The sequence below is a fragment of the Citrobacter sp. Cf072 genome, from assembly GCF_030334485.1.
GTDB lineage: Bacteria > Pseudomonadota > Gammaproteobacteria > Enterobacterales > Enterobacteriaceae > Citrobacter > Citrobacter freundii.
This window is the reverse complement of sequence record NZ_JAOWDX010000045.1, coordinates 858,291-1,020,720: the sequence shown is the minus strand read 5'-3', so window position 1 is coordinate 1,020,720 and position 162,430 is coordinate 858,291. Positions and strand designations below refer to the sequence as shown.

Sequence of the window (162,430 nt, the reverse complement as noted above, 5' to 3'; positions counted from 1 at the left end):
CCCCGCTGACCCGGCGGCTTGTAATCCGTTGTTCCGTGTCAGTGGAGGCGCATTATAGGGAGTTATTTCAGGCTGACAAGTTAAAAATATAAAAAACTTATCAAGCGATTACTTTTCAATCAATACGTCTATTTTCGCCTGAATTTTAAACAAAAACGAGCCCCACAGGGCCCGTTTATTGTTGTTTTGTGACTTACTGCACTGCCACGATGCGATCGTCATTCACTTCCAGACGAATCGTTTTGCCCGGAATCAGTTCACCAGACAGAATTTGCTGCGCCAGCGGGTTTTCGATCTGCTGCTGGATAGCACGTTTCAATGGACGTGCGCCATATACCGGATCGTAACCATTCGCACTCAGCAGTTTAAGCGCCTCGTCAGAAATATGGATTTCATAGCCACGTTCTTCCAGACGTTTGTACAGACGCTGCAGCTGAATCTGAGCAATAGAAGCAATGTGCTGCTCACCCAACGGATGGAATACAACAACCTCATCTATACGGTTGATGAATTCCGGTCGGAAGTTATGGCTCACGACGCCCAGCACCATATCTTTCATGTGGCCGTAATCCAGCTCACCAAAGCGTTCCTGGATTAGATCGGACCCCAGGTTTGAGGTCATGATGACAACCGTATTACGGAAGTCGACCGTTCTTCCCTGTCCGTCAGTCAGACGACCATCGTCAAGCACCTGCAGCAGAATGTTGAACACATCCGGGTGCGCTTTTTCCACTTCATCCAGCAGGATGACAGAGTAAGGACGACGACGTACTGCTTCCGTCAGATACCCACCTTCTTCATAACCGACATATCCCGGAGGAGCCCCAACCAAACGAGACACCGAGTGTTTCTCCATAAACTCGGACATATCGATACGCACCATTGCGTCGTCACTGTCGAACATAAAGTTTGCCAGCGCTTTGCACAGTTCGGTTTTACCGACCCCGGTTGGACCAAGGAACAAGAATGAACCAATCGGACGATTCGGATCGGACAAGCCCGCGCGGCTACGACGGATGGCGTTAGAAACGGCTTCCACCGCTTCGTTCTGGCCAATCACGCGGCTGTGCAGCTCCTGCTCCATACGCAACAGTTTTTCCCGCTCGCCTTCCAGCATGCGAGCAACCGGGATCCCGGTCCAGCGCGCCAGCACTTCTGCAATTTCTGCATCCGTGACTTTATTACGCAGCAGACGCATGGTTTTGCCTTCAGACTGGGTGGCTGCTTCCAGCTGTTTTTCCAGTTCAGGAATTTTGCCGTACTGCAGTTCAGACATCCGCGCCAGGTCGCCAACGCGGCGCGCCTGTTCGATGGCGATTTTTGCCTGCTCCAGCTCAGCCTTGATAGTTTGCGTTCCCGAGAGGGAGGCTTTTTCAGCTTTCCACTCTTCCTCTAACTCAGAATACTGGCGCTCTTTGTCGTCCAGCTCTTCGTTGAGCATATCGAGACGTTTTTTACTTGCCTCATCAGACTCTTTCATTAATGCCTGCTGTTCCAGTTTGAGCTGGATAATACGGCGGTCGAGTCTGTCGAGTTCCTCCGGCTTGGAGTCAATCTGCATACGAATGCTGGATGCCGCTTCGTCAATAAGGTCGATAGCTTTATCCGGTAACTGACGATCGGCAATATAACGATGAGACAACGTAGCTGCCGCAACAATCGCCGGGTCAGTAATCTGCACATGATGGTGCAGCTCATAACGTTCTTTCAGGCCACGCAAGATTGCGATGGTGTCTTCCACTGAAGGTTCAGCCACAAACACTTTCTGGAAACGACGTTCCAGCGCCGCATCTTTTTCGATGTACTGGCGATATTCATCAAGCGTTGTGGCGCCTACGCAGTGCAGTTCCCCGCGAGCCAGCGCTGGTTTCAGCATGTTCCCGGCGTCCATCGCGCCATCGGCTTTACCCGCCCCAACCATGGTATGCAATTCGTCGATAAACAGAATGACGTTGCCTTCCTGTTTCGAGAGATCGTTCAGCACACCTTTTAAGCGCTCTTCAAACTCACCGCGATATTTGGCCCCAGCCACCAGCGCGCCCATATCCAGCGCCAGTACACGACGGCCTTTTAAGCCCTCCGGCACTTCACCATTGATGATGCGTTGGGCCAGCCCTTCAACAATGGCTGTTTTACCGACACCGGGTTCACCGATTAACACTGGGTTATTTTTAGTACGACGTTGCAGCACCTGAATGGTACGGCGAATTTCTTCATCACGGCCGATAACTGGATCGAGTTTGCCCTGTTCAGCACGTTCAGTCAGATCGACGGTATATTTTTTCAAGGCCTGACGTTGGTCTTCAGCCCCCTGGTCATTCACGCTTTCACCTCCACGCATTTGTTCAATTGCCTGAGTGATATTGGCGGTCGTCGCCCCAGCTGATTTTAATAAGTCGGTCAGCGTACCGCGTGACTCAAGCACCGCCAGAACGAACAGTTCTGACGAAATAAAGTTGTCCCCACGTTTTTGCGCCAGCTTGTCGCAAAGATTCAGTACACGCACCAGTTCCTGAGAAGGCTGCACATCACCGCCGGTACCTTCTACCTGCGGCAAACGGCTCAACGCCTGGTCAATGGCTGTACGTAACTGGCCAGCATTAATGCCAGCAGACGTTAATAAAGGACGTACCGATCCCCCTTCCTGATTCAGCAAGGCGCTCATTAGATGAAGTGGTTCGATGAATTGATTGTCGTGCCCCAATGCGAGTGACTGGGCATCGGCAAGAGCAAGCTGGAATTTATTGGTAAGACGATCCAGACGCATAACTCCTCCCATAACAGGTCAAAATTGCTACTGGAGATTAAATGAGGTCATCCCTCAATTATTCAAGGTGAATGACCTGAATTATGTGAAAAGAAAATTACACGTACCGGATCGTCTTGATTCTTTAGGTTATATCAGCCAAATAAAACTTGCCATACGACCCGTGGTATTGTCGCGACGATAAGAGAAGAACGTCTCACTTTCACTAAAGGTGCAACGGTCGCCGCCGTGGAGGTTCTCCACGCCGACATTTGCCAGCCGCTGACGGGCAAGCTGGTAGATATCCGCCAGATACTTGTCGCCGCGCGGTACAAATGCGAGGTCCGCTTGCGGATCTTTCGTCATGAATGCCTCGCGAACTTCTGCTCCCACTTCAAAGGCGTTTGGGCCTATCGCCGGACCTAGCCAGGCAATAATGTTTTCAGGTTCGTCGGCAAAACACGCCACCGTCTCTTCCAGCACGCCAGCGCATAATCCCCGCCAACCCGCATGGGCCGCAGCCACTTCCGTCCCGGCGCGATTGCAAAACAGCACCGGCAGACAATCAGCGGTCATTACCGCACACACTGTGCCCGGCGTGTTGCTATACGACGCATCTGCGCGTTTGGAGGCGTAAGGCCCGCCTGTCAGTTTCAGGACATCCTTACCGTGGACCTGCTCCAGCCAGACCGGCTTTGACAGCAGATTGCCCGCAGCAAACAGTCGTTTGCGGTTCTCTTCAACATGCTCCGGGTTATCGCCGCAATGGGCACCCAGATTCAGCGAATCGTAAGGCGGCATACTGACTCCGCCAATACGGGTAGAACTACACGCCGCGACACCTTGCGGTATCGGCCACTGCGGAACAATTAGCTTACTCATAGCCAGGCAATATCATCCTTATGTTCTTCGAAATCAGCGCGCATCACTTCAATCAATTGCACCATATCTTGTGGGATCGGCGCATGCCATTCCATTTCGATACCGGAAATCGGGTGATACAAACGCAGCATGGTCGCATGTAGCGCCTGGCGGTCGAACTTACGCAGTACGGAGATAAATTCGTCAGAAGCGCCTTTCGGTGGACGTGGACGACCGCCGTAGACCTGATCGCCCACCAGCGGATGAGTGATATGTGCCATGTGCACGCGGATCTGGTGCGTACGTCCGGTTTCCAGACGCAACCGCAGACGCGTGTGCACACGGAAGTGTTCCATAATGCGATAGTGCGTTACCGCCGGTTTCCCCATTGGGTGTACCGCCATGTGCGTACGCTTGGTCGGGTGACGGCTAATCGGTTCCTCAACGGTTCCGCCAGCAGTCATGTGACCAATTGCTACGGCTTCGTACTCACGGGTAATTTCGCGCAGCTGCAATGACTCAACCAGACGTGTTTGTGCCGGAACCGTTTTTGCCACCACCATTAATCCGGTCGTGTCTTTATCCAGACGGTGTACGATACCGGCACGAGGAACATCCGCGATTGGCGGGTAGTAATGCAGTAACGCATTCAATACCGTACCATCAGGATTCCCGGCGCCCGGATGTACTACAAGGTCACGGGGTTTGTTGATGACAAGAATATCATCATCTTCATAAACGATATCCAGTGGGATATCCTGAGGTTCAAAACGAACCTCTTCATCAATTTCTGCATTGATGGAGACACGCTCTCCACCCAACACTTTTTCTTTCGGTTTATCGCAAAGATTGCCATTTACCAGCACGCGCTGGTCGAGGATCCATTCTTTTATGCGCGATCGCGAATAATCAGGGAACAATTCGGCCAAAGCCTGATCTAAGCGTTGACCGAGCTGATTTTCGGAGACTGTTGCGGTGAGTTCTACTCGTTGTGCCATAAACTGCTTCTTCGTTTAACGTTGGGTTTTACGGCTTTGCCGTTTAATATAGTGTGCTATTGTAGCTGGTCTTAACCGGGAGCAGGAACAGAGAATCTCCCGTATTACATTTTGAGGAAAGTCAAAACGTCATGACGCGCATGAAATATCTGGTGGCAGCAGCCACGTTGAGCCTGTTTTTGGCGGGTTGCTCTGGTTCAAAGGAAGAGGTGCCCGATAATCCGCCAAATGAAATCTACGCGACTGCTCAGCAAAAGCTGCAGGACGGTAACTGGAAACAGGCAATAACGCAATTGGAAGCGTTGGATAACCGTTATCCATTTGGACCGTATTCTCAGCAGGTGCAATTAGATCTCATCTACGCCTACTACAAAAACGCCGATCTGCCACTTGCTCAGGCTGCTATCGATCGTTTTATCCGTCTTAACCCGACACACCCTAACATTGATTATGTCATGTATATGCGTGGCCTGACCAATATGGCGTTGGATGATAGCGCACTGCAAGGATTCTTTGGTGTTGATCGCAGCGATCGCGATCCCCAACACGCCCGAGCTGCGTTTAATGACTTTTCCAAACTGGTACGTGGCTATCCGAACAGCCAGTACACCACTGATGCCACCAAACGTCTGGTGTTCCTGAAAGATCGTCTGGCGAAGTATGAATATTCTGTTGCGGAATACTACACTGCCCGCGGTGCATGGGTTGCCGTGGTAAACCGTGTGGAAGGCATGCTGCGCGACTACCCTGATACTCAGGCAACACGTGATGCTCTGCCGTTAATGGAAAAAGCTTATCGCCAGATGCAGATGAATGCGCAGGCAGAAAAAGTAGCGAAAATAATTGCCGCTAACAGCAGCAATACCTGATTTGCCTCAGAATGCAAAACGGCAGCCAAGGGCTGCCGTTTTTTTATCCGTTAACGCTACAACTGAAGCGGTTTAGCTCCGACGCATCCCATCAAATATGGCCTGCTTTCAGGTATTCCTCAAGTAAAAAATCGCCTGTTCCTGCGGTGCCTCACAAAAAGGTTTTCTTGACAAAAAGCGACAAAAAAATGTGATTTACATCACGCATTTTGACATTGGGAACGGTATGCTGGAATCACCAAGACGGGAAAGACAAGAGGTAAAATTTATGACAATGAACATTACCAGTAAACAAATGGAAATTACTCCGGCAATTCGCCAGCATGTCGCAGACCGTCTCGCCAAACTAGAAAAATGGCAAACTCATCTGATTAATCCACATATCATTCTGTCTAAGGAGCCACAGGGTTTCATTGCTGATGCCACCATCAATACACCGAACGGACATCTGGTCGCCAGCGCAAAACACGAGGATATGTACACCGCAATTAACGATTTGATCAACAAGCTGGAACGGCAGCTCAATAAAGTGCAGCACAAAGGCGAAGCCCGTCGTGCAACAACTTCAGTCAAAGACGCCAACTTCGTCGAAGCAGAAGAAGAGTAGTCCCTTACATTGAGTGTATCGCCAACGCGCCTTCGGGCGCGTTTTTTGTTGACAGGGTGAAAACAGTACGGGTACTTTACTGACGTAGCCAAAGGAAAATTACATGAAACTTGTTCCGTTCTTCTTCGCATTCTTTTTTACCTTCCCCTGAATGGGAGGCGTTTCGTCGTGTGATAAAGAATGCGAAGACGAACAATAAGGCCTCCCACAACGGGGGGCCTTTTTTATTGATAACAAGAAAGGCAACACTATGACATCGGAAAACCCATTGCTGGCGCTGCGCGATAAGATCAGCACGCTGGATGAAAAATTACTGGCCCTGCTGGCTGAGCGACGTGGACTGGCCGTAGAAGTTGGTAAAGCCAAACTGCTTTCACATCGTCCGGTACGAGATATCGACCGTGAACGTGACCTGTTGGACCGCCTGATTCAGTTGGGCAAAGCACATCATCTCGATGCTCACTACATTACCCGCCTGTTCCAGCTCATAATCGAAGACTCCGTCCTGACTCAACAGGCTCTGCTCCAGCAACACCTGAACAAAATTAACCCACATTCCGCGCGCGTGGCCTTCCTGGGGCCAAAAGGATCATATTCCCATCTGGCAGCACGTCAGTACGCCGCCCGCCATTTTGAACAATTTATTGAAAGCGGCTGCGCAAAATTTGCCGATATCTTTAATCAGGTAGAAACCGGACAGGCTGACTATGCTGTGGTTCCGATTGAAAACACCAGCTCCGGTGGGATTAACGACGTTTACGACCTGCTGCAGCACACCAGCCTGTCTATTGTTGGCGAGATGACCATTACGATAGACCACTGTGTACTGGTGTCCGGCACTACGGATCTTGAGACCATTGAAACGGTATACAGCCATCCGCAGCCGTTCCAGCAGTGCAGCAAGTTCCTGAATCGCTACCCGCACTGGAAGATTGAGTACACTGAAAGCACCTCTGCGGCAATGGAAAAAGTTGCGCAGGCTAACTCACCGCATGTGGCAGCCCTGGGGAGCGAAGCCGGAGGCGTACTGTATGGTTTGCAGGTTCTCGAGCATATTGAGGCTAACCAGTCGCAAAACATCACCCGCTTCGTGGTGCTGGCACGTAAAGCAATCAATGTATCCGACCAGGTTCCGGCAAAAACCACGTTGCTGATGGCAACAGGACAACAGGCCGGTGCGCTGGTAGAAGCATTGCTGGTGCTGCGTAACCATAATCTGATTATGACTAAACTGGAGTCACGCCCGATTCACGGCAATCCGTGGGAAGAGATGTTTTATCTTGATATCCAGGCCAACCTGGAATCGCCCCAAATGCAAAAAGCATTGAAAGAGCTGGGTGAGATTACACGTTCGATGAAAGTACTGGGATGCTATCCGAGTGAGAACGTGGTGCCGGTCGATCCGAGCTAACGTTTGACAATGCCGGATGGCACTACGCTTATCCGGCCTACAATTCATGCGATTTTTGTAGGCCGGATAAGGCGAAGCCGCCATCCTGCGTCTTAATTAAGGACGGCTGTCATTCGCCTGGCGTAACAAAGTACGGCTTTCACTCTGGAAGCGTTTCGCATAATCACCAAACCAATGCTCCACCTTACGGAAACTGTCGATAAACGCTTGCTTATCGCCCTGCTCCAGTAAACCGATCGCCTCACCAAAACGTTGGTAGTAGCGTTTGATCAGCGCAAGGTTGCTCTCAGACGACATAATAATATCGGCATAGAGCTGCGGATCCTGGGCAAACAGACGGCCAACCATCGCCAGTTCAAGACGGTAAATCGGCGAAGAGAGCGCCAGCAACTGCTCCAGTTGAACATTCTCTTCCGCTAAATGCAGACCGTAAGCAAAGGTCGCAAAGTGACGCAATGCCTGAATAAACGCCATGTTCTGATCGTGTTCAACGGCGCTGATCCGATGTAGTCGTGCACCCCATACCTGAATCTGTTCCAGAAACCACTGATAGGCTTCCGGCTGACGTCCATCACACCAGACGACGACCTGCTTTGCCAGGCTGCCGCTGTCCGGACCAAACATTGGGTGTAACCCCACCACCGGACCATCATGTGCAGCCAGCATCGCCTGCAAAGGACCATTTTTCACTGAAGCCAGATCCACCAGGATGCAGTCAGACGGCAGACGCGGTAGTTTGGCGATCACCTGCTCGGTGACGTGGATCGGCACACTGACGATCACCATCCCAGCATCAGAGACGATCTCCGGCGCGCGATCCCAATCCTGCTGTTCCAGGATCCGCACCTGGTAACCTGACAGGGTGAGCATTTTTTCAAACATACGCCCCATCTGACCGCCGCCGCCGACGATCACCACCGGCCGCAGAGAAGGACAAAGCGTTTTAAACCCTTTGTCGTTCTCACTGGAATAGGACTCACGCATAACGCGGCGTAGCACATCTTCAATCAGGTCCGGCGGCACGCCAAGGGCTTCCGCTTCCGCCCGGCGAGAGGCAAGCATAGAGGCTTCCCGTTCCGGCACGTAAATCGGCAACCCAAAACGGCTTTTTACTTCACCAACTTCGGCAACCAGCTCCAGGCGGCGTGCCAGTAAATCCAGCAGCGCCTTGTCGACTTCATCAATTTGATCGCGTAATGCGGTCAATTCAGCAACCATAACCAACCTCTTATGCTACACGCGCCGACAGCTGACCGTTTAAATCTTGACTAATTTCACGCAGCAGCGCATCCGTCATTTCCCAGCTAATGCAGGCATCGGTTACGGACACGCCGTATTTCATTTCGCTGCGCGGCTGTTCAGAAGACTGGTTGCCTTCGTGAATATTACTTTCAATCATCAAACCAATGATCGAGCGATTGCCATCTTTGATTTGTGCAATTACGGATTCAGCCACGGCAGGCTGACGGCGGTAATCTTTATTGGAATTACCATGACTGCAATCTACCATCAGAGAAGGTCGTAGTCCCGCCTGCTCCATCTCTTTTTCGCACTGGGCGACATCTGCCGGGCTGTAGTTCGGCGCTTTACCCCCGCGCAGGATCACGTGGCCGTCCGGATTCCCTTGTGTTTGCAACAGTGCAACCTGCCCGGCCTGGTTAATACCGACAAATCGGTGCGACTGCGCAGCCGCTCGCATGGCGTTAATAGCGGTCGCCAGGCTACCGTCGGTACCATTCTTAAAGCCAACCGGCATCGAAAGACCAGAAGCCATTTCGCGGTGTGTCTGCGATTCCGTGGTACGGGCTCCGATTGCGGACCAGCTAAACAGATCGCCCAGGTATTGCGGGCTATTTGGATCCAGCGCTTCAGTTGCCAGCGGCAGTCCCATATTTACCAGTTCAAGCAGCAGCTGACGCGCAATTTTCAGACCTGCTTCAACATCAAAAGAGCCATCCATATGAGGATCGTTAATTAACCCTTTCCAGCCGACGGTGGTACGGGGTTTTTCAAAATAGACGCGCATCACCAGGTAGAGGCTATCGCTGACCTCTGCGGCAAGGGCTTTAAATCGACGAGCATACTCAATAGCCATTTCAGGATCGTGAATGGAGCATGGGCCACATACGACCAGCAGGCGCGGATCGCGACCGGAGATAATATCTGAGATGGTTTTACGCGACTGGGCGATTTGCGCCTCTTGCTCCTGGCTCAGCGGAAATTCAGCTTTCAGCTGCTCCGGGGTCATCAGAACCTGTTCGTCGGTAATATGTACGTTGTTCAGCGCGTCTTTTTGCATGATGGTGATCCTGTTTAGCTCGTTTGCGATAGTTGATCCTCAGCGAGGAGGAAATAACGATACCACAACAGGTAAAGATTTCAATCCACAATCCGTAAATTTTAATTTACACGGCGTTATTTTAAGGCAAAAACAGCCCTTATAAATGTACACTTATATTTACATCACGAATTTTAAGATCCGCTATGCTTAAAAAAACAAGGGAGCACAGGCAATGAAGCAACTCATCAGCATCTTATTTCTATTCCTTCTTAGCGGATGTCAGATAGATCCCTATACCCATGCCCCCACCTGGACTGGTACCGACTGGTATAACGCCGGGATACAAGATGCCATTTCGGGCTATGCCGTTAAAGATAATGAAACTCTTGCCGACAACTTCAATGATCCCGAAGTCGATCGTACGAAATATCTTAAGGGTTACGCCGAAGGGCAACGCAAAATCTGCCAGCAAGATTTTGTTTACGCCAGAGGCCTGGCCGGGAAAACCTTTCCTGCAAGTTGTGATACGGTCGAAAATATTGACCAGTTACACGATGCCTGGAAAAAAGGAGCAAACGAAGGTGCTGCCTCAATAAGATTAAACTAAACAATGGCTTAAATTTTATAGCAAACTAGGATTTAACTTAAATCATCATCAGCTTTACCCCTGGAATAATGACGACTTAGGAAAATAATGTTATTTTGTCCTAAACAATCTTGAATGTATTTCGACGCTTTACGGCAAACGCTGGTAGGTAACTATTCATGAGCTATTCTTACCGACTCATACTTCTACTGGCACTGTTCCTGACCGGGTTACCACTGTACGCCCAAAGCGTTACAGAAGAAGCAAAATCTGTACGTGCTATGGTTTCCGGCATCGTCAGTTATACACGCTGGCCTGCACTTTCCGGGCCACCCAAACTGTGTATTTTCTCTTCATCGCGTTTTTCCAGTGTTCTGGAAGATACCAGTACTGGGGCATTACCCTATCTTCCCGTCATCATTCGTTCGGAACAAGAAATATTAGTTTCGCAATGTGACGGTTTTTATTTTGGAAAAGAATCACCTACTTATCAGGTGGAATTAAAGAATAAATATCCGACTAAGGCATTGCTATTAATTGCAGAACAAAATCCCGAATGCGTTATTGGCAGCGCCTTTTGCCTCATAATTAAAGATGAAGATGTGAGATTTTCCGTAAATATGGATTCCCTTTCACGCAGCGGCGTAAGGGTCAGTCCTGACGTATTGATGCTTGCACGGAATAATAAGCATGGATAAGGGCCATTCTCCTGTAACACGCCCGACGTTTAAACGGACATTACGGCGTATCAGCATAATCAGTGTCCTGGTGACGATGACGTTGATCTGGCTGCTGCTCAGCATTTCTTCCGTGCTGGCCTTAAGACAGTATGCGCAAAAGAATCTGGATCTGACTGCCGCGACCATGACCCGCACGCTTGAAGCTGCATTAGTCTTTTCTGATAGTGTTGCAGCAACTGAAACACTGGCGGCACTGGGCCAGCAAGGGCAATTTTCCGTTGCGGAAGTTCGTAATAAACACCAGAAGGTGATCGCCACCTAGCGCTATAACGCGCAAGACACCACGGAGAAGATCAGCGGACTGATCAGCCACTGGCTATTCCCACAACCGGTCACTCAGCCTATTTTGCATAATGGCAACGTCATCGGCGAAGTACGATTGACTGCACGCGATAGCGTTATCAGCCGTTTCATCTATTTGTCGCTGGCCGTTCTTACCGGGTGCATTTTGTTGGCATCAGGCATAGCATTAATGCTCACCCGCTATTTACACAATGGCGTCGTGGAAGCCCTGCAAAATATAACCGAGGTGGTACATGATGTACGTACCAACCGTAACTTTTCGCGACGCGTTTCCGAGGAACGCATTGAAGAGTTTCATCTTTTTGCCCAGGACTTTAATAGTCTGCTGGACGAGATGGAGGAGTGGCAACTTCGGCTGCAGGCAAAGAACGCTCAACTTTTGCGTACCGCGCTACATGATCCTCTGACAGGCCTGGCAAATCGCGCCGCTTTTCGTAGCAGTATTAACGCGCTGATGAATGACGATGCCGCCCACAGCAGCTCCGCTTTGTTATTCCTTGATGGTGATAATTTTAAATTTATCAATGATACCTGGGGCCACGCTGCGGGGGATCGGGTTCTGATTGAAGTCGCTAAAAGGCTGTCCGAGTTTGGTGGTAATCGACATTCGCCATACAGACTTGGCGGCGACGAGTTCGCGATGGTGCTGTATAGCGTTCATTCTGAATATGAGGTTCAGCGGATCTGCGCGGCACTGTCACAAGAGTTTGACCGACCTTTTGACCTGCATAATGGTCATTTAGCAAGCATGACACTCAGCATCGGTTTTGCGCTGACGTGGGAACATGCCTCTGCCGAGAAATTACAAGAACTTGCCGATCAAAATATGTATCAGGCCAAAAATTTGCGTTCTGAACGCACTATTATTAAATAAGGAATTACACACATGCTAAAACGTTTATTATCCCCGTTTCTTCTGCTTTTACTGATTCTGGCAGGCTGTCAGGCACCTCAGGGAAAATTTACCCCAGAGCAAATTGCAGCCATGAAATCATACGGATTTACTGAAGCATCAGGAGACTGGTCTCTGGGCCTGTCTGATAACATCCTGTTTGATAAAAATGACTATAAACTCCGTCCTGAAAGTGAAAAACAGATCAAGGAAATGGCATCCAAACTGGCAGCTACCGGGCTAAATCATGCTCGCCTGGACGGTCATACTGATAACTACGGTGAAGACAGCTATAACGAAGCTCTATCACTCAAACGCGCGAATGTGGTTGCCGATGCCTGGGCACAGGGTGCCAACATTCCCCGCACCAACCTGACGACTCAGGGACTCGGGAAGAAATATCCCATTGCCAGCAACCAGACATCAAAAGGTCGTGCTGAAAATCGTCGCGTTGCAGTCGTGATCACGACGCCATAATCATCCCCCAACTGGCTGCGCGCCGCGCAGTCATTCCATTGCCATAAAGAACAACAGAGCAAACGTCGGGATAAAAAAAGGGCCAGCCTTTCGGCCAGCCCTTTTCTAACAGGATGTCGCTTGCGCGAATCTTAGTTAAGACGCTCTTTGATACGAGCAGACTTACCAGTGCGCTCACGCAGGTAGTACAGTTTAGCTTTACGAACAGCACCACGACGTTTAACAGCAATGCTGTCAACTACCGGAGAGTGAGTCTGGAAGACACGCTCAACGCCTTCGCCGTTGGAAATTTTACGAACAGTGAATGCAGAGTGCAGACCGCGGTTACGAATAGCGATAACCACGCCCTCGAATGCCTGCAGACGTTTTTTGGAACCTTCAACAACCCATACTTTCACTTCCACGGTATCACCCGGACGGAAGGAAGGTACGTCCTGCTTCATCTGTTCTTGTTCAAGTTGCTTAATAATGTTGCTCATAATTTAATCTCTTATCCTGGGTAAACTGATATTGGGGGCTTACGCCTGCCCATCATGTTTATGTTGCTGTTGTGCGTGTTCCTTTTTGAACTCCGCCAGCAACCTTGCTTGCTCTTCAGTCAGAGCCAGGTTTTCCAGAAGTTCAGGTCTTCTAAGCCAGGTCCGGCCCAGCGACTGTTTCAAACGCCAGCGACGTATCTCAGCGTGGTTTCCTGACAGTAACACTGCCGGTACTTCCATCTGCTCTAACACTTCAGGTCGGGTATAGTGCGGGCAATCCAGCAATCCATCAGCAAACGAATCTTCGATTGCTGAAGCTTCATGACCCAGAACTCCCGGAATAAACCGGGAAACGGAGTCGATCAGCGTCATTGCAGGTAACTCACCACCGCTGAGTACGTAATCGCCGATTGACCATTCTTCGTCAATTTCGGTTTGAATCACGCGCTCATCTATTCCTTCATAGCGACCACATACCAGAATCAGCTTTTGATTCGTGGCCAGTTCGCTAACGCCAGCTTGATCAAGCTTGCGTCCCTGAGGTGACAGATAAATCACCTTTGCGCCTTCACCAGCCGCAGCTTTTGCTGCATGAATGGCGTCCCGTAAAGGTTGCACCATCATTAACATCCCCGGTCCGCCGCCGTACGGACGATCGTCCACGGTACGGTGCCGGTCATGAGTAAAGTCACGAGGACTCCAACTCTGGATGTTCAGCAGGCCATTTTTTACTGCCCGGCCAGTTACCCCGTAATCGGTAATTGCGCGGAACATTTCTGGAAACAGGCTAACGATACCTATAAACACAAGCCAATCCCCATAACGCCGACTTTTACCGTTTATCCGGTGGTTTAAAAACCAGGATCCCAATCTACTTCGATAGTACGAGTAGCGAGATCGACTTTCTTGATAACCTGCCCATCGAGGAACGGCACAAGACGTTCCTTGATACCAAACGCATCTTTCAGGTTTGCCTTGATGACGATGACGTCATTCGAACCGGTTTCCATCATATCGACGACTTTACCGAGATCGTAGCCTTCAGTGGTCACTACCTGGCAGCCCATAAGGTCTTTCCAGTAGTAGGAACCATCTTCCAGCGCTGGCAACTGCGAGGAATCCACGACAATTTCGCAATTAGTCAGTAGATTCGCCGAATCACGATCGTCAACGCCTTTCAGCTTGATGATCAGATCCTGATTGTGGTGCTTCCAGCTTTCCAGCTGTACTTGCTGCCACTGACCCGCCTTCTGGATAAACCAGGGCTGATAGTCAAAAATGCTTTCGGCGTCTTCAGTGGAAGAAAACACTCTGAGCCAACCACGGATACCGTAAGAAGACCCCATTTTCCCCAAAACGATGGGTTCTACAGGAGCCTGTGCGGCGAGTTGCTTGCTCATCATGACCACCGTGACAGATTAAGCTGCTTTGTTTGCTGCTTTGATCAGCGTAGCTACGCGATCAGAAATAGTCGCGCCCTGGCCAACCCAGTGAGCGATGCGATCCAGATCCAGGCGAGTGCCTTCTTCTTTTTCGCTAGCGATTGGGTTAAAGAAGCCAACGCGCTCGATGAAGCGACCGTTGCGTGCATTACGGCTGTCGGTAACAACAACCTGGTAGAACGGACGCTTTTTAGCGCCGTGACGAGCTAAACGAATAGTAACCATAACATCCTCTTGTGTGAATAAAACACCCAGGCCCCATCGAGGAACGGAGCCCGGGTGTCATATTAAAAGCCCGAAAATTTTACTGATTTCTGGGGAAAATGCAATCAGCATCTTGATACTGAGCATTAAACAAGGGACAGAAGGCGTATATCGGTGCAGCCAGTTTAGTTCCGGCGTGCGCACAGAAAGCGGAACGTACACGTAGTACGTGAGCATTTCGAGCACACCCCGGGACTAAAATGGCAAACAAGATAGCCTTATCCCCTTGTTTTAGCGGCCTGGGAATCCTGGGGGCATCATCCCCTTCATACCACGCATCATCTTCGCCATACCGCCCTTCTTCATTTTCTTCATCATGCGCTGCATGTCGTCGAACTGTTTCAGAAGGCGGTTTACGTCCTGTACTTGCATACCGCAACCGGCAGCGATACGGCGTTTACGGGAACCTTTGATAATTTCCGGCTTAGCGCGTTCTTTCATCGTCATCGAATTGATGATGGCTTCCATACGCACCAGAACTTTATCGTCCATCTGCGATTTCACATTGTCAGGGATCTGACCCATGCCCGGCAGCTTGCCCATCAGGCTTGCCATACCGCCCATGTTTTTCATCTGATTAAGCTGTTCAAGGAAATCGTTGAGATCGAAGCCATCGCCTTTTTTCAGCTTGCTGGCTAATTTTTCTGCCTGCGCGCGGTCAACCTTGCTTTCGATATCTTCGATCAGCGACAGCACGTCACCCATGCCGAGAATACGCGAAGCAATCCTGTCCGGGTGGAACGGCTCCAGCGCTTCGGTTTTCTCGCCGACGCCGAGGAATTTAATCGGCTTACCGGTAATATGACGAATAGAAAGTGCCGCACCGCCACGGGCATCACCATCAACTTTTGTCAGTACTACGCCGGTTAACGGTAGCGCTTCGTTAAAGGCTTTTGCGGTATTCGCGGCATCCTGACCGGTCATGGCGTCGACCACAAACAGCGTTTCTACCGGTTTGATAGAAGCGTGGACCTGTTTGATTTCGTCCATCATCGCTTCGTCAACGTGCAGACGACCGGCGGTATCCACCAGCAGCACGTCGTAGAATTTGAGTTTGGCTTCTTTCAGCGCGGCGTTAACGATATCGACCGGCTTCTGGCCAACATCCGACGGGAAGAAGTCCACGCCGACCTGCTCGGCCAGAGTTTCCAGCTGTTTGATCGCCGCCGGGCGATAAACGTCCGCGGAGACCACCAGCACTTTCTTCTTGTGCTTCTCGCGCAGGAATTTACCCAGCTTACCGACGCTGGTCGTTTTACCCGCACCCTGCAGGCCCGCCATAAGCACCACGGCTGGCGGCTGTGCAGCCAGATTCAGGGTCTGGTTTTCTTCGCCCATTGCCGCAACCAGTTCGTTACGGACAATCTTGACGAATTCCTGACCCGGCGTCAGGCTTTTGTTAACTTCATGACCAACCGCTTTCTCTTTTACGCGATTGATAAACTCACGCACTACCGGCAGCGCTACGTCAGCCTCCAGCAGCGCCATGCGCACTTCGCGCAGCGTCTCTTTAACGTTGTCTTCAGTAAGGCGTCCACGGCCACTGATATTGCGCAGCGTGCGCGACAAACGATCGGTTAAATTATCAAACATTGTCTCTCGCCTGGGGTGGAAACGGTCGGTCGCGACAGCGACACATCAACATAAATTTGTCGCAGTATAACATGAAGCCGCCTTTGTTGTTATGCAACGGTTGGAGCAGCGGTCACGTAACGCTATACTGCTTTTCTTTATCACTGGCCAATTGTCGACACCTATATGCCCGTTTTTGCTCTGCTTGCTCTTGTCGCCTACTCAGTCAGCCTCGCGCTGATTATTCCCGCTCTGCTGCAAAAAAACAGCGGCTGGCGGCGTATGGCTATTCTCTCTGCGGTTGTCGCGCTGGTAAGCCATGCTATCGCCCTGGAAGCGCGTATTCTGCCCGGCGGTGAAAGCGGACAAAACCTGAGTCTGTTGAACGTCGGCTCGCTGGTGAGCCTGATGATCTGTACGGTAATGACCATTGTCGCTTCCCGCAATCGAGGCTGGCTATTGCTGCCCATTGTCTACGCCTTTGCGCTGATAAACCTGGCCTTCGCCACGTTTATGCCTAACGAGTTCATCACCCATCTCGAAGCTACGCCGGGCATGATGATCCATATCGGGCTTTCGCTTTTCGCTTACGCCACGCTGATTATCGCCGCACTCTATGCGCTACAGCTTGCGTGGATTGACTACCAGCTGAAAAACAAAAAACTGGCTTTCAGCAATGAGATGCCGCCGCTGATGAGTATTGAGCGGAAAATGTTTCATATCACCCAAATTGGCGTGGTTCTGCTGACACTCACCCTGTGCACAGGCCTGTTTTACATGCATAACCTGTTCAGTACCGAGAACATTGATAAAGCCGTTCTCTCTATCGTGGCATGGTTTGTCTATATCGTTCTGTTATGGGGGCATTACCATGAAGGTTGGCGCGGACGTCGCGTCGTATGGTTTAACGTCGCAGGCGCAGGAATTCTGACGCTGGCCTATTTCGGCAGTCGTATCCTGCAGCAGTTCGTGAGTTAAATCTTTAAGGAATCCTACGTGGAACACATCTCCACCACCACGCTCATTGTCACGCTCCTCATCATGGTGGTCATTTCCGCCTATTTTTCCGGTTCTGAAACCGGAATGATGACCCTGAATCGCTATCGTCTACGTCATCGGGCCAAGCAGGGAAATCGACAGGCAAAACGCGTTGAAAAGTTACTTCGCAAGCCGGATCGTCTGATAAGCCTGGTGCTCATCGGCAATAATCTGGTGAATATTCTGGCCTCCGCGCTCGGTACTATTGTCGGTATGCGCCTGTATGGCGATGCGGGCGTCGCCATTGCCACTGGGGTACTGACGTTTGTGGTACTGGTTTTTGCCGAAGTACTGCCAAAGACGATTGCCGCACTATATCCGGAAAAAGTCGCCTATCCGAGCAGTGTCCTGCTGGCTCCCCTGCAGATTCTGATGATGCCGTTGGTATGGTTACTCAACACCATCACGCGGCTGCTGATGCGCATGATGGGCATCAAAACGGATATCGTAGTGAGCGGTTCGCTGAGTAAAGATGAACTGCGAACGCTGGTGAATGAATCGCGATCGCAAATCTCACGCCGTAACCAGGATATGCTGCTGTCAGTGCTGGATCTGGAAAAAGTCAGCGTAGATGACATCATGATCCCGCGTAATGAAATTATCGGCATTGATATTAACGATGACTGGAAATCAATCGTGCGTCAGCTTTCGCACTCTCCGCACGGTCGTATTGTGCTGTATCGTGACTCGCTGGACGACGCTATCAGTATGCTACGCGTACGTGAAGCCTGGCGATTGATGGCCGAGAAAAAAGAGTTCACCAAAGAGACCATGTTACGCGCCGCCGACGAAATTTATTACGTTCCGGAAGGCACGCCACTCAGCACCCAGCTCATTAAATTTCAGCGTAATAAGAAGAAAGTGGGCCTGGTCGTCAATGAATATGGTGATATTCAGGGACTGGTTACGGTCGAGGATATCCTGGAAGAGATTGTTGGTGACTTCACGACCTCAATGTCACCGACGCTTGCCGAAGAAGTCACACCGCAGAATGACGGTTCGGTGATCATTGACGGTAGCGCCAACGTTCGTGAAATCAATAAGGCGTTTAACTGGCACCTGCCGGAGGATGATGCACGTACCGTGAACGGTATTATTCTTGAAGCGCTGGAAGAAATCCCGGTTGCCGGCACACGTGTGCGTATTGGGCAGTACGATATCGATATTCTCGACGTGCAGGACAATATGATTAAACAGGTGCAGGTGTTGCCCGTCAAACCGCTGCGGGAAAGCGTATCGGACCAGTGAGAGTAATCCAGACCGGGTAGCGCATCAGCATTACCCGGTCTGAGACTGATTAGCCTTTAGCTTTCGCCACAGAGACCATCGCCGCACGGATGGTACGTCCGTTCAGGGTATAGCCTTTCTGCATAACCATCAGCACATTACCGGCAGCAACGTCGTCAGACTCTACCATGGCAATCGCCTGATGCACGTTCGGGTCCATCGGCACGTCGATATCCGCAACCACTTGTACGCCAAACTTCGCCACAACATCCAGCATTGACTTACGGGTCAGCTCAATACCTTCAACCATAGCCGCCATCGCGTCATTATCTTTGTCCGCAACTTCCAGCGCACGGTCCAGGCTATCCAGCACCGGCAGCAGTTCGTTGACGAATTTTTCCAGTGCAAACTTATGCGCTTTTTCTACGTCCAGTTCGGTACGACGACGCAGGTTTTCCATTTCCGCTTTGATACGCAACACGCTGTCGCGCTCGCGAGTTTCGGCTTCAGCAAGCTGAGCTTCCAGATTCGCAATTTTTTCATCGCGCGGATCCACCTGCTCAGCAGAAGCGTCTGATTCAACCGCCTCAACTTCTTCGTGCTGATCCATGATAATTTCTTCCGGGGCTTGCCCCTCAGGCGTTTTCTGTTCTTTACTACTCATGAATTTCTCCGCGTTTTTTTCGCATTCATCTCGCTAACCTGGATTATTATGGGGATAAGATTCAGGGTTTCAAGGGAAGTACTCACATTGTCACTAATCTTCGTTACAAGGACCTCGAGAAAATGAACAAACATTTCAAGTGTATTGGCATTGTGGGGCATCCACGTCACCCCACTGCACTGACCACACATGAAATGCTCTACCGTTGGCTGTGCGCCAAAGGTTATGAGGTAATCGTTGAGCAACAAATCGCCCACGAGCTGCAGCTGAAAAATGTGAAAACCGGTACGCTCGCAGAGATTGGCCAGCAGGCAGACCTCGCCGTGGTTGTCGGTGGCGACGGCAATATGCTGGGCGCTGCACGCACCCTGGCACGTTATGACATCAAGGTTATTGGCATTAACCGCGGCAACCTCGGTTTCCTGACCGACCTTGACCCAGACAATGCGCAACAACAGTTAGCTGACGTGCTGGAAGGCCACTACATCAGCGAAAAACGCTTTTTACTCGAAGCCCAGGTGTGCCAACTGGACTGCCAGAAGCGTATTAGCACTGCGATCAATGAAGTTGTGTTGCACCCCGGAAAAGTGGCGCACATGATTGAATTTGAAGTCTATATCGATGAAATTTTTGCCTTCTCCCAGCGTTCAGACGGCTTAATTATTTCCACACCGACCGGCTCTACTGCCTACTCACTCTCTGCCGGAGGTCCGATCCTGACGCCTTCTTTAGATGCCATTACGCTGGTGCCGATGTTCCCGCATACGCTCTCCGCACGACCGCTGGTGATCAACAGTAGCAGCACCATTCGCCTGCGCTTCTCTCATCGCCGTAACGATCTGGAAATCAGCTGTGACAGCCAGATCGCCCTGCCTATACAGGAAGGTGAAGACGTATTAATTCGCCGCTGTGATTATCATCTGAACCTTATACACCCAAAAGATTACAGCTATTTCAACACATTAAGCACTAAGCTAGGCTGGTCAAAAAAATTATTCTAATTTAACGCCAACCTCTTTACTGTATAAAAAACCAGTTTATACTGTATGTAATTACAGTTATGGTTTTTCATACAGGAAAACAGCTATGTTGGCACAACTGACCATCAGCAATTTTGCTATCGTTCGTGAACTTGAGATCGATTTCCAGAACGGAATGACCGTTATTACCGGTGAAACCGGTGCGGGTAAGTCCATTGCCATTGATGCTCTCGGTTTGTGCCTGGGCGGACGCGCAGACGCCGACATGGTACGTGCAGACGCCACGCGAGCCGACCTCTGCGCCCGCTTCACCTTAAAAGACACCCCCGCGGCCCTGCGCTGGCTGGAAGAAAACCAGCTTGAGGAAGGCCGTGAGTGTTTGCTACGTCGCGTTATCAGCAGCGACGGACGTTCACGTGGCTTCATTAACGGCACTGCCGTACCGCTGTCACAGCTGCGCGAGTTGGGCCAGTTGCTTATTCAAATCCACGGTCAGCATGCGCATCAGCTCCTGACAAAATCAGAACACCAAAAATCCCTGCTTGATGGCTACGCCAATGAAGCGTCTCTGACTCAGGAAATGGCTGTGCGCTACCAACTGTGGCACCAAAGCTGCCGTGACCTGGCACATCATCAACAACAGAGTCAGGAACGCGCAGCCCGGGCAGAGCTATTGCAATACCAGTTAAAAGAACTGAACGAATTCAACCCGCAGCCAGGTGAATTTGAGCAAATTGATGAAGAGTACAAGCGTCTGGCTAACAGCGGGCAATTGCTCACCACCAGCCAACAGGCACTGGCTATCATGGCAGACGGCGAAGACGTTAATCTGCAAAGCCAGCTGTACACGGCAAAACAGTTGGTTAGTGAACTGGCAGGAATGGACGGTAAGCTCTCCGGTATTCTGGACATGCTGGAAGAGGCTACTATCCAGCTCAGCGAAGCCAGCGACGAACTGCGCCACTATTGCGATCGTCTGGATTTAGACCCTAACCGTTTGTTCGAACTTGAGCAGCGTATTTCCAAACAAATCTCATTGGCGCGAAAGCATCATGTTGCCCCTGAAGCGCTGCCACAGTTCTATCAGTCATTGCTGGATGAACAACAGCAGTTAGACGATCAGGCCGACTCTCTCGAAACCTTAACCCTGGCGGTGAACAATCACCACCAGCAGGCACTGGAAACGGCAAAAATGCTGCACCAACAGCGCCAGCATTATGCTCAGGAACTGGGACAACTTATTACAGAGAGCATGCATACTCTCTCAATGCCGCACGGTGTCTTTTGCATTGATGTGAAATTTGAGGAACATCATTTGAGCTCAGACGGTGCCGATCGCGTAGAGTTTAAAGTGACCACTAACCCGGGTCAGCCGTTACAGCCGATTGCGAAAGTCGCTTCCGGTGGGGAACTGTCGCGCATTGCGCTGGCTATTCAGGTTATTACCGCACGTAAAATGGAAACACCGGCGCTGATTTTCGATGAAGTGGATGTCGGCATCAGCGGCCCGACTGCTGCGGTGGTGGGAAAAATGCTGCGTCAGTTGGGCGAATCAACCCAGGTAATGTGTGTTACTCACCTGCCGCAGGTTGCTGGCTGCGGTCATCAACATTTCTATGTCAGCAAAGAAACTGACGGCGCGATGACCGAAACACACATGCAGCCACTTGATAAACGCGCTCGTCTGCAGGAATTAGCCCGCTTACTCGGAGGTAGCGAAGTAACGCGCAATACCCTCGCAAATGCAAAAGAACTGCTGGCGGCATAAACTTTTTTACCTTGTTAAGGTCTGAGTTCAACATAAAATCGCCGACCGACCCGACAGCAAAAGGTTTTAAAGTGGTGAAAGGTCTATTATCATCGGCATATTACATATGAGCCGCGTACTGCTCGGGCCCGAAAAGGAATCAAATCACTATGCGCTGTAAAACGCTGACTGCTGCTGCAGCAGTACTACTGATGTTGACTGCAGGCTGTTCCACTCTGGAGCGAGTGGTTTACCGCCCTGACATCAACCAGGGAAATTATCTGACACCTACCGATGTCGCCAAAGTGCGCACGGGTATGACGCAACAGCAGGTTGCTTATGCTCTGGGTACACCAATGATGTCCGATCCTTTTGGCACTAACACCTGGTTTTATGTGTTCCGTCAGCAACCTGGTCATGAAGGCGTAACCCAGCAAACACTGACGCTGACTTTTAACAGCAGCGGCGTTTTGACGAACATTGATAACAAACCTGCGTTGACCGACAACAAGTAGGATTAACAGATCAAAAAAAGGTGCTCAATGAGCACCTTTTTTATTGTCTGCTATTTTTTTGCGGATTTCTCTGCTCGCTGTCGGCGCAGCTCTTTCGGATCAGCAATCAGTGGCCGGTATATTTCCACCCGATCGCCGTCATGCAGAACATCAGCAAGCTTAACCGGACGGCTGTATATCCCGACTTTATTTTTGCTGAGATCGATATCGGTACGTAATTCCAGTAGACCGGAAGCGCGGATTGCCTCTTCCACCGTAGCACCCTGTTGCAGTGTTACACGCTGTAGATACTGTTTCTCGGGCAGCGCATACGCCACTTCAACGACAATTTTAGCCGACGCTGACACTGTAAACCTCTTTCGCGCGAACCGTGAAGGCCTGCACCATGTTTGAAGCCAGCTCTTTAAAGATACGACCAAACGCCAGCTCGATTAACTTATTGGTAAACTCAAAATCGAGATGAAATTCAATACGACATGCTTCATGACTCAGTGGCGTAAACTTCCATCCGCCAATGAGTTTCTTGAACGGGCCGTCGACCAGATGCATCAGGATGCTCTGGTTACTGGTCAATTGATTGCGCGTGGTGAACGTTTTGCTAATCCCTGCTTTCGAGACATCCACAGCCGCGGTCATCTGTCCCGGAGTTGACTCCAGCACACGGCTACCGGTGCAACCCGGTAAAAACTGGGGATAGGATTTAACATCATTCACTAGCTGATACATCTGTTCCGCACTGTAAGGTACTAAAGCGGTCCGGCTAATCTGAGGCATAACAATTTCCATCAATATCAATCACACAAATAATACCATTTATCCCCCGCTAAAAAAAACGCTATAGCCTAACTCGTGCTAAGATAGCGCCTTGCGCCCCGCTGGATGAAATGGGGTGTTTTTCGATTCCAGATTACCTATACTGAGCGGCATTATGACGAAGAAAAAAGCACACAAACCTGGCTCAGCCACAATCGCGCTTAACAAGCGCGCACGACACGAATACTTTATTGAAGAAGAGTTCGAAGCAGGACTCGCTCTGCAAGGTTGGGAAGTCAAATCTCTACGCGCAGGTAAAGCTAACATCGGCGATAGCTATGTCATCCTTAAAGACGGCGAAGCGTTCCTGTTTGGCGCCAACTTCACGCCAATGGCTGTTGCCTCAACGCATGTGGTATGTGATCCCACCCGTACCCGTAAGCTGTTGTTAAACCAGCGTGAACTCGACTCCCTGTATGGTCGTATGAATCGTGACGGTTATACCGTCGTTGCGCTTTCACTGTACTGGAAAAATGCCTGGTGCAAAGTGAAAATTGGCGTCGCAAAAGGTAAGAAACAGCACGACAAGCGCTCCGATGTGAAAGAACGCGAATGGCAGTTAGATAAAGCGCGTATTATGAAAAATGCTGGTCGCTAAACGCTATTCCTCTGTGACCAGTCTCTCACCCTGAGACTGGTTCTTATTTTTTAGTTATTGAAACCCACCCAATACATTCATCAAATTTATGGTTTATTTGTGCTGAATCGTTCAGGTATGAAATAAACTGCCATGGCATTACCGTAGCGACCCATAGTCTAATAAAATAAAACTTCAAGACCATATCGCCTATATTTAGGCTTATTTTATAACACTATTATTACTGTTGTTTATTATATCCCCCTCATTTCAATTTAAATAAAAAACATTAAAATACAATAAGTTAACCAAAAACAAATCATTAAATACGCACCGGAAAGTATCCTTTTCAATTAGCCAAATATATTTTTAATATGGATAAGTTGCAGAATACTTTCTTTCTGACTATATCATCTAATACGAAAGAACTATTCTGTCGGCAGGTCCCGAACGTATTTACTAAGTAAACGAGCATCTGCATGACCTAATCAATGTAATTACATGTGTAAATTCATCTTTATGATGAACGGGGCCCCTGTCTGCTCATTTTCCCAGCTCGCTGTTGCGGATTAATACTCCCGACATGCCATCAGGAGTGAACATATGCGTCTACTCGCCGTTGTATCAAAATTAACTGGCGTTTCCACAAATGTTGAATCCTCTGAAGTTACGCTCAGTTCGCCTTCTATCGTGAAACTGTCAGTGTCGCGTGAGGAGGTAAGTCAACTGACACGCGTTAATCAGGATCTGGTTGTCACACTCCGCTCGGGTGAAACCATCACCATTAAAAACTTCTACGTCGGAAAAGGTGATGCGCAAAACCAGCTTGTTCTGGAAGACAGCAATGGCGCGCTGTGGTGGGTTCAGGATACTGATGGAGCGTTCCACTTCCAGCATTTAGACGATCTCACTCCGCTAATGACTGCCGAGGGAAGCCATGAAGGCGGCGCCGTCTGGCCGTGGGTTCTTGGCGGGATCGCGGTTGCTGGCGGAATTGGCCTTGCCGCAGGTGGCGGTGGTGGAGGTGGCGGTGGTGGAGGTGGCGGCGGTGGAGGTGGCGGCGGTGGAAGCGATAACAACGCCGGAAGCGGTAATGGCAACGGCAACGGTAACGGCGATGGTGGTGGCAACGGTAATGGCGATGGCGATGGCGATGGTGGCGATCCGCCAACGACAACACCTAACGCACCAGATGTGCCGGTTATTACCAGCGTAATCGATGACCAGGAGCTGATTACTGGTCCTGTTAATCAGCAGGAATCCACCAACGATAATACGCCCACTCTCCAGGGCACCGGCCCCGCAAATGCTACATTGCATATTTTTGATAACGGCGTAGAAATCGGCCAGGTCGCTATCGATACCAACGGCAACTGGTCGTTTACGCCATCCTCTCCACTCGCAGACGGTACCCACCAGTTTACCGTAAGCGCCTCAGACGGTACGGGCAGCAGCGGCATATCGGACAGTTGGGAGATTATTGTCGATACGCTTGTCCCCGACGCCCCTGTGGTCACAGAAGTAACTGACGATTCCGGTTCCATTAAAGGCTTGATCGGTAATAACGGCGTAACCGACGATGCCACGCCAACGCTCACAGGCACTGGCGAAGCCGGTTCTTACATCAGCATTTCTGATAACGGCATTCTGATTGGTATGGTCCAGGTGGATGACAATGGCAACTGGACATTTACACCGGACACACCGCTTAGCGACGGTGTTCACAATCTGACGCTGACGCAAACTGACGATGCGGGTAACGTGAGCGCGGAAACGAGCGTACCTACATTCACCGTCGATACTACCCCGCCTGAAGGCGCGGTCATTTCCTCCGTTAATCCGGAAGGCACCGAGGTAACCGGTAGTGCAGAGGTAGGAAGCCAGGTCATTATCATCGGTAGTAATAATCAGATTTTGGGTTCAACCACGGTCGGCCAAACCGGCAATTTCGTCATCGCGATTTCACCTTCACAGACGCACGGTGAAGCGCTAATCGCGAAGATTCAGGACCAGGCTGGTAACATCGGGCCAGATACCCCATTCAATGCGACGAACTCGGGCTATCCTGGCGTACCGGTTATCGTCAGCGTGATGGATGACTTCTCCCCATCAACCGGGCCATTGAGCAACAATCAGGCCACCAACGATAATACCCCCACGCTCTCTGGCACTGCCGATGCCAACAGCACGGTGACTATTTACGACAACGGCACAATTATCGACAGCGTACTGGCTGACGGTAACGGTAACTGGACATGGACTTCCAGCTCCCCGTTATCAGATGAGCTACACGCCTTCACCGCCACCGCGACAAACCAGTCAGGTACAGGAGGCATGTCACCAGCGTTCAATATCAACATCGACACCCAGCCACCGTTGCCACCTGATGATCTCAACGTATCTGCGGATGGGACTGTCGTCACCGGAACGACCGAGCCAGGCAATACCGTAGTTATCACCGGCAGTGGCGGAACTCAGATCGGCAGCGGCGTCGCCGGGCCGGATGGCACATTTACCATCACCATTAACCCACCACAGACCAATGGCGAAACCATTACCGCTATCGCCACCGATCCAGCTGGGAACCTAAGCCCACCAGAAACTGCGCTTGCACCAGACATTACCGCGCCACACCCCCCAACAAACCTGCTAGTTAATGGCACTGGCGACCAGGTCACCGGCAAGGCCGAACCCAACAGTACGGTCAATATTCTGGATCCAGATGGCAATATCATTGGTACGGTAACTGCCGATACGGATGGGGATTTCACCGCAACTCTGGTTCCGCCACAAACCAACGGCGAGACCCTTACGGCAAATGCGACCGACACCGCAGGCAACAAGGGCGACGACGCCTCTGTCAACGCACCGGACACCACCGCACCTGATGCGCCGACAGGCGTCACAGTTGCAGGAAATGGTGGCGCGGTTAGCGGTCACGCCGAAGCCGGAAGTACCGTCACCGTCAAAGACAGCAACGGGGCTCCTATTGGCGTGGGTCAGGCTGACAGCGGCGGCAATTTCACCGTCCAGATCACCCCGTCGAAAATCAACAATGAAACAGTAAACGTCACCGCAACGGACAGCACTGGTAACGAAAGCCTGCCAACTTCGGCTGTTGCCCCGGATCTCACCGCGCCAAACCAACCCGTTATCATTGCCGTTACTGATGACGTCGCCGATATCACAGGCTCCATCAATAACAATGGTTTAACCAACGACGATAAACCGAAAATTGAGGGCAAAGCTGAGGCCGGCTCTCAGGTCAAAATTTACGATAACGGAACTCTGCTTACGACCATTACCGCTGATATCAACGGTAACTGGAACTATACGCCCACCTCGGCATTGGGCCAGGGGGCACACGTATTTACAGTGACGGCAACCGATGCCGCTAATAACACCAGCACTGCCGCCAGTTGGAAAATCATTGTCGATAGCATCGCGCCGACAGTGCCAGTCATAACGCTGGTTAACGCTGATGTTGGCAGCAGCGCCGGTAACGTCACGAGCAATGCCTGGATTACCAACGACAACACGCCAACCCTCTCAGGTACCGGTGAGCCGGGCTCGCTCGTGAGCCTGTACGATGGCAGTCTGCTGATGACGGTGATGCTTATCGACAGCTCGGGGACCTGGAGCTATACCGTTCCAACCAATCTGGCGCTCAACGATCGCATCCACCAGTTTACGGTATCAGCAACAGATGCAGCCGGTAACGTCATTACCTCGCCCATCGTAGTCAGTGTTACCGTGGATACCCAAGCACCTGGGACCCCCGTGATTTTGACCGCAACCGACGACGTCGGGAATGCACCAACCGATCTGCCCACCGGTAGCCGTTCAAACGATACCTTGCCGCTGCTGAAGGGGACCGGGACCGTCGACTCCACCATCACTATCTATGATGGCGCCACACTTATTGGAACCGCAACGGTCGTGTCCGGGGGCGCCTGGAGTTTCCAGGTCACTCAACCGCTGAGTGAAGGTCCACATGCGCTGTCGGCTATCGCAACAGATGCAGCGGGTAACGCCAGCAATGCCGGAAATTTCACGCTGACCATTGATACCACCCCACCAGCGGCTCCGGTGATTATCGCCGGTGAAGGACTCGTGGGCAGCGCCACCGTTGCTCTGGCGAACGGCGGTAGTACGAAAAGTACCGCTCCGGCCCTCTCCGGTACGGGCGAGCCGGGCGCAACCATTACCATTTTTGACAATAACGTCAGTATTGGCACCGCCACCGTTCAACCAAATGGAACCTGGACATTTACTCCAGTTCCCGTGCTCATCGAGGGGCCACACAAATTCACCGCCACGGCGACTGACGCTGCAGGTAATACGGGGATCCCATCGGCTAGCTTCACTCTGACGGTAGACAATACGCCTCCCGCGCAGCCTGGCGCCCCTATCATTACTGACGATGTGGCTCCGGTAACGGGCGTGGTCACGAATGGCAACACCAATGACACCACGCCAACCTTTAGCGGTACAGGGAACGTTGGGGATTTGATTACCGTTTATCTGAACGGCACTCCCCCTTTGCAGGGAACAGCAACAGTAGGTGCAGACGGAACCTGGAGCTTTACTCCATCAGCACCGGTTTCCCCTGGTACTTACCAGATAACCCTTACCGCAACCGATCCGGCTGGCAACGTCAGCCAGCCGTCGAATGCCATAACACTGAACATCGACACGACGCCGTCTGCACCTCCGGTGATTATCGCCGCCAATGATAACGTCGGAGGATCGGTAGGCGATCTCTTGCCCAATGCCGTGACCGATGACGCCACGCCAACCATTCGCGGTACTGGCACTGACGGGGACATCATCACCCTGTATAACAGCGGTGTAGTGATCGGTACGGCAACGGTGGCTGGCGGCACCTGGAGTATTACGCCCGGGGCTGCGCTGGCAAACGGCAACTACACGCTGACCGCTACCGCAACCGATGCGGCAGGTAACATCAGCAGTAGCTCAAACAGCATTTCGTTTACGGTGAACACCACCCCGCTCACAGCGCCACTCGTGACGAATATCGAAGATAACGTCGGCGTGATTACCGGTTCGCTCACCAGCGGTAGCGTCACGGACGATACCACCCCAACCATTAGCGGGACGGGTACGCCGGGCAGTACGGTGTTAATTTATGACGGTGGCATTCCCATCGCGATAACCACCGTGGGCGCGAATGGCTCCTGGAGCATAGATGTTCCCCTCACGCCCAACATGATTCATACGCTGACTTTCGGCGCACAAGATGCTACCGGTAATGTGCTGCCGGCAGGAAATCCTGTCACGTTGATTGTTGATACGCTACCTCCTGCAATGCCTATCGTTACCAGCGTTGATCCGAACGGTACGCTGGTTAGCGGTACAGCCGATGCTGGTAGTACCGTGATTATTCGCAGCGGTAGCACCATTCTCGGCCAGGGGGTGGCAGACGGTTCAGGTATCTTCTCTGTCACGATTTCACCAGCGCAGACGGCGGGTGAATCATTGAACGCGATCGCTCAGGATCCAGCGGGTAACCAAAGCGGAGAAACACCGTTTACCGCTGCTACCTCCAGCGTTCCACACCCGCCAACTCTTGAGATCGTGGATGACGTAGCCCCCGGCATGGGCGAAATCGGCAGCGGAAAAACCACCAACGACACTTTACCGCGGTTGCAAGGAACCGCCACGGCTGGGGCTACAGTGACTATCTATCAAAATGGCGCGTCTATCGCCACGGTCACCGCCGATGCGGTTTCCGGCGCCTGGAGTTATCAGTTGCTCACCCCGCTAACTAACGGCACAACCTATAACTTCGCAGTCTCACAAACCGTCAACTTAATACCCAGCGGGCAGTCACCCAATTATGCCATTACCATCGACACCACCGCGCCGCTGGCACCGCTCATCACCAGCATTATCGATGACGTTTTACCCGGCAGTGGGCCGCTGGATAAAGGACAAATTACCAATGACTCACGCCCGACCTTAAACGGAACCGGCGAAGCGGGAGCAACCATCACCCTCTACGATAACGGTATCGCTTATGCCACAACCACGGTAAACAGCAACGGATTCTGGAGCTTTACCCCGACAGACGCGCTGGGAGAAGGCAATCACCTCTTTACCGCTCGCGCAACCGATGCTGCTGGCAACCAAGGCGATGCCTCCGCTGATTTTCTGATCATTGTTGATACTTTAATTCCGAATGCCCCCTCCATTGTCACAGTCACAGACAACGTTGGCACCATTCAAAACCTGACATCCGGACAGTCAACCAACGATAACACCCCGACGCTTGCTGGCGTCACTGAAGCGGACTCTGTGGTCACTATTCGCGATAATGGCGCGGTGATCGGCACGACGATCAGCGACGGAAGTGGCAACTGGAGCTTTACGCCAGCTCCTGCGCTCAGTGAAGGCAGCCACTCGCTGACTGCAACCGTCACGGATGGCGCAGGTAACATCAGCCCTGCGACACCACCGTTCACACTGGTCGTCGATACGCTACCGCCCGCTGCCCCGGTCATCACCTCAGTCATTGACGATCAGCCAGGCAATACATCGCTGGCAAACGGGCAACTGACCAACGACGCGCAGCCTACGCTGAACGGCACAGGGGAAGTGGGTGCCATCATCACCATTAAAGATAAAGGTGTCGACATCGGTACTGCGCAAGTAGATGGCTCAGGCAACTGGACATTTACACCGGGAAGCGCACTGGGCCAGGGTCAGCATGTCTTTACTGCGGTGGCTACTGACCAGGCCGGTAACACCGGGGGAGCCTCTTCATCCTTTACCCTCGAACTGGATTCTATTGCTCCCGTAGCGCCGGTCATCAGTACGGTGCAAGACAACACGGCTCCCACCACCGGGCCGATCGGTAACGGTCAGACGACGAACGAAACCCGCCCGGCACTGAGCGGCAGCGGTGAAGTTGGCGCAACCATCACCGTTCTGAGTGACGGCTTGCCGATTGGCACCACCACCGTCGGCGCTGGCGGCACCTGGAGTTTTACCCCAACGGATGCGCTGGATAACGGTCCGCATACGCTGACCGTCACCGCCACCGACAGCGCGGGCAATACCAGCCCTGCCTCCAACGGCTTTACGCTCACGGTTGATACCGTATCGCCGAACGCACCGCTCATCACTCAGGTCACCGATGATGTCGGCCCGCTGACCGGAAATCTGAACAACGGCCAGGCGACAAACGATGCGCGCCCTACCCTCAGCGGTACGGCTGAAGCCAATTCCACGGTGAGAATTTACGATAACGGATCGTTTATCGGTTCAATCACAGCGGATAGTACAGGCGCCTGGAGCTTCACGCCGGGAACCGCGCTTGGCAACGGTAACCACGCGCTGACGGTGACAGCAACCGACGCAGCCGGAAACGTTAGCCCAACGTCCGCTGGGTTTAACATCGTTGTTGATACTGTTGCCCCGCTTGCGCCAACGATTATCCAGGCTTTTGATGACGTGGTGCCGGGAACCGGAACGCTGTCGAACGGCGCTTACACCAATGATACTCGTCCCGTACTGAACGGTTCGGCGGAAGCCGGTGCCCGGGTAGCCATCTACGATAATGGCACGCTGCTGGCGACGGTGACAGCGGCAATAGATGGCACCTGGGAATATCTGCCTGCCACACTGGGCAACGGCCAGCATGTCTTTACCGCCATTGCCACGGATGCCGCCGGGAACGTCAGCCCCACCTCAAGCGAATTTATTATCAACGTTGACACGATCGCGCCGTCAGCGCCGCTCCTGACCTCGGTGGTGGATGACGTCGCAGGCGGTGTGTTCAACGCGGGGCTTAGCAACGGGCAACTGACTAACGATGCCCGCCCAACGCTCAACGGTACCGCCGAAGCGGGCAGCACTGTCAGCATCTATGATGGCAGCACCCTGCTGGGCACGGCGCTGGTACAAAGTAATAACAGCTGGACGTTTACCCCAACCACGCCGCTGGCGAATGGATCGCACACCTTCACCGTCACCGCTACCGATGCGGCGGGCAACACCAGCGGCGCAACGGCAGGCTTTAGCGTAGTGGTCGACACCACGGCACCAACGCAGCCTTCAATCAGCAGCATTATTGACGATGTTGGGCCAAACACCGGGGGGATTGGCAATAATCAGCCAACCAACGACGCACGCCCAACGTTAAACGGCACCACGGAAGCCAACGCTCGGGTCGATATTTATGATAACGGCACCTTTGTAACCAGCGTAACGGCGGACGGCAGCGGCAGCTGGAATTACACGCCACCTACGGCGTTGGGTCAGGGGACGCATTCCTTCACCATCACAGCAACAGACACCGCAGGTAATACCAGCGGGCTATCGTCTGCCTCCGCAATTGTGGTCGATACCGTCGCACCGGGTATTCCAACCGGCCTGGCGGTCAACGCCAACGGAACCACGCTGACCGGCGTTGCCGAAGCGAACAGTACGGTGATCATCACCTCCAGCAGCGGAACCGTACTTGGTACCGCAACAGCCAACGCCTCCGGTAATTTCACCTTCACGCTGAGCCCACCGCAAATCAGTGGGCAAACGCTGCTGGTCAGCGCACAGGATGCCGCAGGCAACATCGGCACAGCGGGTAACGTGCTGGCACCGTTTACTGGCGTACCGCCTGCGCCGGTTATTGCCAGCGTATTTGACGACGTGGGCACAATTACAGGTCTGGTCGCGGCAGGTAAAACCACCAATGATACCCGTCCAGCCCTTAGCGGAACGGCGCAGGCTAACGCCATCATCAATCTGTACAACAACGGCGTACTCATGGGTAGTACGACCGCAGATAGTAACGGGCTCTGGAACTTTACCCCATCCGGCGCGCTCAGCGAAGGTAACCACGCGTTTACCGCCACGGCAACAAACGCCAACGGCGTAAGCGGGGTGTCCGGTTCGTTCAGCGTGATTGTGGATACCACGCCGCCGACCGCGCCAACGATACTGATCAGCGCCGATGGCGGTACCATCAGTGGCGTCGCCGAAGCGGGAAGCACGGTTACCATCTCTCTGCCCGGCGGCACCAGCGTGACGGCAATCGCCAACAGCAGCGGTGTCTACAGCGTCAACCTGCCGGTTCGCCAGATTGAGGGTCAGTCGCTGTCCGCCACGGCGACCGATGCGGCGGGAAATACCTCATTGCCAACAAGCGCTATCGCGCCGGTATTGCCGCTGCTGGCTGAAGACAATGTCACCAGTCTGCCTCTACAAACCGATGTCACCGTCAGCACCGAGCATCAAAGCGATTATGGTTTCCTGTTGGTCAATGCGCTGGGAAATGTCGCCAACGTGCTGGGGAATGATACAGCAAGCGTCAATTTCAGCATCGCTTCTGGCGGCAGCGGATCCATTACAATCAATGCCGCAGCGACCGGCGTGGTGCTGTCGCTGTTAAACACGCTTGAAGTCGTCATCCAGCGCTTTGACACCGGGCTGAATGCCTGGGTAACGGTGGTGGATACCGGGAAACCAGACTTTGCCAGCCTGCTCACCCTGGGCGCCTCGGGCGTAACGCTCAATTACAGCGGACTGACTGGCGGGGATTACCGCGTGGTCAGCTACAACACCAACCTACTGGCGACTGGGGCATACACCAGCCTTGATGTCTCGGTGGTAAAAGCCAGCGCAGGGACCATCACCGGTGGTACTACCGAGTCTGGCAATATCATCACCGATACCGATCCCGCCAATGGGCAGGATAACGCCCCTTCCGGCACGCTGGTCACCACCATCACTGACGGTAACGGCAACGTTGTGAATATCCCGGCGGGCGGCATTGATGTGCAGGGAAAATACGGCACCCTGCATATCAATCAGAATGGTAGCTACACCTATACTCTGACCAATACGTCAATCTCAGTGTATGGACGTTCCGAAAGCTTTACCTACACGCTAACGCATGGCAGCGATCACTCCTCGGCAAAACTGGTGGTCACGCTGGGTCAGGCCCCAACCACCAGCACGGTAACGGCGGCAGACGATGTGGCTGCGCTGACTTACGGGACGCAGGTCATCGCAGTCGACAACCATCCATCACAACAAACCGGCTTCACGCTCGCCAGCGTTGGTTTGGGACAATTGTTGGATGTCAGCCTGGTCAACGGTTTGACCAACCCGATTAAATTCAACGTTGATGACGGCGCGACGCGAACGATTACGGTTCAGGCCAACGTACTTGGCGTAACGCTGGGCGGCTTTGATCTCTATGTCTATCGCTTCAACGAGTCTATTCAGCAGTATGAGCAGTACCGGGTACAGCCGAACTGGGTCACCGCCCTGCTGGGCGGCAGCTCACCGGCGTATACCATTACACTGCCGGGCGGTGACTATCTGTTCCTGCTTAACGCTTCCGGCGGCCTGACGCTGCTGACCAGCTATACCCTGAATATTCAGGCCGATCACACCTACGCAGTCGACAGTCTGAGTGCAGCTACCAATGGAAATCTGCTGGCCAACGACTCGGCTCCGGCTAATACCGTTATCACCGAAGTTAACGGTGTCACCGTTAACACAACAGGCACTACCACCATTAACGGACAGTACGGCACGCTGACTATTGATGCGAAAGGGAACTACACCTACACGCTGAGAAGCGGACTGGGCGCAGACGGTATCAATACGCCGGACAGCTTCGTGTATAAGGTCAAAGCACCAAACGGCGATACCGGCAGCGCGTCGCTGAACATTACGGCAACCCCACAGGCGCTGGATGCCGTAAACGACATCAGCAGCCAGATGGCGGTCACCACCCAGGCCGATACATCCAGGTCGTTTACCGACAACAGCGTTGGGAACGCCAGCTGGAGCGCCCAACTCCTTTCACCCACCTCACAAAATGGTACTGGCGTCATTGAAGTCGCGACGGGAACGGCGGTGCAAAACGCCATACTGCATTTTAACGTCGCTTCAGGTCTGACGCTGGGCGGACTGACCGTCACCTGGGCGCTGTATGACAGCAACAACGTCAAGATTGCCGGTAACTCATTCAATGGCGGATTGCTGATTGGCGGCAATATTGATATTGCCCTCAGCGGGGTAGTACTGCACCCCGGCAACTATCGCCTCGACTATACCGGCAGCGTCGGGGCTCTGGGGCTGGGGAATATCACCATCACCCCCAGCGTGAAAGGCACGATAATCGACCTGCAAAACTTCGAGACTTCCACAGCGAACAGCGTCACCGGCAATATTTATGACGGAGACCATATTGCCAGCGTGCATACCTTGCTAACGGTGAATGGCACGGGCGGCAGCGCCGCCACGCTGGATCCGCTGAGCAGCACGACCAGCGCCATCATTAACGGGTTGTACGGCAAACTGACCATTGGCATTGATGGTCATTACACCTATACCCTCAACAGCGATGTCTCGCTCTCCACCATCGTCACCAAAGAGACATTTACCTACACCCTTAACGACCTGAATGGCCATACCGATACCGCTACGCTGACCATCAATATGAATCCGCAAGTGGTGAGTACCGTCGATGCCGATCGCCTGACTGGCAGCGCCTACGGCGATACGCTGATTTATCACCTGCTCAATGCCAACGACGCTACCGGCGGTAACGGAACAGCGGACACCTGGACCAACTTCTCGCTGGCCCAGGGTGACAAAATCGATATCGGTGACCTGCTGGTGGGCTGGAACGGGCAGAACGCGACGCTCGGCAACTACCTCACCGTTACCACCAGCGGTAACAACACGGTTATTGCCATCGACCGTGACGGTACGGGCAACACTTATCACTCAACCAATCTCATCACGCTGGAGAACGTACACACCACGCTCGACGAGCTGGTGCAACAAAATCACATTGTGCCCTGAAGTGAACATATAGCGTTAAAGCGCCATAACTACAGCCCCGGATGCGATGACATCCGGGGCAATAACAGTCGTCGCTGCCGTATTTTGTAAGGGATAATCTATGAGAAATGTCGCGCCTGTTGCCTTACTGCTGGCATTAACGTTCTGTACCCTGCGGGTGAATGCCGAAGATGAACCGCAAATTATTACGCCGGAAGGACTGGCCACTAGCCAGATGCTTCCCTCGCTGGACGGCGCGGTTGCCGATCTGCCGCTAAGTGCTGCCGCTCCCGGGAGCCTGACGCTCAACGACGCGGTGAGTCGTGCCGTGAGCTGGCATCCTTCTATTCGTGAATCCATCGGCAAACTGCTCTCACAAAACGAGCAAATCGACGTGGCGAAGTCAAAATATTACCCGCAGGTTTCTGCCGGAATGAACAACGGTTACAGCAATACCTACACCGACCACGGTTTTAGCCCGGCGCTGGTGATTTCGGTATCGCAAATGCTGTACGACTTCGGCAAAGTGGCAAGCCAGGTCCGCGCCGAGACCGCCGGAGCCGCGCAACAGCAGGCGAATGTGTTACTCAGTATTGATACCATCGCCCACGCCACCGCCAACGCGATAGTCCAGGTGCAGACGTGGCAGCAAATGGTGGACGCTGCCGAAGAGCAGCTCACCGCCTTAAACGGCATTGGTCGACTGACCCGTCAACGCAATGATGAAGGGGCAACCTCGCTGTCAGACGTGGTGCAAACCGATGCGCGTATCGAGTCTGCACGTTCTCAGTTGGCGCAGTATCAGGCCAATCTCGACAGCAGCAAGGCAACGCTGATGAGCTTCCTCGGCTGGAACTCGCTTAACGGCATCAGCAATGAATTCCCCGTCAAACTGGACAGCAGCTGTGATGTGGTCAAACCGGACGATAAACTGGTTCCCGCGGTCCTGGCGGCCTGGGCGCAGGCGAATGTGGCGCAGGCAAATCTCGACTACGCCAACGCGCAGATGACGCCCACCATCTCTCTGGAACCGTCGGTTCAGCACTATCTCAACGACAAATACCCCAGCCATGAGGTACTCGACAAAACCCAGTATTCTGCATGGGTAAAAGTTGAGATGCCGCTGTATCAGGGAGGCGGACTCACCGCCAGACGCAACGCCGCCAGCCATGCGGTAGAATCTGCACAATACTCCATCCAGCGCACCCGACTCGAAGTACGGCAGAAATTACTGGAGTCCCGCAGCCAGGCGATGAGCCTCGCCACCGCCCTGCAGATTCTGCGTCGCCAACAGCGGCTGAGCGAACAAACGCGCGAGCTTTATCAACAGCAATATCTGGACCTTGGCTCGCGCCCGCTGCTCGACGTGCTTAACGCCGAGCAAGAGGTGTATCAGGCCCGTTTTGCTGAACTCCAGACTCAAAACCAGCTGCGCCAGCTCCAGTTGAACTGTCTCTATAACACCGGCTCGCTTCGCCAGGCGTTCGCCTTAAATAATCGCAGCATTCAATCGGTGGAGATCAAGCTATGAGCGACCTCGATTCACATGCGGATGATGTAATTGGCGAACACGCCCTGAGCCAGTGGGCGCAGGCGATGACGCATATTGCCAATCACTATCGCGTGGCCTGTTCTCCCGGCGCAATCCAGGCCAACGCCCCATGGTTTGCGGGAAAAAGCCGGGCCACGGCCCTGTCGCAACTGGCGCGTCAGGCGGGACTGTCATTTCATGCGCTGAATACCGCCGCGCAGGCGTTCGGTCAATGGCGCCTGCCGGTGGTGGCGGAATTGCGCGACGGCCAACTGATGGTGATAGAACATTTCAACGGCGAAGATACGTTAGATGTTTTCATCATCGCCGAAGAAGGCCAGCGTAACAGGTTAACGATTGCAGAACTTCTGCCGGAGATCGTGAGCATTACCGCGCTGCGCCCGCTGTCGGCGCTGAAGGACAGTCGGGTAGACCGCTATATTTCGCGCTTCAAGCCCGACTGGATGCGCGAACTGGTGTTAAAGGACATCCGCCCTTACCTGCCGGTCATGATTGCCGCCTTTCTGATTAACGTCCTGTCGCTCGCCGGGATTATCTTTTCCATGCAGGTCTATGACCGGGTGATCCCCGCCCAGTCTTATCCAACGCTGTATGTTCTCTCTACCGGTGTTCTGGTGGCGGTGCTGTTTGGCTTTTTGCTGCGCGAAGCGCGTACCCACATAATGGATCTGCTCGGCAAACGCGCCGATATGCGCATTTCCGATCGCGTGTTTAGCCACGCATTGCGGCTGCGCAACAGCGCCGTCCCCCGCTCGACGGGGAGCTTTATTTCTCAACTGCGCGAGCTGGAACAAGTTCGCGAGATGATCACCTCCTCAACCATGTCGACCATTGTCGATCTGCCGTTTTTCTTTCTGTTTATCGTGGTGCTGGCCTGTATTGCCCCACCATTGGCGTGGATAGCCCCCGTCGCGGCCCTGTTGATGATCCTGCCTGGCTTGCTGTTACAGAAGAAGCTGGCGGTGCTCGCCAACCAGGCTGCCCATGAATCCACCCTGCGCAACGCGGTGCTGGTCGAAAGCGTCCAGGGGCTGGAAGACATCAAGCTGATGCAGGCGGAAAACCGCTTTTTACAGCAGTGGAACAGCTATATCCGTATTACCGGAGAGTCAGGGCTACGCACGCGTAAGCTGACTCAAGGGCTGATTGGCTGGGGCATGTCGGTACAAAGCCTGGTCTACGCCGCCATCATTATGTTTGGCGCGCCGATGGTCATTGAAGGCACGATGACCACCGGCGCCGTGGTGGCGGCTTCAATGCTCGGTTCCAGAATGATTGCCCCGATGGCTAATCTGTGCGGCGTGCTGGCCCGCTGGCAACAGGTCAAGGCGGCGAAGATGGGATTAGACAACATCATGCAGCTTCCCACCGAAACGCAGTATGACGAAGACAGGGTGCATCAGGAGATTTTTCACGGCCATTATCTGTTTGAGAACGCACACTTTCGCTACCACAGTGATGATCAGCGCGTTCCACTACGGATCTCGCGCCTGGAGGTCATGCCCGGCGAACGGGTGGCGATCCTCGGACGTAACGGTGCCGGAAAATCAACGCTGCTACAGGCCATGGCCGGCGGCGTGGAGATTATCCAGGGCGATGTCCGGCTCGATAACCTGAGTCTGGCGCAAATTGATATGGCCGATTTACGCCGCAACATCGGTTTTCTCAGCCAGAATGCGCGACTGTTTTTCGGCACCCTACGCGAGAACCTGACCCTCGGTGCGCCGCACGCCAGCGACGCGCAGATCTTCGAAGCGCTGGAGGTCAGCGGCGCGGCTGCTTTCGTTAAACAGCTCGCCAAAGGGCTGGCGCATCCCATTATGGAAGGCGGCAACGGTTTGTCCGGTGGACAACGGCAGTCGATCCTGCTGGCTAGAATGCTGCTGCGATCGCCCAATATCGTGCTGCTCGACGAACCCAGCGCCTCGCTGGATGAACATACCGAGCGGGAATTTATTCAGCGCCTCAACCAGTGGTTGGGTAACCGCACATTGATTGTCGCCACCCATCGCGTACCGGTTCTGGAACTGGTCGAACGCGTGGTGGTGTTGAAAGAAGGTCAACTGGTCATGGATGCCCCGAAAGCGCAGGCGTTGAATGCGAGCCGGGCACCTGCCCCTACCCACGGTCGGGAGTGGAAAAATGAAAACCAATCCGCATGATGCCGCCATGGACGACCTCGATATCCGCCGCGAGCACCGTTTTTCCGGGGCCAGCCGCATTATTCTGCTCAGCACGCTGTTGTTTGCCGTCCTGGGTATCTGGGCATATTTCGGTAAGCTGGATGAAGTCTCAACCGGCAGCGGGAAAGTGATCCCCAGCTCGCGTGAACAAGTCTTGCAATCACTGGATGGCGGTATTCTCGCCGAACTGACGGTCCGCGAGGGAGATAAAGTCCAGGCTAATCAAATTGTTGCTCGTCTCGACCCCACCCGTTCAGAGTCCAACGTTGGGGAGAGCGCCGCCCGTTATCGCGCCTCACTGGCCTCCAGCGCAAGGCTCAATGCCGAAGTTAACGATCTGCCGCTGGTCTTTCCCGATTCACTGCGCTCCTGGCCGGATCTCATCGCCTCCGAAACTCGCCTGTATAAAAGCCGCCGCGCGCAGCTTGCGGATTCAATGGCGGAACTGCAGGATGCGCTGGTCTCGGTAAATAAAGAGCTGGCCATCACCCAACGGCTGGAGAAAAGCGGTGCCGCCAGCCACGTAGAAGTGCTGCGCCTGCAACGCCAAAAAAGCGATCTGGGATTAAAAATCACCGACCTGCGCTCGCAATATTTCGTGCAGGCGCGGGAAGCACTGTCAAAAGCCAACGCCGAAGTGGATATGCTGGCGGCTATTTTAAAAGGACGCGAGGATTCCGTCACCCGCCTGACCGTACGCGCGCCGATGCGCGGTATTGTGAAAAATATCCAGGTCACCACCATTGGCGGCGTTATTCCGCCTAATGGCGAGATGATGGAGATTGTACCGCTGGACGATCATCTGCTGATAGAAACCCGCCTGTCGCCGCGTGATATCGCGTTCATCCATCCCGGCCAGCGGGCGCTGGTGAAGATAACCGCCTATGACTACGCCATTTACGGCGGTCTGGAAGGCGTAGTCGAAACCATCTCACCGGACACCATTCAGGATAAAGTGAAACCGGAAATCTTCTATTACCGCGTGTTTATCCGCACCCATCAGGACTTCTTACAGAACAAACTGGGACGCCATTTCTCCATCGTACCGGGCATGATTGCCACAGTGGATATAAAAACAGGTGAAAAAACCATCGTCGACTATTTAATCAAACCGTTTAATCGCGCAAAAGAAGCGCTGCGCGAGCGCTAAATCCTTGAGGATTAGGGGTTGCGGGGGCTGGTCACGCGTGTCACAAGTCTGTTATACTTGTCCTAACACATTGGGGCTGATTCTGGATTCGACGGGATTCGCGAAACCCAAGGTGCATGCCGAGGGGCGGTTGGCCTCGTAAAAAGCCGCAAAAAAATAGTCGCAAACGACGAAAACTACGCTTTAGCAGCTTAATAACCTGCTCTGAGCCCTCTCTCCCTAGCTTCCGCTCTTAAGACGGGGATCAAAGAGAGGTCAAACCCAAAAGAGATCGCGTGGATGCCCTGCCTGGGGTTGAAGCGTTAAATCTAATCAGGCTAGTCTGGTAGTGGCGTGTCTGTCCGCAGGTGCCAGGCGAATGTAAAGACTGACTAAGCATGTAGTACCGAGGATGTAGGAATTTCGGACGCGGGTTCAACTCCCGCCAGCTCCACCAAATAAAACAAGGGGTTACGTGAAAACGTAGCCCCTTTTTTTTTGGTAATGGCGGCAAAATGGCGACAGAGTGTCGGACTGGCGGCAACAAAAACCCGCCATTAAAGCGGGTTCTGTTCAGAAACTCATGTGGCCTTGACCACCTTTTCCAGGATGTGGCGGCGCAGAAGAAATTAGATTCGGTTTTATAATGTGCCGTACAAACGTTTCATGAGTAACGAACGTACAGCCACAATTTATATTTTGGCACTGGTTGTAACGTTCTTTTGTCGTAGCTGATACCTGAAAGCTGCTTCTGGTATGTGCTGCATGACCGCACTCTGGACAGTTCATCATCGCTGTTATCCCACCACTCTTGCCGTAGTCGCAATAATGATACAGCATTATTCAATATTGAGAACCAATTATTCAATTTCAAGATCATCAATCTTTACTTCAAGCTCCATGCTGGTCGTAAATCCATTATCCGGGCTGACAGAATGCGTCAGGGTGGTAATGGTCCATTCTGCATCATCGATCGGCTGCTTAAACCCTGTAACCTTCACCGGCATTTCCGTATAGAGATCAGCCCGCCCCTCAGCGAGCTGCAGGGAAAATGAAGCAACCCCACGCTGCAGACGTTCCCACTGCATTTTTGCTGCGCGCTCTGCATTGCTCCGGTTGGCGTAGGTACGATTAAGAACCAGCACGTTTTCATCCGTTCCCACCAGATAATCGCCCTGTTTTGCTTCCAGCTCTTTGGGTGTGGTGGTTTTCTTTCGACGACGCTTAACACTGGTTGTCTCTTTTTTCCTGGGTTCACGCGTATGCAACCAGCTGGCAATAACGCCGGTATAGGCACCACGATCAGCAAGGGTGAACCGATGACCGTCACCGGCTTTGCGCGTGATGGTGATAACCGGCAGCGGCTTGCCACTCGCCGTTCTTCCCTGTCCCTGCCGGATAAACAGCAGATTCCCGTCCTTAACGGAAGCAATCGCCCCATACTGTCTCGCCAGTTTCATCAGAAAACTTGCATCGCTTTCATTGGTCTGGTCCAGATGATCCAGCGCCTTATCCGTCAGGTCATTACCCAGCGCCATTTTGAGGTTATGCCGGGCGGCTATTTCCTTTACCACCTCCCCCACCGTTGTCTGATGCCATGATTTTTCGCGCCGTGTATTGAGAGTTTCACGGAAATCTGCGCTACGCGCCCGGATGGTCAGCCGGTCAGGGGCACCGCTGTGTTCAATTTCATCCACAGTAAAAGTCCCTTTAGGGAAAAGCGGCAGGCCTTTCCAGCCCAGTGCCAGCTGAATCACTGCCCCACGTCGCGGCAGGGCGATCAGCCCGTCGGCGTCGTCCAGCTCCAGATCAAGCTGGTCCGCTTCAAAGCCCCGGTTATCCGTCAGCGTCAGACTCATCAGGCGGGTATCCAGCACGGTCGTCACGTCCTTACCTTCAATGACGATACTGAAAGCCGGGCTTTTGCTGTTCAGATTCAGAAGATCAGAATTAACGTTCACTGCAGCAATCCTCCTACCGTGTTCTTAATCCCCCCAATCGCAGAGGCAGCAGAGTCCTGCAGGTTGCTGAGCTGGTCACTCAGGCTCCCGAACATGTCAGACAGCGATTCATCAACCCGTTTGAGGGTGATCGTAAACTCAATGCGCCTAGGCATGCCGCCTGCAAAAAACTCCGTCTTTGTCTGGCTCAGACTTTCAATAACAAACATGCCGTAAATGTTTCCGCTGCCTTCAATCAAAGGCCACGCTTTGCCCTGCTCTGCCATCAACTCCAGCGCCAGCAATGACAGCCTGCCTCCGGTCACTTCCGGCAGCAGAACCCCGGACAGTGTCAGTGAATCATTATCCGGGCCAAGAAACTGCGTTGACGGGCGGCGGTTCACCCGGCTGTTGGCGGCATGTCGCCAGCTGCGCTGATACTGCAACTCCTGATAAGGGACAGTGCGCAACATAAATACATATAAACCCAGCACCATCATCATGATTCATACCCCCCCTGATCGCTGAAATTGCTGCGTGCTTTTGCCCTGGCCCTGCGTTCCCGCTCGTCAAGCTGGCGTGCCACTTCACGGGCAATATCCTGCGCACTCTGTCCCGGCTGCGCGACGATATGAATGGGCGCATTTATCTCATAACGAATAACTGACGGCGGGCTGTCAGCCTTCACTGGCTGCGTCTGGTATGCCCTCGCAGGCAGACTGAACGGATGAAGCGGGGCCGCTTCTGCAGGTGTCGCAGCTACCCCCATCACGCCAGCAACGACAGAGGCAAGCGCAGCAGTACGCCGCCTGCTGGTGACATTTGCCGGTCCGTTCACAATTTCAGGGCCATTTTCTCCAACAATGCCAAACTGCCCGCGTGGAATGATCCCGCCCGTGTCGTACATCCCTGCGTAAGCCGGAAACCCGCCTGGCGGCAGCACCACTTTGCCGTCACTGTTCACCGTGGCGGATTGCTGCTGCGTGACCTGCGCAGGCAGTTTCGCCTTTGCCGCCTCCTTACTGACAATACCGAGCTTTTCCAGCAGCCATGACACACCGGATTTAAGAGACTCCAGCGGGTGCATCACCCTATTCAGACCTTCCGCCAGCGCCTCACCAAACCGGCGCCCCATTGCAGCTGCGCTGTTCAGTTCTTCGGAAGTGGATTTAACCGGGGTCAGCAAATCACTGAACCAGCCCCACAAGGCCTGCACCCTGTCACCAATCCACTGAAACACGGGTCTGAGCGGCTCAAAGGCGGCGCTGATGGGTGCAGCAGCGGCTTTGAACCCTTCCACCACGCCCCCCAGAAATGCACTGATGGGCTGCCAGTATTTCCACACAACCAGCGCCACACCAGCCAGCGCAGCCACAACCAGCCCTATCGGACTGAGCAGCGCACCCAGCAGGCCGGAAATACCAAACAGCGCGCCGCGAAGTAATGCCAGCGGACCAGAAACAAGAAAACGCAATACGCCACCGGTAGCTGTCAGCCCACCCCGCAACGCCGCCAGCGGGTTCATCACCATACCGATAATATTACGAATGCCTGACATACCGGCACGGAACACGGCAAGCGGCGCACCTGCCACCGTTTTCAGTGCATTACCCGCTATTCCGGCTGAGCGATGCAGGGAATTAAGCGGGGCACTCAGCAACCCGACACTGCCACCGGGTGACGCCATACCCCGACGCAACAGGGAAAGTGGCGCACCTGCCAGCCATGACAGGGCACCGCCAGTACGTGTTACCGCTGCAGCAACGGAAGGTAATGTTTTTACACCCAGCACAGACAGGCCAAACCGAATCACCGCAATCGGCCCCAGCACAGCAGCCACTGCCACGGCAAGTGTACCCAGCCCGACAGTGACAGCCGCCGTAGCCGCCGCCACTTTCATCAGCGTGCCAGCCAGCACGGGATTCTGCTCCACCCAGCGACGCAGCGCCCCGGTCACGCCCTTAACCATGCCCATAATATCCATCAGCGGCTGGCGCAACGTTTCCCCCAGACTGCTGAAAGCGTTCTGCGCGCCAGTCTTAACCAGCAACCACTGCGCAGACAATGAATCCTTGTTAATGTCGGATTCTTTCTGCATCGAGCCATTAGCACCACTGCCTGATGTGAGTTTCAGCTGACGCTGCAGCTCCGGCAGGTTGTTAGCCAGCTTTGCCGCATCATCGCCAAACTCTTTACCAAAAATCATTGTCATGGCTGACAGGCGTTTATCCTGCGGCAGATTGTTGACCTTCTCCAGAACCCGCTGAATGGTGCCCATGGCATCGGTAGTCATCTGCTTTTCAATCTCCGCAGGATTGAGTTTCAGCAGGTTCATACCTTCAAAGAAGCGCTTACTTTGCATGGTGGCAATGGACAGTTCACGCACCATGGCATTAGAGGCGCTTGCGGCAATTTCCGGGGCAGCCCCAAGAGAAAGGAATGTTGAACCCAGCGCAGCAGCCTTTCGGAAGTCAAGGCGGTCAGCCACGCCCCCCATACGCTGCAGGACGTTGATAATGTCCCCACCCTTTGACATGGCGTTATCGTCCAGGTAGTTCAGCGCATCGCCCAGTTGTTCAATATTGCGCGTCGGAACTTTATAGAGCTGCGCGATTTTCCCCAATCCTTCCGCCAGCTCATCGGCGGGCAGCTCAAAGGCCGTTGCAGCTTTTGCCGCCGTGGATGCAAAGGCCAGCAGGTCACGTTTCTGGTCCTCAAAGGGATCGTCCTGGTCAGTCACGCCCATGCGCGCGCCGCCTTCAACCAGCGCGGCATAGTCTATAGCGCCATTCTCCATCGGCAGCTGCTCACTGGCAGCCTTAATGGCATCCTGCATGTCATAAAACTGTTTTGTACGGTTGCCGTTATCGTCCCGCAGCCCGTTTACCTGCTTTGCCACGCCTTTCATGGCATCTTCCATGCTGGCGTAGCTTTTCACTGCAGCCATAACCGGCGCACCCATTGCCAGCCCGGCAGCTGTGGTGGTGGCTCCGGCTCCGGCTATGCGATCCCGAACCTCAAGACGGCGCGAATACTGATCACGAACCGCATTCATTCTCGCCTGCTGTTCACCCAGGCGTTTCAGGGATTTTTGCTGTCGCTCCAGTGCCAGTCTGGTTTCATCGGCGTTCTGCCGTAGCTCACGCTGTGCGCTGCTCAGTTTCTTTGTATCAAGCCCTGCCTCATTCAGCGCAAGGCGCTGACGCTGCACTGACTGACGCAGCCCGTTATATTTTCCCTGTAAATCGGTGACGCGATTTTTAGCCTGCTCAAGCAGTCTGGCCTGTGCTGCCGTCGGGCGGTTGGTCGCAGTAAACTGCGTGGCGAGTTTTGCCGCTTCTTCGCGGGCAGCTTTAAGGCTGTTACCTGTGACTGCCAGCTGCGCGCTGGCCTTACGGAAGCCATCAATTCTGCCCACCTGAGAATCTAACTCTTTCAGCCGGGCGCGGCTTTGCTGAATAGCGGCAGCCAGCTCTTTTGAGCTGGTCTGCGCGGATCTAAATGGGCGGGTGAGCTTGTCAACCGCATTCAGAATCACCTGCAGACGCAGGTTATTGTCACTCATCGCTGGCCCCGCTTCTCTGAATCGCTTTGTGCCGCCACTCCAGCACCTCTGTCAGCGGCATAACGTCAGTGATGGACGGCGACCAGTGAAAGATGGTGGCGATATCCGCCACCAGGTCATCAATCGTCAGGCTGTCGGTAAACCGGCAAGCACCGACTTCTTCAACAAAAAAGTCACCACCTCGACCGACAGCGCGGTGAGATCGGCGGGGTCCAGTTCAGCCATTTCCTGTGCGGTCAGCGTCGGGGTGGAAATACGCGGGATCACTGTCATCATGGCCCCCACGTCCATATCCATAATGGCCTGCAGGCGGGTGCCGCGCAGCGCACCGGACTGCGGCTTACGCAGCACAATTTCGGTGATTTGGGTTTTACCGCGCATGATTGGCGTATCCAGTTGTACGGTTTTTTCAGTCAGCTTGTCGCTCATGTTCGTTTCCTGTTAATCAGATACTGGCGCGGATCATTGCGCCGTTAAGTTAAATCAGAGGCCAAGGGCGTTACGGTGTGCTTCCATCAGGTCCACGCCGTCAACGATTTCAATCATGTTGACCAGATCAACCTCATAGAGCACTTCGCCGTTAATGGTCAGCTTCGCGTAGCTGTTGGTGCTGCTGACCTTGGTAGTGCTGCTCTCGCCGGTTTTCCACTCGCCGGAATCCACTTCTTTATGACGCCCGCGCACAACCAGCTCAACGGCCTGCACTTCGCCGGTATCGTCACGCTGAATAGAGCCGGTGAAACGCAACTGGATGCCGTCAACGGTTGCCTTGCCCATCTGCTTGAATAACAACAGTTCGGTGCCGCCGATTGAAAATTCCGTGTCCAGTGCGCCGTCATCCAGCCCCATATCCACATCCACCGCGCCCGGCATACCGCCGCCGCGATACTTCTCAAACTTGCGGGTGAATTTCGGCAGAGTCAGGGACTCAACGATCCCCTGCCAGTTGTTCCCGTCGTTGAACAGGTTCAGGTGTTTTAACTTGCGTGGTAATGCCATGTATCCCCCTTATGCACTGACACGGCTGGCAAAATCGACCAGGTAGCGATCGGTGATGCGCTGGCGCAGCATCAGATTTTCAAGCGGCGGCACAGGCGTGTAGTCGTAGTCGATGGTGAGCTTCCCGGCTTTCAGAGAGTCTTTATCGTTCACTGACTCATCCAGCCAGCAGTCAGCCCCGATGAGGTATCCCTGATTTACCAGGCTGCGTAATTTGGCGCGAATACCTTCGATAATGTCGCGGGCCAGTGACGGATTCAGTGGCTTATCCACCGCCCACATATGCCCCTCTGCAATCGTGTCAGCCAGCACCTGCGCCGTGCGGGTGTAGTTCTCAAACGCAAACAATGGATCGTCACTGAGGCAGCGGGAACCCCAGAAGCGGAAGCCGTCTTTGCAGATCAACGTGGTGACGTCATTCTGGTTCAGCAGTCCCGCGTCCGTTGCCGGGTCCTGCAGATCCCAGAATACATCAGCGGAAATACCGGTGACGCCATTCACACCCACGTTGGACAGGGTTTTGTGCCATCCGGTCTGCTCGTCGATTTTGGCACGCAGACCGAGCGCACGTGCGGAAGCGTAAGCCGTTGCATCGGCTTTCAGAACGGTGTCAAAGTTGATGAAATCAGGCCAGATCAGCATCCCCTCTCGCTGGCTGAAATTGTCCCGGTATGCAATGGCTTCCTCCACCGTCTTACAACCATAGGCGGACAAGTAGGCAAACCCGCGCAGGCTCTGCGCTACGCTCAGCAGCTCAGTGGCAACGGCCTGCGTGTCGTGCCCAGGCACACCGAGAATGCGCGGCTTAACTTTCAGTTGCGACTGCGCAGAAAGCAGCGCTTTCATGCCCGTTTTTTTACCGTCGGACGTGACACCACCGATAATATTGGAGGTGGTTTCCGCTTCGGTTTCGCCCTGCGCCACACGCACAACAACCGTCACGGGTTTTGACTGGTCGGCAATCGCATCCAGCGAACGGGCCAGCGTGCCGGACTCACCTGCTTTACCGCTGGCCTCCAGCACATCCGTCAGCAGAACCGGCTTATTGAGAGGGAATACGGACGCATCGGCATCATCGCCGGTGCAGACCATGCCCACGATAGCGGTGCTCACCGTGGTGATAGATCGGGTGCCCTCGTTGACTTCAACAACGCGCACCCCGTGGTGGTAATCCTGAGCCATAGCGGCGAACCTCCTGATTGGAATAGGCTTCGCCCTATGTTGTATTGATTACGTCACACAGACAGCTGTGCGGCGTTGTCCTGTTAATCACACAATGTCGCAGGATATTTGCGGTATAACGTCGAGATACCCACATCAAAAATTAAAGCAACCCGCTGCCGTGTTTCACCTGCAGCAAGTAACCTGCCTGCCTGTGCCCATTGCTCTGGCGTCAGTTTTGGTCTTCGCCCTCCAATCCTGCCTTTAGCCCTTGCAGCTTCCAGTCCCGCACGGGTTCGTTCCACTATCAGCTCACGCTCCATCTCCGCCAGCGCCCCCATAACGTGAAAGAAAAACCGCCCCATTGGCGTACTGGTGTCTATGCTGTCAGTCAGACTACGGAAATTAACTCCGCGCTGCCGGAGTTCTTCTATCAGGGTAACAAGGTGTCGCATGCTTCTTCCCAGCCTGTCGAGCTTCCATACAACCAGCGTGTCTCCCTCTGACAACGTCCTGAGCAATCTTTTTAGCCCTAGCCTGTCTGCTGTTTTTCCGCTCATTTTGTCTTCAAAAATTAGCTCACATCCTGAGCGTTCCAGTGCATCACGCTGCAGCGCTGTGTTTTGCTCACTTGTTGATACGCGCACATAGCCGACTAACATTTGTTTTCCCTTATGCAAAAGCCCAAATAATGCCAGCCAGACGGGAAAACAGCATTTTCTTAAACGTTCAATTGGGAGAAGCGGCGAAACGGGATGTTGGCACAGGTGCAGGCCAAATCCCTGATATGAGTAGTTTTCAGTCTGGTGGTGGGTGGTTTAAGTTGCCGAGTGGATATGTTATTCAGGCTTTCGAGGCATCTTTTGATTCTAACGGGCTATATATCAATTTCCCTATACCATTTCCGAGTAGCGTTATTGCTATTGTGCCTGGCGTTTTAATGTCCACAACTGCATCACCATCACTACAATTTCCATCGATACAACGTGACGTAAATGACCTGACCCGATTTTTTGCTAAATACAATATGGGTGGAATGAATTCTTCATATTTTATTGCCATAGGAAAATAACCATGTATTTATTTTCACCAAGCACATTGGGTTTTTATCCCATAGATATGAAAGCTGAATACCTTAACAAAGGTTCATTACCATCTGATGTTATAGAGGTTTCTGATAGCGTCAGAAATGAATATAACTTTGCACCACCTGAAGGCAAACAGTTAAGTTCCAGCCAAAATATGCCAGTCTGGATTGATATCCCACCGGCGACACGTGAAGAGTTGATTGCTGCTGCTGAACAAGAACGCCAGAAACTACTGGCCCATGCTGACGCTGTTATGCTGGACTGGCGAACAGAACTGATGCTCGGTGAAATCAGCGACACCAACAGAGCTAAGCTGTCGGCGTGGCTGGCCTATAAAAATGAAGTTAAGTCGGCTGATGTGACAACCGCCCCTGAGCATGTTAACTGGCCTGTTCCCCCGGAGGCGTAGGCCATTCGATATTCGGAGCACTGGAGGTGTCTACCGCTTCCAGTGCATCCAGATAATCCAGCCACAGATTGTATTGAGTTAACCCTTCTCCTTTCAGCCTGCCAATCGCTGCCTTACCGGGCCACTGCTTAACGTTCATGTAATCATTGGCTAAATCTATTCTTTTTTGCTTCTCCATATCAGCAGCGGCAATTAATTCTTCTCGTGTAGGCGGGGGAATATCACCCCATGATGGCATATTATTTAAAGTTATAAGTTGCTTACCTGTAGGTGGAGTGCCGGAAAACTCATAATAAGTGCTGTCACTAACGTTAATGGCATCATGCGGCCAACAATTATTATCGACATAATCAGCACGCCATTCGATGGCATAAAAACGGGACTCTGATGGGCTGAATACAAAACGATTCATATTAATATCCTATAGCTAAAAACATGGCTTCTGAGGTGTTTGTATTTACAGCAATATTCATCATGACCTGAGCGGTGAAACCTGTATTGCTTACCCACTCGCATGAGTTGGCTATCTGAACCCATGTTAATTTGGTAGAAAAAACACCCCAGCAATTAACGGGGAACGGGACAGGGAAAGTCACTGGCACTGTATTTACTACGCCGACAGTAGTCTGATTTGCGAGCGTTCTGCGAAACACCTGAATCTTAAGTCCATCAGGGCCTGTAAATAACAAGTTATCGGTGTACTGACCGCTTGCCCTTAAACCAAGGTATTCGAGAAGCCCTGAAATGCTTTTCCCGCTGAGATTCGTCAGCGTGGCATCAAGTGGCTGTTTCCCCGCCAGCGCGTTCATCACTGTTGTCGCAAAGTTAGGATCATTCCCCAGCGCAGCCGCCAGTTCATTCAGTGTGTCCAGCGCCTCCGGCGACGAACCAACCAGCCCCGCAACAGCAGATTTCACAAACGCGGTAGTGGCAATCTGCGTATTATTCGTTGACTGAACAGCAGTGGGAGCCGTTGGCGCTCCGGTCAGGGCCGGGCTTGCCAGCGGTGCTTTCAGTGCCAGCGCATTATTAATGGTGGTACTGAAATTCGGATCATTATTGATAGCTGCTGCAATTTCTTTCAGCGTATCCAGCGTTGCCGGTGCGCCACCAATCAGGGCAAGAATAGCAGCCTGTACAAAGGCGGTGCTGGCAATCAGGGTGCTGTTGTTTCCTGCCGGTGGCGTTGGCGTTTTAGGCATCCCTGTCAGAGTCGGGCTGTCTTTTGGTGCATACTGTGAATGAGGATCAACAGCAGCAAGATGCTTTGCCATCAGGTCATCCACATACACCTTAAGCTCCAGCACCTTATCATCCACATATTTGCGGGTTGCCAGAACCACTGCAGGGTCAATTTTCAGGGTGATGTTATCGGTGCTGCTGGTAATCAGTACCATACGCACGGTCTGCGTGCGTCCGCTGCCCTCTGCCAGCTTCGGCTTGTAACTTTCGGGGCAGTTTCCCACAGCAATCAGCGCACCTGTTTCATCAAAAAGGCCGACTTCACGAATCCACCACCCGCCCTCGTTTTCGGGGATCACCTGCTCAGCAATAATCTGGCTGCTGTTCTGCGGATCGATATACAGCATATTCAGCGCTGCACGGCGCTCCTCAGCCACTAACGCGGTCTGTTGCGCGTTGGGTGTGGGCAGCGCACCGCCACCGCTACCCACCGCCATATGGGTAATTTTAAGCGGGACACCGAGCGCGGCGGCGCTTGCCAGTTTCGCCGCGCCGATATCCGTCAGCAGGGTGTAAAATTTTGCGCTCATGGGTTCACTCTCATCGTGTCAATAACATGGACCGCCCCGCCCTCATAAGCGGTGCCGCCGGAAATAATGGTTTCGTTGATATACGGGTAGATCGTGATTTCTTCGCCGGTGTAGGTGGCTGCACCCACAAAATACGGGCCGCCTGTCTGCAGGTTGATGGACATACCAACCAGATGACGGCTGCATGGTTTTGCGTCACCGATCAGGCGCTCCAGCTCCAGATAGGTTTCTTCTGTTATGCCCTGGTCCTGCACACCAATATCCAGACGGAACGTCCCCGGCGTTTCGCCGGTCTGCCACCACTCAATGATGCGGATCAGGAAGCCAAACGGCTCCACCACGCGCCGCACGGCGCTGGTTGTCCCCTTGTGCTGATGGATATAAAAAGCGTCCTGCACAACGCGGCGCTTAACGCTTTCTGTCCAGCTCTCATCCCAGCGGTCAACAGAAAACGCCCAGGCCAGATAAGGCAGGAACCTGATCGGGCAGGTTGCCGGGTTCCATAAATCACGCAGCGATACCTGCAGATCGGAAATCCCGCTGCAGGTCTGCGCCAGTCGGCGCTCAAGTGGCGACGAACCCGGCGGCAACATACTATTCATCCGTGCCCCCGTTGGTAACGCTCCACTCTGTACAGGACGCCGCCTGCGTCTTATCCAGCACCACATCCTCCAGCGGGGACGTCAGCTCCACACGCTGGACGCCCTCCACGTGCAACGCGGCATAAATGGCGCTACGGCGGATATCACGTCCCAGCCGCGTCTGACTGGCGATGTATTTCTGCAAACTGGCTTTTGCTTCTGCCATCACCGGCTCAGCCTCCGGCCCCGGATAAAGGAAGATCGTTGCGTCCACGCTGTACGGAATAATTTCAGCGCTGCGCACCGTCAGGCGGTCTGCCACCGGGCGAACCTTTTCACTGTTAAGCGCCTGCTCAACCACTGCCAGCAGGTCAGTCCCTGCCGTACCGTCACCCTCGCGGCTCAGTACGGTAAGCACCACCTCAGCCGGTGCAGGACTGGTTGCGCTGGCATCCGCCACGCGCCCGTCGGCACTTCTGGCGTGGAACTCATAGGCTCCCGTCGGCCCTGCAACGGACAGCCCCTCAAATGCTGCAGGAATGCGCTGGCGTAATGCTTCATCACTTTCCATCACTGCAGCGACCGGCGGCACCGCGTCATTATCTGCTGGGACTACCGTCAGGCGCTTCACGTTGCAGTTACCTGCCAGTTGTTCAAGGTCATTTCCCATGGAATAGGCCACCATGACCGCCTGCGCAGCCTCATTAATACGCTGGCGCAGCAGGATTTCTCGGTAAGTATTCTCCTGCAACAGTTTGGTGACAGGTTCTGACTCCAGCGCTAACGTGCGCATAACGGCCTCCTGTTCATCAGCCGGATGAAGGGCCACAAAGGCGGCCTTACGTTCTGCCAGCAATGCCTCAAAGTCCGGCACATCCACAATCTGCGGCGGCGGTAGTCGGGAAATGTCAATGACTGCCATTGTCTGCTCCTGTTGATACGGAAAGGGAAACCGGTGCGCCGTTATTGCTGTGTCCGGTAAGCTCAACCACCATAGAGCCGTCAAAATTGCTGTTGATGGTGATGGAGTCCAGCGCAAGGCGCGGTTCCCAGCGGTTCAGCGCCACATAGACCGCAGACATAATCTGCAGGCGCAGCGCCGGGTTCTGCGGCTGGTCAATCAGGGCAGACAGCAGGGAGCCATATTCCCGGCGGGCAAGACGGCTGCCCTGCGGCGTCAGCAGAATATCCCGCACCGACTGGCGCAGATGGTCCGTATCTGCAATGGCCTGCCCGTCATTCCTGCTCATACCGATATACAACGTCATACCGGTCCCCCCGTGTTGTCGCCGCCTTTCAGAACGCCAGTATGCTCATGGTCATCAACTACGATCCCGTTAGAACTCATTGCGCCGCCGCCCTGGGTGACGCCGCCATTGATCACCACTTCGCTGTTAATGCGCGTGGTGTCAGCCTCCACCACAAACTCACCGGTTTTGTAGGTGACACTGTCTGATGCCTCGATCACCATGGATTTGATGCCCTTGACATGCCATCGTCCGGTGGCAGGTTCATACTCAAACCATCCCCCGTCCGGGTACTCCGTCACGCAGCCGTCCACGGAATCCGACGGTGGCGGAAACTGATTGGAGTAGATGGCAGGCAGCACAAATGCGGTTTCCAGATTGCCGCCCATGCTCAGCACCACCACCTGCTCATCCGGCGATGGGCACCACCATGTACGGGCACCACCGGCGCGCAGCGTCAGCCAGTTAATCCAGTTAGTTTCAAGCTCACCCACTTTCACCCGACACAGCCATTTCTTCCTGTCCACTTCGGTCACGATACCGGTACGGATCAGATTGGTGATAAGGCGCATGATTTCTGTTAGTTGTGCATTCATCTCCAAATTGTCAAACAAGACAACGACGAATACATCGATTTAGAATTGTAAGAGTTTTAACACAATGATAATTTTAAGAAAAAATGATGACTTGAAATAAAAACGCCCTATAAAAGGGCGTTTTACATTATTGTCTAACTTTAGGCTTGATAATTCCTAATGCATCCCACAAACCACAATGTATTTCAAAATTCAACGATGGGTCCATTTCTAGATCTTCATCATTAAATGACCACAAATAAACATCCCCACCATCTGCTTTAGATCTTCTAAGTATATTTCCAATAGCGCCAACCTTAAATAAACAACTCAGCATTTTATTAAGCGTTAATGAGCTATCTCCTAAGTCCAACCCTTCAAACTTCTCCTTGATTAAAGATGGAGTAAAACCTCTTTTTTTTACAGATCGTAAAAGAGAAAAGCAGTCATCTATTTCTGAATCGCTTAAATGCCCCGCAAGCTCAGACCTAATTTCACGCAAAAGATAAGATGAGTATTTTTTAGAAACCTTTGTGAACATGGGGGCTTCAAATCTTTCGGTATTCTCTCCATATTCATCTTGAATATAAGTTAGCATCCTAACGGCATCTCTTGGGCGACCTAAAGTTCTATGTAAAATATAAACAGAGCTATGTTCACCGGCGACTTTCTCAGTGAAAATTTTCCCGAACAAATCAGAACAGCTTAACTCATTATAATAACCAGTGGAGTTTTTAATTTTAAAAGCAATCATATCAAAAATCTCAGAATCACTTGCCCGTTCTCCAACAGAGCACCAATCAAGTGTAACAGAGTTATCTTCTATAATTTTATTAATATTCGGAGATGAAAAAGTATTTATTATATCATGACGAATTACTGCACCAATTTTGGCATCTATTTCATTTTGCATTAGAGTTTTATTAATTGACATAACAGCATTTAAAAAACTTATCATTGCATTTTTGTATTCAACTGTTGCATCAAACTTATCATCTAACTCATCATAAAATACATATATCCTTTTATTACTCTCCTTTAACATGTCAACAATATAAAGCTGTAAAGATTCCATACACTCTAAGTAATTCTTTTTTGTTTCTTTTGTTTTCTCGACCTCACCACCTTTTGCTTTCGCTTCACCACGAAATACTGGAAATCTAAATCCGATACCAACCTCACCCGATGCTTGATATTCCCTAGTTATTTCAACTGTTTGCTCCGGCCTTAACTCTCCCGCGACATGGCCAAAAGAACGTAAAAAACTTTCCAAGTGAGTTATTTTACCTTCACTAAATCCATTTTTATATTTTACAATATTTTTAGCAAGATTAACCAATATCATCCATTTAAAAATCGGCACGTATTTTGTAGAAGATACATCTTGCCCTTGGAAGTGAACCAGTTCATGAAAAACAAAATCTTTTAATGATTCTACAACTGCAATATCATTATTTTTTCGTTTTGCATTACAGTAGACATTGACAAGCAATGTCTTACCCGTTCCCTTCCTGCCGATTACTAGCATTTTATTTTTTCTATCAAGCTTACCTAATGAATTATTTATATCATAAAAATACCTAGAGTAATTATCGAGATATAATACCTCATTCTCCCCATAAACCTCACCAAATTTAAACTCACCAATTTTTGGCCGCATAATATTCCATCCTTAAGAAAAGCATATCATTATAATGACTGCTTTTATCTATAGCAGATTTCATATTCTCATTGAAGTAAAATTAACTCACTTATGCAGTCCTCCCTTGCCCTGCAACCAACTTAGTAACGAGTTAAAAATAAGATATTTTTCTTTTTCACCAATACCCAACAAACGCCGCTCTGCATAGCGGACCTCCGGTCCTTTACGGCTGACGCGATCACGTAGGCCGTAGTGGTGAACACGTGCAATACGCTGCACCTTACCCTCAAACTGCACGCTGGCAGAGTCGGCACTGGCTGCAGTTTTCAGGTATTTTATGGTGCGAAGCTTTGCAAACATCTGGCGTTTGATGCGTCCCTTCTTGCTGCGGGCTGTCACCCGGCGCGGCTCATAGCCGCTGCCGTCTGGATTACGCTGCAGCCTGATGTTCTGCTGCTGCGTCCGGCGCAGCTGTTGCGCCAGTTGCCGCATCATATGGCTGCGTGCTGCAGGCTCCAGATTTGCCAGCAACGCCGTCAGCCAGTCATCCACCCTCTGCAGTTCATCCACGTTTCACCGTCCACATTTCCTCGAATCCGTCAGGCTCCGGCACCGCTTCAACGCTCGACACATTACCGTCAGTGCTCACCAGTACACGCTCCGTCAGTTGCAGATTCAGACTGATATCGCATACATCATTGCGCAAAATATCCACTTCAAAGGTGAACAGTTTTTCGCGCAGCTCCGGGTTGTTGATGGCGTCCGGCTGGTTTACTCTGAGCCACAGCAACACGGGAGCCATCAGCAGATTCTGGTCACCGCTGAAATCCTCGATCACCACGTTCAGGGTGTAGCGGTATTCCCATGACATAGAGCTGGCACCGGTTGCCACCAGTGAGCCGTTATCAACGAAAAGGTGCAGCTTATCCGGGTTGTTGCGGACATACACCACCGCTTTATTCAGGGCGCTGCGCAGGGACTGCGGTTTGTTCACTGTTTCGCTCCTGACACGCAACTATCGTGTCGACTTTGTCAGCACAGACCGCCCAGGCGGACTCTGTTTCATCCAGCGCCGCATTCAGATCACCGTTACTGCGCGGCGCTGACCTTTCCAGGCGGCACTGCGTCACTCTGGGACAGCCATTCACGGTAAGCTGCACCTCCGGCAAGGGCCGGACGTTCGCGCAGCCTGATAATGTCAGCAGGCAAAGGAGCGTCAGCCCAGCGGCGCAAATCCTCGTTTTCACGTTTCAGTTCCTCGATCCGGCGCTGGCGGCTTCGCAGCAGTGCGGTGGTCTGTTCCGCTGCCGCATAAAGCCGCGCCTGCTCCCGGCTGTTGGTTTCGGTCAGAATGGACAGGCCGATCACCTGACTGTTTTTCTTCTTCAGTTCCTGCGTTTTGCTTTTCAGCGCCACGCCCTGCGTCTCAATGGTGTGACTGGCATTGTTAAGCCGCCACGACTGCCAGCCCAGCGCAACAAGAACCAGCGCCAGCCCTAACATCAGCGCGCGATTCATTCCCGCAATGCCTTTAATTCATCCTTGATTGCCAGGCCAATGGCAACGGTAGATACATAAACCAGCCCCGTCAGTTTCCACCCGGCAAGCAACATCACAAAGGCAACAGCCAGACGCAGATACCAGGTGAGAGTGATTGCGTCCATCACCCTTAATACCCTGCCCAGCAGGAATCTGACCTTTAGCCGGTCATTACCTGTCAGAGTGCAGGAATAAAGCCCGGTAAAGCAGACCAGAGAAAACGCGGCAAACTCAAACCACATGATCAGCGCCAGCGGGAAAAGCGCATGGGAGGCAGGGAAAATCACATCAACCATCACAAGAAGCACCAGAACCGAAAGCGGCAGCCAGTAACTTTTTAACCATTTCATTTCAGGACACTCCTTTTAAGCACCAGGCCATTTCCCGCGCGCGGCGGTTCTCCAGACCTTTATTTTTCACACCGTTAACGTAAATCCAGCGCGGTAGCTGGTTACATGCCTGCCACCACTGCTGGCGATTGATATATGACACCATGGTTGACCTGCAGATCGCGCCGGTCCCCACATTGAAACCAATACTCACCAGCGCATCGTAGACATGCTGCGGGGGCTTAACCGTCAGGCAGGCATCCAGCCTTTTTTCAGTCAGCAGCACATTGTTTATTAACCCCTGCGCCGCCTGCCGTTCCGTGATAGCTTTCCCCGGCACCACCCCGGATGTATTTCCGATCCCGTCAGTCCAGACACCTGCGCTGCACTGATACGGCTGCAGACGACATCCCTCGTAATCGGCAATCAGTTTCAGCCCTTCAACGGAGGTTTTGAGCGACTGGAAACCGGGCAGCGTGGCGGCGATAGCCAGCACAGCCCCGACAAGGCAGCGCTTAACGATTGAAGGATTCATATTCCCCCCGTGAAATTTTGCCATCGCGCAGCAACCTGAAAGACTGGTGTTTGTAATACCAGTTGATAGCCAGCATCAGCACCCCAATCAGTACGCCGCCAACCGTTGACGCATCCTTGAGCGACAGATCGCCCAGCCATGCCAGCAGCACGGCGATGCAGTAAGTGATAAAGGCGCTGATTCGTTCAAGCGTCATAATTCAGTCCCATAGCTGGACGGTCTGCGCCGTAGTTGACGCCGTAATGTCCGGCAGCTCCACTTGCAGCCCGTGCGGTAAAAATGGGCCGTACTCAGCCAGCCCCGGATTTGCCTGCAGAACCTGCTCAGTGACACCCTGCGTGCGCCCGTAATGACGCCAGCAAAGCGCGTCCACCGTGTCATACTGATGCGCACGCACTTTCATCAGATAAGCTCCACCGTACAGTGCGGTACATCCTGCACCCGGCTGATAGCCCAGCGGGCATCACGCCACAGATCGCCGCTGGCCTCCGCCAGCTCCTCCCCTCGCTTCACGCCTGACGCCGTGGCGTCATAGTCCTGATAACGCTCATTGAGCACGGCGCGCGCCCAGCAAAAAACGGCGTTGTGGTAGTGCTGAATGCGCTCGCTCTTGCCGTCCAGCATTTCTGCAGGAACCTCAGCGAGTGTCCGCCAGCCCAGCATCTGCTGACGGTTGCGGAAGTCGTACAGCTCAGCGTTAACCTCAGAGATCGCCGTCAGCACGACCTGCTTTAAACGCGACTGCGTCACCGTGCCGTCAGTACGCATCACACTGCGAAATTCCGACAGGTCCACATCAGGCCAGAACGGCGTATTTTTGATGACCTCCGCCTGTTCCGGTACCTGTTCGGGCGCAACAAACTTCATGCGGCTTTCTCCTGAATAAGTGGGCGGTGGACGGGGTTTTGATGTGGCAGTGCCTTTCGTCACCCCGTGCCGCCCGTGCGCGGGGCACGTTCTTTAGCGGCTGTCATTGCGCAGTCTGCGCTCCAGCTGCTGCTTTTCTTTTTTCACGCCACAGCGGGGATCGAGCTGCAGCGCATGGGTAAGGTGATTCAGGGCAGATGCCGGGCTGCTTTCGCTCAGTACAGCGCCGATGGCTTTATGCAGACGCGCCCGCGACTGGTCCGGCATATCCAGATCGGTTGTCAGATCCAGCGTCTGCAGAAGCAGATCGGCATCAAAACCGGCTGCGGCTAGCAGAGCGCTTTGCGCCGCGTCTGCCATTTCTTCTGCCAGCACGGTCTGCACGTTACGGTTGCCCAGCGGCATCACCCAGCCATGGCGCAGCGCATGACGCCCGATTTCCAGCGCACCGGCATAATCACCGGCGTCGATACGCCACAGCATCACGTACATCAGCACGTCATCCTGCTGCGCACCTCCGGCAGCCAGCACGCCCTCTGCCCAGGCAGAATATTTCGGCAGCAGCTCCACCTTGATTTCCGCCTTTTTCACCGTGGACTGGATGCCTTTAAGCCTGCGGCGATCTTCTGCCAGTTGCAGCAGCATCAGGTCATAACCCGACGCATGGCGAACACTGCCGCCCTCACGGGCGGCCTGTTCGGCCTGAATGCGCAGGCGGTGCTGCCGTGCGGGACTCAGGCTCATGCGTTACTCTCCGTTTCCTGTTTCTGCTGCAGGCTGGTTGAAATCACCGATTTCGATGTTTTCAACCAGCGCCGCGCAGCGGTAGTCCTCGACCACATACGCCTCGTTGACGGATTCAAAGTTTTCAATCCGGTCACGTTTCGGGTTGTCGATAACAGAACGGCGGCGGGTGTCTTCCTGCCAGTAGATCGACAGGTTATCCAGACGGGTGATCAGCAGGGCATTCGCCGGGAAGAAAGGCGCGCGCACAGCCTGCAGGCCGCCCATGCGTTTCTGGCTGATGATCAGATCAGCGGCGATTTTCTCGCTGTTGTCCTGCTCTTTGTTAACCAGCGGGAAATACTTGTCAGACAGCAGTTCACGACCACAGATAACAACCAGCTCGTCATCATCCTGATACTCCACATCGATCAGCTCGTTGACGGTATCCATCACCACCGCGTCAAGATTTACATACTTACCACCCGGACCTACTTTTACCGGCTCCGCAGTAGTGGTGCCGTCTTCTGCGGTTTTGCTGCCCATAACATGATCCGGCGCGTCTTCGCGGATTTTCTGCAGCCAGCCTTTATTGACGTCCTGCAGCAGCGGGTTTTCTGCACGATTGGACGTTTTGGCGCGCTTCACGCCGTTAAAGCCGATCATGATGCGGTCCAGCGCCTGACGTTTAACGATGGCGTTGCGGATACGCACCTGGAAGTCCTGGAATTTCGCCCACATGTCCAGTTTTGCGTAGGTCAGCACCGTATCAAAGTTGGTCTGCTCGCATTTGTATTCCACGTCTTCCATCAGCGTCGGATCGGTAGGCTCGCGCTCTTTGGTGGTGGTATCGGTGGTTCCGGCAATGGTGCTGCCAACGCCCAGCCCCAGCAACTGCCCGGACTGCTCAGTGACCGGCGTGATGTTAATCAGTGTCAGGAAAGCAGCGGACTGCTGGATCTGGTCTTCCAGCGTCTGCTGCACGGACGGCTCCACTGTGAACTTGCTGGAGAGTTCTTCAACCTCCACACCATTCAGGCGCGCCAGCTGCTGCAGGTAAGCGTTAAAGGCAAAGCGGGTTTTCTTTTTCATCTGGTTTTATGCTCCATCAGCAATTGGTCAGGGTGCCTGCCGGTGCGTCACCGCCCGGCGCGCGCTGGCGGTAATCCTTGCGGCTGTCTTCGCGGCTCAGCTGCTGCTGTAGCTCGGCAAAGGCGGCCTGCTGCTCCTGCAGGGAGGACTCCAGCGCGGAAAGGCGTTCACCGTTTTCAGCCAGGGATTTATCAGTGCGCTCGCTCAGGTTCTGCTGCTCGGTGGCGACAAGTTCCACGGCTTTATGCACGTCTGAGAAACGCGCATCGTCGGTCTGCTCTTTTTTGGTGAACAGCGCCGTGACGCGGGCAAAGAGGGACGGCTTTTCGTCCTGGGCTTCTTCCAGTTCGATCAGCGTTTCAACCGCTTCCGAAAACAGGTTTTCAGGGTTCTGCTTACGGTTTGCCAGCGGGTTATGTGCGGCGCTGGCGCTGAAAGCCAGCATTTCGGTGCCAAGGCTCGCAGGATCGTCCGTCGCACCCAGCCCTACAAGGTAGGCTTTGCCGGTGTCGGCAAACTTCGTGCTGACCTCCATGGAGGTGAAAAGCTTCTGGCCTTTTTTCACCAGTTCCACCAGGGCGTCAGTGGGTTCGATATCGGCATAAAGTGCCATCTTGCCCGCCAGTGGGCCGTCCTGGATTTCTTCTGCAACCAGCCCCGTCACCCTGCCATAGCGGTTAAACGTGCTCTCCGGCAGATAAGACTTGATGTGCTCAAGGTTAATCAGCGCGGTATAGACCGCCGGGTTGTAGCTGGCAGCCATCTGTACCAGCCATTCACGCTGGATCTCGCGCCCGTCAGTGGTGGCACCTTCCACCCCGATACGGAAACGCTTTGCTTTCACTGTCATGAGCCGTGCTCCGTTAGAAATAACTTACTGGAGTCTTATGTTTGCGGTGATGGGGGGAGTGAAACAACGCGCGGCACTTGTACGGTAAACCACACAAACCGCAGCCGGGGAAAGCCGTCAGGCAAGGCCGTATGTTTGGGCCATGAACACGACACTGACCCCCGCAGACCTCGATCCCCGTAGGCAGGCCATGCTGCTGTACTTTCAGGGATACCGCGTAGCCCGCATTGCTGAAATGCTGGGCGAAAAAGTTGCAACCGTTCACAGCTGGAAAAAACGCGACAAGTGGGGCGACTATGGGCCGCTGGATCAGATGCAGCTCACCACCGCCGCACGTTACTGCCAGCTCATCATGAAGGAGCAGAAAGAAGGGAAAGACTTCAAGGAAATTGACCTGCTGGCTCGCCAGTCAGAGCGCCACGCCCGGATCGGCAAATTTAACGATGGCGGGAACGAAGCTGATTTAAACCCGAAAGTCGCCAACCGTAACAAAGGGCCACGCCGCCAGCCCGAAAAGAATGTTTTCACCGACGAGCAGATCGAAAAGCTGGAAGAAGTCTTCCACGACTCTATGTTCGACTATCAGCGCCACTGGTTTGAAGCAGGGAAAACAAACCGCATCCGCAATCTGCTCAAGTCGCGCCAGATTGGCGCCACGTTTTATTTTGCCCGTGAAGCATTGATTGACGCCCTGCTGACCGGACGCAACCAGATTTTCCTTTCTGCCAGTAAGGCACAGGCGCACGTTTTTAAGCAGTACATCATCGACTTTGCTAAAGAAGTTGAGGTGGAGCTGAAAGGCGATCCCATGGTGCTACCCAATGGGGCAGCATTGTACTTCCTCGGCACCAATGCCCGTACGGCGCAGAGCTACCACGGCAACCTGTATCTGGATGAATATTTCTGGATACCGAAATTCCAGGAGCTGCGCAAGGTGGCCTCCGGTATGGCCATTCACAAGAAATGGCGACAAACCTACTTTTCCACGCCGTCCAGCCTGACCCACAGCGCGTATCCGTTCTGGTCCGGTGCGCTGTTTAACCGGGGCCGCGCCAAAGCGGACAAGGTGGATATTGACCTGACCCACAGCAACCTTGCGCGCGGCCTGCTCTGCCCTGACGGACAGTACCGCCAGATCGTCACCGTGGAGGATGCGGTGCGCGGCGGCTGTAACCTGTTCGACCTCGACCAGCTGCGCATGGAGTACAGCCCGGACGAATACCAGAACCTGCTGATGTGTGAATTTATTGACGATCTGGCGTCAGTATTCCCGCTCAGCGAGCTGCAGGCGTGTATGGTGGACAGCTGGGAAGTCTGGACCGATTTCCAGGCGCTGGCGCTGCGCCCGTTTGGCTGGCGAGAAGTCTGGATCGGTTACGACCCGGCGAAAGGTACGCAGAACGGTGACAGCGCAGGCTGCGTGGTTATGGCGCCTCCCACTGTACCGGGCGGAAAGTTCCGCATTCTGGAGCGTCATCAGTGGCGCGGAATGGACTTCCGCGCCCAGGCAGACGCTATCAAAAAACTGACTCAGCAGTACAACGTGACCTATATCGGCATTGACTCGACCGGCGTCGGGCACGGTGTTTATGAGAACGTAAAAGCGTTCTTTCCTGCCGTGCGGGAGTTTGTCTACAACCCCAACGTCAAAAACGCCCTGGTGCTCAAGGCGTACGACATTATCAGCCACCGCCGTCTGGAGTTTGACGCCGGACACACTGACATTGCGCAGTCCTTTATGGCTATCCGCCGGGCCACCACCGCCAGCGGCAACCGCCCTACCTACGAAGCCAGCCGCAGCGAAGAAGCCAGCCACGCAGATTTGGCCTGGGCAACGATGCACGCACTGTTTAACGAACCGCTGCAGGGCGAATCCGCCAATACCAGCAATATTGTGGAGATTTTTTGATGAGTGAACCCGAAGCCTTAACCAGCTCAACGCCAACAGAAGCTACGGCGCCTAAAAACGCAGGCGTAACTGCCGAGGCTTTCAGCTTTGGTGACCCGATCCCGGTGCTGGACCGCCGCGAGCTGCTGGACTATGTGGAATGCGTACAGATGGACAGATGGTATGAGCCGCCAGTAAGCTTTGACGGGCTGGCGCGAACCTACCGCGCCGCTGTACATCACAGCTCACCGATAGCGGTTAAACGTGACATTCTCAGCAGTACGTACATCCCGCACCGCCTGCTCAGCCAGCAGGCTTTTGCCCGTTTCGTCCAGGATTATCTGGTGTTCGGTAACGCCTATCTGGAAAAGCGCACCAACCGGCTCGGCGGCGTTCTCTCACTGGAGCCAGCACTGGCGAAGTATACACGCCGTGGCGTGGACCTCGACACCTACTGGTTTGTGCAGTACGGCCTGACCACGCAGCCCTATGAATTTACACAGGGCAACATTTTTCACCTTATGGAGCCGGATATTAACCAGGAGATTTACGGGCTGCCCGGCTATCTCTCCGCCATTCCGTCAACCTTGCTCAACGAGTCCGCCACGCTGTTCCGCCGGAAGTATTACATCAACGGCAGCCACGCGGGTTTCATCATGTACATGACCGACGCAGCACAGAACCAGGAGGATGTGAACAATATCCGCCAGGCAATGAAAAGCGCCAAAGGACCGGGTAACTTCCGCAACCTGTTTATGTATTCACCCAACGGTAAAAAGGACGGCATCCAGATCATCCCGTTATCGGAGGTTGCTGCAAAGGATGAGTTTCTGAACATCAAGAATGTGAGCCGTGATGACATGATGGCAGCACACCGCGTTCCACCGCAGATGATGGGGATTATGCCGAGTAATGTAGGAGGGTTTGGGGATGTAGAGAAGGCCAGCCGCGTCTTTGTCCGCAACGAACTGATACCTCTGCAGAAACGCCTACAGGAGTTGAACGACTGGCTGGGAGAGAAAATTATTAGTTTTGAACCCTACACTTTAGAAATAACACCAGAATAAAAAAAGCCACCTTTAACGGTGGCTTTTCTAGGCTATTCGATAGCCTCGAACTCATCCTGTAGAATTAGCGTTGACTGACAAGCCGAGTTTAGCTTTCCAGATAATTTACAAAGCAGCCGATAGTTATGCGGTGCATCATCGCTAATCTTTTCAACTGTTAAAGTGATTGATTTTGAATCATTTAACAGCATTTTCTTGATGTCATTACTTAAATATCTAGGGCAATAACCGACAATTTCTGCGGGCTTATCAGCACGAACTACGACAGCATCACCATCGTACTCGTTTTGAAGATCCAAGCAAAGACGCAAAATTTGCCCTGGTTTCAACTCAGAAACACGATCATTTGCCATCGAATTCAGATAGCTAAGACCATGCAAAAAGAAAAAGTGTTCAAATTTTCCCTCTGAATCAACTTCAATTTTCTTAAAAATCTGTAGTTGGTCAGTACTGCGTAAACCACCAGAACGGGCCAAAATATCGATCGGATTTACGCTATCTTCCTCAAACCCAAGCCACTTAATAAAACTCGGATATTCTGGGCGTCTAGGGGACAAAAGACGGTTTTTAAAAAGAGGGAATAATTCTTCTGACACATAAGTTTCTCTGACATCAGTCATGCCGCTAAACTTGGTAAATTTAGTAGATTTAAGAGCACCTTTCGTGTACTTAAAAACATACCCCGAATTGCGCTCTTGCAAGTTGCCGACGACATGCCAGTCTCTGGTATCTGGTGCCTGCCACGCAACGTAAACGGAGTTTGTATTAGTCATTCTCTAGTAGCCTTCTACGATTTTCCATTACCATCAACGCTGCAAATTCACGTGCACTCTCAGAGATACACGATGCAGGCACTTGGTTGAACACATCTGTAATGGAAGCTTCTGTTAAAGCGCTCAGCTTACCCAGCCAATGGTCGCGAGCTGCAACTCTTCCCTCAACTGCATGTTGAAATGCTTCAACTGTAAGTAAGGGTTTTTTATCTGTTTTTGCTTTAAAAAGCTCTGAGCGAGCTTTTCTCACAAAGTAGGGGATTCGACGATTTTTATCTTTAGTATTAAGCCGTTCATAACGTTCATCATCTAACATCTCCCTCCCTAAACTGGCGGCATGATCATAGGTTGGACATAAAAACTGCTCACCAGTTTCATTGTTAAGCATAATCGCCCAATTTTCATGATGGCGATCCTGATTACTGACCAGTGCATCTAGCATCAAATACCCACAGAATACATCTGCAGCATTTAGCCCGTTTAGTTCGTATGCACTCGGCGGCGGCTGGATAGATTCCTTATCTAAGCAGCCCAAAACTCTCGTTACAGTATGCTCTCTAACCCTTACTGGCTTCTCTCCCAGTTGCAAAGGCTGAGGATAGTCGGCTGTCGAACTGTGAAGAACCTCGTTCCCCATCACCATTCTGAAGCCAACAGGAATAAGGTTCTGAGTAACGACACCAAATCTATCATTGTACCTAGCTAAATCATAGCTAGCGTGTGGGATATTGAGCAGATGGCATAGCTCTGCAGCACATTTTTCAGACCAATGCTCACCAGTGCCCGGCCTAGAGTACTTGAACAACTGTAAATGGTCAGTGTCATGGGAGTAGTAGAACCAAAACTTTTCTTTGGTTCCCAACTGTTCAATATCGTTAGCAACTGGGCTAAGCACTACCAATTGGTAAGGCATCTGACGTCCCTGTTTGGCTGATTATGAATATTTTGAAAGCTATTTTATCCAAACATCACCAAAACCTCTAAGGGTTAATAGATAATAGAACGACACTGTATGTATGTCCAGCTATCAAATCAAGAGATCGTACTTATAGGGTTCAGCGCGCGCTCGTATCCCCGCCACGCCTGCCCGCTTTATGTAGTGGTTTTCATGCACCTGCATGAGACAGGCAAAAGCCCGCCAGTTCTGGCGGGCCTCAGCATAAACGATCCTTAAACGATCATGCGTTCTCATGCGGCATAGTCATGCACTACGACGAAATCAGTCAAACAGAGAATAATTTGCATCAAATTCATGACTTGTGACTTCGACTTTCGTAATAACTATCAAGTAACCAAGTCCATCAGATAAAGACACCGGATACTCCAGCTCAAGCCAGAAACAGTCATCATAAGTTCTTCCCATCCAGTATCCGCCGCCGCACTCTTTTGGGCGTTGAAAGAAAACCCACTGACCGGGAATGATTGTTTCCAGCGTTTGACCGCGATATACAATTTGATACTTGTTGTCTTTAGACCCCATAGCTAACGCCTCGCATAGCTCGTTGTTCAACCTTGCGACCGCCAGAACTACGTTCTGCCTCTCACAACGTTATCTAATGTAACCAGCTGTCGTCCTCCCAGACCTGCTGCATAATTTCCATCACTCGCTTTTTGTCTTCATCCAGTTTTAACCCGCTCAGTTCAACACCATTGGCACTGCCCTTACGGATACGAATTGCTGTTTTGGGATACAGAGGGCGCAAATTACGGTAAAGCTCGGATTCAAGGGCTTCCAGTGTGGCCTGGCTAATCTTCTGCTCTTTATCGATCATTATTTCAATGCGCATACAGATTCCCTTTAACTGGTAACGTCCATTGACCGGCTGTATTCATGGCTGCGAATTTTCGCCATCAACTCGTCTGTCAGTTCGGACACCCACTGGATAGCCAGCCGCTTTTCTTCGTCGCTGCACTCACTAGCCGCTACAAGCTTGATAAAAAAATCAATACGCTGGAGCTTTAATGACTCCAAAAGATAGTCCTGCATCTTCCCTCCTATCATTACACGGATACACAACTACTGTATATATACCCACTGTTTATATAAACAGTATAGTAGGAAAGAAAAAATGTAAAACTCTTTTTTGTCAGTTAATTGGATGTACTGATGTCGGTCAATAAAGCACGAAATGTTAAACAGCAGCCTTAGTACCATTGACGCCATTTGTCATCTTCCTGCAGCCTCTGGTTACGGTAAAAAATACGTAAACCGGCACCGGATGGAATGCTGCCACCACGCAGAAGCAAATCAATCTCAGATGCACTACCTTCAAACCCTCTGGCAGTCAGTTCTGCCTCAAGCTGCAGGCGCTGCTGCTCCGAAATACTCTGTATGTATGCTTTTTTCCGCTTCGGTTTTACCAGTCTCAACCTGGCTGTCAGCTCCCGCCGTTCCTTCTGGCCCATGTTGTGGAGATATTCCTGCAGCTCCTTCTCATCCATGGTTTTAATATCGGGTAAATCACCCCCTGATTTGTTCAGATTTTCAACAGGGGGACAGTTATTGCCACGAGTCCAAGGGGCGCAAGCGCCCTTGTCGGCTGCCGCCTCCTGAACGTCAACGGCCTTACGAACCTTTTTCCACTTCATCGCGTGCGTGCAAATCTTGCCCTCTACAATCGGGGACCAGATACCATAGATACGGATACCGTGATCGCCGTAGGCGCTCGGTTCGTCGTTAAGCTCATAAGCCGTGCGGACAAGGTGATGTTTGCGGGGAACCAGTACACCGCCCTGCTTCATAATGTAGGTGGCAAAGCAGCCCGCATCAGCCGCCGCCAGTACCGCATCCAGACGTGGATTATCCAGTACCGGCGCACCCGCTTTGCGTTCGCCCTGTACTCTCGCCGCCTGACCTGCCAGCAAGCGCAACTCGCGGTATGCCTGACGCCCAGGAATACCAAAGAAACGAAATTGCTGGACACGGTGCAGTGACGCCCAGGCGCTGACATGCTCGGCGCTGTCACGCAGTGATCTACCGGTTTCTTTGCTGATTTCTTTAGCCAGCCCACGCCCGTCGATGTTCTTACTGATGTATTTGGCGATATAGCTGGTCGGCGTTCCCTTGCGCGGATTGATTAGCTCGGACTTGAAGCGCGGCCCGGTATTGGTGCCCAGCTCCTCGCGGTCTTCACGGATGGCAAACTTACGCAGCAGTGCGGTGATGGAACGGCGGTCTTTTTTGCGCATGAAGCACAGAAGATGCCAGTGCACGGTGCCGTCATGGTGCGGCTCTGCAACGCGAACGCCATACCAGCGCAACCCGGCCTTGTGCATTGCCTTGCGGAAAGCGGCGAACGTATCAACCAGGTAGTCACTGCTCTGCCGGACAGTGGCACTGGTCCACTTCGGATTAGGTCTGCCGTTGTTGAGGGTTGCGTGGAAGCGTGACGGGCAGGTGATGGTATAAAACACCGCGCAGTCTCCGCGCATTTCCGCGATCAGCTCCAGTCCCTTAACACAGGCCATCATTTCATTACGGCGGTGTGCCGGGTTGCTGTTGCTGGCGTTCACCACGTCTTCCATGTCCAGCGTGTCGCCGTCTTCGTTGACCAGCTCATGCGAGCGGAAGAACTCCAGCGATTTGCGGCGCTGCTCGCGTTTATGGATCACCGCTTCATAGCTGACATACGGGGACGCTTTCTTGTTGACCAGGCAGACGGCACGCAGCTGCTCCTCCCGCCACTCGCAGCGCATCTGCCACAATTTGCGATACCACCAGTCCGCACACAGCATGCGCGCCAGCGACGGTGGGATCAGTTCATAAGGCACCGGCTTGCGGCGACGCTTTTTGCGGCGCAACTTCTCAAAGGCAGGCGGGATGACCTCAAGGCGCATGGCTTCTGCAGCAACCCTTTCCCATGCCTGGCGGATTTCTTCTGGTTTAACATCGTCACTGACAAACAGATCACCGCAGGTCGCATCAAGACACATGCTCATATGTGCCGCAACCAGCGTGGAAAGGCGCTTGACCTGCTCCTGATTCATTTCAGGCAGTACCAGCAGCCCGTCCAGCCCGTCTTGGCTCGCCATGAACCGGAAAGACGCAGACACCTGGCTGTCACGTACACGCTCCAGCCGCTCAAGACAAGGCCTGATTGTTTCGCGCAGATAGCGGGAATAAGCTTTAGCCCTGCCCAGGCTATGGAAGTATTTAATCCGCTCCAGCAGAGGCTTGCTGATATGGGCAGGCATGGCGCTTACATCGGCAATAATCACCAAATCTGGATTAACGCGCTGCTGTTCGCGGGCCATTTTGGCATGGCTAATCAGCCGATCCTGCTCAATTTCACGCTGGACAGGATCACGGGATTCATTAAAGAAATAGCGTTCCCAAACCTCATCACTCAACGCCTCATGGCGCAGATACTCCTGCTCGTTATCCGCAGCATACAGAGTGATGAGGTTTGAAAGCGCAGACTCCGGCGCAACTTCCGCCGGGTCCAGATACGGGTTAACCGCTTGTTTTGGGGTATTCCATGGAAAGGCCACGGCGGCCTCATTCGAGCCGCCGGTGGTTTGTGCATGATGTAATGTGAATTTACTCACTGCCACGCCCGCACCTCAGCTTCCACCGAGATATCAGGACCAGATGCCAAATCAACACCAAACCAGCATGCTGATTTTGTGGCGATGATTTCTACTGCAGTTTTACTATCACCGGCAGCCACGCCCATGCTGCGCTTAGCGGTTATACGATGGCGAGTAAAATCACGATAAAGCGAACGGGTCAGAGACGTATCGCTGTTGGACACGATAATCGGATGACCTTCTGATGACCGGCGTTCAAGAATAGACGCCAGATGGTACTGATCATCCTCTGTAAAACCAGCGGTGTGATATCCGTTAAACGTGCCGTCATATGGTGGATCGCAATAAACCACATCACCCGTTTGCAGCAGTGCCAGTGTCTCGTCATAGCTGGCGCAGATAAACGTTGCGCGTTTTGCTTTTTCTGCAAATGCGCGTATTTCGTTTTCAGGGAAGTACGGCTTTTTATAATTACCGTAAGGAACATTAAAATAACCGTCCAAATTATAGCGACACAGTCCGCGATAACCATGGCGATTTAAATATAAGAAATACAATGCGCGTTCAATTGCGCCACCATGGCGCAAGTTAAACTCCTGTCTCGTCTTATAATATGCCTCTGGATCATTACGGGCTTCAAAAAGATATCTGCCCTCATTGATGAAGTATTCAACATCATTCTTAATCACCTGATAGAGATTAATCAGGTCTGGATTAATATCCGCGACAAGATAATGAGGATAGTCTGTCGCCATCATTACAGCGCAGGAACCCGCGAAAGGTTCAACCAGTCGCGGGCCAGCAGGAAGGTGCTTAATCAGTTCCGGCATGATGGCGGTTTTATTTCCCGCCCATTTCAGGATAGTGCTCATACAGCACCCCCTACGTAATGTTTGCCTTTCAGCTCCGCAATCTCCTGACAAGTGACACAGCACTGCACGCCCGGAATGGCTCGGCGACGTGCTGGCGGGATCGGTGCATCGCAATCAATGCAGAGCACACGGGAAACGCCCGGTGTTCTGTTGCGGGCGGTGTGGATGTGGCGCTGACGTTCTTCTTCAACGCGTTGCTGTACAAGGTCCATTGAATCAGCCATCAGTGGATCTCCTGCGCTTCGTTCTGAATGTTTTCAGCCGCAATACGCAACAGCTCCGCCGCTTCAACGTGGTTAAGCTGACGTGACGTGATATGGCAAGCTAGGCTCTCAAGACGGGCTGCCATTGCCGCGGCACGTGCCCGGCGTTCTTCCATGCGTGCATCCGTCAGCATCTGGTTAAGGCCAGCATCATCTGGTCCTGTTTTGGTGATACGGGTTTCAATATTTCGCATTGTTGTTTCTCCTGAATTTGGGCAATAAGAAGCCCGGCGGGTTTACGCCTTTAATTTCGGTTGTTGGTTAATTCGGCATGGCTAGCCGATTTGGAAATAAACTCACCACTGTACGGAAATGGTTCATTGCTTTAATCAGCTCCCGCTTTTCGTCAGTCGTCAGCCCACTAACATTGACGCTATGACGTTCCGCCGGAATCTTTGCCATAAAGAATATTGCGGCTAGTGCGCGTTTATTCTGCTCATGGTTAATATCCCGTTGGTCCCGCATATCGCTAATAAAGCGCTCCAGTTCTGAATCAATATTTAAGCCAAACACTTTCGCCCTTAATTCCGCGATGTGGTTTAACCCATTAAGGCGGAGGCCAGCGCTTAGCGGAACAGTCGCAGCATCGCCTTCAATAGCCATGGTTTCCCCTGCTTTTTAGTCGACAGTTCTTCCAGCAGCGCATCCTGAGAGCGGCATGGATGCCAGCGCTTGCCATCCTTCCCCATAATCCAGCCATGACCGCAGTGCATTGCATGACTTTGCTTAACGAGCAGTGATGCAAAAGATGGTTCTTTAGTCAGCATAGCCACCTCAGATCAGACCGAACGAAGCGCCTAGGCCCGTCACAGTATCTACCGCGCTTGCCATCGCCGGATTAGCCTGCAAACGCGCATGCAATGAAACTGCAGTGAGTGCCATAAGGCGCGTAACAGAGTTGATGCTATTGATCACATCGCGGCGGCCTGCACTGGTTTTCACATCACCGGATACTGCGCTTGCAGCTACACGCCCAATCTCCGCAGTTGCACTCATGACGTAATGTGGCAGATTCTCTTTTGCCACTTCATTCAATGGCACGCACGGCAGGCAATGGATTTGAGCCAGAAAACCATCAACCAGCGTTGAGTCTTCTGTGATATCAGTCAGCAGCCAGATCTCCGGCGGCGTAAGTTGATGCGGTTGCTCCGGGTTCAGCTTATTGCGCAGCGTCTGGACATTCATTCCTGCACGTTCTGCCAGCTTCACCATGTTGTGACGCAGTGCGAAAGCCCGGCAGGCTTCGTCAAAGTGTGGATGTTTGGAAACGCGATAATCAAACATGCAAGCCCCTTAGAAAGTTCTCATAATCGAACTTACTGACCAACAATGACGCGAAAGTTGGAATGACCGAGGGATTCACGAACCTGGTCGGTTTTGTACATCAGGTAACGCAGGCTTACGCGACCTTTGTTTTTTTCTTTCTTGACCATGTACTTAGCAAGCTGACCATGGTGAATTTTCTGGTAAACAGAGCCACGGGAGATACCTTCCCATTCAGCGAACTCTGCAGGCGTAGCCATCTCTTTTGGTACACGAATTGAAATATCTGTGCTCATAGTGCAGTATCTCTTGGTTTTAGTGCGTTTTATGATGTTTAACCCCAACTTCTAAACTCTCACATTAGAAGTTGAACACAAAAATACGATCCCATTATTGGATTGTCAAATGGAGAGTTCATCTTGAAGATCAATACAGGTGCAAATACGGGAGGAAGGGAGACCATCAAAAGGCTGATGACCGCCTATGGTTTCAACACTCAAATAGCGTTAGTTGACCATCTCGAAGCATCAAAAAGTACCATGGCAAACAGGATGTTACGTGATAGCTTTCCCGCTGACTGGGTTATTCAATGTGCCCTTGAAACAGGTATTTCTCTGCTTTGGCTGACAACGGGCCAAGGGGAAATGTATCCCCAAACAGAAGAAAAAAATAAGTTCAAAAACGAGAGTTCACCTACAGTTCGCCCCCTTTCAAAGATTGTTATCCCATCAGTACGGCAGGCAACCATTGAGAACGGAACGCTCGAAGAGCTGGAAGATGTTTTCCTTGATCAGAGTTTGATACCCGGAAAAGCCGAATACTGTTTGTACGTCAAAGCTAACGACGGCAATTACATCGTTGACACATCAGCAAAACAGCTTAGTAACGGAATTTGGCTCATAGACATCGACGGTATGAAAAACATCGTCAAAATTGCGCGTATACCCGGAAACAAAATAGTAGTTCACCAAGATGACACTTCATTTGAATGTTCTGTAGATGATGTGGAAGTCGTAGGACGAGCAGTCAAAGTAATCAAGAGCCTCTAACTTATGACTATTAGAAAACAGCCAAACGGAAAATGGTTGTGCGAGTGCTACCCGAACGGGCGCGACGGTAAGCGCGTGCGCAAACAATTTGCGACGAAAGGCGAGGCCGTAGCATTCGAAAACTTCACCATGGATGAAGTAAACAAAAAACCTTGGCTGGGTGAGAAGGAAGATCGGCGGCACTTGTCAGAAGTAATTGAGCAATGGCACTCACTCTACGGGCAGACACTTGCAGATCCCAAACGCCTGATGGCGAAACTTAAAATTATCTGTAATGGGCTGGGCGATCCCATCGCCTCAGAGCTGACAGCCGGTGACTTTACGAAGTACCGTGAAGCACGCTTAAAAGGTGAAGTGCGAAATGAGGATGGCGCGTTTATGTCACCAGTTAAGCCCCGCACGGTCAACCTTGAACAACGCAACCTATCATCGGTTTTCGGCACATTGAAAAAGCTGGGGCACTGGTCAGCGCCCAATCCGCTCGCCGGGCTTCCAACATTTAAGATCGCAGAAGGTGAACTGGCATTCTTGGCACCGGAAGAAATTAAACGCCTGTTGGACGCCTGCGCCGATTCAGAAAATCCCAGCCTGCTCATGATTGCAAAAATCTGCTTAGCTACCGGCGCCCGCTGGAGTGAAGCCGAAAACCTGCAGGGCCATCAGTTATCTAAATACCGAATCACCTATACCAAAACCAAAGGCAAGAAAAACCGTACCGTTCCGATATCTCAGGATCTGTATAACGAACTCCCCAAGAACAGAGGAAAGTTATTCACGCCATGCAGAAAAGCTTTTGAGCGTGCAGTAAAACGAGCCGGTTTAGACCTGCCTGAAGGCCAGTGCACACACGTGTTGCGCCATACATTCGCCAGTCACTTCATGATGAATGGCGGAAACATATTAGTACTACGCGATATTCTTGGTCACTCTGATATAAAAATGACGATGGTTTATGCTCATTTTTCGCCAGACCATTTAGAAGATGCTGTAACAAAAAATCCACTGGCTATGTTGGGACACTGATAATGGAAAAAAGCATTAGCACACTTATGTACCTATCCGTTTTATTAGGTTGTATATTCTTATTTATAAAATATCGACTTTATGTTCTCGATCATAGAAGCTTGTTCCAACAACCCTTGTTCTGGGCTGCAATAGGCCTACCTTTATTCACCAGCCTATACTTTGGTTCTTTTGTCTGGATAGATAAAATACACTCTTTTAGTCTTACAAGTCACGGTTATGAGAGATTTTTAGATATCTCGAAATTACCATTACTCATCCTTGCATCTGCAGTACCTTTAGTTTCAATAGTAAACAACCTGCACAGAACCAAACAAACAGAAAAACAGATCTCAGAGGCAGAAAGAAAAAACAGAGTAGATTTATATTACAACCACATGAAATTTCATCTTGATTTATATAAGAAAATTGAAGGGAAAAGAATAGGCAGCTACTACCCAGTTCAGGAAGCTCAAGCCGAAGCAATCTACCAACACTCTATAAAACATCCACAAGAACTATATAGAAAAGCATACCCACAATCTACGCCTGATGACTCTCAACAATTAGATATTAATGAGCAATTTGTTATTGATTTACACAAATATTGGGTAGAAATCAACGCAAGACTTAAACAATTATCCGAGAGTGAAAATCAAATACATCCTACAGAGGAACTTTGCACGACAAAGATGAGAATATTTGTAGGAGTTATGATTATTTATGAAAAAACTTGTAAGCTTTTATGTTTAGGTGGATTTCATTATAAAAAGTCATTTGTAATAAATGATAGTTATAATAAATACCAAGTTTATTCACCATTTTATGATTTTGGCACTCTGTACGAATCACTGCAATCCTTAGAAGAGATAACTTACGCCTTCTTGGATACTTGCAGAAATGAAGTGGTAAACTTGTACTTCCCTATAGAAGATAAAATTTTGATATATGGTGAAGGGATTCTAGAGAATTGGTTCAGGTATTCTCAGTTCTTGATCACTTCAGCTTATCAACCCGCCAGGATGTCTCGCTTACCCCAGCTGAGACGCGATTGATGATGGCGACATTTTGGCGGCAGAGCATTAAAAATAGATAAAACGGTCAAACACCATATAACACTAATCCATTGTTTTTAAACACAAATCATTGTTTTCGCTGTAACAAAAATGGTATGTAGGAATTTCGGACGCGGGTTCAACTCCCGCCAGCTCCACCACTTTTTAGTTGTTTGAAGTACAATGAAGTCTACTAAGCCCGCACAGCACAAGCTCTGCGGGCTTTTTCATGTCTATTGTCGTCCAGTGAGAATTGCTGAGAACTATCACTTATGGCACCCTGAATGGGACCCACAACGAAGGGTCCAAAAACCGAGGGTCCCAAAATGGCAAAAATCGCTAAGAAGCTCACTGACACTGAAATCAAAAGCACCAAGCCAGCCGACAAAGAAATCAACTTGTTTGACGGTGATGGTTTGATCCTACGAATCGCCCCCCTCTCGAAAGGAGGGAAGAAGAATTGGTATTTCAGGTATGCAGTGCCGGTGACCAAAAAGCGAACTAAGGTGAGCTTAGGAACATATCCTCACCTTACACTGGCAAGAGCCAGAGCCCTACGAGATGAATACCTTTCCTTGCTTGCCAATGGCATTGATCCTCAAATCCATAACAACGATAAAGCTAATGCCTTAAAGAATGCTACTGAACACACTCTCCAAGCCGTGGCAAGGAAATGGTTAGATGAGAAGGTAAAGACATCAGGTATCTCACAAGACCATGCAAAAGATATCTGGCGAAGCCTGGAGAGAAATATCTTTCCCGGCTTGGGTAATGTTCCTATCAATGAGATCCGACCTAAACTCTTAAAGCAACATCTTGACCCTATTGAGCAACGAGGAGTCCTCGAAACTTTACGGCGAATCATTTCCCGATTAAATGAAATTTTCCGTTATGCAGCAACTGAGGAACTTATCGAATTTAATCCGGCTGACAACCTGGGGCAACGGTTCAGTAAGCCTAAAAAACAGAATATGCCAGCATTACCCCCTTCCGAACTCCCCCGCTTCCTGGTTGCTCTAAACAATGCTTCTATCCGTTTAGAAACAAGGCTACTGATTGAGTGGCAACTTCTCACATGGGTTCGCCCTGGTGAAGCTGTTCGCACAAGATGGTCAGATATTGATATAGAAACCGGCATGTGGAACATACCATCCGATTTTATGAAAATGAAGAAGCCACATAAGGTCCCATTAAGTAAAGAAGCTTTGCGAGTATTGGATTCAATGAAAGCCATCAGTGGGCACAGAGAGTGGGTTTTCCCCAGTATCAAAGCTCCACTCAATCATATGCATGAACAAACAGCGAATGCGGCCATAATCCGTATGGGCTTTGGTGGAGAGCTTGTAGCCCATGGAATGAGATCTATTGCACGAACGGCCGCAGAGGAGTCGGGAAAGTTCAGGACAGATGTCTTAGAAGCGGCACTTGCCCACTCGAAAAAAGATGAAATAATTGCCGCATATAATCGCGCGGAGTATCTCGCAGAACGAGTAGTTCTCATGCAGTGGTGGAGTGACTATGTTCAGGCTCAAAAGCTAAAAGCTATTGCCGCCTAAATCGTCCCACCATTTATGTCATAACGGAGGTAAAAAATATGGAAACACTATTTAAGATTTTCGAAAGAATAAGTTCCAGACCACTTTATTTTATATTTTTAGGATTATCGCTATGCGAGTTTTTTCAAAATAAATCTGCATTACAAAATCCCACCGCTGAAAATATTGCAACATTACTGGCTGCAATGACAATAGGAGTATTCATAACCTAGGGATTTGAATGGCTAATTTTTAAGTTCAACGCAAATCTGGAACCGTATGATCAAGGCGATATAGCTCCAACAATTGGAACGGCCGCATTAGCAGTATACTTAGTTTATGCTTTGCATTTTCTGGGTAGGAATCCCGAAGCATTAAATTTAAAATTATTAATAAATTCTGGCTTTATATACAGCACAACTTTATTATTATTTTCTTTTGAAAGCATGAAACTTAGGAGGTTAAAACAAAAATAAAAAAACCATCAATATTGGTTAGCAGTTCCCCCTCCCAAAAAAATAATTAATTAAATAATACAAATTTTAAAAAAGGGAAGGTTTCCCCCTCCCTTAATTTATTATTTACTTAACTCTTTTGAGAGAGATGCCTGAATTCGGACCTGGAGGAACACCTAAGGCACTATCTACACCAGGATTTGAACGCAAATCATTCAAAACTGCCTGAGCGGATAATTGCTTACCAATGATAGCTACCGATTCTGGTCGAGGGTTAGTAGATGCTCTGGCCCGATATACTTCCACAATGCTACCGCCTTCTGAAACAACGGCTGCACATAATCCCCTTGCATAGAGTCTGCTGAATTCTCCTTCAGCTAAGGTTTGGGCTGCTGTTATTGGCACTCGTGCCTGCATCAACTCAGTGCTTTTCGGTTTCCTTTTTGTATAAAATTGTGCAAGCAGTCCTCTGGTTCGGATCTCATTCTCCAACCATGCATCATCGTATTTAACTGCTTCTTCTAACAATGCAGGCCATAAGGATTTACCATATTCTGATAAATAATTACTATAGTAAAAATTGTTATGTTCCTTATCATACTGAATTTCTAATGTCATATGCAGTCTTGTCTTATCATCTAAATCTAAAAAATTCAGGGACATACCTTTCTCCAAATTGATTTATCTGTTTGTTATAAAACAACTACACTTAGCTCAATAAAAATTTTTTTACTATGATCCAAATCACTTTTTTAACCTTTAAGTGAGGCTTTCTCTAATATATTTTCAGCTAAATAAGTAATAGCGATCAAAAAATTGTTGATTGATTTTACAAGAAAACCCTTTAATATGTCCCTGCCACTGAGGCACTCTTTCCTGCTGACAGACTCCCATAGTATGCTTGCTTTGCACATGGGGTGTGAAGGCTATCAGTAGTTTACTGAGAAGAGATGGAGTAAAGGCCATGTTACGTGAAAAAGTAGTGTTGGTTCGCCAATACGACCGCTTCCGCAATGGGCAATGGGAGACAGTGTGTCAACATCTGCGCTCCCTACCCCGCAGCTAATTCAGAGCTGCCTCAGTGGTAACTAAGCTACTTCGTCTATCTCAATACCTAACATCTTATTGAAATGTTGTTCATCCTTAGTCTTCTTAAATATCCCTTCAAACATCTCTAAATATTTATTGGCAGATATTTGCCCTAAGTAACTTATATTAATGGAATCTGAATGTGATCCCCTGTTAATGTAACGATAGAAAGTTTTATAATTAATGTCTTTTTCAGAACTAACTAATTTATCAAGTTCTTCGCTAAGTTTTTCCATTTTACAAGAGAATGAGAAATAATATTCAAGGATGTTTCTCATGATGTTCGGCAAAACAACTGAACTAATTTTACCTTGTTTAACATCTTTCAAGATCATCCAAAGCGCTTCATATTCATTCTTTATATCATCACGACCAATTGTTAATACATCGCTATACTGATCTTTAATCACCCTATATAGCTGGTATTTTTTTTCAAAGTGTTCTTTCTTACTTGGAGCAACTTTAATTAGTTCTTGGAAGAAAAATAAATTATGAGTAAGAACAACTAACTTATTATTTTCAATTTTTCTAACTATACGATGATGAATGAGTGAAGATATTTCATATATATAATCATGCGATAAGCTTGAAATAGGATCATCAATGACAATTAATTTTTCTTTATTACTTTCATTATCGTCATCTAACCGTCCATCACATAACTCAAGAAAATACAAAAATGTAATTAATGTTTTCTCACCTTCACTAAGAGTTCTATAAATATTACTGACAACCCCATTATCCCTACATATTTGGAAAAAATTTGTATCTGCATTTTTTTTAATTTTGAAATGCGAGATTCCGAGCGAAGTTAACGTATGATTAATTTTCTCAACAGTTTCATCTATATTGGAAGTTTGTTTTTTTAGATCTATCGATGATGCATTTAACACTTCTATTTCATTTTGGATTTTATCTTTCCTTGAGATAATATCTTCTCTCTCTAAACTTAGCTCTTTAATTTGTTTGTTTTGAGAGTCAATGAGGTCATTACAGATATTTCGTAGAGATTTCCAAACACAGGACTTAAGTTCATCTATACTATTATCATAATTCTCTACCTTTGTGTTTATGGTATTAATCTCATCATTATATTGCTTCATTTTTTCAACAAGAATATTAGCACTCGGATTATCATTTATAACCTCGACATTCAAAGATGGCTTATCTATTTTTTCTTGTATAAATCTTAAGTTAGCCTCAAAGATAAGATTAGCCTGTTCAAGTCCCTCGTTGAACTCATCCTTATCGGTGATATAACTGGACGACATTACAGTAGATTGTATGCCACCAGTAAACTCATCAATCATTTTTTTATAAGAAGATTGCAATTCTTTTAATCTTAAGATCATTTTGTCATAAGCATCATCAAATATTTTTCTCACTTCTTCCCTGAATGAATCATCAATAGTATTTTTTTGACAAAACGGGCATTTGTCATCATCTATATATGATAATCCAGTCCTTATCCAATCTGAATTTCCAAGCCTATCAATGACCATTGACAGATAACTATTTCCTGAAGGTATCAATGATGTAGATAACATACCCACTTGATCATCTGAAAAATATGGAAGTGCTGGAATGATCAATGATTGATAAGATACATTTTTATTTGATTTTAATTTTATATAATCAGAAATTAAATTTGCGGTATCTATTTCTTCCATTTCTACCTGTTGACTAAGACGCTGGAAGAGGCTTGTTTTTTGCAAGTAGCCAGCCATTAAATCTCCTAACCCACCGTCTTTCTTTCTGATATGTGAAGTTTTATCCCATACTTTCGTTTGGTATTCGCTTACAACTTTTTGTATCATCTTATCTTTTTTTTCGAGATCACTATCGATACGGATAATATCTTTTTTTAGTTTAGACAATTCTTTTTCATTAAGAGCAAGAGCTTCCATTACCTCTTTATTTTCTTGACTTAAAGTGAATATTCCAGGTTGTTCTGATTTGTTATAGAATGAATCCTCTACGAACTGGCTATTGTAGACAATATACCTGTATTTATCTGTATCACTAAAAGAGCAACTACCATATGCTTCATCCTCAGGTTTATAAAAATATCCTGATATTGTTGATTTACCCGAACCATTCTGTCCATATACTAAGTTTATTCTTTTCGTTAGATCTATTTCAATATTTTTCTCGTCACTATAACTTTTTACTGACCTTATTTTCAGAACGCTCATAAAATGACCTCTAAGAATTTAGTAAGAATAAAAATCAGTAATTATTATTCCTCTCCAAAAAAACAAAAAAAAATACTATGTTGTTATGTAATTACCGAGGTATGGGATATATCATATATAATATGGGGATGCTTGGACCATGCCAGTTTAGAGGAAAACTTTTGGTCTTGTAAAAGCTTGTCTCTCAACATAATATCCTTCAGCAATAATGATCATTGAAATAATTTTCAATAAAACAGATTTATCTCATTGACTAATAATACAACAACTCTTGCGTTTTGGCATCTTTTATGCGATACAAAAGGAAAGGCAGTATTGCGTTTAAAAGGGGATACAGATGCAAGCTTACACTTTAAAAGAACATAAGGACTCAGGAGAGCTTCACCTTTTCGAGGGAAGCATGACTAAAGATTCTTCACCTCGTAAATGTAATTCCTCTTTGAAATCCATATGCAAAAAAATGGATAATACAGAAAGCAAAGGAAACCTTTTCACATGTGCTACTGAGCAGGAAGCGAGGGGAAAAATTGCTGAAATTGGACGAAAAGTTTGTGGGACGTGTGTAAGTCATTTATATGAATCATATTAAAAGGTGCTAAACATGTCTTCTAAAAAAATGAATCCTATTACATTTCTATCTTCAATTGTTGCCTTTTCTTGTATTGCGTACCCTAATATCGCAGCACATAAATATTCTTGGTGGCTTATAGTGCTCGGAGTTTTTCTTTTCACCCTAGTATGTGGAGCACATACCGGGACAATTGTATACGACAACCTAATATCCAGAAAGAAATACAATAACTTTGCTGCAAGATTATCAATCCAACTAGGAATAGCCGTTATTATCTCTTTAATTGGATTTATTATTTTTCACAATCTTTATCAATAGTTTCATTATTTTCCGTTACTTTATAATATACCAAAAATGGCCATATTAAAGACATAATAACACCGACAGAAATAAATATAACTTTCAAGACTTCATCACTAATCATAAATGTTCTCCTATTCATCCTTGTACTTTAATAGCGCATCATATAATTATGTCAATAGTTTCATTTCAATAACCCACAAAAATAATAAAGCAAGGGCTAACTCAGAGAAGCTCCGCTTCTCTGAGTTGCCTTGCTTTTTCTGCTCTATGATTGAAAAAGAAAAATTCTCTGCCTAATCTTCATGCACACACGGAGTAGACCCGGTCAAGTAATACATTGTGAGTACTGCTCTGTTATGAGAGATGAGTAAATATTAGACCTTTTGTCGTTGACTATATACTCATCTGAAATTTGAAGATTAAAATTACTTTAGCTATCAAGGTTCTGAAATGTCGTTGAAAAGCATTTTTACTTACGAAAATTTTTAGACATTATAAGAGCTAAATGCCCCGTTGCCATCGGTTTCACCATAGCGTATATATCCAGTATCAAATATCGTTTTTTCAAAATCTGTTTGATCTATATTAAATCCATGCTGGGCAATGGATCTGATGTCATTCATGTTATTCATTTTAGTAAAGTTAGAATTTATTATAAATTTATTTTCCCCAACCAACTCTATTCCTAATAGGAAGTGTGGGAACAGCGCACCTTTAACAGCAATTTCATTCTGTTCCGGATACAATCCTTTCGGTAAATAAGCGGGAAGTCCCGTCGCATAAATTATTTTTGCATGGTGTTCAATTTCCCATGGACCGATAGCATAATCCTGGAATGGTGCAGGAATAAAGTAATGAAAGATCACCTTTTCCTTCTTTGTGCGCTCAGAAAATTGCAATGCAATGGATTTATCTTTTGATGTTGAGACCAGCATTGTTTCCTTGCGAATACCGGGAGAACCTGCGACATGAAGAAAGTACAAATAATAATCGCGGACATTAACTTTTGTTTTATCGGTATAACAAGTATTACTTTTTCTCAAGAAATCAATATCAGAGCCTGATCTCAGAAAATATTTCCGGAATCTATCATCTGTACATTTTTCGACTCTGGTCGATAGCTTGGGTTCTTTAAGAATATTACAGATTCGAGCATGAATAAACGCGAAGGTTTGCTCTGAATGATCGTTGAGATCGGTAAGATAATTACGCCCCGGTGTAAATACATCGACCGAAAAATGCCTAGCTTTGTCACCGAAGTAAAAAGCACGCTCATAAGTTTCGTTTTCTTTGTTAGTGGGAGTTTTTTTTAACAAGCGTTTTTTTATATTATGCAGTTCTTCTCCTCGATAAAGCAGCAGCACCTCCCCGTGCTCATTAAGGTTACGAAGATGGTATTCTAAATCTATAAATTTCTCTTTTACGCTCTCTGTCACAGGTTTTAATTCGCTATCCACATAATCCATCGCTGATACTCCTGAAAAAAAGACTTGCAGTTCTTAGCTGATTTTTCGGCGACTAAAACTATTGATATTCACATACGCTAGAAATTCGATTTATTAGAAGGCTTAAAAGTAAAGGGAGGGCTAGTCTAGGCTCTCCCTAGGTAGTTCTTGATATAAGTAGACACTCCTATCTTATAAGAAAATATCAACTCATAATTATAGCCGGGGGGTTAAAGAACCAAAAAATTAATATAAGTGCAATTGCTCCCCCTGCCTTCACGTATCCATTTATATTTACTTTTAACCACCCAGGTATGCAGGAGCCAACGGCTGCACAAGACAATGCAAAAACTCCCCTTATTATAAAAAATTGCGTAGGACTTGGGTTTTTTATTATCATCGCCATAATCAAAGATATGATCATGAGGAAAATGCCTACCCCAACTGGGAGGTAAACATCCATCTTATTTTTATCTTCAGCCTCTTCCACGTCAAACCCCTTTGTAGGCAATTTTGCGGCTAAAAAATCAGCTCTTAGCTTGTCGCTAACATTTTTCGTACTATACTTTTTTACCATTCTCTGCATGTTTGAACATGCGTGATCAGTTGGTTTGCTGTACGCACCATCAATCAAATCATTATGGAATTCTAAAAACTTTATATGCTTTAAATATGATCCTAGAATCACCTCGCAGGACTCAGCTAAATCTGTAACCCACAAGCCATCATTGTGTTTACCATCAATTTTACTCTGAGAAACAGCTTTCTCTGCTTTGTTAAAGTATTTTGCTCCTTTTCGCATGCATGATATAAGGCTATCTTTATTTTGGTTTTTATTAAAAGCAGAGATTGCATCCATATAATCATCTTTGCTTTTAGATAATAACTCTTCTAAGTCATCCATTTTTAACTTTTCTTCATTGCTGATGTTAAAAGTGCATTAAGATCGCTATTGTCAACACTACTTGTAACCATAACCCTAATTGAACCACAAATACGCATAACAATGCTTTGTAGTTCAGAAGAGCTTACCCTCTCACCTGCCTTTATCTTTCTGTCTATGGCATTGCGAATCATATCTAACTGAGCATCAGTAGGATTCCATGCCTTATCAACGATATTCGCATAATCACGTAAAAACTCTTTGAATTGGCTGTTAGTCATTAAGTTATATCCTCATTAAACTAAAACTGTAGATCAAAGGTCGGTATCAGGATTCTTACAGATTTTTGCGCTATGCAACCGATATAAGATAAGAGCCTTTATCGGGTTCTTTTTTGCAATGAGCACAGAATCTGTCATGATTCACCGCACTATAAGCCAGTATACACAGTCGGTCGCGGAGAACACACCGCCAGAAAGTGTAGTAGTTGCCAAAATTTGGCCTCGGCATGAGAACTTCTAGACTTAAGTAGAACTCCGTCTTTGGCACAAACCCTACGCGGATGGTAGAAGAGAAACATACAAATCATTATTCAATCAGCACGTTTATGTGCAGAATTGCATTGTTCTTTTGTTCCAAGCAGATAGTATCCTCCATAAGGTGGCGGAGAAGTTCCGCCAGTACAATCGTTCATTCCTGACTGGCCATTTCTTCACGGAAGACAATCACCACCATTCGAGTTGGTCGAGGTACCAGCATCGCCCTTACCACCAACATCACCCTGTCCGGCGTAGCTGTAATCAGAAATGGTCACCGTAGCAAGTAAAACAATGCTCAATAGCTTACTCATAATGATCGACTCCTTATCCTCACAGTTGGATAGTTATTAACCATCTCCTTTACTCATCCATTTTAGAACAGTTCTTTCTGCCTTTGCATTGATAAAAAAAGCCCAACACAAAGTCAACATCTTATTAGCATTATATAATTATTAATAAGGCATAACACTTTTGCGATCTATATCACAATAGTGTTTTAAAATATATTCATAAATACTGATGTTTCGCCCTATGCGAGAAAACAAACAAATTTAACTTAAGGGTTACATAAATGGCTAAAAAAGTTGATATCGTCAAGGTCAAAAATCCTTCTGGATGGACACCAGGCATACACCATGCAGTTGAAGAAGAAAAAACAGAGAAACTTCTTTATGAGTGCGATACACAGCAGCAAGCAATTGCCTGGGCAAAAAATAAAGAATATGAGATAAACATTCATAGAGAAAGAAATAGAAAACCTACAGATAAACATGGTCGATTTAGGGATCAATAAATTTTATTATTTGATATATAGACTACTGGGAAATATTAGGTTTTCCGTAGATTTAATAGCATCATATGGTTTTATTTAGTGATTAGAGGCTTGAATGAGGGAAGGTACTTACAAGACTTCCCTCTATTAAGAGAGCCTATTTCCCAATTCTTTCATCAACCACCTACTATCAATATTTTATTCACTCCTTAGCATTATCCCATTAACAATAAATACCGACATAATATTGACAAAGAATTGAAATAATAATAATTTTATAATTGAACATTCAATTCCAGATATGAAAAGGAGTTCATATGGAAAAACAACTATCGGTGCAACGCATTCCCAAAAACAATATGCCTGTAATAAAGCAATCTTCAAAACTGCCTGACCTAATAACACAAACTCTTAGAACGCATTGTGTTAGTGTCCGTCTTAATAACTCGGAACTTCAATTACTCAACACAAAACGAGGTTCTACATCTAAAGGCGAATGGTTACGTATGGCTTCCTTGCAGAAGCTCCCCATGAATGTACCTCCTGTAAACATCGAAACATGGAAGACTCTGGGTGAGATCAATCAGAAGCTAAACCGTATCGCTCTTCATATCGATAGTAAGAGTAAAGATAGCCAGCTTACTCATACAGAGCTTTTCGCTGTGAAGCGACAATTGGAAGAGCTTCGCCAGCACCTGCTAAATGCTGACATATGGAGCAAACCCTATGAAGGGTATGCGGAAGATCAAGAGGGGTAAGAACTTTGCTGGTGTGGTCCAATATGCATTGAAGCCAGGTTCACATCATAAAAGTGATCCAATCGTCATTGGCGGGAACATGTTAGGTGATTCAGCCTGTGAACTGATCGCAGAATTCGATAGCACCAAGCATCTTCGCCAGGATGTCGCAAAACCAGTTTGGCACAACTCGCTACGATTGCCTGATGGAGAAACATTATCAAATGACCAATGGGTAACCATAGCTGACGACTACATGAAGAGGATAGGGTTCAGTGATACTCATCTCCGTTGCTATGTGCTTCATGACGACGATGGCCAGCATATACACATCATTGCCAGCAGGATCGACATGGCCGGTGGGAAGCTCTACTTGGGTAGGAACGAAAATCTTATAAGCACACGGATCATTAGTGAACTCGAAATCGCTCACGGTCTGACAGTGACCAAGGCAGCACCTTCCATTACACCAAAGCAACAGAAGCGAATAAAAGTTTCCCGTAATGAACAGATGCTTTCAGAACGGACTGGCCTTCCCTCCCCTAAAGAAGCTCTACAACAAATACTTGATAAAAGTTTGACTGATAAACCTGACCTTTTAACTTTGATCAAGAGGCTGGAAGAAGCAGAAGTCGGCTGGACGGCTAACATTGCCTCTACCGGTAAGATGAACGGCTTCTCATTCGAATACCGCGATATAGCTTTCAAGGCTTCACAGTTAGGCAAGGGTTACTCTTGGGCAAATCTTCAAAAGCAACTTAACTACAACCCCGACCACTTAGAATTTCTGCGAAAGGGTATACAGACGAAGGAAGCTCTTCCTGTTCCTGTTCCTGTTCCTGTTCCTGCTCCTGCTCCTGCTCCTGCTCCTGCTCCTGCTCCTGCTCCTGCTCCTGCTCCTGCTCCTGCTCCTGCTCCTGCTCCTGCAACAGTTTTGAAAACCGCTGAGAGAAAGGAAAGTATCGGTAAAAAAATTGCAGAACTGGAACTACGGCTCAGAGAAGACAAACGGAACGAAATCGTAGAAAAGATTCTTCAAAAGAATGCAGTCAAACAGCAAAAGCATCTCAGGCTCACCGGCTGGATTCCCTTTTTACAACGGCTCATAGAGCTTCTCAGAAAATATGGAAGGAGCATCCTCCACAAGGTTCCTACAAACTTCTCAGAAGTCTATTCAACACATCATCTGAAACCCGAAAGAAAAATTCGTTTATAGACAGCTAGTTGTAAACACCTTTCGTAACCACACTCCATTCTCTAGTAATAAATTTGTGTTTAGTCAAGAAATTATTGATCGTTATTACAGATCGATAAACCATTTATGATAGCCTTTACCTATCATGATTCAAACATCGATCGGTACAAGTGATTTTACTTTAGCCAGCCAGCCATCGAGAATCCCTACAAACACGCAGTAAATCTTCCACCCTGGGGTTGCTATGAAAAACGAAACAATTAAGTGCCCGTTCTGCTTTCAGGAGAGTCCGTTTGGTGTCCGTGTCTGCACTGGCTGTCATTCAACTATTAGATATGGAGCCGTTTCAGCCTGGTTAGCTTTACTAATAGGAATTGTGCTGTTAGCGATTGCTTTTCTTATATTCGCTATCAGTCAAAATTTTATATTAACTGTCGTTATCTATTTTGCGTCAGCAATTTCTTTAAAATTTTATTTACGTAAAAAATTTGCACACAGAGCCGTTTTTACACATAAAAGCTAACCCTGTCCAAATATAATAAGGAAGATAAAATGAATAAATTTATTATTACATCCTTTTTTATTGCAATATTTTCAATTTCTGGCTGTTCTACATCCGGCAACCAAAAAATCAAAAATGAAACGGCACAGAGTCTACAATCAAAAATAATTAAAAACAAAACAACTAAGGCAGAGCTACTTGCTCAACTTGGTGAGCCTGACACCAGAACGACTCTTGACGATGGCAACGAGCAATGGAGATATTTCATGTATAACAATCAGTTCAATGCCTCGACTTTTATCCCTGTTGTCGGTTTGCTAACTGGCGGTTCCCAGACTCAGTCTAAAACTCTCGAAATCGACTTCAATGGAGAAACCGTAAGCAAATGGACATTCTCTACTGATAATAACAATACAAAATCTGGCATTCTTAATTAATCGTTTCCTGGACAAGAAAATGAAAACATACTCAATTCTCGCAGTTATCCTTTCTACTTTTCTATTAACAGCCTGTAATTCAGAACCTTCTGAAAAAGATATATTTAATGTTTTTAAAAGTGTTGTAGACAGGTCAAATGCAAGTATGAAAGCTCTGAACTCAAGTATTCCCGAAAAAGATCTTTTAAGAATCGATTATGTGAAGAAAGTAAGTTGCACAGAAGAAGCAAACAATGTTTATAACTGCATTGTCGATGCCTCGATTAGCAATATGAAACAGACAAAGCCTGTTAAGCTTGTGAAAGCTGATGGTGTCTGGAAAGAAGTTCAGTAGTAGTTATATCGAGAAGTCTCTTTTAGCCCCTGCATAGGGGCTTTTTATTGCCTATAATCTGACGGTTCTCACGCGAGCTTCATGGATTAACTCTTTCTCAATTACTTTCATTTCATATTGTGCTCTGACAGTAGCATAGATTTCTTCTGCTTTTTCCTGATTGTTATCTATGTAATTAACAAGCGAGTTTAGCTCTCTAAGAACACCTTGTTTGTTATTTAATCGTTGTAGTAGATTGCTTGTCAGACTTTTGTATACCGAGCTAAACATAGCCATTATGTTATCAATATTACGATTGGATTTGGAATAAATCCTTTTAGGATAGAAATATTTTAAATGGTATCCCACAAAAATTAGGTAAAGTTGATATGAGAAACTTTTATCTCTGGGATGGTATCTTTTTGAGATATACTTATCGACAATAATGATAAGTTGCTCTTCCAGAGTAAAGTCTGGATTGATATTGATTTTGTCCATAAAATGCATCCTTGCAAAAAATAGTTATAGTCATCCTGACTATATATAAACTTATCGAATTTATTTAATTTGTCAATAGACAAAAACTATTAACTCAACATTTAACACATTTATACTAACTTTATCAGATGTACCGATTGCTCAAGTCAATGTCGCTCAATGGTAGGTAGATCTTCATTCAACTGGTGTTCTTCCATTCCATGCTTATAAGCATTATACTGCCACTTCACAAACTGTTCTTTTAAATTTTTATTCTGTTCTTCGAGGTGATGAACTCTTTTCTCAAGATTTGCAATTCTCGCAGCAGCAATCTTCAGATTGGCAGGTTTCCTGACCTCATTATCCGTAGCCCGGATACCTTTCTTTCTGTTCTGATAGGCTTCAACAATATCTTTATTCATGTTCAGAGATTGTCTTGTCGGTTTTTTACCGATTAATGGTTCAACAGCATTACATATTTCATCCCATGTAATTTTGTCATTATCCCAAACAATTATTGTATTTATGATTGTATCTATATCATTTCGGTTAAGATGTTTTGCCATATGCTTCTCCTGTTTTACTCTATATATTTATCATTCCCATTATTTTCGAGATTTTCTAATTTATTTAATACTCGCCCAAGCTGAGTGAAACTTTCCCCACCGGGTTTTATACGTGAACCGTCTGGTATTTCGTTATTTGAAAGGATTGCGATCAATTCATTCAATCGAGTAAGGGTCAGTGCATGATGCTGAACCCATCGGTCAGCACCCAGTTCTTCTTCCGTCATTGACTCCCTGGCTCTGGAGAGAAGCCCTTCTGTCATATTGCGCCTTTCCCTGAGCCGCTGGAGCTTCTCTTCTTCGCCTTTCACACAAACTTGCTCGTTGCAGTTTATACAATCCCTGAACTTGTCGCAGGGGCTCATCATATAGTCATGAACACAGTAGCCAAACTCGGTGACATGAACTGCACCATGTTCCCAGAGATTGATCATACCCGGAGTAACAGGAAGGTTCGGCTCTACGGAATCAATCATGAAGGCCTGTGAGCCGATAGTGCTGATATCCAGTGTCTCGGCCTTACGGAGCATCTCATCTTCTGATACGTGGTTGTAAACCGGGTTTTGGGTAACCAGTGCTCTCCCGGACCACTTCGCCAGGTCGAGATCTGACATCCCGTTTCGCTGTCCAATCGTATTGAGTAAATGACGAGGCTGATGGCTTCTCAAATGCAGAGCTTTTCCTTCCGGGCCAATATAGCGATGTCTGATAAATATGTTTTCAAACCTTAGCCCCTCATACTTATTCTCAGAAATATCTATCATGAAAATATTTTTAGTTGGTTTCTGTAACTCGTAAATGATAGTTTCATTTCTTTTCTCCAGTTGATGGGTGTTCAACAGGCAAAGTGCATTGCTGTATTTTATGCCTTTGTTTTTATCATACCATGGAAAACCTTCTGGTAATCTGGAGAGGATAACTTCCCATAATGAGTTCATGGTGTAATTTTTCTGGCTATTATAAAAACTCACTCCAGATAAAAACTTTACATTCCCATTTTTTCTTTCAAGGTTATATCCTAATCCTTCACATATCTGCCAGGGTTTTAATATTTCGTTTTCGCCTGTTTCAGGAAGGCTATCCCGTCTGAAGAATGTAGATGGATTCTCCTCCACCCACTGTGCGAATTCACGGGCATTTTTTGAAAGTTTCTTTAACCTTTCTATTGCCCTCCTGGCAACGGGAACCATAACGTCTGGAATCCATTTAATGTCCGCACCATAACCCTTGAGGGAGTAAAACCTTAGCCCATACCTTTCCACCCCGTTAGAGTCTGTTTCCGTAATCTCGCAATCACAGGGAAGTGCCAAAATCTCCGATATCCGACTGGGAGCACACATCAGGAGCGCAAAAATTGAAGTAGTAAAAATATCCCGGCAACTCAATGCCTCATCAGGCAGTGAGAAGATCTCTGCCATAGCATTCAAAGCCGTTTCATCCGGAAGTTTACTTAACCTTGCTTCATCTGCTTTTTTAGACACACGGTTAACAGATTCCGGTGGTTTTATTGGGCTGACCCATGAAAGGACACCCGCGATCAGTAGACCATTCTCACCAAGGAACTTCACAAATTTCTGAAGTTCCAGCCCATAATCATAGGCCGGATGTTCTTTGTAAAGACTCTTGATGGTTTGGATGGCTTCATCAAGAACAGGTATGCTGACCCCGGTGATATTTGCATTTTTATTGACCATCAGTAATGTTTGTTCGACAACTTTTAATATGGTCAATGAAGCTGACAGCTTCCATCTGCTTTTGGTTAAAGCCGACTGATATCTCATATAAGCTTTAGCAAAATCGATATAATCCTCATCGAGTAATTGTTCTTTATCTGTTTTTACCTTACGTTTCACATTTATTTTGGTAAAAACAGCGACACCTCTCCACTCGTAAGACTCCCAGTTAAAATCACTCCCTAAAGCGGTAAGATCGTATCTGCAAAATCGGATAAACTCTTTCAGATTTAACTCTGCATTTATATCAATCTTTTTCCTGAAGAATAATACATTACTATCGGTCATATGGATTTATTCCCCTTGTGTGAGCTTCGCATTATGTTGCAGTGGTTAATTACTTTCTTTACAGCAATGATCGTTCTGTCGAGCGATTCCGTTACAATTCTGTCGTTAGTTATGCTGTATATTCGCTCTCTTTCGCCAATCAAATACTGATAAACCTTTTCATGCGGTCCATCCAGCCAGGGGGTAAAATGCATACATGTATAACAAGGAATGGGGACATTAGCTGAACATGTGGAACATTGCTGACAACTGCCAGTGTCTTCGCCATCATGATTTTTAATTTTTATACCTGGAGTTATGTCGTATTCAATATCTTCTTTTCTTTTTACTTGTCCTCTGAATACGCATGATATTCCAGTCAATGCCTGCCCCATAGTTTTATCAATCTTATAAGCATTATCAACATGATTCTGAACATAGACTCCTACACTCTTAATCGTGGAGTGATCAAGTAGCTCTGCGATAATGAATTCTCCATAGCCTTCTCTTGCTGCTCGTGTTCCTAACGTATAACGAAACCTTCTGGCATTTATATGTAAAGATTCCCCAGTCCTTTCTGAGTAGACATTTTCCTTCTTGATGACAACTTTCAAAACCTCTGTTAATTTCCCTCTATAATGATGCAATACATCAGTTTTTAAATAAAAGTCTAAACTAACACTTTTATTAATGAATCCGATTTTATTTTTTGAAATAAAAAGTGGCACATCTTTACTCTCTTCAGTAGTAAGTTGTCTACCCATAAATTCAGACAGCATTGCCAAAGAATCTTTGGCTTGTTTACAAACCAGTTCATATAGATCTTTGGTGATTCTGAACGTTCGAAACTCTTCTCTGAATCCTAAGCCTTGTTTAATTCGTGGTATATTTAAAAGATAATAAATTTCATCCTCTTCTTTTGAAACCTTAAGGATATCTGTTATCTTCATCTGAGTTACCTGCAAGGGTCTACGACCTGTGTGGCTGATAATAAGTGCCATAGTTAACATAAAAAGAGATATTTCTTTTTTCTCATACGCTCTCATTGCTCCCTCGTTAAATTCTTGCAATTCAATATCAGTCAAAGGACCTTGTATGGGATCTTTTCTTTTAACGACATCACCAGGCTTTCCGTTAACAAGTTTCCATGTTTTCATTATCTGTACAGCTTCCGAAGCTATTCCATTGTAGCCAAGAGAGTACCATTTAGTGATAAATATCCTCAGGCGAAATAATAATTCATCCTTAACATGCTTTTTGCTTCTGAAATTTAAAACTGAAGCTTTACTGACATATACGCATTGCTCTTCCTTTATAAAAGCAAGAAATGCTCCATGTATCTTGGAGGCAAAACTTGCGCTATAATCCCTCGCAAATAGTGCAATTGTATTTAGATATCCTTCTTTTAAATTGTCGTTAAGAACATCAGTAACTGCTTTTTTATTTATCTTATTGTTTCTGTCAAGTATCCATACATCTTCTTGTGGTGAAAAATAATACCCATCCATTTTAGCTGGAATAAGATCTTTACTCATTAACACTTTATGTACTGAATTCATTCAACCTCCCCTTTTTTATTAATATCTTCCTGTAGTTTTATTGCGACTTTATGTGATTTATCCTGAATAAATCTTTTGTTATATATCTGTGCAGTTCCAGAACCGGGAGTCCATCCCATAAGATTAGAACGCATTTTTTCTTGTTCAGCCTCACTCACTCGCTCAGGCATCTCATCTAATTTTTTAGAGAATTCATAGTTCCAGGTATGTCTGAGTTTGTGACCCGTAAGATTGCAAAGCTCAGGGATGACACTTCTGATGCTATCGATAACTTTATGGTAAGCCATGCTCGATAAAGGCATACCTTGGGTTGGGCCAGACTTATGGGTTACGAAAAGGTACTCATGTTTTCTGGCATTCTTAAACTTCCTACGGACACTGGTAATGTAGTTGTGCAATTCTTTTGCCAATGCCGAAGATAGAGGTAGTTTTCTTTCCATCGTCTTAACCAATGGTTGTTTAACTCGTGGATCGTTCTTATCATCAGCCCGACGACGGATAGCCAGACTGGAATCACTAAAGTTAATATCCGATATACGAATATTAAGAAGCTCTCCCGATCTTATTCCCAAAGAATAAAGCACCAGAATAATAAGTCTGTTTCTTATCTGAAGATTTTCATCGAATGGATTTAATGCCGACCCACATTTTATGACTTCTAATAAATGATTAATCTGATTTCCATCAAGAGATTTGTCTGGTTGGTCTTGACGGCTTCGCCTTCTGAGTTTTGGTCTTCTCTCTCTGATCTTATCAACAAATTCGTTTATACTTCCTTGATGTTGTTTAAGTATCTGACTTAACCAACTTAAATAGTTTGCTATGCTGGTTAGCCTGAAGTGTTTTGTTGCACTGTTTACAACGCTTCCCTTTATCACATTATATGGAAGAATCTTTTTTAACCTGCTCTTCTTCTCGCAGTAATCTCTTAAAGCATCTATTTCATGAATACTCAGATACTTTCCTGAAAGAATTCTTTCCTCAATATTGATATCTCTTTTAGACAAGAAATTACAAAATAATGAAATAGATCCAGCAACCAATTCAACTGTTGATATTGAGTCGCTTTTGTTTCTGATTTGGGTGGTTATATACAAGGTTGGATAATAAAGAGGGATTCCATTTCCCTTATCAAGCACCAGGCAATATCTTTCTCCGCTACTCATGATAAATGTATTTATTTTTGTTTTTTTCATTAAACCTCCTGTTATTTACAACTACATATATCTCTAACATATTAATTTTTTATTTTCAAAAAAATTTACACTAAAATAGTGACGGCACTTGTCATTAGTGCCGCCACACCAATTAATTTACGCATTGGAATTAACTATATATAATTTCTTTTCTATTAACCTGATTTAGGCAATATCACCCACAACCATAGTTAATATGATATTTTATATATATTGTGTAAATTAAAAAGTCAAATATTTGTAGTTAATTATTTTATTTTTTACACTTTATTTTGTTCTTCAAGTTTTTTTACTTGCTCTCTAATTGCATCATCAAGAACTACATCAACAATACCATTACCGAACCCATACCAGATCGAATTGCACAAAAAGCTCATCAATACTCCCGTGTAATCACCTACTATTGGTTCTCCATATTTATCTGGAAGTGTCTCAAAACAGGCTTTAAGATCGTCTTCATGCATGATTACAGTACACATCAGTTTTCCGTCTATGACGCTATTGTTATTTATTGTAATAATTTGGGATTCGTTGGTTTTGGATTTATTGCCTTTGGTTTTCTTAGCTTTCATATTAAATACCTCTTATAATGGTTATGATAGTTATTAAGTATATCTACAAACTTCTATCTGTTTTACAACTAATAATTTCATTCAATACAATGTTGAAGTATTGCCTTGAATAGAGTTCTTAACTCATCAGCCGATTTAATAATTGAAATCCATATCTCATAAATATGAATTTGCTCATGGCATTCAAGCTTATTGATTGCTTTAAATGGTCCGTTCGTGTTTCCAACAAGATACTGGCTCAGCATATAAACAGCTTCCCTGGTAAACTTGTCATCAGCGAGTTCAGCAATGGCATCGAGATCAAAAATCTCGTTAAATAACATCTCACCAAGGTTGCACATATGATTCTCACTTACAAAGCATTCAATATTCATTTTCTCTCTCCCGCTCAGGCAACATTTTTTCTGGTTGTTTCAATAACAGACTGAATCCATTCCTCGACTTCACTTTCAACGAAGGCAATAGCGCGAAGTCCAATCTTGACCGGCTGCGGAAAGCGGCCTTCGCTAATCAGGTGGTAGATCCATGCCTTGCAGTAGCCGGTTCGAGCGAGGACTTCTGGTAGACGGATGAGACGGGTTGGTTGATTGTTCATTTTGTTTTCCCCTTGTCGTTGCGATGGGGCTACTATACAAATCTTCGAGAAAAGAAAGGAGTGAAGCTCCTGAGACGGAGGTTATCGACGTTGGTGCTGCCCAGAGTCGGGGAATTTCACGTTGCCTGAACTTCCCCAGTTCTGAACAGTGCCAGCAGAGTTGAGCTCCCCGTGTTCGGGTGACCGTGGGACGCAATTGGCGGTACGTCCCCATGAACGTCTCCTGTATGCCAGAAACGGACGTATTCACTCTACACTAAGTTAATCAACCGGGAGCAGGTCAATGGTATAATGATAAATTGCATATTTAAACAGGAGGTTTAATGCGCCTATCAAGATCATTATGTAAAGCCGTAGGCGACACGTTAGCTAACACGGCGTCACATTCAGCACTTGAAAATCTTTTTATAACAGCAGGAGCACCGGGCAACCCTGAGGGTACTCATAGTGTCAGATGGAAGAACTGGCTCTACATAGCCGGACAAGATCCTGAGACGGATAGCTTGGCGGTCTTGGGAAGCGTCATTGAAGAATTCATGGATTCACCACCTTCAGAAAATAGCGACAAATATAGTGAGTGGAAAGATAAGAAAGCCAACATTGAAGCCGTATTACATGATAACGGCCTTAGATATTACCGCTTTGGGAGAGTGTTGCCTTTAGGTCAAATCCCCTCCACTGATATCCCCAATGAGGAAACTATTCAAGCGCTACAACAACCCGTAATGCCTACAAAAGTTGAGGTACTGCTTGAAAGGTTAGTTAAAGGGTTGCATCGAGCTATGCATCCTCTTACGCATAGAAGAAGAGGTAGCCAGCCTCTTACGTTTGACAGTGAGTATGACGTGCAAGATTTACTCCACTCTCTGTTGAGACCCTGGATTCAGGATATACGACCGGAAGAGTATACCCCTAGCTATGCGGGCTCCAGTACCAGAATGGATTTCCTTCTTCCAGTGCATGAATTGGTGCTGGAAACAAAAATTGTACGAGATCGCTCACATGCTAGGAAAGTAGGTGATGAGCTTATCATCGATATTGAACATTACAGGCGACACAGCCGCTGTAAGAACCTATGGTGCGTAATATACGATCCTAATCATTACATAACTAATGCACCAGGCCTGATAGCAGATTTGGAGGGAGTGAGAAACTCAAAAGATGGTGAGGTAACTGTAAAAGTCTATGTTATATGTAGTTAAGGATTATCTAATTTTACAACTTTTTTAATCCTAACCAGTTATACCGCCAGTATTGAGGCCAAATTTAGTTGACCAAGACACTGTCGCATTCGCTTTTACGTCTTTTCAGGTATTTATTGTAGCTTGCAGTTGGGTGCTCCAATTGGCCATTCACTGGCACTAAATGCACGATGACTAAGGACGAAGAGCGCGACTTTACCACATTTAATCACCTCAAAGCCTTTCGTATAATGAGATGAGACGCCTTCTGCAAAAGGATTTCTTCGTGGATCTTTTTCCTGATATTGAACAGGCTGTACCTTTACCCCATGAAGAAGTGCTTCGCTACATGGTATGTAAAATCCGTGATAGCCGGTCGGAAGAATGGCTTACAGAGATGTGCAGGAAAAATAACCTTTCTGATGTCTGTCAGGATTATCTTCAAAAGGGAGTGCTGAAGGCTCTGGAGGGTGAACCTGATGTGAGCTTTTACCCACCAAGACTGACGATTGAGCTGGTGCCCCGAACATGCTGGTTCGATAACGTCAGAAGTGCGGTATCTTCAACGGACTGGAAACGGTTACGGCAACAAACGGCCAGAACAGCAGGGTGGAAATGCCAGGTCTGCGGCGGAAAGGGGCCCCGATGGCCTGTAGAGTGCCATGAAATCTGGCATTACGATGATGACCATCAGTATCAGACCCTCAAAGGGCTCATCGCGTTATGCCCTTCATGCCATGAAGTCAAACATATGGGGTTCAGCGAGCTCCGGGGTAAAAAGGACGAAGCAGTGGCTCATCTGGCTCTGGTCAACGGCTGGTCTCTTCAGGGCGCATTTGACTATGTGGATGAAGCTTTTGACGTATGGCGGGCACGATCTCGTCATGCCTGGCAACTGGATATCTCCTGGCTCGAAACGCAGGGGATTAAACTCAAGGATGAGACAGCAGCAGAGGGCGACAACATTCCTGCTGAAAATCAGCTTTCACTGGAGCTTGAGGTTCCGCCTGTCGCGATGGAGAGCACTGCAGTGTCCGCCGTCGTGGAACAAGAAAGCAATTCTGGCGAGATGGGGCAAATCCTGAAGGACAAAACTGTATCCCGCTCATCGTCCGCATGGCCAGCGTTCTGGTCAGTCTGCCAGCGGGTGTTCTACCAGGTGAAAAAGGTGATACGGGAGCAGTGGTGAATAAACCCGTGGCGATGCATTCCCGGTGAGAGAGGCGAATGTGTTCAGAGCCGGATCAAAACGCATCGCTGTTTTCATGATGTTATTTCGATCTGACTGGCGATAAGCGTATCCACTTTACTCTGTACCGGCGTCAACAGATCGACACCGGTCTCCGTTACATGGATAGAGATGATGAGACTGTAGCGTGCTTCAGAATCATAGCGGGTCAGAGCACGCCGTAATTTCCACCAGCGCTGCCTCCGGGCAAACGGTTTGGTTTTTGGCAAGGGAAGGGCAAAGCTTGTACAGGAGATATGTCATTGATTTTTGTATGTGGGAATGAGTGTCCGCTTTGTGCCAGGAGCGGACATTATGGTTAACTTAGGGCAAGGAAATTTGTTCAATGAATAACGTATAATTAATTGCAAATAAAATGGAATAATAGTACTCTCAAAATTTAAATTCCGCAGTGAGTATGATTGTCTATTTTTAATTGCAGCCCTTAATTCTGAATGAGTTAGATAAATTGGAATGGCAGATGAAAATTAACTTAATACCAATCTGGTTATGGATAAAACAATATCAACATCCTCTTAGAGTTTTTGGGGGTGTTTTTTTTGGGGCCGCTTTGATAGCAGCTTTTTTTTGGATGTCAGGATTTGATATAGAACCTATCGCATTTGCTCTGGGAATGCTTAGTTCATTATTCTTAGCCAGTCCATCGGTAGCAGAATATTTTTTACCAGAACGTAAACCTGTCAGAGATATGACATATGAGGAAATCTTAAATTTCATTCCCAAAACTGAACCATCTCAAGATTGGCATGGGATTTCAAGGGAATGGTCCAGCGAACGGTTCCTTAAAGAAGACCCACGCCTTCGTATTCGAGCCAAGTTCATTGATGAAGGAATTCAATGTGAAAATTTTATAGAAGATTGGGCTAACAATCATCCAGATCCCAGAGCAACTGGATATTGGTATGAGCTTTATTACGACGGGGCATTCTTAGACAGATTTTTATTGGTATCTGTTGATGGTGGTAGAGCTAATATCCCTCCACCTAATTTACTAACTAAAGAAATTAGCTTGTTAAATTATCATGTTGCGAAAATACATGACACCCTTGGCTCGTTAGATGAGTATATTAAACGATCTGGTTTAACTATTGAAAAAACATAATAAGTAACTATTCATTTTTATCCTGAGCGAGAGGATTAAAACCTCCGCTCTCCGACTCCTCATTACAAAGCATTAACTTTCATGATGCTTAATCTCCAGATCAGAAATTGCAATTATTCTAATTTCTTTCAATGCTTTATCAATCGCCGATCTTATTCTTTGTCCATAGTCATCAGGTTCTTCATAATCCAGTGGAGAAGGATCGAAGCCAATGTTTTTAATTAACTCCTCTAATTTTATAGTTACATTAGCATTCAAAAGAATTGTTCTTGTTATTAATATTTCAGTTAACGATGTCATTGCAATGCTTAATTTTTGTTGTAATTCTTTGTTTTTACTTTGGACGTCTTTATCATTCATTGTGTTCTCAATATCAGCTTGAGCCTGCTGAATTTCTTGGTAAAATTGTTTTTCTTGCTCCTCATTAAAATATGGCTGGTGACTGCTTGCTATCCATCCTGGAATCATATGAAGTTCAATTATATGAAACTCATTGTCTGCCCATTTTTTAATTGCTAGTAATTGTGCATAGATGAATTCATACATATCATATTTTTTTTGCCAGATCTGTTGAGAGATCCATAACTCAGATGTTATTTTTTTCTCTATGTCTTTAATAGTAACTGTGTTTATAGATAATTGTTCCCGTAGTGTTTCATAGTTAGAATTAGTTGCAGAAATTTTAGCCCTTTCTGTAACGATTGAAACTAGGAAACTCATTGCCAGAGCTGCGATAACTACGGCGAGACTTAACCAGATAATTTCTGCTGTTGTGAAATTTGACGACTGTAATGCCTTAATAAGCTCAAGCAATTGCTTTTCTGTAAGCACTGGTTATTCCCCAAAATAAAAACCATTATGTATGATTCAATAGGTTACACCAGACTTCGTGTTGTTCAAATAAAAAAATAAAAAACCACGGCACACCCTTCAAAATAATTTGGATAGATTCTTTATAGCGAGATTATGATCTGACAGCATGAGATGGTTCGAAGATGGGGATTTTTTGGTTAAAAATATGTAAATTTTAAGGCATTCTACAACCGTCCGCTCCTCGCTCAGAGCGGACCGCCAACCCAGTTACCGTGTCCGTTCCGTACCAAGAGCGGAAGTTCCTAACATCATGCTGCATTCGTTTAAGGGGAGCAGATCAGTACTTCTCAAACATGGGCAGTCTCCAGGGCATTTGAAGCTTTTGATAAGTACTATAGTTGGCCGTTAGTTATTCTTAATCTGCTGTAGAACTTGTCCTTCCCTAAGTTAACTACTCGACAAAGTTGTACCTAACTGAATAAAGTACAGTAAAAAGGGAGATTTTTTCTTTTCCTCGAACAAGTAATTTTGAAACATCATACTGCACTGCATTTTTTTAAACATACTACTATTTTGTCACTATCCATTCTATTCTGGATATTAAAATAAACAGACTGATAATATTTACCATGAGCATTGACACCATTAATTATAATAAAGTTCAACACACTCAAAGAACCTCCATTAATTATGACCTTGCATCATAGTTGAGTGGTTATGATAAACACAAGCAGGCAAGCATTCTACCTTCAGGAGTTAATGCATCGCTTTTTAGTATATGTCCTGCCGTTGATAATTCCTTTTGAATTTCATTAATCCTTTTTACTGCAAAGTCATTTATATTTTTAGATTGCGCATGAACCTTCAACCAAAAAATTTTAATATTTGAGAAAACATAGACTGCATGTAGTAAACCGCGTTCATTTCGGCCCTCTCCTTTCCAGGGGGAAAATACATTATCAGTTAACAATTTATCATGGAACAAAGGTAATAAATGTTCCATAGCTGTTAACTGTAAATGCAGAGTTTCATGAATAATCCCTTCAACAAATCTTTCAGCAGCGTATTTCTCTTCATATTTTGGAACATTAGTGAATACATCGAATGGTATACAAGGATCACTGAAACTCACATCAAAATCTTCACACTCAGATAATAATGGATGAAAGTTAATTGCAAATGCCTTTATCGAACTATGCATGTTTTTTGAAAAATATAATAAAGACTCAATTTTGGACAATAACCTTTCATATTCTGGTAATGAAAATTCATTTTTGTCGCAGAAAGTTAATCCCATTTTTTCCCAATCTACTTTCTCAATTTCATCCAAAAACTTAGGTACTAAATAATCAATCCCCATTATTTTACTGCCGGGATCTACTACGCATATATCATCTACGGAATTTATATTTTGTGATAACAGAAAGTTATCACGCAAATAAAATGGTGAGCTTTCATTCCAACCTAAAGGAGAACATATAAAATCAGATATTTTCATTTCCCTTCCTGTAAAATGAGTAAATTACAGTATATCTTTCAAAATCGTATACCTGACTAACCGCATGATGTGAGTTCTGTGATATCTCGAATCCTTGAACTGAACCATGAAGTGGAGGAATTATTTTTTCTAAGGATTCCGGCTCATCCTTAGAAAAGATCATAAAATACCCACCATTCTCTTCTTTCCAATTTTTATTAAAATGAAACAAAATACGATGTGACTCTTGCCCTTCAATAAAATCATTATGAATTTTTATTTTGTCGCCTGATATTAATTTATGCGCAACAATATCCACTTTATTTTTCAGAACCACATCAAATTTATTTTCTATAAAACTTTTCAATTCATCACAAAAAAAATCTTCCTTGAGGAAAAGAATCTCATCTGGTAATTTCGCATCATATAAACTAAATTCATACTGGTCATAAAAATATTCATTAACCCTTTTCCAAGAATTAGTAGATATCAACCATTGCAAAATACCCTCGGTGACATTAGAACTAATACAGGAATTACAAAAGAAATGATTAAATGGGAAAATTTCCATCTCACTCTTCCATAGATTTTTTAACATCCCCCCCCCTTAACTCATAATAATTTAGACCGCTGCAAGAATTTTTTAACTGTACTAATCACTATCTTATGATCCGCACAATATATTGATGGGTTATCAAACCCCCTAGTTTTACTCCATCGATATAATGGCATTCCACCACCACATACATCTTTATATTCACACAACTGGCATTCTGCTGATAAAGGTGAAGATGATTTCGTATAAATTATATATTCTTCACTTTCTACTACATCCATTAATGAAGTATTATGTACCGACGGACGTCCTTTGAAAAAATCGACACCTTCAAATGATGCTCTCAGTGTATCATTCTTTCTAATCTCGCCATCAGATTCAATTATCAAAATACCAAACTCATTATTTCCTTTCCCTTCTTTTATTGGAGAACCGCCCAAATAAATCTTGAGAATATCATCCAGTATTTTTATCGGTACAGGATTGCTATCTTCCATATAGAGTTCAAATACTTTAGCTAACCACTCACCATATTCAGTAGTTTGAAGATCTTTTTTTCCATAAGGCATCCTATCATAATTTCCATCCTGAAATAGAAAATCTATACTTGGAGAGTTTATACTCTTCAGATAATGATATGTATCCTCAGCAGGAATATTCGGTTGTATAACTGATAATGTCCCTGCAAACAAGAAGGTGTGGTCTTGGTGTGAGCTTAATTTTTCAATTCCATTAATTACATCCTCAAAACTACTGTTACCACCACGTGTAAACCTCGCGATATCATTAGCTTTTCTTGTTCCGTCAATACTAACCGAAATGCTTACTCTATATTTTGAACATAAGTTCAAAATTTTCTCAGTTATCAAAACACCATTGGTTTGTATACTTATAGGGTATTTTTGAGGATTTAAACCTCTTCTTAAACCTGATAATAAAGTCTCAAGTCTTCTTTCCCCCAAAAGAAGTGGTTCACCTCCATGTAAAACTATGGCAAATCCAGTTACCTGCAAAAGACTATATTCCGTAATCCTTTCTACCACTTTTTCTATCGTGGCATCATTCATCCTATAGGGTTGATCCTGCCAGCTTGTATCAGCCCCGCGATATACATAGCAGTAGGTGCAATCCAAATTGCACCTACTGGCCGTCTTGATTAAAATTGTATCAAGCATAGAAATTTAACGGTTATGCCGATTATGGACTCGATCATAACGGCTACCTACCGTTGTGTTTTTATCATTTCTAACTTCTTCCATCAGTCTAGATAACACCGAGTTTGCCCCGCTGTAACCATCTGTTTTTAAAATTTTTTTTGCTTCTTCTGCTTGGTTTTGCATCATACTATCCTCATTGAAATTGTTATCAAAATAGTACAATAATAAGAATAATCTGTAAATTTATTTTTAATTACTTGATTTTTAGAATAATTCCGGAAAAGCTTGCTTGTAACCATTTGATAGATATACATTTAATTTTCCTTACAATTCAAAGAAGAAAACTATCAAAACCAACAAAACAATCCGTAAAACCTATCTGAATACTGCATAAAAGTAGCATTATTTGACTATTCAGGCTATTTAAGCGTATTGTTCTTTCATTGCTCACTGATATTTTGGGGCTGTTAGAGAAAAACTATTTATGTAGATCTATTTTAACTCATGGTTTATTATTATCTTCGCTTTTATAATTTAGATTCTCCACTTTTATTTCTCTCCCCCCCCTCAATAAAATTAGTATATTCTTTAACTACACGACATAGAGCCCAAATTTGACAGGTGCAGGAAACTTGCCATCGTTGATCAGACGATAGATCCATGCTTTTCCGTAGCCAGTTCGTTCGAGAACTTCTGGTAGGCGTATGAGGCGGGTTGGTTGATTGTTCATTTTGTTTTCCCTTGTCGTTGTGGTGAAGTCACTATACGAACACTTGGGAAAAGAAAGGAGTGAGACTCCTGAAGCGGAGGTTCCTTGCTGCTATGCAGGATGGTTCTCTCGAAGTTGGTGCAGTACAGAACAGGGGAACTTGAGAGTATCTGAAATTCCCCTATTTCGCTGAAGGTGTGTCTACGGTTGCGGCCATATCTAGATGGTAGTAATGGTTGATCAATTTACATCTCACGGCCACATATTGCTGATATAGAGGCAATGACAACTCAAGGCTAAATTTTTCTACCATTAACGAATTTCATAGTTCTGATTTAAACATAAATATCATAAAATTTTAGCACTAATCTTTTATATGAATTAGAGTATCCTTTATATATAATAATTAATTTTACTTCCTTTGCCCGGCACAAAAATTTGGTATTGAACGACCAATCCAGATCCTTCTTCATTTACTCCAAAAATTAAATTTGATATTTTCTTTTATAGATGTTAAATAAAAATAATTAAATCCATTAATAAGAGAGAATATGAATAAGATATCTATAGCATCACTTATTACAGCATTAATTTTCATTTCATTTAGCTATAAAGTGAATGCTAATGATATTGAAAATTCATCAGCAATTCCTGTAACCCACTCAATACCCACATCAATAACCCCCCTCTACAACAGTTATTCGGGCGAAACTATTAAGTATGAATTGAAAGTTTATGAGAATAAAAGCACCAAGATATATGATGAGAAAAAAAAGACCGGAGTGTTTGATAACAACTCTAATGCGATAAATGACATAGATCAGCATACTTTCAAATTTATCACAATAAAAATATCTCATAATAATTCCTTGGAATTACTCACTTTTAAGGAATCATTAAATCCTGAATCGATACCATCAGGTAATAATTTTTTAATGTTCGTTCAAAAGTTAGATAAAGAACATTACCAATATGTTTTACTGGAACTGCCAGATTTTCATGGCAGTAGTAATTATTATTTAGACAATCCAATAAAGAGTTTATTTTATGAGAGAAGAAAAGTAATAATTAGAAAAGGTCAATCATTAAGAATAGAGATAAGAAATAATGGAGTACAACGGATTTACATTCTAACCCCCAAAGAACAAAGTTAAAAATTAGACAGGGCAACTAAAGTCGCCCTGCAACTACACTATTGGTTCATTAATGTATAGACAGGCTGCATCTTTTTATTAAATCTAAATTCAAGCAAATAATTCTTACCTTTAATTGCCACGTTCACTGGCTCACCTTCAGTAAGATATAATCGTCCATTCTCAGGTGTAACTATAATTGATAATCCTTTTTTATTCACTCCACCGCCAGAAGCTTCTTCCATCTCTATAATAAAATCAGGAGAGAAGACCACCTTTTGTCCACCACCGATTATACTTATTGGCAGTTTTAGTTCACTTTCTTCTTTATTTAATATCTGTGAGGATATATTCCGTTCTTCTTTTATATTCGCTAAAAATAAAGGTGTGATTTTTTCTACACAATCTCGATAACTGTCATTATCCAATTGTTGATGTTCCCTAAGAACTTGTTGTACGCCATCCCACTCACTCTTTGTAAGAGCAACCTTTGCATCAGCCGCTACTTTACCTGCAAACTTAAGTCCAACTTTAACATCACCAGAGGCAAGAACCTGAACATCCCATTTCTGCCCTTTGCTACTAGGAGCATGGCAAACACTAATGACGCTTTTAGAAACCTCATCTAATACAGTATCTGCAAAAGCAATCTGGCTGAAGCTTATTAAAAATGATACTAACCAATGTTTAATTTTCATCACTGACCCCAGAAAATATTCTTTCTGTTAATGCAAGCCGTTATAAGTAATCAACTTTTTAACGGCTTTTTTTTGATAAAGTATTCTTCAAATATTAGATAGCGAAATCTTCCAGCTTCTTACCACTTTCAATAGCAGCGGTGATAACTTTCGGAGTTCGACCCTGACCAGTCCAAAACTTCTCATCACCGTTTTCATCGATATATTTGTATTTAGCCGGTCGTGGTTCACGGCTGGATTTTGGCTTAGAAGAAGAACTCAGACCAGAAAGCAATTCTGCTGGATCAATGCCATCCTCAAGGAGTTGCTGACGAAAAGCTTCGAGCTTGGCCTGTCGTTCTTCCTTATCTTTCAGAAATGTAACTTCTTCTTGCCGACGATCTTCAACCACCGTAGTCAGTTTCTCCAGCATTTCTTCAAGATTTTCAAGAGAAAACTCACGAGACCGAGCGCGAAGTGTACGAATGTTGTTTAATATTTTAAGAGACTCACTCATTTTTTATCCTTCCTGGTGATGTTTAGATACATTAACTTCTTAATGTGTTTCACAATAAAATGCAAGGATTTATATTGGAAATACAAAGAAAAGCATCCTGTAAAAGATGCTTTTGATAAATTATCATAATCACCTTAACATGAGTAAAGAGACATGCCGTCATCCTAATAGTTGGTTAATGACAAGAATGAATATAAATTTCATTCGTCATTCCAAGTTAAAATATTCGCTGTTATTTCATTTTTATTTATATAAATCTCACCCCAAGGCATATTCAATACACTTAAAAAAAAACCATCAAACAATAGTCAAAAAGCTCAATTGTAAAATAATTTTAATGAATGTCATCGACCTTTTTACAAATTATCCACATTAGAAATGAAAATATTTTTCAATAAACCTAAGAATTATGGGTGTCATTTTTCAATCCGATAGTTTCATTACATCTAAGACTTTCATTTGCTTCAAATGGCTATTTTTGTTCATGAAGTAAAGGAATTGTCGGATAAAGTCAGTTGTGCAGGATTTAAGGGCCAAAGGCCTGTCGGTATCTTTGATTTGGCTGGACTGCCTCATTTCGCTTTCTTCGTCATCATCTGTATATAGTAGTCTGGATAACCTGTCGTCAGAAACACGGATTTTTTTAACGGCTGCCCACACCAAGATATCTAACATAGGTATTACTCGATAACTGATGAGTTTCTTGATAGTTCCGTATCCAAAACGAACAGATTCCAATGGGTTTTCATCAATACCCTTAATTTTACGCCATTGCGGTAATGCAGCTTTAAGCGACTCTGCAATCTCTTCGTCTGTGCCACTTGCCAAATCAATCTCGATCATGACTGTTCGTGTAAACTGATCTGGCATAATGTCTGAAAGTGATTCCTCTCGAAGCTCTGCGTTTATAGAATAATTGTTACCTTCATGCCAAACAAAACCTCCGCGTTGCATAGCAATAATGCTCGTTTCAGCAAGGCGATCAAGAGTTGTTAGAAAAAAATGGGGGGGCTGAAAAAGTTTGTTGGCAGGAGTCATGTATCCAAGTTGCCCTTCTGGAATCAAAAAAGGGTTACCGGTGAAAATCTTTGAGAAGTAACCCATAAGAGTTCTGCTCTCAAACTCTTCCCGATACTCCTTAAAGAACAGATTCCGGGCCCATAACTCGTGATAGAAGTGTATCAATGAGAGATCTTCAAACTTGCGATAGTTATCTATGTTAAGCCAAGCTTTGATTTCTTTTGTATGCTCTAGTGACCAGTTGTTCAAAATCCATTCTCCACCTATGCTGGTACTGCCCTACGGGTACAATTCAGTTATGCTTAAAAACTACCGTATACACTAATCGGTGGAAAGCAGATCCTGCTTACGCAGTTCAACTCCAGTTGGTAGCTGAACTGAGGATTTGTTATCTTTTGATACAATTTGCCAATCAGCTAATCGTGAGAACTCATACCATTAAGATTTATGGTTCCTTTTTAGAACCACCAATAGAATATAAATAAAAAATTAATATAAAAATCAATGGTTTGAATATCCAATTACAGGGACGCCAGCCCAAAATTCTCCATCGGTGATTACCAGAGTCATCCGATGAAGTCCTAAGAGCCCGCACGGCGCAAGCCCTGCGGGCTTTTTTGTGCTTTGAATTTGTCCCGCGAAGTCTGATGCCAACTAATTAAATCCGAACCTTTTAGGCACCTTGTTAGGCACCTCATAAAGCTTTATTGTTTTTGAGGTGCCTAAAACTATGGAAACCCGGCAATGGCAAGACAAACCAAACCTCTATCCGTTAAAGAAATCGAATCTGCTAAACCCAAGGAAGCGGACTACGTTCTCTATGATGGCGATGGCTTTGAGCTACTCATCAAATCCAGCGGGAGTAAAATCTGGCAGTTTCGCTACATTCGCCCTGTCACCAAGAAGCGCGCGAAGAAGACCGGAGTATGGATTTACCCCCTGTCAGAATACTCTTTCAGCATGTCAAGGACCGCCCAACGGGCTGCATCGTCTGCGATATTTTCAGGCAGCGCATCAGCTCGCAGATTTATGTAAGCGTCAACAGCCCTTCTGATGACCATGCTGACAGAGTCACGATCGTGCGTTGCCAATGTGGAAGTCAGCAGGCCGTCAGGATCAATGCCGTGGAATTCAATGCGGCGAACCCCACGTTGCGGAAGATTTACACGACGGTACAACATAGGTCCCAGCACTTGCTCGCGGAAGAATGCCAACATACCAATCGCTTCAAAAAGTTCGCCCCTTCCCAGCTTAACCACTGCATAATGCAGCCAGATCCAGGCTCGGGACTCAAACCACTCCGGCGTCTTGTTAGGCCAGTGAGCACTAAATTTTGCCAGTTGTCGCTCCAGAGCAGTGTTATCGCGGGTAAACAACACTGCTGGCTCCTCAACGCGTTGAGTGAGCATTTCCAGGGTGATAAATTTCAGGTCGACATGAAGGAGTTCGGGGCCATACAGGCATATAAGCAGGCGAGGCTCTCCCACATGTTCCCCGGTGAAAGCATGCAACAAATGGCCTAATGTTCCGGCGAGCACCTTACGCTGCGCCATGATTTCGTCATAGTAGAGAGGATCTACGACAACGATAAAATCGAGATCGGAGTATTTATCAAATCCGCCATGAATAATTGAGCCACCAGCGAGAAGGGAATGAATTCGCGAATCCGACTGGAATTTAAGCTTGAGTTGCTCTGCAAAACTTCTGTGTAAATCGGGTAACGTACTAAGCATACTTTTTCCTGTTCACAAAAACACAAAGCATTTCAGAATATCGAGTTGTTTAAATTATGGCCAGATATTTTTGCAGGAACAGTAATGTCTCTGGAGAGTTTACTCACTTAGCCGCATGTCCACTATTACTTGACCACGACAGTTCATAGGTCATTTTCTCCCCAAACAACCATGTTTCTGCCCGGATACCCCATCCTCAACCCCATCCGGAAATGAGCGGTTGTCATTTAAGCGGTATAATTCATTAACAATTACTGCACCAAATATATACCAGGCAGCATTGTGATGCAGACCATCATACTTAATAAAGGTAGCCTCTCGCTATTTAACCCAACATTAAACGTGGATTTGCCCCAGACCATAATAACCGTGTTGATAACTCGAAACTGCACGAGGTGGATAAATAGCGGTATCAGCACTTACAGTTTTTTCCTAAAGCCAGCGCTTCGTTTATCTGCCATGCTTAATCACGCTAATAACTTATAACGCTAAGCGAGGATATTATGAAAAAGACAATTATCGCATTATCTGCAATTCTGCTGGCTTCTCCCGTTATTGCCGCCACGACACACGCAACTGATAATGATGTAGCTGCCGCGCACGAAAACGCCAATACGGCAAAAGAAAAACTGCATCAGGCGCAGAATCAGGGCGAAGAGCAACAGTTAAAAGCCAAACATGCAGCTGAAGGTAAACAAGATGACCTGAGCAGCAAGGTAAGTGAAGGCTCACAAAAAGCCTGGAATACAACCAAAGAAGGTACTGAAAAAGGTTGGAATGCAACAAAAGAAGGTGCCGAGAAAGGCTGGAATAAAACCAAAGAAGGTGCTGCTTCCGTTGAGAAAAAAGTCAGCGAGTAATCTTCCAGCCATTTAATAATAAAAAACCGCGCGAGCGGTTTTTTATTATCAGCAATTCTTATAATAAATGCAGGAACGCATTAAAGGGTATTGGTTTGCTGAACAGATATCCCTGACCAAAGCTAACGTCCAACCGTCGTAGTCTCTCCATCTGTTCTTCACTTTCTATCCCTTCCGCCACCACTGGGATCCTGGCCAGTTCAGAAAGGTGAACAATGTTGCTGATAATGCTATCACTCACGCCACCTTTACCCAAGTAATCGATAAACATCTTATCTACTTTCAAAAACCGCGGCGAAATACGTTGCAGCGCTGCATAGTTAGAATATCCGGTCCCAAAGTCATCGAGTGCTAGCGCCGCTCCTGTCTCCTTCAAGCGCTTCAGCACGCTTTCACGGATCAGATTCTGCTGTCGCTCGGTGATTTCTACCATTACGTCAATATGAAACAAGTTCATCCGCTGAATAAAGGCGATAATGGCATCGGTAAATTCATTATCTTCCAGTGACAATGGCGGTACGTTAATACCAATGTGAAAAGGCATATCGCAATGCTCCCTGAAGCACCGCATATTAGCCTCTACCTGCGTTAAAATTTTCAGCGTCAGCGCATTGATCAACCCACTATGTTCAGCCGTGTGGATAAATTCGTTAGGGGGAATAATTCCCTGCTCCGGGTGATTCCAGCGAGCAAGGACTTCAGCCCCGACGATTTTTCCGGAAGCGAGTTCGACGACGGGCTGATAAAATGGAACAAATTCATCATTATTAATCGCACGCTGCAGTATTTTTATTGGCGAAATTCGCTGCACCCGGCGTAAATGGAAATATAACAGCAAAGACAGAAGAACAAATAAAATAAGAAGATAATGATTATCCCGCACATAATCCGCAATGCCATCCTGTGAATCCGTCACAATCCAGAAAGGATAGTTTTGCGAGGCCATCTGCACGAAAGGATGTTTGGCTGGATACAATAAAAAATGCACATCAATGTTTGCTTTACGGGAAAAGTCCATGAGGATTTTATCGATCGCCGCTTTATATACCGCAACCGCCACCACCTGCCCCTGAAACGGAAAATAGAGGATATACATCTCCGTCTTCAGTCGATAAATCTGTTCAATCATCAGTGAGTGCGTGGTCGTTCCCCTGGAAACAATCCCCGGCGATTCTCTGCCTTCGAGAGAAGAGCAGTTCCACTCACCGTTTCTGATGATGCTGACTGAACGAATCTTCTCGCCAGACGCCGTAAGAAGACGCAATTTTCGTAGCAGATCGTCGGTGCAATCTTCCTGAATATTTGCGCTGGCCAACACAGCCAAGGTATTTACGTCGTCAAATATCGTGTCGATTTCTTCGATCAGGCTATTTATCGCGTGTTCCCTGACAAGTTGTCCCTCTCTATCCCATTGCTGCCATGACGTCAGCACACCGGCCAGAAGAAAAAGCAACACCAGCATGATGGGTGTGATTTTCTTGGTTACAGACATGATTAACTCGTGTTGTTGAACAGAGCGCCCTGAAGGACGCTCTTCAGATATTATTTCAGCAGGAAATAACCAGACTGACATACGCCAGTCTGGCTGAACTTACCCGGCAGAATCAGCTTAGAAGTTCCATTTCACGCCTACCATCGCAGCGCTGTCGTTATAGCCTTTGTCGCCAGCCTGGACCCCGATGTTGCCCCACAGATTAAGACGCGGACTTACCTGTCCTTCCACACCCACTTTTACCTCGGCGATATTTTTCGCCCCGTCCTGACGAACATTCACGCCGTCCATGGTCGTACTGAAATCTCGTGAATTGTGCAGCCAGTTCAGCTCGGCAAACGGCTGGAATTCACGTTCTTTACCGTTATCCATCTGATGATGGCTCTTAATCCAGGTTTTCAGGCCCAGCCGGGTCTGCACATTGCCGTTACCATGGCTGGTGATACGGGTGCCGTTGCTTTCCCGATGGTCGTCCGCCTTCACGCCCATCCAGACCGCCTGCGCCTGAGGTTGTATGTACCATTCGTTCAGCGTTCCCTGACTGCCGCTAAATTCACCCATTTTCTGGGCATATCCCATTTCCAGCGAGGCGGTCACCCCTTTCGATTTATACGATTCGCCCTGCAGATCATCGCCTTTGACATTGTTATCAAACCAGCTGTACTGAGCCCAGCTGTCCAGCCAGGCGCCGTTATGCGATGCATCATTGGCATACCATGTGGCATAAACGCCGGTGCTGTAGCCATTGACTGAACCTCTGGAACGGTAACCCGTGCGTGACGATCGGGTGTTGCTGTGATCGTTCCCGTAGCCCGCCATCACGCCAAGGTGCCAGCGATCAAGTCCGTTCTGGCTCCATTGCGCAATGTCGCCCCCCAGCTGCAATACATAACGGTTGCTCTGGGTTTTCAGCTGGCCGCTGCCGTCACGCCAGTTGTTATGCCCGCCAACGTGGCGCATCCACATACTGGTGACTTTCTGCTCGCCGGTCAGGGCATCAATATACTGCGTTTCGCCCAGGCGATCGTACAAACGGGTGACGAACATGTTGTTGGCCGCCGCCAGGTTAGCCGTGTAGCTGCCGCCTTCCGGACGCAGATCTTTATCCGGATCCGGATCCGGTTTTGGTTCGGGATCCGGATTGGTTTTGCCGCTGGTCAGATACCAGTTGCCGCTGTTTTCATCCTGACCGCGCCCAAGGCTGTAGTCATATGCCCCCGCCACAATACGGCCGGCCTGGGTAAACTCACCGTCCGATGCGCCATCAACATGGATAACTTCGATCCCATCAATCGTGGCGGCCCCTTTCCCACCGGCGTTAGTGACGCTGACGGAGGTTGTGCCACTGGTATCGCCTTTCACCACCAGCTTATCCGTAACGGAATTGTCATCCCCCAGCGCGGTGTTCAAGGAAAGATGACCACCATTACCCGTGTAATTACCATTGACCACCAGTTGATTACCGGCCTGCTGACCATTCACACCGGTTGCGAGGGTACCGCTGTTAACCAGGTCGCCCCCCACCGTGAACAGGAGGTTATCACCGGTCCCGGTCCCCACCTGCAGCACACCGGCGTTATTCACATGACCTGCAACGCCCCCCGTGCCCGAGAGCATCCCCGCAGCCGCAATGTTGACTTCAGTACTGGCCAGCGTGACCGGAGATGTGCCGTCTCCCAGTACCAGGCCACCCTGCTCGATCTCCGTTTTCCCCGTCCAGGCGGCGTTGTCACCGACGGTAATGGAGCCGGCTCCCAGCTTGGTCACGTCGCCGCTACCATAAACGTCGTTATCAAGCTGCCAGTCGGTATTACTGTTCAGCACCAGTGAACCGCTGTTGCTCACCTCTGCGCTGCCCAGATTTTCTGCGCTGAACGCGGTAAGCCGGGAATCCGTATCCACAGCAAATTGCCCCGTAAAGGCGCTGTTGTTACCCACCAGCGCGACGTCGCTTTCGCTGAGTTCAACCCGTCCGGCATCGCTGATGCTGTTGTAAAGCGCGCCTGCCGCCTTGCTCATCGTCAGCGTTCCCGCCGCCACAATATCGCCGGTGCCAAGGCCCAGCGTGGTGTTCATCAGCACGCGCGCACCTTCTGCAATAGTCGTTTTTGCCGTCAGCGTACTGTTTTCACCGGTAATGGTCAGCGTATCGCCATTGATGTTTAGCGCGCCGCTTCCGGTCAATATTCCATCGGCTGTTCCGCCCTGCTCCAGAGTCAGGCTACCGCCATTGATGTTCAGCAGTGAGTCAGCCGCCGCCGTCAGCTTACCGACAGTCTGGCTATAACCGTTCATGTCAAAACCGGTCTCAGCGGCCAGACGCAGTTCACTGGTCTGTCCAAGAACATTATCGTTTTTCATCAGCAGGTTGCCGCTGCGTACATCGGTGATACCGGTGTAATCGTTATCCATATTCGACAGCGATACCGTCTGGCCTCTGGCACTGTCAAACGCCAGGTCGCCACTGCCGGTCACGCGGGCGCTGAGATCTGCGGCATTACCGGCTTTTCCGTTCGCATCCAGGACCAGTGCATTGTCTCCGGAGGCCAGCAGTTCGACCTGTGTCAGACCATAGCTAATGTACAACCCATCATCGTTTTCCCCTCCGGTAAGGCGATAATCATAGGTTCCGTTCGCAACAATCTCACCATTTTGGCTGATGCCAGCTTCAACCCCATCGCTGATGATATTGCCATTGCTATCGGTGAGCGTCAGATTGCCCGCACCACCGGAGACGGCAGTATCTGAGGTCGCCAGTTGAATCAGCGACTGCGCATCGTCCTGTTCAAGAAGTGACAGCGTGGTATCAGCCAGCGGACGATCGTTGGTAATCGTGCCGGTATCAACCTGCACGGTTCCGCGTCCGGAGAGATCCATCGCGCCAGCATGAATTGTTCCTTCGGCACTGCTCTGCCCCGGCGTCACACCGTCAAAGCTGACGGTACCGCCGTTAAACGCCAGGCCGCCGATATTCTGCTCACCGGACCCCACGTGGGTGACGTTCCCTTCACCTACATTTAATGTTGCCTGGCTCAGCGCCTGGGTATTTAATCCGGCCAGCTCAAAGGTGCTGTTCGTCAGCGCCAGCGTCCCCTTGAATCCATCAGCCGCATTGTTGTTGGTAAAATCAAACGCATTACCGCTGGCATCAACGGCGACCGTTCCCGTTCCCGCCAGATGGCTGTTAAAGGCCAGCGCAGCGTCAGAATTCAGCGACAAGGTGCTGGTCGCATCAATGTTGTAACCCGTACCGGTCGCATCGTTTTGGTTATCACCCAGCGCATAATCAACATTATTAACGGTAAATACTGAACCTGCGGTGAGATCGATATGCTCCATGCCGGTAATAGCATCGGCGCGATTGAGGATGTACTGTGCATTATTCAGCTGAAGTGTATCCTCCCCGTCACCCCCATTGAGGCTGGTAAACAGTGAGGTTTCTGTCTCTTTGACATCTTTCAGTACGTACAGATCGTTACCACTGCCCGTCTTGATGTCGGTTGCGGTACTGCCAAACTCCAGCGTAACGGTGTTATCACCGCTCATCAGGTTAACCTGACCAACAATGCTGGCGCCCGCCGCGTTAGTAAACGCAATACCTGCCCCTGAGAGCATTTCTACCGCTTTTTGCGACGCATCCAGCGCTTTAATAACGCCTTTATTGATAAACGTTTCCAGGGAACCGTTATCAGCATTCACCACCGCGTGACTGGTCGATTTCGACGTCAGCTCACCAGCCTGCTCAACATGTTTGGTCGTGCCACCAACAATCAACGCTTCACCACCGTTAGCGTCAAGCACGTTAACGCTGACGCCCGTTTTCAGGTCGGTTGACGCATTGGTGACGATTCCTTTCCCCGCAGCCTGCTCAACATTGATAACCAGATCGCGCGAGTCAGACATATCCAGCGTTTGATTCGTTTCGCTGCCATCGATATTTTCAAACAGGATCCCCGTACCGCTCCCCGTCACGTTAATCGTTCCGGAGTTGGTCTGCGCCAGGGATGCTCCGGTATGAATACCGATGCCATTCCCCACGCTGATAGTTGTATCTTTTAGCTGAATACCCGCAATGTTGGCGACGTTTTCAATGGCGCTTCCTTTACCCGTGCTGTCCATTGTGATGGTGGCTCCATCGACCAGCAGACCTTTCGCACCGGCGGCCAGCAAGATACCGTGCGCGTCTCCCGATGCTTTGGTTTCTCCCGAACCCGTCAGACTTAATGACGCATCATTGCCGACGAGATAGGCTGCGGTACCATCCGTCGCGCTAACCGTCGCATTGTTGTTCACAACGGAATCAGCGCCTTCAATACTGACCGCCACACCATTAACCTTGATGTCGCCGTCGTTATTCAACGTACCGCCGGAAACCAGCACGCCTGTGCTGCCCGCCTGATCAAAGTCGATGTTACCTTTATGATTGAGCGTACCGCCGTTACGAGCGATGTAGCCGAAAGCGCCATCCGCCGTATTGCTGGTATTCAACGTGGCGTAGCTGGTCAGGGTTGAGTTGCCTTTCTGACTCTCATCAACATTCCCGGACAAGTCATAATAATTACCATCAACGATCCCGGCAGTGGTGTCTTTACCGGAAAGTTTCACAATCACCGCGTCTTTGGTGATAACCCCATCCGCTCCGCCTTCAACCCGAATCCCGGTCGCACCGTCCCCGGTAATACTCAGCGATTGCGAGCCGGAATCAAAATGGCTCCCCGCCCCGGTCACCTGCAGAATTGTGCTGTTTGTGCCTGATGCCATCATTGTCGTACCAGACGACCCGCTGCCATCAAAAGTCGCGCCACCCTCTATGCGATATAACGTTGAGCCTTCAGTCGAGACGTCCTGCGTATTAGTCGAAGAAGCGTTAACTTTTGATCCTGCACCATAAACAAAATAGCCAATCTGGTTCTTGCCGCTGGTAAATGAGACGTTGCCCATATTGGTGATATCGATAACACCGCCGTCACGAACGTGCAGACCAATGGCGTTATCTGCGGCAAGGTTCACACTGCCACTCATCGTAAGCTGAGATCCTGCTCCTTCGACCCAAGCACCAATATTTTTTAACGTATTGTCCGTTGAACTGCCGTTGGTGATATTTATCGTGCCCGAGTGCAGCGCCTGGCTCCCTCCCTGCAGCTCAATGCCGCTGGCACTGTACCCATTGAGGTTAATCGTGCCGCTGTTTACCAGTCCTTTTGCACCGTTAATGCCCATCAGACCAATATTTTGCGCAGAGCCGGTGCCATTGATGTCAATAACGCCGTCCTGGGTAACGTTGATTGCACCAGGCGACGAACTGCCGTTGGCCTGAATGGCAACAGCATTCTCGACTTTTTCACCAATTGTGATGTTACCGGTGTTATTGATGGTCCCACTCTTCACAAACATACCAATGGCCGGAAGAGTGACCTGAACCTCGCTGGTCGCCTCATCTTTTACCGCTTGCGCGGTACGTCCGATGTAAATCGTGCCATTATTGGTAGCAACAGCATTACGCTGAACAAATACGCCGTAGGTATAGACGTTATCAGAAGATTTCGCAGGCTCACCCCCGGTGGCAATATTCATCACCCCGTTATTAATAAAGGTTGCCGTGTCATTCATCAGCACGCCATAGGCGTTATAGATATCCTGGTGCGAGGCGAGGTTGATAACGCCGTCGCTCTGTACCTTCGTTGTTCCGGTCGCAAGAATCCCGGTATGGGCACCAACCCACGCATTTTTCACATCACGACTGGTTCCCGCGTCAATAATCCCGTTGTTATTTACGATGCTATCACGCGCGGAAACGACATAATCACCACCGGATGCACCGGCGGCTGCCCCCAACGTACCGTTGTTATTAAGCGTGGCTCCGTCGGTCAGCTTCACTACGGAAGTATCGCTGAACACGGCCTGAATATTGGCATCAGCAGAAATATTGACGACAGAGCGCGCCCCGGACGCTTTAATAAAGCTGTTCACATCACGATTTGCAGCCTGCAACACCGCATCACCGTCCGGGATATTGGTGTCGAAATGGATGTTTTTCTGTTCTGTGGTATAGGCTTTATGCAGCTCAGTCTCGTAGTCCGCAGGGGAAAGCTGCCCAGCCTCTACGGCTTTCACCAAAGCATCATTGTAGTTTTTTAAATCATCAAGATTATTGACCGTATACTCGCCAAGCGAGCTGGAGAAGGTGCCGTTATAGGTTGCGGTGTCAAAGTTATAATCTTTACCGGCATTGTTCGCGACATTGCCAACGCTACCGCTTTGCACGATGGTTTTGGCGTTGTAATTCAGTACCGCGTCTTTTGTATCGCTGGCGCTGCTCTCAACGTTATAAACGCCAGAGACCTTCGTGATCGCATTGAAGATATTTGCCGGGTTTGATGCCCAGTCGCTTCCCGTTGAACCGACATTTACATCCAGCGTACCGCCTGATTTCACCGTCGCCAGCTTCATGTTCACATACTGCCCATCACCGACGCCGACCGCCAGATAAGTCGTCAGATCGCCAACGCTATTTGCAGCAAAATTATTGCTGTCATACACCTGAATTGTACGCGAAGCCCCAGTGATGGGGTCAACATATTGAATGCTATGGGTTCGGCCACCTAAAGTCGTCTGCGTCAGGTTTATATTTTCACTCCCTGATGAAATATATCCATTATCCATTGCCTGCTGAATCGTCATCGTTTTAAAACCCGATGCTCCTGAGGCAATGCTGCCATATCCTTTGGTACCATTGACAATATTCATAGTTTCATCGTCACCGACAACAAGTTGCCCTGCGCCATTAGCGTTAGTCGATGGTAAGTAATCCGGCAAGACGTAGTCGGCGGCAAAAGCATATATTGAATGCGTAGCCAGTACGGCACCTATTATGCTAAGCGCTATTTTTGAAATAGTGAATTTATGCGTTTTAGATTCAATACTACCTGAGCTATTGGTTTCTATAGAAGCACTGCAACGCTTTGCCAGCTCTGAAACAACTACAGCGCACGAGTGCGAAACACTCCATACTACTTTAAAAATCTTGTTCATCATTACCATTCCGAATAATTCCACGAATACCCGTCCTGGTAAAGTTCGTGGTCACATAGCATTATGGGATGCTCATAACTACCCAGCGGTCAGATAACTCTTCTCTGGAGATTTTCCCGCTGAAACATTGAGCAACTTGTACGTGACGAATGATATGTCCGCACCACCCAACAATCTATTTATACTGACAAAATCGTAATTTATAGATGATTTATCTAAATCAAAAACACATTATAGATTTAAATTTTATTCTCACTATATAAACACTCGACGAGCTGTTAAATAATTGCGAAAATAATGCAACAGAGAAAAACAATGTCAGACACAATAAATAAACATTTCGAATTAAATGAAACGCAATTTAATTTATTTCACACCTCGTAAAAAATATCAATCACCGCCTGTATTAAATAATGAAATTTATATAAGAGAATTCTTATTATGCGTTTTTATATAAAACATCACTCATTTGAGTTAGATAAATTACGCCTGCCAACAAATGATTTTGCAGTCAACCACAAAAAGAACAACCTTATGATAAGTGAGTTTCACGGCATCAGTACTCTAAGGCGTTAACGGTAATAATCAACTTCCTTTCTGATTATTGTTTAAGCCTCTTGATACCATACAATTTTTCGATTATTTTACTTAAGTAATTTTTCGTTCGCTCATTATAAAAATTGTCATTTACTAACGTCACCGACAACTTTTAAATCAACTGGTGCCCCCAATTTCGGCGTTTTAAACCTGCGAGAGATAATAATGGTCTATCTAAAAATAGTTGCACTCTTATAATTTCATCAGAATGAGGCAGGTACTTATACTTAAAATGAATGATTTCATGGTTTTTTATGCCGGGAGCGTCCTTTACGATGCAAAAATGAAACGCACCTTTCCCTGCATCAGCCCTGTGACATCCCACGATCCTGTAGTGAAGACGAAATGCCACTATGGTTTATAATTAGGTAATACTCTGTTAATGATGAAAAAATGAAATATCTAATTAACAATGAAGTTACATTCAGAACTGATGATGGCGTTTTGGCGAATCTGAGTTCGTCGGACAACTCCCTCACCCTGTCTATTACAGCAAACAGGATCTTCACCTATCTCCTCGAGCAGGAAGGAAAAGTGGTCTCGAGAGAAGAGATGTTCACGAATGTTTGGGACAAAAATGGTCTGCAGGCCTCCAATAATTCGTTAAGCCAGTATATTTCTTTGATTCGTAAGGGATTACAGGAGCTAGGCTGTGAACATGAGATTATTCAAACCGTGCCACGGGTCGGCTTTTTCATCGCTGAAGGGCTGGTAGCCACCATTGAGGAACCGCCTTCAGTTACCGTGACTTCCCTTGCCCCTTCTAAAGCCGCGCCCTCCCTGTCTAAACGCGTAAAAATGACGTTGTTGGCAGCCGGGGGCATCTCATTACTTATGCTCCTTTACCCAGTCAACTCATTGTTTAACAGCAGTAAAAACAACCTTCCCGATGTACAGCTGTTTAAACTGGGCAATATCGATCTCTGTCCGGTGTATACCGTTTTTGAAAGCTCGCCAGAAATAGCGACCGCGAAGCTTGAAAAAGCGCAAAAAATGGCTGATTTACACCTGAAGTGTCTGGCTGGCGCATTGTTTATTTTTCAGCCTGACGATCTGTACGTTTACGGCGAAAAAGGCCGCGTATTTTTATCCCGCTGTACTTTCAATAATGCAGAAAAAACAAAGTTTGCTGGATGCAAGGATCTTTATATCCATGAATACTAAATATAAAACTAAGATATTGCTTGCCGGAGCCGCCATTCTGGTCGCCGTCAGTGCTTTGTTAAGCGCGAATGGAATCGCCCTCATTTCCGTCAATCAGGGAATAAGCGTGCACTGCGTTTCAACCCTCTCATTACCCGAACTGCCTGGAGGCGGGAAATACGACGGTAGCCTGATGCTCCAGTTGCAAAAAGATAACACCGGCGTTCTTGATTTCTCAGGCATTATTACCACTACTCCACCAGCAGACAATCGCCCAGGACAACGGCTTATCCTGCAACGCTCCGTCAGTTTTAATTATCGAATAGAAGATAAGGGCGTGGTGTTTCTGGAAGACATGAAGATGAGTAAACACAGTCTGGATAACGTGTCAGATGAGATGTTTACCCATAATATCTACGATCCGTTCACGCCCGGGAAGCGCGCGCAAATATATAAAATGAATAATGCCTATCTGTTAGGCAATACCTTTTCGCCCACAAACGTCTGCGTCAGTAAATTGTAGGAATGAGCCGCCATTCAGCATCATTTCCCCCGCCACAGTCTGTTTCTACAGTTAAATCAGAGCAGGGCCACGGCAACGCGCAGGCCCTGATTCCATACGCTTTCCCCCTTATTTATCAACCGGATAATCCCGATTAATCCACGCGTGATCGTCTTCCCAGGTAAACATCCATTTGCGAACCGGCCCCGCCATCACGTTAAGGTAGTAGCTGTCATATCCTGCCAGGGTTGCCACCGGGTGATACCCTTTTGGCACCATCACCACATCGCGGTTATAGACAGCCATACACTCGTCAAGCGACCGGTCATCAGTGTATACCCGCTGCAGACAGAATCCCTGCGGCGGGTTGAGGCGATGGTAGTAAGTCTCTTCCAGATAGGTCTCCTGCGGCGGATTGTCGGTATCATGCTTGTGACTTGGCCAGGAACTGGTACAGCCTTCGTTGGTCCACACTTCCACCACCAGCAGGCTATCAGCAGGTTTATCTTCCGGTAAAATGTTATGCACATAACGCTGGTTGTGACCTTTGCCGCGCGCTTCCCCGTCGATATCCTTAGGTGCAATCAGCCGTGTTGGGTGTGTGCCTTTCCCCGGCGCAGCGCAGACCGCCAGCTCCAGTCTGGTCACCGCCTGAACCTGTATGGTTTCACCAGCGGTGACATAGACCGCCCACGGTTTTATCCGTTCGAACGGGCTCATCCGCTCGCCGATATCAGTAAAGGTTGCACCCGGCGTGGTGACGGTCGCGCGTCCGGCGACCAATACCAGACAACGTTCTTCGCTGACGGCGGGCAGCGTAAGCTGCTGCCCCTCTTCCAGTTCATACGCTTTAAAGCCAACATATTCCCAACCGGCGCTTTCCGGCGTCACTGACTGCGTACGCCCCTGCGCGTCCGGCTGCTGCCAACGTGATAATAAACGTGACATATCACCTCCTCAGATAAGACCAGCGTCACGCGCCAGACGGCTAAGGTTGTTATAGCCCAGACGCGCATACGTCAGCGGATGCGCGATGGCCGGATCCTGCTCCGCCTCCACGACTAACCACCCCTGATACTGGTTCGCCTTCAGCAAGGCCATGATCGGCGGATAGTCAACGCAGCCATCGCCCGGCACGGTAAAGACCCCACTCAGTACCGCATCGAGAAAGCTGGTTTTGCGATTTTTGACATCCGCCAGCACGTCGGCACGCACGTCTTTACAGTGAACATGGTTGATACGCGATGCCCAGCGCTGCGCCACCGCCAGCGGATCGGCTCCGGCGAAGGTCAAGTGTCCCGTGTCGAGCAGCAATCCAACTTCATCACCGGTATTCGTCATCAGATTACCCACATCTTCAGCAGATTCAATCACCGTTCCCATGTGGTGGTGATAGGCAATCTGTACCCCCTGCTGTTGGGTGTAGCGCGCAAACTCGGTAAGCTTTTCACCGTATTCTTGCCAGCGCTCTTGCGGGAAGCGCGGACGCAGATGTACCGGCGTCTGCTGCTCGCCGTGAATGCAGCCACTGACTTCGGCAAAGACCAGCACCTTGGCCCCCAACTCGCGCAGTAACGTCAGATGTGACTGCACGGCGGCAATCTCCTCCTCCACGCTGCGTTCCAGCAGACGTCCAGAGTACCAGCCGGAAACCAGTTGCAGGTCGTGACGCTGCAAAATGGGGCCGAGCAGACGCGCCTCGCGCGGGAATTTATTACCCAGTTCGAAACCAGCAAATCCGGCCTCTTTACCCTCGCTCAGACAAGTATCAAGCGACGTCTCAGCGCCCAGTGAAGGAAGATCATCATTCGTCCATGTCAGTGGATTAATACCTAATTGTACCGTCATTATCTTCTCCTGAATTATGCTTGTCCGCGCTCGCGCCACCAGGCGATAAGCTGCAGGTAGTTATCTTTAATGCGCGCCACCAGTTGCGCATCGTCAATATCGTGTTTCAACCACGCGCGGGAAGCGTCGCCAAACAGCGTGCGTCCCACGGCAAATCCTTTCACCACCGCATGACCCGCAGCCGCTTTGAAATCCGCGCGCAGTTGCTCTGCCGGTGCGTCCAGACCAAGAATCACCACGCCACGGCAGTGCGGATCGCGCCGTTCGATAATGTCACTCAACGCCGTCCAGCCAGCAGAAGTCAGCGGTGGGAGTTTCCACCAGTCGGGGTAAATCCCTAAGTTGTAGAAGCGGGAAATAGCGCGCAAATACAGTTCATCACTGCGCGGCATACTGGCCGGCAAAATCACCTCCAGCAGCAGCTCATGACCAGACTGGCAACAGGCGCGGTACACCTCGGCGATTTTCTGTTCTTGCTCCAGACGCAACGCGTGGGCATCTTCCGGATGGAAAAAAACCAGACACTTCACCACATGTTCCTGCGACCAACTGATGAGCTGCGAGCCAATATTGCCGTGTTCCATCTCCAGCGGGCGAGATCCCGGCAGTTCGATAGGGCGACCTATCCACCAGCCCTCTCCGGTTATCGAATTCAGCGCATCCTGACCAAACGTACCGTCGCAAAGCAGCCCGGCCTTGCCCTCCAGCCCGGCGCTGTTGGCCGCTTCACGGCTGGCCTGCAAAATAAGCTGTTTCAATGCCGGAATACGCTTCAAAGACGCGCCGCACTGTAGCGCCATCTCTTCAAGCTGACTGCGGTGATCGAAAGCCATCACGCACAGTTCCGGCCATTCGCGGCGACGGGTGGTGACGCGGTGCAGATGGTTTAGACGCGGGTCAAGATCCGGACGCGGAACCTCCGCAGCACGAGAAAGATAATCATCTAGCTCAACTTTGCTCGGCATCGCCGGCGCACAGCCGTGACGAGATACCACCAGCGCACCGCAGGCATTAGCATAGCGGCACGCCTGCTCCCATCCCTCATCGTTGAGGTAGCCGCGCAGCAGGCCGGACATAAACGCATCCCCCGCCCCCAACACGTTCAGCACCTCCACGCGTACGCCTGTCACCGTCAGGCCATCGTCCAGCCGGGCCGGGATCGCGTCGGTATACACCGAGCTACCGAGCGCACCGCGCTTGCAGACCAGCGTCGCGTTACTCACGCCGCGAACCTGCGACAGCGCCTGCAGCGTATCGGTACTGCCGCCCGCGATATGAAACTCCTCCTCGGTGCCGACAATCACATCAAAAAGATGCAACACCTCCTGCAATTGACGGGTGACCTGATCGGCGGCGATAAAACGTGTTTCGCCGTCGCCTAAGGATGTAAGCCCCCACAGCACCGGGCGATAGTCGATATCCAGCGCCGTGCGCACGCCGTGACGCCGGGCGTAGGCGAGCGCCGTCAACACCGCCTCGCGGGTTTGCGGATGAGAAAGATGCGTCCCGGTGATGGCAAGACAACGAGCAGAAGCGATGTACTGTTCATCAACATCGCTGGCGGTAATCGCCATATCCGCGCAGTTATCACGGTAAAAAATCAGTGGGAAGGTGTCCCGGTCTTTAATGCCGAGTAGCACCAGCGCTGTCAGGCGGTCTTTATCGGTAATCAGATGGCTGGTATCGCAGCCTACCTGATTTAATTCTTCACGCAGGAAACGCCCCATATGTTCGTCGCCAACCCGCGCCAGCATTGATGAACGCAGTCCCTGTCGCGCCGTTCCGTAGGCCACGTTGCCGGACGATCCGCCAAGATATTTGGCAAAGCTCGACACATCTTCCAGGCGTGCGCCAATCTGCTGACTGTAGAGGTCAACCGCCACGCGGCCCATGCATATCACATCAAACTGCTTTTCCACGTTGATACCTCTTCAGACAATATCGTTCACATTCAGCCAGCGGCCTTCCAGGTGCGAGAGTGCGATAGCGTCAAGCACACGCGACACCTTCCAGCCCTCTTCGAAGTCCGGCCACATCGGCGCATCGGCGGCAATGCCGTCCACCAGGTCGCGCACTTCCACAGTTTTCTGGTCGTTAAAACCGATACCATGCCCGGCTCCCATGCAAAACGCGCCGTAGTCCGGATGCACCGGACCAACCAGTAAAGTGCGAAACCCCTGGCGGTTGACCGGATCGTCATGCAAATAGAGCTTCAGCTCAGCCATGCGCTCCTGGGTAAAACTGATGGTTCCTTTGGTCCCGGTAATCACATACGACAACCCCATCTTGCGGCCACAGGCGACGCGGGAGGTTTCAATCACCCCTTGCGCACCGCCTGCAAAGCGCACCATTGCGTGGGCCTGATCTTCGTTCTCTACCGTCACCATTTGCGAGGAACCGACTTGCGCCGGACGCTGTGGCACCACGATCTTCAGGTCGCCGCAGACCTGATGAATATCGCCAACCAGGTACTGCGCCATATTGACGATATGCGCCGCCAGATCGCCAAGTGCCCCCAGCCCCGCCGTTTCTTTAAAACAGTGCCAGTGGATCGGCGCAAGCGGATCGGCCATGTAGTCTTCGTTGTGGGTGCCGTAGAAATGGATCACCTCGCCAATTTCGCCGCGCTCAATGATCTCTTTCGCCAGCTGCGCCGTTGGGTTCTTCATATAGTTGAACCCCACCAGGGTTTTCACTCCTGCCCGCTGTGCGGCCTCAACCATTTCACGCGCGTCGTGGGCGTTCAGCGCCAACGGTTTTTCCGAGTACACATGCTTGCCATGGCGAATCGCTTCCAGCGCCATCTCTTTATGCAGATGGTTGGGAGAGCAAATATCCACGACATCAATGGCCGGGTCGGCCACCAGCGCACGCCAGTCTCCGGTTGAGCGATTGAAGCCAAACGCCTGCGCCCGCTCTGCCGCCAGTTCCGGCGTGACTTCCGCCACCATCTCGCGCACCAGTTTGCCGCGCAGGTTAAACACCGTCGGGGCCTGGGCATAGGCGATAGCATGCGCCTTGCCGATATACCCGGTGCCAATCAATCCAATACGAACCTCTTTCATCATGATCCTCACAGTGCGCCGCGACGGCTCTTGGCGTAGGTATCGAACGCCACCGCCAGAACGATAATTAAGCCGGTAATAATTTGTTGGTAGTAAGCCGAGACGTTCATCAGCACCAGACCGTTAATCAGGATGCCCATGATGATCGAGCCGATAATGGTGCCGCCGATGCGTCCGTAGCCCCCCATCAGCGACGTGCCGCCAATGACCACCGAAGCGATGACGCGCAGCTCAAAAGAGATCCCGGCGACCGCTTCCGCACTGCCTAAACGCGCACTGAGGATGAAGCCCGCCAGCCCCGCCAGACAGCCAATCAGCACGTAGACGCTCACCAGCACGCGCTTCACGTTGACCCCTGCCAGACGCGCCGCCTCCGGGTTGCCGCCGATGGCGTATACGAAGCGCCCCCAGCGGGTTTTATGCAGTGCCAGGTAACCGCCAATGGCGACCAGAGCAAAGATCCAGATTGGAATCGAAATGCCGAGCAGCTCGCCGCGTCCCCACCAGCGGTATCCCGCGTCGAAACCGGCAATCGGCGCGCCGTCGTTGATCACCAGCGTCAGGCCGCGCCAGATGGTCATCCCGCCGAGGGTGACGATAAACGGCGGCAGACGCAGGCGGGTCACGCCGAGGCCATGCAGAAAACCAATCGCGGTGCCCATCGCCATACAGATACCAAGACCAATCAGCCAGCTCATGCCGCCCCAGGCGTTCGGATCGACTGTGGTGAAGTTGTCGCCCTTGATCACATACGCGGCGGTCATAGCGCAGACCGCCAGGATAGAGCCCACCGACAGATCGATGCCGGCAGTCAGAATGACAAACGTCATCCCCACCGCCATGATCCCGTAGATGGAGACTTCGGTCAGAATGTTGAAAATGTTGCGTTCAGAAAGAAAATTGCTGTTCTGCAACTGAAAGAAAATCAGCAGCAGGATCATAAAAATCAGCACCCCAAAGCGCTCAAAAAAGGCAATGGGATCAAGACGTCCACCGCATTTGGCTGGAACCTGCGTTTTAGAAATAATCTGCGTCATGAGTCACTCCGTTATGCCGCATTCAGGGCGTTATGGTTGATGGCCATCATCGTCATTAGCCGCTCTTCGTTGGCGTCATCGCCGTGGATCTCGCCAGTCACCCGGCCTTCACTCAACGTGATGATCCGATCGGAAACCGCCATGACTTCCGGCAGATCGGAGGAGATCACAATCACCGCCACGCCCTTTTTCGCCATATCAAACAGCACCTGATGGACTTCTGATTTGGTGCCAACATCGATGCCGCGCGTCGGTTCATCCACAATCAACACCCGAGGGTTAAGCGCCATGCAGCGCGCGAGGATCACTTTTTGCTGGTTTCCGCCGGAGAGCTTGCGCACCTCCTGCGCACTGTTGACCATTTTGATCTGCAGCGCCTGGCGGTAAGACTCAATCAGGGCATCTTCTTTGCGGGTATTCACAAACCAGCGCCAGTGCAGCAGTGACGACAGGCTGGAGAGCGACAGGTTGTCGCGGATCGACAGCCCCAACACTGCACCCTCTTTTTTACGATCTTCCGGTACCAGCGCCAGCCCCTGATCCAGCGCAAACAGCGGATCGCGCGGCTGATACGGCACGCCATCAAGTTCAAAGCTGCCGGAGGTAAAACCGTCGGCGCCAAACAGGCAGCGGGCCACTTCGGTGCGCCCGGCACCCACCAGTCCGGCAATACCTAATACTTCGCCAGCATGCACGTGGAAGCTAATGTCGTGCAGCGCGATGCCATGCGGATCCAGCGGCGGTTTTTCGCGGTTAAGCCCCTTCACCGCCAGACGCACAGGTTTATCTTCATGGTGAGTTTCGCTGGCCGGGCGGCGATTAAAGGCCACATCGCGCCCCACCATCAGGCGGATCAGCTGTTCTACGGTGGTCTGTGCAACCGCGCCATTCCCGGTGAATCGTCCATCCTGAAAAACGGTGAACTGGTCGCAGAGTTGAAAAACTTCATGCAGGCGATGGGTGACGTAGATAATGCTCACGCCACGCCCTTTAAGTTCCCGCACCACCCGGTGCAGACTTTCTACTTCGCTGTCGCTCAGCGCGGCGGAAGGTTCGTCCATGATGATCAGCTTCGCGTTCAACGTCAGCGCCCGCGCAATTTCCACCATTTGCTGCTGCGCCACGCTCAGTCGGGCCACGGCCGTGGTTGGCGCAACGTTCAGTTGCAGGTAATCCAGAATCACCTGCGCCTCCTGATTTACCGCCTTTTCGTCCACAATCAGATTGCGTTTACGCGGTTCGCGTCCGAGGAACATATTCTCGGCGACGGTCATATTGGGCAGCAGATTAAATTCCTGATAAATCGTGATAATGCCCTTGTTCTGCCGCTCAACCGGAGAGTCTTCTACCGGCAATGTTTCGCCGTTGAACCAAATATCCCCGCGTGTTTGCGGCTGTGCGCCCGCCAGCGCTTTCAGCAGGGTCGATTTTCCGGCACCGTTCTCACCTAACAGCGCATGAATTTCGCCTGCTCCGACAGTCAGTTGTGCGCTGCTCAGCGCCCAAACGCCGGAAAAGCTTTTCGCCAGGTCGGTCACTTTCAGTAAGGGTTGCGACATCGGTCTGCTCCTCCTTTAGAGTGAGCCGCCGTAACGGCGGCTCCGGACATATCAGTTACCGGCCTCACCGATACGCTCAGCCTGCTGCAAATTTTCTTTAGTGATAAGCGTTGGCGGGTAGTCAGCCCCGGTGATCGCAGTCTTCTCACGGACGTTATTCACCAACTGGCTCATGGCCGTTTTCACCGCAAAGCCAGGACGTTGATCCGCCGTCACTGCCAGCCAACCGTCGCGCACACGCGCCAGTGCTTCCGGCACGGCATCGAATCCCGTGACCAGAACTTCACCCGGCTTCAGTCCTTGCCCCTGTAACGCTTCAATCGCGCCCAGCGCCATATCGTCGTTAGCGGAGAGGATCACCTGTGGGCGTTTCGGCAGCGAAGGCAGCACGCTTTCAACAATGCGCATCCCTTCAGAACGCATCCAGTTACCCGTCTGATCGGCAACGATCTTGTACTTTTCACCGCCCGCCTTCAGGCTGTCGCGAATACCTTTAGTACGTTCAATGTTGGAGGAGGAGCCTGGCTGGCCGGTCAGCAGAATAATGTCTGCCCCGTCTGGGAATTTGGTTTTGACAAAGTCGCCAATCGCCTGGCCGCCTTTGTAGTTGTTCGCGCCGAAGTGCGGCACTTTTTTCTGGCTGTCAACGGAGCGGTCGAGCGTGACCACGGGCAGTTTCGCATCCTGAATTTCATCTACCGCGCTGGATACCGCGTTGACATCGTTCGGTGAAACAATAAAGCCCTGTGCGCCACGAGTTATGGCGTTTTCAAGGTCAGCGACCTGTTTTGGCGAGCTACCCTGCCCGTCCAGGACCTGTAAATTCACGCCCATCTCTTTTGCGGCTTTCACCGCCGTGCGCTGCATGTGAACTTCAAATGGCATCGCCAGGTTTGGCGTACTGAAAACAATTTGCTCGTTTTCAGCAATGGCTGCCCCGGATGTCATGGCGATGAGGACAGCTAAGATCAGTTTTTTCATTATTATGTCTCTCTGTGTAGGGTAGGTTGTGGTGACAATCAGAGGAGAACTTCACGCTGGCTATGCAGTGACTCCAGCGCTTTATCCGCCAGATACAGCGCACGCTCGCCATCGTCCCCGCTGCAATCAGGGACCGCTTCGCCGCGCAGTACCGCAACAAAGTGTTCCCATTCCGCGGCATAGGCCGATTTATAACGCTGCAGGAAGAAGTGTTCAGGTAACGCGCTGGTGCAGCCCTGTTTGCCGTAATGCTGCACCTGGTTTTCGAGAATATTGCCCGCGCACAGCAGCCCTTCAGAGCCGTGCAGCTCAAGGCGCTGATCGTATCCGTAAGAAGAACGGCGGCTGTTGACGATGGTCGCCATCGCGCCGGAGGCATATTTCAGTACGATGAACGCGGTGTCGATATCGCCCGCTTCGCCAATCGCCGGATCCACCAGATTGCTGCCCTGGGCATACACCGAAACCGGCTCTTCGCCCATGATAAAGCGCGCCATATCAAAATCGTGGATGGTCATATCGCGGAACATACCGCCGGACACACGCACATATTCCGCAGGCGGCGGCGACGGATCGCGGGAGATGATCAGCAGCGATTCCGGTTTACCGATACGCCCGGCCAGTGCGTCAGTTTTCACGCGGCGAAACTGCGGATCGAAGCGGCGGTTGAAACCGATAAACAACGGTACGTCGTACTCTTTGACCACTTTCAGGCAGTCGCGTACACGGGCCAGATCCAGGTGGACCGGTTTTTCACAGAAGATGGCTTTGCCGTGGCGTGCGGCCATTTCAATCAGATCCGCGTGGGTATCGGTCGCGGAGGCAATCAGCACGGCGTGAACGTTAGGGTCCGTCATCGCCTCATCCAGGCTTTGCAAACGAGCCTGGTACTGTGTGGCAAGACGAGTGGCAAATTCCTGATTCGGGTCGACGACCGACCAGAGGGTAGTAGCACTGTGACTGGCAATGTTAGCTGCATGTACCTGGCCAATTCGGCCAGCGCCCAGTAAAGCAATGTTAAACATAACGGCTCCCGGTGTTGGTGAATGCGATGAACTAACGACCCTTTAAATAAAACATTTATTTCATTTTTATAAATAGTGAAAATTATGTTTTTGGGTGCAAGTTAACACTTTTGAGATGATCGAGATAAAATTTGTTATCAATATCACAACATAAAGACAGGAAAGATGAAGAAATTGGCCCTCCTTCCGTTCAGGAAGGAGGTGATGGATGAAGAGAAAGGAAAAATGAAATGAAAATTTCGTTGTCGCAGGTTGCCGGATGACGACGCTAACGCCTTATCCGGCCAGGAGGTAGAATCCGCTGTAGGCCGGATAAGCGCAGCGCCATCCGGCATTAATCGCTTTTAGTACTGACGTGCGTTTTTCACCTGCTCAAACGTCTGCTCAGCCGCTTTTCGCACCGACGGAGAGTCTGCCACCTGCGCATCGCCAGTACGCCACCAGGAGGCATAGTCGTGGGTCATGGTTTTCGGCAGAACTTTGATATCCAGCAGCACAGGCCCTGAATGCACACGGGAGGCTTCCAGCGCCGCCAGCAGACTTTGCTCGTCATGTACGCGCCATGCCCGACAGCCGTAGCTTTCCGCGTTTTTGGCAAAATCGACCTTCACCAACGGTCCATCTAACCGTCCGGTTTGCGGGTTGCGGTGGCGGTTTTCCGTACCGAAACTCCCCATCCCATGCCCCATCTGCAGGTTGTTAATGCACCCGAAGCTGGCGTTATCAAACAACAGGATAGTGACTTTTATCCCCTCCTGAACTGCGGTTTGTAGCTCGGAATGCAGCATCATGTATGAGCCATCCCCCACCATGGCATAAACCGGCTGCCGTGGCTTCGCCAGCCTGGCTCCAATAGCAGCCGCAATTTCATAGCCCATACAGGAGTAGCCGTATTCCAGGTGATAGCTGTCCGGGGTTTTGACCTGCCAGATACGCTGTAAATCGCCAGGCAGCGATCCAGCGGCCCCCACGACGATAGCGTTATCTTCAATGTGCTGATTGATAAGTCCCAGCACCTTCGTCTGGGTCAACCGGGTGTTTAGCGTGTCGCCATATTCCGCCAGCTGAGCGTCAAGATGCCCTGCCACTTCGGGTTCGTCGTCGGGACGCCAGTCGCGATCCCATAAACGTTGGCACTCATCGCGCCAGGCCTCTTGCGCCTGCGTGACCTCCTTCCCCCAACCGCTGCGGTAGTCTTTCAGCGTTTCAGTTAACGCCGTCAGCCCGGTACGGGCGTCGGCGATAAGCGCGGTGGCATCAAGCTTCAGCGCGTCAAACTCCGCCACATTCAGCAGCAGGAACTCAACCTCCGGATGAGAAAACAGCGCTTTCGAACCGGTGGTAAAGTCGGTGAGGCGCGTACCGATGCCGATCACCAGATCGGCTTGCGGTGCGAGCTGATTCGCTGCCATCCCTCCAGTTACCCCAATGCCTCCGAGGTTAAGTGGGTGGTCACTAACCAGTGCGCCTTTTCCGGCCTGAGTTTCGGCAAACGGCAGTTGCAGCGTTTCAACAAACGTACGAAACGCCTCATGCGCGCCGGAATATCGTACCCCGCCGCCGCATACCACCAGCGGACGGCGTTTGCGGGCAATCAGCGCTCGCGCCATCGCCAGACGCTGTAGGTCGGGCGGTCGACGTTCAATCATATGAACGCGGCGCGCAAAGAAACTCTGTGGATAGTCCCAGGCTTCTCCCTGTACATCCTGTGGCAGGCAGATGGTCACCGCACCAGTATCTGCGGGGTCAGTAAGCGTTCGCATCGCGTTTAGCATCGCACTCATTAACTGCTCCGGGCGGTTAATCCGGTCCCAGTAACGCGAGACCGGGCGGAAGCAGTCGTTGGTGCTGATGCCAAGGTCATGGTATTGCTCAATTTGCTGCAATACCGGGTCCGGCTGACGGCTGGCGTAGACATCGCCTGGCAACAGCAATAGAGGAATACGGTTCGCCGTCGCGGTTGCCGCTGCGGTCACCATGTTTGCAGCTCCCGGCCCAACCGATGACGTCACGGCAAAAATACGCTGGCGCCGATGCTGTTTGGCGAATCCGGTCGCCATGTGCGCAATTCCCTGCTCATTACATCCCTGCATCACCTGCAAATGACCGGGATCCTGCTCCAGCGCCTGGCCAATGCCAAGCACATTACCGTGACCAAAGATGGTGGCGACCCCCTCGACAAAGGGCGTTTCCACGCCATCGACACAGATATATTGTTGATTAAGGAATTTGACCAGCGCCTGAGCCATGGTCATACGTTCGGTTTGCATAAACCCTCCTGTCAGCCCAGCGTTGGCATGGAGAACGCTGCCCCTGTGTCCTGCAGCATCTCCGGCCAGCGTGCGGTGACGGTTTTCATCCGGGTATAGAAGCGCACGCCATCATTGCCGTGAACATTGAGCGCACCAAAAATGGACCGCTTCCAGCCGCCAAAACTGTGGAACGCCATCGGCACCGGAATAGGCACGTTAACGCCCACCATGCCCGCCTGCACCTCTTCGCAGAAGCGACGCGCACAGCCGCCATCACGTGTGAAAATTGCCGTGCCGTTACCATATTCATGACGGTTAATCAGTTCCACCGCGCTGCTGTAATCTGCTACGCGCACCACAGAAAGCACCGGTCCAAAAATCTCTTCTTTATAAATGGTCATCTCCGGCGTGACGTTATCAAACAGGGTCGGCCCAACAAAATAACCCTGCTCATGGCCTTTAACGCTAAAACGTCGACCATCCACGCGCAGACTGGCTCCTTGAGATTCCCCACTGTCGATATACCCGAGCACTTTATTCCGATGTAACGAGGAGATAAGCGGTCCCATTTCGTTTTCCGGTGTCTGATCAAGCCCCGGCCCGACACGCAGCGCCGCAATCTGTTTTTCCAGTCTCGAGCACAGCTCATCTGCCGTTTTATCACCCACCGCCAGCACGACAGAAAGCGCCATGCAGCGTTCACCCGCCGCGCCGTAAGCGGCCCCCATAATGGCGTTGGTCGCCATATCCATGTCGGCATCCGGCATTAAAATGCAGTGATTTTTAGCACCACCTAACGCCTGGCAACGCTTACCGTGGACTGACGCTGTCTGATAAATGTATTCCGCAATCGGCGTAGAGCCGACAAAGCTCACGGCTTGCACGCGCGGGTCAGTCAGCAGCACGTCGACGGACTCTTTATCTCCCTGTACGACGTTGAACACGCCGTCCGGTAGGCCCGCCTCTTGCAGCAGTTTCGCCAGAGCCAGGGCGAGAGAAGGATCTTTTTCCGAGGGTTTCAGCACAAAGGTATTCCCGGTTGCCAGCGCGATGGGGAACATCCACATCGGTACCATTGCCGGAAAGTTAAACGGCGTGATCCCGACGCAAACCCCGAGAGGTTGCATCAGCGAATGGCTATCGACGCCGGTGCCTACGTTGGCTGAGTGTTCACCCTTTTGCAGATGTGGGATGCCGCAGGCAAACTCCACCACTTCCAGGCCACGGGTCAGCTCACCAACTGCGTCAGAGAACACCTTGCCATGCTCTTCGCTGATGATGCGAGCCAGCCTCTCCATGTTTTCTTCCAACAGCGCCTTAAAGCGGAACATCACTCGCGCACGTTTTAACGGAGAATGGCGCGCCCACCCGGGGAATGCGTCGTGCGCTGCCGCAATGGCCAGCTCGGTTTCCTGTGTCGTACTCATCACCACCTGGCGGATCTGCTCGCCGGTGGCCGGGTTGAAGATTGCCTGAACGCGCTGGCCTGAACCGGTGACACATTCGCCGTGGATAAAATTCGCTACTGTCTCCATCCTTAACCTCTCGCTGTTGATACGTGACTGTTACCTGAACACTGTTATCTGTGTACTATATATGAAACAAACATTCCATTTTAAGTTGAAATAAAATAAATAATGATTAATGTGATCAAGGATGGGTTTTTATGTTAACAAGCGGAATCGCATGATTAGCGTGCACTGGCAGAACGTTTCAGCGAACGGCAAACCTGAAGCTTTTGTTTCGTTTTTACAGCCAGATGAATGAGTGACATTTCAAAGACGCGGTTTTGCGTTTAGAATCATAAAACTATGTACCAGGAGGTAAAATGACAACAGCAACCAGCCTGAACGAGCTGCAGCAGCAAATCCGCGATCGCTACGATAGCCTGAGTAAGCGGCTGCAGCAGGTGTCCCGCTATGTGCTGGATAATACCAATAGCGTGGCCTTTGATACGGTTGCCGTCATTGCTGAACGTGCCGGAGTTCCACCCTCAACGCTGATCCGCTTCGCCAATGCCTTTGACTTCACCGGCTTCAACGAAATGAAACAGCTGTTTCGTATGAACCTGGTGGAGGAAACCGCCAGCTACAGCGACCGCGCGCGCATGTTCCGTGAGATGGAAAGCGAAGCCGTGCCGGAAACCCCACTCGATATCCTGCAGGAGTTCGCCCGTTCGAATACTCAAGCGCTCCAGCAGCTGGCAGCCCGTGCCGAACCTGAAATGCTGGAACGCGCCGTACAATTGCTGGCAGAAGCCGACACCATTTACATCGCCGGTCTACGTCGTTCGTTTAGCGTCGCCGCCTATCTCACCTACGCCCTGAGCCATCTTGAGTGTCGCCCTATTTTGCTCGACGGAATGGGCGGAATGCTGCGCGAGCAGATTAACCGCATTAAAGCGCGCGATATCGTGGTGTCGATAAGCTTCTCGCCTTATGCGGAAGAAACGGTGATGGTCAGCGAAACTGCGGCCAATGCCGGCGCGCGCCAGATCGTGATTACCGACAGCCAGATAAGCCCGCTGGCAACATTCAGCGATCTCTGCTTTGTGGTGAAAGAGGCGCAGGTCGACGCGTTTCGTTCCCAGTCAGCGACGCTGTGCCTGGTACAGTCACTGGTCGTGGCGCTGGCTTACCGGCTAGGTGACGGGAGTAATGAACGCGGTCATTCTGTCGGTTGATGAGCGCCGCGAAAATTGATGATCCGCTTTATTACATTCCCGCCAGCGTGACGTGAAATCGTGATGCCTGCAGTTACTTTTATGGTCGTTGAAAATATCGCCATCATTCAGCGACCAGATAAAATACAATCCGTTATTACCATGAGCTACAATTATATTAATTTTAGATAATCAACAATGCGTGTGCTGACAATAATACGCAAAGGTTTACTATAGCCCTGTCTTTTTTAAGCAGGAAAGTAAAATGAAAAATACAAAAGGGTTGATGATTATTGCCCTTGCTTTCACCCTGGCATCATGTGCCGCCATTCCTGAGAATATCAAAGGTAATAATCAACCCGATATCCAAAAAAACTTTATCTCCGTGCATAACCAGCCCGGTTTATATACCGGTCAGCAGGCCCGTTTTGGCGGTAAAGTCATCAATGTGATTAATACCAAAAAAGATACGTTGCTGGAAATCGCCGTTTTGCCACTGAACGACTCTGCTAAGCCACAAATTGACGCGAGCTATCAGGGACGTATTCTTGCCCAGCAGAAAGGTTTCCTCGATCCGGTAAACTACAGAAACCATTTCGTGACTATTTTGGGAACAATTCAAGGAGATGAGTCAGGTTTCATCAACAAAGTCCCGTACAACTTTGTTAAAGTTGATTTACAAGGTATCCAGGTTTGGCATTTAACTGAGTCTGTCAACACCACTTATAATATGTGGGATTATGGTTACGGTGCGTTCTGGCCAGAGCCGATGTGGGGAGCGCCTTACTACGCTAATACAGTAACTCAGGTAACTCCGGAGCTAGTGAAATAATCCCAGAGGTAAGATGGCGCGACTATATTCCGGAGTCAGGTGTTGGCAAACAACCCTTCTCATTACCCCGCGTTTATCTTATTGCGCCATCCTGCTTCATGAGATCCTTCGCTTAACATGCATTCTTCCTGTTACATATAATTTTTAACCGCTAATTCTTTAGCGAAGAAATGGGCTTTACCCTTCTCATGCCTGACCATCTTTTGTTATTTACCGACAACTCCCCCACCCTGCATGCAATAAAAGAACATTTGTGTTTACACATTATTCAGGGATTACTATGAACAGAAAATGCTTACTGTTGATACCATTATTCTTTAGTAGCGTCATCATCACCGCCTGCGATAATAAACCTGCAGTAAAAACCACCATGGAGCCCGAGGTCGGCGTTGTTACCTTAGCCCCCTCCTCAGTAAATATTAAAAGTGAACTTCCGGGTCGCGCGCTTGCGTTCGAGATCGCCGAAATCCGCCCTCAGGTTGGTGGGATCATCATAAAACGCAACTTTGTTGAAGGTGATAAAGTCAGCAAAGGAGAATCACTGTATCAAATTGATCCAGCCCCACTGCAGGCACGACTGGACTCAGCCAAAGGCGCGTTGGCAAAGGCACAGGCTACCGCCAATAATGTTCGTCTGACACTAAATCGGCAGTCAGCATTAATACAATCTAATTACGTCAGCCGCCAGGACTATGACACCACGCGTTCACAGCTTAATGAAGCGCAAGCCAATGTTGCCGTCGCTAAAGCGGATCTTGAACAAGCCACTATCAATCTTCGATACGCCAATGTTACCTCGCCCATTGATGGCATTAGCGGCAAATCTTCCGTGACCGTGGGTGCCCTGGTTACTGCCAATCAGGAAAACTCGCTGGTCACCGTTCAGAGATTAGATCCGATCTATGTTGATTTAACGCAGTCAGTACAGGACTTCTTACGCCTGAAAGAAGAGAAAGCTAACGGCAAAATTGCCCAGCAACAAGGCAGAATTCCGGTTGAGCTGATGCTGGAAAACGGCAAACCCTATCGCCATACCGGTACGCTTGAGTTTTCCGATCCCGCTGTTGATGAGACCACCGGTTCGGTAACCCTGCGCGCCGTATTTCCCAATCCTGAAGGTGAAATTTTACCCGGCATGTATGTCACTGCGTTGCTGGACGAAGGCAGTCAACAAAACGTGTTGATGGTCCCCCAGCAAGGAATTACGCACAACGAACAAGGAAAAGCCACCGCGCTGATCCTTGACCAGGAAAACGTAGTGCAACTGCGTGAAATAAACGCAGTGAAGGCCGTTGGTAATCAATGGTTAGTGACCGCGGGATTACGCCCCGGCGATCGGGTCATTGTGTCCGGATTACAAAGAATTCGTCCGGGAAGCAAAGCCCGGGTCCTCCCTTCAAAACTGAACACACCTGACACGGTAGCTGAACAGTAATATTTCAGGTATTAAGGACACTTTCTTTATGGCCAACTTTTTTATTGAGCGCCCGGTTTTCGCCTGGGTGCTCGCTATTATCATGATGTTTACGGGCGGTATCGCGATAATGAACCTGCCAGTCGCCCAATATCCACAAATTGCGCCCCCAACCATTACCATCAGCGCGGCCTACCCCGGGGCAGATGCAAAGACCGTTGAAGACTCCGTCACCCAGGTGATTGAACAGAATATGAATGGTCTTGATGGCCTGATGTATATGTCATCCACCAGCGATGCGGCAGGTAATGCCTCGATTATCCTGACCTTCAAAACGGGTACGTCACCCGATATTGCGCAGGTTCAGGTACAGAATAAACTGCAGCTGGCGATGCCTTCCTTGCCACAGGAAGTACAACAGCAAGGGATCAGCGTTGATAAATCCAGCAGCAATATCTTAATGGTCGCCGGTTTTATCTCTGATAATAACAGCCTGAGCCAATATGATATTGCCGACTATGTAGCCTCAAACATTAAAGATCCGCTAAGCCGCACTGCCGGGGTGGGGAGCGTGCAGTTATTCGGTTCGCAATACGCCATGCGCATCTGGTTGGATCCGCAAAAGCTCGACAAGTATAACCTCACTCCCGAGGACGTCATTACCCAGCTCAAAGTACAGAATAATCAGATATCTGGCGGGCAACTGGGGGGCATGCCTCAGTCAGCCGATCAGCAGTTAAATGCGTCGATAATCGTCCAGACGCGTCTGCAAACAACCGATGAATTTGGCAAGATCTTCCTTAAAGTTCAGCAAGATGGTTCTCAGGTTCTGCTGCGCGATGTCGCACGCATTGAGCTGGGTGCGGAAAATTATGCCACGGTTGCACGTTACAACGGCAAACCCGCCGCCGGGATTGCGATTAAACTTGCCGCAGGCGCCAATGCCCTTGAAACGTCCCAGGCTGTTAAACAAGAGCTGAACAGATTATCAGCCTGGTTTCCGGCCAGCATGAAAACCGTTTATCCCTATGACACCACGCCGTTTATCGAAATTTCGATTCAGGGTGTTTTTCATACTTTGATCGAGGCAATCATTCTGGTATTCCTCGTCATGTATCTGTTTTTGCAAAGTTTTCGTGCGACGCTTATCCCCACTATCGCCGTTCCGGTGGTTATCCTCGGCACCTTTGCCATTCTCGACGTCGCCGGTTTTTCGATTAATACGCTCACGATGTTTGGCATGGTGCTGGCGATAGGGTTGTTAGTCGATGATGCTATCGTGGTGGTTGAGAACGTAGAACGTATTATTGCTGAAGAGCACTTGTCTCCAAAAGCGGCAACGCATAAAGCAATGGGCCAGCTCCAGAGGGCGCTGGTTGGTATTGCCGTGGTGTTATCCGCCGTATTTATGCCGATGGCATTTATGAGCGGCGCAACAGGAGAAATTTTCCGTCAGTTTTCCATCACCTTGATCTCCTCCATGCTGCTGTCGGTGTTTGTGGCGATGAGCCTGACGCCAGCACTCTGCGCCATGCTGTTAAAAGCACATGATGACGAGCAGGCAAATACGCATTTTCTGTTTACCCGATTCAATCATTTCATGGAGAAATGCACTCAGCACTACACGGACAGCACCCGAAAACTGTTACGTTGCACGGGCCGTTACATGGTCGTTTACTTAGTCATTGGCGCGGGCATGATGGTGCTGTTTTTACGTACGCCGACCTCCTTTTTGCCTGAAGAAGACCAGGGGGTATTCATGACCACGGCGCAATTGCCCTCAGGTTCAACGATGGTGAACACCAGCAAAGTGCTCGGGGAAATAACGGACTACTACCTGACGAAAGAACAGAAAAACGTTGCTTCTGTTTTCACCGTCGGCGGATTTGGTTTCAGCGGTCAGGGACAAAACAATGGCCTGGCGTTTATCAGCCTGAAGCCGTGGTCAGAACGCGTTGGCGAAGAAAACTCGGTTACCGCCATTATTCGACGGGCAATGATGGCCTTAAGTACCATCAATAATGCTGTCGTTTATCCGTTCAATTTACCCGCGGTCGCGGAATTGGGCACCGCATCAGGGTTTGATATGGAGTTGCTGGATAACGGTAATCTTGGGCATGAAAAAATGATGCAGGCTCGAAACGAGCTTTTGGCTCTGGCCAACCAGTCCTCAGGTGAGGTCGACGGGGTGCGCCCAAACGGCCTGGAAGATACGCCGATGTTCCGCATTCACGTCGACGCCAAAAAAGCTGAAGCTATGGGCGTTGCGTTATCGGATATTAATCAGACCATCTCCACCGCGTTCGGTAGTCGCTATGTCAATGATTTCTTGAACCAGGGGCGCGTAAAAAAAGTGTATGTCCAGGCCGATACGCCGTTCCGTATGTTGCCGGACAATATCAATCACTGGTATGTACGTAATGCCTCTGGCGCGATGACCCCGCTTTCCGCCTACTCATCAACCGAGTGGACCTACGGCTCTCCACGCCTTGAACGCTATAATGGTCAGCCAGCAATGGAAATTCTGGGCCAGCCGGTAGAAGGGAAAAGCAGCGGTGATGCGATGAAATTTATGGCATCGCTGATTAATAAACTGCCCGCAGGCGTCGGTTATGCCTGGACCGGTCTGTCTTATCAGGAGGCGCTATCCACAAACCAGGCACCAATGCTGTACGGCATTTCGCTGATCGTCGTATTTCTGGCGCTGGCGGCGCTGTATGAAAGCTGGTCGATCCCTTTCTCGGTGATGCTGGTTGTGCCAATCGGGGTGGTCGGCGCGTTGCTGGCCACCGATCTGCGCGGCCTGAGCAATGATGTTTATTTCCAGGTCGGCCTACTCACCACGATGGGGCTATCGGCTAAAAATGCTATTTTGATCGTCGAGTTTGCCGTCGAGATTATGCAGAAAGAAGGGAAAACGCCGCTTGAGGCCGCGGTGGAAGCCGCGCAAATGCGCTTACGTCCTATTCTGATGACCTCACTGGCCTTCATCCTGGGGGTAATTCCACTAGCAATAAGCAACGGCGCGGGCTCTGGCGCGCAAAATGCCGTCGGTACGGGGGTTATCGGTGGGATGCTGGCCGCGACGGTACTGGCGATCTATTTTGTTCCAGTATTCTTTGTACTCGTTGAAAATACGTTAGCGCGATTTAAAGCCCGACGTTGATCCCCTGCCCTATCCCTGGGTTTAGATTATTAAATCCAGGGATGGGACTTCATTTGTCAGATCTACAGTTATTAGTGGGCACGGCTATCCAGCGAGTTTCTCGTGGATAGCAGGGTAAGCATTACGCGGACTTTTCTTGTAGGGGAACAACTGGGGCAGGTACAGAGGTTGTCAATTCTAACTAAAGCCAGGCTATCAAAACGGTTAATCAATAGTGCAGACCGGAACCTTTCAGATTTACAGCCAGTTCACCCAGTTTTGTATTCGGATGCTGATGACACATTTTAACCATTTTCGGTACAGCTTCCGTTTCCACCTCATGCAGGGGAACATAATCATCGCCTTTAAAGTCCGAATTTTTATTAACAATCACAAAGGCAATTGCCGTCTTGTATTGCTGACTCATATCAACGAATTCTTTACAGGTCATATCTTGTGGCGCAGCTTCCGTTGCCTGAGTAGCAAAAGCACGGGTCATTGGCGCCATAACAGAGGTCACAAGAATAGCTGCAGAAACCATCATTTTAATATTCACTATGCGCTCCAGAGGTAGCATTAATTTTTATCGGCGAGCTTATCAGTTTTTACCAGCGTCGCATTTCTACGCAGACTGATAAAAGCTAAAGAACTAAAGATCATCTCGACACCAATAAAAATTGAGGTAAATACATACGATCTGTCGGGATCCATATTCAGCCAGACGCCGGCAATAAGCAGGTCAAAAATACCAATAAAAATGTTCCATCCATAACCCGGACTGTGGAACAGTTTGACCCCAGATGCGATACGAAAAATACCACCCAGAATAAACAGGCAGCAAAATACCATTGCCAATGAATTCATGCCTATCACAGGATTCACCAGGAAACAGTAACCCAGCAGTAACCACGCGATAGCAAAAAAGGCATAGGTAAATTTGGCTTTCAATTGCTTTTTACTTGAGCTAAACAGGCTATAAATAGAATAAAAACCACATACCAGGAACATAAAGCCAGTTGCATAGCTTAAATAAACACCTGCAGCAATCGGATAAATCAAGCAGCAGATGCCACAAATCAACATCAACACCGCCATAATCGTCGCATGCTTTTTATAATGAACGAGTGTTTTTTCATTAAACGCTCTCAGGCTACGCTGATTAAAAACAAACATACATCCTCCGTTATACATAAACGCAATGTAACCTGTTGACACAAGAATTATTACTCACTCAACATATGTTACTTACAATGGAATGATAAGACTTCCGCTAAGGAAGCGTATATAAGAACAAGAGAATGTCGCTATGCGTATATTCCTACACATGTCAGACATCTGACACTTGTAAGATTAAACGGTCATTATTCTATCGTGGTTCTGATTTCGCTCTTTAACATTATTTAATATGCTTATTGCGTTTGGTGACATATACCAAATTTATTCAGGAGAAAGTAATGAAAAAGATTATTCTTGCGGGTGTGCTTGCAACCATGATGGGTTCAGCACCAGTGATGGCTGCTACTGCTACCACAACTACTCCGGCGCAAGCTACTACCGCAAATGTACAAAAAGAAGCTGCCGATATTATGCAGGTCGCAGTGCAAGGCGCAAATGCGATGCGTGATATTCAGCTTGCTCGTTTGGCCCTGTTTCATGGACAGCCTGACAGCGCTAAAAAACTAACCGATGACGCCGCTTCCCTGCTGGCAGGCGACAGCAAAGATTGGGCGAAATTTGTAAAAACTGCGCCTAAAGCCAAGATGATTGACGATCAGTACGTGGTTATTAACGCTACGATCGCGCTGTCAGAAGACTATATTGCCACTCCAGCCAAAGAATCCGCTATCAAAACAGCGAATGGCAAAATGGCCAAAGGCGACTGGAAAGGTGCAGTGGATACCCTGCAACTGGCTGGTATCAGCGTGCTTCAGACCCAATACCTGATGCCCCTGAATCAGACTCGTAAAGCCGTTACCAGCGCGCAAAAACTGCTGTCTTCCGGTAAATATTATGAAGCAAACCTTGTGTTAAAAGGTGCTGAAGAAGGTATTGTGATCGATAGCGAGATGATCGGCGCAGGCCAGTAATACTCAGCACTACGGAGTGTTGAACCAGGACTTTCTCTCCTGATCGGGCAGCTACGGCCACCCGATCAGGGGGATTAATGGCTAATCAGACTGTCTATCTCAATCTCAATTTCCCGCATAACAGCAATAATCTTCTGCAATGCCTCCTGGCGTACTGCCAGAGGAAGATCGTCATGCCGTCTGGATTCGAAAGGTTCGCACAGGTTTTGTAGCGCAGTGATGCCCAGAATTTGCGCCGAGCCATGCAACCGGTGAAGAGCGCGCAAAAACAGCTGAGGTTCATCTTGCAGAACAGCTTTCTCAGCCGCTTGTATATCATTCAGCGTTGCCTCGCGAAATGTCTCGAGAATCTCGTTCATAAGTGCGCGATCGCCGCCGGTATTCTCCGTCAACACATTGAATTTCAAATGCCGGATTGAACAAGGAGACGAATAACCGGTTTCGATTTTACTCAACTCATGTGTCAGTGTCTGAATCGACACAGGCTTGAACAGGCACAAATTCATACCATTTTGCAGGCATCGATCGCGTGACTGTGGAAGTGCGCTGGCCGTCAGTCCCCATATTTGTAAATTCGGCTGTTGACGACGTAGCGAAGCCGCGAGATCAAACCCGTCTTTTTTCGGCATATTTACATCGGTTATCAGCAGATCGTACGATTTTTTCGCCAGTTTGGCTTCTGCCTCCTCCCCATCACACGCTTCATCCACGTTGTAGCCAATGGCATTCAACTGTCGCTTGAGCAGCAGGCGATTGGTCGGGTTATCGTCTGCAATCAAAATAGACAGACACGGAAGCGGTAACAGAGTACCAGGCGCATCGCCATCCGGTACAATCGACTGTCGAGCCGTTTCAACCGGCAGCGTTATGGTAAACGTGGTTCCTTGCAACGGGACGCTCATCAACTCCAGCGTCCCACCCATCAGCGTCACCAGTTCTTTACAGATAAATAATCCCAGACCGGAACCGGTTTGTTGACGCCCGCAACGCCCCTGAGCGTAACGATGAAACAGCCCCGCCTGCTCCTCTTCACTAATCCCGCAACCGGTGTCGCTAATGGCAATGGTCAGGGTACCGTGATTCTCCCCGTCAGGCGACAAACGGGCCGTCACATGAATACTGCCCTGCTCGGTAAACTTCAACGCATTACCTACCAGGTTGGTGAGAATTTGCCGCAAAGCCTGCTGATCGACAAATACCCGTTCGTTTGCCGGCAACTGGCTAACGCAAGCCAGCGTAATGCCTTTCTGTCTGGCTAAAGCATCGAAAGAGTGGCACTGCAATTCAATGAGCTGCGAGAGATCCGTCCATTGAGGAACAACCTGGTATTTACCAGACTCAATCTTATCCAGATCCAGAATCTTACCGATCAGCCCAAGCAATGACTGGGCTGTCGCCCCGGTAAGGGCAATCGCCTCTTTTCGCTGTGCCGGGCTGAGTTCTGAACTCGACAGTAATTCCACAAAGCCAACAATCGAGCTTACCGGGGTACGTAATTCATGGCTCATACTCGCCAGAAAGCGACTTTTGGCCTTGGTTGCTTCAATCGCTTTATTCTTTTCGTTTTCCAGTTCTTGAGATAATGCCTCTTTGAGATGAAGCTGCTCTTCCAGTAGCCGCTGAGATAGTTTCCTTTTTTTTACCTCACGGGAGAGTGAGATCCCCCAGATCAGGCTGATCGCTATCAGCAGCAGGGCGAATACCCCCAGTTGATAGAACTGTTTGCTATATCGACTCCATAAATCAACCTGCGTATTGGAAATTTTCGACCACTTCTCCGTCATCTGCAAAATCTCACGTGGCGGTATGGCCTGTAGCGCTTTATCCATAACAGACTTCAACATAGGCTCGTGGGAAGAAATCGCAAAACTTACTGAGGCACCAGGCATATCTGGAAGCCTAAAAAAGTGCATATTTTTCTGATAGTAATGATCGACCATAAACCTTGCTGACAATTCGGTAGCAATTGCCGCATCAGCGCTGCCCTCCTTGACCATGGCCATCGCAACGCTGCCAGTATCAGCATTAACCCAGGTGGCCTGCGGATAACGTTGCTTCAGCTCGCTTTCCAGCACATGCCCGGCAGGTAGCGCAATACGTATCGGCTTCTCCAGTAGCGAGTCGGCGGTTTCCTCACGGGAAGTGATCATCACAAATGCCACATTCATCAGAGGATCGCTAAAGGTCGAATTGTGCGGGTTTTGATGAGTGAGCGTGATAGTGGGATACATATCCCACTGTTCGCCGCTTATTTGCTTTGTCTGCTCACTTTTAGAGTTAGCTAAAATGGGTTCAAAATCGAGCCCCGTTTGCAGATGAATAATATTCAGTAAATCGCCAAGAATACCGCGTAATTCACCGCTGCGATCGACCAGCGTATAGGGCGGGTAATCTGGGTTGATTAAAATGCGGATAACATGCTTTTTCTTCAACCACGCTTTTTCCTGAGCGGTGAAAGGTATAGGTGCATTCAGATAAGCAAGGTTGCCGCGGTTAAGCCAGTTCTGCATGACTTGCATATGAATTTCATTACTGATTGACGTAATGAAACCATCAAGAATATTTCTTAATACCGGCTGATCTTCGTTAACGACAAAATAATTATATTGTTCTTGCTTATCAAAGTAGTGCGTAATAACCAGTGATTGTGAGAAGTATCGAGAGATGCAATGGCTGCTGGTGATATTGTTACCAATATAATATTGGTTATCACCATTCACTACCGAGGCCATGGCCTGATACTCGTCGTCATAAAATGAGACTTTAGCCTCAGGAAAAGCCCCCTGGATAACATCGAGAAAAGGGCAATCCCGCACGCACGCGACGCTAACCTGATGGTTCGTGGTCAGCGGCAGCATAGTGTTTTTTAGTGATGTTACAAGCGTCGGCCACGTCGTCAGCAATACCGAAGTACGCAACAAATTTCCGCCCACATCCTGGCGTCGGGACAGTTGGGTTATCAGCGTATCAACATCGTTATTGGCGAGCGCGGCCAGCGCCTCTTGCTCATTATCATACTGCTTTATAATGATTTTCAGATTGAGGTTCTTTTGCATTAACGCAAGGTAATCTGCGTTGACTCCCCGATAATATTCGCCGCTATTTTGATAAACAATGGGGGAGACTTCAGGTAACCAGGTACCAACAACCAAGGTTTTTTTATGCGCTAACCAGTTTGTTTCTTCCCTGTCCAAGCTGATATTTTGTACTGAAGTATTATAGTTACTTTTTAGCTCAACTTGCCGAGCTGAGCTTACACCCGTAGACAACCCGATGGTAAATATGACCATCAAAAAAATAAACAAGCGTTCCAGCATTACTCTATCCTATTTTATTTCTCTGCGCATAATCATAGATTTCCATTAATGATGAACAATCTAATTTTTCCATCAACCGGCTTTTATAGGTACTCACCGTTTTATTACTGATATTCATTTTGCTGGCAATTGAGCTGTAATCCATGCCATTAAGGATATAACGCAATACTCTCATTTCCTGATTCGACAACGTATCAAGCTTATCCTGCTCGCTGACGGATGAACCAGTAAAATGCTCAAGGGAAAAGGGAAAATAGCTATAGCCATTTTTTGCTGCTTCGATTGCGGCAAGAATATTATTCATACCTTCTTTTTTACTCACAAATCCGTTGGCACCGTATTCGGCGCTACGTTTGCCGTAAAAAAATTCATTTTTGGCTGAAATGATAATGATTACACCAGCATAGTGCCGCTTTCTCAGTTGCTCCAGCACTTCGATGCCACTGATACCGGGAATATCTACATCGATAATCAACAGCTCCGGCTTAGTTTTTTCAACGGTTTGAACCACTTGATCTCCGCTGTCGAGTTCGGTGGTCACAGCGATACCATTAGTATCGAGTAAGTTGCGGATGGCAATGCGTGCCAATGGGTGATCGTCAACGATTATCGCGTTCATTGCGTATAAGAATCCCGATAAATAAAGAGAGGCGATGGCTATAGAGCAGGCGAGCCTTCAACATTATAATTTCTGAAAATAAGGCTTTATCAGGTAAATCCTAACATATTCACGCGTATATTTTATTCATTTTTTATAAAAAATGCAGAACAAGGTATAAACGCAACACTGTAATTTACAAATTTTAAACCTTGAGCCTATCTAAATATCAAACCATTAACACAACATAAAAGGAATATTCCTACACACGTAGGACAAATCTCTCATTTATTATGATTTATTCTTAATGCTTTGGGACATATAACCGGGATATTGTTCATCAGAACTGCGAGGGGGATATGCGAATAGCTATCTAAAAATAAATTTCATACCAGGTCAAATATGGAGAACAAGAGTACAAACCTGCTGAATTTAGAGAGAAACTCCCTGCAGCTCTGGAGCAGCAGTGCCACAGGGAGGCAGCGATTAATCAGGCTTTACTGGGCAATGCCCCTACTGCATGCGAGCTTTTGACTGTCAGTGTAACGACGGCAGAACACAACAGTGCGGCAATCATAAAGATAAAGGCGCTGTTATAGCTTCCGCCGCTACTTTGGATCAACCAGCCGATGATGGGCGCTGATACAACCCCTGCCATCTGGCCGCCAAAGTTAACAATACCGGATGCCCGCCCCATTATGTTGCTGGGAATGGTATCCATCAGAATACCCCAGAACGTTGCCATAGCGAAAAACATGAACAAGGCTGAAATACACTGATAAACCACCGCCATATCTGCACTGCTCACGCTGAAGGTCAGATACAGGAAACCCGCGGCAATAACAGAGGTTACGACATACAGCGTTTTACGCTGGGGTTTGAATTTGTCTGAGCAATAACCACCTAATAATGTTCCGCCAGCCCCGAACAGGAAGGGAATGGCCGCCATGACACCGGTCTTTGCCAGAGAAAACTCTCGTACGGTAATCAGGTAGCTTGGCAGCCAGGTTGAAAAACCCCAGAAGGTGATATCAAACAAAAACCAGATACTGGCCATTTGCCAGAGCACCGGCATTTTGAGTACGTCTTTAAACGCGATAGCACTGGTGTTTTGCAGGCTCCCCTGGTCGTCAGCAGCCAGCTCCGCCAGGTCTTGTTGCGTAATGGCAGGGTGATCTTTCGGGTTGTCACGCGTAAATAAGTAGATACCTGCGGCGATAAACAGACCGGGAATACCCAGCACGATAAAAACCATGTGCCAGCCAAATGCCCCGATGATGCTTGCCGCCACGACTACCGCCAGCGCTGGGCCTAAGGTGTTTACCGTTGACTGAATCGCCGTGGCGCGGCCACGTTCTTTCGATGGGAAATAAGTTGATATCATCTTCCATGAGGCCGACGGGAAACATCCCTCACCGATACCAAAGAAGAAACGTACTGCTAACATCAGCGGCAGCGTCAGCACAGCGCCGGTTAAGCTGGTGAACACAGACCACCATGCAATACCAATGGCCATGATTTTTCGCGAGCCAAACTTATCCGCCAGTAATCCACCGGGAATTTGAAACGCGGCATAACCAATAAAAAAGGCGCTAATAATTAAACCTTGTTGAGTCGTATCAAGATTTAAATCTTTGCCAATATAAGGGAGTGAAACGCTCATCACCATTCTGTCGAGAAAAGAGAGCAGCCACGCCAGCCAGATCAGTGTCAGGACGGTATATCTTGCTTTCCAGGTCTTGGGTTTACCTGAAGGTAAAGACGTTTGTAGGTTCATTGTGATGTCCTTAGGGTGTAGTGATCTACCGCGGCCATAAATAGTCGCGATAGATCCATGCGTGTTTAGCGTTATTTATTAATATTGTTTTCTAATAACCGTACCGCTACAGGCATAACTTTCCGTGCCATTGATTAAGGCAATGCGCCCATTAACCATGACAATTTCAATCCCTTCCGGGTACTGATTGGGTTCAACAAAAGTGCCTTTATCCGCAATTGTGTTCGGATCGAACATCACGATATCCGCTGCATAACCGACCTTCAGCAGTCCGCGATCCTGCAAACCCAATACTTCAGCAGGTTTCCCCGTCATCTTGCGGATTGCCGCTTCCCAGCTCAGACATCCCTCTTCACGAACATATTTACCGAGCACGCGAGGGAATGCGCCAAACACGCGCGGGTGCGGTTTGCCAGCCCCCATCAAGCCATCGGTACAGACGTTTTGTTCAGGTCGACAGAGAAACTTAATCACGTGCTCTTCGGTACCGTAGAAGTCGACCATCCCCACGGCGTTTTCCTCTTCAAAGAGCAGATCGAAGGTGGCGTTGTACGGATCTTTTCCACGCAGCTCGCCCAACTGGACGAGGTTCAAACCGACAGCATCCTGATTTTTTGCCGTTTTCACGCTGGTGACAAAAATCTGGTCCAAACCGGCAAAATCGATAAAGTTATCCCAGCCAGGAATACCCTGCTGAATATCGTCAATCATTTTGGCGCGCAGTTCGGGCGAGGCGAGACGCTCAAGTAATTTGTCCGTACCACCGGAGTGAACCCAGGGCGGCAGGATCACGCCGAGCATCGTGCTGCCCGCCACATACGGATACTGGTCGAAAGAGATACGAATCCCCTTTTCCTGCGCCTGTTCCAGCATGCCCAGCATTTGGTCGATCAGCCCCCAGTTTTTCTTGCCGCAAACCTTCATATGCGAAATATGCAGCCAGACGCCGGTGGCTGTGGCTATATCAATCAGTTCCTGGGTTGAGTTGATAATATCGTCAGCTTCACTGCGCTGATGCACCACAAAAATCCCGTCATATTTCGCCGTGACCTTACACAGTTCAATCATTTCGGCAGTATCACCAAAGGCGCAAGGCATATAGATAAGACCAGTGGAAAGTCCAAATGCCCCGGCTTTTAACTCCCGCTCAAGGACCTCACACATCTTCGCCACATCTTCACGGGTCGAAGGACGCCCATCCAGACCCATCGCTTCCATGCGCACGTTGCCATGAGGAACTAAATACGCGAGGTTTGTCGCCGGATGACGCGATGCCAGCAGATTGAGATAACCGTCTGTATTTTTATATTTCCAGTCAATTTTGTCGGTGTCACCGTCCAGTCCGGCGATATTTTTACGCCAGGCTGGAATATATTCTTCCGGTAGCGGCGCTAAGGCGACGCCATCCTGGCCCAACAGTTCGGTGGTGATACCCTGACGAATTTTTGCCGACAGAGCGGGGTTAATAATGGCTGACAGGTCAGAGTGCGTATGGGTATCAATAAAGCCAGGGCAAATTATTTTTCCTGTTGCATCAATAACCTGCTCATTAACGCCAACCTCAATTTGGCCGATTGCGACAATACGTCCTTCATCAACCATCACATCGGCAATTCTGCCTTCACTGCCCGTCCCATCAATTACATTTCCGTTTTTGAAAATGGTTTTCATCGTTATTCTCCATGGCGGTGCTGCTGAGCTACACCGCCTGTAAGGTAAGAGGTGGTTATCTTTATTTTTATTGGCGATAGAGTGTCTGGATAATGCTGTAATAGCCGCTGGCCGAGCCGGTTAATTGCTCGATCTCGATATACTCATCAATGGTGTGTGCCAGGTTTTCTCGTGAAGGACCGAAGCCGATGGTTTTGATTCCCGCTTCGCCCGCATAGTGGCTACCGTTGGTACAAAATGAGTACTGCGTAATGGTTGGATTAAAGCCAGCCTCACGAACGCCCGCCAACGCTGCCTGCACGAATTCGTCGGACTCGTCGTACACCCAGCCTGGGAAGAACCGCTCTCCCTCAATCGTGGCGCCGGTATAGCAAGACTCCTGACCCACCGCGTAGGACACTCGGGCCTTAAACTGCGGATCCTGAGCAATAAGTTCCGCAAGCGCATTTTCCAGCGGAGCAATCACGCTTTCTTTGGTTTCACCCACCAGCAAACGGCGATCGTAGGTTGCGCGACAGTAATCCGGTACCACCGAGGCCCCCGGGTACGGCGAAGATTTAATGTCGGTCAGTTCCAGAATGCCTGGCCCCAGAACCGGATGCGTTGGCGGCGTAATCGTGCGAATTTTGTCGATCAATTGCGCCATTTTGTACACCGCGTTAATCCCCGCCTGCGGGTTAGCGGAGTGCGCGGGTTTACCAAAGGTTTCGACCACAATTTCAGCGCGGCCACGTTGACCAATTTTCAGGTTTAACTCGGAAGCTTCACCGATGATCACGTAGTCTGGCTTATAGCGCTCGCTGACCAGGCGAGCGGCAATACCTTCAAAACACTCTTCATGCACGATGCACGCAACGTAGATTTTACCGGCAAAATTTCGCTGATTGTCCTGACCGAAAAAGCCCACGGCGGAGATCATCGCCGCCACGGCACCTTTCATGTCAGTTGTGCCGCGACCATAAATTTTGCCATCTTCAATATCGCCGCCGTATGGGTTGCGGGACCACTTCTCTTCGTTCACCGGCACGGTATCGATATGTCCATCGAGAACCAACGTTTTCCCTGGCTGGTTGCCGACAATACCGCCAACAATGTTGCCGTACTTATCAACGTGGATGTCATCGAATTGGTAATGCTGCATCATTGTTTTTATGGCATTAACCACTTCACCTTCCTGACCGGAATAACTTTTTTGTTGGATCAGCGCCTGACAGTTTTTAATGACTTCTTCAATGCGGTTTGCAGATAACATGGGTTTCTCCGTTATATCTCTTAATCAGGGAATTATTTGTTGATGCCCGGGTACTGTCCGCCCCAGACAATATCCAGATATTGTTGCGGGTCGGTATCCCCTTCGGTGCTGACTAACAGCACGCGAGAGTGCGCATCCAGCCCCAGTTGCTCACGCGTTTGCGCCAGTTCAGGTGAGGTCATCAACAGCGCCAGCAGACCGGTAGTAACCGCACCTGACTCACCCGAAATAATCTGTGGATCGCCTGCCAGCGGGTTGCCCAACATGCGCATGCCTAACGCTGCAACTTCATCCGGGCAGGAAGCAAATGCGTTGGCATAGTCGCGCAGCAGTTTCCAGCCGATACTGTTCGCCTCACCGCAGGCGAGACCGGCCATCACGGTTTGTAAATCACCGCCCACCGCAATGGCATCCCCCTCTTTCGAACGGGCTGAGCGGTAGAGGCAATCGGCAATTAACGCTTCGGCGACGATCACTTTCGGGCGATTCTCACCCCAGGCTGCCGTCACCATTCCCTGAACCATGCCGGCAAACGAGCCGACGCCTGCCTGCACAAAAATGTGAGTCGGCGCAACCTGATGCAGCTGATCTATCGCCTCCAGCATCAGCGTGCCGTAGCCCTGCATAATCCACTGCGGGATCTTTTCGTATCCTTCCCAGGCGGTATCCTGCACGACAATCCAGCCATACTTTTCGGCCTGCTCTGCGGTCATACGAACCGCATCGTCATAGTTCATATCGACGATCTCAGCGGTAGCGCCTTCGTTACGGATAGAGGTCAGACGTTGCGGCGAAGAGCCCTTTGGCATATAAACCACGGCGTTTTGCTTCAGTTGGCGCGCCATCCATGCCACGCCGCGACCGTGGTTGCCATCAGTGGTGGTAGCAAACGTGACAGTTTGCAGATCGTGACGAACCTCTTCGCTGGTCATCACGTCAAACGGCAGTTCACTGATATCCTTACCAACCAATTCAGCGATATGGCACGCCATCGCATAGGAGCCACCCAGCGCTTTGAAGGCTTTCAGGCCAAAACGCTGAGATTCATCTTTGAGGTAGATATTTTTTACGCCCAGTTTTTGTGCAAGCGCCGGTAGCGTATACAGCGGCGTCGGCGCGTAGCCCGGAATAGACCGATGAAAATTCAACGCTTTTACCAGTTCCTGGCGGCTAAACGGTGCCAGCGGCGCGTTCGGATGTTCGGTAAACGGTGTCTGGTTGATAAAAAATGATAAGTTTTCCTGCATCATAAAACCTCATTGTCCTGGTATTTCATTCCCTGTAATCGGTGCAATACAGAGATATTTCCGTTATCGGTATTGGCAATAGAGCAAAATACTTACCAGCTTTTTATGAATTGAGTAAATTCTTATAAATATTTTAATAAAGGATTTAATTTCAATAAATTAAATGAAATTTGAAATTGACAACCGAAAATATCAATGCCTCAGTTTATCGCCTCGTTTTGATAAATTCTCATCATTGATAAATAGTGTGATCGCGGAAGATAAAATAAGAAAAACATTCAAAAACAGCGTGGTAGATTGATTTTTCGCAAATCATTTTTGCATTATTTCGCCTATTTATCATTTTCCTTGAGAAATGTGACACACCGTCGGAGAAGTACCATGATTTCAGTACTCAGCAATATTCAGGATGATATATGCAATTACGCCGATGCTATTTCTGGCATAACGGGCACGGACGTTGAAATCATTGATGAATCTTTAATGCGCATCGCGGGTACCGGGAAATACCGGCATATGCTCAATGAGAACGTGGCCAAAAATGGCTACATTTATCATCACGTATTGCAGGTGCGAGAAACGGTACTGATCAAAAACCCCGGCGAGCATCCGCTGTGTCAGTTATGTGAAAAACACCACTACTGTTCTGAAATGCTGGATTTGAACGCACCTATTTTTCTCAATAATCGCGTGATTGGCGTGATCGGGATTATTTGCTCAACCCAGGCACAGCGTGACACGTTACTGAGCCAGATTGATAAATTTGTCACCTTTATTGAGCAAATCGCCGTAATGATCTCCAGTAAGGTCTTTGAATGCCTGGAACGCTTACGCGCACAGGAAACGCTTGGCGCATTTCGGCGTCTGATCGATGCCATGGACCGCGGCGTGGTGGCGATTGATGGCAAGGGTCTTATCTGGCATGCCAATCATTCAGCCGATCGCATCCTCAACCGCGAGGTTCAGGGATTACCTCTGACCATTGAAACAACCGGGGACAGCCTGTATGGCGATGAAGAAGCGTGGCTGACGCTTGAAGGTCAGAAACATCATGTACTGTGCAAACAAATTTCGCTCTCCTCGCAGGATAACGATCGCTTAACCATGGTTATCTTTCGTGATGCACACGACTACCTGAGTAACCTTACTCCATCCCCTTATGAGTCCGACATACAGGTACGACTAATTGGTCACTCTCCCTCAATGGAACAGCTCAGAAGTACCATAGGTAAAATCGCCAACAGTTACGCCAGCGTGCTCATCACCGGGGAAAGTGGCTCGGGGAAAGAGGTCGTGGCATTTGCCATTCACCAGAGCAGTCCACGTAAAGCCGCGCCTTTCGTAACAATCAACTGCGCAGCTATCCCAGAACAACTGCTGGAAAGCGAACTGTTTGGTTATGTTCGCGGCGCATTCAGCGGGGCCGATCCCAAAGGGCGAATGGGGAAATTTGAACTGGCCAACGGCGGCAGCCTGTTTCTGGATGAGATTGGCGATATGCCACTGCACCTGCAGGCCAAGCTGCTCAGGGTATTGCAGGAAAAGGCGATCACCCGCGTTGGCTCTAATAACACCATCAATATTGATGTGCGCATTATTGCTGCAACTAACAAAAACATTAACGCGATGGTGGAAAATAATCAGTTTCGTGAAGATCTTTTCTATCGCCTGAACGTGGTCCCTCTGGTACTTCCTTCCCTGCGTGAACGCCGGGCTGATATTGCGGTCCTCGCACAGTATTTTGCCGATGAGTTTTCGGTCAGTTACCAGCGACCACCGCAAAAACTGCCTGATGACGTTATTAATCGCCTTTATGCCTGGCACTGGCCGGGTAACATTCGTGAATTACGCAACGTGATCGAATACATTTTTGTGATGCGCGGAGAAGCCGCTGGGATCAACGCCAGCCATCTTCCCCCTTACCTGCTTACCGCCGCTGACGGTAGAAAAACGACGATGACCGCGCAACCCCGACAGCTTGCCAGCAAAGGAAAACAAGCGGAAAGGGAGGCTATCGAAAACGTCATCCAGCGATTCGGCTCAAGCGTTGAGGGGAAAAAGCAAGCCGCGACAGAACTGGGGATCAGCATTGCCACGCTCTATAGAAAAATAAAACTGTACGGACTGTAAGCTTTCCTTATTAACTGAGAAGCCCGCACAACGCGGGCTTCTCATCGGTAGAACAGAGCACATTAAGCCCGAAAATACTTAATCAAACACACCATTAATTACCGCGGTGACAATCGCCGTACTCAGTGCAATCAACACCAGATTGTCGCCCACAACCTGCCATTCATAACCTGGATAATACGGCAATTGGTTCAGCATAGAGGATGGAACACTTTTCTTAGCGATCCCCGGAGGAAGCGGCTTTCCTCGCGCCAGATTTTTGGCGATACCCGGAGGCAGTGACTTATAGCCCGTCAAACCATATCTGACGGCATACTGTCTGGCCACGTTATAGCTGATGTCACTATCAACATGGTCCGGCTTACCATAATTTTTACGTTGTTCTGCCTGCGAATTGCCTTTCTGGCTATTGCCCTTATTCCCGCTATTACCATGATTGCTACTATTTCCATGGTTGCCACTATTTCCATGGTTGCCACTATTACCATTGCCGTTGCCATTACCGGGGTTGGCCAATACTGGGGTGGCGCACATCGTCATCGCGACAACGGCGACTAAAGCTGTTGCTAAAGCACGAAGTCTGGACATGATGATTCCTTAAAATGTGGATACATATAAAAATGTACGGTATCGCGTGAATGCTGGCTATCGCTACAACTCCGATTTATTGGCAAAAAAGGGAAAGCACATAGCACACATCACGCTATTCGCCTCGCCGCGGTGGAGAAAAGTTAGCCAAAGATGTTGCAGAACTGCTATAAAGTCTTTCTCTTCTGTCGGCTGGTGTTAAACTGGAAAGTGTGATCTTCATCATAACCTGCTTAAACAGAGAAAAGAGACACTGCTATGCAACATATCATTGAGGGCTTCCTCAACTTCCAAAAAGAGATTTTCCCTCAACGCAAGGAACTCTTTCGCAGCCTGGCATCCAGCCAAAATCCTAAAGCGCTTTTCATCTCCTGTTCCGATAGCCGCCTGGTGCCAGAACTCGTTACTCAGCAAGATCCCGGACAGCTTTTCGTTATCCGCAACGCCGGTAATATCGTCCCCTCTTTCGGCCCGGAACCGGGTGGCGTATCCGCAACCATCGAATACGCGGTTGTGGCACTTGGAGTGACGGATATCGTCATCTGCGGACACTCCAACTGCGGCGCGATGAAAGCCATCGCCGATAGCCAGCCTCTGGATCCGATGCCTGCTGTGGCTCACTGGCTGCACTATGCCGATGCCGCGAAAGCCGTGGTCGAGAAAAAAACCTGGGCTAACCCAATCGATAAAGTTAACGCCATGGTGGAAGAGAACGTTATCGCGCAGCTCAACAACATTAAAACGCATCCTTGTGTCGCGGTTGGACTGAGAAATAATGCTCTTCGTCTGCACGGCTGGGTATATGACATCGAAAGCGGTGAAATCCGTACCCTGGATAAAAACAGCAAAACCTACGTTTCCCTTGCTGAAAACCCGCAAGTGCATTTCGAGTAATTCCTCCACTGGAGCAAGGATGCTCTGGATAATTTTTACCTACTTTGGTGCTATGGACAAAAAACATCCTTGTCACTAACATTAAAATAACCGCAGGTGTTACCACGCGGTTTTCGCACATTCATACAACATTGCGACATTGCGACATTGCGACAAGTCTCATGAGCTGCCCCGCAAGTAGCTGTTCATACATGGTGCAAGCGATAAAAAGGAGCAGGTACGAATGCAAGCGAAAATAAAAAGAATAATAAACATGTTATTCTATCATGAGTCGTGGGATATCATGATTATTAAGGATCATGGTACACACTTATTTCCTGATAACACGCTGGAAATATTGAATAAATCTGCTGCGCAGCAGTTAAAAAAGAAATATACGTTTCAGGCCGATCCTTTTCTTATTGAAAAAGACGACAAACTGTATGTTTTTTATGAAGCTTTTAGCTTCCGCAACTCGAAAGGCACGCTCCGCTGCCGCATTCTTGATCGTGAACTAACTGAAATTGATGATGTGAAACTTGAAGGATTTGACGACCTGAGGTGTCATTTGTCATTTCCTTTCCTGATTAATATCAACAATCAACTCTTCATGATCCCGGAATCATCAGAAAGAAAAGAAGTGCTCCTGTTCCAGTCGGTAGAGTTTCCTGCGCGCTGGAAGAAAATTAAAGTTCTACTCTCTGACACCGAAGTCACAGATAACATTTTTCTTTCAATAAATGAGACTTGCTATCTTTTGTCGACCACCATGGATAATAAAATAATTATTCATTCCGCAGAGCATCTTCATGGTCAGTGGCAGCGGATCACCCCTACATTAAAGGTGAGTAATCATCATCATCGAGGAGCTGGTACCCCTTATCTTGTCGATAATAAAATGTACTTCCTCACCCAGGAATGCACGCCCGAAACTTATGGAAAATCTATCTATATCAAAGAACTAGTTACACTTAACGATATTAACTTTGATGAGAATCTGATCGAACAAATCAATTCATCGATCAACCACAGTGACGGTGTTCATACGCTGAATTTCTCAAATAATTACATTGCTTATGATACAAAAATCAATAAGTTCAGTCTGTTGGCTATCTTAAAAAAACTATCATATAAATTTATGGTAAAATACAGAAACATCTACCTTTCCCGGCAACACAACTGATTCACTGGATTCTCAGGTGACATTGGTAGAAAATTGGTCGGGTTTCTAGCATTTTTCTGGAGTCTGTATGGCAATTCTTGTCACAGGTGGTGCAGGTTATATTGGTTCACATACTGTTTTATCACTACTGGAAAGAGGCGATGATGTCGTTGTCATCGATAATCTGGCAAATGCGAGTCGGATATCGCTGGACAGGGTCGCGGAACTTACCGGAAAGGAACCCATTGTCTATATCGCCGATGTTCTCGACAGACAGGCCTTAAAAAACATTTTTACCAACCATCACATCACCGATGTCATTCATTTTGCAGGGCTCAAATCGGTTTCCGAGTCGATAAAAGAACCTCTTGCCTACTATGAAAACAACGTCACCGGAACGCTGGTTTTACTGGATGAGATGCTGGCCGCAGGCGTTAATCGTTTCATTTTTAGCTCATCAGCTACGGTATACGGTAATCCGGAAAGCGTGCCGTTGAGCGAGCAATCACGCACGGGCGGTACCACCAATCCCTACGGCACCTCTAAATTAATGGTCGAACAGATTCTGGCCGATTTCTCACGTGCGCAACCTGATTTCCGCATTACCTGCCTGCGCTATTTCAACCCGGTCGGCGCCCATCCATCGGGTCGCATTGGTGAAGATCCTAACGGTATCCCAAACAACCTGGTGCCATACATCTCCCAGGTCGCGATTGGTAAGCTTAAAACCGTATCGGTGTATGGTAATGACTATCCAACCCCTGACGGAACCGGCGTGCGTGATTATATTCACGTCATGGATCTGGCGACTGGTCATTTAGCCGCGCTTGATTGCCAGAACAAAGGCGCTGCCTACAAGGTGATTAATCTCGGTACCGGGGTCGGTTATTCCGTGATTAATTTGATTGAGGCGTTTGAGAAAGCGGCGCAGACCAAAATTCATTATCAGTTTGTCGCCAGAAGACCCGGAGACATTGCCGAATGTTGGTCTGACCCGTCACTGGCATACAAAGAGCTCGGTTGGAAGGCGGTCTACAATCTTGATGAAATGATGCGTGACACCTGGAACTGGCAAAAAAATAACCCGAATGGTTATCAAATTTAATGTTCACAGCAGCGAGCCTGACCGTCAGGCTCGCTGCTGTGTCTGACTATTGTACTGTTATTGTTGATACCCGGTACCAGCCGCTGCTCTGCTTCCCTTCATTGGCAAAGTTAATTCTCGCCGCACCCGACTTATCCAACATCGCAACCTCAATCGCGTACTGCCCTTTTGCCAGTCGGCCTGGCATAGATAACGCATAACTGACCAGATACTTTCCGGGGAGCCAGCGGCGAATATCCTCCGCGGAATTCCCCTGTGCCACCACCTTATTAGCATTGTCCACAACACGGAATGCCAACATATAAGGCAGATAAATCGGAGCGATACCCTCATTGTACCAGGTACTGTTCAATGTCAGCGTTTGTCCGCTGTCCCACACGGACTCATGGCTCAGGGACGCCAGGCGAAATCGATAGCCTAATTTGGTCAGCGCATCGTCGACAATCGGTCGATAGTCGCTGGGTATCGCTCTCGATTTCAGGTTAATGGTACTGGCGTGCTGTTTGACCGCCCAGTCAAAAATACCCTGCACTTCGGCACGCGTATAATGAAAAGTATTCTTCCAGTCTTGCATATATGAACAGATTTCCAGACTGACCGGCGCACGTTTCCAGGCATCGTTGAACCCTGAATAACTCTGCTGCGCAGCCAGCAATCGCTGCGGGTAATCATCAGTCATATGGTTCCAGGAGTCCGAAAATACGCGCAGGTCCCCCCAACAGTCCGCACGCCATCCTGCCCCACGCTCCACCGCATTCGCCAGACTTTGTCCGCCGCTTATCAGCATGGTTTTTGGCGTCACCGGAAAAGCAGAAAAGTGCATCGCGACGTAGCGATCCAGTTGCGCCGTGGTGTATCGCTCCAGTAATGGCTTCAGGTTCGGGAAGTTGCTGTTATGCCATTCTCCCCATGATCCCACCATGCCAATATCAACAAACGCGAGATTCTCATTACCATCGTAGCGCTTACCAAATGCGTTCAACAGACGCTGGCTGTATTGAATGAACAGAGGATCGTCTAAATCCGGGGCAAATGTCTTTTTATCCGGCGTCCAGGTACCTTTCACGCCTTTTTTAATCAGCCAGTCAGGAATTTGCGAGCCGCTTTCCGGCTCTGCCAGTACCATAAATCGTAGCCCGACATTCATTGCTGGACGATGTGCCGCCGCGTATTTGAAGGCATCATCCACCAACGCAAAATTATACTGGCCTTCGACTGGCTCCAGGTCCCGCCAGTAAAAACGGTCGTATTCAAATCCGGTATTGGGATAGTCCGCCAGCCCCAGCGTTTCACCGTATCCCTGATGAAAACTTGCCACGCCAATCCCCGGATTGGTCAGCGGGCCAGTTAATGCTTTGGGGGTTACGGTCGTTAATGCGGAGATGACCGTTAACGGAAAGGACATTAACAACAGCGCAGAAACCCATTTACACTTCATCGCAGTAATGCCTCCACAGGTTTGTTAACGCTAGTGGTTTTTCAGACTTAACCACCAATCCCAGATACCTACGTGAAAATTTTGGAACACATCAATACCTAACGCGGATTTGATCATATACAGCGTCAACAATACGCAGCAGGTGACGAACAGCACGGCAATCAGCAGCAAAAAAGTGAGCAACATTCTCGACAGGGTCGATTCCTGGCGGTGCTGGCGGCGTAAATCTCTGCCAAACAAAAAAACCAGATAATAACGCTTACTGAAAAAGGGAAAGCTTCTGCGAATATCGATCTGATGCCGCGAAGCCAGCGTCGAGGCCAGGATCGCATTTTCCACCCCTTCTTTTTGTTCAGGGGTCAACCCCTGCGCAATCGTCTCATCAAGATGAGTATAAAATCGTTCGATGACGGGGGGACGATTTTGAGGACTGGTCAAAATTAACCTATATCTTTATCAATTGAGTGATAGACGTTAACCGTCTTTTTGGCGATTTCATGCCAATTGTAGTTTTGTAAATATACACGATAGTCCACGCTATTTGCTGTTACCCCTTGGCCTAATTTTTCGGCCAGACCGGTTACATCTCCCACCTTAAAATAGGTCTCGGCAGGCAGTTGAACTTCAAGGTTAGCAGGAATATCACTGACGACGGCCGGAAGAGAAAATGACATTGCCTCCAGCAGCGCAATGGGCAATCCTTCATGGTATGAAGGCATCACAAATAGCCTGGCCTGCGAAAACACTGCCTGCAGCTCATCACCACGTAAGAAACCGGTCATCACGACACCAGGCGTGTCGGCGGCAAGCTTTTTGAGGCGAATGCTGTATTCGGTTGGATGATCCGCATCACCAATTAACACTAACGGCATGGTCAAACCACTGTGTTGATAGGCGGCAATGGCATCATGCATCCCTTTTTCTTCCACAAACCGCCCAACCACAACGAGATAATTTTTCGGCTGCAGCCCAAAGCGGGAGAGCGTATTGTCGATGGTGAGCTCTGATAACAACCGCGGCTCATTTACGCCATTGTGAATTAAATGCGCATCATAGCGACCATGTTTTTTCTGGATCAGTTGATTAATAACTTCAGAAATCACAATCACCTCGTTGGCATATCTCACCGCCCAACGTTCGCCCAGCAGCAATATTTTTTTTGCAACGAAACCCCATTTCTGACGATCGTAATCAGGTCCGTGGTGGGTGAAAACCACCTTCTTACCCATCACGCGTAAGAGTGGGATCACAAGACCAGGGCCGATAGCATGGACATGCACAATATCCGAATGGTCGATACGTGTCCTAAACGCCGCTAAAACGGAATGGACAATAGCTTCCAGCGAGCGCTTTTTGGGTGCCCACAGCGCGTAGGTTTCGACTTTTTTATAGACCGATCGTTTGTAATTTACATATGGCGAGCGAGCAATCACGCAAATATCCGCGTCGAACTGCTGCTTAATGGCAGGATAAAGATTCTGACAGTGTGTCTCCACACCGCCCAATACATCGGGAATACCACGCGTTCCAAAAACCGTTATTTTTTTACTCATTCTATGGCCTGCTCAGCAGTTCTTTATACAACGCCTGTAAGGTATCCATATGTTTACTGAGCGCATATTTTTCACTCAACCGCGCACGGCCATGTAAGCCCATATTCCGCGCCTTCTCTTGCGAGTTAGCCAGGGCGTCCATCGCATTTGCCAACTCCTGCGCATTGCCTGGTTCGAATAAAATCCCTTCGATACCGTCACGAATTTGTTCCGGGATGCCGCCAATGCGCGATCCAATAACCGGCTTGCCTAAAGACATCGCTTCCAATATCGCCATAGAACAGTTTTCATAGCATTCAGAAGGAAGGATCACCGCTCGCGCATGCTTAATAAGCTTGTCGAGGGCTTCTCCTTGTTGCACATAACCTAAAAATTCAACATCAGGGTATTTGGCGGCTAATTCATCATGCAACGGACCGTGCCCCACAACTTTCAGCGGCGCGCTGTTCTGCATTTTTTTATGCGCTTCCAACAACGTTGCCACGCCCTTTTCACGGCTCAGACGGCCAAAGTACAGCATATAGCCCTCATCGCTTACTTCGGCCAGGGGACGACTGTCATCAACGCCATTGACGATGACATCAATGCGCGAATTTGGCAGCGTACGCAGCAGGATACCTCGTAAAAAAACACTCGGTGAAATAATCACATCCAGCGCCTGATAGTTTTGTGCAATGTACTGCCAGGTTGCCTCCAGGGAGAGCAGTAAGCTTTTTGAGGCTGAACCTTCCTGGCAACGATACCTGAAGGCATTGAAAACCGTCCCGGTAATACAGGAATCGCACACTTTGCCGTCGCGCAGCATGGAATACGAGGGGCACACAATCTTATAGTCATGCGCAGTCAGCACCGTTTTGCTGCCAAAATTACGCGCAACTTTAATCAACGCCGGTGTTAACTGATGGTAGATGTTGTGAAAGTGGACAATATCCGGGCGCTCTTTTTCTAATAGCGCCAGCATTTTTTTGCAGGCCTGCGAATTATGAATAAAGTTAACCGCCGTTTTGATACCGCCCAGCAGATTGCTCTCTTTGTGGTAGTCCACATTGCTGACGAAATAATCCGCATAGTCCGAGGGGAGATTATTATCATGATGCATAGAGAAATCAATAACCTGCACTCCGGCCTGTTTCAGCATATCGCGCTCTTGAAAATAAACCGTTTCCGCGCCGCCTTTAATGAAAAAAAACTTGTTAACTAATAATACTTTCATGGCGCCTGCCCCGGTTATTCATGAATGATTTTACTGTTGGGTGGAGTCAACGGATCGCGTACTGGTTTAGTCAACCCTTTAACCAGCCCGGCAGAAAGCACGGCCAGGTTCATTACGCTTTGCAGGCCGTTTAATAACGATCGATTCTGTATGGTTTTCAGGGCAATAAATGCAAGTAAGGGCAGAAATGCAATGTCGAAAAGTTCAAGATTGAAGGTCACCGCCGCAATGAACAAGCCAATCAAGTAAACAGAAAAAATC

General features: G+C 48.7%; 152 protein-coding genes, 2 other RNA genes, 2 pseudogenes and 1 other annotated feature (1 of these 157 running past the window's edge). Of the genes and pseudogenes, 51 read left to right on the top strand and 105 right to left on the bottom strand.

From position 1 onward, the window contains the following. Window positions 1–193: 193 nt before the first annotated feature. The 3 genes from clpB to rluD form a co-directional block, all read right to left on the bottom strand. Window positions 194–2,767: an ATP-dependent chaperone ClpB gene (clpB, locus tag OGX66_RS17225; RefSeq protein WP_003031249.1), complete on the bottom strand. Its 2,574-nt coding sequence runs from the start codon at window positions 2,765–2,767 to the stop codon at window positions 194–196. 129 nt (window positions 2,768–2,896) lie between these two features. After that, window positions 2,897–3,628: a purine nucleoside phosphorylase YfiH gene (gene yfiH / locus OGX66_RS17220; protein ID WP_088903165.1), complete on the bottom strand. Its 732-nt coding sequence runs from the start codon at window positions 3,626–3,628 to the stop codon at window positions 2,897–2,899. Continuing rightward, a complete protein-coding gene (rluD, locus tag OGX66_RS17215; protein ID WP_003031246.1) occupies window positions 3,625–4,605 on the bottom strand; it encodes a 23S rRNA pseudouridine(1911/1915/1917) synthase RluD in 981 nt (326 codons plus the stop codon). Before rluD ends, yfiH begins: the two co-directional genes overlap by 4 nt. 131 nt (window positions 4,606–4,736) lie before the next feature. Between rluD and bamD the strand changes: the two genes are divergently transcribed. From bamD to pheA, 4 genes are all read left to right on the top strand, one after another. Beyond that, the gene (gene bamD / locus OGX66_RS17210) at window positions 4,737–5,474 is read left to right on the top strand and encodes an outer membrane protein assembly factor BamD (RefSeq protein WP_003031245.1); all 738 of its coding nucleotides are present in this window, start codon (window positions 4,737–4,739) and stop codon (window positions 5,472–5,474) included. Between the two features lie 268 nt (window positions 5,475–5,742). Continuing rightward, window positions 5,743–6,081: a ribosome-associated translation inhibitor RaiA gene (raiA, locus tag OGX66_RS17205; RefSeq protein WP_003031244.1), complete on the top strand. Its 339-nt coding sequence runs from the start codon at window positions 5,743–5,745 to the stop codon at window positions 6,079–6,081. A 102-nt stretch (window positions 6,082–6,183) separates the two neighbouring features. Then, window positions 6,184–6,309: a sequence feature (Phe leader region), on the top strand. Further along, window positions 6,185–6,232: a pheA operon leader peptide PheL gene (gene pheL, locus OGX66_RS17200; RefSeq protein WP_100250063.1), complete on the top strand. Its 48-nt coding sequence runs from the start codon at window positions 6,185–6,187 to the stop codon at window positions 6,230–6,232. It overlaps the preceding feature by 48 nt. A gap of 22 nt (window positions 6,310–6,331) precedes the next feature. Then, entirely contained in the window at window positions 6,332–7,492 is a 1,161-nt protein-coding gene (gene pheA / locus OGX66_RS17195; RefSeq protein ID WP_003839850.1) for a bifunctional chorismate mutase/prephenate dehydratase, read from the top strand. A gap of 96 nt (window positions 7,493–7,588) precedes the next feature. Here pheA and tyrA read toward each other — a convergent pair whose 3' ends face one another. Both tyrA and aroF read right to left on the bottom strand, forming a co-directional pair. After that, a complete protein-coding gene (gene tyrA, locus OGX66_RS17190) occupies window positions 7,589–8,710 on the bottom strand; it encodes a bifunctional chorismate mutase/prephenate dehydrogenase (RefSeq protein WP_048217253.1) in 1,122 nt (373 codons plus the stop codon). 10 nt (window positions 8,711–8,720) lie between these two features. Beyond that, the gene (gene aroF, locus OGX66_RS17185) at window positions 8,721–9,791 is read right to left on the bottom strand and encodes a 3-deoxy-7-phosphoheptulonate synthase AroF (RefSeq protein ID WP_003031241.1); all 1,071 of its coding nucleotides are present in this window, start codon (window positions 9,789–9,791) and stop codon (window positions 8,721–8,723) included. A gap of 214 nt (window positions 9,792–10,005) precedes the next feature. Here aroF and OGX66_RS17180 point away from each other — a divergent pair, with 214 nt between their 5' ends. The 4 genes and pseudogenes from OGX66_RS17180 to OGX66_RS17165 all read left to right on the top strand — a co-directional run bounded on the left by OGX66_RS17180 (window position 10,006) and on the right by OGX66_RS17165 (window position 12,771). Beyond that, on the top strand, window positions 10,006–10,380 hold the full coding sequence (locus tag OGX66_RS17180) for a DUF2799 domain-containing protein (RefSeq protein WP_088903150.1): 375 nt from the start codon (window positions 10,006–10,008) through the stop codon (window positions 10,378–10,380). A gap of 158 nt (window positions 10,381–10,538) precedes the next feature. Beyond that, window positions 10,539–11,057 carry a regulatory sequestration protein YfiR gene (gene yfiR, locus OGX66_RS17175; RefSeq protein WP_048217251.1) on the top strand — a complete coding sequence of 173 codons (519 nt, stop codon included), beginning with the start codon at window positions 10,539–10,541 and terminating at the stop codon, window positions 11,055–11,057. Next, a pseudogene (gene dgcN / locus OGX66_RS17170) lies at window positions 11,050–12,276 on the top strand (diguanylate cyclase DgcN/YfiN). Before yfiR ends, dgcN begins: the two are co-directional and overlap by 8 nt. A 12-nt stretch (window positions 12,277–12,288) precedes the next feature. Further along, window positions 12,289–12,771: an OmpA family protein gene (locus OGX66_RS17165; RefSeq protein ID WP_003839836.1), complete on the top strand. Its 483-nt coding sequence runs from the start codon at window positions 12,289–12,291 to the stop codon at window positions 12,769–12,771. Between the two features lie 131 nt (window positions 12,772–12,902). On the opposite strand, the gene rplS is transcribed toward OGX66_RS17165, so the two are convergent. The 5 genes from rplS to ffh all read right to left on the bottom strand — a co-directional run bounded on the left by rplS (window position 12,903) and on the right by ffh (window position 16,549). After that, the gene (gene rplS / locus OGX66_RS17160) at window positions 12,903–13,250 is read right to left on the bottom strand and encodes a 50S ribosomal protein L19 (protein ID WP_002914145.1); all 348 of its coding nucleotides are present in this window, start codon (window positions 13,248–13,250) and stop codon (window positions 12,903–12,905) included. A 39-nt stretch (window positions 13,251–13,289) separates the two neighbouring features. Further along, entirely contained in the window at window positions 13,290–14,057 is a 768-nt protein-coding gene (gene trmD, locus OGX66_RS17155) for a tRNA (guanosine(37)-N1)-methyltransferase TrmD (protein ID WP_003031232.1), read from the bottom strand. 44 nt (window positions 14,058–14,101) lie between these two features. Then, a complete protein-coding gene (gene rimM, locus OGX66_RS17150; RefSeq protein ID WP_003031230.1) occupies window positions 14,102–14,650 on the bottom strand; it encodes a ribosome maturation factor RimM in 549 nt (182 codons plus the stop codon). A gap of 18 nt (window positions 14,651–14,668) precedes the next feature. Further along, window positions 14,669–14,917 carry a 30S ribosomal protein S16 gene (gene rpsP / locus OGX66_RS17145; protein ID WP_003031228.1) on the bottom strand — a complete coding sequence of 83 codons (249 nt, stop codon included), beginning with the start codon at window positions 14,915–14,917 and terminating at the stop codon, window positions 14,669–14,671. 270 nt (window positions 14,918–15,187) lie between these two features. Beyond that, a complete protein-coding gene (gene ffh / locus OGX66_RS17140) occupies window positions 15,188–16,549 on the bottom strand; it encodes a signal recognition particle protein (RefSeq protein ID WP_003031226.1) in 1,362 nt (453 codons plus the stop codon). 165 nt (window positions 16,550–16,714) lie between these two features. Between ffh and OGX66_RS17135 the strand changes: the two genes are divergently transcribed. Together OGX66_RS17135 and OGX66_RS17130 are read left to right on the top strand one after the other, a co-directional pair. Next, a complete protein-coding gene (locus tag OGX66_RS17135; RefSeq protein ID WP_003031224.1) occupies window positions 16,715–17,506 on the top strand; it encodes a cytochrome C assembly family protein in 792 nt (263 codons plus the stop codon). An 18-nt stretch (window positions 17,507–17,524) separates the two neighbouring features. Beyond that, window positions 17,525–18,814 (top strand): HlyC/CorC family transporter, encoded by a 1,290-nt coding sequence (locus OGX66_RS17130; RefSeq protein ID WP_008324538.1) that lies wholly within the window; start codon window positions 17,525–17,527, stop codon window positions 18,812–18,814. A 49-nt stretch (window positions 18,815–18,863) separates the two neighbouring features. Here OGX66_RS17130 and grpE read toward each other — a convergent pair whose 3' ends face one another. Then, window positions 18,864–19,457, bottom strand: a complete 594-nt coding sequence (gene grpE / locus OGX66_RS17125; protein WP_003031221.1) for a nucleotide exchange factor GrpE — start codon at window positions 19,455–19,457, stop codon at window positions 18,864–18,866. A gap of 122 nt (window positions 19,458–19,579) precedes the next feature. On the opposite strand from grpE, the gene nadK reads away from it, so the two are divergent. The 3 genes from nadK (at window position 19,580) to bamE (ending at window position 22,699) form a co-directional block, all read left to right on the top strand. Next, window positions 19,580–20,458: an NAD(+) kinase gene (gene nadK, locus OGX66_RS17120; RefSeq protein ID WP_003031220.1), complete on the top strand. Its 879-nt coding sequence runs from the start codon at window positions 19,580–19,582 to the stop codon at window positions 20,456–20,458. Window positions 20,459–20,543: 85 nt separating this feature from the next. After that, window positions 20,544–22,205 carry a DNA repair protein RecN gene (gene recN, locus OGX66_RS17115; RefSeq protein WP_138828791.1) on the top strand — a complete coding sequence of 554 codons (1,662 nt, stop codon included), beginning with the start codon at window positions 20,544–20,546 and terminating at the stop codon, window positions 22,203–22,205. A gap of 149 nt (window positions 22,206–22,354) precedes the next feature. After that, window positions 22,355–22,699 (top strand): outer membrane protein assembly factor BamE, encoded by a 345-nt coding sequence (gene bamE, locus OGX66_RS17110; protein ID WP_003826401.1) that lies wholly within the window; start codon window positions 22,355–22,357, stop codon window positions 22,697–22,699. Window positions 22,700–22,749: 50 nt separating this feature from the next. Here bamE and OGX66_RS17105 read toward each other — a convergent pair whose 3' ends face one another. Both OGX66_RS17105 and ratA read right to left on the bottom strand, forming a co-directional pair. Beyond that, complete coding sequence (locus OGX66_RS17105) at window positions 22,750–23,046, bottom strand: RnfH family protein (protein ID WP_003839823.1); 297 nt, start codon at window positions 23,044–23,046, stop codon at window positions 22,750–22,752. Beyond that, entirely contained in the window at window positions 23,030–23,473 is a 444-nt protein-coding gene (ratA, locus tag OGX66_RS17100) for a type II toxin-antitoxin system toxin RatA (protein ID WP_003031213.1), read from the bottom strand. Before ratA ends, OGX66_RS17105 begins: the two co-directional genes overlap by 17 nt. A gap of 154 nt (window positions 23,474–23,627) precedes the next feature. On the opposite strand from ratA, the gene smpB reads away from it, so the two are divergent. The 6 genes from smpB (at window position 23,628) to ssrA (OGX66_RS17070) (ending at window position 41,233) form a co-directional block, all read left to right on the top strand. Next, a complete protein-coding gene (smpB, locus tag OGX66_RS17095; RefSeq protein ID WP_003031211.1) occupies window positions 23,628–24,110 on the top strand; it encodes an SsrA-binding protein SmpB in 483 nt (160 codons plus the stop codon). Between the two features lie 582 nt (window positions 24,111–24,692). Beyond that, entirely contained in the window at window positions 24,693–35,933 is an 11,241-nt protein-coding gene (locus tag OGX66_RS17090) for a BapA/Bap/LapF family large adhesin (protein ID WP_270939469.1), read from the top strand. A gap of 100 nt (window positions 35,934–36,033) precedes the next feature. After that, the gene (locus OGX66_RS17085) at window positions 36,034–37,443 is read left to right on the top strand and encodes a TolC family outer membrane protein (protein WP_003839817.1); all 1,410 of its coding nucleotides are present in this window, start codon (window positions 36,034–36,036) and stop codon (window positions 37,441–37,443) included. Further along, complete coding sequence (locus OGX66_RS17080) at window positions 37,440–39,626, top strand: type I secretion system permease/ATPase (protein WP_048232581.1); 2,187 nt, start codon at window positions 37,440–37,442, stop codon at window positions 39,624–39,626. The genes OGX66_RS17085 and OGX66_RS17080 overlap by 4 nt, the downstream gene beginning before the upstream one ends. Window positions 39,627–39,633: 7 nt before the next feature. Next, window positions 39,634–40,797, top strand: coding sequence for a beta-barrel domain-containing protein (locus OGX66_RS17075; RefSeq protein WP_121540786.1), 1,164 nt, complete (start codon window positions 39,634–39,636; stop codon window positions 40,795–40,797). Between the two features lie 72 nt (window positions 40,798–40,869). Beyond that, window positions 40,870–41,233, top strand: a transfer-messenger RNA (tmRNA) gene (ssrA, locus tag OGX66_RS17070). Between the two features lie 116 nt (window positions 41,234–41,349). On the opposite strand, the gene OGX66_RS17065 is transcribed toward ssrA (OGX66_RS17070), so the two are convergent. The 9 genes from OGX66_RS17065 to OGX66_RS17025 all read right to left on the bottom strand — a co-directional run bounded on the left by OGX66_RS17065 (window position 41,350) and on the right by OGX66_RS17025 (window position 49,103). Then, entirely contained in the window at window positions 41,350–41,568 is a 219-nt protein-coding gene (locus tag OGX66_RS17065; protein WP_000980498.1) for an ogr/Delta-like zinc finger family protein, read from the bottom strand. 68 nt (window positions 41,569–41,636) lie between these two features. Then, the gene (locus OGX66_RS17060) at window positions 41,637–42,737 is read right to left on the bottom strand and encodes a phage late control D family protein (protein WP_286511936.1); all 1,101 of its coding nucleotides are present in this window, start codon (window positions 42,735–42,737) and stop codon (window positions 41,637–41,639) included. Further along, window positions 42,734–43,219, bottom strand: a complete 486-nt coding sequence (locus tag OGX66_RS17055) for a phage tail protein (protein WP_286511934.1) — start codon at window positions 43,217–43,219, stop codon at window positions 42,734–42,736. The genes OGX66_RS17060 and OGX66_RS17055 overlap by 4 nt, the downstream gene beginning before the upstream one ends. Continuing rightward, window positions 43,216–46,281: a phage tail tape measure protein gene (locus tag OGX66_RS17050; RefSeq protein ID WP_286511932.1), complete on the bottom strand. Its 3,066-nt coding sequence runs from the start codon at window positions 46,279–46,281 to the stop codon at window positions 43,216–43,218. The genes OGX66_RS17055 and OGX66_RS17050 overlap by 4 nt, the downstream gene beginning before the upstream one ends. Next, on the bottom strand, window positions 46,274–46,393 hold the full coding sequence (locus OGX66_RS17045; RefSeq protein ID WP_001397628.1) for a GpE family phage tail protein: 120 nt from the start codon (window positions 46,391–46,393) through the stop codon (window positions 46,274–46,276). Before OGX66_RS17045 ends, OGX66_RS17050 begins: the two co-directional genes overlap by 8 nt. A 14-nt stretch (window positions 46,394–46,407) precedes the next feature. Then, entirely contained in the window at window positions 46,408–46,710 is a 303-nt protein-coding gene (locus OGX66_RS17040; protein ID WP_001744189.1) for a phage tail assembly protein, read from the bottom strand. 54 nt (window positions 46,711–46,764) lie between these two features. Next, window positions 46,765–47,280, bottom strand: coding sequence for a phage major tail tube protein (locus OGX66_RS17035; protein ID WP_086550357.1), 516 nt, complete (start codon window positions 47,278–47,280; stop codon window positions 46,765–46,767). Between the two features lie 9 nt (window positions 47,281–47,289). Next, entirely contained in the window at window positions 47,290–48,462 is a 1,173-nt protein-coding gene (locus OGX66_RS17030; protein ID WP_181598396.1) for a phage tail sheath protein, read from the bottom strand. An 83-nt stretch (window positions 48,463–48,545) separates the two neighbouring features. Further along, window positions 48,546–49,103 (bottom strand): recombinase family protein, encoded by a 558-nt coding sequence (locus tag OGX66_RS17025; RefSeq protein ID WP_286511929.1) that lies wholly within the window; start codon window positions 49,101–49,103, stop codon window positions 48,546–48,548. A gap of 29 nt (window positions 49,104–49,132) precedes the next feature. On the opposite strand from OGX66_RS17025, the gene OGX66_RS17020 reads away from it, so the two are divergent. Both OGX66_RS17020 and OGX66_RS17015 read left to right on the top strand, forming a co-directional pair. Beyond that, window positions 49,133–49,513: a gp53-like domain-containing protein gene (locus OGX66_RS17020; RefSeq protein ID WP_286511927.1), complete on the top strand. Its 381-nt coding sequence runs from the start codon at window positions 49,133–49,135 to the stop codon at window positions 49,511–49,513. A gap of 2 nt (window positions 49,514–49,515) precedes the next feature. Further along, window positions 49,516–49,938: a tail fiber assembly protein gene (locus OGX66_RS17015; RefSeq protein WP_286511926.1), complete on the top strand. Its 423-nt coding sequence runs from the start codon at window positions 49,516–49,518 to the stop codon at window positions 49,936–49,938. Here the strand turns inward: OGX66_RS17015 and OGX66_RS17010 are convergent. From OGX66_RS17010 to OGX66_RS16920, 19 genes are all read right to left on the bottom strand, one after another. Beyond that, window positions 49,910–50,350, bottom strand: coding sequence for a tail fiber assembly protein (locus tag OGX66_RS17010; protein ID WP_286511924.1), 441 nt, complete (start codon window positions 50,348–50,350; stop codon window positions 49,910–49,912). The genes OGX66_RS17015 and OGX66_RS17010 overlap by 29 nt on opposite strands. A 1-nt stretch (window position 50,351) precedes the next feature. After that, window positions 50,352–51,710, bottom strand: a complete 1,359-nt coding sequence (locus OGX66_RS17005) for a phage tail protein (RefSeq protein WP_286511922.1) — start codon at window positions 51,708–51,710, stop codon at window positions 50,352–50,354. Continuing rightward, window positions 51,707–52,312 (bottom strand): phage tail protein I, encoded by a 606-nt coding sequence (locus OGX66_RS17000; RefSeq protein ID WP_286511920.1) that lies wholly within the window; start codon window positions 52,310–52,312, stop codon window positions 51,707–51,709. Before OGX66_RS17000 ends, OGX66_RS17005 begins: the two co-directional genes overlap by 4 nt. Continuing rightward, window positions 52,305–53,213, bottom strand: a complete 909-nt coding sequence (locus OGX66_RS16995) for a baseplate assembly protein (RefSeq protein WP_286511918.1) — start codon at window positions 53,211–53,213, stop codon at window positions 52,305–52,307. Before OGX66_RS16995 ends, OGX66_RS17000 begins: the two co-directional genes overlap by 8 nt. Further along, a complete protein-coding gene (locus tag OGX66_RS16990) occupies window positions 53,200–53,559 on the bottom strand; it encodes a GPW/gp25 family protein (RefSeq protein WP_241324251.1) in 360 nt (119 codons plus the stop codon). Before OGX66_RS16990 ends, OGX66_RS16995 begins: the two co-directional genes overlap by 14 nt. After that, entirely contained in the window at window positions 53,556–54,134 is a 579-nt protein-coding gene (locus tag OGX66_RS16985; RefSeq protein ID WP_286511913.1) for a phage baseplate assembly protein V, read from the bottom strand. Before OGX66_RS16985 ends, OGX66_RS16990 begins: the two co-directional genes overlap by 4 nt. 127 nt (window positions 54,135–54,261) lie before the next feature. Next, window positions 54,262–55,773 carry a P-loop ATPase, Sll1717 family gene (locus OGX66_RS16980; protein ID WP_286511911.1) on the bottom strand — a complete coding sequence of 504 codons (1,512 nt, stop codon included), beginning with the start codon at window positions 55,771–55,773 and terminating at the stop codon, window positions 54,262–54,264. Window positions 55,774–55,860: 87 nt separating this feature from the next. Then, window positions 55,861–56,325, bottom strand: coding sequence for a phage virion morphogenesis protein (locus OGX66_RS16975; RefSeq protein WP_286511909.1), 465 nt, complete (start codon window positions 56,323–56,325; stop codon window positions 55,861–55,863). Further along, window positions 56,318–56,749, bottom strand: coding sequence for a phage tail protein (locus OGX66_RS16970; protein ID WP_286511907.1), 432 nt, complete (start codon window positions 56,747–56,749; stop codon window positions 56,318–56,320). Before OGX66_RS16970 ends, OGX66_RS16975 begins: the two co-directional genes overlap by 8 nt. After that, a complete protein-coding gene (gene lysC, locus OGX66_RS16965) occupies window positions 56,712–56,960 on the bottom strand; it encodes an Rz1-like lysis system protein LysC (RefSeq protein WP_286511953.1) in 249 nt (82 codons plus the stop codon). The genes OGX66_RS16970 and lysC overlap by 38 nt, the downstream gene beginning before the upstream one ends. Then, window positions 56,845–57,273, bottom strand: a complete 429-nt coding sequence (gene lysB / locus OGX66_RS16960) for an Rz-like lysis system protein LysB (protein ID WP_286511906.1) — start codon at window positions 57,271–57,273, stop codon at window positions 56,845–56,847. Before lysB ends, lysC begins: the two co-directional genes overlap by 116 nt. Next, complete coding sequence (locus OGX66_RS16955; protein WP_286511904.1) at window positions 57,270–57,644, bottom strand: DNZ54_00345 family protein; 375 nt, start codon at window positions 57,642–57,644, stop codon at window positions 57,270–57,272. The genes lysB and OGX66_RS16955 overlap by 4 nt, the downstream gene beginning before the upstream one ends. A gap of 1 nt (window position 57,645) precedes the next feature. Then, the gene (locus tag OGX66_RS16950) at window positions 57,646–58,158 is read right to left on the bottom strand and encodes a lysozyme (protein ID WP_286511902.1); all 513 of its coding nucleotides are present in this window, start codon (window positions 58,156–58,158) and stop codon (window positions 57,646–57,648) included. Beyond that, window positions 58,139–58,354 carry an HP1 family phage holin gene (locus tag OGX66_RS16945; protein WP_001397650.1) on the bottom strand — a complete coding sequence of 72 codons (216 nt, stop codon included), beginning with the start codon at window positions 58,352–58,354 and terminating at the stop codon, window positions 58,139–58,141. The genes OGX66_RS16950 and OGX66_RS16945 overlap by 20 nt, the downstream gene beginning before the upstream one ends. 3 nt (window positions 58,355–58,357) lie before the next feature. After that, the gene (locus OGX66_RS16940) at window positions 58,358–58,561 is read right to left on the bottom strand and encodes a tail protein X (protein ID WP_000868184.1); all 204 of its coding nucleotides are present in this window, start codon (window positions 58,559–58,561) and stop codon (window positions 58,358–58,360) included. Further along, the gene (locus OGX66_RS16935; protein ID WP_286511899.1) at window positions 58,561–59,025 is read right to left on the bottom strand and encodes a head completion/stabilization protein; all 465 of its coding nucleotides are present in this window, start codon (window positions 59,023–59,025) and stop codon (window positions 58,561–58,563) included. Before OGX66_RS16935 ends, OGX66_RS16940 begins: the two co-directional genes overlap by 1 nt. 93 nt (window positions 59,026–59,118) lie before the next feature. Further along, entirely contained in the window at window positions 59,119–59,769 is a 651-nt protein-coding gene (gene gpM / locus OGX66_RS16930; protein ID WP_286511897.1) for a phage terminase small subunit, read from the bottom strand. Between the two features lie 3 nt (window positions 59,770–59,772). Beyond that, window positions 59,773–60,840, bottom strand: a complete 1,068-nt coding sequence (locus OGX66_RS16925) for a phage major capsid protein, P2 family (RefSeq protein WP_286511896.1) — start codon at window positions 60,838–60,840, stop codon at window positions 59,773–59,775. A 16-nt stretch (window positions 60,841–60,856) separates the two neighbouring features. Beyond that, window positions 60,857–61,690, bottom strand: coding sequence for a GPO family capsid scaffolding protein (locus OGX66_RS16920; protein WP_174501124.1), 834 nt, complete (start codon window positions 61,688–61,690; stop codon window positions 60,857–60,859). Window positions 61,691–61,832: 142 nt separating this feature from the next. On the opposite strand from OGX66_RS16920, the gene OGX66_RS16915 reads away from it, so the two are divergent. Continuing rightward, complete coding sequence (locus tag OGX66_RS16915) at window positions 61,833–63,599, top strand: terminase ATPase subunit family protein (RefSeq protein ID WP_257680053.1); 1,767 nt, start codon at window positions 61,833–61,835, stop codon at window positions 63,597–63,599. Further along, window positions 63,599–64,645 carry a phage portal protein gene (locus OGX66_RS16910; protein WP_088544954.1) on the top strand — a complete coding sequence of 349 codons (1,047 nt, stop codon included), beginning with the start codon at window positions 63,599–63,601 and terminating at the stop codon, window positions 64,643–64,645. The genes OGX66_RS16915 and OGX66_RS16910 overlap by 1 nt, the downstream gene beginning before the upstream one ends. Window positions 64,646–64,677: 32 nt before the next feature. Here OGX66_RS16910 and OGX66_RS16905 read toward each other — a convergent pair whose 3' ends face one another. The 13 genes from OGX66_RS16905 to OGX66_RS16845 form a co-directional block, all read right to left on the bottom strand. Then, window positions 64,678–65,418, bottom strand: coding sequence for an HIRAN domain-containing protein (locus OGX66_RS16905; RefSeq protein WP_087051166.1), 741 nt, complete (start codon window positions 65,416–65,418; stop codon window positions 64,678–64,680). Beyond that, entirely contained in the window at window positions 65,411–66,331 is a 921-nt protein-coding gene (locus tag OGX66_RS16900) for a HipA domain-containing protein (RefSeq protein ID WP_087051165.1), read from the bottom strand. Before OGX66_RS16900 ends, OGX66_RS16905 begins: the two co-directional genes overlap by 8 nt. A 306-nt stretch (window positions 66,332–66,637) precedes the next feature. Then, entirely contained in the window at window positions 66,638–66,898 is a 261-nt protein-coding gene (locus OGX66_RS16895; RefSeq protein ID WP_267440183.1) for a hypothetical protein, read from the bottom strand. A 73-nt stretch (window positions 66,899–66,971) separates the two neighbouring features. Then, on the bottom strand, window positions 66,972–67,205 hold the full coding sequence (locus tag OGX66_RS16890) for a DinI family protein (protein ID WP_019077494.1): 234 nt from the start codon (window positions 67,203–67,205) through the stop codon (window positions 66,972–66,974). Between the two features lie 11 nt (window positions 67,206–67,216). Then, the gene (locus tag OGX66_RS16885) at window positions 67,217–67,405 is read right to left on the bottom strand and encodes a hypothetical protein (RefSeq protein WP_001154444.1); all 189 of its coding nucleotides are present in this window, start codon (window positions 67,403–67,405) and stop codon (window positions 67,217–67,219) included. A 158-nt stretch (window positions 67,406–67,563) separates the two neighbouring features. After that, complete coding sequence (locus OGX66_RS16880) at window positions 67,564–69,972, bottom strand: replication endonuclease (protein WP_286511884.1); 2,409 nt, start codon at window positions 69,970–69,972, stop codon at window positions 67,564–67,566. Next, a complete protein-coding gene (locus tag OGX66_RS16875; RefSeq protein WP_286511882.1) occupies window positions 69,963–70,820 on the bottom strand; it encodes a DNA adenine methylase in 858 nt (285 codons plus the stop codon). Before OGX66_RS16875 ends, OGX66_RS16880 begins: the two co-directional genes overlap by 10 nt. Further along, complete coding sequence (locus OGX66_RS16870; RefSeq protein ID WP_016150819.1) at window positions 70,817–71,044, bottom strand: TraR/DksA family transcriptional regulator; 228 nt, start codon at window positions 71,042–71,044, stop codon at window positions 70,817–70,819. The genes OGX66_RS16875 and OGX66_RS16870 overlap by 4 nt, the downstream gene beginning before the upstream one ends. Beyond that, window positions 71,044–71,277: a DUF2732 family protein gene (locus tag OGX66_RS16865; protein WP_286511880.1), complete on the bottom strand. Its 234-nt coding sequence runs from the start codon at window positions 71,275–71,277 to the stop codon at window positions 71,044–71,046. Before OGX66_RS16865 ends, OGX66_RS16870 begins: the two co-directional genes overlap by 1 nt. 67 nt (window positions 71,278–71,344) lie before the next feature. Next, window positions 71,345–71,686 carry a DUF5347 family protein gene (locus OGX66_RS16860; RefSeq protein ID WP_137378411.1) on the bottom strand — a complete coding sequence of 114 codons (342 nt, stop codon included), beginning with the start codon at window positions 71,684–71,686 and terminating at the stop codon, window positions 71,345–71,347. Beyond that, window positions 71,650–71,850 carry a phage filamentation protein Fil family protein gene (locus tag OGX66_RS16855; protein ID WP_286511877.1) on the bottom strand — a complete coding sequence of 67 codons (201 nt, stop codon included), beginning with the start codon at window positions 71,848–71,850 and terminating at the stop codon, window positions 71,650–71,652. The genes OGX66_RS16860 and OGX66_RS16855 overlap by 37 nt, the downstream gene beginning before the upstream one ends. 7 nt (window positions 71,851–71,857) lie before the next feature. After that, window positions 71,858–72,367, bottom strand: a complete 510-nt coding sequence (locus OGX66_RS16850) for a phage regulatory CII family protein (RefSeq protein WP_286511875.1) — start codon at window positions 72,365–72,367, stop codon at window positions 71,858–71,860. 32 nt (window positions 72,368–72,399) lie between these two features. Next, on the bottom strand, window positions 72,400–72,642 hold the full coding sequence (locus OGX66_RS16845; RefSeq protein WP_000102106.1) for a Rha family transcriptional regulator: 243 nt from the start codon (window positions 72,640–72,642) through the stop codon (window positions 72,400–72,402). Between the two features lie 123 nt (window positions 72,643–72,765). Here OGX66_RS16845 and OGX66_RS16840 point away from each other — a divergent pair, with 123 nt between their 5' ends. From OGX66_RS16840 to OGX66_RS16825, 5 genes are all read left to right on the top strand, one after another. After that, on the top strand, window positions 72,766–73,395 hold the full coding sequence (locus OGX66_RS16840; protein WP_286511873.1) for a phage repressor protein CI: 630 nt from the start codon (window positions 72,766–72,768) through the stop codon (window positions 73,393–73,395). A gap of 3 nt (window positions 73,396–73,398) precedes the next feature. Then, window positions 73,399–74,418, top strand: a complete 1,020-nt coding sequence (locus OGX66_RS16835) for a site-specific integrase (protein ID WP_286511871.1) — start codon at window positions 73,399–73,401, stop codon at window positions 74,416–74,418. Window positions 74,419–74,420: 2 nt separating this feature from the next. Then, a complete protein-coding gene (locus OGX66_RS16830; RefSeq protein WP_286511869.1) occupies window positions 74,421–75,452 on the top strand; it encodes a hypothetical protein in 1,032 nt (343 codons plus the stop codon). Then, window positions 75,437–75,613, top strand: a transfer-messenger RNA (tmRNA) gene (gene ssrA, locus OGX66_RS24625). Before OGX66_RS16830 ends, ssrA (OGX66_RS24625) begins: the two co-directional genes overlap by 16 nt. Window positions 75,614–75,778: 165 nt before the next feature. Beyond that, window positions 75,779–77,008, top strand: coding sequence for an integrase domain-containing protein (locus tag OGX66_RS16825; protein ID WP_286511867.1), 1,230 nt, complete (start codon window positions 75,779–75,781; stop codon window positions 77,006–77,008). Between the two features lie 560 nt (window positions 77,009–77,568). On the opposite strand, the gene OGX66_RS16820 is transcribed toward OGX66_RS16825, so the two are convergent. The 6 genes from OGX66_RS16820 to OGX66_RS16795 form a co-directional block, all read right to left on the bottom strand. Further along, a complete protein-coding gene (locus OGX66_RS16820) occupies window positions 77,569–78,105 on the bottom strand; it encodes a hypothetical protein (protein ID WP_124791568.1) in 537 nt (178 codons plus the stop codon). A gap of 425 nt (window positions 78,106–78,530) precedes the next feature. Then, complete coding sequence (locus tag OGX66_RS16815; RefSeq protein ID WP_286511864.1) at window positions 78,531–80,726, bottom strand: AAA family ATPase; 2,196 nt, start codon at window positions 80,724–80,726, stop codon at window positions 78,531–78,533. 1,359 nt (window positions 80,727–82,085) lie between these two features. Further along, complete coding sequence (locus OGX66_RS16810; RefSeq protein WP_286511862.1) at window positions 82,086–83,066, bottom strand: hypothetical protein; 981 nt, start codon at window positions 83,064–83,066, stop codon at window positions 82,086–82,088. A 184-nt stretch (window positions 83,067–83,250) separates the two neighbouring features. Then, window positions 83,251–83,949 (bottom strand): hypothetical protein, encoded by a 699-nt coding sequence (locus tag OGX66_RS16805; protein ID WP_105744345.1) that lies wholly within the window; start codon window positions 83,947–83,949, stop codon window positions 83,251–83,253. Between the two features lie 2 nt (window positions 83,950–83,951). Beyond that, window positions 83,952–84,209 (bottom strand): hypothetical protein, encoded by a 258-nt coding sequence (locus OGX66_RS16800; protein ID WP_105744343.1) that lies wholly within the window; start codon window positions 84,207–84,209, stop codon window positions 83,952–83,954. A 431-nt stretch (window positions 84,210–84,640) separates the two neighbouring features. Continuing rightward, window positions 84,641–84,778, bottom strand: coding sequence for a hypothetical protein (locus tag OGX66_RS16795; protein ID WP_286511857.1), 138 nt, complete (start codon window positions 84,776–84,778; stop codon window positions 84,641–84,643). A 260-nt stretch (window positions 84,779–85,038) separates the two neighbouring features. On the opposite strand from OGX66_RS16795, the gene OGX66_RS16790 reads away from it, so the two are divergent. From OGX66_RS16790 to OGX66_RS16765, 6 genes are all read left to right on the top strand, one after another. After that, window positions 85,039–85,260, top strand: coding sequence for a hypothetical protein (locus OGX66_RS16790; protein ID WP_158700101.1), 222 nt, complete (start codon window positions 85,039–85,041; stop codon window positions 85,258–85,260). Between the two features lie 338 nt (window positions 85,261–85,598). Continuing rightward, entirely contained in the window at window positions 85,599–85,997 is a 399-nt protein-coding gene (locus OGX66_RS16785) for a hypothetical protein (RefSeq protein WP_286511952.1), read from the top strand. Continuing rightward, the gene (locus OGX66_RS16780; protein WP_286511853.1) at window positions 85,966–87,192 is read left to right on the top strand and encodes a relaxase/mobilization nuclease domain-containing protein; all 1,227 of its coding nucleotides are present in this window, start codon (window positions 85,966–85,968) and stop codon (window positions 87,190–87,192) included. The genes OGX66_RS16785 and OGX66_RS16780 overlap by 32 nt, the downstream gene beginning before the upstream one ends. Window positions 87,193–87,415: 223 nt before the next feature. Continuing rightward, window positions 87,416–87,694 (top strand): hypothetical protein, encoded by a 279-nt coding sequence (locus OGX66_RS16775; RefSeq protein ID WP_080845154.1) that lies wholly within the window; start codon window positions 87,416–87,418, stop codon window positions 87,692–87,694. A 29-nt stretch (window positions 87,695–87,723) separates the two neighbouring features. Next, the gene (locus OGX66_RS16770) at window positions 87,724–88,110 is read left to right on the top strand and encodes an SEN1984 family lipoprotein (protein ID WP_080845153.1); all 387 of its coding nucleotides are present in this window, start codon (window positions 87,724–87,726) and stop codon (window positions 88,108–88,110) included. A gap of 19 nt (window positions 88,111–88,129) precedes the next feature. Continuing rightward, complete coding sequence (locus OGX66_RS16765; RefSeq protein ID WP_080845151.1) at window positions 88,130–88,444, top strand: cell wall-binding protein; 315 nt, start codon at window positions 88,130–88,132, stop codon at window positions 88,442–88,444. Between the two features lie 51 nt (window positions 88,445–88,495). On the opposite strand, the gene OGX66_RS16760 is transcribed toward OGX66_RS16765, so the two are convergent. The 8 genes from OGX66_RS16760 to OGX66_RS16725 form a co-directional block, all read right to left on the bottom strand. Beyond that, window positions 88,496–88,921, bottom strand: coding sequence for a hypothetical protein (locus OGX66_RS16760; RefSeq protein WP_102601109.1), 426 nt, complete (start codon window positions 88,919–88,921; stop codon window positions 88,496–88,498). A gap of 146 nt (window positions 88,922–89,067) precedes the next feature. Then, window positions 89,068–89,466, bottom strand: a complete 399-nt coding sequence (locus tag OGX66_RS16755; RefSeq protein WP_102601108.1) for a hypothetical protein — start codon at window positions 89,464–89,466, stop codon at window positions 89,068–89,070. A 14-nt stretch (window positions 89,467–89,480) separates the two neighbouring features. Next, window positions 89,481–91,487: an integrase gene (locus tag OGX66_RS16750; protein WP_237184690.1), complete on the bottom strand. Its 2,007-nt coding sequence runs from the start codon at window positions 91,485–91,487 to the stop codon at window positions 89,481–89,483. Then, window positions 91,484–93,025, bottom strand: coding sequence for a site-specific integrase (locus tag OGX66_RS16745; RefSeq protein ID WP_286511846.1), 1,542 nt, complete (start codon window positions 93,023–93,025; stop codon window positions 91,484–91,486). Before OGX66_RS16745 ends, OGX66_RS16750 begins: the two co-directional genes overlap by 4 nt. Beyond that, the gene (locus OGX66_RS16740) at window positions 93,022–94,221 is read right to left on the bottom strand and encodes a tyrosine-type recombinase/integrase (RefSeq protein ID WP_237184692.1); all 1,200 of its coding nucleotides are present in this window, start codon (window positions 94,219–94,221) and stop codon (window positions 93,022–93,024) included. Before OGX66_RS16740 ends, OGX66_RS16745 begins: the two co-directional genes overlap by 4 nt. A gap of 260 nt (window positions 94,222–94,481) precedes the next feature. Continuing rightward, a complete protein-coding gene (locus OGX66_RS16735) occupies window positions 94,482–94,793 on the bottom strand; it encodes a hypothetical protein (protein ID WP_237184693.1) in 312 nt (103 codons plus the stop codon). A gap of 77 nt (window positions 94,794–94,870) precedes the next feature. Continuing rightward, a complete protein-coding gene (locus OGX66_RS16730) occupies window positions 94,871–95,167 on the bottom strand; it encodes a hypothetical protein (RefSeq protein ID WP_080845141.1) in 297 nt (98 codons plus the stop codon). 14 nt (window positions 95,168–95,181) lie between these two features. Beyond that, window positions 95,182–95,388, bottom strand: a complete 207-nt coding sequence (locus OGX66_RS16725; RefSeq protein WP_237184695.1) for a helix-turn-helix transcriptional regulator — start codon at window positions 95,386–95,388, stop codon at window positions 95,182–95,184. A 323-nt stretch (window positions 95,389–95,711) separates the two neighbouring features. On the opposite strand from OGX66_RS16725, the gene OGX66_RS16720 reads away from it, so the two are divergent. Together OGX66_RS16720 and OGX66_RS16715 are read left to right on the top strand one after the other, a co-directional pair. Then, window positions 95,712–96,590: a PD-(D/E)XK nuclease domain-containing protein gene (locus OGX66_RS16720; RefSeq protein WP_237184696.1), complete on the top strand. Its 879-nt coding sequence runs from the start codon at window positions 95,712–95,714 to the stop codon at window positions 96,588–96,590. Window positions 96,591–97,359: 769 nt separating this feature from the next. Beyond that, window positions 97,360–97,758 (top strand): hypothetical protein, encoded by a 399-nt coding sequence (locus OGX66_RS16715; protein ID WP_286511840.1) that lies wholly within the window; start codon window positions 97,360–97,362, stop codon window positions 97,756–97,758. A 74-nt stretch (window positions 97,759–97,832) separates the two neighbouring features. On the opposite strand, the gene OGX66_RS16710 is transcribed toward OGX66_RS16715, so the two are convergent. Beyond that, window positions 97,833–98,027, bottom strand: a complete 195-nt coding sequence (locus tag OGX66_RS16710) for a hypothetical protein (protein ID WP_286511838.1) — start codon at window positions 98,025–98,027, stop codon at window positions 97,833–97,835. A gap of 251 nt (window positions 98,028–98,278) precedes the next feature. Here OGX66_RS16710 and OGX66_RS16705 point away from each other — a divergent pair, with 251 nt between their 5' ends. Further along, window positions 98,279–98,920, top strand: coding sequence for a hypothetical protein (locus OGX66_RS16705; protein WP_237184698.1), 642 nt, complete (start codon window positions 98,279–98,281; stop codon window positions 98,918–98,920). A gap of 72 nt (window positions 98,921–98,992) precedes the next feature. Here OGX66_RS16705 and OGX66_RS16700 read toward each other — a convergent pair whose 3' ends face one another. From OGX66_RS16700 to OGX66_RS16675, 6 genes and pseudogenes are all read right to left on the bottom strand, one after another. After that, on the bottom strand, window positions 98,993–99,751 hold the full coding sequence (locus OGX66_RS16700) for a hypothetical protein (RefSeq protein ID WP_237184699.1): 759 nt from the start codon (window positions 99,749–99,751) through the stop codon (window positions 98,993–98,995). Between the two features lie 697 nt (window positions 99,752–100,448). Further along, on the bottom strand, window positions 100,449–101,231 hold the full coding sequence (locus OGX66_RS16695; protein ID WP_233424262.1) for an aKG-HExxH-type peptide beta-hydroxylase: 783 nt from the start codon (window positions 101,229–101,231) through the stop codon (window positions 100,449–100,451). Then, window positions 101,218–101,808 (bottom strand): cyclophane-containing peptide 2OG-Fe(II) oxygenase YhhC, encoded by a 591-nt coding sequence (yhhC, locus tag OGX66_RS16690; protein WP_045404653.1) that lies wholly within the window; start codon window positions 101,806–101,808, stop codon window positions 101,218–101,220. Before yhhC ends, OGX66_RS16695 begins: the two co-directional genes overlap by 14 nt. 14 nt (window positions 101,809–101,822) lie before the next feature. Continuing rightward, window positions 101,823–102,941 carry a cyclophane-forming radical SAM/SPASM peptide maturase YhhB gene (yhhB, locus tag OGX66_RS16685; RefSeq protein ID WP_072025380.1) on the bottom strand — a complete coding sequence of 373 codons (1,119 nt, stop codon included), beginning with the start codon at window positions 102,939–102,941 and terminating at the stop codon, window positions 101,823–101,825. A 6-nt stretch (window positions 102,942–102,947) separates the two neighbouring features. Continuing rightward, a complete protein-coding gene (yhhA, locus tag OGX66_RS16680) occupies window positions 102,948–103,109 on the bottom strand; it encodes a YhhA family cyclophane-containing RiPP (RefSeq protein WP_072025379.1) in 162 nt (53 codons plus the stop codon). 421 nt (window positions 103,110–103,530) lie between these two features. Beyond that, window positions 103,531–103,653, bottom strand: a pseudogene (locus OGX66_RS16675) (helix-turn-helix transcriptional regulator); the annotation flags it as partial. Between the two features lie 530 nt (window positions 103,654–104,183). Between OGX66_RS16675 and OGX66_RS16670 the strand changes: the two are divergent. Continuing rightward, on the top strand, window positions 104,184–104,786 hold the full coding sequence (locus tag OGX66_RS16670; RefSeq protein WP_001625715.1) for a hypothetical protein: 603 nt from the start codon (window positions 104,184–104,186) through the stop codon (window positions 104,784–104,786). A gap of 38 nt (window positions 104,787–104,824) precedes the next feature. Here OGX66_RS16670 and OGX66_RS16665 read toward each other — a convergent pair whose 3' ends face one another. The 3 genes from OGX66_RS16665 to OGX66_RS16655 all read right to left on the bottom strand — a co-directional run bounded on the left by OGX66_RS16665 (window position 104,825) and on the right by OGX66_RS16655 (window position 107,228). Next, a complete protein-coding gene (locus tag OGX66_RS16665) occupies window positions 104,825–105,463 on the bottom strand; it encodes a hypothetical protein (protein ID WP_001625716.1) in 639 nt (212 codons plus the stop codon). 94 nt (window positions 105,464–105,557) lie between these two features. Further along, window positions 105,558–105,959, bottom strand: coding sequence for an H-NS family histone-like protein (locus OGX66_RS16660; RefSeq protein WP_045404661.1), 402 nt, complete (start codon window positions 105,957–105,959; stop codon window positions 105,558–105,560). Window positions 105,960–106,382: 423 nt separating this feature from the next. After that, on the bottom strand, window positions 106,383–107,228 hold the full coding sequence (locus OGX66_RS16655) for a DUF6387 family protein (protein WP_286511829.1): 846 nt from the start codon (window positions 107,226–107,228) through the stop codon (window positions 106,383–106,385). 495 nt (window positions 107,229–107,723) lie between these two features. Here OGX66_RS16655 and OGX66_RS24545 point away from each other — a divergent pair, with 495 nt between their 5' ends. Further along, the gene (locus tag OGX66_RS24545; protein WP_072143999.1) at window positions 107,724–108,014 is read left to right on the top strand and encodes an integrase arm-type DNA-binding domain-containing protein; all 291 of its coding nucleotides are present in this window, start codon (window positions 107,724–107,726) and stop codon (window positions 108,012–108,014) included. On the opposite strand, the gene OGX66_RS16645 is transcribed toward OGX66_RS24545, so the two are convergent. Beyond that, window positions 107,912–108,712 (bottom strand): hypothetical protein, encoded by an 801-nt coding sequence (locus OGX66_RS16645; protein WP_057102101.1) that lies wholly within the window; start codon window positions 108,710–108,712, stop codon window positions 107,912–107,914. The two genes, OGX66_RS24545 and OGX66_RS16645, sit on opposite strands and share 103 nt — an antisense overlap. Window positions 108,713–109,215: 503 nt before the next feature. Here OGX66_RS16645 and OGX66_RS16640 point away from each other — a divergent pair. Continuing rightward, window positions 109,216–109,572, top strand: a complete 357-nt coding sequence (locus tag OGX66_RS16640) for a KPN_00521 family repetitive protein (protein ID WP_057102102.1) — start codon at window positions 109,216–109,218, stop codon at window positions 109,570–109,572. Between the two features lie 58 nt (window positions 109,573–109,630). Here the strand turns inward: OGX66_RS16640 and OGX66_RS16635 are convergent, their stop codons facing one another. Both OGX66_RS16635 and OGX66_RS16630 read right to left on the bottom strand, forming a co-directional pair. Then, window positions 109,631–111,064, bottom strand: a complete 1,434-nt coding sequence (locus OGX66_RS16635) for an EAL domain-containing protein (protein ID WP_286511827.1) — start codon at window positions 111,062–111,064, stop codon at window positions 109,631–109,633. A 117-nt stretch (window positions 111,065–111,181) separates the two neighbouring features. Then, complete coding sequence (locus OGX66_RS16630; RefSeq protein ID WP_200009635.1) at window positions 111,182–118,120, bottom strand: autotransporter outer membrane beta-barrel domain-containing protein; 6,939 nt, start codon at window positions 118,118–118,120, stop codon at window positions 111,182–111,184. A 966-nt stretch (window positions 118,121–119,086) separates the two neighbouring features. On the opposite strand from OGX66_RS16630, the gene OGX66_RS16625 reads away from it, so the two are divergent. After that, window positions 119,087–119,857 (top strand): winged helix-turn-helix domain-containing protein, encoded by a 771-nt coding sequence (locus OGX66_RS16625; RefSeq protein ID WP_057102104.1) that lies wholly within the window; start codon window positions 119,087–119,089, stop codon window positions 119,855–119,857. Further along, window positions 119,847–120,359 (top strand): FidL-like protein, encoded by a 513-nt coding sequence (locus OGX66_RS16620; protein WP_057102105.1) that lies wholly within the window; start codon window positions 119,847–119,849, stop codon window positions 120,357–120,359. Before OGX66_RS16625 ends, OGX66_RS16620 begins: the two co-directional genes overlap by 11 nt. A 108-nt stretch (window positions 120,360–120,467) precedes the next feature. Here the strand turns inward: OGX66_RS16620 and iolB are convergent, their stop codons facing one another. The 10 genes from iolB to OGX66_RS16570 all read right to left on the bottom strand — a co-directional run bounded on the left by iolB (window position 120,468) and on the right by OGX66_RS16570 (window position 133,640). Continuing rightward, complete coding sequence (gene iolB / locus OGX66_RS16615) at window positions 120,468–121,286, bottom strand: 5-deoxy-glucuronate isomerase (protein ID WP_136346089.1); 819 nt, start codon at window positions 121,284–121,286, stop codon at window positions 120,468–120,470. 9 nt (window positions 121,287–121,295) lie between these two features. Continuing rightward, on the bottom strand, window positions 121,296–122,186 hold the full coding sequence (gene iolE, locus OGX66_RS16610; protein WP_003845952.1) for a myo-inosose-2 dehydratase: 891 nt from the start codon (window positions 122,184–122,186) through the stop codon (window positions 121,296–121,298). Between the two features lie 14 nt (window positions 122,187–122,200). Then, a complete protein-coding gene (locus OGX66_RS16605) occupies window positions 122,201–124,105 on the bottom strand; it encodes a bifunctional 5-dehydro-2-deoxygluconokinase/5-dehydro-2-deoxyphosphogluconate aldolase (RefSeq protein WP_286511821.1) in 1,905 nt (634 codons plus the stop codon). 12 nt (window positions 124,106–124,117) lie between these two features. After that, a complete protein-coding gene (locus OGX66_RS16600; RefSeq protein ID WP_270923114.1) occupies window positions 124,118–125,251 on the bottom strand; it encodes a Gfo/Idh/MocA family protein in 1,134 nt (377 codons plus the stop codon). A gap of 8 nt (window positions 125,252–125,259) precedes the next feature. After that, entirely contained in the window at window positions 125,260–126,288 is a 1,029-nt protein-coding gene (locus OGX66_RS16595; RefSeq protein ID WP_270921895.1) for an ABC transporter permease, read from the bottom strand. 11 nt (window positions 126,289–126,299) lie between these two features. Then, window positions 126,300–127,847, bottom strand: coding sequence for a sugar ABC transporter ATP-binding protein (locus tag OGX66_RS16590; protein ID WP_057102108.1), 1,548 nt, complete (start codon window positions 127,845–127,847; stop codon window positions 126,300–126,302). Window positions 127,848–127,898: 51 nt separating this feature from the next. Further along, window positions 127,899–128,828 carry a sugar ABC transporter substrate-binding protein gene (locus tag OGX66_RS16585; protein WP_032949851.1) on the bottom strand — a complete coding sequence of 310 codons (930 nt, stop codon included), beginning with the start codon at window positions 128,826–128,828 and terminating at the stop codon, window positions 127,899–127,901. Between the two features lie 38 nt (window positions 128,829–128,866). Continuing rightward, window positions 128,867–129,853 carry an inositol 2-dehydrogenase gene (iolG, locus tag OGX66_RS16580; protein WP_003845960.1) on the bottom strand — a complete coding sequence of 329 codons (987 nt, stop codon included), beginning with the start codon at window positions 129,851–129,853 and terminating at the stop codon, window positions 128,867–128,869. Between the two features lie 344 nt (window positions 129,854–130,197). Continuing rightward, window positions 130,198–132,123 (bottom strand): 3D-(3,5/4)-trihydroxycyclohexane-1,2-dione acylhydrolase (decyclizing), encoded by a 1,926-nt coding sequence (iolD, locus tag OGX66_RS16575; protein WP_275387959.1) that lies wholly within the window; start codon window positions 132,121–132,123, stop codon window positions 130,198–130,200. An 11-nt stretch (window positions 132,124–132,134) separates the two neighbouring features. Continuing rightward, window positions 132,135–133,640 (bottom strand): CoA-acylating methylmalonate-semialdehyde dehydrogenase, encoded by a 1,506-nt coding sequence (locus OGX66_RS16570; RefSeq protein WP_270921898.1) that lies wholly within the window; start codon window positions 133,638–133,640, stop codon window positions 132,135–132,137. A gap of 293 nt (window positions 133,641–133,933) precedes the next feature. Between OGX66_RS16570 and OGX66_RS16565 the strand changes: the two genes are divergently transcribed. From OGX66_RS16565 to OGX66_RS16550, 4 genes are all read left to right on the top strand, one after another. Next, window positions 133,934–134,788, top strand: a complete 855-nt coding sequence (locus OGX66_RS16565; RefSeq protein ID WP_003839777.1) for a MurR/RpiR family transcriptional regulator — start codon at window positions 133,934–133,936, stop codon at window positions 134,786–134,788. Between the two features lie 244 nt (window positions 134,789–135,032). Beyond that, the gene (locus OGX66_RS16560; protein WP_003839775.1) at window positions 135,033–135,599 is read left to right on the top strand and encodes a Slp family lipoprotein; all 567 of its coding nucleotides are present in this window, start codon (window positions 135,033–135,035) and stop codon (window positions 135,597–135,599) included. A 280-nt stretch (window positions 135,600–135,879) separates the two neighbouring features. After that, the gene (locus OGX66_RS16555) at window positions 135,880–137,034 is read left to right on the top strand and encodes an efflux RND transporter periplasmic adaptor subunit (protein WP_121540390.1); all 1,155 of its coding nucleotides are present in this window, start codon (window positions 135,880–135,882) and stop codon (window positions 137,032–137,034) included. A 28-nt stretch (window positions 137,035–137,062) separates the two neighbouring features. Next, window positions 137,063–140,179 carry an efflux RND transporter permease subunit gene (locus OGX66_RS16550; protein ID WP_003839771.1) on the top strand — a complete coding sequence of 1,039 codons (3,117 nt, stop codon included), beginning with the start codon at window positions 137,063–137,065 and terminating at the stop codon, window positions 140,177–140,179. 208 nt (window positions 140,180–140,387) lie between these two features. Here OGX66_RS16550 and OGX66_RS16545 read toward each other — a convergent pair whose 3' ends face one another. Further along, on the bottom strand, window positions 140,388–140,735 hold the full coding sequence (locus OGX66_RS16545) for an HdeA/HdeB family chaperone (RefSeq protein WP_008321512.1): 348 nt from the start codon (window positions 140,733–140,735) through the stop codon (window positions 140,388–140,390). Beyond that, window positions 140,735–141,331, bottom strand: a complete 597-nt coding sequence (locus OGX66_RS16540) for a DUF308 domain-containing protein (RefSeq protein ID WP_044699615.1) — start codon at window positions 141,329–141,331, stop codon at window positions 140,735–140,737. The genes OGX66_RS16545 and OGX66_RS16540 overlap by 1 nt, the downstream gene beginning before the upstream one ends. 281 nt (window positions 141,332–141,612) lie before the next feature. Here OGX66_RS16540 and OGX66_RS16535 point away from each other — a divergent pair, with 281 nt between their 5' ends. After that, window positions 141,613–142,245 carry a YfdX family protein gene (locus tag OGX66_RS16535; protein WP_016150840.1) on the top strand — a complete coding sequence of 211 codons (633 nt, stop codon included), beginning with the start codon at window positions 141,613–141,615 and terminating at the stop codon, window positions 142,243–142,245. Window positions 142,246–142,319: 74 nt separating this feature from the next. On the opposite strand, the gene OGX66_RS16530 is transcribed toward OGX66_RS16535, so the two are convergent. The 6 genes from OGX66_RS16530 to dpaL all read right to left on the bottom strand — a co-directional run bounded on the left by OGX66_RS16530 (window position 142,320) and on the right by dpaL (window position 152,107). Then, on the bottom strand, window positions 142,320–145,562 hold the full coding sequence (locus OGX66_RS16530) for an ATP-binding protein (protein WP_270921899.1): 3,243 nt from the start codon (window positions 145,560–145,562) through the stop codon (window positions 142,320–142,322). A 4-nt stretch (window positions 145,563–145,566) separates the two neighbouring features. Next, entirely contained in the window at window positions 145,567–146,181 is a 615-nt protein-coding gene (gene evgA, locus OGX66_RS16525) for an acid-sensing system DNA-binding response regulator EvgA (RefSeq protein ID WP_003839762.1), read from the bottom strand. A 469-nt stretch (window positions 146,182–146,650) separates the two neighbouring features. Next, the gene (locus tag OGX66_RS16520; RefSeq protein WP_003839760.1) at window positions 146,651–147,937 is read right to left on the bottom strand and encodes an MFS transporter; all 1,287 of its coding nucleotides are present in this window, start codon (window positions 147,935–147,937) and stop codon (window positions 146,651–146,653) included. Between the two features lie 78 nt (window positions 147,938–148,015). Continuing rightward, entirely contained in the window at window positions 148,016–149,608 is a 1,593-nt protein-coding gene (locus OGX66_RS16515; RefSeq protein ID WP_008321492.1) for an N-acyl-D-amino-acid deacylase family protein, read from the bottom strand. Window positions 149,609–149,675: 67 nt separating this feature from the next. After that, on the bottom strand, window positions 149,676–150,860 hold the full coding sequence (locus tag OGX66_RS16510; protein WP_003839756.1) for a YgeY family selenium metabolism-linked hydrolase: 1,185 nt from the start codon (window positions 150,858–150,860) through the stop codon (window positions 149,676–149,678). Window positions 150,861–150,892: 32 nt separating this feature from the next. After that, complete coding sequence (gene dpaL / locus OGX66_RS16505; RefSeq protein ID WP_270923115.1) at window positions 150,893–152,107, bottom strand: diaminopropionate ammonia-lyase; 1,215 nt, start codon at window positions 152,105–152,107, stop codon at window positions 150,893–150,895. A gap of 381 nt (window positions 152,108–152,488) precedes the next feature. Between dpaL and OGX66_RS16500 the strand changes: the two genes are divergently transcribed. Continuing rightward, window positions 152,489–154,237, top strand: a complete 1,749-nt coding sequence (locus OGX66_RS16500; protein ID WP_008321488.1) for a sigma-54 interaction domain-containing protein — start codon at window positions 152,489–152,491, stop codon at window positions 154,235–154,237. Window positions 154,238–154,315: 78 nt separating this feature from the next. On the opposite strand, the gene OGX66_RS16495 is transcribed toward OGX66_RS16500, so the two are convergent. Then, a complete protein-coding gene (locus OGX66_RS16495; protein WP_088903141.1) occupies window positions 154,316–154,825 on the bottom strand; it encodes an anti-virulence regulator CigR family protein in 510 nt (169 codons plus the stop codon). Window positions 154,826–155,083: 258 nt separating this feature from the next. On the opposite strand from OGX66_RS16495, the gene OGX66_RS16490 reads away from it, so the two are divergent. The 3 genes from OGX66_RS16490 (at window position 155,084) to galE (ending at window position 157,965) form a co-directional block, all read left to right on the top strand. After that, on the top strand, window positions 155,084–155,719 hold the full coding sequence (locus OGX66_RS16490) for a carbonic anhydrase (protein ID WP_003037157.1): 636 nt from the start codon (window positions 155,084–155,086) through the stop codon (window positions 155,717–155,719). Window positions 155,720–155,942: 223 nt separating this feature from the next. Beyond that, window positions 155,943–156,881 (top strand): glucosamine inositolphosphorylceramide transferase family protein, encoded by a 939-nt coding sequence (locus tag OGX66_RS16485; RefSeq protein ID WP_044713272.1) that lies wholly within the window; start codon window positions 155,943–155,945, stop codon window positions 156,879–156,881. A gap of 67 nt (window positions 156,882–156,948) precedes the next feature. Next, a complete protein-coding gene (gene galE, locus OGX66_RS16480) occupies window positions 156,949–157,965 on the top strand; it encodes a UDP-glucose 4-epimerase GalE (protein WP_049002284.1) in 1,017 nt (338 codons plus the stop codon). 46 nt (window positions 157,966–158,011) lie between these two features. Here the strand turns inward: galE and OGX66_RS16475 are convergent, their stop codons facing one another. The 5 genes in view from OGX66_RS16475 to OGX66_RS16455 are tightly spaced (at most 30 nt apart) and all read right to left on the bottom strand, a layout consistent with a single transcriptional unit that may run on beyond the window. Further along, complete coding sequence (locus OGX66_RS16475; RefSeq protein WP_270921900.1) at window positions 158,012–159,403, bottom strand: DUF4832 domain-containing protein; 1,392 nt, start codon at window positions 159,401–159,403, stop codon at window positions 158,012–158,014. 30 nt (window positions 159,404–159,433) lie between these two features. Continuing rightward, a complete protein-coding gene (locus OGX66_RS16470; protein ID WP_032938074.1) occupies window positions 159,434–159,841 on the bottom strand; it encodes a hypothetical protein in 408 nt (135 codons plus the stop codon). Between the two features lie 2 nt (window positions 159,842–159,843). Next, window positions 159,844–160,956, bottom strand: coding sequence for a glycosyltransferase family 4 protein (locus OGX66_RS16465; protein WP_032938077.1), 1,113 nt, complete (start codon window positions 160,954–160,956; stop codon window positions 159,844–159,846). A gap of 1 nt (window position 160,957) precedes the next feature. After that, window positions 160,958–162,169, bottom strand: a complete 1,212-nt coding sequence (locus OGX66_RS16460; protein ID WP_044713276.1) for a glycosyltransferase family 4 protein — start codon at window positions 162,167–162,169, stop codon at window positions 160,958–160,960. A gap of 14 nt (window positions 162,170–162,183) precedes the next feature. Then, window positions 162,184–162,430, bottom strand: the final stretch of a protein-coding gene (locus tag OGX66_RS16455) for a glycosyltransferase family 2 protein (RefSeq protein WP_270921902.1). Its footprint extends 743 nt past the window's final position; 247 of the gene's 990 nt are visible here — the last part of the coding sequence; its start codon lies beyond the right edge, outside the window; the stop codon is at window positions 162,184–162,186.

Coding starts and splice junctions, on each gene's coding strand:
- clpB (WP_003031249.1), bottom strand. CDS start 2,767: ATGCGTCTGGATCGTCTTACCAATAAATTCCAGCTTGCTCTTGCCGAT.
- yfiH (WP_088903165.1), bottom strand. CDS start 3,628: ATGAGTAAGCTAATTGTTCCGCAGTGGCCGATACCGCAAGGTGTCGCG.
- rluD (WP_003031246.1), bottom strand. CDS start 4,605: ATGGCACAACGAGTAGAACTCACCGCAACAGTCTCCGAAAATCAGCTC.
- bamD (WP_003031245.1), top strand. CDS start 4,737: ATGACGCGCATGAAATATCTGGTGGCAGCAGCCACGTTGAGCCTGTTT.
- raiA (WP_003031244.1), top strand. CDS start 5,743: ATGACAATGAACATTACCAGTAAACAAATGGAAATTACTCCGGCAATT.
- pheA (WP_003839850.1), top strand. CDS start 6,332: ATGACATCGGAAAACCCATTGCTGGCGCTGCGCGATAAGATCAGCACG.
- tyrA (WP_048217253.1), bottom strand. CDS start 8,710: ATGGTTGCTGAATTGACCGCATTACGCGATCAAATTGATGAAGTCGAC.
- aroF (WP_003031241.1), bottom strand. CDS start 9,791: ATGCAAAAAGACGCGCTGAACAACGTACATATTACCGACGAACAGGTT.
- OGX66_RS17180 (WP_088903150.1), top strand. CDS start 10,006: ATGAAGCAACTCATCAGCATCTTATTTCTATTCCTTCTTAGCGGATGT.
- yfiR (WP_048217251.1), top strand. CDS start 10,539: ATGAGCTATTCTTACCGACTCATACTTCTACTGGCACTGTTCCTGACC.
- OGX66_RS17165 (WP_003839836.1), top strand. CDS start 12,289: ATGCTAAAACGTTTATTATCCCCGTTTCTTCTGCTTTTACTGATTCTG.
- rplS (WP_002914145.1), bottom strand. CDS start 13,250: ATGAGCAACATTATTAAGCAACTTGAACAAGAACAGATGAAGCAGGAC.
- rimM (WP_003031230.1), bottom strand. CDS start 14,650: ATGAGCAAGCAACTCGCCGCACAGGCTCCTGTAGAACCCATCGTTTTG.
- rpsP (WP_003031228.1), bottom strand. CDS start 14,917: ATGGTTACTATTCGTTTAGCTCGTCACGGCGCTAAAAAGCGTCCGTTC.
- ffh (WP_003031226.1), bottom strand. CDS start 16,549: ATGTTTGATAATTTAACCGATCGTTTGTCGCGCACGCTGCGCAATATC.
- OGX66_RS17135 (WP_003031224.1), top strand. CDS start 16,715: ATGCCCGTTTTTGCTCTGCTTGCTCTTGTCGCCTACTCAGTCAGCCTC.
- grpE (WP_003031221.1), bottom strand. CDS start 19,457: ATGAGTAGTAAAGAACAGAAAACGCCTGAGGGGCAAGCCCCGGAAGAA.
- nadK (WP_003031220.1), top strand. CDS start 19,580: ATGAACAAACATTTCAAGTGTATTGGCATTGTGGGGCATCCACGTCAC.
- recN (WP_138828791.1), top strand. CDS start 20,544: ATGTTGGCACAACTGACCATCAGCAATTTTGCTATCGTTCGTGAACTT.
- bamE (WP_003826401.1), top strand. CDS start 22,355: ATGCGCTGTAAAACGCTGACTGCTGCTGCAGCAGTACTACTGATGTTG.
- ratA (WP_003031213.1), bottom strand. CDS start 23,473: ATGCCTCAGATTAGCCGGACCGCTTTAGTACCTTACAGTGCGGAACAG.
- smpB (WP_003031211.1), top strand. CDS start 23,628: ATGACGAAGAAAAAAGCACACAAACCTGGCTCAGCCACAATCGCGCTT.
- OGX66_RS17090 (WP_270939469.1), top strand. CDS start 24,693: ATGCGTCTACTCGCCGTTGTATCAAAATTAACTGGCGTTTCCACAAAT.
- OGX66_RS17085 (WP_003839817.1), top strand. CDS start 36,034: ATGAGAAATGTCGCGCCTGTTGCCTTACTGCTGGCATTAACGTTCTGT.
- OGX66_RS17080 (WP_048232581.1), top strand. CDS start 37,440: ATGAGCGACCTCGATTCACATGCGGATGATGTAATTGGCGAACACGCC.
- OGX66_RS17075 (WP_121540786.1), top strand. CDS start 39,634: ATGGACGACCTCGATATCCGCCGCGAGCACCGTTTTTCCGGGGCCAGC.
- OGX66_RS17065 (WP_000980498.1), bottom strand. CDS start 41,568: ATGATGAACTGTCCAGAGTGCGGTCATGCAGCACATACCAGAAGCAGC.
- OGX66_RS17055 (WP_286511934.1), bottom strand. CDS start 43,219: ATGATGATGGTGCTGGGTTTATATGTATTTATGTTGCGCACTGTCCCT.
- OGX66_RS17050 (WP_286511932.1), bottom strand. CDS start 46,281: ATGAGTGACAATAACCTGCGTCTGCAGGTGATTCTGAATGCGGTTGAC.
- OGX66_RS17040 (WP_001744189.1), bottom strand. CDS start 46,710: ATGAGCGACAAGCTGACTGAAAAAACCGTACAACTGGATACGCCAATC.
- OGX66_RS17035 (WP_086550357.1), bottom strand. CDS start 47,280: ATGGCATTACCACGCAAGTTAAAACACCTGAACCTGTTCAACGACGGG.
- OGX66_RS17030 (WP_181598396.1), bottom strand. CDS start 48,462: ATGGCTCAGGATTACCACCACGGGGTGCGCGTTGTTGAAGTCAACGAG.
- OGX66_RS17025 (WP_286511929.1), bottom strand. CDS start 49,103: ATGTTAGTCGGCTATGTGCGCGTATCAACAAGTGAGCAAAACACAGCG.
- OGX66_RS17020 (WP_286511927.1), top strand. CDS start 49,133: ATGCCAGCCAGACGGGAAAACAGCATTTTCTTAAACGTTCAATTGGGA.
- OGX66_RS17015 (WP_286511926.1), top strand. CDS start 49,516: ATGTATTTATTTTCACCAAGCACATTGGGTTTTTATCCCATAGATATG.
- OGX66_RS17010 (WP_286511924.1), bottom strand. CDS start 50,350: ATGAATCGTTTTGTATTCAGCCCATCAGAGTCCCGTTTTTATGCCATC.
- OGX66_RS17005 (WP_286511922.1), bottom strand. CDS start 51,710: ATGAGCGCAAAATTTTACACCCTGCTGACGGATATCGGCGCGGCGAAA.
- OGX66_RS17000 (WP_286511920.1), bottom strand. CDS start 52,312: ATGAATAGTATGTTGCCGCCGGGTTCGTCGCCACTTGAGCGCCGACTG.
- OGX66_RS16995 (WP_286511918.1), bottom strand. CDS start 53,213: ATGGCAGTCATTGACATTTCCCGACTACCGCCGCCGCAGATTGTGGAT.
- OGX66_RS16990 (WP_241324251.1), bottom strand. CDS start 53,559: ATGACGTTGTATATCGGTATGAGCAGGAATGACGGGCAGGCCATTGCA.
- OGX66_RS16985 (WP_286511913.1), bottom strand. CDS start 54,134: ATGAATGCACAACTAACAGAAATCATGCGCCTTATCACCAATCTGATC.
- OGX66_RS16980 (WP_286511911.1), bottom strand. CDS start 55,773: ATGCGGCCAAAAATTGGTGAGTTTAAATTTGGTGAGGTTTATGGGGAG.
- lysB (WP_286511906.1), bottom strand. CDS start 57,273: ATGAATCGCGCGCTGATGTTAGGGCTGGCGCTGGTTCTTGTTGCGCTG.
- OGX66_RS16955 (WP_286511904.1), bottom strand. CDS start 57,644: ATGAAATGGTTAAAAAGTTACTGGCTGCCGCTTTCGGTTCTGGTGCTT.
- OGX66_RS16950 (WP_286511902.1), bottom strand. CDS start 58,158: ATGAATCCTTCAATCGTTAAGCGCTGCCTTGTCGGGGCTGTGCTGGCT.
- OGX66_RS16945 (WP_001397650.1), bottom strand. CDS start 58,354: ATGACGCTTGAACGAATCAGCGCCTTTATCACTTACTGCATCGCCGTG.
- OGX66_RS16940 (WP_000868184.1), bottom strand. CDS start 58,561: ATGAAAGTGCGTGCGCATCAGTATGACACGGTGGACGCGCTTTGCTGG.
- OGX66_RS16935 (WP_286511899.1), bottom strand. CDS start 59,025: ATGAAGTTTGTTGCGCCCGAACAGGTACCGGAACAGGCGGAGGTCATC.
- gpM (WP_286511897.1), bottom strand. CDS start 59,769: ATGAGCCTGAGTCCCGCACGGCAGCACCGCCTGCGCATTCAGGCCGAA.
- OGX66_RS16925 (WP_286511896.1), bottom strand. CDS start 60,840: ATGAAAAAGAAAACCCGCTTTGCCTTTAACGCTTACCTGCAGCAGCTG.
- OGX66_RS16920 (WP_174501124.1), bottom strand. CDS start 61,690: ATGACAGTGAAAGCAAAGCGTTTCCGTATCGGGGTGGAAGGTGCCACC.
- OGX66_RS16915 (WP_257680053.1), top strand. CDS start 61,833: ATGAACACGACACTGACCCCCGCAGACCTCGATCCCCGTAGGCAGGCC.
- OGX66_RS16910 (WP_088544954.1), top strand. CDS start 63,599: ATGAGTGAACCCGAAGCCTTAACCAGCTCAACGCCAACAGAAGCTACG.
- OGX66_RS16905 (WP_087051166.1), bottom strand. CDS start 65,418: ATGACTAATACAAACTCCGTTTACGTTGCGTGGCAGGCACCAGATACC.
- OGX66_RS16900 (WP_087051165.1), bottom strand. CDS start 66,331: ATGCCTTACCAATTGGTAGTGCTTAGCCCAGTTGCTAACGATATTGAA.
- OGX66_RS16895 (WP_267440183.1), bottom strand. CDS start 66,898: ATGGGGTCTAAAGACAACAAGTATCAAATTGTATATCGCGGTCAAACG.
- OGX66_RS16890 (WP_019077494.1), bottom strand. CDS start 67,205: ATGCGCATTGAAATAATGATCGATAAAGAGCAGAAGATTAGCCAGGCC.
- OGX66_RS16885 (WP_001154444.1), bottom strand. CDS start 67,405: ATGCAGGACTATCTTTTGGAGTCATTAAAGCTCCAGCGTATTGATTTT.
- OGX66_RS16875 (WP_286511882.1), bottom strand. CDS start 70,820: ATGAGCACTATCCTGAAATGGGCGGGAAATAAAACCGCCATCATGCCG.
- OGX66_RS16870 (WP_016150819.1), bottom strand. CDS start 71,044: ATGGCTGATTCAATGGACCTTGTACAGCAACGCGTTGAAGAAGAACGT.
- OGX66_RS16865 (WP_286511880.1), bottom strand. CDS start 71,277: ATGCGAAATATTGAAACCCGTATCACCAAAACAGGACCAGATGATGCT.
- OGX66_RS16860 (WP_137378411.1), bottom strand. CDS start 71,686: ATGGCTATTGAAGGCGATGCTGCGACTGTTCCGCTAAGCGCTGGCCTC.
- OGX66_RS16855 (WP_286511877.1), bottom strand. CDS start 71,850: ATGCTGACTAAAGAACCATCTTTTGCATCACTGCTCGTTAAGCAAAGT.
- OGX66_RS16850 (WP_286511875.1), bottom strand. CDS start 72,367: ATGTTTGATTATCGCGTTTCCAAACATCCACACTTTGACGAAGCCTGC.
- OGX66_RS16845 (WP_000102106.1), bottom strand. CDS start 72,642: ATGAGCACAGATATTTCAATTCGTGTACCAAAAGAGATGGCTACGCCT.
- OGX66_RS16835 (WP_286511871.1), top strand. CDS start 73,399: ATGACTATTAGAAAACAGCCAAACGGAAAATGGTTGTGCGAGTGCTAC.
- OGX66_RS16830 (WP_286511869.1), top strand. CDS start 74,421: ATGGAAAAAAGCATTAGCACACTTATGTACCTATCCGTTTTATTAGGT.
- OGX66_RS16825 (WP_286511867.1), top strand. CDS start 75,779: ATGGCAAAAATCGCTAAGAAGCTCACTGACACTGAAATCAAAAGCACC.
- OGX66_RS16820 (WP_124791568.1), bottom strand. CDS start 78,105: ATGTCCCTGAATTTTTTAGATTTAGATGATAAGACAAGACTGCATATG.
- OGX66_RS16815 (WP_286511864.1), bottom strand. CDS start 80,726: ATGAGCGTTCTGAAAATAAGGTCAGTAAAAAGTTATAGTGACGAGAAA.
- OGX66_RS16810 (WP_286511862.1), bottom strand. CDS start 83,066: ATGGATTATGTGGATAGCGAATTAAAACCTGTGACAGAGAGCGTAAAA.
- OGX66_RS16805 (WP_105744345.1), bottom strand. CDS start 83,949: ATGGATGACTTAGAAGAGTTATTATCTAAAAGCAAAGATGATTATATG.
- OGX66_RS16800 (WP_105744343.1), bottom strand. CDS start 84,209: ATGACTAACAGCCAATTCAAAGAGTTTTTACGTGATTATGCGAATATC.
- OGX66_RS16795 (WP_286511857.1), bottom strand. CDS start 84,778: ATGAGTAAGCTATTGAGCATTGTTTTACTTGCTACGGTGACCATTTCT.
- OGX66_RS16790 (WP_158700101.1), top strand. CDS start 85,039: ATGGCTAAAAAAGTTGATATCGTCAAGGTCAAAAATCCTTCTGGATGG.
- OGX66_RS16785 (WP_286511952.1), top strand. CDS start 85,599: ATGCCTGTAATAAAGCAATCTTCAAAACTGCCTGACCTAATAACACAA.
- OGX66_RS16780 (WP_286511853.1), top strand. CDS start 85,966: ATGAAGGGTATGCGGAAGATCAAGAGGGGTAAGAACTTTGCTGGTGTG.
- OGX66_RS16775 (WP_080845154.1), top strand. CDS start 87,416: ATGAAAAACGAAACAATTAAGTGCCCGTTCTGCTTTCAGGAGAGTCCG.
- OGX66_RS16770 (WP_080845153.1), top strand. CDS start 87,724: ATGAATAAATTTATTATTACATCCTTTTTTATTGCAATATTTTCAATT.
- OGX66_RS16765 (WP_080845151.1), top strand. CDS start 88,130: ATGAAAACATACTCAATTCTCGCAGTTATCCTTTCTACTTTTCTATTA.
- OGX66_RS16760 (WP_102601109.1), bottom strand. CDS start 88,921: ATGGACAAAATCAATATCAATCCAGACTTTACTCTGGAAGAGCAACTT.
- OGX66_RS16755 (WP_102601108.1), bottom strand. CDS start 89,466: ATGGCAAAACATCTTAACCGAAATGATATAGATACAATCATAAATACA.
- OGX66_RS16750 (WP_237184690.1), bottom strand. CDS start 91,487: ATGACCGATAGTAATGTATTATTCTTCAGGAAAAAGATTGATATAAAT.
- OGX66_RS16745 (WP_286511846.1), bottom strand. CDS start 93,025: ATGAATTCAGTACATAAAGTGTTAATGAGTAAAGATCTTATTCCAGCT.
- OGX66_RS16740 (WP_237184692.1), bottom strand. CDS start 94,221: ATGAAAAAAACAAAAATAAATACATTTATCATGAGTAGCGGAGAAAGA.
- OGX66_RS16735 (WP_237184693.1), bottom strand. CDS start 94,793: ATGAAAGCTAAGAAAACCAAAGGCAATAAATCCAAAACCAACGAATCC.
- OGX66_RS16730 (WP_080845141.1), bottom strand. CDS start 95,167: ATGAATATTGAATGCTTTGTAAGTGAGAATCATATGTGCAACCTTGGT.
- OGX66_RS16725 (WP_237184695.1), bottom strand. CDS start 95,388: ATGAACAATCAACCAACCCGTCTCATCCGTCTACCAGAAGTCCTCGCT.
- OGX66_RS16720 (WP_237184696.1), top strand. CDS start 95,712: ATGCGCCTATCAAGATCATTATGTAAAGCCGTAGGCGACACGTTAGCT.
- OGX66_RS16705 (WP_237184698.1), top strand. CDS start 98,279: ATGAAAATTAACTTAATACCAATCTGGTTATGGATAAAACAATATCAA.
- OGX66_RS16695 (WP_233424262.1), bottom strand. CDS start 101,231: ATGAAAATATCTGATTTTATATGTTCTCCTTTAGGTTGGAATGAAAGC.
- yhhC (WP_045404653.1), bottom strand. CDS start 101,808: ATGTTAAAAAATCTATGGAAGAGTGAGATGGAAATTTTCCCATTTAAT.
- yhhB (WP_072025380.1), bottom strand. CDS start 102,941: ATGCTTGATACAATTTTAATCAAGACGGCCAGTAGGTGCAATTTGGAT.
- yhhA (WP_072025379.1), bottom strand. CDS start 103,109: ATGATGCAAAACCAAGCAGAAGAAGCAAAAAAAATTTTAAAAACAGAT.
- OGX66_RS16670 (WP_001625715.1), top strand. CDS start 104,184: ATGAATAAGATATCTATAGCATCACTTATTACAGCATTAATTTTCATT.
- OGX66_RS16665 (WP_001625716.1), bottom strand. CDS start 105,463: ATGAAAATTAAACATTGGTTAGTATCATTTTTAATAAGCTTCAGCCAG.
- OGX66_RS16660 (WP_045404661.1), bottom strand. CDS start 105,959: ATGAGTGAGTCTCTTAAAATATTAAACAACATTCGTACACTTCGCGCT.
- OGX66_RS24545 (WP_072143999.1), top strand. CDS start 107,724: ATGGCAAGACAAACCAAACCTCTATCCGTTAAAGAAATCGAATCTGCT.
- OGX66_RS16645 (WP_057102101.1), bottom strand. CDS start 108,712: ATGCTTAGTACGTTACCCGATTTACACAGAAGTTTTGCAGAGCAACTC.
- OGX66_RS16640 (WP_057102102.1), top strand. CDS start 109,216: ATGAAAAAGACAATTATCGCATTATCTGCAATTCTGCTGGCTTCTCCC.
- OGX66_RS16635 (WP_286511827.1), bottom strand. CDS start 111,064: ATGTCTGTAACCAAGAAAATCACACCCATCATGCTGGTGTTGCTTTTT.
- OGX66_RS16625 (WP_057102104.1), top strand. CDS start 119,087: ATGAAATATCTAATTAACAATGAAGTTACATTCAGAACTGATGATGGC.
- OGX66_RS16620 (WP_057102105.1), top strand. CDS start 119,847: ATGAATACTAAATATAAAACTAAGATATTGCTTGCCGGAGCCGCCATT.
- iolB (WP_136346089.1), bottom strand. CDS start 121,286: ATGTCACGTTTATTATCACGTTGGCAGCAGCCGGACGCGCAGGGGCGT.
- iolE (WP_003845952.1), bottom strand. CDS start 122,186: ATGACGGTACAATTAGGTATTAATCCACTGACATGGACGAATGATGAT.
- OGX66_RS16600 (WP_270923114.1), bottom strand. CDS start 125,251: ATGAAAGAGGTTCGTATTGGATTGATTGGCACCGGGTATATCGGCAAG.
- OGX66_RS16595 (WP_270921895.1), bottom strand. CDS start 126,288: ATGACGCAGATTATTTCTAAAACGCAGGTTCCAGCCAAATGCGGTGGA.
- OGX66_RS16590 (WP_057102108.1), bottom strand. CDS start 127,847: ATGTCGCAACCCTTACTGAAAGTGACCGACCTGGCGAAAAGCTTTTCC.
- OGX66_RS16585 (WP_032949851.1), bottom strand. CDS start 128,828: ATGAAAAAACTGATCTTAGCTGTCCTCATCGCCATGACATCCGGGGCA.
- iolG (WP_003845960.1), bottom strand. CDS start 129,853: ATGTTTAACATTGCTTTACTGGGCGCTGGCCGAATTGGCCAGGTACAT.
- iolD (WP_275387959.1), bottom strand. CDS start 132,123: ATGCAAACCGAACGTATGACCATGGCTCAGGCGCTGGTCAAATTCCTT.
- OGX66_RS16570 (WP_270921898.1), bottom strand. CDS start 133,640: ATGGAGACAGTAGCGAATTTTATCCACGGCGAATGTGTCACCGGTTCA.
- OGX66_RS16565 (WP_003839777.1), top strand. CDS start 133,934: ATGACAACAGCAACCAGCCTGAACGAGCTGCAGCAGCAAATCCGCGAT.
- OGX66_RS16560 (WP_003839775.1), top strand. CDS start 135,033: ATGAAAAATACAAAAGGGTTGATGATTATTGCCCTTGCTTTCACCCTG.
- OGX66_RS16555 (WP_121540390.1), top strand. CDS start 135,880: ATGAACAGAAAATGCTTACTGTTGATACCATTATTCTTTAGTAGCGTC.
- OGX66_RS16550 (WP_003839771.1), top strand. CDS start 137,063: ATGGCCAACTTTTTTATTGAGCGCCCGGTTTTCGCCTGGGTGCTCGCT.
- OGX66_RS16545 (WP_008321512.1), bottom strand. CDS start 140,735: ATGCTACCTCTGGAGCGCATAGTGAATATTAAAATGATGGTTTCTGCA.
- OGX66_RS16540 (WP_044699615.1), bottom strand. CDS start 141,331: ATGTTTGTTTTTAATCAGCGTAGCCTGAGAGCGTTTAATGAAAAAACA.
- OGX66_RS16535 (WP_016150840.1), top strand. CDS start 141,613: ATGAAAAAGATTATTCTTGCGGGTGTGCTTGCAACCATGATGGGTTCA.
- OGX66_RS16530 (WP_270921899.1), bottom strand. CDS start 145,562: ATGCTGGAACGCTTGTTTATTTTTTTGATGGTCATATTTACCATCGGG.
- evgA (WP_003839762.1), bottom strand. CDS start 146,181: ATGAACGCGATAATCGTTGACGATCACCCATTGGCACGCATTGCCATC.
- OGX66_RS16520 (WP_003839760.1), bottom strand. CDS start 147,937: ATGAACCTACAAACGTCTTTACCTTCAGGTAAACCCAAGACCTGGAAA.
- OGX66_RS16515 (WP_008321492.1), bottom strand. CDS start 149,608: ATGAAAACCATTTTCAAAAACGGAAATGTAATTGATGGGACGGGCAGT.
- OGX66_RS16510 (WP_003839756.1), bottom strand. CDS start 150,860: ATGTTATCTGCAAACCGCATTGAAGAAGTCATTAAAAACTGTCAGGCG.
- dpaL (WP_270923115.1), bottom strand. CDS start 152,107: ATGCAGGAAAACTTATCATTTTTTATCAACCAGACACCGTTTACCGAA.
- OGX66_RS16500 (WP_008321488.1), top strand. CDS start 152,489: ATGATTTCAGTACTCAGCAATATTCAGGATGATATATGCAATTACGCC.
- OGX66_RS16495 (WP_088903141.1), bottom strand. CDS start 154,825: ATGTCCAGACTTCGTGCTTTAGCAACAGCTTTAGTCGCCGTTGTCGCG.
- OGX66_RS16490 (WP_003037157.1), top strand. CDS start 155,084: ATGCAACATATCATTGAGGGCTTCCTCAACTTCCAAAAAGAGATTTTC.
- OGX66_RS16485 (WP_044713272.1), top strand. CDS start 155,943: ATGCAAGCGAAAATAAAAAGAATAATAAACATGTTATTCTATCATGAG.
- galE (WP_049002284.1), top strand. CDS start 156,949: ATGGCAATTCTTGTCACAGGTGGTGCAGGTTATATTGGTTCACATACT.
- OGX66_RS16475 (WP_270921900.1), bottom strand. CDS start 159,403: ATGAAGTGTAAATGGGTTTCTGCGCTGTTGTTAATGTCCTTTCCGTTA.
- OGX66_RS16465 (WP_032938077.1), bottom strand. CDS start 160,956: ATGAGTAAAAAAATAACGGTTTTTGGAACGCGTGGTATTCCCGATGTA.
- OGX66_RS16460 (WP_044713276.1), bottom strand. CDS start 162,169: ATGAAAGTATTATTAGTTAACAAGTTTTTTTTCATTAAAGGCGGCGCG.